Source organism: Rhodococcus sp. NPDC057135, from assembly GCF_042670865.1.
GTDB lineage: Bacteria > Actinomycetota > Actinomycetes > Mycobacteriales > Mycobacteriaceae > Rhodococcus_F.
In genome coordinates, this window is sequence record NZ_JBHUUU010000012.1 from 39,422 (window position 1) to 226,033 (window position 186,612).

Consider the following 186,612-nt stretch of genomic DNA (forward strand, 5'->3'; position numbering starts at 1 on the left):
ACGCCGCCATCCCTTTCCGTGTGTGTCCGGGTGGGCTGGTTTTTTTTTATACGCCCCCGCGACCCCCACGCCCCGGGGGGCGCAAAAAACCGTGGGGGGGGGGACCGGGGCGCCCCCCCCCCCACAGTGTTGCCTACCTGGAACTGTTGCCTTACTTGGACTTACGAGGTCCCGGCATAACCGCACCTGGGCGGGCGGTGGTCAACCGCGTGACCCAACCACTGACGGGCCACTTCTTCAGGCCGACGTTGTGCGGGGTGACTTCGGTTCCGACGTACTTGGCAGCAAGCTCGTCGTCGACGGTTCCGTTGAACCGCCACAGCTGGCTTCCGTCGGCGTTGCGCGTGGACACCTCCCACGACTGAGCGCGGAATGCACCACGAATGATGCTGTCTGCAAACACCAGAACCGGGATGCCGATCTCGGCGCGGACAGCCGCCCCGGCAGACCACTCGGCGCGCGCGAGTTCGTAGATCTCTTCCTGCGTTGCTCCCGGACGAGCCGATGCCGGTACATGAAGGACGATGCTCGGCGTCGGGAGTTCCGGCGCGGGGTCCGCCGAGTACCGCAAGGCGAGTTCCTCGACGCGGGTCGCACGGGTGTCCTTGTCCGACGTGTCGCCAGCGAGGTTGGTCAGACCGTCTCCCGCGTCTGTGATCCGCAAAGCTTCCGCGATTCCGCGGACGACCTCTCCGGTGGTGGCGGCCGAATCGGTGGCGGCGGAGACCGAGCGGAGGAGTACGAAGTGCTCCACCGCCGAACCTGCGTCGTAAATCTCGCGGATCCGAGCGATCTTGGCTGCGGTCACAGCAGCATTCGTCTCGGCCGGACCGGCCGCACCTTCCAGATTCGCGAGTTCACCGAGCGCTTCGAACACCGGCGCGAAGACCTGATTTCCCGTGCCGTGCCCGACATGGAATACCTGGTGGTTACGTGGGTCGCGCAGGGCAAAGACATACTGCCCCAGCCTCTTCCCGACCTTTTCGGTAAACGGCTGCGGAGCCGGCTTCCGGACGACGACCTCGGTGGACAGAGTGCGCATCACGGCCAGACGGAGTGCGTCGGGCACGCTACTGGAACCGGCAGCACCGGAAAAGATTGCCGCCGAAGCAGCGCTGATCGAGGTGAACGTGCGGCCGACTTGCTTCTCGAGAGAGGCAGAGACCGTACCGACCGCAGTCAGTTTTGCATCGAGGGTGCCGTCACCCTCGACAAGGAACTCCTTGATCAACGGAGCAACGAGCAGGGTGGAGCCGATAGCGCGAGGAACTGTCCAGACAATAGCCATGGCACGAGCCTAGGCGATCACTTCGAGACGCGAGGCGAACGCGACTCAGCCCGCCGCTGCCGGTCCGGCCAGTCCCTGCACAAGAAGGTTCCACGCCGAGTGTGCGACTTCTTTTCGCGAGCTCTCGGCGGTCCGTTCCATGATCGCGGCAAACATGGCGATCGCCAGGATCACGTCCTCAGCGGTGACGGACTCACGGATCTTCCCAGTTCGGCGGGCCTCGTCCAGGCGTTCTTCGAGGAGATCGGTCAAACGTGTGCCGGCCGAATTCAGTCGAGAGTCGCCGAAGGAGACGGGCTTGATGACCTCCACGAACACGATGGAGGTGGTGATCTGGTCGACCAACAAACGAAAAAGATCGTCGAGAGTCGAATCCGGATCGGCAGCGAGGTCTTGCAGTTCGACGATGTTCTCGTCGAACACCGCAAGTGCAAGGCTTTCGCGAGTGGGAAAGTGCCGATAGAGGCTGCCCTGGCCGACGCCGGCCGTGCGGGCGATCAGGCTGAGCGGCGCAGCAAAACCATGAGTGGCGAACACCTCGCGAGCTGCTGAGATGAGCGCCGCACGATTGCGCGCCGCATCTCTCGGTCCTCTGTTGAGGGATCCGCTATTGACGCGGCCAGACGATGTCACGCACACTACGATACCAACCGGACAGCATTGTCCGGTTGGTTGCGGCCCGACACCGGTTCACACCCCGACCCGACCGTCGTGAGCGCTCGAACACGCGCCTGCCCTCCGTGCTGCCTGTCCGTGAGGCACGTCTGTCCGTGAGAGATACGAAAGGCAATCCCGCACCGGGAGTTGGACTCGATGAAATCGTTCACGACCATCAGAACCAGATCTGCCATCGCGCTCGTCGCATTGATCACCATCCTTCCGGTGTGTGTTGCCGCTGCCGAACCCGCCGCTGCCCCCGGCTCCATCCTCGAGGCTTCAGGCGTCGGCTCGAATGCAGCAAGTCGCGCGGAATGCGGGCCCGGTTCGATGCCCGAGACAGGATTGCAGGGCGATGTGCCCGCCGAGGACCGAAACAGTGGACGCAGCCGAGATGGCTACAGCTGCAACATGTCTCAGATCGGCGGCTACTCGGGTCGCGGCGGCGGCATCACCTCCACCAACTTCGAACACTGCTCGTACGTCGGCAGCTTCTTCCCCGGAAACCTCCTGGGACCCGCGCAGGGCGTCCAAGTTCTCGACGTATCAAATCCTGCCAACCCCGCACTCACCGCCACTCTGACCGAACCCGCGATGCTCGCCGGAACGTGGGAGAGCCTCAAGGTCAATACCGCACGAAAGCTGCTGGTGGGCACGGGCGTTCCGCTCTTGACCGGCGTCGGCCTGATGTCGGTCTACGACATCTCCGACTGCGCGCACCCGAAACTGCTCAACCCCGGACCCGGAACCGATCTGGGAATGCTGCTGCCCATCACCAATCACGAAGGCGGATTCTCACCGGACGGGAACACATACTGGTCTTCCGGCACCGCACCCGGTGTTGTGAGCGCCGTCGATCTCACCGATCCCGCCAACCCTCGCGTCATCTGGCAGGACCTCATCGGGTTGTCGACCCACGGCTTCGGCATCAGCCCCGACGGGAATCGCATGTATCTGTCGAACAATCTCGGCGGAATACATGTTCTCGACATCAGTGAGGTTCAGCGCCGCCTCCCGAATCCGAAGGTGCGCCAACTGTCCCAGCTCTCGTGGACGGACGGCTGGGCCACCCAGCACAGCATTCCGGTCACCTACGACGGTTCGCCGTACCTGTTCACCGTCGACGAAGGTGGTTCCGGCGGAGTCAAATTGATCGACGTCTCGAATGACGACGAACCGTCCGTCGTCAATTCGGTGAAGCTCGAGATCAATCTGCCGGAGAATCAGGACGCTGCACTGGCGTCCGCTGCCGGTGGATCACTGTTCGCGTACGAATCGCACTACTGTTCGGCCGATCGCCCAGTCGACCCGACGGCGCTGGCATGTGGATGGATCTCGAGCGGGATTCGGGTCTTCGATGTTCGAGATCCCTTCGACGTCCACGAAATTGCGTACTTCAACCCACCCGCCCGAACCGGCGACAATCTCCAACTCGCCAACTCGCCGCACGCTCTTGCCTCGCTCATCGGGGTACCCATTCTCAGCACGCCGGCAATTGCGCAGTCGATCGCGCAAGGTCAGTTCGATCCCGGCCAAGCGCTGAGTTCGCGGTCAGGCATGGTCGCTCTCGGCGACATCTCCACCGATTGGTGCTTCTCCCCACCTGAATGGCGAGGGACGACGTTGTGGGCGACGTGCGCCGACAACGGCTTTGTTGCCATGCAGCTCGACAACGGTGTCTACGCACCGCCCTCGAACCAGAAAACGACTGTCGGGTCATGACGGCTACGCGATCGGTCAAAGCCGTCGCGCTGGTGGCTGCGGCACTGATGCTGCTCGTACTCGGCGCAGCATTGCGTCCCCTGTTCACGCCCGAGAACCACACGCAGACAGCTGTTCTGAGCGAAACCGAAATCGGATTCGTGCACGACATGGCGACACACCATCAGCAGGCCCTCTTCATCCTCGCGCGTCTGAGTCCTGATGTGAACCCGGCGGTGACGAGACTGGCCCAGCAGATCGACGATGTTCAGCGAACCGAGATCGGTGTCATGCTCGGTTGGCTCCGACTGGCGGATGTGCCACCGAACAGTAGAACGCCGATGGAGTGGATGGAAGCATCCGGCAGCGGTACCGGCGATGGCCATCATCACGCGGCACCCGCTGCGCCCGACACCGACACCGAGGTCATGCCAGGAATGGCTACGACCGAGGAACTCGAGAGATTGGGCGCCGCTCGAGGCAGCGATGCCGAGGTTCTGTTCCTTCAACTGATGGAACGCCACCACCGCGGCGGGATCGCCATGGCGCAGGCTGCCGATGCCCTGCTCGAGCGTGGACCGGTAAAACAGTCGGCTCGCGACATGATCAACACCCAGAGCCAGGAATCCGGGCTGATGACACTGATGCTAGGACAACGTGGAGCACAACCACTGCACTGACCCGCCCGCGCACTGACTACCATGGCTGTCGACCTCCGAACTACCGCGCCAACCGCGACGACGCCTCGTCCAGAAGGAATCGACACTTCATCATGACCCTGCTCGTCCGCGGAATCGAATGGTCGAACCCGACAGCACCGCGGATCCGATGCGTCGACGACACCACTGCCGCTACGACGTTCTTCACTCACGACTCGGTGCTGCGGTTCTCCGTCGACGAGAAGAAGGGCCGCCGTTGCCTCGGCTGGCGAGATCTCACCGCCGAAGGTCCAGGGCACTCGCCGTGCGACCGCGGGGCCACGGTCACCGCAGGACGCCAATGCGACCGATGCCGAAATCGCGAGGGGTTCACCACAGTTCATCAGGCACACGTCAGCGGCGCGCACATTCATCCGAACGTGCGTACCTACCTCACACAACCACAATGGCTCTACGTCGACGTATTCGCCGGTGGTCAGATGAAGGTGGGGACGGCGTCCGAGTTCCGCAAGCATCCGCGAGTCGCCGAACAAGGCGCAGTCTGCGCGTTGTTCGTCGCGCGGTCGACAGACGGTTACAGCATCCGTTCACTCGAAGCCCGGGTGTCGGAAGAGTTCCACTTGAGTCAGGCCATACGTACGTCTCGAAAGATCGAAGCACTGACAGGGTCTTTGGATCGCGAGAAACTCCGAAAGTCGTTGCATCACTTCGTATCGTCGATCAAAGACGAGCTGAAGGACATCGGGTCGGGTATCGACGGCATCGAGATCCTGGAGGCTCCCGAAGAATGGACGGCGCCGGCGTGCGCCGACGTGGTCTTCGATGCGGCACCGCTGATCGCGTATCCGCACACTTTCGAGTCCGGGGAGCATTCTCTGTATTTGGAGGGCCTTGCCGGTTCGATCGCATCGCTGCGGATCGACACCGACCCTGAATCACCACGCTTTGTCGCGGACGTGTCCGGACTGGTCGGTCGAACCATCACCGTCGGCGAGTTCGTATCCCCTGGCGTGGCGATTCAGGAATCGTTGTTCTGAAAGTAAGTCAGCAGCTTCCTGCGGTCGCTGCGGCGAATCCGCGAGTGACCTCGGCCTGCTCGTCGGCAGACAAGCTCGACCATTCAGGATAAGCCTGGATGGACGTCATCATGTCGTTTGCCAATGATTCACGCGTCATACCCATTTCCTCGCCCGACTGGTCGATTGCCGGCTGGTACGCGTCGAGGTACCGGAGTACGTCGGCGCAGGCTTGCGCGTAGGTCCGCGGCAGCGCCGAGCTCGCATTCGGGTCCGAAGGAATCTCCGCCGGAGCGCTCGACTCGACCGAAGGCGCCTCGGTAGTCATGTCCGACGAGGTCGCCGGAGCCTCGGATGACGCCGTCGGCGTCGCCGTGGTGGTCGCCGAAGCGGAGGAAGTGAGTGTTCCGACCTCGGTCGGCTTGTCTCCGTCAGAACCGCAGGCAACCAGCGCCACCAGCGAGCAGGCACCGATGAACCCGGTGATCGTTTTCTTCATCCCTCAAGGATGCCAGAGGGCCACTGACGTTCGAACCGACCGGCATCGCCGGTCAGTGACAATCGCCTGAGCAGCCTGCCGAATCCGAGCGCCTTGTCCTCCCGACTGCGGGATTGGACTTGTATGCCCCGTTCGCTAACCCATGCTACGGTGACTTAACTGCAAAGTAACTAAGGGTGGGATTGTCCGGTCTGCCGCGTTCGTCCGGAACGCTCCGATCGGGAATAGTTCGTCTTTAAGGGGCTGGAACGAGTGGGACTTTTTCGTCGACGCGGTTCCCGGGAGGATGACGACGATCGCGGGCCAAACCTCGATCGCAGCGATCCCGGGTACGCCGCCTGGTTCGCGAACGTCGCCGACGCGGGCGGTCAGCCGATTCCGTACAAGCGTCCGCTGACCGCGCCCGTATATCCGCAACTCCAGCCTCAGGTCCCGGACTACGAGACAGACACGAGATGGCCGCTCAACGCACCCCCCGGAGACGGCTGGCTGCCCGCAGACCGCATCGACGAATTCGAGTCGTCGAACGGCCGCTCATCTGCGCATAACGGAACAGGACCCCAAATCTCACAAGCTGAACAGTTGCCGCCCGGCCCACTCGCGACGCCGCAACCAACGATTCCACCTCGAAATGTACCGATGACTTCACCACCGAAGCATCACCTGGAGTCGCCCCGCGCGGCTCTGCCCAACCAAGGAGAAGCAATGAGCAACATCGACAAAATCCTCGGCGAACTGATGCGCATCGACGGTGCCAGCGGTGTAGCCGTCGTCGACGCCGACAGCGGAATGGTTCTCGGCATGAGCGGCAACCCGTCATTCAGCCTCGAGTACGCCGGCGCCGGCAACTCCGAGGTTGTGCGAGCAAAGCTCCGCACGATGAGTAACTTGGGAATTACCGACACCCTCGAAGACATCCTGATTACCCTGAGCAACCAGTACCATCTCATTCGTGTCCTCGAGACCCCCGGACTGTCAACGCTGTTCGTGTACCTCGTCCTCGACCGCGCACGTGCGAACCTGGCACTCGCTCGCCACAAGCTGGGCGAACAGACCCCCAAGATCGAGATCTGAAGCTTCCTCCTCCCCGACAAGGCCCGGGTGTCGCCGTTCGGCGACACCCGGGCCTTGTTCGTTTCACATCATCGATTTGTATCCGACGTGCGGGCGTCGATACTGAGACAGTGACTATCGCGGACGCTCCTTGCGTGTGGTTGACCACCCTCCGAAGTGACGGCTCGCCGCACACGACTCCGGTCTGGTTCCTGCTGCGTCAGAACACATTCTGGATCCCGAGCGCCGAAAAGAATCGGAAGGTCCGGAACCTGCTGGACGATCCTCGGGTCTCATTGGCGGTCGACGGCTCCGCACGCGACCCGTGGGTCGCACAGGGACTTGCAACAATTCATCGCACCGTGGACGAGTTCGGTGATCTCCTGCGACTTTTCGGCAAGAAGTACGACGGCTGGGATGCCGCAGATAACACTCGCGACGGCCCGCGGGTTCTTGTCTCGGTCCCGGTGAAGCGGTGGCTGCTTCGACCGGACTGACGGGAGGTGCCGGTTCGGCCCGAAATGTCGTGAATGACATACTTGTAGTTCATCTCTCGAAGAAATGGACTCTCGCACATGGCACGCACGGCACATCACAGGCGCGGCATCACCGGCGTCACCATCGGCATCGCTGCCGTGATCGTGCTGGGAGGCTGCGCCAATTCGACGGCCGCAGCACCCGAAACATCCTCTCTCGGTTCAGGAATCGGATCCGGTGTAACGACGACGGTAGTGGCCGGCGCCTCGACGCCGTCGGCAGTGGCCGGCTCATCGACGCCGTCGGCAGTGGCCGGCTCCTCGACGCCGTCGTCCGTCACAGCTGAACTGCTGGCGCAGATCCCGATCAAGGGACGCGCACCCAAGACCGGGTACGACCGCGCACTGTTCGGTACGGCCTGGACGGACGACGTCACCGTCGAGTTCGGCCACAACGGCTGCGATACGCGCAACGACATCCTGCGCCGCGACCTCACCGACCTGACTTTCAAGGACGGCTCCAAAAGCTGCTCGGTCCAAACCGGCACGCTCCGTGACCCGTACACGAACAAGACCATCGCGTTCACTCGCGGCCAGGACACGTCTTCTGCAGTCCAGATCGACCACGTGGTCGCACTTTCGGACGCATGGCAGAAGGGCGCACAGCAGCTCGATACGCAAACGCGAACCAATCTCGCCAACGACCCTCGAAACCTGCGCGCTGTCGACGGACCCACAAACCAGAAGAAGTCGGATTCCGACGCAGCGTCGTGGCTGCCACCCAACAAGGCCTACCGCTGCCAGTACGTGACTGCTCAAGTGGAAGTCAAAGCGGCATACGGTTTGTGGGTCACTCAAGCCGAACACGACACCATCGCCGACATTCTTGCGACCTGCTGAACTCTTGCGGTGATCAGAGGCCAGTGATCAGGGGCCACTGATCAGCGGCCAGTGATCAGCGGCCTTTGATCAGATACCGCACAATCGCCATTCCGAGTGCGAGGCCCAACACGGTGGCCAGCGCTGCAACGAGACCGTGACCGGTCAATGCGACGAACATACCGGTAACGATCGCGACAACGGCGATGATCCCCGCGTCCACTCTGCTTTGACCACGTTCATGCATGGCACTCTCTCGTGCTGTCAGGTCCGTCCACTCCCCTCGTAGCGGACGGACCCAGCGGCAATCTGTCGAAATGCGCGAACTTCTGGTGGCCTCACCGGGCTGACTTTGCGGGCGGTCCTGCGAGGCCGGCACGTCCCCCGGAGCCAACTCACATCGGTTCACGAAGTCCGTACCTTCGAAGAATATACCGAGTGGTAGGTAATTACTGAGGGCCAAAGTCCCTGGTCGTCGACTCATGCGACGAGTGGTGGGAAACTCGAGACGAACGAGCGCATCCGCGAGCCGAGTGTTTGATCGAGATGGCAAGAACAGCCATATCCGATATTCATGTCAAGCCAGGAGACGCCTATGACCCGAAAAGTGATCTGAGATCCAACGATCCGATTGACGACACTCTCTTCCAATCAGCGCAATATGCGGTGGTGAAGCGAGAATCCGTCAAGAGAATCGTGACTGTCGCCGGTTCGAGGGTGCTTTCGAACTCGAGGACATTCAATTCACCGTCGCCGTCAACTTTTGCTCGGCCGTATATGCATGGCATGTCAGCCGATTCGGGTCCAGAAGTTGTGTAGGTTCCCGGCAACACCTCCCACGGCACGTCGAACAGCCCGTGTCCGGGAATGTTTCCCGGCGCTGCCGAGGCCGCAGACGTCCCGATCATTGCCACACTGACAGCTACTACCGCAGCGGACGCGAGCAAACCAACCTTGCGCATTTTCCCTACCTTGTTCATACCTGAACCGCAGCGGCGAGTTCGAAGGCTTGTTGATGTAAGAACCCGCGGTTCGCGCAGTTCTTCGACCAACGGTAGTAAAGGGACACGAGTTTTGGTGAGCTACCTTTTGTGGTTCTGGCCCGGTTTCCGTGACGGAGACTCCCATTGAGAAAAATAGGGAACGCCGGCGTTGCGGCTCTCGGCATGATTCGAACCTGTCATTCCAGTATTCGACCACACGCCCGTATTCGAGCCGAAACGTCGACGCTCCCCTGCCGTTTGGGTGACTCAGCCTCCGAGTGAGCCCGTCGGCAGCTTCGAGAAGATGTCCCCGAGGCTTCCGGTTCCGCCCGGTGTCTCAGGATCCGTCGGATCCGCCGGCTCGACGACGATGACACCAGGCACGGTGACGGTCACGGTCTTGTCCGCAGATTCCGAAGAACTGAACTTCTTGGTACCCAGAAACTTTGCGGTGATGCGATGCTCGCCCTGGTCACGGAACGGCCAGACCAGTTCAGCATGGCCATTCGAATCGACTGCGGCGCTGCCGATCTTGGCATCACCGTCGAAGAACTCGACTGTTCCCTCACCTGGATTCGGGTCGATGCTCGCCGCGATCTTGACGTCTTCGCCCGTCAGTGCCTCGAGCGCGACAGCGACCGTCGTCTCGGTCTGGTTGGTCGAGAAGACCTCTGTAGTCGAGAGGGCGCCGCGTCCGTCGCCCGAAGCAACACAATACCCAGCGGCATTGACCCAACGGGACTCACCGAAGCTCATGCTCGTGTCTTTGATCTTGATGGTCGGGCTCGCGGCCCCTCCGCGCAGGTGCGTCGTCGCATTGCCCTCGTCGGAGCGAGCTTCGAGTTTCAATTCGACTGCCGGCAGACGGAAGTCCGTGTTGGCCTTGACCTGCAACCCTTCCTTGGGCTTGTTGTCACTGGCGCTCGGACCGTCGTTGACAGTTTTGTTGCTGGTACCGGTAATGCGCAAATATTCACCGGCAGCGTTCGCATTTCCGTCTGCACCCACACGGAGCAGCACCGCCGTTTCGCCGGTCAAGTTGGACGACGAATCACCGACGAGGGAGTACGAAACCAGTGTTGCCCCTTGAGGAAGCGCAATGTCGTACTTGATTCGACCGGTGTCCGAATCCGAACTACGCATGGTGCCGGGATGGAGTTTCACCGTGAACTGTTCGCCAGGACGCACGAACGTGGGCGCCGTGACCTCCATGTTGTCGGAGAACGACGAATCCCAGTCGGTGGCGCCGTCGACCCGGCACTTGTGTTCGAAGGAAACTGTTCGTGTCACGGCATCGGAGGCTACTGCCGTCGGCGCGGACACAGCGAGGAGTCCGGCCGTGAGAGCTGGTACGACTGCGCAGACAGCCAGAGTACGGGGGTTCATGTGTTGCCTTTCGAAAGAACTCGGGCATCGAGTGTTCGCTGAAGTAGGACCGTGATCAGTTGCCGCCGAGCGAACCTGTCGGCAGCTGGGGCAGAACGGACTCGAGGCTGCCGAGACCACCCGGAGTGCCCGGGTCGGTCGGGTTGGGATCCACCGGACCTGTTGTATCGCCGGTCACCGTGAGAATGTGTGCCGCCGACGTGTACTTCTCCTCGTCGCCGGTAGCGGTGAACACCGCTGTCACAGACTTGATTCCGGCCTTACCGAAGGTCAGATCCAGGCGGGCAATACCGCGAACCACCGGCCGTGGGTCACCGACGGGCTTGCCGTCGACCATGAACTGCACTGTTCCCGTGGCATTTTCCGGTTCGACGTGAGACGCGAAGGATACCTTGGCGCCGGTTGTGGCGGTAGCCGGTCCTTCGAGCGTGGTCACGATGTCGGTACCAGGCTCGGGATCGACGGGCCCCAGGTCCCCGTCGATTTTCGTCGACGCCAGGCCGCCGGCACCGGCATTGAGAGGGCCGGTCTCGCTGTCGCGGGGTGAGCACGACGTAGGTGCCCAGATCGTTCCCGCGAGCCAGTGGCTGACCTGAGGAAGGAAGGTCAAGAATGACTCCGGTCCGCCGAAAGTACCTGCAGCACCCGAGGTCCGGACATTGGTCTCGACAACGCCGGAAGGCCCGGCCTTCACGGTGATTCTGATCTTAGGAAAGACGATATTCGTCTCGGCACCGGACTGAGCATTGATCGCGAGCCCACCGTGCGCACCCGACGACGATGACGGACTGTTGCCGATCGCTTCGTTTGCGCCGGACAACCGGAGTATCGGGCCGTCAGGTGTGGGAGTGCCATCTTCGTTGACACGAATCACCGAAGCAGGTTTCCCGGCGACAACATTGCCCGGATCGGTGACCGTCGCCGAGACGAACTCCGCGTTGGTCGGAATCGGAAGGTCGATCTTCAGACGCGAGATCTTCTTGACGCTTGCGCCGCTCACATCGTTCGGGATCTGGACGCTTCCCGGATCCACGTCGATGTCGAAGACTTGACCTGGCGCGACGACCGCAGGAGCCGAAACCCGCACCGTGGCAGGCTTTCCGTCTGACGACGGCCCGGAGAACGCACTCGGAACTGCGCGGCACGTGACCTGAAAAGTTGTCGACGTGGTTTCTGCAACGGGTGCCGCGGTCGCCGGAATCACGGCCACCGCGGTTCCACCGGCAAGGAGGCCGGCTAGCAGCGCAGCATTCAGTAAGCGTTTTGACATGATGTCCTCTCGGAACAACCTGATTGACGTTTGCCGCCGAACTGTAACGGAGCGAACGTCCGAATTGGCCAGTTTTCGATCAACAAAAACCACACAGTAGGTAAATACTTGGTAAGGGTTACTGGCCGTCACATCTGCCAGCCAACGCAAGCCTTGCCCATCCTCGCCGAGCAAAACAATCGAGATTCATTGCAGCAAAAAAGAATTCGAAGGCCATTCGCATCGCTGTCGAATTTCCGTTCACACTCTACCCTTACGGGAGGGTAGAGTCTGAATACCTCGTCAGGACGGAATCTCATGGCAGTAACCACCGCTTCATCCACCAACGACAACTCGGTACGGGCCGCGCTTCGGTCACCTCGCCGACTCAAAACCGAAGTCTTGGCCGGACTGGTCGTGGCATTGGCATTGATCCCCGAAGCGATCTCGTTCTCGATCATCGCCGGGGTGGATCCGCGGGTGGGATTGTTCGCCTCGTTCACGATGGCTGTGACCATCGCCGTCGTCGGCGGACGACCTGCCATGATCTCCGCGGCCACCGGCGCCGTCGCACTGGTCGTCGCTCCCCTGACACGCGAGTACGGAATCGACTACCTGATCGCGACAGTCCTCCTGGCCGGTCTCCTCCAGATCGTGTTGAGTCTCCTCGGCGTTGCAAAGTTGATGCGTTTCATCCCGCGCAGCGTCATGGTCGGATTCGTCAACGCACTGGCCATCTTGATCTTCATCGCCCAACTCCCCCACCTGATCGACGTTCCGTGGCTCGTCTACCCACTCCTGGCGATCGCCCTCCTGATTCTCGTGTTCTTGCCGAAACTGACGAACGCGGTCCCGGCTCCACTGGTGGCGATCGTGGTACTGACCGCCGCCACAGTCGTTTTCGCTTTCGACGTTCCCGATGTCGGCGACGAGGGCGAACTTCCGTCGAGCCTGCCGACGCTACTGTTCCCCGACGTCCCTCTGGAAATGCACACACTGTCGATCATCGCTCCGTACGCGTTGGCCATGGCGCTCGTCGGACTCCTCGAATCGTTGATGACGGCCAAGCTCGTCGACGACGTCACGGACACCCACTCGAACAAGACCCGAGAAGGGTGGGGCCAAGGCGTCGCGAACATCGTCACCGGCTTCTTCGGAGGCATGGGAGGGTGCGCGATGATCGGCCAGACCATGATCAACGTGAAGGTCTCCGGCGCTCGCACTCGGATCTCGACCTTCCTCGCTGGCGTGTTCCTGCTGATACTCGTGGTCGGCCTGGGCGATGTCGTGGCGTTGATTCCGATGGCCGCATTGGTGGCCGTCATGATCATGGTCTCGGTGGGCACTTTCGATTGGCACAGCATCAATCCGAAGACACTGCGCCGCATGCCGATCGGCGAAACAACGGTCATGCTGGTCACCGTGGCTGTCACCGTCGCGACCCATAATCTCGCCTACGGCGTGATCGTCGGAGTGATTACCGCGATGGTGATCTTCGCCCGCCGCGTCGCGCACCTCACCGAAGTTGTCGACGTAGCGCATCCGGACGAGGACACCCGTGTCTATGCGGTTCGAGGCGAGTTGTTCTTCGCATCGAGCAACGATCTGATCTATCAGTTCGACTACACCGGCGACCCGAAGAACGTTGTCATCGATCTCTCCGAGTCTCATATCTGGGACGCGTCGACCGTGGCGACTCTGGACGCCATCACCACCAAGTACGCGGCCAGAGGCAAGAAGGTCGAGATCGTGGGCCTCGACGGCGCGTCGGCCGAGCGCCATCTGCGCCTGTCCGGTCGTCTGGGCGACGGTCACTGAGAGGATGGAGGCCGAGCGCGACGAAAGTGGGAGTGATGTCTGAGCCGGAACACGCGGGCCAGGGGCAGAACATGCAGATCGGTCAGGTTGCCGAGCGCACCGAACTGTCGATCAAGACGATCCGTCATTACGACGAGGTCGGTCTGGTGACCCCGTCCGAGCGGAGCGCCGGAGGTTTCCGCCTGTACACCGAAGCCGACGTCCAGCGGCTACTGGTGATCCGACGAATGAAGCCGCTCGGATTCAGTCTCGAAGAAATGAAAAAACTCCTCGATTCTCTGGCAGTGCTCGGTGACGAGGGTTCGGACGCGTCAATGCGAACCGGTGCAACCGAATTCGTCACCGCCTGCCATACCCGAGCGGAAGAAAGCTGCATACACTTACGTAAGCAACTCGCCTACGCCGAAGAACTGACGGGATTGCTCGCCGACCACAGTCTGAACGGCGAACGGGATTCACGATCTGCCGGCTGAACTAAGCTGAGTTGATGGCCCGATACTTCGACGTACATCCCGAAAACCCGCAGCCGCGCGCGATCAGCCAGATCGTCGAAATGCTGCGCAACGACGCGGTCATCGCCTACCCCACCGATTCCTGCTACGCCTTGGGCGCCCGAATGGACAATCACTCGGGCACCGATCGGATCCGCGAGATCCGTCACCTGCGGTCGGATCACCATTTCACGCTCGTCTGTGCCGACTTCGCGCAGCTCGGACATTTCGTCCACGTCACCAACTCGGCGTTCCGCGCGGTGAAAGCGGCCACCCCGGGCCAATACACGTTCATCCTTCCCGCCACGAAGGAAGTCCCGCGGCGGCTGGCACACGCCAAGAAGAAGACCGTCGGAGTGCGCATTCCCAGCCACCCGGTAGTGCGTGCGCTCCTGCAGGAACTGGGTGAGCCGATCCTCTCCAGCACCCTTCTGCTGCCCGGCGCCGAGGAGCCGATGACGGACGGCTGGCAGATCAAGGAAGAACTCGACCACCTGCTCGACGCGGTCATCGACTCGGGTGACTGCGGAACCGAACCCACCACGGTCGTCGACTATTCGTCCGGTGTCCCCGAGATCGTGCGCGTCGGCGCCGGAGACCCTTCTCGTTTCGAGTAACCGTCGAGGTCGGATTCACGTTCTTCGAGAGCGGAAGGCCGCCGGAGATGTCCCGAACCGTTCTTTGAACAGTCGCGAGAAGTGGCTCGCGTCGGAGAAACACCACCGAGTGGCGATCGAGGTGATCGAGCAGTTCGTTCGACGCAAGTCCTCGCGCGCCCTGGCCAACCGCCTCGCCCGTACCGTGCTGTTGAACGTCTCGCCAGAGCGGCCGAACACTCGCTGGACCGTGCGGGCAGAGACCGCATGTGCGTCGGCAACAGAGGTCAACGACAACGCCGGATCACTCAGGTGCCCGTCGATCCAGGCGTCGATCGACAGGCGCAGCGCGGCAGAACCGGATGCATCATCAGTTCTCCTACTCACCGCCCCGTCAAACAGATCGAGGGTGGCATTTCTGGCCGCCGATACCGCAGATTCAGGAAGTTCATCCAGCGAATCGGCCAGCATCGACAGGTAGGAAACCAACAAACGCACTGACGGGGAGTTCCGTTCCAACGCGCCGCCGAAGGCCGGCCACTGTCGACCCGAGACTTCTGCCAGGGCCGTGCGCGGAATCAGCAGATTGATCGAACGAACCGACTCCAGCACCTCGAACTCGGCCTGATTGCGCGTATCCCACAGAACTACGTCACCAGCGCCCACGAGAGTCGTCTCACCTGCTCTCGTCAACGCTTCGCGTCCTGACTGGATTGCGATCAGCACCACCCAGTCTTCGGTCGCGTCGGATACCTGAGTTGGTGTTCGCTTTCCTGCGCACGGATCACAACTGAGATCGACGAGACCGAAGTCGTCCAGCGAGCGCCTCCGCACCGATGCGGTGAATCTCTCGCGGAGATCCGAACGGGACACTTGTACGTCGAGGGGAACAAATTCCTCTCTCAGACGAGATTCCCACCATTGGCCCCTCATGCCGACAGGAATGCCCTCGGCAGCCTTCTGTTCCGACCCGATGACAACCACAACTTAGATTAGCGCAGATTCACTTCAGGGGTCGGCGGAAACGGCACGAAAACACCAGACCGTGGCGCGCAGATGCATGACCGAGGCCCCCGGCGAGAGACAGCATGTCTCCAGGAGCAGACGAGAAGACACTGCGCCGCGAAGCACGCTCGAAGGGAATGTCGATGAAGGCGAAGGCAGCAGTGCTGTGGGAGCACAACACACCGTGGAGTGTCGAGGAGATCGAGCTCGCAGATCCGAAAGAACGAGAAGTCCTGATCAAAGTGGTCGCCAGCGGAATGTGCCACTCCGACGATCATGCAGTGACCGGTGATCTGACAGTCCCGCTCCCCGTGATCGGTGGCCACGAAGGCGCGGGCATAGTGGAGAAGGTCGGCCCCGGCGTGAGAGACGTCGAGGTGGGCGATCACGTCGTCCTCTCGTTCATTCCCTCGTGTGGACGCTGCCGCTGGTGCGCAGTCGGACAGAGCAACCTCTGCGACCTCGGCGCCATTCTGATGGCCGGCGCGCAGGTCGACGGAACGTACCGCGCAGCAGCACGCGGGCAAGACGTCGGAACCTTCTCGCTTCTGGGCACTTTCGGCAACTACACGGTTGTGCCGGAAGCGTCGGTCGTGAAGATCAACAAATGGATTCCCCTCGAGAAGGCCTGCCTCGTCGGTTGCGGAGTCACCACCGGTTGGGGATCTGCCGTCAACACCGGAGAGGTCTCGCCAGGCGACTCCGTGGTCGTCGTCGGAATCGGTGGGATCGGTGGAAGCGCCCTCCAAGGAGCGAAAATCGCAGGCGCGAGGCACATCGTGGCAGTCGACATCTCGCCGGACAAGAAAGCCATGGCCGAGACTCTCGGAGCAACACACTTCGCTTCGTCGATCGACGAAGCCATGACGCTGGTCAACGAATTGACCTGGGGCGTCATGGCTGACGTCGCGATCCTGACAGTCGGAGTGGCGAGCGGCGACATGATCCAGCCGATGGTCGGACTGATCCGCAAGGGTGGCCGCGTGGTTTTGACGGCGGTCTCACCGATGGGCGCCACCGACACACAGTTGCACCTCGCCGAAATGACCCTGTTCCAAAAACAGCTCCGCGGAAGCCTGTTCGGCGAATGTAACCCTCGAGCCGACATCCCCCGTCTACTCAACCTCTACGAAGCCGGGCTGTTGAAGCTCGACGAAATGGTCACCGCCGAGTACCGCCTCGAAGACATCAACCAGGGCTACGACGACATGAAGTCGGGAAAGATCATGCGCGGAGTCATCATTCACGAACACTGATCACCGATCAGTCACACCTGTCACGGCGTGACTCCGCCCACCTGTCACGGCGTGACCCCGCACACCTGTCACGGCGTGACGATATCGAACCACAGATCAAAATCCTCCAGCAGCGAGATGAACGTCTCCAGTTCAGACTGATCTCCCACAGCCGTTGCCGTTCCGGTGGTGATGGATTCGGTGAGTGAGGTCGTCCCCAGATACACCTCGTTGAACACGGCACGGGTCAAGGTCAGAGTCAGGGCGGCCGACGCATCTGCCTTGTCCGTGTCGTAGTTCAGCACGCCGTTGCGCACTGTCACCAGGACGTTGTCGGCAGTGTCCGACAATACGAATCGCAACGACAGGTCGACGTCGGCGGCCTTAGGGCCGTCGAGGCGAACCGCCCAGAAGTCCAGCATCTGCTCGAGTGGCATCACTGCGACAACGGCCGGGCCGGTGGGGTTGTTGGACGGCATCGGTGCCAGCGGATGCCGCAATTCCATCGCTCCGACCAGATAGAAGTTGCGCCACGTACCGTTCTCGGCCTGGTAGCCGAGCTGTTCGTACGTGTCCGCCAACAACTCTCGCGCTTTCTGATTGCTCGGATCGGCGAAGACCAGATGGTTCACCAACTCCGCCGCCCAGCGGTAGTCGCCGGCGTCGAATGCCTGCTTTCCCTTTGTCAGGAGCGCGTCCGGTCCACCGACGGCTTCGACGTACCGCTTGCCGTTCTCCACCGGCGGATGGGGATTGAGGTGAGCGGGAACGCCGTCGAACCAACCGAGATAGAAGGTGTAGATCGCTTTGACGTTGTGGCTGAGCGAGCCGTAGTACCCGCGGTTGTACCACTGCTTTCCGATGGCGTCGGGCACCTCGATCTGGTCGGCGATCTCGACGGGTGTCAGTCCCTTGTTGGCAAGACGCAACGTCTGGTCGTGGAGATACTTGTACAGGTCTGCCTGATCCGACATGAGCTTGCGAATCTTCTCATTGCCCCACGTGGGCCAATGATGCTGCGCAAAAATGATTTCGACGTCAGGAAAGAGCTCCATCGCCAGACGAACGTAATGCGACCAGGCCTTCGCGTCGCGAGTCTTGGCGCCGCGCAACGTGTATAGATTGTGCATCGTGTGTGTAACGTCCTCAGCCGAACCGAGCGCCTTGAAATCAGGTAGATAGAACAGCATCTCGGACGGTGCTTCGGTTCCCGGCGCGAGCATGAACGTCACGCGCACACCGTCGATGACTTCTTCGTGCACCGGTTCGGTGATGACGTCGGTCGGCACGGCGAACGTCGACGTGCCGTGCGAAGTGGACAGTCCAAGACCACCCGATACCTGCCCCTGTGGACCAGGACGCAAAAACGATCCGTACATGTACATTCCGCGACGCGTCATCGCCGTACCGGCAAGCACGTTCTCGGAGATCGCTTCTTCCGTGAAACTGTCTGGTGCATAGACTTTTACGGCACCGGACTCGATCTCTTCGTCGGTGACAAATCCTTTCACACCGCCGAAGTGATCGCCGTGGGAGTGAGTGAAGATGATTGCCTTGACCGGGACCTTGGGGCGGTGCTGGTAGTACAACTCCAACGCGAGTGCGGCTGTTTCCGCGGACATCAGAGTGTCACCGATAATCAACCCGGTGTCGCCCTCGATGATCGTCGTGTTCGACAAATCCTGGCCGATCACCTGATACAGGCGATCAGCGAGCTTGAACAGTCCGCCGCCCTTTCCCATCAAAGTCGCTTGGCGCCACAGACTCGGGTTGACGGTGTCCGGCGCATCGCCGTCGGCGAACCCGTAGGCGTCGTAAGAGAAGATGAACTGCCCTTTGTCGCCCTTGACCAACCCGCCGTCGATGAGCGGCGCCACCAGACCTCGTGAAATCAAATCGAAGTCGAAGGTGTCGTCGAAAGGAAGGTCACGGAGAACCTGAGCATTCGCCTGGCGAGTCGCTTCGGTGGCGGGCTTGGGGTCGAGTTCGGACGGTGTAGTCATCTTCTCTTACGCTCCTCGGGAACTCGCGGTGGCCTGTGTCTGGATACCGGTTCATCCTCGATCCCGACAGCACCCTCGCGCATCACCCGGAAGGGATGATCAGGCGGTCCTTCCTGCGCTCACCAGCGCAGCGACGAACTCACGCACCAACGCCCGCTCGTCATTCTCGTCCGCCCCCGGCACCATGAGCAGCGAGAGGATCACTCGCACGATCCAGCGTGCTCGAGTGGCTACCTCGGCGCCGGTGTCACCGAGCATCGCGACCCCCAGTCCGTTGATGACATCGGACGAATTGGCAAGCTCACCGGCAAGACTCGCATCACCCGGGGTGAACCACGCAGCCAGCGTCGGAGTGCTGCGTACCGCGGACACTGCCGCGAGCATCGCCGTTTCGAGACGCTCGCTCGGATCGTCGATGGCCGCTACCGATTCCGCGATCGCTGTTCCGAGCCTGCGGGCTTCGCGGTGAACGAACGCGATGTGTAGAGCCTGTCGATTCTCGAAGTACCGGTACAGGGTGGCCCGAGAACATCCTGCAGCAGAGGCTATTTCCGCCATACCTACCGTTGCGACGCCCTTTTCGACGAACAATTGTGCCGCGCTGTCGAGGATCTTCTCGGCCGCCGCCAAAGCGCGGCCCTCACCGAGCCAGTCGTTGCTCACGGCCGGCTAACCGACATCGGGGCGGTGAGCGGACGGCGGACGTAATTGCCTGGTGCGTACTGCATCGCGTCGATGTCGACGTGAAAGTCTGGAATCCGGGAGAGCAACTCTTCCAACGCAACTCGTGCCTGCATCCGAGCGGCCGACGCACCCAGACAATGGTGGGCGCCATGACTGAAGGTGAGTATCTTCTGTGGCCGGCGCAAGACGTCCAACTCCGCCGCGTCGGGTCCGTACTTTTCGGGATCACGATTTGCCGCACCATACATCAGCAAAACCTTACGTCCTGCCGGAATCACTTTGCCACCCAAGGCCACATCTCGCGTCGTTGTGCGTGCCAGACCTTGGACCGGCGAGGTGAGCCGAAGCAGTTCGTCGACTGCGTCAGTGATCAATGCGGGATCGTCCAACAGGATCTGACGCTGGTCGAGGCGTTCGGTCAGCATCGCCACCGATCCGCCCAACATTCCTGTTGTAGTGTCGTTTCCACCGGCCACCATGGTGAAGGCAAAGCCCAGAATCGACAGTAAGCCGGAGATGTCGCCTTCTTCACCGAGCCCAGCGGCGAGTAGGTGCGAAATCGTGTCGTCACCCGGTTCGACCTTGCGGCGTTCGATCAGCGAAGCGAAGTACATCATCAACTCACCGGTGGCGGCCTGCGCCGTCGTCGCCGCTGCGGCCACACCACCTGCCGAATTGGCAGCAACAATGGCCTCGGTCCAGCCGTCGAACTGATCACGGTCCGATTCCGGCACACCCAGATAATGCGCGACGACCATCGACGGCAACGGCTTGAACAGCTCGACGACGATATCGCCGCTGCCACGCGCTTTCAACGCCTCGATACGTTCGACGACAAATTCGCGGACCATCGGCTCGACCGCCGAGACCTGACGCGGGGTGAACCCCTTCGACACCATGCGCCGGAACTCCGACTGCGCGGGTGGATCCTGCATCACGAACGGCGGATTGTCCTGCATCCCGATCTGCTCGAGTTCACCGTAGACAGTGGTCAATCCCTTTGCCGACGAATATGTCTCGTAATCGCGAGCAGCGTTGTAGACGTCTTCGTGACGGGTGAGCACCCAGTAGTCGTCCTGCGGCGCAGCTTCCGGCACAACGTTGTGAACAGGATCGTTCTCGCGCAACGCGTCGTACATTGCCCACGGCGAACGCCAGGACTCCCCGGTGGAAGGAACAAACCTTGGCGAATGTGACACAGAGGTTGTCATGACTCGACTATGAGACAAATGATGCAATGTGTCAATGATTCGACGATCAACGCTTCCACGATCAACATCAACCAACCCGCTTCCACACAGAGCACTATCGTGTGTCGGGTGATCACGGATCCGAAGAAGCACCCGAAGAGCTCTGACAACGGACGTCGCGCAGTGGTTGCGGTTCTGCTCCCCCGCGAACATCTCCCCTTCATCAGAGACTGGTGCCTGCACCACATCGAGCAAGGCTGGGAGGTTGTTCTCTACGACAACACCGGTTCCGTCGGGTCCACCCGCAAGACAAGCGCATTCAGTCTCAACCGCTGGCACGGACGCAGCGAGGACAAGCGCGGCAATTCTTACGGCGCCTTCACTCGATCGATGTCGGACAGTGAAGTTCAGGTCGCATTCCGCAAAGAGCTGCACGACCTTCCGGTGACGATCATCGATTGGCAACCGCGCGACGCGGACGGCCGGATCGTGCACGGACAGGTGGAGGCCTACGTCGATTACGTGACCCGATACCGCGACACCGTCGCCTGGGCAGCATTCATCGACGCGGACGAATACCTCCAACACGCACCAGGATTGGACTGGGAGGTACTACTCGGCGGCGTTACTCGAGAGGATTCGCACCGAGTTGTTCTCGATGCGCTGGTCTACGAATCCAGGTGGACGCGCGACGGGCAACTACGAGACGTCGACACGCTCAAATGCCTTGGGCTACAAAGCCACGGCTGCAAGAACATACTCAGACTGTCGGAGATTTTGCGAGCAGACGTCCACTGGGCCTGGAAGACAACCGAACCCGACACCTTGGCCCGGCCGGACAGATCGCTTTACTACTTCCGCCACTACCGCGGTTCGGAAGCGACACTCGACTTCACTCCGTTGCCGAACTTCGGACCCCAGGTCTACGAAGAAGGTGTGGACATACCACCGGCGATCGACGTATCACAAAAATGAATGTGCCTGCAAGGCACAGACATTCACATGAAGATAAACCTCCGGCCCGCATCTACGAAGGCAATACCTTCAAGACGCGGGCCGGAGGCCGTAAATCCGGTTCAGCGAAGCAATCAAGCCTTCGGCTGCGAGCTTCCTGCGCCACCGATTGCGCCGAGAAGACCAGCAACTGCGCCGATGCCGACGAGGACGCCGCCCAGGCCTGCAATGATCTTCTGGAAGTCGCCGAGCTGTGCCAGGTCCGTCTTGCTGCTGCCAGTGGTGAATGCCATGTCTAGCTCCTCATCATGGAATGTGTACGCGGTCCGCGCGCCCGGTATGTAACGGCGCTCACAATATACGTAAGACGACCGAAATTTGAAGCGGTGCCACCGAGTGGGACGTAACTCACATCTCATCCAGCGGGAACCCACGAGTAACAATGCGCGATTCGGACAACGCTTCGGGAACCGTTGAATGACGAGCAGGAGAACAGCAGTGGGCAAGTTGGATGGAAAAGTGGCCCTGATCACTGGCGCAGGGCAAGGCGTCGGCAAGGGAGTTGCGTTGGCACTCGCCAAGGAAGGCGCTTCCGTCGCGGTCGCGGGCCGCACTGAGTCGAAACTCCTCGTCACATGTAACGAGGTCACCGAACGTGGCGGCCGCGCCGAGCCGGTGCTCGTGGACATCGCCGACGCGGCTTCCATCACTGCCGCTGTGTCGCGAACAGTGGAACTGTTCGGCGGTGTCGACATTCTGATCAACAACGCCAGCCTCAACCCGCTCGGCAACATCCTCGACCTCACTCCGGAGCGCCTTGCCGACGGACTGACTTCCGGTCCCGTCGCGACGCTGCGAACAATGCAAGCCTGCTACCCGTTCATGAAGGAGCGCGGCGGCGGGGCGATCATCAACATGGTCAGTTCCGTGGCCGTCCGCTGGGACGCTGCCGGCTACGGCGGATACGCGGCCGTGAAGGAATCCGTCCGAGCCCTCAGCCGGGCAGCAGCGTGCGAATGGGGCGTCGACGGGATCCGTGTCAACGCGGTGGCCCCACACGCGTCGTCACCCGGGTTACAGCGTTGGGCCGATGCGCGTCCGGAAGAGGCTGCAGCTTTTGTTGCCGGGATTCCGCTGCGGAGGATCGGCGACTGCGAGACAGACATCGGGACAGCGGTGGCTTTCCTGGTCGGGCCGGATGCCGCTTATCTGACTGGAGCAACAATTCCGCTCGACGGTGGTCAGTCGCGCTGGGGCTGAGAGGTGGCGTCGTCGAAGGCAAGCACCGCCGACTTGTCTTCGGCGATCGGCCGCCGGAAAACGAAACCGACCAGAACGGATGCCAAAACCAACGCGGCCAGCACTATGAGCCCGACCATCCACCACATGGGTTTCAGTATGCCCGAACCGACCTCGGCCGGACGCGTACCGCGGCCGCAGAAAATCGATGACCCCCGCGAAAAGTGCTTGGCACCAGTTGAATTCCGTTTTGCCCGTTTCGTGAGCTTCCAGAGAATCCGTGATCGAGCACACAATTTCAGATCAAGAACCGGGACGAGTGCGTGACTACGACGAAACCTCGGTGCATCCTGGCAGGTATGGAATCCGCTGTTTCGGCCCAACTCGCCGACGGAAGCGCCCTCACGCACCCGTGGGGCGGGACAAGCAACATCACCGATCTTGGCGGTGATGTTCACTGGATCGACTTCGGCGGTCCCAGCGGAGCGCCGCCCATCGTCCTCGTTCACGGTTTGGGCGGCTCACATCTCAACTGGGTGCGGGTGGCACCAACGCTGGCCGCACGTACGCGCGTGTACGCACTGGACCTCGCGGGATTCGGACTCACCTCTGCCCGTGGGCGACACACAGGCGTCGATGCCAACGCAACACTCCTGAATCGCTTTCTCGACACAGTGGTAGGTGAGCCTGCCGTCCTGTTCGGCAATTCGATGGGCGGAATGGTCTCCGCAATGGCGACCCACGCCAGTCCCGACTCGGTCGCCGGCCTGGTCCTGGTAGATCCGGCGCTCCCACTGCCGGTCCAACTTCCCGACCTGACCGTCGCGGCACAATTCGCGCTCTACTCGATGCCGTACGTCGGCGAGCAGGTTCTCGGCTTCGGACGCCGGAAGATGTCCGACCGGCAGTTGGCCGCTCAGATGACGAGATTGTGTTTCGCCGATCCGAGGCGAGCAGACCCCGCGGTTCTCGACGCGGGCGCCGCCCTGACGGCTATTCGCCGCAACGAACCCACTCAGGATGCCGAGTTCCTGCAGGCAGCACGGTCACTGCTGATGACCCTCGCCCGCCCGGCCTCGTATCGAAAGACTCTGCGAGAGATCACGACTCCGACGCTCCTGATCCACGGCGACCGCGATCGACTGGTCCCGGTCGAGGCTGCACGGGCAGCCGCCGCCGCTCATCCACACTGGACCACCATCATTCTGGGCGACACCGGCCACACCCCTCAGTTGGAGATTCCGGACGAGTTCTCACGTCATACGCTCGCGTGGCTCGATCGCACGGGGTTGATCACGAGCTGACCCGTGACGGCAGTACGCCGGTGGATGTCCTTGCCGATCGAGCAAGTGCCCCATCAACTTCGGCATCTCGAGGACGATCCGGCGAAGATGACATCGGCAGTTCCGGCCCACCGGTAAGCGCGAACGATCAAATACTCCAAAGCTCTCGAGCCCTGGGAATGTGTCGGGGTACGCGCGTAGCGTGAGATTCGCGCATTCCTTGGCCAGCCCGTTCTGTATCCCTTGCTCGTGTATCCGTTTCGGTAGAGGAGAGTTTTCAGATGCCCGCACGCACAGCGCTCGACGGAACGCCCTGTTGGATCGACCTCACCAGCTCCGACACCGAGGTTGCCAAATCCTTCTACACCAAAGTGTTCGGTTGGCAGGCCGACACAAACGACGACCCGCAGTACGGCGGCTACGCGATCTTCAGCAAAGACGGGCAGCCCATCGCCGGGCTCGGTCCCCAGCAGGAGGGAAACCCGTACGGCGACGTCTGGACCACCTACATGTCCTCTGCTGATGCGGCAGCGTCGGCATCCAAGGCCGAAGCCGCGGGCGGCACGATCATGATGCCGTCGATGCAGGTCGGCCCCCAGGGCAGCATGGCCATCGTGGGCGATCCGGCCGGTGCCGTCGTCGGTATCTGGCAGGCAGATCAGCACAATGGCTTCGGGCTGGTGGGCGAGGCGGGCGCACCGGTGTGGCACGAGACATTGTCCAAGAACTACGCCGCAGTTCTACCGTTCTACACCGACGTGTTCGGCTGGACCTACGAGCCCATCGGCGACAGCGACGAATTCCGGTACTCACAGGCCAAGCAGGGCGACACCGTCGTCGCCGGTTTGATGGATGCCAGTTCGTTCCTCCCGGCGGAGGTGCCGTCGTTCTGGCAGGTGTACTTCGGGGCGGACGACACGGATGCGGCAGTCGCCAAGGTCGTCGAATTCGGCGGCAGCGTACTGCGCGATCCCGAGGACACGCCCTTCGGCCGTCTCGCATCGGTGGCCGATCCTCTCGGTGCCAAGTTCCAGATCTCGACGATCATGAAGTGAACTTCCGCGCGCAGATTTGAACACTCGCCCAGAAGGTATGCAGTTTTCTGCGTCCAACGCCTAATCTCATGGGATGCCCGCCCCCGCCCCTCTCCTCGATGTGTACTCGCAGCCGACACTGTCGACGCTTGCGCCGTCGGTACTCGCTTCCCTCGGAGTGAGCGGCGAAGCGAACCGTCTCGATCTGCAGCCCAGCAAGAAGACCGTCATTCTGCTGGTAGACGGGATGGGCGCGAATTTGCTCGCCCGCAACGCCGAACATGCACCCTTCCTGAATTCGCTCGCCGGCACGCCCATACGGGCAGGATTCCCCACGACGACGGCCACCAGCATCGTCTCGCTGGGGACCGGTCTGCCTTCGGGAGCGCACGGCATCACCGGCTACCAGTCCTACGTCGAAGAAGCCGATTCGGTGTTCAACTGGCTGGGCTGGCACAGCGCGGGCAAGAAGGATTCGCAGACCGACTCCATCGTCCCGGAGACCTTGCAGCCGCAGGCCACGACCTTCGATCGCGCAGCGGCCGCCGGCATCACCGTCACTACTGTCGTTCCGTCCAAATTCGACGGCAGCGGCCTCACCCGGGCGGGAATGCGCGGTGCCCAGTTCGCCGGGATCCAGGCGTACGGAGACCTCCTTGCTCGCACCGTGGCGGCATCGAAATCCGCCGACCGGACGTTCACGTACTGCTACATCAGTGAGATCGATGCGCTGGGCCACGTCTACGGCCCCGAGTCCGAACCGTGGACCTTCCAACTGATGCTTGTCGATCGTCTGGTCGAACAACTCGCGGCCGCTCTCGGTCCGGACGTGAGATTGCTGGTGACGGCTGACCACGGAATGGTCGACGTGTTGGACGAGAACAAGATCGACTTCGACAACACTCCGATTCTGTCCAAAGACGTACTCGCCCTTGCCGGTGAACCGCGTTGTCGTCACATCCACACCAGAGAAGGCGCTGCACAAGATGTTGCGGACCGCTGGCGCGCCGAGCTGGGTGATCGCATGTGGATCGGGACGAGATCTGAAGGCATAGTCGCAGGATTGTTCGGGCCCGCAGTGCATTCCGAGTATCACGGGCGGATCGGCGATGTCATCGCCATTGCCTCCGGGGACGTAGCCGTCGTACGTCGATCTGTCGAGTCAGGACTGTCCGGCCTCCGTGGACAGCACGGTGCCCTCACCCCGGACGAACTGCTGGTACCGCTCCTGTCCTCAGGACAACAGTAGGGCTCGGGCCCGGCGAATCTCGGGAACACCGACCACCTTGCACGCGCCCAACAGGACAATGACACCAACGGCTGCACCCGCCGACAAGGAAACAGCAGCAGCGAGTCTGGGCTCGGGGATGCGATTCTGAACCACCACAACCAGAGCGAGCGCACAACCGCCTGCCAGCACTGTCGCCGTCGAAATCCTGCCGACAGTGGCCCGCACGTGACGGAATCCCAACAGCCCATATCGCTTTCGAAGCAGGACATGGCCGAGTACCGCTCCACACACGTAGGAGAACGAGCCGGCGGCGCAGACAGCCAGGATCAGCGTTTCGTCACTCGCCGACAGTGATGCAAGAAGAACGAGTGCCGTCTTGGCAATCACCATCACAACGGCAATCACGGCAGGAGTTCGAGTATCGTTGTCGGCGTAGAACACTCGTAGCTGAAGCATGACCATCGCAAAGGGCACCAGGCCGAATGCACTGACTGCAACGGCCGTCCCGATCAAACGGGCACTGCTGCCGTCCACCCGGCCGAAGAAGATCACAGTGGTCAACGAGGGGCCGAACACCATGAGTGCCACGGTGACCGGAATCAGAGCCACCACCGAATACCGGGCTCCGCGGCCGAGATCGGATACGACGCCTACGTCATCCCCCGCGGCAACCGACCTGGCGATTCGCGGCATCAGTACCGTCAACAGAGACACTCCGAGAATTCCGTATGCCACTTGAAACAGCAGATCCGCATGTGTGTACATCGAGTAGACGTGACGTGAGAGCGTCACCTTCATCGTCACCCACACCCCGACCTGACCGGCAACGACGTACACCAGAACCCACCCGAGCAACGGCACCCCGACGCGCACCGGGCGCCAGGTGTGCGGTACGACCCGCACGCGAAGGCGCCACCGAAACCCGTTGCGGTGCAGCGCTCGAGCAACGACCGCGGTTTGCGCCACGATTCCGAGCAGAGTACCGACACCGATCACCAGAACCTGCGCCATTGTCATCGACTCGGGAGTCAGAGCCACCGGACCCGGGATGCACAAGAAGACTGCGACCGTCACCAGAAGGACGACGTTGTTGATCACCGGCGCCCAGGCCGGCGCACCGAACACCGATCGAACACTGAGCACAGCCGTCATCATCGCCGTGATGCCGTAGAAGAATATCTCCGGCAGAAGCAAATACGCGAAGAGCGTCGTGAGCTCGCGTTGAGCCGGATCATCGATCACGGCCGAGACCAGCGGCGGCGCGCACACCACGGCCAGTGCCGTCACGAGAGCAAGAGCAAGCGCTCCCACAGTGAGCACGCGCTGCGTCTGCTCACGTTCGAGCGTCCGCCCACGGCGTCGTTGCCGCGTCAGATACGGAAGCAGGACACTGGCGAGAATCCCGCCGAGGAGGAGCTGATAGACCATGTTGGGAAAGCTGTTGGCCGCGTTGTACGCATCGCTGACCAAGGCAATCCCCAGGACAGCGGCAAGGGCAAGGGTGCGGACGAAACCGGTGATCCGGCTGACCGTGCTGGCGAGCGCCACTTGCCCGCCCATCCTTGCCAAGCTGCCGCCCGTCTCAGCTGTACGTTCGGGCTTACGTTCGGACTCCCCCACGCTCTCGGCCATCTCGCCAGAGTGCCACATCGCAGGGGTTCGACGATCTGGACGGAAACTCCTGCGCTCCTGAAAACGACTGAGCGCCCCGAACCGAAGTTCGAGGCGCTCAGTACGTAGGAGTGAAGATCAGGCTGATTCCGCTCCAGCCAACGGCGGCATGACGACAACCTGACCGGCGAAGGACAGACCGGCACCGAAGGCGAGAAGCAGGGCCTTGTCGCCCGCCTTGCACTGGCCGTCGCGCAGCATCTGCTCCATGGCGAGCGGGATCGACGCCGCAGACGTGTTGCCCGTCTCGGCGATGTCGTTGGAGACCGGGAATCCCTCGGGCAGCTTCATGCTGCGAGCGATGACCTCGTTGATGCGCTGGTTTGCCTGGTGCGGCACAAAAGCGTCGATGTCCTCGATACCCAGCCCCGACTTCTCCAGGGTGCGAGTGGCGACCTTACCCATCTCGAAGGCGGCCCAGCGGAACACCGCGGTACCGGCCATCTTGATCCACGGCCGCGGTCCGGTCGGGTTTTTGGTGTAGTCGAGCCAGCTCGGCTCCTGAACGATGGCATCGGACTGGCTGCCGTCCGAACCCCACTCGACCGGGCCGATTCCGACGGTATCGCTCGGGCCGACGACAACTGCGCCGGCGCCGTCACCGAAGATGAAGCGAACGCTGCGATCGGTGGGCTCGGTGGCCTCGCTCATCAACTCGACGCCGACGACGAGTACGTGATCTACGGTGCCACCGCGAACGAGGTCGCTGGCCACTGCCAGGGCAGTACAGAAACCGGCGCAACCTGCTGCGACGTCGAACGCAGCCGGACCCTTGATACCGAGCTCATGGGCAACGATGGATGCGGCCTGAGGAGTCTGCAAGTCCCACGTCGACGTCGCGATGATCACGGCGCCGATCTGCTCGGGCGCAATGCCGCTGACGTCGAGTGCTTTACGGGCAGCGCTGATCGACATGGCGAGGATGCCTTCGCCTTCGCCGGAGAACCGGCGCGACTTGATGCCCGATCGCGTCTGGATCCACTCGTCGGTGGAATCGATCAGCTCGCAGATCTCGTCGTTGGTCACGACTCGCTCCGGGCGGTGAACGCCGAGCCCGAGAAGGACGGACTGCCGACCTCCGGCCACACTGGCAATCGGCTTACCCATTGATCGATCTCCTCGTTGGTTTCTGGTGATGACGCGCATTCGACATCACACGTTACGTACAGGACATAAGCCCCTGCCTCTCAGGTCACCGTTCGGTCACGGCAACAACATGAGGCTGGCTCACATTACGCTTCGGTCAGGTATGTAGTCCAGATCCTCGATCAGGCGCGCAAATGAGCTAGAACTGCCAAAACACGACGATGCCCGCTTTCCGAAGCCGACAGGCCGAGTTTCGCGAAGATATTTCCTATGTGCTTGCTCACAGCGGTGTCGCTGACGACCAATTTCCTGGCGATTTCCTGATTTCCCAGCCCCTCTGCCATCAGTCCGAGGACCTCCGACTCGCGTGGGGTCAGTGATCTGATCGGATCGTCGGCGGCTCATCAGTTGGGATACGACCTCGGGATCCATCACGGTTCCGCCGTCGACGACCCGGTTCAACGCGTCGACGAACTCGGCTACCTTGCCGACCCGTTCCTTGAGCAAATAGCCGACGCCACCGGCGCCGCCTGCCAACAATTCACCGGCGTAGCGATCCTCGACGTACGCAGAAAGGACCAGGACGGGAAAGCCCGGACGAAGCTTGCGCACTTCGATCGCAGCTCGAAGTCCCTCGTTGGTGAATGTGGGAGGCATCCGGACGTCGAGCACCGCGGCGTCGGGAGCGGTCTCCTCGAACACCGCGAGGAACTGTGTGGCGTCGGAGACGGCAGACACCTCGAAGCCCTCTCCGCGAAGCAGCAGTGCCAGCCCTTCACGCAGGAGAGCGTCGTCCTCGGCAATCAGAATCCGCACGGTAGTTCCACCCTCATCGTTGTCGGTCCACCCTCCGGGCTCTCCAGTACAGCGGTTCCCTCGAAAGCCTCGACCCGGCGCCGGATACCCGCCACGCCGCCGCCCGGCCGTTCGTTCGCGCCGCCGTGACCGTCGTCGATCACGTCGATGAGCATCGTCTCACCCAACGAGTCGGCAGACGTCTCCGTCCTTGCCGTGACGGTGACACTGCGCGCTCCGCTGTGTTTTGCGACGTTGGTCAAAGCCTCGGCGACGACAAAATACGCGGCAGCCTCGACGGCGGCCGGGGCACGGCGGAGATCGTCGATCTCGAGTACACAGGGCACGCTGGAGCGACCGGCGAGCGCGGAGATCGCGCCCTCGAGGCCGAGCTCGTCGAGGATAGGCGGATAGATGTCGTGCACCAACGTGCGGAGTTCACTCAACGCCTCGGTCGCGGCATCTTGCGCCCGATGCAGTTGCGGCAGAGCCTGGTCCGGGTTGATCTGCAACGACCGCTCCGCCATCCCCAACATCATCACCACCGCGACCAGACGGTTCTGCGCACCGTCGTGCAGATCGCGCTCGATGCGTTTGAGTTCGGCCGAATGTGCGTCGAGCGCTGCAGCGCGGCTGGCCGTCAGGGCGGTGACGCGCTTCGATAGGTCCGAACGCGTATCCGGCGCAAGCAAAGTCGTGGTCGACCAGCTGATCCACTTCGCCATCGCGGGGATCAACCACCACGCGATCAGGAAGTACAGGATGCCGATCAACGGCATTCCCGCAGCGCCCAACCACGACGTCACGGGGTACGGGTTGTTGACGGGTTCGCCCGCGGGCATCTGCTGCCAGTACAGCGGGACGGCAATCGCATTGAGCGCACCGAGTGGCAGAGCGATGGTCAGCATCGCCGCGACGAAAGCACCCAGACCATGAATCGACAACCAGGCCGCGTCGCGCCTCGTCGACTGATCGGTGAGGAACCGGCTCCAGTCCCCGAACGTCGGATTGCTCGGCATCGGCGGATATCGCTGCAGAACAGGGCGCCCGGTGTACGCAGCGGTGCGTTTGCGAGCCAGGCCGGCCCACCATCGGAGCACTCGCACGTACGACGGCAACAGCAACCAGCCGACGATCAGAATCGAGAGCGACAAGAGAATGAGACCGACCATCAGCAAGAACAGGGAAACCACAGCTGCCGCACCCTCGACGAGCACGTACACCGCAGCCCTGGTTCTCTTCTTCACTGCCCCAGCATGCCGCACCACACCGCACGATCCACTACAGCTGGCTACACCATTGATTCGGGACTCTGCTGGATGTCGACAAATGCCGAATCTCCATAGCGTTCTTCCCATGAAGAATCGACACTCGGTCCTCGCCCCGCCGGCTCCTGGTGCCACGGGAGCTCGAACATCTGCTGTACGCCTCGAGGGAGTCAGCAAGATCTACGGCAACGGCCGCGGCGCCGTGACCGCCCTCGACAACATCAGCCTCACTCTGCCGCGCAGCACCTTCACCGCCGTGATGGGCCCGTCCGGATCAGGTAAGAGCACTTTCCTGCACTGCGCCGCGGGCCTCGACCGACCGAGCAGCGGATCGGTGTGGTTGGGCGACACCGAGATTTCACAGCTGAAGCCGAAGGCCCGCAGCATCTTCCGACGCGATCACATCGGCTTCGTCTTCCAGGCCTACAACCTGCTCGGCGCTCTCGACGTCGAGCAGAACGTCACGCTCCCCCTACTCCTCGCCGGACGACGAGCCGACAAGCAGTACCTGACCTTCGTCCTCGAATCCGTCGGACTCGGATCGCACCGCAAGCGCAAACCCTCCGAACTGTCCGGTGGCCAGCAGCAACGCGTCGCCATCGCGCGCGCCCTCGTCACCCACCCCGACGCACTCTTCGCCGACGAACCGACGGGCGCCCTCGACTCCCGCAGCGCCAAGCAGGTTCTGGAATTGCTGCGCCGAACGGCCGCCGAGTTCGACCAGACCATCGTCATGGTCACGCACGATCCGGTGGCCGCGTCGTACGCCGATCGTGTGCTGTTCCTCGCCGACGGGAAACTGGTCGGGCACATCGACCGCCCGACACCGCAGCAGATCGCCGAGCGCATGACACACCTCGGGGACTGGTGATGATGAAAGCGCACACTTTTGCCCATCTGAAAGCGCACCGCTCCGGGTTCGTCGCCGTGTTCGTCTCCGTATTCTGCGCGGCCCTCCTCACCTGCGGTTTGGGTGTACTGCTGGAATCCGGAGTGCGAGGCGGAGTCTCACCGCATCTCTACGCCGGTGCCGACGCCGTGGTCAGCGCACCGCAGGCACTCGAGGTCAAGGAAGATGCCGATCAGCCTTTTGCCGAGAGAGTTCTGCTCGACGGTGACGCGGTCCGCAACCTCGAGACACTCGATGTCACGGTGGTTCCCGACATCTCCGTCCCCGTCAGCACCGCCGACGGCGTCGTACTCGACGCACATCCTTGGAACACAGCACAATTGGCGCCGTACTCACTCGCCGAGGGTCGCGCTCCGCAGAGCCGCGACGAGGTGGTCTCGACCACCGGCGCCGCACTCGGCGAGCGAATCACGCTGGCTCACGGCGGCATAGTGGACGAGTACACCGTTGTCGGCACAGCAGATTCGTCTTCGGTGCCGTCACCCGACCGTCCAGCACTGGTCTTCCTCGACGACAATGAGGCCGACCGGTTGTGGCCGCACCAGAACTCGGTCACCGCAGTCGGATTGATCGCCCCCGAAGGCGTGAATGCCGCCGCTCTCGCTCGCGAGGCACTCGCCGGGACCGGCGCCGAGATCTCGACCGGCACCGCACGCGGAGGCATCGAATTCCTCGACGCCGGTGCTGCGCGGACACAGTTGATCGTGCTCTGCGCCACGTTTGCGGGCCTTGCGTTGATGGTCAGCATGTTCGTCGTTTCGAGCACGCTGTCGCTCTCGATCAACGCCAGGCGCCGAGAGTTCGCTCTGCTGCGTGCAATCGGAGCCACCACTCGGCAAGTCCACGTCATGATCGGGCGTGAAGTGCTGCTCGTTGCTGCAGCTGCTGCGGCCCTCGGCGCGGTGCCCGGATACCTGCTCGCCCGAGTTCTGGGCGCACAGTTCGCCGACGCCGGGGTCATGCCCACAGATTTCGCGTTGGCCTACAGCCCCCTTCCGGCGATCGCGGCATTCCTGATCTGCGTACTCACTGCCCGCGCTGCCGCTGCGATCGCTGCCCGTCGGCCGGCAAAGCTCGACCCTGTCGAAGCACTCCGCGAATCCGAAAGCGGCCCGGCGAAACTGGGCCGAGGACGCATCATCACCGGGCTGATCTTCGGCGCCGCCGGCCTCAGCGCGTGCATCCTCCCGGCCTTCCTGCCCGGCAGCGTGGCAGCCGCCGGAGCCGGTTCGAGCGCACTGCTGTTGATCTTCTCGGTCGCGCTGCTCGGCCCGTTGTTGGTGCGCGGCATCATCAAGGTTCTCGGCGGCCCGCTGCGCCGTAGCCGATCGGCGTCGAAAGTTCTCGCTGCGGCCAACGCCGAATCCAACTCGAGGCGACTCTCGTCGGCCGTTGTCCCCTTGGCTCTAGCAATCGCACTGGGCTCGGTGCAGTTCTTCAGTCAGAGCACCGTCGCAGCCGAGGCGACCAACCAGTCGATCAAGGGCGTCACCGCAGACCTGATCGTCGGCGCTCCTTCCGGTATCGCTCCCTCTCTCCTCGACTCGATTGCAGCGGTGCCCGGTGTGAGTGCGGCAAACCCCGTGGTGCGCAGCCAGGTCTTACCGGTACCGAGTGGCGAGGAAGGCGGCTCAGCCGACAGCGCGATCGCGGCCCAGGGCATCGACGCCGCCAGTGCCGCCGCGACCCTCGATCTCGCGGTGACCGAAGGCGACCTGAGCGCTCTGACCGGCGATACCGTTGCCGTGAGCGAAGACGGCGCCTTCACACTCGGAGCCAAGGTCGGCCAGCGCGTCGACCTCTATCTGGGTGACGGAACGCTGGTGCATCCGATGGTCGTCGCAAAATACGGTCGCGGGCTCGGATTCGGGGACGTGACCATGCCGATCGAGACTTTGCGTCAGCACTCCACCGACGCCCTGATCGACACCGTTCTGGTTGCTGCCGAACCCGGACGGTCGGCTGAAGTACAGCAGTCATTGCAGTCTTTCCCCTCGATCGCCGCGATGAACCAGGACCAGTTCGGAGCGGCAGGCGAAGATCAGCGGCGTATGCAGTCGTGGGTCAGCATCCTCGCCGTCCTCGTCCTGCTCGGTTATCTGGCCGTCGCCGTCGTGAACACTCTGGTCGCCGCCACTGCCGAGCGTTCCCGCGAGTTCGCGCTCCTGCAGCTGGTGGGTTCGCGGACGAAGCAGGTCCGAGCGATGATGCGCATCGAATCGTTGATGGTGGTGGGAATCGCCGTCGTAGTCGGATCGCTGATCGCCCTGCCGCCGCTGATGGGCATCGCCGTGGCGGTGTCCGGGCAGCCGATCCCGGCGATCTCACCGGTGATCTACGGTTCCATCGTCGCCGTGACCGCTGTTCTGGGATTTGTCTCCATCGCGATCCCGACTCGCGCGGCCCTGCGCAAGAACCCGATGGACGGTGTCCGCAAGAACTGAGTGCCACTACCGTCGTCATCTATGGATGCGGCCGCCTGGGACAAGAAGTACGAAGAATCCGAGCTCGTCTGGGGCGCTCCTCCCAACGAACTACTGGTGGAATACGCAACGGCCCTCCCCCACGGCCAGGCACTGGACCTGGCGTGTGGCGAGGGCCGTAACGCGTTGTGGCTCGCAACCCGCGGTTGGCAGGTCACCGGCATCGACTACTCGGCCGTCGCGATCGAGAAAGCCCGCACGATCGCGGCCCGCTCACCCCGATCGGTCCTCGACCGTCTCGACTACCGGTGCGGCGACGTCACCGTCGCGGACTACGCCTCCAGAAACGGGCAGGCATACGACTTGGCACTGCTTCTTTACCTTCATCTACCCGCACCACAACGCACCCTGGTTGTGAACCGTGCCATAAATTCTCTGAAACCTGATGGAATCCTCATGATTTTGGGCCACGACCGAAGCAACATCGACTACGGCGTCGGCGGGCCGAAAGATCCCGAAATCCTTTACACCCCAGAAGAATTGATGCAGGAGTTCCAAGGAAGGCTCGAGTTCGAGATCGCCGGAAATCCCCACAGGCACACCGAAACGGGACTCGCGGTCGACGCGCTTGTCATCGGACGCAAATCCGGTGTTGGCAATGCAAAGAACGGCTAGTAACATGTATTAAGTTACCGACGAGTAATAAACTTCGGGCGGTACTAGGAGTGCTGGACCGCACCACCTCACTGGGAGAAGCAGAAGACATGGGCCATTACAAGAGCAACGTTCGGGACCTGGAGTTCAACCTCTTCGAGGTTCTCGGACTGGAGAAGCCACTGAGCGAAGGCGCTTGGGGCGACCTGGATGCCGACACTGTCCGCAACATGCTGGCAGAGGTCGCACGCCTGGCCGAGGGACCGCTGGGCGAATCTTTCGCCGACGCGGACCGCAACCCCCCTGTCTTCGATCCCGAGACGCACACCGTTGCACTGCCGGAATCCTTCAAGAAGTCTTTCAAGGCTCTCTGGGACGCCGAGTGGTACCGCATGGGACTGAGCGAAGAGGTCGGCGGCGTGCCGGTTCCCCGTTCCGTCGTGTGGGCCATCGGTGAGCTGATCCTGGGCGCACAGCCCGCAGCGCACATGTACCAGGCCGGACCCGCCTTCGCGGACGTGCTGTTCAACAACGGCACCGAAGAGCAGAAGAAGTGGGCCGCCACCATCGTCGAACGCGGATGGGGCGCCACGATGGTCCTCACCGAGCCCGACGCCGGCTCCGACGTCGGTGCCGGACGCACCAAGGCAATCAAGCAGGACGACGGCTCCTGGCACATCGAGGGCGTCAAGCGCTTCATCACCTCGGCCGACTCGGACGACCTGTTCGAGAACATCTTCCACCTCGTTCTCGCCCGCCCCGAAGGTGCCGGACCCGGCACCAAGGGCCTGAGCCTGTTCTTCGTCCCGAAGACGCACTTCAACTTCGAGACCGAAGAGTTCGGCGAGCGCAACGGCGCCTTCGTCACCAACGTCGAGCACAAGATGGGCCTGAAGGTCTCCGCCACGTGTGAGGTCACCTTCGGCGGCCACGGCATCCCCGCACAGGGCTGGCTGGTCGGCGAGGTCCACAACGGCATCGCCCAGATGTTCGACGTCATCGAGCACGCTCGAATGATGGTCGGCACCAAGGCAATCGCCACCCTCTCCACCGGTTACCTCAACGCTCTCGACTACGCCAAGCAGCGTGTGCAGGGCGCAGACCTGACCCAGATGACCAACAAGGCCGCGCCGCGCGTGACCATCACGCACCACCCCGACGTGCGTCGTAGCCTGGCAATGCAGAAGGCATACGCCGAAGGCCTGCGCGCGGTGTACCTCTACACCGCAGCACACCAGGACGAGGTTGTCGCCAAGCTCGTCTCGGGCGCAGACAAGGACACCGCGTTCCGCGTCAACGACCTGCTGCTCCCGATCGTCAAGGGCGTCGGCTCCGAGCGTGCGTACCAGTACCTGACGGACAGCCTGCAGACCCTCGGCGGCTCCGGCTTCCTGCAGGACTACCCGATCGAGCAGTACATCCGCGACTCCAAGATCGACTCGCTGTACGAAGGCACCACGGCCATCCAGGCTCAGGACTTCTTCTTCCGCAAGATCGCCCGTGACCGCGGCGTCGCGCTCGCTCATGTTGCCGGACAGATCAAGACCTTCATCGACAGCGAAGCCGGCAATGGCCGTCTGAAGGCGGAGCGCGCACTGCTCGCCACCGCACTCGAAGACGTCCAGGCCATGGCTGCCACGCTCACCGGCTTCCTCATGGGAGCTCAGGAGCAGCCCACCGAGCTGTACAAGGTCGGCCTCGGCTCAGTCCGTTTCCTGATGTCCGTGGGCGACCTGCTCATCGGCTGGCAGCTGCTCCGTCAGTCCGAGATCGCTCTCGCAGCACTCGACAACGGCGCTTCCGACAAGGACAAGAGCTTCTACGAGGGCAAGGTCGCCATCGCGTCCTTCTTCGCCAAGAACGTCCTGCCGGAGCTCACGGCTTCGCGCGAGATCGTCGCGAACACCGAGAACGACATCATGGAGATCGACGAAGCAGCATTCTGATTCGTTCCTGATTCATGAAAAGTGCCGGTCCCGAGAATGTTTCGGGGCCGGCATTTTTGTTGTCAGCGGTCATCTGCGCTCGACGGTCGGACAACTGATCTGTGCGGAGAGTACGGACGTCGTAGGTTGTTCGCCGGGTCGGGCCGCCGTTCCCGCCAGGGAAAGCGCCACGCGCCTGCGATCCGGAGAACTGACTATTTCGATGGACTTGTCGTCACCGCCGCCGAAGGAGACGAACTGTCCGCTCTGATCCGAGAACTTCATGATCGCCGCCCCGTGCTGGCCCGGTTCCGGTTTTTCGTTCACGTAGACCTGCAACTGGAAATCACGTCCCGGATACTCGCCGCCGCCGTCGTACTCGTAGAAAGAACTGGTGTGCACTTCGTAGGCCCACTGGCGGTGACCGGCGGGCAGCGAATCCGCCCAGTTGTGCTCGAAACACGTGACGGATCCGGGCAGCGAGACACTGGCGGCGCCGGTCCACCCACCGGTCAAGGTGATCGCGCCGTAGGGCGCTGCTTCGTGCTCGTGTCCTTCGGAAGGCAAGGGCGGAACTGTCAACGGTCCGACATTGCGACCGGTGAACTCGAAAAGCCTCTCGCTGGACACGAACGGGAGCGACTCGCGCTCACCGGCACAGGAGACAACCGACAGGGCGGCCATGACAAGCAACACGCACATACCGCGTCTACGAACCGGCACCTCGACTCCCCCTGTCCGTTTCCAACAGAATACATACCGTTCGGTCTCCAAGTTGTCAGACGTGTCCGACACATCCCTTTCGTGAGACCGCTCGCCCCCTGACGATGTGATTGGGTGAGCACGAACGTCCACAGAACCAGCCACTCGGTTCTTTCGAAGCCCGAGTAGATCAACAGACAGGTGATCATCGTGGTCGCACCAGAGCACGCACAACCCGATTACGCCCCCGACCTGGCATTGACTGCCACGGACTTGGCGCTCGACGGCCCATGGGGGCCGGTGTTCGGACCCGTCAATCTCGAGATTCGTGCGGGCGGTGTGACCATCCTCGAAGGCTCGGCCGGTTCAGGACGTACGTCCTTACTTCTGACACTCAGCGGGCGAATGAAAGCCAGTTCCGGGTCGCTCTCCGTCTTCGGCCGAACCCGTCCCCGTGAGATCTTCGAGATCGCCGGGGTCGCCGGGTTCGAGGACATCGACGAGCTTGCCGAGTCCGTCACCGTTCGCGATCTGATCACGGAGCAGATCCGGTGGGACGCACCCTGGTACAAGCTCATCGGACGTGCCGGGGATCGAGAACTCGAAACCGTGTGTGCCCCTGTCTTCGGTGACCATCCGCTGCCTGCACTCGGCCGATATGTCAGCGACCTCGGCGAACTCGAGGCGACCCTGCTACGCATCGCGGTCGCGAACACGAAGAAGCCGGCCGTGCTTGTCGTCGACGATCTCGAACAGGTGCGGCGTGACTCCGAGCGCGCATATCTCGTCGAGCGACTGGTCGAGATGGGGAGCTACCAGACCATCATCGCGTCGACCGTCAACCCGCTGCCCGACGGATCACCCATCGATGCCGTCACCTTGCTCCAAGAAGTCACCAATCCCGACCAAGAAGGGGCGAGGTAAACGCGATGCTCGCTGGAATGTCTCTCGGAACCGAACTCAAGCGGTTCTCCCGCGGCGCGATGCCCAGGATTGCACTCGTCACCATCATCTTGATGCCGCTCCTGTACGGCGCGATGTACTTGTGGGCCTTCTGGAATCCGTTCGGTGAGGTGAACAAGGTCCCCGTAGCTCTGGTCAACACCGACCGCGGCGCGATGGTGCAGGGGCAGGAACTCAACGCGGGCGACGAGGTCAGCCAAGCGCTGCTCGATTCCGGTGAGCTCGATCTCCACCTGGTCTCACAGCAGGAAGCCGCACAGGGAGTTTCGGACGGCACCTACTACTTCTCTCTGACTCTGCCCGAGAATTTCAGTGAGGCCGTTGCATCCCCGACCTCCAAGGACCCCCACAAAGCGCAGTTGCAGTTCACCTTCAACGACGTCAACAACTACCTCGGCACCATCATCGGTCAAAATGCCGCCCAGCAGGTCCTCAGCCAAGTCAGCGACAAGATCGGAGCGCAGTCGGTCGAGACGGTTCTCGTCGGATTGACCGACGCGGGTGCAGGTTTGAAACAGGCCGCCGACGGAGCGCTCCAGCTCTCGGCCGGAGTGAACACAGCCAACGCCGGAGCCGGCGAATTGGCGTCGGGCTCGAAAACGCTGGCCGACAACATGGTTACCGCACGCGACGGTGCAGCCACTCTTGCCGGCGGCACGGCGCAACTCTCGACCGGCATCAACACCGCCACGGACGGTGCCCTCGCACTGACCGACGGTTTGGGGCAACTCGATCTCGGAGCTGTCCAACTGGGCGACGGCGCAAGCCAACTCAGTGGTGGCGTCACCCAGGTCGTCGACCAACTGAGCGTCCTCGGGAACACACAAGCAGACGTCGCACAACTGGTCGGGCAGGCAGTGGCCAGCCTTAGGCTGAACCCGGATCCTGTCAGCCAACAGATCGCCAATGCACTCGCGCCTGCCCAGGACATGCTGCGCACTCAGGGTTTCGGTGAAGCGACCATGGGCCAGCTGGGCGAACTCAAGAGCGGTGCACAACAACTCGCTTACCAACTCGACGATCCGTCGAGCACCTTCCGAGCCGGGCTCAATGCCGCGGCCAACGGCGGCGGTGAACTCCGCAACGGCCTGGTACAGCTTCGTGACGGTGGTCAACAAGTCAACGACGGCGCTCAAACCCTCAGTAGTGGACTCGTTCAACTCACCGACGGCAGCGTCCAACTCTCCGACGGAGCGGCCAAACTCGCAGACGGCACCGAGCAACTTCGTGCCGGATCCTCCGAACTTGCAACCAAACTCACCGAGGGCGCCGGCCAGATTCCCAGTTGGACCGATCAACAGCGAACCGCAACCGCTCAAACCCTCTCCAGCCCGGTCGAACTGCAGGAAACCTACGAGAACCGGGCAAGCACCTTCGGCACCGGTTTTGCTCCGTTCTTCCTGCCCCTCGCGCTGTTCGTGGGCGGCATCATCACCTGGATGCTGCTCAAGCCGCTCCAGAACCGGCCCATCGCAAACGGACTCGGCGCGCTGCGGGTGGTCCTCGCCTCGTACTGGCCGGCACTGCTCATCGGCATCTGCCAGGTGATCGTGATGTACCTGGTCGTGCACTTCGCCGTCGGTCTGCACCCCACGCATGCCCTCGGCACCGTCGGATTCCTGATGCTCATCACCGCCACCTACATGGCGTTGATCCAGGCATTCAACGCCATCTTCGGAGTATCCGTCGGACGCGTCATCACCCTGGCGTTCCTGATGCTGCAACTGGTTTCGGCCGGCGGCATCTATCCCGTCGAAACCACCGCGAAACCGTTCCAGATCATCCACCCCTTCGACCCCATGACCTACGCGGTGAACGGGCTACGACAACTCACCGTCGGCGGTATCGACTCGAGGCTGTGGGTCTCGATCGCCGTCCTCGGTGGCCTTCTCGTCGCCTCACTCGGCGCCAGTTCACTTGCTGCACGTCGAAATCGGCAATGGACCATGGACAGGTTGCATCCGCCGATCGAGGTCTAGGTCTCGGGCCAAGGCTCCACGGTCAGCGCAGGCCATTCCCTGCGCCACCGTGCTGCCTTGGCCTCGTACACCTCTCGCGGCGCCAGCACCGGGTTGGGGCGGACGATCATGTCGAAGAGATCGTCGTATCCATGCGGGGCATACACGTCCACGGTGCCGCTTGCTCCCTTGGTGATCCCGAAACAGCAAGTTGTGGAAGCGAAGTGGTCGATGGCGTCGCGGCAACTGGTGAACGGAACGCCGGGAATGCCGAAATGCTGCTCGTACCACAGGTGCACGCGGGCTTCGTTGCGTACTTCGACGTCGGCATCCACATCGGCGAACAGTTCTGCGGCCGAACGAATCACGCGATCTTCCGCTTCGTAGCTCAGATCGTCGGCGTCGAAATAGAAGAGGTCGTAGTCCTTGATTCCAGCTCCGGGGTCACGGCCGTCGATGTGATTCCAGACGGTTTGGAAAAGCCCACCTGCGGTCAGGTACCACTCAGCCAACTCCAACTTCGGCGCCCGATCCACGATCGTTGCGACCACCGGATTTGCCAGGGCGATCTCGAGAAATCGTTCACGCATGCCGTCAGCTTTCCATATGACAAGCAAACTTGACATCATGTGACAAGTATTCTTTACTTTTCCCATGACGGGCAAGGCTGGCGACAACAACGTGCGAGAGCACCGACGCCTCGCCGGCCTCACCCAGGCGCAACTGGCCACAGCAGGCCAAGTGAGCAGACAGAGCATCGTCTCCGTCGAACGCGGCGACTACGCACCGAGCGTCTACCTGGCACTTCGCCTGGCACTGGCGCTGGGGACCACCGTCGAAGCGCTCTTTCCCCTACCCGAATCGGCACTCACCGCAGAAATTCCAGAGGAGACGGCATGAGCACCATGATGAAGGCAATGCGGTTCGTCGGAGATCTGGACGACGACTTCTACAAGGACGAGCGTCAGCGCGACGTCTGGAACGAAGCCTCGGCGGTGGGATTCCAATTCGCCTATTGGATCACGTTGATCGCAGCGGCAATTCTGCCGTGGGTTGCCGGACGAACCGGCGCATGGATTTCAGTGGGACTGATCATCGGATGGTTTATCTGCTCGATGGTGGTGCTGCGGTATGCGCAGGCTCACGACGTCGACGCCTACACAAGCATGAAGGGTCTGCCGCCCCGAGTACTCATGGCTGGGTCCGTCTATCTGATCGCATTGATCGGCGTCGTCGCCCAACTCGTAACTCGTCCGGGCGACGGAATCGCGACCTGGGCCGGCGCTGGGGTCGGGGCACTCGTCGGCCTCACAGCCGCCGTCCTGGGCGTAAAGCGTCACCAGCAGCGGGCCAAGCGACGCGAAGCGGCCGAAGAGCTTCTCTGAATTCCGGAAGTCTGCCCGGCACAACGGAATCCATAGAGTTGGTAAAATCGTGCCAGGTCAACCGATCGCGAGTAACGTCGAAACGGTGAGCACTCGCCTCGGATACCAGATGCCCAACTTCAGCTACGGCGGTCCGATCAAGGACCTCTTCCCCACCGTCATAGCGCAGGCCCGCGAAGCCGAAGCCGCAGGCTTCGATACTGCATTCGTGATGGATCACTTCTACCAACTCCCCGGAATCGGAGCGCCGGACGCCCCGATGCTCGAGGCCTACTCCGCGCTCTCCGCGCTGGCGACGGCCACCGAGACCATCCAGTTGTCTGCACTGGTCACGGGAAACACCTACCGCAATCCGCCCATGCTCGCCAAGACCGTCACTACCCTCGACGTGGTGAGCGGCGGTCGGGCCATCCTGGGCATCGGCGCCGGTTGGTTCGAACTCGAACACAATTCGTTCGGATACGAGTTCGGAACTTTCACCGAACGCTTCCAGAAACTCGACGAAGCACTGCAGATCATCGCGCCGATGCTCCGCGGTGAGCGTCCCACCTTCGACGGCAAGTGGTACCACGTCAAGGACGCCATCAACGAGCCCCGAGTCCGCGACGACCTACCGATCCTGCTCGGTGGCGGCGGCGAGAAGAAGACGTTCGGGCTCGCCGCTCGCTTCGCGGATCATCTCAACATCATCTGTGACCCGTCCGAACTGCCGCGCAAGATGGAAGCACTTGCGGCACGCTGCGACGAAGCCGGCCGCGACCCCGCGACCCTCGAGACCAGCTTCCTGACGTTCATGATGATCGACGAGGACGGCGACAAGGCTCGCGCGCATCAGCGGACATTCCTCGCGGAGCGTGGTCTCGACATCACCACGGCGCCGGAAGACGTCGTCGCCAAGGCCACCGAACGTCATTTCGTCGGGAGCCCGGACGACGTCGCCGAGCAGGTTCAGACGCGCATCCTCGACCACGGCATCGACGGCGTCGTGATCAACCTGATCACCAACGGCGAAGAACCAGGCATCGTCGACCTCGCGGGCCGCACCCTCGGCCCACTCGTCGGCAAGTAGTCCCCTACTCGCACTTCACGATCGGCACCGGGTCGTACTTGACGGTCCGGGTGTTCGAGGAAATCTCGGCGCCACTCGCGTGGTCGGTGATCACGCGGGTGTCGCTGACCGTGAATCCGGGCGCACCGCTCGAAGCCACACAACCAGGCCCCTCCGGCAACGTCACGGTGTTCGGTGACGTCGGCGACGTACGGGGGCCGGTCGTCGAAGCGACATCGACGGTTTTGGTTCCCCAGATCCGAACGGTGATGTTCGACGACGTCGCAATCGTCTCGATCATCACGCCGGTCTTCGCCGGATTCCGGAACTGCAAGTCGATCGCACCGTCGAAGATCGTCGCCTCACGAGCCTCCGGGTACCGCGAGATGTAGTAACTGTGCTCGGTGTGCGCGACGTCGTCCATGCCGGCGAAGTACGTCGCGTTGTAAAGCGTCGTCGCAAGCTGACTGATACCGCCGCCGACAGCCTTGTCCGGGCGACCGTTGTTGATGATCCCCGACTCGACGTATCCCTGAGCGGCACCACGCGGACCGGTGTATTCGTTGAGCGAGAACGTATCTCCGGGCTTGATGACCGCGCCGTCGATCTCCGACGCAGCCAGGCCGATGTTGACGCCAGACGCGTATTCGAAACCACCGGTGGTGAATTCGCCGATCACCTCGTTGATGCCGAGTGCGTTCGCGGCTTCGGTGGTCAGCGCCGGCGGAACCGGTCCGTACACGGCAGGGGTTGCCCGAGAAGCCGTGCTGCCCAGCAGAACCGGGAGTTCCTTGACCGTGTCCGGCCAGTTGATCAGATCACCGACGACACCAGGCACAACCGTCGGCTTATCACCGGCGAAGGTGAACGACGCGTCCTTGGGTTGCACTTCCGTCGACACCAACTGCGGAGTCAGAATTTTGATCGCGGCATCCGTGTTGTACTGCGGGGTCAGCCCACCGGAAGCATCCGGTGTGAAGGTCAAGACCTCGCCGATCTGGTCGACACCGAGCGTCGCGACCTTGCCGTCACGGCCGTTGACCACGACGTCACCCGAGACGGCCGGAATAGCGATCTCCTGCAGTGCGCGATCGACGCCGGCCTGAGTGACGGTGACCGGCACTTCGTCCACCGGAAGATCGACGACGCCACCGTCAGACCACTCCGCGGCGAACGTGGCGCCCGCCTGCTGCGCTTCGAGCGCCTGGCCGGCAGCGGGCGAAACACCCGTCGCCTTTCCGTCCTCGAACACGACTGCACCTTCGACGGGCGCACGATCGCTGTTCGCCGCGAGCTGCGACATCGAGGCGTCCAACGCCCCCTGGTCGACGGTCGACACGACCGGAACCTCGCGGGAGCCGAAGAACGACGTGATCCGGGTGATCGGGTTGATGGGCTGAGCGTTCACACCGGACAACGTGGCCGACCAGTCGACGTCTACACCCGCAGACGCGGGAACGATCTCGGAGTCGACGCCGCCGGCATGTACGGCTACGGGTTCGACAAGCCTTGGACCGAGTTCGGCGCGCAACGTGGTTTCCGCGTCGGCGGGCGTGAGATCACCGATGTCGACCCCGGCGACCTGCGTGCCTCGGGGAGTTTTCCCCGACGACGTGAAGATATCCACTCCGTAGGCAATCACTGCGACGGCAAAGATGGCGCCGACTGCTATCGCCGGTTTGACCCACTTGCGGGAAGACGCCGGAGCGGGCGCCACTGGTTGCTGCGGTGGCGGGGGTGCAATTACCTCTGGTTCTCGGACAACAGGCTCGTACTGCTGCTGGATGGGTTCGAATTGCTGCGTGTCGTACTGCTGCACGAACTCGGGACGCGGCGGCTTCGGGGGAACCACCACTGCCGGGGGCTCGAACTGCTGTGTCTGCTCGTCGATGGCTTCTGTCGCCGGAGCCGAGTCGACTACTTCCGTCGGCGGTGCGTCGTCGGCCGGGACGACAGGGATGACGGTGGTGACCTCGTTTGCCGATTCGTCGTCGGTCAGTTTGTAGTCGGCCAGCTCGTCGACGGTTGGCTCGTCCACGGTTGGCTCGTCCACGGTTGGTTCAGCGGAAGCAACTACTTCCTCGTTCAGCGCTGGTTCGTCGACGGTCGCTTCTGTGGAATCGATTGCGTCCTCGTCGACAGGCTTTGGCGCTTCAACTTGTGCAGGCTCTACTGATTCAGGCTCTACTGATTCAGGCTCTCCTGTTTCAGCCTCGGCGACTGGCTCGGTGTCCTCAGCGGTCTGGGGTTCCTCGACCGACTCGGTCTCTTCGACCGCCTGAGGTTCCTCGACCGACTCGAGTTCCTGCTCTGGGAGGGACGAGTCCTCGCTGTTCGTCTTCTCGACGGACGGACCCTCTTCGTCACTCACCTGTTGGCTCCTCGCTGCATCAACCGTCGCTGCGGCGCTCACCGACAACTCAACACAGGATATCCGGACATACGAGAGCCCCGCGCTGCTGCCAGGTCGGGGGTCAGGCAGCAACACGGGGCTGTCATGAATATCGGTAGCTATTCTGCAGCGTTACACGCCTTCGCGAAAAAGTTTGCAAAGAGTTCGGGGATCCGGCCACCCCTCGTGGCCGGATCCCCGATTACGCATCCCCTCGCGCCGATCACTGCAGGTGAGCGCAGTTTTCACACGCGTGGGGAGATTGTGGAGCGGTTACCGCTCGATAATCGCCGTGACGCCCTGGCCGCCGGCTGCACAGATCGAGATCAGGCCGCGGCCCGAACCCTTTTCGGCGAGCATCTTGGCGAGGGAAGCGACGATACGTCCACCGGTTGCCGCGAACGGGTGACCTGCAGCCAAGGACGATCCATTGACATTGAGCTTGCTCCGGTCGATCGAGCCCAGTGCGCCGTCGAGGCCGAGGCGTTCCTTGCAGTACTCGTCTGATTCGAAAGCCTGCAGGGTTGCGAGAACCACCGAAGCGAAGGCTTCGTGGATCTCGTAGTAATCGAAGTCCTGCAAGGTGAGGCCGTTGCGGGCCAGCAAACGCGGGATCGCGTACGTGGGAGCCATGAGCAGCCCGTCCTTGCCGTGAACGTAGTCGACGGCAGCGGTTTCGGAATCGACGAGGTGCGCCAGAACCGGAAGATTGCGCTCGGCTGCCCACTCGTCGGTGGAGAGGAGCACTGCCGAAGCACCGTCGGTGAGCGGCGTCGAGTTGCCGGCCGTCATCGTCGCGTCGCCGAGCTTGGTACCGAATACGGGCTTGAGCGTGGACAGCTTCTCGACGGTCGAACCGGGACGGAGGTTGTCGTCGCGGGTCAGACCGAGGAACGGGGTGACGAGGTCGTCGAAGAAGCCGCGGTCGTAGGCCGCTGCCATGTTCTTGTGGCTGGCCGCGGCAAGTTCGTCCTGGTCCTCGCGCTTCACGCCGAATTCCTTGGCCGTGATCGCAGCGTGGTCGCCCATCGACTTGCCGGTGCGAGGCTCGCCGTTGCGCGGAATTTCGAGGCCGAGCATGCCCGCACGAACATTGCCGAGCAGCTTGATGCGGTCGCCCGTGGACTTCGCGCGGTTGAGGGAGAGCAGGAACTCGCGTGCCTGATCGTTGACGCCGATCGGAGCATCGGACGTGGTGTCCGTGCCGCCACCGATGCCGGAATCGATGCGGCCGGCCGAAATGGCGTCGCCGACGGCGATGATCGACTGCAGTCCGGTGCCACACGCTTGCTGAAGGTCGTACGCCGACGTGTACGGGCTCAGCGCGCTGCCGAGAACGGACTCGCGAATGAGATTGAAATCACGGCTGTGCTTGAGTACGGCGCCGCCGACGACCATGCCGAGCTTCTCGCCCTGCAGATTGAATCGGCTCACGAGACCGTCGAGCGTCGCAGTGAACATGTCCTGGTTGGACGCCTGTGCGTACGCCTTGTCCGAGCGTGCGAACGGAATGCGATTTCCGCCGACGATCGCAACCGGACGGCGCTGACCTGCGGACTTCGCAGCGGCTGCGGCCGGGGCAGTGCGCGGTGCGGCGGGCTTTGCATTTGAACGGGCTTTGCTTGTCACTTGCGTCTCCAAGGATGGTGCGATTACCTGTTGAAGACTATTCTTACTCAGTAGTAAGTTACTTGTCTATCGCCGCATTCTTCAGATTGCCCGGTGAGAGACAACCCGAAACACAACAGAAGGTAGGACCGTGGCAGCCAGCAAGGGAGCTCCCGACCTCTATTCACAGTTCCTCTCGTCCGCCCCCGGCGCATTCATCGCGTCGAAGGCCGGCCTGCCCAGGCCCGAGAACCTGCGTCGCTACAAAGCAGGGGAACCCGCACTCGCCGGACCTGTCCTCATCGGCGGCAAGGGTCGGCTCGCAGAACCACTGCGCGTACTGCTTTCCGATTACCCGGCAGCCCAGGCGCACGACAGCAGCTTCGGCGCACTCGTGTTCGACGCAACCGGAATCACTCAGGTCAGCGAACTCGAGCAGCTGTTCGAGTTCTTCCAGCCCGTGATCCGCAACCTCGCACCGTCGGCTCGCGTTGTCGTTCTCGGCACGACGCCGGAAGAAACGTCCAGCGTCGACGAGCATGTCGCTCAGCGCGCCCTCGAAGGCTTCACCCGTAGCGTCGGCAAGGAGATCAAGCGCGGCTCCACCGCTCAGCTGGTCTACGTCTCCCCCAAGGCGTCCACCGGACTCTCCGGCGTGGAATCGACTCTGCGCTTTCTCCTTTCGGCAAAGTCCGCCTTCGTCGACGGCCAGGTCATCGTCGTCGGCGCTGAAGATTCCGTCGCACCCGCGAGCTGGGACAAGCCGCTCGAAGGCAAGGTTGCCGTCGTCACCGGCGCAGCCCGCGGTATCGGCGCCACCATCGCCGAGGTCCTGGCCCGCGACGGCGCGCACGTCGTCTGCGCTGACATCCCGGCCGCCGGCGAAGCGCTGTCCGAGACCGCTAACAAGGTCGGCGGCACGTCCCTCGCCCTCGACGTCACGGCAGCCGACGCAGCCGAGGTCCTCGCAGCTCACCTCCTCGAGCGTCACGGCGGAGCGGACATCATCGTCCACAACGCCGGCATCACCCGCGACAAGACCCTCGCCAACATGGACGAGGGCCGCTGGAACATGGTCATGAACGTCAATCTTCTTGCACCGCAGAAGATCACCGAGCACCTCGTCGAGAAGGGTGCCCTCAAGGAAGGCGGCCGCGTCGTCGACGTCTCCTCCATCGCCGGCATCGCGGGCAACCGCGGCCAGACCAACTACGGCACCTCCAAGGCCGGCGTCATCGGCCTCGTTCATGCCGAAGCTCCCGTCCTGGCCAAGAAGAACATCACCATCAACGCCGTCGCACCGGGCTTCATCGAGACTGCCATGACTGCCGCCATCCCCTTCGCCACCCGCGAAGCCGGCCGCCGCATGAGCTCGCTCCTGCAGGGCGGCGAGACCGTCGACGTCGCCGAGACCGTCGCATACTTCGCGAGCCCGGCCTCCAATGCCGTTACGGGACAGGTCGTTCGCGTCTGCGGCCAGAGCCTTCTGGGCGCATGATGGCAGCAAAGACCGTCGCGCTCACCGAACAGCCGAAGACCCTCGACATCTACTCCCGCGCGGTACTGGGATTGTTGCCGTGGAACAAGTCCAACTCGCGCTCGGTGCCACAGCAGACTTTCACCCTCACCGGATTGAAGGTCGACACCGACAATCTGGCGGCGTACTGCCGTGTGACCGGACTGCGGTTCGGCGACACTCTGCCGATCACCTATCCCTTCACCTTGGCTTTCCCGACCGTGATGAAGCTGATGGTGTCGAAGGACTTCCCCTTCGCCGCCGTCGGTTCCGTCCACGCCGAGAACGTCATCGAATCACTGCGACCCATCTCCGTCAGCGAACCGCTGGACCTCTCGGTGCACGCCGAGAACTTGCGTGAGCACCGCAAGGGCCTGCTGATCGACGTGGTCACCGAAATTCGGGTGGGAAGGGAACTGGTCTGGCGACAGACCTCGAGCTTCCTGAACCAGCAGAAGACCTCGCTGTCCGGCCAGCCCGGACCGGAGCCAAAGGCCGACGAGGTTCCGCCGATGCCGATGAGCACCATCCGCGTCGACCAGACCACGATCAGCAAGTACGCCGCAGTCTCCGGCGACCGCAATCCGATTCACGTCTCGTCCCTGGGCGCCAAGGCTTTCGGTTTCCCGAAGACCATTGCTCACGGAATGTGGAGTGCCGCAGCCCTTCTGCGGACCGTCGAGGGTTCCGTTGCGGACAAGATCACGTACAGCGTGCGTTTCGGCAAGCCGATTCTGCTACCGGCGACGCTGAATGCCTACGCTGATCGCACCGATGACGGCTGGGATCTTTCGCTGCGTCACCCGAAGAAGGGTTACCCCCACGTCACAGCGACGCTGCGCTGACCTGAGTTTTGTCGGGTTCCCACCCGCCCCAATTGAGCGAACGTACCTTTCGGCGCCTTGGATGCGCTGAAAGGTACGTTCGCTCAGATTGGTCTGAGAGCTATTCGGACTTCTTCTTGCCCGACAGACCGCGCCACGCGAGGGATTCGAGTAGGTCCGCTGCGGCATCCACTTCGATTTCCCCACCCGCGACTCGGTCGGCTACTGCCTCACCGGCGCCGACGAGCGCGATGGCGATGATCCCGTAATCGTGCGCGGAATCAGGATCCTTGGTGCTGGACTCGAGTAGATGCGCGGTCAACTCGATCAACCGATCGCGGCTGGACTGCACGGTTCCCGCAAAAGCCTGCTGCCCGACGGCCTGACGGTAGAGCACCATCCACGACTTGCGGTTTGCGCCCACGAACCCGAGGAACCCCTCGAGAGCGGCGCGCAATTGTTCACGCGGAGTCAGGTTGGGCGCGCCGGCCGGGGCGAGGGCCTCGAGGAAGCGGAGTCCTTCACGATGAATGCACGCCGCGAACAGCTCTTCCTTCGAGCCGTAGTAGAGGTACAGCATCGGCTTCGAGATCTCGGCTTTTGCCGCGATGGTGTCCATCGAAGTTTCATGAAACCCCCTGTCGGAGAACACGTCCACAGCTGCGTCGAGCATCTGCTGCTCACGCACTGCGCGTGGCAGTCGCTTGGTACCGCCGGCCATGCTTCCTCCAACCACAGGGTAAATGTCGATCTTACTCTACGGTAAGATTGTGCGTCGAATCGCAGCTTCGACTCAGCAGGTCACGGCACCTTTGGCCGCGGCAACCGTGACGACGGCCTGATCGACTCGCGCCTGCGGAAGCGCACCCGACGCGACGGCCTGCTCGAGATGGTCGAGAACCCGCGGTACGTCATCGGTGGTCAGCCACAATGCCTGATCGACTCCTGCCGCAAGTGCAGCCTGAACTGCGTCGGCAATATCGTATCGGTCGGTGATCGCCTGCATACCGCTGAGGTCGTCGGTGAACACCGGACCGGTGAACGGCGCTGCGCCGTAACCCACTCCGTCGCGAAGCAACGCAACGGCGGCGGGACTGATGCTGGCAGGCGTGCCGGGCTCGGTCAGTCCGGGAACCTCGAGGTGACCCATCATGACTCCGACTCCGGTTCCCGACAGTTCGCGGAAGGGAATCAGGTCCGACGCGATCAGATCCTGCAGCGGCGGCGTGGTCACCTCACCGCGGTGCGAGTCACCCGACGCGCTGCCGTGCCCGGGAAAGTGCTTGATCACCGGGAAGATTCCGGCGTCTCGCATGCCCTGCGCGTACGCACCGGCGTAGGCAACCACGGTCTGGGGGTCGTCGGAGTACGAGCGGTCACCGATCACGGAGTCGTCGGGTTGGCTGCTGACGTCGACGTCGGGTGCGTAGTTGACGGTGATCCCGAGATCCTTCAATCCGCGTCCACGCTCGAGCGCCATCTGGTACGTCTGTTCCACTGTCATTGTCTGCGCAGTTTCCCTGGCCGACGGATCGGGTCCGAGGATGTCCGCGACGCGGGAGACCCGTCCACCTTCCTCGTCGATCGTCACCATCAGGGGCAACTTCGACGCCGAAGCAACCTGCGGCACTTCGCGATTGGTGAGCATCGACTGATCGGTCCAACTTCCGACGAAGATGCCGCCGATCTCCTCGTTCTGCACTATCGACAACGCGTCGTCGGTCCCGGTGACGCCGACGTTGAGCAGCTGGGCAAGTTTCTGACGCAGGGACAGCGAGGCCAGAAGGTCGCTACCGCACGACGCGGCGACGGGTGCGGAGCTCGATGCCGCAGGCGTCGACGTGATCTCGGTGCTGGTGCTGGTCGGGGCGCTCGAAACAGGATCAGCGGTCCCGTTTTCGCCTGAGCATCCGGCAACCAACCCTCCGCATAGAGCAATGGTCGTCGCAGCCTTCAGAAACTTGATCCGCATACCTCGACCGTAACGGACCCGGTACCCATACACTCCCTCACGGGCACATCGGGACGGTAGCCTGGAAGAGAACCGATTCCCCCCGCTGACGAGGAGGTCGTGATGCCACAAGGTCTGATGCTCATCGCGTACGACGGTTCCGACAACGCCAAGCGCGCCGTCAACTATGCGGGGCGTTTCCTCTCCGCCAATCGTGCTGTTCTCGTCACCGCCTGGGAGCCGATGGTCCGCCAGGCCGCTCGCATGTCCGGCCTGTCCGGGGTGATGCAACCGGAGTGGGTTCCCGATGACGACGTCGAGGACATCGCGTACACCGACGCCAAAGTCACCCTCGCCGAGGGCGTCGCGCTGGCTGAAGCCGCGGGCCTGACCGTCGAAGGTAGAAGCGCCGAGTGCCGCTCCGCGATCTGGTCTGCAATCGTCGAAACCGCAGACGAATTGGACGTCGACATCATCGTGACCGGCACCCGCGGTACGACGGGTTTGCGGTCGCTATTGCAGAGCAGCGTCGCGGATCATGTTCTGCGTCACAGTCATCGGCCGGTGTTGATCGTCCCTCCAGGGAAGTGACCTTCGCGCATTCCTGATCCGCGGCCGACTAGTGTCGAATGCACCATGGACGGTTTTGTTCTCTCGCGCCCCGATCACAGCGTTGTCACCCGCGGCGTACGACGCAGCTTCGACAGCTCCGACGCGGCCGCCAACGCTCTGTCGGCAGGTTCGGCGAAGCTGATCGTCGGTGCTCTCCCTTTCGACCCGGCTGCCGCAACGGCGTTGTACGAGCCTGCTGAGGCAACGATCACGCCCCGGCCGTGGCAACCGGTTGATCCCCAGCCGCTGCCCACGACCCGGGTGGGCCGAGAGATCCCGTCGTCGTCGGAGCATCTCCGTCGGGTGGAAAAGTTGATCGGACGCCTCCGCAGTGGAGAGGTCGACAAAGTTGTCGCGGCTCGCACTGTGGAGCTTCGGACGCAGACCCCGATCTCCCCGGCTGCGCTCGCCGCACGCATGGCGGCGCTGAATCCCGTCGCCAACACCTTTGCCGTCGATCTCTCTGCGGCGGGAGCCGAATTCGAGGGCCACAGCCTGGTCGGCGCGACGCCCGAAGTATTGGTCAGTCGACGCGGGCGCGTCGTGACGTGTCGCCCGTTGGCCGGGACCGCAAAGCGGTCCGGTGACGCCGATCAAGACCGCGAGGCAGGCGAGAGCCTGCTGCATTCGACGAAGAACCTGGCCGAGCACGCCTTCGTGACCTCATGGATCCGCGAGATCCTGCAACCGATGTGCAGTGATTTGTCGGTACCGGCGATACCCGAGCTGACCAATACCCACGAGGTCTGGCACTTGGCCAGCCCGATCCGCGGCACGCTGCGAAACGACACAACTGCGCTCGATCTCGCCATCGCCCTGCATCCGACGCCGGCACTGTGCGGAACGCCCACCGACGCGGCACTGAAAGTCATCCGCGAGACCGAAGAGCCACGCCGTTTCTACGGGGGCGCCGTCGGCTGGTGCGACGATGCCGGCGACGGAGATTGGGTGGTTGCCATCCGCTGCGCGGAGATCGGTGCAGACGGCCTCAGTGCCTGGGCCAGCGCGGGTGGCGGAATTGTCGCCGAATCGGACCCGCAGGACGAACTCGATGAGACGTCCACGAAACTGCGCACTCTGTTGACCGCGCTCGGTGCGGAAACCCTCGACTGACCAGCACGTCACGAGGGTAATCGTCCGGATTCTCGAGTGCGGGTGATACCTTGACCCGAGCAGTTCGTACGGGCCGGTAAGTCCGTCCGACCGCGAACGACCGACTAACGACCAATTGGGAGATCCGCGATGACGAAGTTCCTTGTCCCCGGTGTGGCCAGCGCTGTCATCGGTGCCGTTCTGGGTGCCGGCGTCATCTTCGGTGTCACGGCCGCCGCGTCGGACAACACTCGTCCCGAGATCGACCGCAGCGGAAACGCAGATTCTTCCGTGCTGAACCAGGTTGAGTACGGCAGCCGCTGAGAGCGCAGGCCTCGCGAGTTCCCGTTCTTCCGCCGACGCAGCGGTGTCTTCGGTAGACATCGCCCCGTCGGCAGAGCCCCTGTCGAAGCGGTGGCTGTTCGGCGCCTCCGTCGTAGCGTTTCTTCTCACTTTTCTGCAATCGCCGGGTCTGATCACCGCTGACACCAAGTACGACCTGACGCAGAATCCGTTCGGTTTCCTCGAACGCGCGTCGCATCAATGGAGTAGTCAGGCCCCGCTCGGCCAGGTTCAGAACCAGGCCTACGGATATTTCTTTCCGCACGGGCCGTTCTTCGCGCTCGGCGAGTTGGCGAATGTTCCGCCGTGGATCACCCAGCGCATCTGGTGGGCTCTGCTCCTGATCGCGGGTTTCTGGGGCATCATCCGAGTTGCCGAGGCTCTCGGAATCGGCAGCCGTAGTTCGCGCGTCATCGCAGCGGTTGCCTTCGTTCTTTCTCCCCGCGTACTGACCACGCTCGGCTCGATTTCCTCGGAAACCCTGCCGATGATGTTGGCGCCGTGGGTGTTGTTGCCGGTGGTTTTGGCCTTCGGCCCTGTGCGTGGAAAAGGAGTCCCTGGACTCCCTGACCGCTCACGGGGGTTGAGGCGGTTGGCCGCACAATCTGCGCTCGCCGTCGCGCTCATGGGTTCGATCAATGCCGTCGCCACCGCCGCGGCCTGCCTTGTCGCGATCATCTGGTGGCTCTCGCACAAACCCAACCGAACGTGGCTGACGTTCACCGCCTGGTGGGCCCTGTTCGTCGCTCTCGGCACCCTGTGGTGGATCGTTCCGCTCCTGCTGCTCGGCAAGATCAGCCCACCGTTCCTCGACTACATCGAGTCCGCCGGTGTCACCACTCAGTGGGCATCGCTCGCCGAGATACTTCGCGGCACGGACAGCTGGACCCCGTTCGTCTCCCCCGAACGCATTGCCGGCGCCGTACTGGTCACCCAGCCCGCAGCAGTCGTCGCCACCGGTCTGGTTGCCGCCGCCGGCCTCGCCGGGCTCTGCATGCGGTCCATGCCCGCCCGTGGCCGGCTGACGCTCATCCTGTTCGTCGGTATCACCGGCCTGGCCGCGGGATACGTGGGTGAACTCAGCTCGCCCGTGTCGGAGTCGGTGCGCCTGTTCCTCGACTCGGCAGGCGCTCCGCTGCGCAACGTCCACAAGCTCGAGCCGTTGGTCCGTCTGCCGCTGGTGCTCGGACTCGCACATCTACTCGCCAAAGTGCCGCTGCCGGGGTCGGTTCCGCTCACCCGATGGCGACGCGCGTTCGCCCATCCCGAGCGCGAACCGATGGTCGCACTGACCAGCCTGATCCTTGTCGCCCTCACCCTCTCCACCGCCTTGGCCTGGACTGGAAAGCTCGCTCCCCGCGGTGCGTATCCTGACGTCCCCTCGTACTGGAACGAAGCAGCGCAGTGGCTCGAGGACAACACCTCACCCGGATCGGAAGCAGAACGTGCCCTGGTCGTCCCCGGAGTGCCATTCGGCAGCCAGGTCTGGGGTCTGACGCGTGACGAGCCGCTTCAGGCATTGGCGAGTACGCCGTGGGCAGTGCGTGATTCGGTCCCGCTGACCCCGCCCGGCGCCATTCGCGCGCTCGATTCGGTGCAACGTCTGATCGCCGACGGACGCCCGTCGGACGGACTCGCGCAGACCTTGCTCGGGCAGGGCATCCACTACCTGGTCATGCGCAACGACCTCGACGGCGAAACGTCGCGCTCAGCCAGGCCGATTCTCGTGCATCAAGCGGTCGAAGGCTCTCCTGGAATCGAACGAGTCGCACACTTCGGTGAGGACAACAGCCCCGAACCGATCGAAGGGCTGGTCGCAGACAGCGATTTGCGCCCCGGTTACCCCGCCATCGAGATCTTCGAGGTCACCCCGCCGGACGGCACCGCGGCGGTCAGTGGACCGTACTCCGTAGCCCTGAACCAGGTTCCGCGCGTACAAGGCGGGCCGGAATCGACTGTGCGCCTTCACGAAAGCGGACTGGTTCCGGGGACCGGGCCGATGATCCTGGCGGCCGACGCCGAAGCTGCGGGACTGCCGGTCGATTCGGTCACCGTCACCGACACCCCACGCGATCGAGAAACCGATTTCGGTCAGGTCGACAACCACAGTTCCGCGCTACGTACCCCCGACGACGCTCGTCGCACCTACAACTTGGTGCCCGACTATCCGGTTGCGAACACGCCTCTCGTGGAAGGCCGTTGGAGCGGAGCTTCGATCACCGTTTCCAGCGCCGCCTCTGATGCCACCCAACTGGGCGGTACTTCACCGTCGAGCAGCCCCGCATCGACGGTCGACGGCGATCCGGCCACCGGTTGGTTCAGCAACGGCATCGAGCGCGCACTGGGTCAGTGGTTGCAGATCGACTTCGACGCACCGATTTCCAGTGGCCTGCTCCACCTGACCACCAGTGCCGCTGCAATCGGCGCCCCCGTCAAATGGCTCGAGGTCTCGACGCCGAACGGCAGCACGGCGGTGAAGGTGGAGCGTCCGGGCGAGCCCATCACCGTCTCGATCCCGGGCGGCAATACGCCGTGGGTCCGCATCACGGCGACTCACACCGAAAATGGTTCACCCGGAACACAGTTCGGCATCAGCGAACTCTCCGTCGAGGATTTCTCCGACCGTAATGCGCCGAAGGCCGTACCGATCCGTTTCGACACGGTCCTGCCGAGTGCGCCGACAGGCGCATCCGTGAACGCCTGGAATCTGAGCCAAGAGTTCCCCGGCCGCAATGCGTGCGCGGACTCGACGGACCGCGTGCGATGCAGCAATGCGTTCATGGCGATACCCGAAGAACCCAGCCGTTTCCAGCGCACACTCACGGTTCCCGAAAACACCGTGGTTACACCGGAGCTGACTGTCCGAGCGCGTCAAGGAAACGCCCTGGAAGACCTCCTTTCCGTCCCCGGCCGAATCACGGCCTCGGGTTCGAGCGACATCGGCGACACCCGCGGATCTGCCTTCGCTGCCACCGACGGGGACGCACGCACCACGTGGTCGGCGCCTCAGCGCACCACCGAGCCCGGTGGCCCGAAACCGACTCTGACACTTACCCTCCCCGAGCCGACCCTGGTCACCGGACTGGACATCACGCGGGGGCTCGGCACCCTCCCGTCGCTGCCGACCAGCGTCGCGGTGAACCTCGGCAACGGCCCGCAGGTCCGAGAGCTCGAAACACCTCAGACCAGTCGAGTTCTCCTCTCCCCCTACGTCACCGACAAGATCGTCCTGAGTGTCACCGATTGGGAACCCGTCCTCGATCAGACGGCACTCGGCTTCGCCCAGGCGCAGCCCACCGGCCTCGCCGAGGTCGGTGTCGTCGGGGCCGACGGAACCCCGATCGCCGATTCCGGAGTACAGGACACGGACGCACTCGACAACCGCACCGTCACCGTCCCGTGTGGCGACGGCCCGACCATTTCGGTTGCCGGACAGCAGTTCCCCACTTCGATTACCGCGACGGCGGCGCAGCTACGCAACGGCGCACCGGTCAAGGCGCTCGCGTGCGGTCTGGACGCTTCGGCAACTTTGCCGGCGGGACAGCCCGAGGTGGTCGTCGAACCCGGCCCGGCGTTCTCGGTCGACAACCTCGATCTGACGGCTGTCGATCCATCACCCGCACAACGGAATACACCGCTCGAATCGACCGCGTGGACGGCGAATCACCGCGAACTCACCGTCACGAACTCGTCCACCGATCAGCTGATCGTCAATCCCGAGAGCACCAGTATCGGTTGGATCGCCACGGCGCCGGACGGTTCCGAACTGACGCCGGTGGTCGTGAACGGATGGCAGCAGGGCTGGATCGTGCCGGCAGGCACCGCGGGAACCGTCACCATCGACTTCCCCAGTGACCGTTGGTACCGCCTCGGCATCTTCGGCGGGCTCGTGTTGCTGATCCCGCTGCTGTTCGCAGCTTTTGTCCCCGCTCGCCGAGAGTCCAAGCCCCTCACACCGCCCCGACCGTGGCGCAGCGTCGCGGCGGGATGGGTAGGCGTGCTCGCGGCGGCCACCGTCATCGGCGGCGGAGTGGGAGCGGCGATCGCGGTTGTCTGCTCGATCCTCGGGCTCGCCGCGCTGCGATTCTTCGGCCCGGCTCGAACCGCACGAATCCTGGTCGGCACTGCCGGCGTGGCGGCGATGATCGGCATCACGCTGCTCTCGACGGGACCGTGGCGGGCACCGGGCGGCTACGTGGGCGACTCGTTCGCGATTCAGTTCTCGATGTTGGTCGCCTTGGTCGTGACCGGGTTGGCCGCGCTGCCCTTTGCCGGTTCACCGATATGGCGACGCTTCTCCCACCGCGTCACCGCAACGCGCGCCGGTTCCTCCACCAACGCGTAACTGGCCGAGGCCACAGCGACGCTCAGGACGACCGTGAGGGCCAGGACGTAGAAGAAGCTGCCCGAGAACGGAACTATGCCGAACACGGGGAACACAGCGTTCAGTACGGCCAGGTGCCAGATGAACAGTCCGTAGGACCAACGTCCAATTGCCAGCGCCAAGGGACTGGCCAGGAAGCGATGCTGCGATTGATCGCGCAGAACCAGTGGCGCGATCAACGAGAAGCTGATGATCGCGCCGAGAGCAATCTTGATCGCGTACTGCCACGGCTCCGGCCGCACCAGCCCTTCGGGCCCGGCCAGATCGGTGCACGCGAGAACGAAGGCGACCAAGGCAACAAAGGTCAGGAGTACCCGACGGTGCGCGAGGCGATGCACCCACGTCGACGGGCCAACTGCCAGCTCGGCCAGGATCATGCCGGCGCCGAACCACGGCAGGTAGCCGGGCAGCCAGTTGTCGTGGTGGATGGCGTCCGGCGTCGGAATCGGAATGAACGCCCACGTCAAGGCCAAGACCGACACCCCGAGCAGAAGCGGCAGCCGGAACCGGGCCGAGTTGCCACGTAGTCGCGCCATCAGGAAAGCGAACAACGGCAGCAGGAGGTAGAACGCCACCTCGACCGACAGGCTCCACATCTGTGTGAGCCCCTCGGTGAGTGTCAACGGCACGAATACCTGCGCCAACCCGAGATTCGCCAGCCACACTTGGTAGCCCCCGCCCGCGCCGGGCAGGAACAGCAGGATCAGGACCACTGCCACCCAGTACGCCGGCAGAATGCGCGTCGCGCGGGAGATCCAGTACCGGACGGTCGACTGTGGCTGCCCGATTCCGCGAGCCATTGCCGCGTGGGGGCGCCACAGCAGAAATCCGGACAAAGCAAAGAACACCGCTACGGCGAGGTCGAGTCGGCCGAACGCGCGCCCGATCGCACCGGACTGCGCTTCACCCGTCTGGAACGCGACATGGGTGACGAGGACGCCGAGCGCGGCCAATCCACGCATACCGTCCAAAGCTGGAACGAAGCCCCGAGCCTGTGGCGGGACCGTCTGAGAGGAATTCGTGGAACTGATCATCACGGATAAGTGTGCACCCCAGGCCGATTGAGGGAAACCACCAGGGACTCGCAACAAAATGCCTGGCCAATTCATGCCCTCATGCGACAAACCGGGCCGGTGGACTGTTAGTGTTCTGCCACACATGGTGTCCATCGGGGGCCCCATGCGATCTGCGCAGCTCATATTGTGCCGGTTGGGGAACCTCGAAAGACTTAACGGGTTAGGAGTCACAGCATGGCGGAACGCTCAGGGCCGAGCCGGATACTTCCTTGCATTCTGGTGGGCCTCGGTGCCTTCCTTTTGGCCATCGCCATCCTCATTCCTACCTACACGGTAGGCAAGCTGGAGAAGACGCCACTCGACCTCGAGGTGACCACCGTCGCCACGGGCACCGGTAGCGTCCTCAACTCGGCGGCCCTCCTCGGCGGTAAGGCACAGGTCGACACCAACGTGCCGATCGTCGCTCAGCGCTACGTCACCACGCAGGACCCGTCCGACGCCGACATCATCACCGTCGAAGCCGGCCAGACGGTCCGTCGTACCGACAAGCAGGGCGACACCGGGCTGCTGACCGCAACCCTGGACCGCGTCACGCTCGATCGCGTCAGCTCGATGCCGACCAACGATCCGGTCGGAACCGTCCAGACGTCCAGCGACCAGCCCGCCGAAGAAGTTTCCCGCGACGGTCTGCAGTACAAGTTCCCGTTCAACACGGAACAGAAGAGCTACCCCTACTTCGACTTGAACGCTCGCGCCACGAAGGACATCGACTTCGTCGAAGAGACCGAGATCAACGGCCTGAAGGTGTACCACTTCCAGCAGACGATCGATCCCGTCGACCTGTCGAAGGTCGTCAACTCCCCCACCAACAAGCTGAGCCTGCCCGCCGACACCTGGGGCGTTCCCGGTGGCGCTACTCCGATCACGATGACGCGTTGGTACACCAACGTCCGTGACCTGTGGGTCGAGCCCAAGACCGGCGTTGTCGTCAAGGGCCAGGAGCAGTTGCACCAGTACTACGGACGCAACAAGGACGCCGTCGACGTCGAGGTTCTCAAGGTCACCCTGCCCTTCGACGAAGCGACCATCGAGTACCAGGTCCAGCAGGCACGTGACGGCATGGACAAGCTCTCGCTGTTCGGCCGCACCGTCCCGATCGTGGCAGGTGTCCTCGGCGTCATCGCACTGATCGCCGGTATCTTCCTCGGCCTTCGCGGCGGCAAGGGCGGAACTCCGGCCCGCGCTGCACACGGCGGAACGAACCAGAATCCCAGCGGCCAGGGCTCGCCCGAGCCGGCTCCGGGTGAACACGACTGGACCTCGGACGACACTCAGGTGATCCCGCGTCCGGATCTGCGCAAGGACTGATTCAGACAGTAAGCAGCAGAGCGCCCCTTCCACACGGAAGGGGCGCTCTGCTGCGTTTCGGGATGTTGTTGCCGGATCGGCGTACGGATTGGCGCGACGGGTCGTTCCCTCCGCACAGTCACGGGCTTAGCGTTTTCTGGAAGTCCAGATCACCCCGAGCACGAGGAGCCACATGCCCGCATCAACAGTTCTGGGGTCACACATCTGTGTCAGCGATCTGACGCGGCGGAGATTCGTGGTCGGTGCGGCAGCATTCTCCGGGCTGTTCGCCGCCGGTTGCGCAAGATCCGCCGGGACCGAAAGCGATGCGTCCGGGATGCGCACGGTCACCACCTCTCTCGGAACCTACGACATTCCGCTCACCCCGAAGCGCGTCGTCGCCATCGACTCCCGACTCGACCTCGAACCGGCCGTCGCGATGGGCCTTCCTGTCATCGCGTACAGCTTCGACGCCGCCGAGCCGTGGGTTCCGGCTGATCCCACGGCGCAGGTATTCGAGGCACCGGTCAACGTCGAGGCCATTCTCGCGCTGGAACCGGACCTGATCATCTGCACCGACATCGGTGAGGCCTCAGACATGTGGCCACTGCAGCAGTTGAGCCAGACAGCGCCTGTGCTCCCGATGGACTTCACCCGTCCGTGGCGCGAGAACATCGATCAGTTGGCGAGCTGGCTGAATCGCACCGAGAACCCCGACGTCCGTCAGGTCGTCGGAGCGTACGAGGACAAAGCAGCCGGATTGAAGGAACGCCACGCCCAGAGCTTGGCGAGCAAGCAGATCGTGCTGCTGAACTACGTGAACCAGAAGGTCAACGGCGTCAATCGCAAGGGCATCTCCACGCAGGTTGCCGAAGACCTCGGCGTGCAACTCCAGTGGCCGGTCGAGGGACAGAAGGAGATCTCCACCGAAAATCTGGTGACTGCCCTCGACTCGGCCGACGGAATGATCGTCACCACCGCGCCCGGCGTGGATCCCGTCAGCGACGACCGCGCGATGTGGAACCGTATCCGCGCAGTTCAAGGCGACAACGTCGTCTACACGGGTGGCAACATCAACTACGGATCCGTATACACCGCGATGCGCACGCTCGACTACTTCGACGATCTGTTCACGCGTCTGGAGAACTGACGCCGCTGCGAGGTGCCGGCCCGGCGCGGTCGGCACTTCGCACCGCGGCGACGGACACCGCCAACGCCGTCGTCGACGCAACCACGACGGCGACACCGATCAACTCTCCCGGCGTCTTCGCCCACACCAGCATGACCGTCGCCTCCACAGCCAGCCCTGCCCATGCCAGAAGGGCCACTCGTGTGCGTTCTGACGCGATTGCGGACAGCAAAGCACCCTGGAGTACCGCCAGCGCTGCACCGTGCAGGGCGAAGGCCCACAGCATCGGAGCCACGGCGGCGTACGCGTCGCCCACGAGCATCGGCACCAGTGGGCCGGCAACCGCCGCCCCGAGAACCAGGACGGCGCCGATACCGACGAGCACCGCCAGAGCCGAGCGAACCGCCTGCGCCGAGTGCGCCGGGTTCGCCATCTTCGGGTACAGCACGACGCCCACTGCCTGCGGCAGCCAGAACGCGACCTTCGTCGCGACGGCGCCCAGTGCGTAGACACCGGCGTCGTATTCACTGAGGACGACGCGGACGATCAGCAGGTCCAGCGAGGACAACGCGATAAGCGCGAGCTGAACCTGCGACGCCGCGAGCACGGAGACGACGCCGATACGCACCGGCCGGTCCTCGCTCACCGAGACGGTTCGGTCGACCACGCGAACTATCGCCACCAGCACCGCGGTTCCGGCCGCGCCCGCGACCAATGCCGCACCTGCTCCGCCGCCGAATGCCAGAACGATCACTGCCGGAAGGACTTTCATCACCCCGGCGCCGGCGAGTACCGCACTGAGAGTGCCGAATCGACCGTGCCCCTGCAATAACCCCTGCTCCGTGGCCAACAGAACCAACATGGGCGCGGTCACCAATGCCGAGAACGCCGCCACGATTCCGGTGTCGAGCAGCCACGCCATCGCCGGAGCCAGCGCCACCGCGAGGACGGCGACGATCGCCGTGCATCGATACCCCAACGACCGCAACGCATCTGTGCTCTTGCCTCGCACCGCCTCGCGGGCCACCACCGTCTGCAACGCCAACGCCGGAACCGCAAGTACCAACTGGGCGGCAAGCAGACTCGCGAACTCGCCGTAGCCGACCGGCCCCAACCATCGGCTGGCCAACCATGCCAACAGGTACGACGCGACATTGGCCGTCATCGATCCCACCAAAACCATGCCGACCCCGGCCGCGGCGGCGCGATCGAGTGGTTGGCGAGGCATGGCAGTAATGATGCACCACGTATCGTGCGCGTCATGACAGTGCAAGCCGGATACCGCCGTTACCTGCCTGCGGCGTACAGCCTGGCGCTGGCACTGTTGATCCTCGGACCGCTGCTCGGCCCCGGCTACCTCCTGCTGCGCGACGCCGTCAGCACGCCGCGCTCGTACCTGACCGACTCCGCCCTCGGACTCACCGACGCCGCAGCGCGCGCTGTTCCCCAGGACGCGCTGATCGCAGCATTGAGCACCGTGATCGACGGCGGACTGGTGGTCAAGTTCATCCTGCTCGCGGCGCTCTGGCTCGCCGGTTGGGGTGCGGCGCGCATGGTCGCCGTTCTGCTGCCGACTGCCGGTCTCGGTCCACAACTCGTCGCGTCGACGGTGATGCTCTGGAACCCGTATGTGGCCGAGCGCCTGCTGCAAGGACATTGGAGTCTGCTGACCGGATATGCCGCACTGCCGTGGATCGTGTGTGCCGGAATCGGAGTTCGCCGAGCAACGCCCGGATCGTGGTGGGCGTTGGCCGCGTCACTGGCATTCGCGGGCCTGACACCTACCGGCGCTCTGCTCGCTCTGGCGGCTGCCTTGGTGGTAGTTGCCTCCCCAGGAGGGCGCACCTCCGCTCTGAGGCGTATCTGCGGCACTGTCGGGCTCTTCCTCGTCACAGCCTCGCCGTGGTTGGTCGCCACCTTCGTATCCGGAGCAGCGGGCGACGGTTCCGATCCGGCGGGAGTCGCCGCCTTTGCCGCCCGAGCGGAACCCGGTCTCGCGACGCTCGGCAGCCTCGCCGGTCTCGGCGGTATCTGGAACTCGGCAGCGATACCGTCCACGCGCACAACACTCTTCGCATTGATCGGAACACTTCTTCTGCTAGTCGTGGTGTTCGCCGGTGTGCCCGCTCTGTGGCGACGACGCCGAAATCCCGTTGTCAGCGGACTCGGCGCGCTGGCCCTGTTTGCGGTGCTGGCTCCGACCCTGGGCGCCACCCCGTGGGGACTCGACGTCGGCCGATGGTCGGTCGAGGTGTTCACCGGCGCCGGTCTGCTGCGTGACGCGCAGAAGTGGGTCGCGCTGGCCGTACCGTTCTACGCACTCGCTGCCGCCGCCGCGGTGATGTGGGCAGGCAATCGGTTCACCGTTCCCCGCCCGTCATTCTCGATCGCCGCCGTCGTGGTGACGATCGTGGCGCTGCCGGATCTGGTGTGGGGCGTCGGCGGCGCGTTGAAACCCGTGCACTATCCCGGGTCCTGGACCGTGGTGGCCGAGCAACTGCAAGACGAAACCGGTGACGTTGCAGTGCTTCCCGCCGGAATGTTCCGCGCCTTCCCCTACAGCGGCGATGCGCCGGTGCTCGACCCCGCACCACGCTTCCTGCCTCTCGACGTTCTGCAGACCGGCCAACTGGTGGTTGCCGGGGGTGCGGTCGGCGGCGAGGGAACCCGAGCCACCCAGGTCGAGGACCTACTGCTGGCCGGCGGAAGTCCTACGCAGTTGGCCGATCTCGGAGTCGGATGGGTACTGATCGAGCGCGGGACACCAGGCCAGCTCGGCAACTCGGCAACCACGCTCGACGGATTGGAGCAGGTCTTCGCCGACGACGATCTCGAACTCTACCGAGTACCGGGAGGCGTTGCCACACAGGAAGCCTCGACCGGCGCCCGAACTGCCGTCATAGTCGCGCATCTCACGTGGGTACTGATGGGTGTGATCGGGCTGATCTCAGTCGGACTGAACCAGAACCGAATTCGACTCGCGCGGCGCGGCCAGTCCTGAGACCCAACGACCGTCCTTGTGTGCAGTCAGCACCTCGAGGACTCCGGTGCCGGTCTGTTCCCAGGAGAACTCGCCGGACCACACGCGAGCTTTCTCACCGAGCACCGTGCGGAGTTCGTGGTCGCGGAGCAGGGTGCCGGCAGCCTGCGTCAGATCAGCGATGTCACCGTCGCCGGCATGCTCGCCACCGACCAGAAGCCCGGTCACTCCGTCGACGATCGAATCGGTCAGGCCTTTGGAACTGCGGTAGCCGATCGTCGGAACACCGTGCTGCGCAGCCTCGATGACTGCAAGGCCCCATCCTTCTTTTCGCGAAGGCATGAGATGAATCCACGACTGCGCCAGTAGTTCATGTTTACGAGCCTCGTCGACGTGACCGTAGAACGAGACGGCGTCGCCGATCCCCAACTCGGCGGCACGATCACGCAGGTTCTGCTCCCACCAACCACCACCGATGACGTCGAGATGGATGTCAGGAAGCGTCGGCCGCAGCGCCGCGACAGCTTCGAGTGCGTCCTCGATCTGCTTGTGCGGCACCAGCCGTGAGAGAACCGAAATGGTGGGACGCTCGGCCCTGGTGATCGATCCACCCGCGTCGACGCCGACGGGAAGCCGATCGGCGCCGTTGCGCACCACGGCAATTCGTTCGCGCTCGACACCGAGATCCACCAATTCTTCCGCCGAGGGAAGCGACACCGTCAGGTACTGACTACGCCGATGGGTGCGCGGGGACAATCGCGATTCGACCCACCAGCCGATCCGACCGACGAGCTTGCCTGCCACCGGCCACTGTTCACGATGGCAGTGATGGACGAGAAGCGTGACCGGTGCACCCGCTACGGTCTTCGAGAAGAAGGGGATGCCGTTCTGGGTGTCGATCACCGCGTCGGGGCGAATGCCCTTCAGTGATCCGAAACCCAGACGCCCAGCGGCAATGGCAGCCAGAGCGCGGGGATAGACGCTGAAACGCCCACCGGCCCGGCTGATGGTGATGCCGTCACGAACCTCCGACGCGGGCGCTCCGGGATACGACGCCGTCCGCAGCGTCACCTTGATGCCGCGCTCGGCCAACTGGGATCCGACCTGCTCGAGGTAACGCTCGCTTCCACCGCCCTGGGGATGCCCGGTATCGCGCCAGCAGAGCAACAGAACCTCGCGCACGTGCGTTACTCCCTGAGTTGGTCGGTGGCCACCACGATTCGGGCGATCCTGCGGGATGCCCCGCCTGACCGGCCGGTAACCCTGCCGAACACCCTAACTGTTCGAGCGTCCGTATTGCCGCGCTCGTGACGGTGTTCGTGGACCGGGCGCCCCAGTGGCTAAAGTTGCTACCCGTGACCAAGCCCGCAGTGACCCGCATTTTCGGCCGACGGGCAACCCTGAAACGCTCGTTCGGCCTGCTCAGCGACTTCCGCCACGAGCAGACCGCACCCGACATCTTCTACGGTGCACTCGCACGCGACTCCGTCGAATTGATCTCGGACCTGCACGAAGGTCACACCGGACGATCCCTCGACGGCCTCACCGTCCTCGACGTGGGCGGCGGGCCGGGCTATTTCGCGGAGGTCTTTCAGGCCGCCGGTGCCCGCTACATTCCCGTCGAACCCGATCCCTCGGAGATGCATGCGGCAGGTCTGACGGTAGGAGGGGCGGTGCGTGGATCCGGTTTGGCTCTGCCCTTCCTGGACTCGTCCGTGGACATCTGCTTCTCCTCCAATGTCGCCGAACATGTCAGTGAGCCGTGGCTGATGGCCGAGGAAATGCTGCGTGTGACCAAGCCCGGCGGCTTGATGGTTCTCTCGTACACCCTGTGGTGGGGTCCGTTCGGCGGCCACGAAACCGGGCCGTGGCACGCGCTGGGCGGCGAGTACGCGGCCAAGCGGTACCTCCGCAAGACCGGACGCGAACCGAAGAACAGATTCGGGGTGTCGTTGTTCAAAGTCGGCGCCACCGACGGCCTACGCTGGGCCCGTGGAACCAGCCAGGGAACATTGCTCGCCGCGATCCCGCGCTACCACCCGTCGTGGGCGTGGTGGATGGTCCGAGTCCCCGGCCTGCGGGAGTTCCTGGTGAGCAACCTCGTCGTGGTTCTCGAAAAGCGATAGCGGCATGCGCCTCGCACTCGACATCGGTGGCACCAAGATGGCTGCCGGCGTCGTGTCCGAGGATGGCCGTGTTCCCGTGTTCGACAGCGTTCCGACGCCGCAGACCGACCCGTGGGGAGCGTGCGCGGCGCTGCTCGAGCGAGTCGCCGACGGCCGAGACGTCGACGGTGTGGGCATCGCCTGCGCCGGGCCGGTGGACACCGTCGCCGGCGTCGTCGCTCCCATCAACATCACCGAGTGGGCACAGGGATTCGAGCTGGTAGAGGGCGTCCGTAACCTCTTTCCCGACGCCGGAACCGCCCTCGCCATGGACGGGGCGGCAGCGGCGCTGGCGGAGTTCCACCACGGCGCCGGACGCGGAACCCCGAACCTCCTGAGCCTGGTCGTCTCTACGGGGATCGGCGGCGGAATCGTTCTCGGCGGAGAGATTGCGCGAGGTCGAACCGGCAACGCGGGCCACATCGGTCACCTCGTCGTTCCAGGCTCTGCCGAACCGTGCAGTTGTGGGGGCGTCGGCTGCCTCGAGACGGTGGCCAGTGGACCGTCCGCGGTGCGGTGGGCTCGTAGTCAGGGCTGGTCGGGGAACACCGGCCGTGAACTAGCCGAGGGTGCACGCAGCGGCGACGCGATCGCCGTGGACGCGCTTCACCGCGCAGGCACGGCGCTCGGTGGTGCCATCGCCTCGGCGGCTGCCCTCCTGGACGTGGACCTCGCGGTGATCGGCGGCGGTTTCGCCCAGTCGGGTGCACCGCTGTGGGAACCGATGCTCGACGCGGCTGCCCGACATGCCCGTTTGTCGTTCATCGCCGGGCTCCGGATCGTTCCCGCCGAGCTGGGCGGCGCCGGAACTCTGACCGGTGCGGGCTTGCTCGCGCTCACCGCCGTTATCTGACACGCGTTCTTCCCCGACAAATCCGCAGGGAGTCCCACTAAACGGGTGCCACCTGTTCCCAATTTCTGTAACGTGTTTTAGTGTTCTGACTCACACCGTTACGGGCATTGCACGTGACGCCTACGGGAAGGAGGTGACCGTGAGCCCAGACGCTTCCTCATCTGACGTTGCCTCGACTGCTTCTTCGACCGATGAAACCGAGCATCACGCCCAGGTCGCCCGACCGAGCGATTCCCTCCGCGACACCGAAGACCTCCGTGAGCGCCTGGAACGGTGGATGGCAGGCAAGGTGCCGAGCGAATCCACTGTGACCGTCGCCGACGTCACCTTGCCCGCAGCCAACGGCATGTCCAGCGAAACCATCCTCTTCGACGCCACCTGGGACGGCGATCATCATCCCTTGGTCGCTCGGGTAGCACCGACGGAATCGACCATGCCGGTGTTTCCGACCTACGACCTCGAATCCCAGTTCCGCACCATGGCTCAGGTGCGCGAGCACTCGGCGGTACCTGTGCCTGCCGTGTACTGGTCCGAATCCGACCCGGACGCGTTGGGTGCGCCGTTCTTCGTGATGGAACGCATCTCCGGCGACGTGCCACCTGACGTCATGCCGTACAACTTCGGATCGTGGGTCACCGAAGCGTCCCCCGAGCAGCGAAAGACCCTCCAGCGCAGCTCGGTCGACGTCCTGGCTCAATTGCATGACATCGACAAGCCGTGTGAGCGTTTCGACTTCCTCCGGCTCCCCAATTCGGGAACGACTGCACGAGAAGCATTCACGGCACACATCGCCGAGCAGCGCGCGTACTACGAGTGGGTGGTCTCCGACGGCATCAGATCACCGCTCATCGAACGCGCCCTCGACTGGATCGAGGAAAACAATCCCGCGGACGATTCGCCGGCCGTGCTCTGTTGGGGCGACTCGCGCATCGGTAACGTCATGTACCAGGACTTCGCACCGGTAGCCGTACTCGACTGGGAAATGGCAACTCTCGGCCCGCGAGAGATGGATCTGGGCTGGATGGCATTCCTGCACAGGTTCTTCGAGGACATCGCCGGACTGGCGAACTTACCCGGCCTTCCCGACTTCCTTCGACTGCCGGATCTCGCGCAGACCTACGCCGAGATCACCGGCCACACCCCACACGATCTGGAGTTCTACGTTACCTATGCCGCACTGCGTCAGGCGGTCATCATGTGGCGAATCCAGGCCCGCGCCATAGCCTTCGGCCAGTCACAGCGACCCGAAGACCCCGACGACATGATCATGCACCGCGCTTCGCTCGCCGCGATGCTCGACGGTACCTACTGGGAGAGGTTGGCCTGACATGCTGTCACCGATGGACGACTACCCCGTTCACCAGATCGCCGAACCGATCCGTCACGTAGCCACCTCGGATCGAAACTTCTACGACCGCTACTACTTCAACTGCTACCCCACCGAATCCCCCGACGTGTTCCTCATCGTCGGACTCGGCCAGTACCCCAACCTCGGCGTCATGGACGCCTTCGCGGTACTGCGCCGCGGTGACGACCACATCGTTGCCCGTATGTCGAAGGCACTGGGCGCCGACCGTACCGACACCACCGTCGGACCTTTGCGCATCGAAGTGCTGGAAGGACTGCAGAAGCTCCGCGTCGTCCTCGAACCGGGCAGCGAATACGATCTCTCCTTCGACATCACCTTCGACGCCACCATCCCGGCGGCGCTCGAGCCCAAGCACTTTCGTCGCCAACTCGAACGGGTCACGTTCGACACCTCGCGCTTCCTGCAAACCGGGACCTGGACCGGATCGCTCACCGTCGACGGGGAGGAGTTCGCGATCGACCCGAAGACGTGGCGGGGAAACCGCGACCGCTCGTGGGGTGTGCGTCCGGTCGGTGAAGCCGAACCGCAAGGCAGACGCGCCGTCGACGGAATCCAGAACTTCTTCTGGATCTACGCGGTCATGCAGTTCGACGAGTTCACCATCTCGGTGATCATGCAGGAAGACGAGCAGGGCAGGCGCATAGTCGAAGAGGCCATGCGAGTGTGGCCGGACGAAACCAGGGACAACGAATGGCTCGGCCGGCCCGAACACGAACTGACGTTCTGCCCCGACACCCGCGACGTCACCGGAGCAACCATCACCTTCCACCGGCCAGGCGGTGAAGTCCTCACCGTCACCTGCGAACTGTTGCTGGCCAACTACATCGGAATCGGCACCGGCTACGGACTCGAACAGGACTGGCGTCACGGAATGTGGCAGGGCGAACTCGTCGTACAGGGACTGCGCCACAAGGTCCACGAGATCGAACCGTTCCAACGCATGTTCTCCCCCGTCGACAACCTCGCGTCCTTCACGCTCACCGAAGGCGCGAACACCCACACCGGCACCGGTCTTTTCGAGGTAGCCGCCATCGGACCGCACGAGAAATACGGATTCACCAGTTTCACCGACACCGCACAGGCAGACGACGCGTATGCCCTCGCGGCGACCGACAACACCGAGGAATGAATTGATGACTGACTACGACAAGCTCTACATCGGTGGAGCATGGGTGGCCCCGGCTACCGACCAGGTACTCGAAGTGTTCTCTCCCGCAACGGAGGAACGCGTCGGCAGCTGTCCCATCGCAGCACCGGCAGATATCGACGCGGCCGTGTCCGCAGCCCGCGCGGCGTTCGAGGGACCGTGGTCACGCACCACCCCCGCCGAGCGCGGCGCGATCCTCGCCAAGGCCGCCAAGCTGATCGAAGAGCGCAGCGCGGAAATCAACCAGCTCATCTCCAACGAGATGGGCCAGCCGCCCGCCATGGTCGGCATGATGCAGCAGACCCCGTCGATGGCGACGCTGGGCTACTACGCCGAACTGGCCGACAAGTTCGCGTGGGAAGAGAAGCGCACCGGCGCATTCGGGCAGACCAAGGTGACCCGTGAGCCCGTCGGCGTCGTCGCCGCCGTGCTGGCCTGGAACGTCCCGCTGTTCCTGGCGATCAACAAGCTGGCACCCGCCCTGCTCGCCGGCTGCACGGTTCTGCTCAAGCCCGCACCCGAATCGCCACTGTCCGTCCACGTGATTGCCGAGATCTTCACCGAGGCAGGCGTTCCCGAAGGCGTCATCTCCGTGCTCCCCGGCGGAGCCGAGACCGGCGAATACCTGGTCTCGCACGCGGGCATCGACAAGATCACCTTCACCGGATCCAGTGCCGTCGGCCGCAAGATCGGTGCCATCGCCGCGCAGAACCTCAAGCGCTGCTCCCTCGAACTGGGTGGCAAGTCCGCCGCGATCATCCTCGAGGACGCCGACATCGCCGCCGGAATGCCGATGCTCGTCATGTCCGGGCTGATGAACACCGGTCAGGCCTGCGTCGCTCAGACCCGAATCCTCGCTCCCCGTTCGCGTTACGACGAGGTCATCGAGGGCATGAAGACCGCCGCAGGCTTCATGACCGTCGGCGATCCGTCCGATCCCGCAGCACAACTCGGCCCCCTGATCTCCGAGAAGCAGCGCGAGCGCGTCGAGGGATACATCGCCAAGGGCAAGGAAGAAGGCGCACGCGTCGTACTCGGTGGTGGACGTCCCGCCGGTCTGGACAAGGGCTGGTACGTCGAGCCGACGATCTTCGCCGACGTCGACAACTCGATGACCATCGCACGCGAAGAGATCTTCGGACCCGTTCTCTCGGTGATTCCGTACGACTCCGAGGACGAGGCCATCAAGATCGCCAACGATTCGGATTACGGCCTCGCCGGATCAGTCTGGACCACCGACATCGATCACGGACTCGAAGTTGCCGCGCAGATCCGCACAGGTACCTACGCGATCAACTGGTACGCCTTCGATCCCGGATCACCATTCGGCGGGTACAAGAACTCCGGTATCGGCCGCGAGAACGGACCCGAGGGCCTCGAGGCCTTCTGCGAGACCAAGTCCGTACTCATGCCGCCCGGCTACGTGGGCTGACCCACCCGGGAGTTGGCACCCTTTGCTGACAGTTGGCACCCGTTCCGACCTGCCGGAACGGGTGCCGACCCCGTGAAAAGGGTGCCAACCCCCCAGCGAATCCACAGATCCACCCGGTACCGTCGAAAACGAATCAGTCATCTCACAAAGGACATTCATATGCTCACCAACGCCATCAACGCTTTCCTCGCACTCTGGGGCAGCGCCTCCGTCGGCAGCAGTGGATACCAGATCCCGCCGGGAACCCTGCCCTTCGGTTCCTGAGACAGGACACCAGAACCCGCTGAGCGCACTTCGCGCCCAGCGGGTTCTCTGCTTTCACCGACCCGGTATCTACCGGTCCAGAACGTGATCCACCAATTGATCCTCGAGACCGGACACCAACGCGTCGGCGTCTCCGGCGTCCACATGACCGAACCAGGTACCGCCGGGGTTCGCGATCACCAACGGCCCCAGGTTGCACGGGCTCAGGCAACCGGTCCCCGTCACCTTTGCCGAAGTACCTTTGGCCGCCGCGCTCATCGCCCGGTGCAACGGTCCTGCTCCGTACGCCATACAGCGAGGCCCCTTGCACACCAACAGATGCCTCTCGTGCGGCTCGATCACCGACCACGCCGGACTGCGGTACGACGCCGGACTCGCGGTGATCGGCTTTCCCGCCGAGCCGAGTTCGTCGATCACCTGCCCGGCCACCGCGCCTTCGAGCGATTCCGATTCGTGGAGCGTCACTTCCAGTTCGGCGTCGATTCGGGTTTCGCGCCAGTTCGCAACCGCCTTGCTTGTCCACGTGAGCAGGTACCGATCCCTCGGCACCGCAACTGGAATCAGCACGACCTTGCCCACGTCATCGGTACGGGCTCGATCGAGTTCCTCGTGAAGGCTCGGCGAAGCGACATCGAGGTACGCAACACGAACGTCGACGTCGGTGCCCGCTTGAACAGCGTCGAGCAGCCGGCGTGCAGCCGACTCGTCCAGTCCACTGACCGTCGGCCGAACTACAACGATCACCCGACGCGAACCACTGTCGACACTCATGCCGACGGCGCAGTTGTCCAGTCGATGCTGCTCGACGGAGCCAGCCCGAACTCTTCGATCTTCGCGCGCAACTGTTCCGCGCCGTAAATGTTGGGGAATCCGCTGGTGAACATGGCGAGCGGGAGCACGACGAAGCGGTTCTGTTTGACGGCGTCGAGGTCACGTAGACCTTCTCGGCTCTTGATCGCGTCGATCTTGCCCTGTACTTCGTCGGCACTCTTCTTGTAGTCCATGATCACGATGACGTCGGGTTCGGACTTCGCGACGGTCTCCCAGCTCGCCTTGAACCAGGTGTTGTCGACGTCGGCGAACACATTGGTTCCCCCGGCCGCATCGATGATTCCGTTGGGGGCTCCATTACCTCCGCTGGTGTACAGATCTTCTTCACCGCTGTCGTAGATCAGCACCTTCGGCTTGTCGCCCGCATCCGGTGCCGACTCCAGACGTGCCAAACGCGAATCCAGTTCGGTCTGCGCCTCGGCGGCAGTGTCCTCGGTTCCGAACAGCTTTCCGTAATTCGTCACGTCTGCACGGAGGGCATCCCACGGACCCATCGTTCCGAGCGCGGAATCCGCGGCGGCACTCTGCCGACAGCTGTCGGAGATCACATATGAGTCGATATTGTTGCCCTGCAGCGATTCCGGCGTCACACCGGACGCTCCCTTGAACAAGCCGCTGTACGAGCCGACCACCAGGTCCGCCTGCTTACCCAGAATCGTCTCCATCGTGATCGTTCCGTCCAGGTGTGGAACGTCGGCGATTCCAGGACCGAACATCGAATCCATGACCGCGTCGTTGTTGGTGTTCAACACGACCGCAGCGAGACGATCCAGTCCGCCGACTCGGAGAATGGTGCCGATATTGGCCGCATTGCTTGTGGCAACAACTTTTTCGATCGGAAGTTGGAAAGTGCTTTCCGTTCCGCAGTTCTCCAGCGTGACCGAAGTCTTGTCTGCGGCTGCGTCGACGGGTGCGGTCGCTGTGCAGCCGGAAACGGCCAACAACGCTGTCGCGGCTGCGACCGCACCGAACGACGCGCGGGTCTTGACGTGTATCAAAGTGCACTCTCCGAAAATGTGAGTTGTGGTTGAGAATTTCGTGATTCGAATACGAGGTGTGAACGGCCTGTCGCAGGGTTCACGAGCTCGAAAGTCTCGACGCCGAAAACAGTTGCGACCACCGAGGTGGTGAGTACGTCGGAGGGATGACCGAAGGCCTTGGCAACTCCGTCCGCGAGCACGAGTACCCGATCGCACACTGCTGCAGCCAAATCAAGGTCGTGCAGTGCCATGATCACCGTCCGGTCCAACGACCGGACCAGATCGAGTAATTCGAGTTGATGCCGGATGTCGAGATGATTGGTCGGCTCGTCGAGGATGAGTACGCCGGCGTCCTGTGCGAGTCCCCGGGCAAGAAATACCCGCCGACGCTCGCCGCCGGAAAGCGTGTCCATCGAAGAGAATCGGTGCTCGATCATTCCGACCTCGCCCAGAGCACGATCGACGACGGCATTCTCGTGCTTTCCGCCGACGCTCCAGGGCTTCGCGTGTGGGGTGCGTCCCAAAGTCACGTATTCGTGAACCAACAGGTCGGCGGGACTCTGCTCTTCCTGCGCCACAAAAGAAATTGCTTTGGCCCGCGACCGCGCGGACATCGTGTGCACGGAATCGTCGCCGACGCGAACGTCACCGCCGACGATCGGTCCGAGACCGGCGAGAGCGCGCAAGAAGGTCGACTTTCCCGAGCCGTTCGGACCGACCACACCCACCACTGCGCCGGCGTCAGCCACGATGTCGACGCCCTTGACGATGGTTCGACGGTCGATGCGAACAACTACTCCGGACGCAGTCAGTGACAGAGCACGGGCGCTCACGAACTACCACCGAAACGGTAGCGCCGACGGCCGAGAAGCAGGAGAAACAGCGGAGCACCGATCACCCCGGTCACCACGCTCAGCGGGATCTCTGTCGGCCGCAACGACGTCCGCGCCACGACGTCGACCCACACCAGGAACGACGCCCCGATCAGCGCTGCCGCCGGCAACACCACTCGATGTCTGGCTCCGACGATCATGCGTGTCACGTGCGGTATGACCAAGCCTACGAAGGCGATCGCACCGGAGACCGCAACCATCGTGCCGACCAACGCTGCCAGCACTCCGAACAACACGTTTCGCAGGGTTCGGATGGGAATACCGAGGGAAGCCGCGACGTCCGGCCCGGCCGCCAGCGCGTCCAACCAACCGTGCAGCGCGAACACCGCTGCAGTGAGCAGGACCACAACGATGACCGGCGCCCACAACTTGTCCCAGGAGGCACCTGCCAAACTTCCCAGGAGCCAGAACAATACGGACTGCGCAGCCTGGGAGTCGTTGGTGCGCAGGACCAAAAAGCTCGCGATCGCCGACAGCGCGGATGCGGTAACAGTTCCCGTGAGAACCAATCGCAGTGGAGTGATGCCGCCTTGCAGCGTCGCGATGGTGAAGACCAGAATCGCAGCTCCCAGAGCTCCGATCATCGCACCGAGGCTGAGCGCCCATACTCCGGCACCGGCGAACAGTCCGGTGGTGATGACGGCGGTAGCACCGACACTCGCGCCGGACGACACTCCGAGCAGGTGGGGATCGGCGAGAGCGTTACGGACGAGGGTTTGCACCACCGCACCGGCGACGGCAAGACCAGCGCCGACAGCCAGACCGAGGAGCACCCGAGGTGCCCTGATCCCCCACACGATCGCAAGATCCGAGCGTGTGACGGCCGGGCCTCCGAAGCGCGAGTGCACCACGTCCACCACTGTGGACACGGGGAGCATCTCGGATCCGAAGGCCAACGCGCACACAGCCGAGACCGCGGTGACGACCAGCAGAATGGGCAGCACGATACCCGGACTGAGTCGTCCTCGCGGTGCACCAGCCTTCGGCGAAGGCAGGTGGGTAGGTGGAGACAGAGCTCCGCCAACAGCATTCATGGTGTGACCGATCCATCCTCGTGGCATGACACAACGTCAACGAGGGTGGTATCTGGCTACGGTCGACGCGTGGACGACCTCACAGTGGCGGGACCGCGCCGGAATTGCACCGACTTCCCATTACCTCGATGATGACGTCAGAACCATAACGGACTGCGGTCACCATTCCCCACACCGGATCAGGATTCCGACGCGATCATCGATCTCGCATGCCGCACGACGGCTTCCGTGCGCACCCGAAGTTCTTCGGGTGAATCCGATTCCAGCACAACCCGATGCACCTGACTGTCCACGGCAGTCACGGTCAGCCGCGAAGTCAACAACGCGTCCTGCGCACTGAATCCACGGCTTTGTAACACGTCCGAAAATCCCAGTACCAGTTGCCGATTCATTCCTTCGACCTGTTCGATGAGCTCACGCGTACGCGGAACCTGATCGTAGAGCAGGTGAAAGAACTGTCGCGGTTTACTGTTCACCGCGACCGCGCACTCCACCAACATCCTCACGGCATCGTCGAGGGAGAGTTCGCGCTCGACGATGTCGGAAAGGCACACCGCAAAACATTCCCGCGCGGCACTCACGTGACGGTTCGCCAACTCGGAGAGGATCTCGTACTTGTTGCCGAAATACTGGTAGAGCGAGCCCACCGACACGCCTGCCTCGTCAGCGATCCGGTTGGTGGTCGCCGCCATGCCCTCCGAAGCGAAAACGCGAGTAGCCGCCTCCAGGATCGCGTCGTACGTAGCCCTGGAGCGCTGCTGGGAGGGCCTTTTCCGCCGAGTCGACACGGTCCTCCGATGCGAGTTGTCAGCCGCGATGCCGGTATCGAGAATTGTGTAGGTGACCAGCGCCGATTATTCGAAGTTTATGCCCGCCCGGTACGCCGACCACATGCCGGCGCCGACCCCGACTTGGTGGGAGTGGAACGGCAACACCGTCCACGTCGCACGGGCGGTGGTGCCGCACGCGCCGGTTCGTGTTCTCGGCATCCACGGCGCCGGCGGGTACTCGGGCGCGTTGTGGCCGTTTGCCGGGATCGGCGTGATACTCGGCGCCGAAGTCCTCTTCCCCGACCTTCCGCTGTACGGCGACACCGTTGCAGCCGATCCCGCCGGCATACGGTACGAGCAGTGGGTCGATCTCCTCTGCGATCTCGTCCGAGCCGAGAAGGCAGCCGACGATCGGCCGCTGGTGTTGTTGGGAGCCAGCATCGGCGGTCTGCTGGCCTACGAGGTAGCCGCGCGGACCGGTCTGGCCGACGCCGTCGTCGCTACCTGTCTGCTCGATCCGTCGAATCCGTCAGCACGAGCTGCCGCAGCGCGGTTCGCCCCGATGGGTATCTACGGCGCTCCCCTGATGCGCCGCACCGAACGGCTGGTGGGCCGCATCCGCGTACCCATCCGTTGGGTCGCCGACGTCGCGAACATGAGCAGCAATCGGGAACTCTCAACGCTGTGTGCAACGGACCCGCGCGGCGGCGGTGTTCGGGTGCCACTCGGATTTCTCAGCAGCTACTTCTCGTTCGAGCACACCGCGCCCGAATCATTTCGCACGACACCCGTCCTGCTCACCCACCCGGCCGACGACCGATGGACACCGCCCGAGCTGAGCCTGGAGTTCCTTCGCCGTATCAACGCACCCACCGAATCCGTGATGTTGGAAGGGTGCGGGCACTTTCCCGTCGAAGAGCCGGGCCTGACGCAGTTCCACGACGCCGTCGCCACACTGCTGCGCTCCGTCGCCGAGCGTCACCGCACGAAACCGTCGTCACCCGCCTAGCCTGAGAATCGTGAGCACCGAAACGGAAGCATCGGCCGACGAGAGCACCACGACGGTCGTACTGGCGTTTGCGGCGAATGCACTGATCGCCGGGGCCAAGACCGCGGCCGCCATCGTCACCGGATCTGCCTCGATGGTCGCCGAGGCCACCCACTCCTGGGCCGATACCGGCAACGAAGTGCTGCTGCTGATCGCGAACCGCCGCTCGAAACGGGTTCCCGACCGAGACCAGCCACTCGGCTACGGCCGGGAGGCCTACATCTGGTCGATGTTCGCCGCCCTCGGACTGTTTGCGCTCGGCGCGGGTGTCTCGATCACCCATGGCATCCAGGAACTGTTCCATTCCGAACCGGCGTCCGACTTCGGTGTCGCCTACGCCGTCCTCGGCGTCTCGTTCATCCTCGAAGGCATCTCGTTCCGGCAGGCGTACAAACAACTCCGAAACGAAGCGTCCGCTGTGAACCGCGACGTCATGACCCAGGCACTCAACACATCCGACCCGACGACTCGGGCCGTGTTCGCCGAAGATGCTGCGGCACTTATCGGTTTGGTCATCGCGTTCGTCGGTGTTCTGCTGCACCAGATCACCGGTTCACCGATCCCCGACGCCCTCGGCTCCATCTTCGTCGGCATACTTCTCGGAGTCATCGCGATCATCCTGATCGATCGCAACCGCCGATTCCTGGTGGGCGAAGAGGCCTCACCGACGCTGCGGGCAGCAGCCGTCGAAGCTCTCACCCAACTACCCGAGATCAACCGAATCACGTTCTTGCGCATGGAATACCTCGGGCCGCGGCAGGTGTACCTGGTGGCAAGCGTCGATCTGGTCGGTGACTACGTGGAATCCCGTGTAGCGCACACGTTGCGCGAACTCGAACGCTCACTCGAGCAGAGCCCACGCGTCGTGCGGGCGATCCTGACCCTCTCGACGCCCGAAGAACCGTCGATCACCGTCTGAGCTTTCGGCTGGGCGATAGGCTCGTTCGATGCGCGCACTGATCGTGATTCTGATGGTTCTGGGATTTGTCGTCGGTGGAATTCCCCTGGTGGGCATTGCGATCGACATGTTGACCAGTCGTGACGACACGATTGTCTACCAGGGTGCGTACGAACCGATCCGGGGTGTGCAGATGAGTCGCGACTACGAGTCGAGCCTGGACATTTCCTACATGGCGCTCCCAGACAAATCGCCGCAGTGGTTAATTCTCGCCTGCTATCCCCTGATCGGAGCAGCACTGGGCGCTTTGACGGCCGTCGTACTGGGACGTCTCGGGTGGCGCCTGACGCGCGCCTGAGCAGACGCCGATGGCCACCCGTCGTCGACACGAGGGGTGGCCATCGAAGAAGGACAGCTTCAGATGTACATAGCAGGATCGATGTAACTGTTCGGGTCCACCAGTTTTTCCTTGGTGGTCCGCGGCCGCGCCACCGCCGGGATACCCGTCGCGATGGATTCGGCCGGAACATCCCTGGTCACAACGGCGTTGGCGCCGATAGCGCTACCTTCGCCGATGACGACGGGCCCGAGGATCTTGGCACCCGCACCGACCGTGACCCGGTCACCCAGCGTCGGGTGGCGCTTGACTTGCTCGAGCGAGCGACCGCCCAGGGTGACGCCGTGATAGAGCATCACGTCGTTACCGACCTCGGCCGTCTCCCCGATCACGACGCCCATGCCGTGGTCGATGAAGAACCGTCGACCGATGGTGGCACCGGGATGGATCTCGATGCCGGTGACGAAGCGTGTCAGCTGCGAGAGCACTCGCGCCGGGCCGCGTAGTGCGGGGACGGCCCACATGCGATGCGCAACCCGATGTGCCCAAATGGCATGCAGCCCTGAATAAACGAGCGCGTTCTCCACATTGCTGCGCGCGGCAGGATCCTGACCGCGCGCAGCCTGCAGGTCCTCGCGAATTGTCCCGAGGATACTCACAAGTCTCAGTCCCGGATGTGTTCGAACAGCGGGGTGGAGATGTAACGCTCGCCGAAGTCACACACGACAGCCACGATCAGCTTGCCGGCGTTTTCCGGACGCTTCGCCAGCTCGAGTGCGGCCCATACGATGGCTCCGGACGAGATGCCGCCCAGAATGCCTTCCTGGGTGCCGAGTGCGCGAGCGACCTCGATGGAATCGGGGAACGAGACGTCGATGATCTCGTCGTAGATCTCACGATCGAGGACGTCGGGCACGAAGTTCGCGCCGATTCCCTGGATCTTGTGAGGGCCGGGCTGTCCACCGTTGAGGATCGGCGAGTCGATGGGCTCGACACCGACGATCTTGACCTCGGGCTTGTACTTGCGGAGGGTGCGTCCGACGCCGGTGATGGTGCCGCCGGTGCCGATGCCGGACACGAAGATGTCGACGGCGCCGTCGGTGTCGGCCCAGACCTCTTCGCCCGTCGTGGCCTCGTGGATGGCCGGGTTGGCCGGGTTCGCGAACTGGCTGGCCGAGACGGCGTTCTCGGTCTGCTCGACGATTTCCTTGGCCTTGGCGACCGCGCCGGCCATGCCCTCGGAGCCCGGGGTCAGCACGATCTCGGCGCCGTAAGCACGCAGCATCACGCGACGCTCGGTGGACATGGTCTCCGGCATGGTCAGGATGACCTTGTAGCCGCGAGCAGCACCGACCATGGCAAGGGCGATGCCGGTGTTACCACTGGTGCCCTCGACGATGGTGCCACCGGGCTTGAGTGCACCGGACTTCTCGGCGGCATCGATGATTGCCACGCCGATCCGGTCCTTGACGCTGTTGGCCGGGTTGTAGAACTCGAGCTTGACGGCAACCTGTGCGTCCAGGCCCTCGGTCAGACGGTTGAGCCGCACGATCGGGGTGCGCCCGACCAATTCGGTCACGTTGTTGTAGATCCCGCTCATATCTGGTCCTCCTGAGGATCGAGTGTGTCGACCCGCTCGATTCGCTGATCACTGCTTTACGGCTGAACTGCTTAACGGCTGAACTGCATAACGGCTACAGGCAAAGGGCATACAGACGACCGATGCCGCATCGGTTCATCAAATTGAACCAATGCGGCATCAGGCCACTACATACGGGGGCGGTTTATCAGGCCAACCGCTGCTTCAGAGCTTCGAACTCGTCACGAATGCCGGTCGGCAGCTTCTCGCCGACGAAGTCGAACCACTCTTCGATGAGCGGGATCTCGGCCTTCCACTCGTCGATGTTGACCGCGAGAGCCTCGGTGATGTCGGCGTCCGACACGTCCAGGCCTTCGATGTCGAGTGCCGATCCGGTGGGAACGACGCCGATCGGGGTGTCGATGCCCGCAGCCTTGTGCTCGATACGCTCGACGATCCACTTCAGGACGCGAGAGTTCTCGCCGAAGCCTGGCCACAGGAAGCGTCCGTCGTCGCCGCGGCGGAACCAGTTGACGTAGAAGACCTTGGGGAGCTTGGACGCGTCCGCGGACTTGCCGAGGTCGATCCAGTGCTGGAAGTAGTCACCGACGTTGTAGCCGAGGAACGGCAGCATCGCCATCGGATCGCGGCGAACCGTACCGACCTGGCCTTCGGCTGCTGCGGTCTGCTCGGAGCCGACCGTTGCACCCATGAAGACGCCGTGCTGCCAGTCGCGAGCCTCGGTGACCAGCGGAACCGTCGTCTTGCGACGTCCACCGAACAGGATTGCCGAGATCGGCACGCCCTTCGGGTCGTCCCACTCGGGAGCCATGATCGGGCACTGCGACATCGGGGTGCAGTAACGCGAGTTGGGATGAGCCGCATGGGTGCCCGACTCGGGCGTCCACTCGTTGCCCTTCCAGTCGATCAGGTGCTGCGGGTCGCCTTCGAGGCCCTCCCACCAGACGTCACCGTCGTCGGTCAGAGCGACGTTGGTGAAGACCGTGTTGCCCTGGTCGATGGTGCGCATGGCGTTGGGGTTCGAGGACCAGTTGGTGCCGGGAGCCACGCCGAAGAAACCGAACTCCGGGTTGACGGCGTACAGCTGTCCGTCCTCACCGAAACGCATCCAGGCGATGTCGTCACCGAGGGTCTCGGCGCGCCATCCGGGGATGGTCGGCTGGATCATCGCGAGGTTGGTCTTGCCACAAGCGGAGGGGAATGCCGCCGCGATGTAGTAGGCCTTGTCCTCGGGCGAGATCAGCTTGAGGATGAGCATGTGCTCGGCCAGCCAGCCCTCGTCGTGCGCCATTGCCGAAGCGATACGCAGCGAGTAGCACTTCTTGCCCAGGAGAGCGTTTCCGCCGTAGCCGGAACCGAAGCTCCAGATCTCACGATCTTCGGGGAAGTGAGTGATGTACTTGGTGTCGTTGCACGGCCACGCCACATCTTCCTGGCCCTCGGCCAGCGGAGCGCCGAGCGAGTGCAGAGCCTTGACGAAGAATCCGTCGGTGCCGAGCTTGTCGAGAACCTTGCCGCCCATGCGGGTCATGACCCGCATGGAGACGACGACGTACTCGGAATCGGTGAGCTCGACGCCCAGCTTCGGATCCTCGGCGTCGAGGGGGCCCATGCAGAACGGAACGACGTACATGGTGCGTCCACGCATGCAACCGCGGTAGAGGTCACCCATGAGGGTGCGCATCTCCGCCGGGTCCATCCAGTTGTTGGTGGGACCTGCGTCGATTTCTTCCTTCGAGCAGATGTACGTACGCGATTCGACTCGCGCCACATCGGAAGGATCGGAGTTGCCGAGGAAAGAGTTCGGCTTCTTCTCGTCGTTGAGGCGGGTGAAGGTTCCTGCCTCGACCAACTTCGTGGTCAGTCGGTCCCATTCTTCGTCCGAGCCGTCTGCGAAGACGACGCGGTCAGGCTGGGTGAGTTCGGCAACCTCTTGCACCCATGCAAGCAGTTCCTTGTGCTCCGTGGGGGGCGTGCCGTCAGTTCCATTGAGACCGGGAATGGTCGCTGAGGTCATCAAACTCTCCTGGGGTGAGCCGGAACCGGGTTCTCGTGACACCGGATGCGAACTGCAGCGCCCCGATACCAGTCGATCCCGGTGTCCCCCTCTCGACGGGGTCCAGCCGCGTCATCCACTCACGTGGATTTCACGGACGCCGGGTGTCCTATGTATTGAGGTTAACGCTGGCTGTTCACCTGCAGGTAATCGGGTGCGGTCAGAAATGTCACAGAAACGATTCAGTTGGTGTGTTCAGGTGCCTACCCGGCGCTCAGAGCACATAAACGGAAGCTTTTCAGAGCGCGCCGGCATCGATTTTCTGCCAGACGAGGGAGCCTGCGTCGTCTCGACGGCATTCCCAGGCCGAGTAGTCGCCGTCCGACTCGATCGTCGTGAGGCGATCAGCGCTACCGTCACGATCGAAATCGGACACGATCACGACGGCGTCGTCGGAGTGGACGACGCGGCTGTCAACCGTCCCGTCACCGTCCAAGTCGAAGGCGTCGAAGTTCATTTCGCCGGCATCGACCGGTCCCGACGCGGGCCCGAAAGTCTCGGGCTCGATACGCCCAGGATCGAGCGCTTCGGATTCCTGCCCGTCGATGTGTCCGGCCGTGATCAGAAATGCATCCATGAATCCCCCAAATGAAAGTGACTGCTGCTTCGGCAACCCCTACCGAAACCGTCCGCTCAGTATTACCAGACTCGGCCGATCACGCGTGGCCGAAATTGCCGCCCTGGGGACAACCGCCCGCCCGAGAATCGTCAGAAGGCAGCGTTCAACGCGGCGAGGTCGCGCTCGCACGACGCGAGCTGACCCGATCTGGCCGCGGCAAGCTCACGCAGTTCACCGTCGATCTCCACGATTCGCGCCTGCGCCGACGCCAACTGTTCGCGACTCTCCGCCATGATCGCCGCTCCCAGATCTGCCTCCGCCTCGAGCAGCACGCTCTGTACCCGCTGCTCCCACTGAGCGCGCACCGTCGACATCGACTCCACAATCCACGACCGCGATTGGGCACGATCCGCCATCAGCCCGCGAGTTCGCGCCAACCACCACGCCGCGACGCCACCCAGCACCAAGGTCACCGGGATGCTCGCGAACTCCAATGCCGGAATCATCTCCAGCGGAGTCACCGCGATCCGGCCGAGGCCGAGGCCCGCGGACGCGCCGACAAGAATTGTCACCCGGTCCTCATTTCTCCGTCGACGATCCGGCGGGTCCTCTGGAATCCGTGGGGAAGCCACGTAGCCGGTCGCACCCGCCACCTCGACAGCTGCCGCCATCGCGGCATCGATTACCCGGGTGTGATGGTCGACCTCGTGCTGCAACCGCATCGGTACGCTGCCCAATTCGGCTCGCGAGGCCGTGTCGACCCAGGCACGTGCCCCTGCGACCGTCGCCCGGGTCGCTTCGGCGATTTGTTGTGACAGATCCCCACGCGCTCGTTGCAGTCGGCTTCGCACCTGCACCAGTCGTTCGCCTCGCCGGCCGTCGCGGTCTGCGAGCAGCTGTGATCGCTCGGCCCGCAATTCGGCACCCGGAACGCTGTCACGAAGATTCCGGATCTCTACCTCGATCATCCGACGTGTCTGCGCTATGACGCCGGAATTCGAGTCGCCTGCCTGCCCCTCGCGTGCCACCTGGCTCACGACGGCAACGAGCGCCTGCTCCTGACCAGGCGCAATCGGAACGATCGATGCCTGGGCAAAAGCGGTGCAGTGAGAGGAAAGAACCTCGGCATCGCGTCTGTGCACAGCCTGCCAGTCTCGGTAGACGTCAACGCGGGTCAACGCCACCACCACCGGCGTTCCGCTTTCTGCTGCGTCGTCGAGCAGAAGAAGATCCTCGCGACCGATCACGCTGGCAGCATCGACGACCAGAAGTACGACGTCGGCGTCCGCTTCGCGCGCCGCTATCGAACACTCGCCCGAAGCACGGAACATCTGCACGATGTCTTCCCGGCCACATCTCTGTGGCCCGACAACGTAAATGCGAGTGCCACTGGATGATTCACCACTGACGAGGCGACCCGAATCGGAGGACGGGTTCCATCGTTGCACCACACGCAGAATCGAATCCGGAAGTACCGAAACGCTATTCATCGGTCACCGCCGGAGCCGAGCGATCGCCCCCGAGCTGCGCCCACCGACGCACATACCCGCGGCGAATCAGTGAGATCCTTTGTTGTGGAGCCTCTTCCGACTCGTCGACGAGCTCGCCCCACCACCGACTGCACGTGCCCGCCTCGTCAGCAGTCCGAGGAGCGGGAGGCTCGCCGTGACGCAGACCTCGAATTTCGGAGCTCATCATCGCCGCCGCGGCGCCGAACAACACCGCGGAGTCCGAACTCAGATACAACTCGATCTCGTCCCTGCCCGCAGTGCTCCGCGAGGCAGATCGCGTCAGCACTGGACCGATCTGCTCGACCCGGCCCCACCACTGCGCCTCCAGGACAGGTCCGAGGGCCGCGAACAACTCTTCGACTCCGCGTCCGCTCAGCGTCTCCACCGGAACCGTGTGTACGCCGACGGTCTCCGAGATTTCCGCGGCCCGTCCCAGTGCCTCGTCCCAGCGCGGTCCGAACAGGTCGGCCTTGTTTGCCGCGACCACCGCCCGATCCGAGACTCGGGCGATCGCTCGGCGATCGACTTCGCGGACCGCGTCGACCACCACGTAGACAACACAACGATGACCCAGATCAGGGTTCGACGCTCCAGGGACGTCGAACGCACGCGACTCGGTCACCACAACCGGTGCACCGACAACTCTGCGCGAGAACCGCTGATCGCGCCCCAGGACCCGGACCAACGACGACCGCCCCACCCCGGCTCGACCCGCGACTACCAACTCGAGCGGCGCGGTCAGCGATCCGAGCACGGAGTGAACCGCCTCTGCGGCCCCCGAATCGATCGACGCCAGCCGGTATGCCAGAGCGCGCAACCGGTCGATCGGCTCCCCGCAGGCGTCGTCGAGCGATTCTGCGGGCAACATTCGTGACCAATTGCTGCATGCAAATCCTGTGTTCATCCCCACCCCACGTCCCCATCGTGTCGGTGAGATTCTGTCAGGTTCTCGGCAAGGACGGCAGGTGACACCGCCCTTTCGCCGACTGTCCGAAGTCGGCGGATTCAGGACTTTCCGCGGAAAGTCTCAACTCAAACTTCAGACCCGTCTGCGCTAAACGGGGGTCATGCGTGACAATGGGTTCGTGAACGAAGCCGATCAGCATGCACCGCAGACCCCAGAGACGGGGCAGACGGACCACGCCAAGGGGTCCCGTCTCCATCCGAGAGTGACCAGCTTTCGCTCTCGCCGGGGTGCGCTGACCGACGCACAGCAGCAGGCTTGGGACCGTCAGTGGCCACTCATCGGCGCCGACGTCTCGGACACACCGCTCGACGCGAACGCCTGGTTCGGGCGCGAAGCACCCCTGATCATCGAGATCGGTTCGGGTACCGGTACCGCGACGTCCGCTATGGCCAAGGCAGAACCGCACGTGAACCTGGTCGCGATCGAGGTGTACCGCCCGGGGCTCGCACAGCTTCTGCAACAGGTCGAACGCGAAGAGATTCCCAACGTCCGCGTACTACGCGGTGACGCGATGGACGTACTCGAGAACATGGTCGCGCCCGAGTCCCTGACGGGCGTCCGGGTGTTCTTCCCGGATCCGTGGCCCAAAGCCCGCCACCACAAGCGTCGCCTCCTGCAGGGGCCGACGTTCGCGCTGATCGCCAACCGCCTCAAGCCTGGCGGAGTGCTGCACGTGGCCACCGATCACGCCGAATACGCAGAATGGATCGAAGAAGCCGGTAATGCCGAGCCGCTGCTGACCGCACTCGACTGGGAGTCTCCGATGACCCACGAGCGTCCGGTCACCAAGTTCGAGGACAAAGCCCATAAGGTCGGAAGTGCAATCACCGAGCTTATATGGGGGAAGATCAGAGCATGAGCGTCAGCGAACAGCTATCCGACGACGTGGCGTCGTCGGAATCTCCTCTCGACTTCGGTCGTGACTCCCGCCACCCCAAGCGGGTGCTTCTGGTCTGGGACGCCCCCAACCTCGACATGGGCCTCGGCGCCATCCTCGGTGGCCGGCCTACCGCCGCCTACCGGCCACGATTCGACGCACTGGGCCGCTGGCTGCTCTCTCGCACCGCCGAACTGTCCGCACAGAACAGTGGCACGCTCGAGCCCGAAGCGACGGTCTTCACCAACATCGCCTCCGGCAGCGCCGACGTCGTTCGTCCTTGGGTCGAAGCCTTGCGTAACGTGGGTTTCGCGGTGTTCGCCAAGCCGAAGGTCGATGAAGACAGCGATGTCGATTCGGACATGCTCGAGCACATCGCGCTCCGGTACGGCGAGGGCCTCGCCGGAATCATGGTCGCGTCTGCCGACGGCCAAGCCTTCCGCGAACCCCTCGAGGACATCGCAGCAACCGGCATCCCGGTCCAGGTTCTCGGGTTCCGCGAACACGCCAGCTGGGCTGTGTCGTCCGATATCTTGGATTTCGTCGATCTCGAGGACATCCCGGGTGTCTTCCGTGAGCCTCTGCCACGGGTAAGCCTGGACACCCTGCCCGACGAGGGCGCCTGGTTGCAGCCGTTCCGACCGCTTTCTGCCCTGCTCATCGGGCGAAAAAGTGTTGCCGAGTAGGAGTTGATCAGTGTTCGCCAGCTGGGGAAGCATCGTCTATCGAGCCCGCTTCACCGTCATCGCTGTCATGGTGGCGGGGCTCCTCGGGCTCGCTGCGTACGGCCTGAGCCTGCAGGATCATCTCAGCCAGAGCGGCTGGGACGATCCGGGGTCGGAATCGGTAGAGGCTGCAAAACTCGCTGACGGCACGTTCGGACGCAGCACGACGGGTGACGTTCTGGCGCTGTACACAGCGCCGGAGGGCAAGACCGTCGACGACCCCGAGTTCCAAGCGAAGGTCATCGACAATCTGCAGCGGCTCGTTGCCGACAACCCCGACCAGATCACGAAGATCAACGGCTCGTACTTCAAGGTCGACAACGGTCTCTCGGTGGCGGCGCTGGCGGACAAGACCAAGCAACATGCGGTCACCAGCATCGCGATCGCCGGTGACAACGACACCGCTGTGTCCAACAACTTCCGCGACGTCGAGTCGCAGTTCTACATCGACGGTGTCGACGTGCAACTCGCCGGCCTGCAACCTGTCGCGAATTCGCTCAACGACACGATGGCCAACGACATCAAGCGCATGGAAATGCTCGCGATTCCCGCTGTCGGTGTCCTGCTGTTCTTCGTCTTCGGTGGCGTGGTCGCTGCCGCCCTCCCGCTGATCGTCGGTGGTCTCACTGTCATCGGCGCCAACGGCATCATTCGACTGATCACCAACTTCACCGAGGTCAACGCCTTTGTCGCGCCCGTGGTCTCTCTGGTCGGTCTGGGCCTCGCGATCGACTACGGACTGTTCATCGTCAGCCGTTTCCGAGAAGAGATAGCCGAGGGGTACGACACCCCGACCGCAGTACGCCGAACGGTCATGACGGCAGGTAGAACGGTCATGTTCTCGGCGACCATGGTTGCCGTCAGTCTCGGCGGTCTGCTGCTGTTCCCGCAGGGCTTCCTCAAATCGGTGGCCTACGGCGCCATCGCTGCCGTCATGCTTGCCGCGATCTCGTCCATCACGATCCTTCCCGCGATTCTCGGCATTCTCGGCAAGCGAATCGACGCGCTGACCTTCAAGAAGCTGCGCCAGACCAAGACCAACGAGGAAATCGAGAACGGTTTCTGGGGCAAGCTGACCCGCTGGGTCATGCAGCATCCGCTCAAGGTTGCGGTCCCGATCGTCGCGGCTCTACTGCTGATGATCATTCCGTTGACGGGCATCAAATTCGGCGGTATCAACGAGACGTACCTGCCTCCTGACAGTCCCACTCGTGTCGCGCAGGCGCAGTTCGACGAACTCTTCCCGGGCAATCGCACCGAACCCGTTCGACTGGTCATCCAGGGCGCCGACAACACCACTCTCGGTCAAATCTCCAAGACCGCAAACGCTGCGCCGGGTCTGGTCGAGAAGTTCACCCCGGAAGTTGCGACCAAGGACGGTGTCAACGTCCTCAAAGCTGGTCTGACCGAGCGCAACGAGGCACGTCCCACCATCGACTATCTGCGGTCCGCGGACTGGCCCGAGGGCACAACTGTGCTGGTCGGCGGTACTCCGGCCATCGAGCAGGACAGCGTCGACGCGTTGCTCGATCGTCTGCCACTGATGGTCGTATCCGTCATCCTGCTGACGACCCTGCTGATGTTCTTGACGTTCGGTTCGCTTGTCCTGCCCATCAAGGCTGCGTTGATGAGTGCGCTCGGACTGGGTTCGACGCTCGGAATCCTGACCTGGATCTTCATCGACGGGCACGGTTCCGGTCTGCTGAACTTCACACCGGGACCGATCATGTCTCCCGTCCTGGTGCTGATCATCGCGATCGTCTACGGCCTGTCCACCGACTACGAAGTGTTCCTGCTCTCCCGCATGGTCGAAGCGCGAGCGCAGGGCGCGAGTACTACCGAATCCATTCGAATCGGCACGGCACATACCGGCCGAATCATCACCGCTGCCGCACTGATCCTGATCGTGGTCACCGGCGCCTTCGGCCTGTCCGATCTGGTGATGATGAAGTACATCTCCTACGGCATGATCTCGGCGCTGATCATCGACGCGACGCTGATCCGAATGTTCCTGGTCCCCGCGACCATGAAACTGCTCGGCGACGACTGCTGGTGGGCTCCGGCCTGGATGAAGCGGATCCAGCAGAAGATCGGGCTGGGTGAGCCGATCCTCGACAACGAGCTGGTACTCGCGAACGTCCCGCAGATCGCGCCTGTCGGTGCGATCGCCGGACCGGGTCAACCGCGCAAGATCGAAGCGGCCTCTCGGGTCATGCCGCCGCCTGCCCCGGCTGTACAGCCGGAAAGCGGACCTCGTGTTCCCGATCCACTCACCGAGCCCATTCCGCTCAGCGAAATGGCGATCAAGGCACCGAACACGGATACACCTGCCGCGGAGAAGCCGGCACCGCGACGTCGTCTCGATATCGGGAGTGCAGCCAGCGCGCCCCAGAACTTGATCGAGGCACCGGTCCCCAATCCTTCGTACCGACCGCAACCGAACACCACCGACAATCGCAGGAACCCCGCGCCCGCCGCGCCGGCCGAGCGTCCCATCGAAAGCTGGTTGTCGGACCTGCGGGCCCGGGAACAGACTCCCCCGGCCTCACGGCCGCTGCCGGTGGTCCGGACGCCTTCGCGTACAAACGGTTCGGCGACCAACGGTGCTGCTAGCAGCGCTTCAGGCACCAACGGCTCGAGCCGGAACGGCTCTGCAAACGGTGCTGCCACCGGCTCTGCAACGAACGGTTCCGTAACCAACGGCTCCGTAACCAACGGCTCCGTAACCAACGGCTCAGCCCCGACCTCGGTGGAGGCGACCCCCCAGTCGCCGCCTCCACCGACCGCTCCGGAGCGTCGCAACGGGGTTTTCACGGATGCGCCTTCGCCTACCACCGAGCCCCGAGTTTCGGACGCCACCCCTGACGGCGACGACAACGCCACCGGCAGGCACCGACCTGACGACGCAGGCGCCATCAGCGTGAGCGAGCTCATCGCTCGCCAGAAGCGAAGCTGACCTGCTCCTGCTCCTGCTTGGCGAAGGCTCGTGCATAACGTGTCCCGACCAGCAGGAGCAGCAAGCCGACCACCAGGAAGGCAACGCTGCGCACCAGCCCACTGAGTGTGGCCAGGTCGAAGAGGAACAGCTTTGCCACTGCCGCACTGGTGAGAGCAAGCCCGGCTCCGAGCAAGACGCGAGCGTGCTGGCGGTTGTTCAATCCGAGCACCAGCGCTGACGTGGCGGCAAGCATCCAGACGATGGTTGCGACGCTATGCCCGACGACGAATCCGGTTGCACTGTCGAAGATTTCGACGCCGGACGAGACGAGCGCGCACGTCACCGCGTAGAGGACACCGAACCCTGCGGCCGCCCATAGAACCGCCGCGTTGGAATCGGCAATCAACTTCAGTCGGTGAATCGCCCAGACCAGCATCACCAGCGCGCCTATCGCCGTCAGGCTCGAGAGCGCCGTGATCGCACCGAGTTGCATGGACGCGGCGCGAGCGGTCGTCAACGCTTCCGGCGGAACCGTCGTGAGGTATCCGATCGATCCGATTGCCGCAAAGGCGGTTCCGAGCGCGAAGACGAAGCGCGAACCCGCATACAGCGAGACTCCGAGGAAGATCATTCCGACCGTGAGGATCAGCGGCACGACCAGAGATTCCGTCGCCCCGGAGAAGCAGCAGAGCAACAATGCGAGGGCGCCGGTTGCGCCCAGTCCGAATCGCAGTTGCGTCGGCAAAGGCTTGGCCGCCGCTGCAGCCGAAAGAAGGAGTGTCCCAGTAATTCCGTACAGCACTGCGGATTCGGTGCGCCCGAGCACGGCTCCGACGCTCATCAGCGGAAGGGACGAGACAACAAAGGTAGCAGTGGACCACGCCCCCGCAACACCGTCACGTGAGGGCGAACCCGTCCACTGCATCGCCATCGCGCAGCCGACCCCCACTATTGCGACCACGCCGGCACTGATCACCAATTGCACTGCACTGTTACCGGATTCGTCGAAGATGGACTCCGACGCTATCGCTACGAGCAGTGCGAGAACCACCGGTACCGTGCGCGCCATGCCCAGGTACTTCCAGTCACGACCGAGCTGGGCGGAGAACGTCGCCGATTGGATCGCGAACAGGAAACCGATGAGGGTCAACGATATTCCCGACGTCAGTACGGGAGCGAGCACCGCTGCTCCCAGAACGATCATGAGCGCCAGTGATTCGGAATCCCACTTCACGGCGAGGGCAACGCCGGCGGCGGCAATTCCGAAGGCAATCACCACGGCGAGCGGTGTCGTCACCCAACCGTAGAGAACGGACGCTGCGACGACGTCGAGGTACATCCCTGCAAAACCGGTGGCAGCCAGGGCAATTGCCCCCACCTTGCCCCCTGGTCGTCCGTGCACCCGCACCCCGGCAAATACCAAGGCGCCGGAAAGGAGTGCACCACCGAGCACCCGCAGCGGCGGTCCGAAGAATCCGGCCTGCGCTGCAAGTACCAGCAGCATCACGACGCCGATCAGAGTGACGGCAACACCTGCCGCGGCCAGGAGTCGACTGATGACGCCGTCGCGTTGCCACCAGGGCTGGCGAGGTGCGGCAACCGGATACGTCGGCGGCTGCCACGCGGGCACGCTCTGCTGAGGGCGGACCTGCTGCATCGGCTGTACCGGGGCTACAGGAACTACGGGAGCTACGGGAGCTACGGGAACAGAAGCTACCGGAGCCGGAACTACCGGCGCGGGCGCCGGCACGGCGGTCGAGGCCAGCTGAGTCTGCAGAATCGACAGGTTCTGGCCCATGTGACGCAGTTGTCGGCCGATGCTGTCGCACTCGGCCGAGAGGGCAGTCACCAATCGCGGATCGACGGCGGGAGAGCTCGGTGTAGTCATGAATATGAGCTTGCTGCTCGGCCGAACCGATCAGATGAGTAGTACTACCCGATCAGCGTGGGGACTTCTCGTATTCGACTGACAGCACCTTCGACTGACAGGGCACTATCGCCGAGCTGCTGCGTTCCGCAATCGTTCGGACAGAAGCCGACCCGAAGTGTGAAGCGGAGTGGATCGCGCGAAGGAGTCACCGTTCGGCGGAACGATCACGCACGGTACCTACGCTCTCACTCGGCCCCAAGTTCTCGTACGCGATGTTCTCGCTCGAGGGTTTTGCGTTTGCCCTCAACTGCGGATTCGACAAGGTCAGGAGCCGAACATCTTTCGGATCGTGGTACCGAAGGGATGCTTCGCGGTGACGCTGCCGAATCGCACCTTGCCGTGAACCACCAGGTGCAGCGGCCCCATCTGCGGACCGGAGCGAACCTTGTTGGACGCACTTCCCCCGACTGCCTCGACACCGTTCATGTCCACCGTCGCCTCTTCGGGAACGATCAGTGAGATCGAACTGGCGTAGTCGTCGATCGAGATGTTCACGACCTGCGTCTGCATCACTGCACGCGTGAAGTCGATGGTCACACTGGACATTCTGGTGTCGACCACGACGGCTGGAGGAACGATCCATGCGCCGTTCCGCGTCACCGTCGCCATTCGTCCACGGATCACGGCAGCATTTGCCGCGCCGTAGGCACCGACAACCGGAGCCCCGACCGGAGCGCGGTACGGCGGGCTCGGGTGAACCGGCGGTGGCTGATGCGGCTGGGGTTGGTAGGTCGGCGCCGGGTAGGGCTGGCCTTGGTACATCGGCTGACCCGCATTGGGATACGCGGGCGGATCGTAGTCGGAGATCAGTGTGATGCCCGGAAGATCCGTGAGTACCGAGTTGAGTTCACCTCGCGTCTTCGCGGCCAAGGCCGTGTCCATGCGCTCGGTGAACTCACCGAGCGAGAGCATCCCTTGACCGACAGCTTTCTGCAGCAGCTCGCCGACGTGCTCTCGTTCGGCATCGGACACGCGTAGATTCCTGGCCTCCATGATTTCCAGGATAAACGTTATTCGAGACCTTGTTCTATTGCGTATCGCGTGAGTTCGACGCGATTGGCCAATTGAAGTTTCCGAAGCGTTGCCTGGACGTGGTTTTCGACGGTTCGGTGGCTGAGCGAGAGCCTCGTGGCGATCTGCTTTGCGCTCAGCCCCTTGGCGACAAGACGAAGCACTTCGGTCTCACGGTCGGTGAGCCGAGGCAGCTCTGGTGCGCGATCGTCGGCCGGTGCCGTCGACATGCGGCGGTACTCACCGAGCACCAATCCGGCGAGGCCGGGTGTGAAGACGGCTTGTCCGTCGAAGGTCGCTCGCACGGCCTCGAGCAGTTCCGCCACCGAAGCACTCTTGACCAGGTAGCCCGATGCTCCGGCTTTGACCGCGTCGAGGACGTCGTCACGCTCGGCGGAAGCCGAAAGCACGAGTACCTTGCTCTTCGGCGAAACCTCGAGCACCGCAGTGGTGGCGTCGGCGCCGTTTCCGTCCGGCAGGTTCATGTCCATCAGAACCACGGCGGGTTGCACGGCGGCGGCGCGGCGGCGTGCACTCTCGACACCCTCCGCCGTCGCACTCACCGTGAAACCGGCGGCCTCGAGGTCCCGAGAGACACCGTCGCGCCACATCGGGTGATCGTCGACGACCATCACCGTCACCGGATTATCGCCCTGTTCGTCAGCCACGCTCACTCTTCCCCTTCGGAACGTTGATCTCCCATTCGGTGCCCTCCCCCGGCCCCGTTTGCAGGACCGCAGTTCCGCCGAGCACCTGCACTCGGCCCAGAATGGACTTCGATACTCCCATGCGGCCTTCGGCCTCAGCCTGCGCCAAGCGACCCTCGGGAATTCCGACGCCGTCGTCGCGGACGCTGACGATCACTTCGTCCGGCAGATCTTCGAGCAACACGTATGCCTTCGCCGAAGGTCCGGCGTGGAGCCCGACATTGGACAGGGCGTTGTCGACGATGGCTGCCAGCTCGATAGCTCGATCGCGCTCGATCACGACGGGGTGCGCAGGCGTCGACACCGACACCGACGTGCTGGCCTGCGTGGTCAACAGCGGACACAGATCCACTGTCTGTCCGCCGACGTCTGCCGCGGCACCCGAAACCTGCTCGGAGATCAGCATTCTCAAGGCGACCTCCTGCTCACCTGCCAGAGCAGCCAGTTCAGCTGCCTCGCCGCCGAGTGCCGCTCCTCGCCTGCGCACCATCGCCAGCACCTGCAGAACGCCGTCGTGTACTTCGCGTGCCAAACGCTCGCGCTCTTCGGTGGCCGCCGCCAGACGGACGGCTTGCTCGAGTTGTCGATGCGAGCGCCGAGCGGTGGTGGTGGCCAAGCCCAACGCCAGGCCGACCGATACGAGCACGGGAGCGGTCGCATCGCGCCAGAGGTCCAGGTTGACCTGGTCGCGGATGATCGCGCTGGCCGCCGAGATGACAACTCCGGACGCCATACCGAGCCACGGACCACCGAGAATTGCCGCGGAGATGACCGCGTTGGTGGCCCACAGCGTGGTGGGGAGCGTCTGGTGATTCTGATACCACTCGTGGTCGGAGACCAGCCTCGTCGACGCCATCAGCAAGATGACGACCACCTGATCGGCGATCACCACCTGGTACCGCGGCAGCTTCTTCCCGAACAACGCACCGGAGGTCCCGAGCAGCAGTGCCGACACCCCGGTCCACACGGCCATCAGAGCGACGAAGAACCAGCTGAGCCGGGAGTTGGTGTAGTCGGAGGCCGAGGCGAACTGGTAGCTGATCGCGTACACCAGCGTGACGAGCCGAAATGCCTGCGCCGCCCGCCACAGCGGGGCGTCCGGGTCGGTGTCGATGCCCGACGCCTCGCGGACGGTGGGCTGATAGTGCAGCCGGCGACGCCGGGTGGGCTCAGTCATCGGGAGGAGTGGGGTTCACGATGCGAGGCTCGGCGCGCGGCTCGTCGGGTTCGGCGGGGAACAGCGGGGTCTCCGGGTCTTCGACGTGAAGTTCCGCATACGCGGTGTCCGGGTCGTCGGCGAGGAGAGAACGAATAGCGGTGTTGAGGACTGCGACGATCGGAACAGCCAAGAGCCCGCCAACGATTCCGGCGAGGACGAGACCCGTTGTAATGGCGAGAACGACTGCCAGCGGATGCAGGCGGACGGCGCGACCCAACAACAGCGGTTGCATCACGTGCGCTTCGAGCTGCATGACACCGATGATGATGCCGAGAACGATCAGAGCTGTCAGAAAACCCTTCGTGACCAACGCGACCAGCACAGCGAGAAAACCGGTCAGAAATGCACCGACGATCGGGATGAACGCGCCGATGAACACCAAGGACGCCAGCGGCAGAGCGAGCGGCACCCCGAGAATCGCCAGGCCGGCGCCGATACCGATCGCGTCGGCGGCGGCAACCGCGACCGTGGCCCGCACGTAGCCGATCAGCGACCCGAACCCCGCAGACCCGGCAATTCGCACGCGACGACGAGCATCGGTGGGCACGATCCGGGTGACGAACTGCCAGATCTGATCCCCGCCGTAAAGGAAGAAGATGAGAGTGAACAGCGTCAGCAGAGCCCCGGTGAAGATCTCACCGATGACCGTCGCCGTGGTCAAGGCGCCGCTGGTCAGAGACTCACGATTGGATTGCACCGACTTGACGACCGAATCACCCGCTTGGCGGATCTGATCCTCACTGAAGTGCAACGGTCCGCTGGTGAGCCAGTTCTGAATCTGCGTGACGCTGGCCGTGAACTGGTCGGTGAGCTGCGGCAACCCGTCGATGAACTGCTCGACGACAAACGTCATGATTCCCGCGACCAGCCCGATCGAGCCAAGCAACACGACGATGACAGCTGCCGAGCGAGGAACACCCCACACCTGCAGCCGATCAACCACCGGAATCAACAGAGCCGATGCCAACAAAGCCAGCCCCACTGGGATGAGCACGGTTTCGAGACGTAGAACGACATACCCGAGAACCAACAGTCCAGCGAAGATCACAATGAGGCGCCACGACCATTCCGCCGCTATGCGCACACCCGGATGCACTGCCCGAGCGTCGGCGGATATCGGTTTATTCATCCTCGAAGCTCGCTCCGCACGCCCCCTGTTTGCGTTCACATCGCGAGCCTAACCGGCCCGGCCGACACAGGTGAGCGGACGAATAATCGGACGCGCGTACCAACACTTCGACCTCTGCCAGCTAAATTGAACCCTGTGCGGGCCTCATACAGAGCAATAGCGGTGACCATCCGCAGCCGGTGGCCCCTCTATATGCTTTCCATGCTCGCGGCCAACCTGATCGGCGCGGTACTGGTCTTTGCCTTCGTGCGGTACGGCGTGCCGATCCAGGAGTCCGACGCGATTGTTGCCGATCGGGTCCGCAACTTCGCGATCTTCGGCGTGTACCTCGCGTTCGCCGGTGCCGTCAGTCTGACGGCAGCGGCCATGATGTTGAAGTCGGTCATCCGTTGGCGGCTGCGCGGGGGACCACCGACGAGGTCAGAGCAGATGGCGGCACTCCACGCGCCGCTTCGCCAGGCCATCGTCCACCTGGTGCTGTGGATCTTGGGCGGCATCATCTTCGTGTTCCTGACCATCACCGAGATGCCCGGACTCGCGATCGCCGTGATCGTGACGGTGTGCATGGCCGCGACCACGACCTTCGGGTTCACCTACATGCTCGGGGAGCGCATTTTGCGGCCGGTCGCCGCCCAGGCCTTGAGCGAGGGCGAATTCGATCGGACCATGGCGCCGGGCGTCGGCACCCGGCTGGCGATGACCTGGGGTCTCGGCACGCTGATGCCCGTCGCAGGCATCATCCTGCTGTGCTCGACGCAGCTCACGACCGATCTCGAGTTCTCCCCCGACTCACTCGCATGGGCGATCCTGCTCATCTCGATCATGGCGATCGTGCAGGCCTTTGCGCTGTCGATGCTGACGGCTACTCAGATCTCCGATCCCATCCGCCAACTGCGTCGGGCCATCGAGCGGGTGCAGCGCGGCGCCACCGACGTACGCGTCGAGGTGTTCGACGGCAGTGAGATCGGCCGGCTGCAGGTCGGCTTCAACCGCATGATGAAAGAGTCCGACGAGCGTCGCCTGCTGCGTGAGCTGTTCGGTCAGCACGTCGGCGAGGACGTGGCCCGGCGCGCGTTGAAGTTCGGTACCGAACTGGGCGGCGAAACTCGATTCGTGGCAGTTCTGTTCGTCGACATGGTCGGATCCACCGGTGCCGCGGCCGAGCGCCCTCCGGGCGAAGTGGTCGAGCTGCTCAACGAGTTCTTCCGTGTGGTCGTCGACGTCATCGATCGTCACCACGGTTTTGTCAACAAGTTCATGGGTGATGCGGCGCTCGCCATCTTCGGTGCACCACTCGATCGACCCGACGCTCCGACGGCGGCCCTCGCTGCGGCCCGCGAGCTGCGGTTCAAGCTCAACGACATCACCGGCCTCGACGTCGGGATCGGCGTGAGCGCGGGGCTCGCGGTCGCCGGCAATATCGGTGCCGCCGAACGTTTCGAGTACACCGTGATCGGTGATCCGGTCAACGAAGCGTCACGGCTCACCGAGCTCGCGAAGCTTCGGCCCAGCCGCGTGCTGGCGTCGACGAGCGCGCTGTATTTCGCCGACGAAGAGGAACAGGCCGAGTGGGAACTCGGCGAGCAAGTTCAACTACGTGGACGCCGACGACTGACGCATCTGGCGTGGCCGGAAAAGTATCCAGAGGTCGATCCGGATCAAATTGGTTAGGGTGAGTCGATGGCTCAGCCTGGAAACACCCCACGGCGACTGAGACGACCACGCCCGCCCGTGGCCGAGACCAGTCGGGCCAGAGGGCGCTTCTGGTGGCTGAAGTGGGTGCTCGGGATAGCGCTCATCGCCCTCCTGATAGCCGAAGGCGCATATCTCTGGCCCAGGCTAAGTGAGGCCTGGCGGGTCCTGACCGAAATCCATTGGGGTTGGGTGGCCGCGTGCGTCGCGGCCCAACTCATTTCACTCAGCGGTTACGCGTCCGTTCAACAACGTCTGCTCAATGCCGCCGGTGTGGTTGCCGGTCACCTCAAGAACCTTTCGGTCATCTATGCCAGTACGGCAATGGCGCTGACGTTGCCTGCCGGCCAAGTCTTCTCCACTGCGTTCACGTACAAGCAGACTCGAAAGTGGGGTGCGACGCCGGTAGTCGCGTCGTGGCAGTTGGCTGTTTGTGGGGTGATCGCTGCTGTCACCTTGGCACTGCTGGGTGCCGTGGGCGCATTTGCATTCGGTACCAAGGTCAGCCCGGTGACGCTGACGATTTCGATCATCGGCATGGCGCTCCTCTTTCTGGGGCTTCGGTACATCGCCCAGAATCCTGGCAGTATCGAGCGGATAGGACATCGAGTCCTGGCCCGATACAACCGAATTCGCAAGAATCCGCTCAGCTATGGGATGCGACGCTGGTCCGAGATCCTGAAGCAACTGGATTCGGTCGAGCTCAGCCGCACCGACTCGGTCATCGCATTCGGGTGGTCGGCCATCCATCGTGTCGCCGATGTCGCTTGTTTGGGTTTCGCATGCTGGGCGGTGGGCGCGGAACCCTCCTTCGCGGGGCTCCTGATTGCCTTTACCGCCGCCAAAGCAGTCGGCAGCATTCCGCTGCTTCCCGGCGGGCTGGGCTACGTGGACACCGCACTGATCACCGCGCTGACGATCGCCGGTGCCAGTGGACCGCAGGCAATTGCGGCATGGTTTGTATATCGGATGGTCAGCTTCATCATGGTCGCTGTCGCCGGTTGGATCGTCTTCTTGATCACGTTCCGTGCAACCCACCACGAAGATCTCGAGATGGACCTGGAATTCGAACGTCGAGAACAACCCGGCGTCTAGCGTCGCAACGCTGCCGCCATGTCGTCGAGATGTGCCCGGCTGATCCGTACCGCAGCTTCTGCGTCCCCGGCTTCGATGGCGTCCACCAACATTCGATGTTCGTCCGCATCCGGCTGACTGTGTGGATGCAGGTCCAGAACCGCGATCAACTCGATCAACGCGGCCCGCAGACGCGGCACAAAAGTCTCGAAGAGTTCCGACAGCACGGGATTGTGGGCCGCATCCACCACCGCCCGGTGGACCGCGATGTCAGCGTCGACGAAGGCTGCGTCCCCGGAATGGGCGGCAGCAGTTCTACCGTCCAGCGCTTGCCTCAGAGCCGCGACGTCGACGGCATCGCGCCGCTGCGCTGCGAGGCGAGCCGCTTCGATCTCGACCGCGTTTCGCACCTCGACGACGTGAAGAATCGCCTCGGCTTCGAGCACACGCGGCCACTGATCCGGGGGCGTCGTACTCCGTAGGAAGACGCCGGCTCCCTGTCGCGATTCGAGCATGCCGAGGCCAGCGAGGGTCCGCACCGCTTCCCTGATGGTGGACCGACCGATACCCAACTGCGCCGCAAGAGTGGTTTCACCTGGAAGTTTGGCGCCGACTTCCCATTCACCGCTCACGATCCGCGCTCGCAGCAACTCCGCGGCCTGGTCGGTGAGCAGCCGACGCTCGACGATCGGGGACACGTGAACTCCTCAGGTTGTCTGATAAGTGATTTCGTTCTAGTGTAGCCCGCATGGCTACAGGAGCACTCCTTCTCGACTGCCGCGGCGGGGCCTGACAGACCGGCACCCCTCCGCGGGGTTTCGCCATGCCGGTCTCTCGACTCGACCGCAGGAGAAACCGAAGATGAGTACAACCCGCGCCAACCACTGGAACAACCAGAAGCGCTCACCCATGCCGTCCGAGCGCTATCGCGCAGCCTGGGACCGCGTCGACATTCCGACTTTCGAGCGAACCTGGCCGTCCAATCGCACCACCGCGGCACCCCTGTGGGTGCCCGTCGATCTGCGAGACGGCAACCAAGCCCTCGCGGAACCGATGGACCCCGAGCGCAAGCGTCGAATGTTCGAACTGATGGTGGCGATCGGCTACAAGGAAATCGAGGTCGGCTACCCCTCCGCGAGCCAGACGGATTTCGATTTCGTTCGAGACCTGGTGCGCTTCGATCTCGTTCCCGACGATGTCACCATCGTCGTATTCACCGCCGCGCGTACGGATTTGATCGAGCGGACGTACCAATCGATAGAGGGACTGCCGAACGCGGTCGTCCACATGTACACGGCGACGGCGCCGACGTGGCGAAACGTGGTTCTCGGCAAGGAGCGAGAAGAGCTGCACGACATGATTTTCCGCGCCGCACAAGATGTGGCTCGCGGCGGCGAAGGCCACGACGGATGGCGATTCGAGTTCTCCCCCGAAGTCTTCAACCTCACCGAACCCGACTACATCCTGCAGGTATGCAACAGTCTCACCGAACTCTGGGACGCCAGTCCCGATCGCCCGGTCATTCACAACCTGCCTGCCACAGTCGAAATCGCCACCCCCAACATCTATGCCGATCAGATCGAATACATGCACCAGAACCTGGCCCGACGCGATTCGGTGATCCTCTCGGTCCACCCGCACAACGACCGCGGCACCGGGGTTGCATGCGCCGAACTGGCAGTGCTGGCCGGTGCGCAGCGCGTCGAGGGGTGCCTGTTCGGCAACGGCGAGCGCACAGGCAACGTCGACCTGGTAACCCTGGGGCTGAATCTGCATGCACAAGGCGTCGATCCGGAAATCGACTTCTCTGATATCGACAAAATCCGTCGAACAGTGGAGTACTGCAACAGAATTCCCGTCCACGAGCGTCACCCGTACGGCGGCGATCTCGTGTACACGGCATTTTCCGGCACCCACCAGGATGCGATCAAGAAGGGTTTCGCCCATCACTACGAGAGCGCGAAGGCCGCGGGCGTCGATCCGGGATCGGCGCCATGGGCAGTCCCCTACCTGCCGATCGACCCCGCCGACGTCGGCCGTGACTACCAGGCGGTGATTCGTGTGAACAGCCAGTCGGGCAAGGGCGGAATCGCTTATCTGGTGCAGACCGAGTACGGAGTCGAACTCCCCCGGCGTCTGCAGATCGACTTCGCCTCGCGGGTGCAACTCGAGACCGACGACACGGGCACCGAAATGACGGCCGATCAACTGTGGAACCTGCTGCTGCGCGAGTACGGGTACAACGGAGGAGTGCGTCGGTACTCGCTGGAACACACCGCCGACGGTGATCAGTTGTTCGTCGCCATCGATCGTGACGGGCGCGAGGTCACCGCCGCAGCCAGCGCGTCCGGGCCGGTCGAGGCATTGAGCAAAATCCTGACCGAACAGGGTTCGGCGGTCGAGGTCGTCTCGCTCACCCAGCATTCACTGCCCCGCAACCCGAAATCTTCCGGGAGTGCGAATTCGGCCGTCACCATTGCAGAGTGCGTGGTGAACGGTGAAGGACGCTGGGGCATTGCGGTGCACCAGTCGGTGACGGCGTCGGCGCTGCACGCGGTCTATGCCGCTAGCACACGCACTGTGATGCAGCTCACATGATCTTGCGGAAGGATTTCCAGGGGTCCATAGTTGAAGCTACAAGAACTTGAACATTCAACTACTTCTTCAGGAGCTTCCATGACCACCGCAACCTTGCCCACATTGACCGCCGGAACCTGGGTCATCGACACTGTCCACTCCACCGTCGGATTCTCGGTTCGCCACCTCATGGTTTCCAAGGTTCGTGGAACGTTCGACGAGTTCTCGGGAACGATCACCGTTGCCGAAGACGGAACCCCTGCCGTCGAGGCCGAGATTTCCGTGGACTCCATCAACACCAAGAACGAGCAGCGCGACGGCCACATCAAGTCCGCTGACTTCTTCGACGTCGAGAAGTTCCCGAAGGCAACCTTCAAGTCCACCGCAGTGCGCTCCAAGGGCAGCGACTTCGTCCTCGCCGGCGACTTCACGCTCCACGGCGTCACCCGCGAGGTCGAGCTGAACCTCGAGTTCAACGGCGTCAACCCGGGCATGGGCCAGGGCCCAGTCGCCGGATTCGAAGCCACCACCGTCATCAACCGCAAGGACTTCGACATCTCCATCGAGATGCCCCTCGAAGGCGGCGGAGCAGTTGTCGGCGACAAGATCACGATCACCCTCGAGATCGAAGCCGGCCTCCAGGCCTAACAACCCTGTGCGCCTTTATTAACCGCCCGCGGTTAATAAAGGCGCACAGTCGTATGGTGTGAGCGTGAAGAAGTACGCACCATTCCTGCTGATCGACGCCATTCTTGTCATAATCTTCTGCGCGATAGGGCGCCGTACCCACGAAGAAGCCAATGCGCTCGCCGGTCTCGCGAAGACGTCCTGGCCGTTCCTGACCGGCCTGGTGATCGGATGGGCTGCCACGTTCGCGCTGTACCGCGACAAGTTCAACCCCGTTCTCCTGCTCCCCACCGGCATTGCCGTTTGGCTCGGCGCCGTCGTCATCGGCATGGTCCTGCGAGTGCTGAGCGGTCAAGGCACGCAGTTCAGCTTCATCGTCGTCGCGACGCTGGTCCTCGGCGCGTTCCTGCTCGGCTGGCGTGCACTCGCGCCGCTGGTAGCGAGGATTCGCACCAAGTCGTAACCAAATTCCACGGCTCGGAACCACCCGAAATGCCCGAGGACGTAGGACACTTTTCGGATGAGCAACACTACGGAGCCCGTCGAACGTAGCGAAAAGGAAGACCGAGGGTTCTTCGGACAGCCGTTTGCGCTGGCGAACCTGTTCGGCGTCGAGATGTGGGAGAGATTCTCCTTCTACGGGATGCAAGGCATCCTCATCTACTACCTGTATTACAGCGTCAGTGACGGCGGCCTCGGCATCAGCCAGGCGGCAGCGACCAGCATCGTCGGCGCCTACGGCGGCACCGTCTACCTGTCGACGATTCTCGGCGCGTGGGTGGCCGACCGACTTCTCGGCTCCGAGCGCACCCTCTTCTACAGCGCTTCGCTGGTGATGGCCGGCCACATCGCACTGTCGGTTCTCCCCGGCATGTGGGGTGTGGGTGTCGGCCTGGTCATGGTTGCCTTCGGCAGTGGTGGTCTCAAGGCCAATGCGACCTCATTGGTCGGAGATCTCTATTCCGAAAAGGATGTCCGCCGCGACGCCGGATTCTCCATCTTCTACATGGGCATCAACATCGGCGGGCTTGTCGGTCCGCTGCTCACCGGTGCCGTCCAGGACGCCTGGGGATTCCATGCCGGTTTTGCTCTCGCGGCCGTCGGTATGGCGCTCGGTTTGATCCAGTACACGCTGGGCCGCAAGCATCTTCACGGAATCGGAGCCGAGCCCGGCAACCCGTTGCCCGCGGACAAGCGCGCTCTCTACATCGGTATCGGCATTGCTGCGATCGTCGTCGTCGCGGTCGCCTCGATCACCGGTTTGATCACGGCCGACAACATGTCCGACGTGGTCGTCGGACTCACGATCATCGCGTCGGTCGGCTACTTCCTCCTCATGCTTACCAGCAAGAAGGTGACCAAGGTCGAACGCAGTCGGGTCTTTGCGTTCATCCCGATGTTCATCGCGAGTGCGGCCTTCTGGTCGCTGTTTCAGCAGCAGTTCACCACTGTGCCGGTGATCTCCGACAAACTCCTGGACCGCAATCTCTTCGGTTGGGACTTCCCGCCGACGTGGGTGCAGTCGATCAACCCGGTCTTCATCATCATCTTTGCCGGTGTGTTTGCGGCCATGTGGACCAAACTCGGTGACCGTCAGCCGTCGTCGCCGATCAAATTCGCGCTCGGTACCGGCACGATGGGTCTGGCGTTCCTGGCATTCATCCCGATCACCGGCGGCGGACCGAACAGCGCACCGCTGCTCGGACTTGCCGGAGTGCTTCTACTCTTCACCTTCGCAGAACTCTTCCTCTCCCCCGTCGGCCTTTCCCTTGCAACCAAACTCGCGCCCGAGCATTTCCACACCCAGATGGTGGCGTTGTTCTTCCTGTCCGTTGCTTTGGGTTCTTCGATGGCAGGGACCTTGGCCGGCTACTTCGACATCGACGACAGTCGCCCGTTCTTCCTGATCATCGGTTTCTCGTCGATCGGAATCGGAGTGATTCTTGCTCTCGCCTCGCCGTGGATCAAGAAGCTGATGCAGGGCGTGAATTAGACAGTCTCACTTCACCCACAACCACACAGCCAGCACGAATCCCGCTATCGCTACTGCCACACGCAGTACCGATGGCGGGATTTTCTTGACGACGGGTGGCCCGCACCAGCCTCCGGCCAACGCGCCGAGCGCCATCGCCAACGCGGCCACCCAGTGCACCTGTCCGGAGAAGGCGAAGATGAGCGCGGCTACAAGATTGGCGATGCCGAGAAAGAAGCTCTTCAGGATCGTTGCACGCCAGACCGTTTCGGAGGTCAGGATGAGCGTCGCGGCCAGGAAGATGACACCGGCGCCGGCGCCGAAATAGCCACCGTAAACCGCGACGGCAAACAGTGCTGCCGAGTAGATTCCGGGACGGTCGCCGCCGCCGGCCAGCTCACGAATCTTCGGTTGCAGTAGCAGCGCGAGCGAGGCGAACACAACCATCGCGGGCACAACGGATTCGAAAGAGCCTTCCGGTGCCAGCCATAGAATCAGGGCACCGACAATGCCGCCGGCCGCCGAATAGAGAGCCCAGCGAACAAGTTTCGGACCGGTATCGGCAACTTCGCGTGACGAGTTCGCCAATGCTCCGACGCCGACGGCCACCAACGCAACGGTATTGGTCATGTTCGCGCTGACCGGTGAGAGCCCGACGCTCAGCAACGCCGGATACGAGACGATCGATGCAAGACCAGTGACAAAACCGACAAGACCGCTGAAGAATCCCGCTACGACGAGGAAAAGGAAATCGAGCAGGTTCACGAACCAGGAATCTACTCGCGGTGCCCGGTACTACTTGTCGGCAGGCTTGCCGAGTTCCTGGAAGAGCTTGTCCGTCATCTGCATTGCTCGATCGCCGCCGTCGGCGTCTGCGACGAACACCGCGAACGCGAAGTCTCCGCGTGATCCGTAGAACCAGCGATCGTCACCGCTCGCCGCACCGGCCGCCATCATGTCCGGGTACCCGGCCAGTCCGCCGGCCCCTCGCATGGCGTCGCGCAGACGATTGTTCACGTCGCCGGGCAATGCCGTCGGGGCGACGTCGGCGGTAGCTGGTTGTCCGAAGACCATCATCGGAAGCGGGGCGCTACCGCGGGCGATCGACGCCGCCAGCATCGCCATCCCGAATGGAGTCACCGTCGGCGCACCCGAGTTGTCGGACGTCTTGTTGGCCATGACGTTGTTCATCGCCTGGTCCACGCCGGGGCGGTTCGCGGCCAGCACTGCAGTCTGCTGTTCGAGTCCCTGAATGTGGAAGCCGTTGCCGAGTCCGAGTTGCTGCCCGGTGTCGGCCAACTGCTCGGCTGACACCGCTCCGGGGTCGACGCCGTTCTGCATCGACGATGCGAGACGGACCAGATCGAGGGCGCCGCCGGCCGGGCGCAACCCGGTGAAGGCGATGGGCCCCTGTTCGATGGCCTGATTGTTCTGTGCTGCAGCCAGAATGGCGCCGTCCGACGGGCGGATCGCGACGATGGCGGCAGGAGTACCCGCACTGACGACGGCTTCGATCGCGGCAAGTTGAGCGTGCGAGTCGAGAGTCGCGGCCACGTCGGGGCCGGGAGGTCCCTGGAAGCCGGCCTGCTTGATCGGGAACCCGTTGGACTCGACCAGGTTGACCGCCCAGCCGGCGGTGGCGTCGCGATTGGCCTGCCACACGGTTCGCAGCGGATCGAGCAACGGTGAGTTGATGCGACGGTCGGAGGCGATCAGCTTGGGTGTCTTGACCACGACGACGCCGGGGATCGCAAAATCGCTTTCCAGGTAGGCGTAGTCCGGATCGCGGAGCAGTACGGCGGTGACGGGCTTGCCGGGGTTGGCGGCGAGGTCGGCCAGCATCGACTCCGAGGTGACCAACGGCGCGACAGGTTCGAGGACCGTGGCGAGGCGACGGGTGGTGTCGACGGGGTCCGGCATGGCGGCCGGGTCGAGAGTGATCGCGTTGATGGTCTGCTCGTTCATGAGCAGGGTGCCGGTGCTGTCGACGACCTTCGGCGGCGCTGCGTCCGTACGGGTGTACGAGACGGTGCGACCGTTGCCGAGGTCGGGAACGAGGACCGACGGGTCCCAGGACACACGCCAGCCGACGGACAGATCGCGAACCTCACCCTGCGACTGGTAGCTCCAGTCCTTGCCTTCACCGAAGTTCCAGGAGGCGTCGAGGGTGAAGAGTCCGGAGTCGCTACCCAGATCCATGACTTGGGCAACGTCGAAGTCGGAGGACTTGGCGGCCAGTCCGTCGAACATCTGCTGGATCGACGGTCGCGCCGCGTTGGGGTACGACGTGAGCGCCGCGGCAGCTTCGGCGTCGTGGTTGTTGAGGGCGGTGACGAAGTCCTCCACCACCGAGGCGGCATCGGATTTCTTCTCTCCACCGATGACACACGACGCGAGCGCCACTGTCAGTACGACAGCAGTTATCGACGCAACGACATATTTTCCACGACGGTTGTGCTGTCCTCCGGGCCCCATGCATGTAACTCTTTACTTCTGTCACATGAGTAACAAGCACGGGATGCCTACGAACGTGTCACGGTTGAGCTACGACGGCGTGATCCAACTGCAACGGAAAACAGGTTTCAGCGCAGAAAAGTACCCGCTACCTGCACTGCAGGCGAAGAGCTGTCCGCGCCGGCGATGAACACCGCAAATGCGAGATCTCCTTTGATTCCGACAAACCACCCATGCGCTGGGCCACCCTCCGTTTCGGCCGTACCGGTCTTGCCGAGAAGCCCCGAGATGTCCTGCAACGACGTCGCCGTACCGCCCGTGACGGTCTCGCGCATCATCACCCGCAACTGTTCGGTCACTTCCGCGGGAGCAGGTGCGACGGTCTGATCCGCCACGCCGGCCTGTCCCTTGACCAACATCGGCGCGGGTGTCGTTCCGTTGGCGATCGAGGCCGCCACCAGTGCCATCCCGAAAGGCGTGGCGGTCACGGTGCCCTGGCCGATCGCGGACTCGACGCGCTCGGCGGGAGTGTTCGCGTCGGGGACGTTGCCCGTCACCGTCGTGAGCCCGGGGGTCACGTAGTCGACGCCGAGCCCGAACTGCAATCCCGCATTGTGCAGGGCATCCGCAGGCAGACCGACGGCCATCCTCGCCATGGTGGTGTTGCACGACTTCGCGAATGCCGTGTGCAGCGGGACCGATCCGAGGTCGAACTCGTCGTCGTTGGGGATCTGACGCCCTTCGATGTTCTCGGTACCCGGGCACGGCAGAACTGTGTCCGGTGTAGCGACGCCGGCTTGCAGGGCCGCGGACGTCGTCACTGTCTTGAACGTCGAGCCCGGTGGGTACAGGCCGGTCAACGCGATCGGGCCCTGTGCGTCTGCGGGGGCGTTCTGGGCCACCGCCAACACCGCTCCGGTCGACGGCTGCAGCGCAACGATCGCCGCCTGTTGCGTCACCCCGGCCAGTGCGTTCTCGGCCGCGAGTTGCAGCGGTCGGTCGATGGTCGTCGCGATATTCGGAGCAACGGGCCCGTCTTGGCCGGCGACGGTGGTCACGGTTCCGTTCTGCTTCACCTGCTGTACCGCCCAGCCTGCGGATTTGTCCTGTCCCTCCTGCCAGAGGTCGGAGAGCCCGCTGAACGTCGGCGACGCCAACGCTTTGTCCACCGAGAGCAATCGCGCTTGTGGCGCCAAGCTCACTCCGGGAATCGCCGCCAACCGCTCTTCGATGGGTGCAAGATCCTCGGCACGCAAAGTGATTGCGGTGACCGGCTTCCCGCTTGCCGACGCAAGGTCGCCGCTCAGAGATGCCGCCGTGATCGTCGGAGCGACGGGCGAGAGCAGGGCGGCGACCGCGGCCGTGTCCACCGGGGGAACGGCAGCGGAATCGAGATTGACCAGCGTCACTACCTGCTGCTCCATGATCGGCTGACCCGCAGCGTCCAGCACCGACGGCGGCGCGCCTGTCGTAGGTGTGTAGCGCAGCGTGGTCGAAGCGGTCAGGTCCGGAGCGAGCAGTGCCGGGTCCCACTGGATCAGCCAGTTGTCACCGCTTTTCGACGCGTTTCCCTGCGTCGAGTAGTTCCAGTCCTGACCTTCGCCGAACTTCCACGCCGCGTCGAGCGTGAATGTTCCCGCGGAATCTCCGGACTCGGCGGCGTCGGAGACGGTGAACGTTCCCTCGTCCTTGCCCAGTCCGTCGATCAGGGCCGAAATTGCAGTCGACGCCGCCGCCGGGTCGGTGGTGAGGGCTGCCGCCGCTTGCACGTCATCCGCGGTGAGCGCGGACGCGAACTCCTCTGCCACTGATTTCGGCTGGTCAGGGCCAGAACTGCAGGCAACGACGGATCCTGCTGCCAACACCCCCAGAGCTACGGCAGCCACGGGACGACGGAAAATTCGAAAGCTCTGACGAGCGTGTGAAAGGCGCACGACTTCGATCATGCCCGAATTTGTGGCGCCAGTTCGACTATCGGTGTAATCATGTAATCAGTGCAATCAACAAGTGCACATCAGGCTCCACCAGCTTTCCGAGGAGAACGCCATGAAGAACTCACAAGGCTCCGGCGACCGCAGGTTCGGCCGTCCCGGAGGTTGGCAACAAGCATCGGTTCCCGACGCGAGCGATGCGTCCGACTGGTTTGCCGGTCGACTTCCCGACGATTGGTTCACCGGCACCGCCGACGTCCAGGTCGACCGCGAAGAAATCGTCGTGATCGGTGAACTCCCGGCAGTCGACGGCGGCGAGGCAGCCACGGACGGAAGGATCTCGCGCTTTCGCGAAACCACGCGCGCCGACCGGATGCGCATCGCCGACGAGGCCGAGGCTCGCTACGGACGCAAGGTCGCCTGGGGCGTACGCCTGGACGAAAAGACCGTCCTGTTCACACATCTCGCGGTCCCGGTGATGACACGGCTACGTCAGCCCGAACGCAAGGTTCTCGACACTCTGGTGGACGCGGGTGTTGCTCGTTCGCGCGCGGATGCCCTCATGTGGACAGTTCGGTTGGCGGGCAAGCACAGCGAACAGTGGCTCACTGAACTCCGCGAAGCGATGTCGAAGGTCGACGATCTCCGATCCGAGGGTCCGAAAATCTGAGGACCGAGTGATCTTCAATAGACCGAGACTTCAGCTCCACGAGTAGATTTCGGAGCGCGATACCTTTCCAACAAGGTTTCGCAGCCTCGGACCAGCAGCGAGACGTCGGTCCCGATGGCCACGAATCGACAACCGAGACCTATCGCAAGGTCGGCCGCGGCGTCCGAACCCGCCAAAGTTCCGACCGGGACTCCGATTCGTGTGCACTCGTCCACCACGAATCGGAATGCCTCCTGCACCTGCGGATGCAGCGGTTGTCCGAGATGACCCGACGTCGCAGCGAGGTCCGACAGTCCCACGAAGACAGCGTCGATACCGGCCGTGCCTGCAATGTCGCCGATGTTCGCCACCGCGTCGGGGGTTTCGATCTGCGCGATGAGAGTGATTCCGTCCGCTGAGTTTTCGAGGTAACCGACATCTCTGTTCCATCGCGAGGCACGAGCGAGGGCGCTACCGACGCCGCGGTTCCCGAACGGCGGATATCGTGTTGCGGCAACGGCATCCCTCGCCGCTGAACCGGATTCGACCATCGGAAGCAGCAGTGTTCTCGCGCCGATGTCCAGGAGTCTCTTGACAGCGACCGCGTCGGTACTGGGCGGGCGCACGATCGGTTCCACCGGATCAGCTGCAACAGCTCGCAATTGATCCGCCACCGACCGGAGGTCGTTCGGACCGTGCTCCGAGTCGATCAGCACCCAGTCGAACCCGGCCCCGGCGCATATCTCGGCCGTGACCGCTTCCCCGAGCCCGAGCCACAAGCCAAGGGCCGGAGCAGCATCGGACCGAAGCGTTACCTTGAACGGCTTGGATGTCATTGTTCCTCTATCCGGTTTCAGCGAACCGACACGAGACAGTGCCGAGCGCGCCGTAGTCGATGTGAAAGGTGTCCCCTGCCTGCGCCTGGATCGGACGAGTGAACGAGCCGGCGAGAATCACGTGGCCGGCTTTCAGTCCGACACCGAGCAACCCGAGTTTGTTCGCAAGCCAGGCAACACCGATGGCCGGATGATTCAGGACCGCGGCGGCTACTCCGCTTTCCTCGACGACTGCATTTCGATAGCAGAGCGCAGACACCCATCGCAGATCTGTCTCGTCGGGCGCCACCGGACGCCCACCGAGAATGATTCCGGCGTTCGCCGCATTGTCCGAGATGGTGTCGAAGACGGTTCGTGTTCGACCTGACCCCGGGTCGACCTGCACGATCCGCGCATCGATGATCTCCACGGCCGGAACGACATACCGCGTCGCGTCGAGCACGTCGTAGAGAGTGACGCCGGGACCACTGAGGTCGCGGTCGAGGACAAACGCCAACTCCACCTCCACCCGCGGAACGATGAAGCGCCCGTGCGGTATTTCGGAACCGTCGGCGAAGAGCATGTCGTCGAGCAGCACACCGTGATCCGGTTCGGTGATGTTCGACGCCCGCTGCATCACCTTCGAAGTGAGTCCGATCTTGTGCCCGATGATCGACCTCCCTCGGGCAAGCTTCCTCGCGACCCACGCGGTCTGGATGGCATAGGCATCGTCGAGGCCCATGTTCGGATATCCGAGGGAAAGTTGACCGACCTGCACACCGGAAAACTCTGCTTGGTCGAGTTCTTCGGCGGCGGTCCGTATTTGAAGATCAGTCAGCATGACGCTCCTGCTGTCGAATTTCTGGGTGAGGTGAGGGCAGCAATCCGCGCGCGAGACACTTGCGCCGCATTGCCAACGGCGGCGGGCAGACTTGTAAGCTCGATTCGTGGAAGCGACGGGGAAAAATGCCGATCGACACGGCACAGCGGGAAAAAATGCCGGGCGCAGCAGACGGACCGCTGACGAAGCTATGGAACCCGTTCTGGCAATGTTCGACCAATTCGGAACTGCCGAAGACCCTGCCGCTGCTCGGCTCGGCCTGCTCGCGCTGTGGCTGGCCGACGACATCATCGGTTCGGTGAACCAGAGCCTCGAACCTTTCGAAATCTCCGAACGAAAGCTCGACGTCCTGCTCATCTTTGCTGCCCAGGCGATCAGTGACACAGACGAGCCGTACATGCGGCAGACGCCGAGCGGCATCTCGGATTACTTCGGGATCTCCCGGGCCAGCGCGACCGGCGTACTCGACTGGCTCGAGAAGCGCGAGTTCGTCGAGCGCACGAGGGCCGGGACTGACCGCCGGTCCACTCCCATCCAGATCACCGATACGGGGAAAGGCACTGTCGCGCAGACGGTTCCCGCGTTCGAAGAGGCTTGCCGTAACCTCCTCGCCCCTCTCTCCGACCGCGACAGAAAAGACCTCGGCCGAATCCTCGGCAAGTGGTGGACTCATTTCAAAGATCCGGACACGACGGAAGGCTGATCGGTCCTGGCAAGCCTGAACGGTTCGGAAGTGGTTGTGTACCAACCGCCACCGTGCATTCGCCCCACAAGATCGAGCGAAGCACCGTCGATATGCCCTCGATTCGGATCCAACACGTGTCGGTCGTCCACATGTGCGGTCACGATCTCGCCGACCACGATCGATCGCCCGTAGCCGATCGACAGAGTCTGTTGTTCCACGCATTCCAACGACACCGGCGCTCTTGCCAACCGGGGTGGCGCGACGCTGCGCGAAGCTACCACCTCGAGACCTGCGACAGCCGTTTCGTCTACCGCGGATGGATAGTCTGCGGCGGTGACATTCATACTCTCGACCGACTCCAGGTCCACGAGATTGATCACGAACTCACCTGTGTTACCGATGTTTCGAGCAGTATCCTTCGGAATTCCCTCGCGAGCGCCGATTCCGATGCACACGAGCGGCGGAGTCCCCGACATCAGATTGAAGAACGAGAACGGTGCAGCGTTCACCACGCCTCTGGCGTCCACCGTTGTGATCCAGGCTATCGGCCTCGGAACGACGAGGGAGGCAAGGAGGTTGTAGCGGGACTTCTGCGCCATCTCCCCCACGTCGAAGATCATTCGTTCGAACCGGCCGCGGGCTGCGCGCGGAGGCTCTTACGGCATCTGCACAATCCGACCTGATGGAGTTCGACGAGGTTGCCGGCCGGATCGCGCACGAACAACTGCTTGAGGTCCGGCGAGGCGACATTGTCCAGCGCAAAGTACTCCACACCGAGCTGCTCCAGTTCGCGTTCGGCGGCGCCGATGTCAGCGACCGCGAGCGCTATGTGGTTTTCCACCGGATCCTTGCCTGGCCCTTTGCTGTAGGGCGAAGGCCCGTCACTACCGAGAAGATGGATCTGCACGTCACTCGGAATATCGAGGAAGTAGCCATGAATCCCGGGAATCTGCCAGCGTCCCGCATCCTGGGTCAGGTTGAGAACGTCCCGGTAGTAGTCGCGGGTTCGGTCGGCGATGTCATTCCCCATCCCCAACCCGATGTGATGCAACTCGAGTACCTCTACGGCCATGATTTCCTCCCTGATGCTTGCGCGAATATTTAGTATGGCAGCCATATCATCTGGCAGCCGTAACAATGCCGATGCGGTTGACTATTGTCAAGATCACAAGGAATCGGGCCCGAATAACCCATTGCACCGCCAGGTCGGCCGCGTTAACCTGGAGGACGAATCATTCCCGACAGAACAGGAAACGGGCCGTTGCTCCTCTAGAGGTTCATTACGCGAAGGCACTCGCACCCATCAGCCGTTGCTGAGCCGGGCGCACAGTCCAAGCACCCTCTGGAGTACTCATGACCCATACCCATTCTTCTCTGTCGCTCTCGGATCTCACCTTCATCTGGCCGGACGGCGAATCAGTCTTTTCCCGCACCAATTTTGTATTCCCCAGTGGCCGTGTCGGTCTCGTGGGACTTAACGGGTCGGGAAAGTCAACTCTGCTGCGACTGATCGCGGGAGAGCTCTCACCGGAATCCGGATCCGTGACCGCTTCCGGCGAGGTCGGCTACCTCCGTCAGGACATCACACTCGATCCGAGTGTTCGAGTGGACGATATCCTCGGTATCCACGAACTACGAAACGCATTGCACCGCATCGAAACCGGAGACGGATCCGAGTCCGATTTTGCACTCGTGGACAACAATTGGGATATCGAGGAGAGCGCTCTCTCCACCTTGCATCGACTCGGCCTCGAGAAGGTGGTTCCGGATACCGCAGCATTGAGCCGAACTGTCGGTACCCTCTCCGGCGGAGAGACCGTCCTACTCGGCCTGACCGCAACGCTGCTGAAGAATCCACAGGTACTGCTCCTGGACGAGCCGACCAACAACCTGGACCGCGACGCTCGATCACGAGTTCATGCTGCAGTCCAACAGTTTCCGGGAACCGTGCTGATCGTCAGCCACGACCGGGAACTGCTCGACACCGCGGAGTACACGATCGAACTACGTCGGGGGGATCTACGCGTGTTCGGCGGCAACTACTCGCACTACCAGGAGGTCGTGACCGCTGAGCAGGAAAACGCACTCGCCACCGTTCGCGACGCCAAGGCCGATCTGGCGAAGCAGAGCCGCGAGCTGATCGACGCTCGAACAAAACTGGACCGACGTAAGCGCTATGGGCAGAAGATGTTCGAGAACAAGCGGGTGCCACTGATTATCGCGCAGGAACGAAAACGCCAAGCCCAAGTTTCGGCCGGAAAGCTGGCCCTCAACCATATCGGGAAGGTGGACGAGGCCAAGTCCGCCCTGTCGGAGGCAGAGGAACTCCTTCGAGACGATCGCGAGATCCGCCTGGACCTTCCTGCTACAGAGGTTCATCCGGGGCAGCAGGTTGCGCGGCTCGACGAGGTGACGTTGCGAAGCGGCCAAGGGGTATCGCTCCAGATCACCGGGCCGGAGCGGATTGCGCTACTGGGACGCAACGGAATCGGCAAGACAACGTTGCTCGATGCACTCACTGCGTCGGCTCCGTTCGTAGCCTCTCGTGCGCTCCCCCAACGTCTCGACGTGTTCGACGAGGATCTCTCGGTGGCAGACAACGTCGCTTTGGCCGCGCCACATGCAACAGCCGAGGAAATTCGTGGGCAGTTGGCACGGTTCCTTTTCCGGGGAACGGATTCCGACGTGTTGGCTTCTGCGCTCTCCGGCGGTGAACGATTGCGCGCGGCGTTAGCGACGATCCTTCTGGCCGAACCCGCGCCCCAGCTGCTTCTTCTCGACGAGCCGACCAACAACCTGGACCTACCGAGTCTCGCTCACCTCACGCAGGCACTTTCCGATTTCCGCGGTGCCATGGTGGTGGTAAGTCACGATCTGCCGTTCCTGCACGACATCGGCCTAACGCGGTGGATCAGCATGGACGAGACTGGTATTCGAGACATCGATCCCGAGTAGGCCGACGGTTGTCGCGGTGCACCCTTCCCGAGGGCGGGAATCAGCGCCGGCCGAGAAACGAATGTTTCCGACCGGCGCCAACGGTGCTTGATGGTCTGGCCTACCGTGGGGCGATGTACCTTCACCTCGACGCAACCGCTGCGCTGTCGCTCGCAGGTTGGGTTCGCGAAGAACCTACTCGATCGGCCTCTGCCCCAGTTCCGCAACCACTGGTCGGCGGTTGTGACCAACTCATCGTGTGGGCGAGTTCGTTCTCCGTACTTGCCAGTTCCGACGACCAGGTGTGGTTTCTCTCGGCGGAGAACTATGCCGGTGGAGTTGGCGTCAGCGATGAGGCGTTTCCTTGGAATGCGTTCCGGCACGAGAGCCTGGCGGTCGCTTCCGGGCCGGCTGAGCGCGCGGCGATCAACGCCTTCTGGTCCACTCACCTCCCCGTCCTGATGTCGGTACGCAATGGGTACGAGTACTTGGCGCTCGCACCGGGCGGTCAGGTTGTCCGTGGGGGAGAGCCGGAGTTCGAGGAGGTCACCATCGTCGCCGCTGATTTCGAGGCTCTGATTCGGGGCATAGCCGCAGGCGTCAGCACTTCAGACCCCTTCACCGATGCACTGCTTGGAACAGTGGGTACTGCCCCGCCGGGCAGTGACCGGTAGCTCTGAGGGAGCCGAGTTGATGGCCCGACTGTTCGTGAAAGTCCACGGCATCCGTCGAATGGGTCCGGACGACTACTCGAGTTCACGTGCGTAGTAACTGACACCCATACTGGACGGGTGTTGCACGACGTGAGAAACCCGGTGGACGGTGCGCGAATCGCCTATCAGATCGTGGGCGATGGCCCACCCCTGTTGATGGTGCACGGCACGGCGTTGTCGCGCTCCATCTGGCGTGGCTTCGGGTACGTCAAGGCACTCCAGGACCGGTACCGTCTGATCCTCGTCGACATGCGGGGTCACGGACGCAGCGACAAGCCGCACGACTCCGATTCGTATGCAATGGATCTGGTGGTCGCTGACCTTCTGGAAATCCTCGATACGGAGTCTCCGTTCGAACCGGCTCACGTCCTCGGATACTCCTTCGGCGGGCGTTCGGTGATGTCACTGGCCGTAGAGCACTCCGAACGGGTGCGGTCGTTGACGGTCGGGGGCGGTAGCAGCCGACCGATGACGGGTGCGTTCGACGCATTGTTCTTTCCCGGTTGCATCGACGCACTCGAAAGCGGCGGTATCGAAGGGTTCCTGTCCGGTTGGGGCGCTCGGCGCGGAAAACCGGTGGATCCCCAGACTGCGACCGCGTTTCGAATCAACGACGCACTAGCACTCGCGGCATACATGCGGCGAGCGGAGAAGGAGAAGGGCATCGACGACGCGGTGCTTCAACGGATCACCACGCCGACTTTGTTGTTCGTCGGATCGAGAGATCGCGAGCGCCTACCGGATACCGAACATCTCGCGTCGATGATTCCGGACAGTGCCTTGACCGTGATCGAGGGCGCTGATCATGCGAGCGCAGTCGCGGACTCCGAAGCTGTGCTGCGTGCGCTCATTCCGTTTCTGGGCCGTCAGTAGTCCGGCTAGCACCCGACCGCTACTGAGGTGTGAGCACTTTCGACTCGAGGGCGGTCACCGGGGGTTGCCGCAAGTCCAAGCGCCGCAGCAACTGCGCATTCGCGGCAACTACCACGGTGGACACCGACATCAGGATTGCTCCGACCTCCATCGGCAGCACGAACCCGACGGGCGCCAGCACTCCCGCAGCGAGGGGAACCGAGATCGCGTTGTATCCCGCTGCCCACCAGAGGTTCTGGACCATCTTCCGGTAGGTGGCGCGGGACAGCTCGATGACCGAGCTCACCGATCGTGGATCATCGCTGGCCAGAACAACTCCCGCCGACGCGATCGCCACGTCCGTTCCGGCACCGATCGCGATGCCCACATCCGCCTGGGCGAGCGCCGGCGCATCGTTGACCCCGTCACCGACCATCGCCACGCGGTGGCCCGCAGCCTGAAGCCGAGATACCTGCGCCCCCTTGTCCTGCGGAAGCACCTCGGCGAAGACCTCGTCGATCCCGAGCGTGCGGGCAACCGAATGTGCCACGGCCTCCGCGTCTCCGGTGACCATGGCCACGCGCACACCGCGAGCGTGGAGGGCGTCGACAGCCAATGCTGATTCCGGGCGAATCTCGTCGGCCAATGCCAATGCACCGATCACCTTCTCGTCACGCACCACGTGCAGAACCGTCGACCCGTCGCTGAGCCACTCTTCGGTCCCCGGGATCGGCGTGGCACCGACCGATCTCAACATCCCCGGTCCGCCGACGCCTACGCGCGCACCGTCGACGTCCGCCGCAACCCCGATCCCGTTGTGCGCCTGAAAGTCCGAACCCGCAGTGAATTCGAGTGACAACTCCCGCGCCGCTGCGACCACGGCTCGTCCGAGTGGATGTTCACTGTCGAATTCGACGGCAGCGGCAGCGCCGAGAACTTCGTCATCGGCATACCCGTCGACACCGCGCACACCGACCACTGCCGGCTCCCCCTTGGTGAGAGTGCCGGTCTTGTCGAAGAGAACGGTGTCTACGTTGCGCATCGCCTCGAGGGCCATGCGGTCCGTGATCAGAATCCCAGCCCGAGCCGCCCGTTCGGTCGCGATCGACACGACCAGTGGAATCGCCAGCCCGAGCGCGTGCGGGCAGGCGATCACCAGAACGGTGATCGTACGGGTCACTGCGCTTTCCGGTGTGCCCCAGATGCTCCAGGCAATCGCGGTCAACACTGCCGCGCCGAGTGCGTACCAGAACAGCAGGGCAGCGGCCTTGTCCGCCAACACCTGGGCACGACTCGACGAATTCTGTGCCTGCTCGACCAGGCGACGGATACCGGCGAGCGCGGTGTCTTCGCCCACCGCGGTGACTCGCAGCCGCAGCGCCGAGTCGGTGGCTACGGTGCCGGCCACCACCTGGTCACCGACAGTGCGCCGAACTGTCTTCGACTCGCCTGTGATCATGGATTCGTCCATGTCGGCACTGCCCTCGACCACCGTTCCGTCCGAGGGAACGCGGGCGCCGGGACGAACTATCACCAGGTCACCGGTGACCAGAGCTGCGGTGGGCACGGTTTCCACCGAATCACCCACCACCCGTTCCGCCTCGTCGGGCAGCAACGCGGCAAGCGAATCCAAGGCGCTCGAGGTCTGACTGAGCGAACGCATCTCGATCCAGTGGCCCAACAACATGATCACGATCAGAAGCGCGAGTTCCCACCAGAAATCGAGAGTGTGATCCACCCAGTGCAGACTCGCAGCCCACGAGGCGAAGAAGGCCACCGTGATCGCGAGCGCGATCAACAGCATCATTCCCGGTTGCCGAGAACGGATTTCGGACACGCCACCGGTGAGGAACGGCCTACCGCCCCAGAAGTACATCACCGTGCCGAGTACCGGTGAGATCCATTCCACCAGAGAGTTTTCCGGCAAGGTGTACCCGACAAGATCAGCGAACATCGCGTCTGCCGCAACAACCGGAACTGCGATGACCAGCATGACCGCGAACAATTTCCGGAACTGTGCGACGTGATCCCCGTGACCACCGTGTGCCCCATGCTCCATTTGGCCGCGGTCCATCTGGCCGTGGTCCATCTGACTGTGATCCATGTGGCGGTCATCCCCTCGCGTGTGATTGCAGCACAGCACCAGTCAAGCCATCAGCCTCGAACGTATGCCCAGGCAGTCACCCGAGCAAGGTCACGCGGCCAAGGTCTCCCGTTCAGCTGCCCTGCAACATCGCTTCCATCTGAGTGATTTCTGCCTGCTGACCAGCGATGATCGCTTCTGCCATCGCCTCCGCCGAGGGGTCGAGCCCGTTGTCGATTTCGGTCTGGGACATGGTGATGGCGCCCTTGTGGTGCTCGATCATCATCGTCAGCCACATCTTGTCGAACTCCGCGCCGCTGGCGTCGGTGAGAGCCGTCATGTCTTCGGCCGACATCATGCCCGGCATGTCGGCCATCCCGACGCCGTGACCCGCGTGCGCCGAATCATCCATTCCTTCCATCGAACTCGACGCAGGGTCGGGGCGTCCCCACTTCGTCAGCAGTTCGGTCATCTGAGCCATCTCCGGGCCTTGCGCTGCCTCTATCTGCGCTGCAAGAGAGAGAAGTTCGGCATTGTCGGTTCGGCCTTCCACCATCCGGGCCATGTCCAATGCCTGCGCGTGATGCGGGTACATCCCTTCGAGGAACTCGATGTCGGCTGCATTGACACCCTCCGGAATCGCCGACTGTGCTGCGACGCTGGTTGTTTCGGAAGAATGGGTGACACTCTCCCCGGAGTTGTCCGAACATCCGGCAATCAACAGTGCTGCCGCTGCCACCGCTGGAACGAACCGCGCGGCGCTCCGCTTGAACGTCGAAGACATGTTTTCCACTCCCAGAAATTGATTCGATATACATTGCCCCACAACTGTTTTGATCACTGTGGGCGCTACTGCACAATTGCCAGACTACCGGCGCGAGGCCGCCGAGAGGCCCGAGAACCGGCCCATACGATGTTCCTTCATCGAATCTTCACAGTCGAACGAAACCATCAGGCGGCGGCAACAAGGCGGCGCAGTCGACTAGCCTCGGACTGATGAGCGCCGAACTACGACCGAGCGAAGAGCCTGGGCGCGTACTCGTTGTCGACGACGAACCTGCGCTCGCGAAGGTTGTCTCCAACTACCTGAGCCGAGAGGGCTTCACTGTTCGGATCGCACACGACGGTCCGAGCGCGGTACGTGCGGTCCGCGAATTCGAGCCCGCACTGATCGTGCTCGACCTGATGCTCCCGGGCTTCGACGGTCTGGAAGTCTGCCGGCGGATCCGCACGTTTTCCGACGCGTACGTCCTGATGCTCTCCGCCCGCGGTGACGAGTCGGACAAGGTGACCGGGCTGGCGGCTGGCGCAGACGACTACGTGGTCAAACCCTTCGGCCCCCGCGAGTTGGTTGCGCGAGTGAAAGCACTGCTCAGACGGCCACGTGCGTCGAGCATGCTGCCGGAAGCGCTGCCGACGCCACCCGGTCTCGACATCGACGTCCTCGCCCGCACCGTGCATGTCGACAACCGCCCTGTCGATCTCACTCTCACCGAGTTCGCGTTGCTCTCCGCCCTCGCTACCCGACCCGACGCGGCCTGGAGTCGAGCAGACATCATCGCCTCGGTGTGGGGGTCGTCCTGGTTCGGGGACCAGCACATCGTCGACGTCCATGTCCGTGCATTACGCCGCAAACTCGGCGACGACGCGACCGATCCGCGGTTCATCAGAACCGTCAGGGGCGTCGGATACTCGTTGAGGTCGTCATGAACGGGGTCGTCATGAAGAAACTCGGGCTACGCGGAAAACTGCTGCTCGCGCAGCTTGTCGTCCTGTTCGTTTCCTGCCTCGCCATCGCCGCCGTTGCCATTGCCGTGGCTGCCCCGCTCTTTCACAACCACCTCATGATGGCCGGCATCGAAGACTCGAATGTCCGTACCCACACCGAAGAAGCGTTCGCTCAGACCATGACCATCGCACTGTTGTGCGGGATCGCGGTCGCATTGGTGGGTGCAGGCATCGCCGCGGTCTACATCGTCCGACGCATCACGGCCCCGATCACAACGCTGGCGGAGGCGGCGCAAAGCGTCGCCGACGGGAACTTCGACGTGACTATCGACAGGTCTGACGTGGATGCAGATTTCACGCGTCTCGAAACTGCATTCGCCGACATGGCTGCACGCCTTGATCATTCGGATCGGGTTCGCAAACGACTGCTTGCCGACCTCGCCCACGAACTGCGCACTCCGGTATCGACTTTGGCTGCGTACGTGGACGGCATCGAGGATGGCGTCCTACCCACGGACACCACTTCATGGTCGGTGATGCGTGACCAACTCGAAAGACTTCGTCGGCTCTCGTGTGATCTGGCGGACGTCTCCGCTGCCGACGAGCACGCACTCGAACTCGATCGACGGGCCGAGGATCTCGACGACATTGTCGCCAGCGCAACGGCAGCAGCGCGGCCACGATTTGTCGATCGTGGGGTCGAATTGACGACCGTCTTGCCTCCGCACACAATCACGGCCGAGGTCGATCGCCAACGAATCGAACAGATCCTCGCCAACCTTCTCGAGAACGCGTTGCGGCACACTCCCACCGGAGGTTCGGTGACGGTGACACTCGCGCGGGGAGAGGATCACCTCTCGGTGTCCGTCACCGACACCGGCGACGGAATTCCCTCAGACCAGCTCGAATCCGTCTTCGACCGTTTTCATCGTGGTGACCGATCCGACGGTTCGGGTTTGGGGCTCACGATTGCGCGCAGCCTCGCGCTCGCCCACGGCGGCGATCTGTCGGCACGCCGAAACGAGCAACCTCTCGGCAGCACGCTGATCCTGACCTTGCCGACAGGTTTCACGCTGCCGCTTTGAACGGATCGTGTTCGGCGATCAACTTCTCGAGTCGAGCCTCGTCCACCCGAACTCTGACCGTCGATGCCTCCTGCTGATCACGAATCACCTTGGCCAACGTGAACGTGCTGGTGACCAAGAACAGCAAGGACATTCCGAGAAATCCGCGTTGCCACGCATCGATCGGAAGATAGGCAATTCCGAGGAGGGTGCCGACAAAACTGACGGCAAAGGCGATTCCGGCCTGCAGGTAGAAGGCTGCAGTGGTCTTCGAAGGTGTTGTCGGTGCGCTCATGCTTCGAAGTCTGGCCTTTCGCCGCAACACTCGGATGCGTAGTCCTACTCGAGAGCCCACGGTACTTCCCCCGGCAAAAATCAGATGCCGTCGCCCATCGTGGTGGATAGTCTCGGTTCGGTAGACGGAGATGTTCGAGAACAGTCAGACGGCAGGAGTGATCGATGACCCGCAGACATATCGCCATGGTGAGCATTCCGGCACCGGGCCACGTCAATCCGAGCCTGGCGATCATCGCGCGTCTCGTCGCCGCCGGTCACCGCGTCACCTATGCCAACGACGAGTCGATGCGTGAGATCATCGAGGCGACCGGGGCCGAATTCGCACCGTACGTCTCCACGCTGCCCAGCCTCGCTCCTTCCCCTGACGGCGCCGAACCGGAGAAGAGCTGGGACGGGGATCTGATAGATCAGTTGACCCTGTTCCAGGACGATTACGAGTCGATGCTGCCGCAACTGCGCCGAATTTACGAAGACGATCGACCTGACCTCTTTCTTTACGACATCGCCGGCATTCCGGCACGAATACTGGCTCAGCAGTGGAACGTTCCCATCATCCAGTTGTCGCCGACGTACGTTGCCTGGGACGGTTACGAAGCCGACGCCGCACCGATGTACGACGAGATTCGTTCCGATCCGAGAGGCGTGGACCTGCTCGATCGGGAGGCCCGGTTCTTCCGCAGCGAAGGCGTCGAGGTCGATCCTCGTGAGTTCACCGGACGCCCACCGCGTGCGATCGTTCTGATCGCAGAATCCATGCAGCCCAACGCCGATCGAGTGAACCGCGACGTCTACACGTTTGTCGGCCCCGCACTCGAACCGAGCAGTCAACCCTGGGTGAACCCGGATCCGGAACGCAAGCTCTTGTTGATTTCGCTGGGTTCCGCCTTCACCGATCACCCGGATTTCTACCGCACCTGCGTCGAAGCTTTCGGCGAAATGGACGGCTGGCACGTCGTCCTCCAAATCGGAAAGCAGGTACAGATCTCAGATCTCGGATCTGTGCCCGAGACTGTCGAAATACACCGCTGGGTACCGCAGTTCGCGATTCTGCAGCAGGCCGACGCATTTGTGACCCACGCGGGTATGGGCGGATCCAGCGAGGGACTCGTCACCGGTACGCCCATGATCGCGGTGCCACAAGCCGTTGACCAGTTCGGCAACGCCGACTCACTTGTCGACGCCGGCGTCGCAGTACGCGTCGACGGCGCTACCGTCACGGCAGAAGAGCTTCGTGAGGCGCTGACGCGCGTGAGTTCGAGTGAGTTCCGCCGACGCAGCGCAGAGTTGGCAGAAGAACTCGCAGCGGCGGGCGGCGTATCCCGTGCAGTCGAGTTGATCGAAGCCGCCCTACCCGGCAGCGGGCCGAGATGATGAGTTCTACCAGTGCCAGGCGTCGCCGCCCACGTTCTTGATGGTTCGCTGCAGGACCGTGATGGTGGTGACGAATTCTTCTTCGCTGATTCCCTGCATCCGCTCCTCCTGCAACGTCTGCTGTACCCGCGCTGCACGATCGAACTGCTCCGAGCCGGCATCAGTTGGGCGAAGAACAGTCCCGTCTTCACGCGCCCACCCCAGTTCGAGGGCAGAGTCGACGGCGTCGTCGATGACGTCAGTTGATTCGTTCGGACCGATCGTCCGTAGGAGGACAGCTCGCTCGACCCCTTCCGGGTGCAGCGAAAGTTGGTGCAGGATCCACCATTGCGGCTGAGTCACACCGATTGCTTCGAGTGCCCCGCGCGTGCGTGCGCGAATCGCTTCGCCTGCACGCGCGGTCCAGAATCCGATCGGCTGATTCGCCGGTGGCTGCATTGGCTGTTTGGTCATGGACACGACGATAAAACCTCAATGGAAGTTCAGGTCAACCCCAAGGCGGTGAGTTCTACATATGTTGTGTGATTGCTCCACCGATGATGCGGGCGGCGTCGGGGAATTCGCCCGGGTTCGGACCGGCGTAGTTGAGCCGCAGGAACTTTCCGGTCGGTTCCGCCGGGAACCAATCGTCTCCGGCCCCGACGATCACGCCGGCCGACCGGCAGTCCTGCACGACGCGTTCGAGATTCGTGGTGTCCGGAAGCCGAAGCCAGAGGTTGAGTCCACCTTGCGGTACGGCGTCGAGGTGAGCGTCCGGCGCATGCTCGCGCAGACTCGACACGAGGAGGTCGCGTCTGGCCTCGAGTTGGTGACGAAGCCTGCGCAGGTGTGTTCGCCAGGCCGGTTGGGTAACGACGTCAAGGGCGACTGCCTGCAGCATTCCGCTGACGTACATCGAATCTGCTTGTGTATCAGCAAGAATCCGCTCGTACGCCGGGCCGCGAGCGATCAAGCCGGCAACTCGCACCGATGGGGACACACTCTTGGTCAGCGCACGGAGGTAGACAACGTGTCCGCTGTCGTCTCGAGCAGCAATAGGGCTGGGATCGGCGGTGATGCCGAAGTCGAGCGCCGAACTGTCCTCGATCAGGAAGGCGCCGTGCCGACGGACGGTCTCGAGCACCTTGTCAGCCAATGTCGGCGACCACAGCGCCCCCGTCGGACTCGCGAAACTCGGTTGTGCGTAGAACGCGCGGGCACCGGTCTGTTCGAATGCACGCGAAAGCTCCTCCGGATCAGGACCGTTGGCACCACTGGAGATCGGAATGACCGTGACACCGGCCTGGGCGGCAGCAAGGATCGCACCCCAGTACGTCGGCGATTCCATGAGCAACGGACGCCCCTCCCCCACGAGCGCACGGAAGGACGTCGCAAGTCCACCCTGACTGCCGGGAAGTACAACCACGTCGTTCGGCCCCGGCGGCGTGATCCCGGCAGGAGTGGCAGAACCCAATTCGGAGGCAAACCAGGATTGCAGTTCCGGAAGCCCGGCAGCGAGTGGCCGGTTGAAGACGGCGTCGGTTCGCGTCGCCCTGGTGAAGGCTGCACGAACCAGTCCTTCCGGCAACAGCTCTCGGGCCGGATAGCCGGAATGCAGCGCGATCACGTCGTTGGAGGTGGACTGCAGCGCAATAGGCAGTTGCAGCCGATAGTTCGGCGATCCGAGCGCCGCCGTCTGCCACCCGTAATCGTTGGGTCGCACGACGCGTGCGGCGCGTACGAAGGTCCCCACACCGGGACGAGCCTCCACAGCCCCCTGGGATACCAGTGTTCGCAGCGCCTTCTGCACAGTGACCGGACTCGCCCCGTGCGTGCTGACGAGCGACCGAGTGGACGGAAGTTTCGCACCTGGAGGAGCCGTCGCGATCCACTCGCGTAAAGCTGCGACTATCCGCGAACTGCTATCATTGGACATGTCGAATCATAGTAGCGCTACTCTCTCGCCAACGCTAGCGCTATCGCGAATTTATGTCCGTTTCCAGGCCGAACCGTAAGGCGCCCTTCTCGTCCGACACACCACTCGTCCACCGAACCGGAGAGGTACGTAACCGCGTGAACACACCCATCGATCAGGCCCGCAAGCTCGAGAATGTCAGGTACGACATCAGAGGGCGAATTCTCGACAAGACCGAAGAACTCGAGGATCAGGGACACACGATCCTGCGACTCAACGTCGGCAATCCGGCCCCCTTCGGGTTCGAAGCACCGGACGAGATCATGATGGCCATGATCCGTAATCTCCCTACCGCACAGGGATATTGCGATTCTCGCGGACTGTATTCGGCGCGCACTGCGGTGGTCCAGTACTACCAGACGCGGGGTATCACCGACGTCACCGTCGACGAGATCTACCTCGGAAACGGTGTCTCCGAACTGATCACCCTGACGATGCAGGCCCTCTGCAATCCAGAGGACGAGATCCTGATTCCCGCTCCCGACTATCCCTTGTGGACGGCTTCGGTGTCGCTTGCCGGCGGTACGCCGGTCCACTACCTCACCGACGAAAGCCAAGGCTGGGCACCGGACTTCGACGATCTGGAAGCTCGGATCTCTCCGCGCACCCGAGGGATTGTCGTCATCAATCCCAACAATCCGACGGGCGCCGTCTACTCGACGGAGGTGCTGCAACGCTTCGTGGACCTTGCGCGCAAACACGATCTGATGCTCTTCGCAGACGAAATCTACGAGAAGATCGTCTACGACGGCCGATCCATGACAAACCTTGCGACGATGACCGGGCGAGACGTCCTGTGTCTGACGTATTCGGGACTGTCCAAGGCCTACCGCGTCTGCGGATTCCGAGCCGGATGGCTGGCCATCACCGGACCACTCGAACGGGCGTCGAGCTTCATCGAAGGCATCAAACTGCTGGCCAACATGCGTATGTGTGCCAACGTGCCGGCGCAGCACGCCATCCAGACCGCACTCGGCGGACGCCAGTCCATCGAGGACCTGTTGCTTCCACAAGGCCGACTGACGGCCCAGCGCGATCTCGCGCACAGCACGCTCAACAGCATCGACGGGATCAGTTGCCAGCAGGCCGACGGGGCGCTGTACCTGTTCCCGAAGCTCGACGTCGACAAGTTCGGCATCGTCGACGACGAGAGATTCGTTCTCGATCTACTGGAATCGGAGAAGATTCTTGTCAGTCACGGCCGCGCGTTCAATTGGATCGAGCCTGATCACTTCCGACTGGTGACTCTGCCGAACACCGACGATCTGTCGATCGCCCTCGAGCGCCTCGGTAACTTCCTCAGTTCCTACAGCCAGTAATCCCCGGGCACCGGGACACCTCCACAAACGACTGAACGCCGACCGGATTTCCGGTCGGCGTTCAGTGGTGAAAATCAGCAGGCGATCAGGCAGTGACGATCGCGTCGAGTGCCGAGTAGAACAAGCCGAGTCCGTCGTCACTAGGGCCGGTGAGAGCCTCGGTGGCGTGCTCGGGGTGCGGCATCAGACCAACGACGCGGCCATTGGCCGAGGAGATACCGGCGATACGACGCTGCGAGCCGTTGGGGTTCTCCTCCGAGTAACGGAAGACGACGCGGCCTTCACCTTCGAGTTCGTCGAGAACCTTCTCGGACGCCTGGAAGCGGCCTTCACCCGACTTGAGCGGGATGAGGATCTGGGCACCGGCCTCGTAGCGTGAGGACCACGCCGTGTTGTTGGCTTCGACCGTCAACCACTCGTCGCGGCAGATGAAGTGCAGACCCTGGTTACGGGTCAGGGCACCGGGGAGCAGACCGGCTTCGCAGAGGATCTGGAAACCGTTGCAGATGCCGAGGACCGGCATGCCGCCCTTGGCTGCTTCGACGACCTTGCCCATCGCGGGAGCAAACCGGGCGATTGCGCCGCAGCGAAGGTAGTCGCCGTAGGAGAATCCTCCGGGGACGACGACTGCGTCGACACCCTTGAGGTCTGCATCGCCGTGCCAGAGTTCAACAGCTTCACCGCCGGCCAGGTTGACGGCCCGAGCAGCGTCGATGTCGTCGAGCGTGCCCGGGAACGTGATAACCCCGATACGTGCGCTCATGCCTCGACTCGCCTGACGGTCCAATCCTCGATCACCGTGTTGGCCAGCAGGCCTTCGGCGATCTTCTCGAGTTCGGCGTCTTCGACACTGCCGTCGATCTCCAACTCGAACCGCTTGCCCTGACGGACATCGGATACTCCTGCAAAGCCCAGGCGAGACAGTGCCCCGACAATTGCCTGTCCCTGGGGGTCGAGAATCTCGGCCTTGGGCATGACTTCGACGACGACACGGGCCACGTGCTGCTCCTCGGTACTAGTGCGCGAACCCGGAGTGAAACGCTCGGGTGATGGCCAGTTTACCGGGCGCACCCGAGATGGTTCGCATCGAGTGATCGGGGCGTGACGGCCAACACCTGTCGGACTCGCCTGCGGGCCCTTCCGCGTCGGCGCATACTCGAAATCATGCGACTGACACATTTTGGCCATTCCTGTGTGCTCGTGGAGTTGAACGGCTCGAAGATCCTCTTCGATCCCGGCAACTTCTCGCACGGATTCGAAGGCATCACCGGCCTCGACGCCATCCTCGTGACACATCAACACCCTGATCATGCCGACCCGGCTCGCCTGCCCGAACTGGCCGAAGCGAACCCCGACGCCGTGCTCTACAGCGATCCGCAGACGGCTGAAAAGCTCGGTGGGCGCTGGACCGGAGTCCGGCCCGGCGACCGGTTCAGCATCGGCGACGTCGAAGTGACCGGAACCGGCGGTGAGCACGCGATCATCCATCCGGACCTACCGATGATCGACAACACCGCGTTCCTCCTCGGCGACGCGACCAACCCGGCGCAGTTCATGCATCCCGGCGATTCCCTCTTCGTTCCCGAACAGACGGTCGACGTTCTTGCTCTTCCTGCCGCCGCGCCGTGGCTCAAGATTTCCGAGGCCATCGACTACCTCCGCGCGGTGGCGCCACGTGTCGCGGTTCCCATCCATCAAGCGATCATCCGCGACGAGGCCACCGGAATTTTCTACGGCCGCTACTCGGAAATGGCTGCCGAGGGCACGGAGTTCCGCGTCCTCGACGAGGAGTCGAGCGTCGAGGTCGCCTGATTCAAGCCTTCATGCACTCACATCGACGACGATCCAGCCGGTGCTCGTCCCACCGGCTGCGTCGGTGAGTGTGTAGCGGATCCGGTCGACGCCCGTCTTCGTCCCCGCTGTGTACACAACTTTGCCGCCGTCGAGTTTCACGGTGCCGCCGAGAAGTGAGGTCGCCTCGACACCGGCCACCTTGATCGAATCTCCGTTGCTGTCATGATCATTCGCGACAGCGTCGACAGTGGCTGTGCCACCTGAACTGACCCGCTCGGTGTCGAGTGCGGCGTACGGCGGGATCGGGGTTGCCGTGTACCGACCGATGTCGTCGAGTCGAGCCGAGGCAACGTCCGCGGCATCGACGATGGCTGCGAATTCGGTGCCGTCGAAGCGCGAGAGGTCGTTGCCGTTCATGATGGTTCGGCCCTCGGCACCACCGCCGTGATAGTCGTCGGCATAGAAGTTGTGACCTAGCTCGTGACGAAGGACGCGGCTGAAGTTGCCATCGGGCTCGGCACCGACATTCGCGTAGCTCTGATCTTGCTCGAACTTCGAGTAGTAGGCGTTTCCCCCACCGGATTTGCACACCACGGTCGCCTGATCGACGCTCGTCCCGACTTGATCGGACCACAGTTCTTCCAACTGCTCGAGGTTTTCACAACTGCTCGAGTAGGGGTCGCTGACGGCATCTGCTCGAAGGACGACGCGACCGAGGGTCGGCCGAATTCCGACGTCTCTGATCCAGATCGCAGCGGTTCTGGCCATGGATTCCTCAGCCCGATCCAACGCGACGGCGGGACTGCCTTCGCCGTGCGCGGAGTACCACTCACCGCTCAGGTCCAACCCCACCACGAACTGCTTCACGGTCGCGCCGACGCTTGCTGCCGAAGCCGGCGCGATCGAGGTGGTCGGCCACTGAGGCTTCGCATCGGTCGGCGCGGTGCTGCGACCGACTACCTCGGATCCGACGAACTCGATCGAAGCACCACGATCAAAAATCACCTGCCCGCGCAGTGTTCCGGCCGAGTCGACGATGGCCGAGACTATTGCGTCCGGATGCCCTTCCACACTGCCGATGTACGAACGGGGCGCCGGGACCGCCACATCCGAAAGCTCGCCGCCGCTTTCTTGTACGGCCATCGAGAAGTCTGATCCCCGCAGATTCATCTTGCGAAGCCGCAGTGTGAGCTGCTCACCTTCATCGTCGACGGTTGCGGTGCGGACGCCATCGCTCGATCCACCGTCGATACTGCCCGCCGGCTGCGTGTGAACCGCGCCGGCCGGGGCGGCAGACGCGAGTGCCGGGACGAACGCAGCACAGACAACGGCGCCTACAGCCACCGCAACAAGACCCTCGGCCGACTTGGAGAACACTCTTGCGCGCATGGTGAAATCTCAACCTCGTCTACTAGCGGCATATTAACTGCACGCACTCTAGCAGCGAGAAAGTCGGCCGGCTCCACTCTCGACGTCAGCGTCCGATATATCCGAATTGGACCCTCGATCAACCCGTACCAGCCAAGAACCGCAGAAATGGGAAGAGTGTGCCTGCTCGGACAACCTGGACAGACGACGACGCCTCGCAGCTATCAAATAGTTGCCAACGGCCGAATTCAGGCAGCGCCGAGTTCCTGAGACGGGGAGTTCCACCGATACACCTGCGAGGTGGCTTCGTGAAAAAGAGCAAGGTCGACGGCGTCGAGAACTGCCTGGCGCGGTCCCTCGTTTCCCAACTGCTTGGCGGTGATCGACAACCTGACCAGTCCCCCACGCTTGGCTGCGCGCCCGGCTCCGAGAACCAACGCACGACACCACCACGGTTCGGCCTTGAAGCCCTCGCCGATACCGAAAACCCGTCCCCGCTGCAAGGTTCCACGGGTCAGGTCGTGCACGGCACCGAGGCCTGCCATCGTCCGAAAGCCGGTCTCCGGCAACACCGACATGGCACCGGGCGACGCCACCCAGCGCGGCGGTGCGAACACCCGGGTCCTGAGACCTGCCTGTTCGAGGACCCGATCCGCAGCGAGTAGTCGCAGTTTTGCTTCGTGCTTGGACAGAGTCGCGAACTCCGCCCGACGACGCTTGGTCGCGGCCTGGTCGTAACCGTGCAGAACGATGGCATCGCCGTGCTCACGACGCTCACGCAGCCAGGCCGTCGTCACCGCGTCGTCGGCAAGTCGATATTTGTCCTTGAGTCGCGGCGCCACCAGGAGCGACAAACGGACACCTCGAGCGTCCATCTCGTCAGCGAATCCGGCAGCGAGATAACATGTCTCGTCTCTGATTCCGGATACCGACACGATCAGTTCTGCGGACATACTCCGATAGTGGCAGCTGTGGGTGAACAGCACACTGCCGCCGGATGATCATCCGGCGGCAGTTTCCAGCAACGAGCCTCTAGTTCTCAGGAAGCGCAGCTACTAATTCTTGGGAAGCGCAGCTTCGATCGCGGCGACGACCTCGGGTGCGTCAGGCTCGGTCCGCGGACGGAATCGGTTGACGACGGTGCCGTCCGGTCCGATCAGGAACTTCTCGAAGTTCCACTGAATGTCGCCCGCAGCGCCTTCGGCGTCGGCGGCCTTGGTGAGTTCGGCGTACAGCGGATGCTGGTTTTCGCCGTTCACCTCGATCTTCTCCAGAAGCGGGAACGTGACGCCGTAGGTGGTGGAGCAGAACGTCTCGATCTCTTCTGCGGTGCCCGGTTCCTGGCCCATGAACTGATTGCACGGGATACCGATCACGGTCAGGCCGCGGTCCGCGTATTCACTGGCCAGCTTCTCGAGAGCCGAGTACTGCGGGGTCAGTCCACACTTGGATGCGACGTTGACCACGAGCACGGCACGGCCGTCGTATTCACCCAACGAGGTGGGCACGCCACCGAGAGTGTTGATCGCGATGTTCTGTACTGGAGTTGTCATAGGTTCCAACTTAGCGACTCTCTCGCGCACTGCTCCTTCGCGCACTGCTAATTCGACGCTCCGAGAATGCGATCGAGGTCGTCCAGAACGGTGAGACCGCCGAGCGGTCCGACGCCGGTGATCCAGTACGACATGTCCACCAGATGTGGGTTCGGGAAGAATCCGGCGTTGTCCGCCACGGCCTTCGGCATCGTCCCGGTATCGGCCGGATTCACGGACGTGACCAGGATGAGATCGGCGCTGGATCCGGCGACGAATTCCGGGGAGAGGTCGACCGAGATCGAGTTCTCCCAGTCGCGGGCGGGAATGGTGAGCCCTGCGCATTCGAGTGTGCTTCCGGCAAACGACGTGGGTCCGTACAGCGTCAGAACGTCGTCGCGTGGGCGGATGAGCTGAGCGGTCTTGCCCTCGGTGCTGTGCTTGCTCGCCACTTCCTCGCAGCGCGCCGTGTAGTCACCGAGCAGCTCGCCCGCCTGATCGGTCTTGTTCAACGCTTCTGCGACGAACTGGACGTTGTCCTGCCACGGATCGGTCTGAGTTGCCATGTAGACGGTCGGCGCGATGGCAGCGAGCTGCTCGTACAGATCCCCGTGCCGTGTTTCCGTTCCGATGATCAGATCCGGGCTCAGCGCGACGATCTTCTCGAGGTTCGGTGCAGCGACGGTTCCGACCATCTCGATCTCCGCCGCCTTCTCACCGAGGTACGCCGGAACGCCCGTCGTCTCGTTGAGTACCGCGGTGCCCACGGGAATCACGCCCAGCGCTACCGACGTGTCGAGCTGAACCGGCTCGAGCACGACAACTCTCTGCGGATCCATCGGCACGTCAGTGGTTCCGCGGGCGTGGGCGACCGCGTGCACGGCGTCGGGCTGCATCCCAGGGTCATAGAGGTCGTCACCGCCACAAGCAGTGGTCGTTGCCACCATGGCGGCGAGGACAAAACCACCCAGCACGTACCTCGTACGCGAGTTACTGCGCTTCATTCACACGCTCCTGTCACCGACTGCTTCCGAACGTCACAGCCACGCGCATTCACCACGGCTGAGCAAAGGATTCACCATCCAATAGTCTGGTGAGCCTAACCTACGAACCTGGAGCCTTTTCGTGTCTTCCCTCCCCTGCCACAGCGACGGTGTCGTGGGGAAGGCACCTATGCAGTGCCTTTCGGAATTTTTCGCCAATCCTCAAACCAGTCGACGCCTTCACGCCTGTACACGGCAGTCGTCGACTGCCGGCGAACCTATGGTTGGTCGCGCCGGCATGACACATCTGTGGGTGTTGATCGAGCACCCCGGGCCCTGGCCGGCGTCCGCCCCGGACGACGTTCTGCCAGACGCGCTCACCGAAAAAATCTACGCAGCGCAGGGTCGTATCCGCGTTGTTCTGATCCGGCGTCCCCGCAACCGCCAGGTCCTCACCCCGACGTGCGTTCTCGCGTGGACGGACGGCACGCGCCACTGGATGAGGGAAGGGTCGGTGGACCGATATGAGGACCTGTCGGCACTACCGTTCAAATCGATGGCCACCGGAGTGGAGCCCGCCTTCGGCCGCTCCCGCACGGAACCGCTCTTCGGAGTCTGCACCCACGGGAAGAAGGACGTGTGCTGCGCCGAACTCGGCCGTCCGGTTGTAGCGGCACTGGACGCGGCCCAGATCGCGGACGTGTGGGAGTGCAGTCACATCGGCGGAGATCGTTTCGCCGCCAACATGATTGCGTGGCCCGCCGCAATCTACTTCAGCCGACTGGACGGCAACTCTGCGATGGATGCAGCCGAGAAGTACCTGAACGGAGAACTGTCCCTGACGCACCTGCGCGGCCGGGCAGCGCTGTCGCAGACCGCTCAGGCCGCCGAGCACGCTGTCCGGCGCGCCACCGACATTGTCGCTTCGGACGCACTCGAGAGTGTCACCGAGAGGGTCGACGGAGTACGCACGACTGTCGATCTCCGGTTGGGAGCGAGAGACTTTCGCGTGGTCGTACGCCCCGGCCCTCCAGGGCAACCGTTCCGACATGATTGTGGTTCCGGAGGCACTGTCGAATGGAACGGATGGATCGTCGAGCACCTTCACGAGCAATCGCACTGACCACGCAGTTTCCGGTACGACTGCCCGGCAGGCCATCGAACCGAGATTTGCGCTGACTGACAACACTTCGAATCAGGTCGCGATGAAGGATCGACGCCCCTGGTGATTACAGCTTGCATTCTTCCCATGACCACCGCACTGACGCCGAATGCCGTACCCCGGTCTGCAGATCCGATCAAGAGTGAGGTCGACTACGAAACACTGGCAGAGAAATTCCGTCCGATCTTCGCGGACATCGCACAATCCGTCGTCGAACGCGAACGCGACCATGTGCTTCCGTTCCAACAGATCGACGCACTCAAGAAGGCAGGCTTCGGCGCCGTTCGGGTGCCGACCACGCACGGGGGATCCGGCGCGAGCATCCCACAATTGATCCGTTTGTTGGTCGAGTTGTCGAGCGCCGATTCCAACATCACCCAGGCATTGCGCGGTCATTTCGCGTTTGTCGAAGACCGACTGGTCGCCGACCCCGGACCTGAACGTGATACCTGGCTCCGACGCTTTGCCGAGGGACAGTTGGTCGGCAACGCGTGGACCGAAATCGGCGATGTTGCATTGGGCGAAGCCAACACCAAGGTCTCGCCGGCACCGGATGCCGATCATTTCCTGGCGAACGGGGCCAAGTTCTACAGCACAGGTTCGATCTTCGCCGACTGGATCGACCTGTACTCGCAGCGCACCGACACTGGTGCATTCGTGATTGCCGCGGTCGAGGCGAGGCAACCCGGTGTCACGCACAGCGACGACTGGAACGGCTTCGGCCAGCAAACGACGGGATCCGGCTCGTCCATCTACGAGAATGCGATTGTCCAGCCGGAGAACATCTTCGACTTCTCGACGCGATTCAAATACCAGACCGCGTTCTACCAACTGTTCCATCTCGCCACTCTCGCCGGCATCGCCAAGGCTGCGACAACCGAGATTTCTCGCCGAGTTGCCGCTCGCACTCGCACCTTCAGCCACGGCAACGCTCCACGGTATGCGCAAGATTCACAGATCCAGCAAGTGGTCGGTGAAGTGTCCTCTGCCGCCTTTGCAGCCGAGGCCGTTGCACTGCACGCCGCGCAGTCGTCCCAATGGGCTTACGAAGCCGCGTTCTCCGGCTCGCCGGAGGAAGAGAAGGCCGCCAACATCGCGGCCGAAATCGATTCAGGGCGAGGCCAGGTCGCCTCGATCGGACTGGTCGTACCGGCCACGGCCAAGATCTTCGACGCACTCGGTGCTTCCGGAGTGAGCCGCGACCTCGATCTCGATCGGTTCTGGCGCAACGCCCGCACCGTGGCCAGTCACAACCCGGTCGTCTTCAAATCCAAAGTTGTCGGCGACTACGAAATCAACGGAACCGAACCGATTTACGTGTGGGCCATCGGGACTGCACCGACAGAAAAGGATGTACAGGCATGACCGTGACCAGTGAAACCGAAGTCTTCGTCGGCATTCCCGACACATCCGAGGGCTGGATCGACCGGGCTCGCGAGGTGAGCAACATCCTCGCCGTCGACGCACTCGCGCGTGATCGAGCCGGTGAACCGCCGTTCCGAGAAGTTCAGCTACTCAAGGACAGTGGTCTGGTGACGCTGCTGAGTCCGGTCGAGTTCGGCGGCGGCGGGCAGCGATGGGAGACCGCGTACCAGGTGGTTCGGGAGATCGCCCGTGCCGACGGCTCCATCGGACAACTGCTCGGGTACCACTACCTGTGGGCCTGGGCGGCCAGATTGGTCGGAACCGATCCGCAGATCTCCGCTGTCGAGGAGCTGTACACGAGCAACCGATTCTTCTTCGGCGGCGCGGTGAATCCTCGAGACACCGACCTCACCGTCGTGGACCGCGGAGACAGCCTGGTGTTCAACGGCGTCAAATCGTTCTCCACCGGCGGCCGCGTCACGGACCTCACCGTGTTGGAAGGAATCATCGACGGAACGGCGACGCATGTGTTCGCGATCGTGCCGACTGCTCAGGACGGCATAGTCTTCCGCGGAGACTGGGACAACCTCGGGCAGCGCCTCACCGATTCGGGCAGCGTCGAGATCAACGACGTCGAGGTCGACTGGGCTAGCGCGGCAGGCTTTGTCGACAAGGAATTCCAACCCCTCGTCTACAACACCCTGAACTTCCCGGCAATCGAGATCGTGTTCGCGAACTTCTACCTCGGGATCGCCCGTGGCGCACTGGACACTGCGGCCGAGTACACCCGAACCCGTACGCGTCCATGGCCGTACGGCGGTGACAACCGCGAAATCGCAACCGACGAGTGGTACCTCCGTGAGGGCTACGGCGACTTGCAATCGAAGCTGTGGGCAGCGGAGGCCTTCGTGGATCAGGTCAGCCGTGAGGCCGACGCGGTGCTCCACGCCGCTCGCGAAAACCTCACCGAGCAGGCTCGCGGCGACCTCGCCGTACGTATCGCGGCCGCCAAACTCCGCGCCGCCGACGTGTCCTTGGAGATCAGCAACAAGATCTTCGAACTGACCGGCGCCAGAGCCACTTCCAACGACGTCGGCCTGGACATCTACTGGCGCAACATCCGGACGCACACCCTTCACGATCCACTCGCGTACAAGCGACGTGAAGTCGGTAGCCAATATCTGACCGGCGAGATTCCCGAACCCACCTGGTACACATAGCAGCGCGTTGTGCCCGGCCGTTTCCGTCGACGGCCGGGCATTTCGCTGCTCACACCACACGCCACAGACGTACTACACCTGACGGCCAGTCGTAACTCACGCACGACCCGTTGAGCCCGCCGACCAGGAAGGTGTCGGTCCCCAACTCGTCTGGAGCTTCGATTTTCGTCCAGGAACCGAGATCCGCTGTGTCGGAAGCAAAGATCCGCAACTCCTCGTCGCCGACGCACGTAACCAGTCCGTCCTCGGTGCCGATCACCCACTGGAACGGCTCGAATTCGTCCACGCTGGAATCTATCTCGTCGGAGGAGATCGAGATCGGTTCCGAGGCCAGCGCCGAACGCACGCGCATGACGTTCATCTCGTGTGTCAGTGTCACGATCGAATTGTCGTGCCCGACATCGAGAACTACCTCTTCGTCGTACACGAGCGGATTCGGTTGTTCACCAAGACGGCTCGGGTCAACCCAGTAGACCGCACAACCGTCCTGCCCGGCCCCCATGGACAGGCCGAGATACCCGCTGCGAGAGCGGGAAACATGTGACCCTCCGGCAGTCAGTCCGGTAAGTTCGACGGTTTCGACCACGATTCCTTCGCGGACCAAACACCAACGATCGCTGTCCTCGCCCGGCTGGGTGAACGCGAAAGTCTCGGTGGCCGAATCCCAGTACGCCGAACCCGTGCCCCACTCCGGCCACCCGTCGTGGCGGAACTCCCACACGATCGATCCGTTCGGCGAACGCAACTGCGCTCGGTCTCGAAGGCTCACTGCGACGTAGTCGAGCGCATCCGAGACCGACGACGACCCGCACCCTTCGAACTCGGCGGTGAAGAGTGTTCGATCGAATGCAGCGTCGACCACCGCTACCTTGCCGGGAAACGATACGCACCACCCGGCCGCGTGGGAGGTGACCGTCGTCCGCTCGGGCATCACGAACGCCGAGCCCACCGGTTCCAGGAATGCATTCGACATGGTGCGCAGCCTACAAATTGCGCAGCCTACAAATACCGACAACAGAAAGAGACCGTCGCACGGTTGGTGCGGCGGTCTCTTTCATCGTTACGACCAGGATCACTGATCGTAGATCGGGTTCCGCGCCTGCAGCGCAGTCAAACGTTCAGCAGAGCGGACGGATCTAGTGATGGCTCACAAACGACTGCTTGGTGCCGGTCGGAGCCGTCTCGAGTTTGTGCTGCTCCTCTTCGTCCTCGTCGTCGAGCATCGTTGCCTCGTTGAACGGGATCTTCCCGTCAAGTACCTCGATGACGCGTTCCTTGTCGATCGTCTTGGTCCAGGCCCCGACCAGGAGAGTCGCGACCGCGTTGCCCGAGAAGTTGGTGATCGCTCGCGCTTCCGACATGAAGCGGTCGATTCCGACGATGAGTCCGACGCCGTCGAGAAGCTCGGGGCGATGGCTCTGCAGTCCGCCGGCCAGTGTGGCCAGACCGGCGCCACTGACTCCGGCAGCACCCTTGGAGGCGATGATCATGAACACCAGCAGCGAGAGCTGTTCACCGAAGGCGAGCGGCTGTCCCATGGCGTCGGCGATGAAGATCGACGCCATCGTCAGGTAGATCGCGGTGCCGTCGAGGTTGAACGAGTAGCCGGTGGGAACGACGATGCCGACCGTGGTGCGCTCGACGCCCACGTGCTCCATCTTGGCGATCAGACGCGGCAGTGCCGATTCGGAGGACGAGGTGGCGAAGATGAGCAGGTACTCACGGGCCAAGTACTTGACCAGCTTGAAGATGTTGAATCCGGTGACCGCGCGCAGCAGCGTTCCGAGAACACCGAAGACGAAGATCAGGCAGGTCAGGTAGAAGCCGATCATCAGGGTTCCGAGCTGGACGACGGCGTTCAGACCGGTCTGGCCGACGACGCTGGCGATGGCTCCGAAAGCGCCGATCGGGGCGAGCCAGAGGATCATCGTCAGGATCTTGAACACGAGCTTCTGAATGTATCCGACAGCCTTGAGGATCGGCTCGCCCGACTTGCCGAGCGACTGGATCGCGAAGCCGACCAGAAGGGCGACGAACAGAGTCTGCAGCACGCTGCCGGCTGTGAGGGAGGACAGCATCGACGTCGGGATGATGGACGCGACGAAGTCCCAGGTGCCGCCGGCACTGTGTGCCTGATCTGCAAGCTTGGCCACAGAGGCCGCGTTGGGCGTGATGTTCAGGCCACTGCCCGGGTTGAGCAGGTTGCCGACGCCCAGGCCGATCGCGAGTGCGATGGTGGACATCCCGATGAAGTAGGCGAGTGCGAGGCCGCCGACCTTGCCGACCTTGGCCGCTGCTCGAACCGAGCCGATGCCGAGCACGATGGTGCAGAAGATGACCGGGCTGATCATCATCTTGATCAGGCTGACGAACAACGTGCCGAGTACACCGACGGACTTACCGAACTCGGGTGCGAGCCAACCGACGAGGATGCCGCCGATAACCGCGACGATGACGCTCATGTAGAGCCAATGCGTCTTGTCGCGCTTTGCCTTGGTGCCCTCGGGCTGTGGGGAACCGTCTACTGTCCCTGTTGCCGTGCTGCTCATGGGGTGTCCTTTGGATCGGATATCTGTGAAGTGATCGGGATCACTTCGAGTCGTGGAGAATTCTTGTTGCAAACAGGTGGGCCCGGAAGTTTGTGTTCATTACGTTCAGGAGGCGCTCGATGGTCGAACGAAAGACCGGCCGACGTATGAGCGTCGCCAGGCAGATCCTGATCCTGCAATTGGCGTTGTTGGCGCTGGTCATCGGCGTGGGGGCCGCGCTCGCAGTTGTCGACGAACGCCGAGACAGCGACGACGCGATCCGCAGGCAGGTGAGCTCGATAGCGCAGACTCTCGCCCTGTCGGATTCGACGGCGGCAGCCCTGACGAGTGCAGACCCGACCGCGACCCTGCAACCACAGACCGAGAAAATCCGACAGGCAACTGGCGTCGATTTCATCGTGGTGATGGCGCCGGATCGCACTCGGTTCACCCACACGAGCCCGGAGCTGATCGGTCAACTGTTCACCGGGAACATCGACCGCGCACTCGCCGGCGCGACCTTCACGGAGACGTACGCCGGGTCGCTGGGGCCGTCGATCCGCGCCGTCACTCCCGTCTACGATTCCGGCGGAACCCTGGTGGGTCTGGTTTCTGCCGGTGTCACCCGCGAACAGATCAGCAAGCAATTCGCCCAAAGTGTTCCGGTCATCCTGTTCGTTGCTGCCGGCGGTCTTTTTGCCGCGCTCTTGAGTTCGCTTCTGGTGAGTCGGCGCATCAGGCGACAGACCCTGGGAATGGCTCCCGACGAACTCCGCACCATGTTCGAGCACCACGACGCCGTCCTGCACAGCATCGGTGAGGGGTTGGTGGTGATCGGCCGAGGCCGGGGCAAGGACGCGAAAGTGGACATCGTCAACGACGAAGCACGTCGACTCCTCGACCTGCCGGAAGGACCTGTCCCGCTTTCGTCCATCCCCGAGACCTTGCGAGTCGACGACGCATCGCCCGCCAAGGATCAAGTGCACCTCACCGACAAGCGTGTGCTGGTGGTCAACCAACACCCGGTTGAGTGGGAGGGCAACAGAATTGGCACCGTGCTGACAATTCGCGATCACACCGAACTTCAGAACGTACTCGGAGAATTGGATTCGGTGCGTAGTTTTGCCGAGTCGCTTCGCTCTCAAGCCCACGAGAGCGCAAATCGTCTGCACACCATCATCACGATGGTCGAGTTGGGGCGAAACGAAGACGCAGTGGCCTTCGCCACCAACGAATTGCGGGTGTCTCAGCAGCTGATCGATCGTCTGATGAATGCGGTTCACGAGCCGGCGCTGGCCGCACTGTTGCTCGGAAAAATGAGCGAAGCGGCCGAACGCGGGGTCGACCTGACCATCACGGAAGACACCGCGCTCGGTCCGGTGCCTTCACTCAATGCACGCGAGTTGGTCACGCTGGTCGGCAATCTCGTGGACAATGCTATTGACGCATCACGCGCGAGCGAGTCTCCGTGGGTGGAAGTGACGGTAATGGAAGAGGATTCGATGATGGTTGTTGCCGTCGCCGACAGCGGCCCGGGAATGACACCCGAAGCTCTCGAAAAGGCCAAGGGCCGTGGCTACTCCACAAAATCCGGCTCTCGCGGACTCGGACTCGCACTGGTCTCTCAAGTGGTGAAACGGCACGGCGGCACGCTGTCCAGTGAACCGGCGATGGGCTCGATGCTGGTGGTCCGCATCCCGCTGCGCGAAGCGGAAGCACCCCGATGATTCGCGTCCTGATAGTCGACGACGAACCGTTGATCGCGCAGGCGCATCGTTCCTACGTCGAGCGCGTGCCGGAGTTCGTGGTCCACGGTGTGGTTCATTCCGGGAACGCCGCCGTGCGTGCAGTTACGGCGGCCAACGCCACCGACCAGCCCATCGACCTGGTCCTGCTCGACATCGGGTTGCCCGACGCCAGCGGCCTCGACGTGGCTTCCGCCCTCGGTGGGTTGCGCCCGAGTCCGGACATCATCGCGGTTACCTCGGCGCGAGATCTGGAGGTGGTTCGAAGCGCCGTGGCTCGCGGGATCGTGCTCTATCTTCTCAAGCCGTTCACTTTCGCAGCGTTCCGCGACAAGCTCGAGCGCTACCTCGAATATCGTGCAGCACTTCCCGCCGGAGAGTCTGCGGTCAGCCAGCACGACATCGACCGCGCGATGTCCGCACTGCGAACGTCCGACGATCGAGCAGCGGCACCGAAAGGCTTTGCGTCTCAAACGCTCGGACTCGTCGCTGCGTCCGTCAGGGATTCGGAAGGTCCCGTGACCGCCGCCGAGGTGGCAGCATCGGTCGGCGTGTCCCGGGTGACAGCCTGGCGCTACCTCGAAAAACTGGCAGACGACGGCATGCTCACCCGGGAGACCGAGTACGGGCGCGCGGGGCGCCCTCAAGTTCGTTACCGCAGAACCTGATAGTCACCGAACCTGTGGGTCACCGAACCTGTGGGTCACCGAACCTGTGGGTCACCGAACCTGATTGATACAGAAGCTAGTTCGCGCCCACGGTGTCCAGCACCCAGGCGAACTCGAACGCGACCTCTTTCCACTTCTCGTAACGACCGCTGACACCGCCGTGTCCGGCGCTCATTTCCGTCTTGAGAAGCAGCGGAGCGTCACCGGTCTTCGTGGCCCGCAGTTTTGCGACCCACTTGGCCGGCTCCACGTACAGGACACGGGTGTCGTTGATGCTCGTGATTGCGAGAATCGCGGGATAGTCCTTGGCTTCCACGTTCTCGTACGGGCTGTACGAGCGCATGTAGTCGTAGACGTCCTTGTTGTGCAGCGGATCTCCCCATTCGTCCCACTCGATGACCGTCAACGGCAGCGACGGATCGAGAATCGACGTCAACGGGTCGACAAACGGAACGTTGGCGAGAATGCCGGCAAACAGTTCCGGAGCGAGGTTGGCGACAGCGCCCATCAGCAGTCCACCCGCACTACCACCGTCGGCAACCATACGATCAGCGGCTGTGACTCCGGTATCGATCAAATGCTTTGCGCAAGAGACAAAATCGGTGAAGGTGTTCTTCTTGGTGAGCGTCTTGCCGTTTTCGTACCAGTGACGGCCCATCTCGCCGCCGCCGCGCACGTGTGCGACGACGAAGACGACACCGCGATCGAGCAACGACAGCCGGGCAACCGAGAACGACGGGTCGATGCTCGCCTCGTAGGAACCGTAGCCGTACAACAACAACGGCGCGGGACCTTCGGGTGCACCTACGCGTCTGACGATCGAGAGTGGAATGCGGGTGCCGTCGTCGGCCACCGCCCAGTCGCGGCGCTGCTCGTAATTACTCGCATCGAAGTCACCGAGAACGGGCTGCGACTTACGCAGTGCCAGTTCACCACTGGCGACGTAGTAGTCGTACACCTGCCCGGGAGTGATGAAGGACGTGAAGCCGAGCCGAAGGGTGGGCTGCGCCCATTCCGGGTTGGACCCCATCCCGATGCTGAAGAGTTCTTCGTCGAAGTCGATCTCGTGACGTTCGCCGTAGCCGTCGGCCGTCAACGGCCACACGGCAACCCGAGTGAGAGCCTCGCGGCGGTAGCTCAGGACGAGGTGTCCGGCAAACGCTTCGGCTTCTTCCAGACGAACGTCGGCGCTGTGCTCGATCAGCGTCGTCATGTTCGTCGGATCCGATACCGGAGCTTCCACCAACACGAAGTTCTCGGCCTTGACGCCGTCGACGACGTCGTTGTGGAGGATGAGGAAGCGGTCCTCTCCCCCGATCACCGCGTGTTCGGCCCCGTATTCGACGCCTTCGCGACGCGGGATGATGACGCGGAAGTCGCCTTCCGGATTCGCCGATTCCAGCATCCAGCCTTCACTGGTCACCTTGGATCCGACCCAGATCATCAGATACTTCTCGCTGCGAGTCGAACCCACGGAAACCCAGTAGCGCTCGTCGGGCTCGTGGAAGACCGAAACATCTTGACTCTGCGGCGTTCCCAGCTTGTGACGCCACACGGTGTCCGGACGCCAGGAGTCGTCCACGGTCATGTAGAAGACGTGACTGTGATCGATTGCCCAGGTGGCGCCGGGTGCGGTGTCGGGAATTTCGTCAGCCAGCATTTCGCCGGTCTCGAGGTTCTTGAACCGCAAGGTGTACCGCTCGTCGCCGACGATGTCGACCGAGTACGCGAGCAACGTGCCGTCCTCGCTGATGGAGAACGCGCCGAGTGAAAAGAACTCGTGTCCTTCGGCTTCGACATTGCCGTCCATGAGGATCTGCTCGTCGGCCAACTCGACGCCAGGCGTCAGGTTGGGCGGAGTCCAGTCGTCCTCACCGGCAATGGGGCACCGGCACTGGACGGTGTACGACTTGCCTTCCACGCTGCGCGAGTAGTACCACCACTTGCCCATGCGTGTGGGTACCGACATGTCGGTTTCCTGCGTCCGCGACTTGATCTCCTGGAAGATCTTCTCGCGCAACGGCTCGAGAGCGGCTGTCTGCTGGTCGGTGTACGCGTTCTCGGCTTCGAGGTACGCGACTACCTCGGCATTGTCCTTGTCCCGCAGCCACTCGTAGTCATCGACGAACGTGTGTCCGTGATGGGTACGTTCGGTGGGGACCTTCTTTGCGACCGGCGGGACGAGGCTCATGCGCTGGGACCGACCCAATCGTCGAAGGACAACCCGGAAATGCGTTCGTACGCCTCGATGTAGCGAGCGCGAGTCGCATCGACGATTTCCTGCGGCAACGGCGGCGGTGTCGTGTCCGAGCTTCGATCCCAACCGGATTCGGGGCTCGTGAGCCAGTCGCGGACGAACTGCTTGTCGAAGCTGGGCTGCACCTTGCCTGCCTCGTAACCTTCGAGGGGCCAGTAGCGGGACGAGTCGGGGGTGAGCACCTCGTCGGCGAGCACGAGGTTTCCAGCGGAGTCGAGACCGAATTCGAGCTTGGTGTCCGCGAGAATGATTCCGCGATCGGCTGCGAAGTTGGAGGCGCGGGCGTAGACGTCGAGAGTGTCCTCGCGAAGCTGCACGGCCAGCTTCAAGCCGACCTTCTCCACTACCTGCTCGAAGCTGATGTTCTCGTCGTGATCGCCGAGAGCCGCCTTGGATGCCGGGGTGAAGATCGGGTCGGGCAGCCGCGACGCCTCGACAAGTCCCTCGGGCAATGCGACGCCGCACACTGCACCGGTGTTGTTGTAGTCGACCAGGCCGGAGCCGGTGAGGAAGCCACGGACGACGCATTCGACGGGAACCATGTCGAGGGAGCGCACGACGAGAGCGCGGCCGAGCACCTCTTCCGGGATGCGATCGTCGTCGGGCTCGCCGGCCAGATGGTTGGTGCCACCGAGGACGTTGAAGAAGAACACGCTCATCGCGGTGAGAACGCGGCCCTTGTCCGGGATCGGTGTGCTGAGCACGTGGTCGTAGGCCGAGATCCGATCACTCGCGACAAGCAGCAGATGCTCGTCGTCGATCGTGTAAAGGTCACGGACCTTGCCACCGGCCAGATGAGTGTAGGAATCAAGTGTAGGACGCACCCGGTCACCCTATCGGGCGTTCGCAGTTCGTACAGAACCCCGGTAGCCGGGACAGGTGAGCGTCCTCGCCGTTCGGAGAGCTGTCCGCCCTGTTCATCCGGATATGCAGGTGGCCCCTCGCCACTGGGCGAGAGGCCACCGTCACAGTCGATGAACTACTGGTTTGCGGGCAGCTTCGACAGGCCCTCGTCGATCGAATCCAGCGTCAGAAGAGCCGTCTGATAGGTCGCTGCCAACGAATGCTGAACCTGGACGACGTTGCCGGCCTTCACTGCGGGCAGTTCCTTCCACAGCTCGGAATTGACCAGTTCCTGAAGCTGCGGAGACATCGAGCCGTCGGCGTTGAGGCCGTAGACGATCACGTCGACATTTCCGAGATTCTCGCCGATCTTCTCGATGGATACCTGTTCGTTGTGGATGTCAGCCGGGTCGGCAGGGGTGCCGGGGAACTGCAGGCCGAGTCCGTCGAAGAGATTGGTTGTGTACGAAGACGCGTATTCGCGGGAGAACGTCCCGGCCTCGGGCTTGCAGACGTTGCACACGCCTCCGAAGGTGAGCGAGCCGAGCTTGTCCTTGTACTTCGCGGCCAATTCGGCGGTGCGAGCGTCGTACTCGCCCTTGAACTCACCGTATGTGTCGGAAACATTGGCGGCGTCGGCGAACTTCTCACCCAACACGCGCCAATCAGCGGGAACCGTCGGCCCCAGGAAGACGACCGGAGCAGCAGCCTTGAGCTGAGCCATGTCCAACTGGCTTTCGACGCGAGCCGGAACACCCATGATGATCAGATCGGGTTCGGCAGCGACGATTCCCTCGTAGTTGAGCTGGGAGACGTTGCCGTCGGGTGCGACCTTCGGCAGAGCTTCGTAAGCGGCCTTGGTCTTGTCGTCCATGTTGCCGAGTTCACGTGTCCACTCGCACACCGCAGCCAGATTTGCTCCTGCCTGGATCAACGGCAGAACCGCGTATCCGCAGGCCACGATCCGCTGCGGATCGCTCGGGATCTCGATGGATCCGTTCTGTGCCTCGAAGACACGGGTCTGCGAGCTCGCGGCCGTCGTCGAAGATTCGGTCGACGCCTCCTCGGAGTTGCTGCATCCGGCGACGCCTACCGCCAACGCGGCTGCTGCACCGATCACCACTGCGCGGCGAACCCGCGACAGACCTTGAACCCGCATCTTGAACTCCATCTGGACACACCGGAACTGCTCCGGAATTAATTTGGTGAGGCTAACCAATATCAGTGAAGGGAGTGTTTGCACAAACACAGGTCTCGAGGAATGAACTGTGCCTCCCGCGCCGCTCACACTCACAGCAGCACGCCTCCCACTGAGAGGGAGCAAAGCAAGATTCTTCTCGAATCGGACACTCGAACTCGCTACCTTGCCTTCGCGATACCTCATCGACTCGCCACTCTCACCGCTCGACGAAGGGCTCAGACATGTCCCGATCCACGCGCACCTGCTCACTACGGTCTGCCGCGGCCATTGCCTTGACCAGTAGCTTTCTCATCACCGGTTTCGGCGCCTCGATCGCACACGCCGAACCTGCCCCCTCGGCTCCACAGTTCGGCTCACTCGATCTAGGCTCCAGCAGCTTCGGCAGTGCCGAGCAAACTCCAGACGCCCCCCGGCTGACCGGGATCGACAACTTCCGCGATGTCGCAGGTACCGGCGCCGGATACTCGGGAACTTTCGGTCTGCCCGTGAACAAGGGAGTCTTCTACCGTGCGAACGCGATCACGCCCAAGGGCGATGACATGAGCATTCTCGAAAAGCTTGGACTGACAAAGGTTTACGATCTGCGCACGGCACCCGAGATCGCCAGCAAGCCGGACGTCCTGCCCGACGGTGTTGCGTACGAGAACATTCCGATCCTGTCCGGGAACATCGCCGAGATGGTCGCGAAGATCAAGTCCCCCGAGGACTCACGATCGATGATGCAGGACATGAACCGCGCCTTCGTCACCGGAGCGACGGAGCGAGCCGGGTTCGCGCAGTTGCTGACCGGCCTCGCGGAAACCGAAGGTGCACAGGTCTTCCACTGCACTGCAGGTAAGGACCGCACCGGCTGGACGTCCTTTCTGCTGCTGAGCATCGCCGGCGTCGACCGCTCGGTGATTTTGAACGACTACCTGCTGACCAACGAGTACACCGCCGAAGGCATGAAGGCCACGCGCGCGGGCATCGCGGCGAGCTTGGGCGAGCAGATGGCCGTCAACATGGAGCCTCTATTGGGTGTCGAGGCAAGCTATCTCGATGCCGGCCTCGCCCAGTTGGACCAGACCTACGGGTCGGTCGATCGCTACCTGACCGAGGGCCTGGGCCTGAGCCCGGCGACCGTCATGACACTCAAAGCCAAGCTGCTGGGCTGAGCGACACAGATGCTCCGGGTTCGACGAGGGGCCGAACCCGGGGCACGTGTGCTTCTCTACCCGTGCCGTGTCGGATGCGCCGCAGCGTCCCGTGCGTCAGCGCGATACGGCGATCACGTTGTTTCGGTACGCCCAGATGACGATCTGCACCCGGGTTCGCACCTGTAGCTTCTTGCAGATGTTGCTGATGTGCGACTTCACCGTGCTCTGTTCGAGGCTGAGGGAATCTGCGATGTCGTTGTTTCCCAAGCCTTGTGCCAACAGTTGCACCACATCCATTTCACGCGCACTGAGGCCGTGATCCGATCCGGAGCGCGCCGTGGACATCGGTGCCGGCTTGCGCCGCGCGAACTCCACGATCAGTCTCGACGTCAATCTCGGTGAAAGGACCGAGCCACCCTCGGCCACGGTCAACACCGCCGACGAGAGCTCCTCGGGATCGGCGTCTTTGAGCAAGAACCCTGCGGCGCCGCTGTCGAGCGCCTCGAAAACGTACTCGTCGAGATCGAACGTGGTGATCACGATGACGCGGGTCGCCGGAAACTCGGCAAGAACCTCCCTGGTCGCAGTCAACCCGTCGCCGTGCGGCATGCGGATATCCATCAGTACGACATCCGGACGCAGTGCACGCACCTGCTCGTACGCCTCGACTCCCGTCTTGGCATGCCCGACTACGCGAATCTCGGGGTGTCCGGAGAGAAACAGCTCGAACCCCTGCCGCACCACCTGCTGGTCGTCCGCAATAAGGACATCGATCATGCGTTGATCCTCCCGTTCACCGGCACCAGTGCCTGCACAGCCCACTCACCTTCCGAATTCGGTCCGGCGTCCAGTTGACCACCCATGAGCGTCGCGCGTTCGCGCATTCCCACAATTCCGAGGTTTTGCCCGTCGGAAGCCGGGCGAGAATTTCCGAGAGTATTGATCACCCGCACCCTCACCGCGCCGGCTTCTCGGCTCAGACACACCTTCGACTCGCTGCCCGGCGCATGGCGAAGGACGTTCGACAACGCTTCCTGCACGATGCGGTAGCAGGTCAACTGAACTCCGCTGTCCAGGTCGTCGAAGCGGCCGACCTTTTCCAGCGAGATCGACGAGATGGTGCGCCTGCAGTCATCGACCAACTCGTCGATGTCGGAGACCATGGGCGTCGGGAAGTCGGGGTCTTCCTCACCCAGGCGGAGTATCCCGACGATCTGACGCAAGCTGTTGAGGGCCCGCTGACCCTGCTCGATGACGCCGCCCAGCAGTGCTTGCGCTTGTTCGGGATTGCTCGAGAAGAACTTGTCGGCGGCACGAGCCTGGATGATCATGCCGGTCATGTGATGAGCCGCGACGTCGTGCAACTCACGTGCCATGTCCTGCCGTTCGGCGACAACGGCATTCGCGATCTTGCGTTCGCGGTCCCGGTGCAGATCCGCTACTGCCTGACTGTTCTCCACTGCTTGTTTTCGCAGGCGCGCGACGATCTTTCCCATGGCTGCGACGACCAGAAAACTCGTGACGGTGTTCGCCGCAGGCTCGAGGAACAGGTGAGGCAACTCCCCCACCTGAACCTCGGCGACCGTCAGCCCGTCCCGTTCGGTGAGATACATCGCCATGATCACGTCCATCGCCATTCCGACGACCAGTAATCCGACCAGGCGCATGCCTGTCACCCGGATGGACACTGCCATGATCGCGAACCAGAAAAGCGGCGTGGCCCCCAGCGATCGACTGCCGAGGAAAAGCATCAATCCGCCGGATCCTGCCAACGTCAGGAGGTAGTACGCGATCGGGTACCGACGGCGCGCACACGCCACAACGGTCAACGCTGTCAGGAAACCCATGATGCCGACAACGGTTGCCGGATCGCTCAGTACTCGATTGCTCGTCTCGGATTCCGACTTGAGACTGGCGAGGCCGAATACCCAGGGCACGCTCAACAGGCCCACGATCACGGCCGCGGTAGCCGGGTTGTTCAGGTTGAAACGTCCCCAGCCTCGCGATGCCAGGACTTGCCCCGGGGCATTCTGACCAGCCGAGTCGAACATCCACTCCCCATTCCACATCCGATGATTGACGTTCATGGTGGCATGCGCACACCACTTGGTCCCACATTCGGCGAACGTGAAGGGAATGTTCGATCTCGGTTACAACCAAAGGACTAGTTCGGGGTGAAAGTACTAGTACTTATGGATCAGCTGAACTGTTCGACCAACCGGTTCACCATATTGGTTGCGCTGTAGTAGTCGAGCCGGAAGGTGTCGAGCCCCACGGCATAGACATGGTGATCACGAATCGCCGGATGCTGAGCCAACAGGGGCAGTCCCTCGACCGCTTTCACCGCACCGTCGTCGGCGCTGACCAAGATCAGGGTGTTGCCCGCGATCCCGTCGTAGAGATTCTCGGCCGAGACCTGGATGATGTCCTTGCGCTTACCCATCGATTCACTGCTCTTCGCGGACTCGGGAATGTCGGCGACCGTGAAACCCATAGCCGTGAGCAACTTCGCCTGCCCGGACTCGTGCGTCCAGATGTTGGCACCGCTGCCGTCCTCGTAGTAAACCAGCGCAGTGGTCGGCTGCGGGGGAAGTGTGATCTTGGCCTTGGCGGCCTCTACTGCGCTGTCGAACTTCGCGACCGTGGCCGCGGCGTTGTCTTCGAGACCGGTCGCTGCACCCAGCACGGCGGCGAATTCCTGCCAACTGCTTCCGCCGTAGTCCACCACGATTGTCGGAGCGATGGCCGTGAACTGTTCGTACAGATCGACGACGGAGTCGCCTCCCGTCGCCGAGACGACGATCAGGTCCGGGTTCTGAGCCAGAACGGATTCCGCATTCGCGCCTCCCATCGGCAGCACGGCAAGTCCGCGCTCTTCGGCTATGTCACCCCACTGTGTGAACAACCCCTGCGCATCCGACACGTCGGTGTTCGGCCCTGTCGATGCGGTAGCCACCACCGGAGCGTCGATCGACAACAGCGTGCCTGTCAGCGTCACACTGGTCGAGACAATCCTCTCAGGCTTCGACGCTATCTCCACCGGCCCCTTCGGTGTCTCCACCGTGCGCGGCCAATTGCCCTGCGATGCAGCCGAATCAGTGCCGGAATCGGCATCCGCAGAACTACAGCCGGCGAGAGCGAACCCTGCCACCAAGACTGCGGAGAGCACCTTCACGGTGCGCGATTTTTTCATTGTGACGCCCACTGGCGGACCACTCCTCGAATTCAAAAGCCCATCAAATTAGGTTAGGCTGTGCTCATGCTAACTCAGGCGGTGACTGAATTGTCCGCTACCCTCGCGGCCTCGCCCGACATCGAGACGTCCTGGAATCGGATAGTGCAACAAGGCACGCCGATCATCGAAAGTGTTGATACACAGACTGTTCGAGTCACCTTCCTCTGGCGTCAGCCCGAGGAGACGGAGGTCGAGCGCGTCTACCTGGATGCAAATTCGCTGACCGACCATCACGCGGAACAACTGAGCGTCATGCAGCGGATCGACGACAGTCCGGTGTGGTTCTACACCGCCGAAGTCTCGAACACCTGGCGCAGCAGTTACAGCATCATCCCGGTACCGAAGTCCGTAGTCGACGAGTTCGACTATCCGGGAGCAGGCAAGGAGGACACGACCCGCCGTGCCCGCTGGTTAGGGCTGCTCGAACACCGCATTGCCGACCCACTCAATCCACTCTCCGCGGGCGTGGACACAAGGCGTTCCGTCGCCGAGATGCCCTCGGCGCCGGTCCAGTTCGGCTGGGATGCTCCGGCTTTCAGGAATTCCGTGCAGGTCGACTGGAACAGCTCGGCTTTGGGCGTCGAGCGGCCGGTGTGGATCTACGAGACCGTCGACGACGGATTGACACCTCTCGAAGAACGTCCACTCGTGATACTTCTCGACGGGCGCCACTGGGCCGAGGTCATGCCTGCCGGCGCCGCCTTCGATCGTGCGGTCCAAACCGGCAAGCTGAAATCCTGCGTTCTGCTGGCCATCGATTCCGTTGACAATCAACGCCGTTCGCAAGAATTGCCGTGCAACCGCGAATACTGGAGCGCAGTCGTCCACGAGCTACTCCCGCAAGTACGCGCCGTCACACCCTTCTCGTCTGATCGAACGCGAACCGTGGTCTCGGGGCAGAGCTTCGGCGGACTGGCCTCGATGTTCGCAGCACTCGAGTTTCCCGAACACTTCGCGCTGGTCGCCAGTGGGTCCGGTTCATTCTGGTGGCCGACCGGCTTGAAGCGCGGGGAGGACGGTCCGCCGGGTGGAGACATAGCCGCGCGCATCGAGCGCGACGGTGCACCGGACGGTTTACGCGTTGTCCTCGAAGTAGGTAAACACGAGTCCGACATGGTCGGGCACAGCGCAGCCGTCGCCCAGGCGTTGGAGGCTGCCGGAGCGCAAGCGTCGTACCGAATTTTCGACGGTGGCCACGACTGGTTGTGCTGGCGCAGTGTTCTTCTGGACTCCGTCGTCGAACTGATCGGTAGTCCGTGAAATAGACAGGTGCGATCTCAGGGCATGTGATCTGGGTGCGTGTGCTCTAGGCCGCCGTGATGTCACCCAGTTTCCACGTTCGATCGAAATAGGGTTCGAGAGGTCCGTAAAAGCGGAAATACGAGAACCAGTGCTGACCCGGAATGGTCTGAACCCAATTGGATTCCTTCCCTTCCGGAGCGGTCGGCCCATAGTAGAGATCTACCGAACCGTCCTCGTTGACAACAAGATCGGGATCCCGCGAGCCACGGTCGCCTCGCCCTTGTTCGTTGTCGATCAGGCACCGCGTGTCGATCGAGTAGACCGTCGCGGACCAGAACAGCTTTGCCGGGACATCGGCAGGTACGTGGAGTGTGTAGCTGTTTCCGCCGTCCAACCAGTGGCCGTCGGCGTCGGAGTAACTACCCAGATATGCCTGACCGAGTCCAGGCGTCGTACTCTTCATCGCCTTGGAGAAGCTGACTGCCTCGTAGAACCACGACGCGCGTTCGTAGAACTCGTCATAGTCGCCGCCTCGCTGAGCAGAGTTGTCCAGAACAATCGCCAAGTCCCACTGACGATCCGGCCAGTAGCGCGAACCGGGGAAACGTTTGACAAACGCATTCGCCTGAGCGAACACCTCCCCTACTTCGACTGCCCGCTGCAAGATCTTCCGCAAGCGATCGTCCGGGGCAAACGGTTTGCCCTTCTCCATCCCCAGCTGCCGAAGCCACGCCATCGGGAACCGGTCGCGCTCTTCGACAGGTTCGTCCTGCACGATGTCGTGCAAAAGTTCCCAGTACCGAAGGCCCCGCGGCTGAATTCCGCTCCAGGGCTTGCCGTCCGGTGAGACCAGTCGTGTGGGAGTCGGATTCTCGCGATGGGAGTAGGGGTACACCCGGACAGCGTCGACCAACTCACCTGAGCGCACCGGGTCGGGATCGAGCGTGCGGAGGCCGAACATGATGTGCATCATCGGGGAGTGGACAACGGTGTATTCACCTGTGTCCTCGGCACTCTGGCCTGGGCCGACTACCAGGGTCTTGCCGCCATTGCCTGCATCGGGGCCCATCTCACCGAGCACCGCGAATTCTCGTTGCCAGAAATCTGCGATGCCCCCGGCGGTCGGCCCCGGCGGCAACTCGATCACCAACGGACCCGTTGTACCGAGATCGAAAAAATTCAAGATGTACGGCGTCGTCGCGTTGGCGGTGATCAGGCCTAGTCGGTCACGATAGGAGCGGTAGACGACGATATCGGACGCAGTTGCTCCGAAGATGTTGGTATGCACGTCCATCCACTGCGCCCAGGACACGATGGGGATGGCCCACAAGTACGCCTGCACTGCTGTCTGGAAGTCGAGTTCGTCGAACACCGTTGCGATGTTTTCGCGAGCGGGAAGCTCCCCGTCTCTGGGGACAACTCCGGAGGAATACGTCAGTTCGATGTCGGCCATACCCAGATGGTGCGGGGAGAAACCTCAGCGCGAATCACCCGCACCGGGTGAACCGCTAGTTCAGTGCGTCGCGAATGACAGCAGCCGTGCTGTCGAGAATTGCCCGATTGGGTGTGCGAGGTAGTGCACGCAGGCCGAAGCCGTCGCCGCGATTTCGCGGAATGACGTGCAGGTGGACATGGAAGACTTCCTGCCCCGCAACAGCTCCGTCGGAGAGGTGCAGATTCACTCCGTCGATGGGGAGAGGCCCAGTACGCATCGCCGCGGCGATCTTCTGCGCGACCGCAAAGATCCTGGCACCGTCGTCGGCGTCGAGCGTGGACAATCCGCTGGCGTGACGCTTGGGCACGACCAGGAGATGACCGGACGTGAACGGCCGAATATCCATGAAGGCAAGGACATTCGCGTCGTCGTAGACGACACTCGCCTCGGCATCACCGGCGATGATGGAACAGAAGATGCAGTTCATGGTCTCCGCCCCTGTGCGCCTTTTTGGTAGTGGTGACTACCAAAAAGGCGCACGGGGGCGTAGCCCTTACAGGATCGGCGACGGCGCGTACGCCGCAGCTTCGGGGTTGGCGTCGACAAGTTTCCGGACCTCGGCGACAACGGCGTCGACCTGAGCAGACGCGGCGCCGACAAAGGCTGCCTTGTCGGCCAGAGCCTCGTCGAGTGCGGCGCGGTCGAGCGGCAGACGGTCGTCGGCGGCGAGGCGATCGAGCAGATCGGGCTCCTTGCCCTCTTCACGCATCGCGAGTGCAACTGCGACGGCGTTCTCCTTGATCGCCTCGTGTGCGGTCTCGCGTCCGACGCCGGCGCGCACGGCAGCCATCAGCACGCGCGTCGTGGCGAGGAACGGCAGGTACCGCGTCAGTTCCTTCTCGATGACGGCCGGGTAGGCACCCATCTCGATCAGCACGGTCAGGAAGGTCTCGAACATGCCGTCGATCGCGAAGAACGCGTCCGGCAGAGCGACGCGACGCACGACGGAGCAGAAGACGTCGCCCTCGTTCCACTGTGCACCCGCGAGCTCGGCTGCCATGGAGCCGTATCCGCGCAGGATCACCTGCAGTCCGTTGACGCGCTCGCACGAGCGGGTGTTCATCTTGTGCGGCATCGCCGAGCTGCCGACCTGGCCGGGCTGGAAGCCTTCGGTGACCAGCTCGTGGCCGGCCATCAGGCGGATCGTGTGTGCGAACGACGACGGGCCCGCGCCGACCTGGACGAGCGCGGAGATGACGTCGTGATCGAGGGAACGCGGGTACACCTGGCCGACGCTGGTCAGTACGTGCGCGAATCCGAGGTGCGCGGCGACCTTCGCTTCGAGCTGATCGAGCTTGGCCGCATCGCCGTCGAGCAGATCGAGCATGTCCTGAGCAGTACCCATCGGACCCTTGATCCCGCGCAGCGGGTAGCGGTCGATCAGCTGGCGCAGACGCGTCAGCGCGACGAGCAGCTCGTCGGCGGCGGAAGCGAAACGCTTACCCAAGGTGGTGGCCTGAGCTGCGACGTTGTGTGAGCGGCCGGCCATCACGATGGACGAGTACTCGGCAGCGCGCTCACCCAGGCGGGCGGCGACGGCGATGCCGTGGTTGTAGACGTGTTCGAGTGAACGCACGATCTGCAGCTGCTCGACGTTCTCGGTGAGGTCACGGCTGGTCATGCCCTTGTGGACCTGCTCGTGACCGGCGAGTGCATTGAATTCCTCGATGCGCGCCTTCACGTCGTGGCGGGTGACCCGCTCGCGGTCCGCGATGGACTCGAGGTCGACGTTGTCGATGACGCGCTCGTAGTCGTCGATGGCGTCGGCCGGAATGTCGATGCCCAACTCTGCCTGCGCACGCAACACCGCCACCCACAATTGACGCTCGAGCACGATCTTGTACTCGGGAGACCACAGAGCGACAAGCTCAGGGCTGGCGTATCGGTTGGCAAGGACATTCGGGATGCGGCTCACGAGGCCTCAGTCTAACGGGGGCCAAGCAGTGCTGTTACCCCCGATAGAGACCGAGCTAGACCGGCGGCGCCATCACGTCGATCGATTCCAAGAGCATTCCCCTGGCCAACCCCCGTGGGTCCGGGTCGTACTCCCCCAGAGCCGTGATCATCGCGCCGTCGACCATCGCAACGAGACGACGCAGTTGCCCCTCGGGAGCCGAGCGGCCCGAGCGTCGAAGCGCATCGGTCAACAGGTCGTCGAGCTGGGCGCGTAGGCGCAACTGCACGTCGCGAAGTGCGGGATGACGGGCACACGCGACAAATCGTTCGTAGCGCGAGATCAAACGCTCGCGGCTCTCCGGACGCTTCTCTTCGTCTCCGAGCAGCAGTTCGACCAGCAGTTCGACCGTTGATTCGGCGCCCCGCCGACGTTGGGTCACCGCAGCCACTCTGGCGCGCATTGCTTCCATGTCGGCGTTGCCGTTGAGCTCGACGGCGCACGCGATCAGATCGTCGAGTGAGTCGAAGTAGTACGTCGTCGAAGCCAGTGGAAGGTCGGCCCTGGTTGCCACCGCTCGGTGACGAACGGCGTCGAACCCGCCCTCCAGCAATAGTTCAGCAGCGGACGCCACCAGAGCTTGGCGACGTCGTTCGCCCTTGGGCGTAGCTGCAGAAGACACCACGACATCGTGCCAGCAGAGGGCACCTCCGCATGGCGAAACAGCTCGAAGACCCTGCTGTTTGTTACCCGAGCCACTTCTCGAGGCGAATCAGCGCCTCCTGGATGTCGGCTGTCGCGCCCGCGAACGAAAGTCTGACCATCCGGTTTCCGTGGACGGTGTCGAAATCGATTCCGGGTGCCAACGCGACCCCGGTATCTGTCAGCAACCGCGCACACCAAGCGGTGGCGCCCTCGTCACCGCACAGGTGGCCGATATCCGCGTAGACGTAGAACGCGCCGTCGGCAGGGGCCAACTCCGTGATGCCCAGTTTCGGCAGTCCGGTCAACAGCAGTTCACGATTGACTGCGTATCGCTGAACATGCCCGTCCAACTCGACCTTCGCCTCGTCCGAGAACGCCTCGATCGCGGCGTACTGCGAGATCGCGGGCGGACACACCGTCATGTTCGACGCGAGTCTCTGCAGCGGACGTCGCAGGTACGTCGGCACCAACATCCACCCGAGCCGCCAACCGGTCATCGAGAAGTACTTGGACACCGAGCCGATCACAACTGATTCGCGCGAGGTCTCCCAGGCGCTCGACGTGTGCTGATCGCCGTACCCGATGCCGTGGTAGATCTCGTCCGAGATCAGAAGGGTGCCGTGCTGCTCGCACCACGTCGCCAATGCAGCGAGCTCCTCGGGCGAGATCACCGTGCCCGTCGGATTTGCGGGGCTGGCGACGATCAGACCGGCAGGCGGCGACGGCAAAGCCTCGAGCATTTCCACCGTCGGCTGGTATCGAGTTGCCGGCCCGCAGTCGAGTTCGACGACGTTGCAGCCGAGCGCGGCAAGGGTGTTGCGGTACGCGGGATATCCGGGGCGAGCAACCACGACGGTGTCGCCCTCGTCGAACGCGGCGAGGAAGAGCAAGGTGAACGCCCCGGACGAACCGGTCGTCACCACCACGTCTTCGGCGTCGACGGCGATTCCCGAGCGTTCACTGTGGTAGCGCGCAATAGCTTCGCGCAGCGGCAGGATCCCGAAAGTCTCGGTGTATCCGAGTAGTTCGGTGCCGAGAATCTCTCGCGTCGCGCGCAACACCGGTGCAGGAGCGGGCGTCGACGGTTGACCGGCAGCCAACGTCAGGACGTCACCATGTGTCCGCTGACGTTCGGTCGCGGCCTTCCATACATCCATGACATGGAAGGTCTGGATATCTGATCGACGAGATTCTGAGCGCACACTCCGACGGTAGCCGAACCGTGGTGCGGCAAGAAACGACGACCACCCATTGTGACGATCCGACAGATTCAGGCACTCAGCATGAGTCGATTCAACGAGACCTGGGCCACGTCACTCGCGCAACATTGATCAACGACATCCTTCGATCAAAAGGTGCATCAGATGAAAGCTCGCTCAGTGCCCACCGCGGCTCTGGTCACGATCGGCGTTCTCACGGTTGCCTCGTGCGGAAGCACCTCTGATCCTGGCGGCAATTCTTCCGGCGATTACGCCAAGGACGGCAGCTTCACGACGATCGTGAACACCGACCCCGGCAACCTTCATCCCCTGATCACCAATCTGACTGCCACGCAGGCGATCAACAGCTATACCAACGACTCGTTGTTGGCCATCGACCCCAAAACCCGCGCAGCGGGCCAGTATCTGGCCGAAAAATGGAGCGAGAACGGAACTTCGCTGAACTTCACCCTCAAAAAGGGGATCACGTGTGAAGACGGCACGACCTTCACTGCCCAGACTGCAGCGAACAACATCAACTGGGTCGTCGACAAGACCAACGGCTCGCCGTGGTTGGGAGCATCCGTACCCGAAACTGCAGTAGCAACCGCTGATGGTGACGAGCTCACGATCAAGACAACGGAACCCGCGCCCTTCCTCCTCGAGCGCATCGGCGCTCTCAAGCTGGCGTGCCAGGCAGCGCTCGACGACCCTGCCAGTGTTCGAGGCAGCAGCAACGGAACCGGACTGTTCAAGATCACCGAAGTAGTGGCCAACGATCACGTCACGCTCGAACGCCGCGACGGATACAACTGGGGGCCGAACGGCGAAACCACGTCGGACACACTCGGAGTGCCCAAGACGGTCACGATCAAGGTCGTGACCGACGCCGCGACGACGGCGAATCTTGTCCTCACCGGAACGGTCAACGCGGCCCCGGTTGCCGGCGCGGATATCGAACGTGTGGAAGCTTCCGGCCTTGAATCGATGACGTCCAACACCCTGAGCGGACAGTTCATCTTCAACCACAATGCGGCTCTCCCCACCAAGGACGAGGCGGTACGCACCGCACTCGTACAGGCGATCGATCTCGACGATTACACGGACATCAACACCGGCGGCAAAGGCTCACGCGCTACGGCACTGGCAGTAGTCGATCCGCGGGCGTGCGACTTCGACAGCGTCACCGGTGTAGTTCCGAAGTTCGACATGGCCGCGGCGAAGAAGACTCTCGCGGACGCCGGTTGGAAGCCCGGATCCGACGGTGTCCTGACCAAGGACGGTCAAGCGCTGCAATTGACGGTCATCTTTGCCAACTACCGCGACACCACTTCTGCAGCAGCAGAATACGCAATGAAGCAGTGGCAGGAGCTCGGTGCGAAGGTAGAGCTTCGCGGCGGTGACAACAACTTCATCATCTCCAACACGTTCGCGGCGAAAGACCTGACGTCATGGTCGATCTCGATCGGACTGACCGTCCAGAGCGACACCCCCAGCATCTTCGTTCCGTACTTCGCCGGCCCCACCCCACCGTCGGGTGTCAACTTCGCGTCGATCGACAATCCGAAGTACACCGAACTGGCGGCGAAGGCCTCGGTTCTGCCCGGGCAGGAATCCTGCTCGGTTTGGAAGGAAGCGGAACAGGCACTGTTCACCTCGTCTGACGTCATTCCGGTGTCCACATCCCCGAACTTCATGTTCTTCAACGGCGCGACGTCCCTGTATGCACCGGTTGGCGGCACCCTGGCCGGCCCTGGCATCCGCGTTCTGAAATAAGCCGGAAGACAAAGCTTTACGTCTGCATCTATTTCTCCGATTCGAAGGATCTACATGACTGACCGTCCATTTGTTCTCGACGACCTCCACCGTGTGGTCACACCCACTGAAACCGCAATCTCTCCCGACGGCACCGTGGTCGTCTTCGTTCGCTCGGAAATAATTGCCGGAAAGGCAACTACATCATTGTGGGCGGTGTCCCGCGATTCCCAGGCTCGTCGCCTCACTGCCGGACCTGCCGATTCGGCCCCGCGGTTCTCTCCGGACGGAACGTCGATCGCCTTCCTCCGCAAGGTCGGCGACTCCGCACAGTTGCACCTGATCCCGCTCGCCGGCGGCGAGGCCGAAACCCTCACCACAGCAGCATCACTCCCCCTCGGTGCCGGCGCAGCGGCCTGGAGCCCGAACGGAAAAGCCATTGCATTCGCCGCCGTGGTCTCACGTTCGGACTCCACCGATCCGAATGCGCCCATCGTCACCGACCGACTCGGATACAAGGTGGACGGTGCCGGTTGGCTCGGCACCTTCCGGCGCCACCTGCACACCGTCGAACTGGAGACGAAGGCAGTTCGACGGCTCACCGACGGTGATTGGAATGCAGACGTTCCGTCCTGGTCACCGGACGGCAAGGCTCTCGCCTTCACCGCGAATCTGGAACCGGACAGCGATCTGAACCTCACGTTCAGCGCCTACCGCATCCTCGTCGACGATCTGTCGGTTCCGCCGCAGCAACTCGGTCACGCCACCGGGGTGCAGGGCTCGACGCTCTGGCACCCGAACGGAGATTCGGTTGTCGCCATCGGCACCCCCGAGGTCCGTGTCGGAACTGCAGACCTGATCCGTCTGTCCGTCCCCGGCCCTATCGAGACACCGGTCGACGTCACCCTCACCGCTCATCTCGATCGCAACGTGATGCCCGGCGCGCCCGGTTACCCCGGTGGCACACCGGCACTGTCGAACACCGGCGACGAGATCGTGTTCTGCCTGCGCGATCGCGGATGGACGCATCTGTACGCCGTCGACATCGAAACCGGCACCTCCCGCTCCCTCGTCGCCAATCCCAACGAGGTCGTCGCGGCGCTCTCCGTTGCCCGTGACGCGCGCGTCGCCTCCGTCATCGTCACCACACAGCAATCCTTCGGTGAGGTCGCACTCGTCGATCTGGACAGCGGCGCTGTCACCACGCTGACGAAATTCACCGCAGAAGCACTCCCCGAGGTGACCCTGTTTGCCGCCGAGGAACGCGAGTTCACCATCTCCGACGGCCGTACCGTGCACGGTTGGTTGCTGTCCGCTCCCGAAACCGATGGCGCCGCACCACTTCTGCTCGACATTCACGGTGGGCCGCACAACGCATGGACGGGCGTTGCCGACACCTATCACCCCGCCCACCAGGTTCTCGCAGCGCAGGGTTGGCGCATCCTGACCCTCAATCCACGTGGATCGGACGGGTACGGCGAGGACTTCATGTACGCCGTCAACGGCGCCTGGGGCACCTCGGACCAAGCTGACTTCCTCGAGCCGATCGACGCTCTTGTCGCCGAAGGACTTGTCGACGGGGACCGACTGGCGATCACCGGGTACAGCTACGGCGGATACAGCACCTGCCACCTCACCTCACAGACCGATCGCTTTGCCGCGGCTGTGGCCGGCGGGCTGATCTGCGATTTCAACGCCATGGCCGGAGTCTGCGATTTCGGTCCGCACCTCGCCTCACTGGCCACCGGAACGACTGTCCCCGAGAACTCCGCCAAACTCCTGGCTGCCTCGCCCCTCGCCTCCGTGAAGAACGTGGTGACTCCGACGCTGATCCTGCACGGAAAGTCGGACGAGCGGTGCCCGCTGGGTCAGGCCGAGGCCTGGTTCGCGGCGCTGCGCCAGCAGCACGTCCCCACCCGACTGGTGGCGTATCCCGGCGCGAGCCACGGTTTCCTCGTCAACGGCTCGATCGCGCACCGAATCGACTACAGCACACGGCTCATCGAGTGGGTGAAGCGCTACACCTCGGCGAAGCTGCCCAAGACCGGCCTGGCCAACGCGTCTGCCGGAGCCGATGCATGGAAGCGTTCACTCGACGTACTCTGTGAGCGTTACGGCGTCACCGGTGCTCAATTCGGTATTCTCACACTCGATTCCAGCGGTAAGGAAATCACCCGTACGACGGTGGCTTCCGGCGTGATCAATGCAGACACCGGGGTCGAGGTCTCCACCGACTCCCTGTTCCAGATCGGATCCATCACCAAGGTGTGGACCGCGATGCTGGTCATGCAGCTGGTCGACGAGGGCTTGCTGGACCTGGACGCAACCGTTCGGTCGATCCTTCCCGACTTCGCGCTGCAAGACGAGGAAACAGCCGCTCGCATCACGGTTCGCGCACTTCTGAACCATCGCAACGGAATCGACGGTGACCTCTTCATCGACAAGGGTCGCGGAGACGACGTCGTCGAACGCTACGTCGAGGGCCTGCGCGACTTCCGTCAGGTTCATCCCCTCGAGGACGGCTTCGCGTACTCGAACTCCGCGTACGTCCTTGCAGCTCGTATCGTCGAGGTCCTTCGCGGAGGCATCTGGGACGACATCCTCAAGGAGCGGATCATCGATCCGCTCGGCCTCGAGCACACACTCACGCTGACCGGAGATGCTCCGAGATACTCTGTGGCAGCAGGACATACGGGAAACTCTGTCGTGATGCCCGTCTGGCCGATCACGCGCTCGATGGGGCCGGCCGGCTGCATCACTGCCAGCATCGGAGATCTACTCACGTTCGCCGAACTCGGACTCCTCGAAGGACAGAGCGTCGGCGGCGTGCGGATCGTGTCGGAGGAATCAGCCGCCGCGATGCGTACACCCGAAATCGACATCAGCGATCTGTTCCCGGACAAGTCGGGTTGGGGCTTGGGCTGGTTCCACGAAACCTGGTCGGGCGAAGAAATTTTCGGGCACGACGGCAGCACCATCGGGCAGCATGCCTATCTGCGTATCTTCCCCCGCCACAATGTCGCGATCGCGCTGCTGACCAGCGGCGGCAAAGCAGACGGCCTCTACCGCGATCTCTTCACCGAAGCCGCGGCCGCGTTGGTCGGACTCGAACCTCCGCAAGCCCTCGCCCCGAACCCCGCGAGTGTGGAGTCGATTCCGGATTCGGTTCTGGGTAAGTACAGCTCGGGCGGAATAGCAATCGAGTTCCGTCGCGGAGAGTCCGCTGACGAAGCCGTGATCACCGTCATCGGCGACGTCATCCCGAATCCCGAGGAAGACGAAACAGCTCCGAAGAAGCCTGCAGCGGTAGCCACTCTCGTACCGTCGCAGATCCCCGGAACCTGGACCACCCGTCAACCGGGAGCCGCCGGTTGGACGACGGTACGGCCGCACCGCGACGGCGTGTACGTCGGATTCCGCTTCCTACCACGGGTTAACGCGTGACCATGACCGATACACCTACCATTGCGGAAACACAGAACGCCGAAACACAGAACGCCAGCGAACTCGAGGAATCAAAGATGCAAGAACAGCTTCAAGAACTCGTCGATCAGTGGAGGGTCGAGGCGAACATCCCCGGCGTCTCGGTCGGTATCGTGCACGGTGACAAGGACATCGTCGTCACCAGTGGCATCGAAAGCGTCGAAACCCAGCTCCCGGTCACCGACAAGACGATGTTCATGATCGGCTCCACCACAAAGGTGTTCGCCGCAACAGCCGCGATGGCACTCGTCGAGGACGGACTGCTCGACCTCGACACCCCAGTGGTCGAGTACGTACCCGAACTGACCTTCGCCGACGAAGAAGCCACCCGCACGGTCACGATGCGTCATCTCCTGACCCACACCGGCGGATTCACCGGCGACGCGGGCCTCTCGGCAGGCTGGGGCGAAGACGCCCTGGGACGCTCGGTTTCACGGCTGAACGAACTGCGACAAGAGTTCCCCGTCGGAGAAGTATTCTCCTACAGCAACTCCGGATTCGTTCTCGCCGGACATGTCGTGGCCAAGATCAGCGGACTGACCTTCGAAGAGCTGGTCAAGCAGCGTGTTCTGGACCCTCTGGAAATGAAGAATTCGGCGTTCCTGCCCTGGGACGTGATGACCCACCGATTCGCACTCGGCCACTACATCCGCGACGGTGTGCCGTTCGTATCCAACGAAACCGGACTGGACCGCGGCATGACGCCCTGCGGCGGAATGTGGTCCTCGGTGCGAGACCAGCTCGTCTGGGCACGCTACGCGCTGTCGGGCGAACACCCCGGCGAAGGGCAGCCACTCGACGAATCCACCCGGTTGCTGATGCAGAAGCCTCAGCGTCCCGCCGCGATGATGTTCGAGGAAGTCGGCCTGGGATGGCTGCTGACTCGATACGGAACCACGCAGGTCGTCCGGCACGGCGGAAACGTCAGCAATCTCCAGGTCTCCGAGTTCATGACGGTGCCCGAAAAGAAGTTCGCCGTCACCGTGCTGACCAACGCACTCGGCGGCGGAATCGGCAAGAAGATCGTCGACTGGTCCATGGCCAACCTCACTGAACTACCCGCGCCGGTATCCCTCGACGTGGTCGAGCCCGAACCCGCTGCCGTCGACGCAGTCCTGGGCAAGTATCAGGCAGGCTCGCTGACGATGACCGTCGCCCCCGGTGACGAGGGAATCGGCATCCGGATGGGTAGCGCGCAGGATCTCGGCGAATACGAGGACATCGTCTGGCCGCCGGCGATCCCGATCGCCTTCGTCAACGACCATGACTTCGCTGCGCGGGCCGACACCACCCGGGCGTTGGGACGCTTTGTCACCGATGACACCGGACGCGCCGTGATGCTCGAATTCGGCGGCCGTACCGCCAAGCGAGTGGCGTGATCCTGTAGACGGGTGACGCGGTCCGATTACGGGACCGCGTCACCCGTCTTCGTAAAAGCACAGCTGCGAAGGTACAGACTGGACGCCATGAACTTCATCGGCGAGTCGATTCTGCACCCGTCCCGGTGGAGCGTGCGTGCCCGTTCGACCGTGGCATCGACGCTCGTGATCGCCTTCTGCCTGGTGATCGCCGGGCTTGCACTGGTTTTCGTACTGGCGAACTCCCTGCATCTGTCCGCGCTGAACAGCTCCGAAGCTCGCGCCACGCAGTTGGTCCAGCAACTCAACGGAAAGAACCCGGCCGATCTCGACCCTTCGCTTCTGTCCACAGACAGTCAGATCGGAATCGTGCAGATCGTCGACGCCGATCACCGAATAGTCGCCCAATCTCCCGGAACCGAGAGTGGCCTTCTGTCCGAACAGCTTCTCGGCCCTGACGAGTCGGACACCTTCGGACGGGTGAAAGAGTCGGACAACGAGGACTACTGGCTGGTCGGACGCGGCGCTCGGACGCCGACCGGACCGGTCACCGTCTTCGTCGGTGCCGACCGCGAACCGGTTGAAACCGTGGTCATCACCGTTGCCGTTCTGCTGGCCATCGTCGGCCCTCTGGTTCTGGCGCTGGCCGCATTTGCCACCTACCGCCTGGTCGGTTCGGCCCTCGCTCCCGTCGAACGCATACGCGCTCGGGTGGCCTCGATTTCGAGTCGACAGGGTGAACGAGTACCCGTCCCTGCTGGGAACGACGAGATAGCCCGGCTGGCAACAACAATGAACGACATGCTTGCGCGCCTCGACGAAGGCGCACTGGCCCAGCAACGATTTGTCAGCGACGCCTCACACGAATTACGTAGTCCGCTGTCCACGATCACGACGGCTCTCGAACTGGCACACCGTCGCCCGGATCTCCTCGACGACGCGTTGATCGAAGACGCACTACTTCCCGAGGTGCGCCGGATGCGGCAGTTGATCGAGGATCTGTTGATTCTCGCGCGCTCGGACGAAAGCGAACTCGAAAAGATCAGTACCTCCGTCGATGTCGACCTCGACGACATCTTGTTCGCCGAGAAGAAGAGGATCGACGGTTTCTCCGAGGTCAAGGTCACCGCTGCCGTGGCTCCGGTTCGCGTCTCCGGAGACCCCCGAGCGTTGAGGCGAATGGTACGCAACCTGGTCGACAACGCGGTGCGGCACGCCGAGACTCTCGTGCATCTCGAGTGCACCGAAGTCGGCCACGACGCCCACATCGTGATCGAGGACGATGGGACCGGAATCCCTGCAGCAGAACGCGAACGAATCTTCGGACGCTTCGTCCGCCTGGACCAACCACGGTCGAGACAAGGAGGTGGGTCCGGACTTGGACTCGCCATCGCGTCGGAAATCGTTGCGGCGCATCTCGGAACCATCACCGTCAGCGAAAGAGTGGGCGGCGGAAGTCGATTCGAGGTGACAATTCCGGTACCGAACGACTGAGGATCAGGCAGTCCCGACAAAGCGGTACCCGACACCTCGAACGGTTTCGATGCTGTGAGTTCCGAACGGCAGGTCGACCTTCTTACGTAGGTAACCGATATAGACCTCGACGATGTTCTCGTCACCTTCGTAGTTGCGGTCCCAGACGGAGCGGACGATCTCGCTCTTGGTGACCACAACTCCGTTGTTGCGCATCAGGAACTCGAGAACGCTGTACTCACGTGGCGTCAAGGTCAATTCGCTTCCCGCTCGGCTCACCAGATGTTTGGCGGGGTCGAGGGACAGGTCTCCTATTGCGAGTATCGCCGGACGTTGCGGAGCGCCGCGCCGCACCAGAGCGCGCAGCCGCGCGAGGAGGACGACAAACGAGAAGGGCTTGACCAGATAGTCGTCGGCGCCGAGGTCGAAAGCATCAGCGAGGTCGTATTCGCCGTCCTTCGCGGACAGCATCAGGATCGGCGTCCAAATCTCCCGGGCGCGTAGGTCCCGCACGATGTCGTATCCATGTTTACCCGGCAACATGATGTCGAGAACTATCACGTCGAATTCGTCATTGCAGGCAGTCGCGAATCCGTCGTCCCCGTTGAGTTCGACGGCGGTCACAAACCCCTCGGCCACGAGTCCCCGCCGGATCGTCTCGGCCAGGCGCACTTCGTCTTCGACCACCAGTACTCGCACCACCGGCCCCGTTTCGTCGACACACAGTTGTTCGGATGCACCCAGTAGAGCAGACGGTTGGCCCATGACCGAGTTCCGTTCAGCGTTTCTTCAGCTTCGGATCGTCACACTGCATTCATGCCTGCAACTGTGTCGACCGTGCGAAACGTGGTCACCGAAGTCCTGACCGAAAGCACTACCGCGGAAATTGCGGTTGCCGCAATCGTGGTAGCCGCAGCACTGTTCGCGTTCGGTTCGATCTACCGAGCATCCAGCGTTCGGTCTACAGTCCTCCGCACGTGCGGACTCGTGCTTGCACTGGTGACGCTGTCGATCCAGGTATATCGAAACGGGTGGTTGACGAGATTCGACGGGCCGGTAACCGACTGGATGGTCGATCATCGGAGCGGCGCCCTCGACCAGATCGCGGTCGCAGTCACAGATCTCGGCAGTCCTGTCGCCACCGCATTGCTCGGGATCACTTGCGGCGTGCTCATCTCGTGGCGAGCGCGTTCGGTAGTTCCAGGCTTGATCGTGATCGGAACCGTTGGCGGTGCAGCGGTTGCCAGCACAGTCATCAAGGCGCTGGTAGGTCGCGAACGTCCGCCGACCAATATCCAGGTACTTCTCGAGACCGGCCACTCGTTCCCGTCCGGTCACGTGACCGGCACTGCAGCGCTGTTCGGCATCGCGGTTCTCGTTGTGAGCATCGACCGAACACCGGCCGTCAAACGCCTTCTGATGCTCCTCGCCGTGACGGTCACCTTCCTCGTCGCGCTCACTCGCCTCTACTTGGGAGCGCACTGGCTCACCGACGTCATCGGCGGAGCCATTCTCGCGACGCTTGCAGTCACTGTGGGCGGGGCAGTATTCCTATCCCTTGACGGACACACCCGCAGGCCTCGCCATGCCCAATCTGAGACTCGAGACAGGGCATTCGTATGACACTCGCCTGCACCAGCGGAGCTCTGAATCCGGTACTCTGCGGTAAACCTCATCAACAATAGTTGGCTAACTACTTGTCGATTGAAGTGTGTCGACCGCGGACTGCTCGAAACTCCGGATTTGATTTAGAAGCGCGTGGGCGGCACGCTCCTTGGCGAGTCCGCGTCGGTAACCCACGCCGACTGCTTCCTGTCCCAGACCGATTGCAGTGCAACGAAAAATCGGCGACTGGTCGTCAGTACTGACGTCCTCCGTGTGGAACGTCGCATTGGGCCGATTGGATTGCGAAGCGCGCCAGGCAAGGTTCTTGAACATCGACGGCGGACCGTCGAAACCGAGATCGCTGAGTATCGACGGAAATACCGGGTCCTCGGCGATATCGACGTAATCCGCACGACCGAGGAGTGCCTGGACGCCAGTCCATGCGGCAGCGTGGCGCACCCCTTTCCTCGTTTGTACGGCCGGGCGGTCCATTGACGGATCGGCGTCAAGCACGCTCCATTCCGTCGCAAATCCGTTCAACAAGACGCGACACGCACACGCTGCCGTGTTGATCGGTGCGTCCGGCCGTGTGAATTCGAACTCGATCGAGATGTCGGCCCGCAATGCGAGATTCTTCAGGAGTTCGTGGACGATATCCGGCCGATTCGCCCGCATCCAGGGAATCATCTCCTCCTGCAATGTTTCCCACTTGTCCCCAGCGCTGAGCAGGAGATCGAAATCATGCCATGAAAGCAGACCTGCTGCTCGCCGCTCGCGAAACTCTTCGAGTACCAATGTCGGTGCTGATCTGTGAGAGATTGGCGCGTCGACAGTTGCTCGCGAGCCCTGCGCGAGTTCGCGGCCAGAATGAATACCCGCACGGGAGAATGACCGAAGGTCATGCTTGGCGCTTCCGACGCTGTAAACGACGGGGGAAGAGCTACTGCGGAGAGATTTGCCGAGTCGGATCAGACTGTCTTCATCGTAAGGCGACGGCTGCCCTTCGATTTCTGCCAGCACCACACGCTGATTGACGAGACTGTCGTACCGTCGCAGGGGGTTGCTGATCTGACCGTGAGCGCCGATAGTGCTCGAAGCGAACATGTACCCTCCAGAAACTCCGCGCAGGAATTTCAAGCCCCGTTTCACCGCCCACCGCGTGGCAGCAAGATTCGCCGCAGTCGCAATCTCCGCCACGATTTGTTGTGCGGCTACTTGTTGCACACCTCCTCCGGTCATCTGTTGAACGACGCTATGCATCGGGACCAACGATTGGTATACGAGGTTCTTTTCCGCTCCCGTTGTGAGAAGGTGATCGGCATCGCGATGGGTTACCACCACTATCTGCCCCTGGGAAATGATCGTTCGTCTCAGTTCGGTCGATTCGACGCGCAGCCCATCTAGGCTCAGAATCATCGAGACCACTAGTGCTGATCCGGAAAACCCCGGTGCCAGTGACCATTCCGTTTCCAAACCGCTCGGGAGCATTCCGACGCGCCGCCCTGCGGGGGCCGTCACACGAACACGCGACCGCGCTTCGAAGTCAACACATCCGTCGACCAGGACCGCATCTGCGACAGCCGGCGAGCATAGTTCGACGAGCCAACGTCGATCGGGTAGCTGACGGACTCGGATCGCGTCGTCGCGAAATCTGGTTCCTTCGTCATCGATTGCCAGCCAGACCCCGTCACCGACCAGCGCAGGAGAATCATGGCGAAGACCCCGCGCAATGGCATTCCGCAACGCCGTTGCAGACAATCCCGACTGGCTCAGCAGCACCGCCCAAGACTCACCAGCATTGTGCGCTTCGGCCAACGCACTGTCGCGATCCGCCAACGCGGTAGCGAGCGCTGTCCGAGCACGACCGACAGCACCGACAAGGTCACGAAGCCGTGGCCGCGTCGGGGACTGACCCCCACCGTCATCGATTTCCATGGCCGCGACTGTATTAGTACCCACTGACAAATTGTGTCCGCCGACACGACGCAATCCAGTGGATTGTGCAAACCATCCCTGACACGGCCTACTGCTGCAGTGTGCTCTGCAGAACCTTCAGCACTTCACGAGCCGCAGTCGGCCCGGTATTGAGGTAGAAGACGCCATCGTCAACAGCGACGGCGTGATTGGCGACCACACCACGTAACTGCGCCCACAACGGCGCGTTCGTCAACGTCGCCGGGTCCCCGCCCTGCACTCCGTAGAAGATCCAATCAGCGTCCGCCACGTTCAACTCTTCCTCACTGATGTCTCGGGAGGTGTCGTCGAATTGCTGTGACTCCGGACGCGTCAGGCCCGCATCCTGGGCGATACTGCCGGTGAACGACGGAATGCCGAAGATGCGCAGCCGATTTCCGTTCTGGCGGGTGAACGACACCGTCGGCGGCGACGAGAGGGAAGCACCGAGGGCTGCGGCATCCGCATTGAAGGTGTCCAGTAGTACCGTCGCCTGCTGTGTCTTGCCGATTCCGTCCGCAACGAGCAGGAAGTCCTGCTTCCAGTTGACGCCGGTCCCCTGCGTTGCCACGGTGGGTGCGATCGCCGAAAGCTGGTCGTACAGCGAATCAGCATCCTTCCCTGCAACATTCATCAAGATCAGGTCAGGATCGAGCTTGACGATCGCTTCGAAGTTCGGTGTGAAGCGCCCACCTGCGTCGACGACATCACCTAGCTGAGTTCGGTATTCGGGGTATGCGGCCGACAGGTACGGCGGCACCAGGTCCGCACCGTCACCACGCGTCGAACCTGCCGGCACGACACCGAGGGACAGAAGCGCGTCGGCCTGTCCGGTCGAGATCACCACAACCTTCTGCGGCTGTGATTCGATCGTGGTGTCCCCTTTGAAGTGTGAGACGGTGCGGGGAAATTCGCCGTCCGACTTCCCGCTCCCCATGCCGGCCGGGACTTCTCGCGGAGCGACAAACGCAGAGTCGGTCGGCGCCGACGCTCGGATCTCAGTATCTGCTGTCGAGGCGTCCTCACTCGAGCAGCCACTGAGAGTCGCCACCAAGGCCAGTGCGCCGATCAGCAGTGCACTGCGTGACTTCTTTCGAAAATTCATGATCGTGTCCCGTACGTCGTGATGCATGACAGAGTCGTCCTCCGTCACGGTTAGGTGACCCTACCCTTTGGGGAACTGTAAACTATATCTGTGTCAGATACAGTTCCAGGGCGCGGATCAGACGGGATTGATCGCTACTCTGATCGCGTGCCCACCGCAGAAGAAGCATCGAGATCAGTCATCGCTGCGGCCTTCGAATTACGTCGGGCGCTGCGCGAATACATGGACGCATCGGGCACCGACGCGACGTTGCCCGAGGCACAATCCGAAGTACTTCACGATGTTGCGCACCATCCGGGCACTCGCATCGGGGCTGTCGCAGATCGCCTCTCCAGACGCCCGAACACCGTCAGCACACTGGTGCGCACACTCTCCGACAAAGACCTGATCGAGCGACGGCCAGATCCCACGGACGGCCGAGTGAGCACGCTTTACGTGAAGGACGAGCGAAGCGCGCGACGGGACCGTCGGTCCGAACTACGCATCGGTGTCCTCGCCGGAGAACTGGAGTCCCTCGACGAGGGCGACCTCGACACATTGTCCGCTGCCATCGACATCCTCGACCGGGTCAATCGAGCATTGCGAGATCACGCACCGCGGTGACGCTGCTCAGGTGACTTTCCCGCTCTTCTCGTAGACGTCGGCAAAACGCTTCATCTGCTCCGTGATGCCCGTCAGGCTGTACCCCGTACGAAGTTCGACCGACGCAACCTGACCCGAAACCACAGCGGGAAGCCTGGTGAAAGTCGGCGAATTGAGCTCCGGTGCATCCGACCAAGTCGGCGGAATCAGGAGGAGATCAGCCGGAAAGACGCCCGGCTCTTCCCAACTCGCCGATGCCCAGAAACCGTCCTCGCTGTCGAGCTTGGCGAATTCGACGCCCATCGTTTCGAGAATACTTCCGAGCGGAGTCCATCCCGGCACCGCGTAGTCAAGGCTCGACTCCAACGGAATCACGTATGCAACAGAGATATTCGACCGCGAAGTGGCCAAGTCACGCACCCGATCACCGAGTGCACTCAACTCTTCCCGTTTCGCCGCGTAGACCGGCGAGGTGTCGGTGCCGCCGATACCCTGGACCAACGAACTGAAGCTGTCCAGCGCCGCCTGCGCCCCGTCGGTGATCTTGACGCCGGCAATGGGAGCAACCTCTTCGACGCGAGCGATATCGTCGCCCCAGATGCTGCCGAAGTTCCCACCGTTGTACGAACTCCAGATGTCGATGACGAGATCCGGGTCCACTGCCAGGAGTTTCTCGGCACTGATATCTGTGTCGGTCTCGCTGACATGGGCGATTCCGCTGAAGTCGAATGCATTCAACGTGGATTCGTCGAGCCTGGAGAATCCGATGATGCCGACCGGAACGACGCCGTATTCGAGTAGCACCGGCGCGGTGTCCGCCGTCGCCACAATGCGTTCGGGGACCTTGTCGAGCGAAATCTGCTGCCCACGCGCATCTACATACGTCCACGCTTCACCGTCGGACTTCGTGTCGGTCGTCGAGGTGCCACACGCTGCCAGCACCGCCGAAAGTGCCACTGCCACAGCCATGAAGATGGCCCTGCTACCGCGTTGGGAACGCGGCGCAACAAAATCGATCACTTCTGCCCCATGCTGTCGAGCGGGTTTCGAGAGGACCCCGAACCCGGAAAGTAAAGTAAGCCTCGCCTACATGGCTAACGGCAGAGCGGATCAGGAGTTGACGCAATCGCGGAGTTTTGTCAAAGAATATCGAAATCCGATCAGCGGTCCGCGTTCTTTCGAAATGCCATCGGCGTGACACCTGTGGACTGCTTGAAGGCGGCGACGAAACTACTCGGCGTCGAGTATCCGATCTGCTCTGCCACATCGGCCACCGCACTACCTTGGCCGAGCAGGGACATCGCCACGTTCATCCGAAGCAGCACGCGCCACTGGCCGAAACTGACGCCGGTATCTACTTTGAATCGACGAGCCAAAGTGCTGGTACTGACACCGATCTCGTTCGCCCAGTCTTCGAAACTGCGTGGATCGTCCGGTTGGGACAACAGGTCGCGCGCAATCCGGCCGACCGGCCCCGAATCGGGAATCTTCATCGCTCCGCGCTCGTCGCCGGGAACAACGAGGTCGAAGAACACTCGCTCGGCGCGGCGCCTCGCTTCGTCCGGCATCTCGCGAGCACTCAGATGCAGAAACAACTCGTACAGAAGCGGCGTGCCGTGCACGGCAACCGGGCGATCACCGAGCGAAGGTCCCTGCCCTACAGCGCAATACACGGTCAAGAATTGCGCACCCGCGGCAACGCGTACCGAGTGCCGAACCAGCGCCGGTATCCACAGCCCTCTGCCCGGCAGCAACGTCCACATCTGAGCGCCCGAGCGTACAACCACAATGCCGGAACGAGGGAACAGAATCTCGTTCGATCGGTGTGCGTGGGTTTCCCACGTCACCGGCTGATCAGCACTCGACGCACCACCCCACAGAACCAAATCCTCGGGCTCGTCGTCTAATTCGTGTTCGGATACCACCAACTCGTCGTTCGACGGCACGCCCCACCGGAGCCAATCACCGTCGATCTCGGATTTTGTCCGCCTCACGTCTACATCCCTGGATCGAGCGTCGTCTGTCCAGGTGACTGTAACCGCTACCCACGCCGAACAGGTGCGGTGGAAGTCGATCCCACCGCACCTGACCGCGGGTTGCCGCTCTAGTTCATGTCGTTCGCGATGATGTTCTCGATATTCCGTTCGGCCAGAGCGGTGATAGTGACAAACGGGTTGACTCCGACATTGCCCGGAACGAGGGATCCGTCCATGACGTACAGACCCGGGTACTCCGGCAGACGACCGTAGCCGTCTGTCGCCTTGCCGAGCACACAACCGCCGAGGGGGTGGTACGTCAACTGGTCGCCCCACGTCTGCGTCGGGCCGAAGAGGTCGGTCCGGTAGATCGTGCCTTCCTTCTTGTTGATCTTGTCGAAGAGCTTCTTCGCCATGTCGATCGACGGCTGGTTCTGCGAACGCTGCCAGTTCAAACCGACTTTGCCTGTTGCCGAGTTGAATTGGAACTGAGCACGTTGCGGATTCTTGGCAATCGCCAAGTACAGGCTGACCCACAGTTCGGTACCGGCCGGGAAGGGTGCGATTTCCGCGAAGACAGGTGCGGATGCATCGGCCCAGTTGTCGATACCCATCACCGGGATCGCAGACTGCTTCGCACCGGTCGCGTCCCACATGTGATTGGCGCGCCCCACCATCACGTTGCCGTTGTGACCCCATTCCTGGCCCACAGCACCCGGCAAATTCGCCAGCTGCCCTTGCGCTTTCATCGCGACCAGGAGCTTACTGGTGCCGATACTGCCGGCTGCGAAGAAAACCTTGTCGGCCGTCACCGTCTTGGTGCCGACGGTGTTGCCCTGCTCGTTGATCTGATTCATCACCACTTGATAGCCACCGCCGGTCGCGGCCGGGGCAACCGAGGTCACGACGTGCAGAGCTGAGATGGTGAGCTTGCCGGTGGCGGATGCCGCAGCGAGGTACGTCTTGTCCAGAGACTTCTTTCCCGCGTTGTTGCCGTAGATGACCTCACTGACCAGGGCGGACTTGGTGACCTGGCCGGCAGCTTCCTGCTTCATGTAGTTGAAGTCATAGACATTCGGCACGAACGTTGTTGTGTAACCGGATCTCTCAGCGGTCTTTCGCCCGGTCCGCGCGAACTTGTAGTACTCGGTCGATTCGAACCATGCCGGGTCGATGTTGTTGACTCCGAGCGCGGCGTTGGCCCGCGGGAAATACGTCGAGTACATCTCGTTGGAATCGACCCCGGGCAGGATCTCTTCGAAGTAGTTGCGCTTGGGTGTGACAGCCATACCGCCGTTGACCAGCGACCCACCGCCGACCCCTCGGCCCTGGTAGACCTTGATCCCGCCGAAGTCCTCGGCGTCGAGGACACCGACGTACCGGCTGATGTTCTTGTCCACCGAGCCGCCGGAGAAGTGTGAAACCGGTTGAACTGTACGGTCTCTGAGCCAGAAGGATCGACCGTCGGGCGAGAGCATCGGGCAGAAGATCTTGCCGTCGGACCCTGGTGTGGTCCACGACTTCCCCATTTCGACCATGTGTGTGTCGATGCCGGCCTGCGTCAACCGAAGTGCCGCAACGGCCCCGCCGTATCCGCTCCCGATCACAAGCGCGGGGACACGGTCTCCGTCGTTCAATGCTCGCCTGGGCGCAGCGGCCGCCGTAGTCCACGAGGACGAGAGCGCAGCGGCGCCCACAGCTAATCCTGTTGCTGCCAAGAAGTTTCTACGCGAGAGCGTGGAATTGGTACGTGCGTGCCGTTCGTTGGATCCAGCGCGAATGCTCAAGTGTGCCCTTCTCTTTCCGTGACCCCCGCGCTGAGATATACCGGGAGAAACCGAACGAGAAGTCCATACTCGTGGGTAACTTCGAGGAACCGTTGATTTTCCACGAAAAGGGCCGATGAACAGAAAGTTCACCGGCCCTCCGAAAGAACGAGTCAGGGAATTGAGATACGACCTTCGACGGCGCCGAGTCCGATGTCCTTGCGGAAATGACCGCCGGGAAGCTTGACGTCGGCGATCTTTGCGTAGGCGTCGTCACGAGCTTCGGTCAGGTCCTTGCCCACCCCGACAACACTCAGCACACGTCCACCGGCCGAGACGACGGCACCGTCTTCACGCTTCTTGGTACCGGCGTGCAGGACTCCGTCGGCGTCGGCTCCGGTGATCACGTCGCCGGTGCGCGGGGTTGCCGGGTAGTTCTCGGCAGCAATCACGACCGTGACGGCGGAACCGTCGCGCCACTGCAACGGACCGACCGAATCGAGGGTTCCGGTCGAGGCTGCATTGAGTAGACCGCCGAGCGGCGTTTCGAGGAGAGCAAGCACGGCCTGAGTTTCGGGGTCACCGAACCGGCAGTTGAATTCGACCACGGCCGGGCCGTCGACGCCGATCGCGAGACCAGCGTAGAGAAGGCCGGAGAAGCTGCTACCGCGCGCCACCAACTCGGCAGCGACGGGCTTGACCACGTCGTCGACGATCTGCGTGACCATCTCGTCGGGCAGCCACGGCAACGGTGTGTACGCGCCCATGCCGCCGGTGTTGGGTCCGGAATCGCCGTCGCCGACGCGCTTGTGGTCCTGCGCCGGGAGCAACGGGATCACGGTTTCGCCGTCGACGAGGCAGAAGAGCGAAACTTCCGGACCGTCGAGGAAGGACTCGAGGAGAACCGGGTGTCCGGTCTCGAGCAGTTCAGCGGCGTGATCGCGCGCGGCGAGACGATCCGTCGTGACGACAACGCCCTTGCCTGCAGCCAGTCCGTCGTCCTTGACCACCCAGTTCGGTCCGAAGCGGTCGAGTGCGTCGTCGAGCTTTGCCGGATTGTCGACGATCTCGCTGTGTGCGGTCTTGACGCCGGCGACAGCCATCACGTCCTTGGCGAAAGCCTTCGAGCCCTCGATGCGGGCGGCGTCGGCCGACGGCCCGAAGCAGGCGATACCTGCTGCGCGCACCGCATCTGCGACACCGAGAACCAGGGGAACCTCGGGTCCGATGACGACGAGGTCGGCCTCGACTTTCTTGGCCAGCGCGGTAACCGCGTCACCCGAAGCGACGTCGACGGGGTGCTGCTCGGCGATTTTTGCGATCCCGGCATTGCCAGGCGCGCAGATCAGGGCCGTGACACCTGGATCGCGAGCAAGAGAGAGAAGGAGGGCATGTTCACGGGCTCCGGAGCCGATTACTAGTACGCGCACGGGGAACAGACTACGGCCTGCGGTAACAGCGCTCTCGGAGTGCTACGGGTGGGGCCAAGGTCGCAGGGTTCGGCCTTTGTGCGAAATATCCGTTTCGAGATGAGATCATATGAATACCTGAATAGGTGAACAGATGTTTTCGGACACCTGTCCACCAAGGAAAGGACACCCGTGAAACTCCACAAACCAGGCGTTCTGACGCTCACCGCAACCGCCGCAATCGGCGCACTTCTGATCACGTCGTGCAGTAGCCCGACTGGCACCAACTCTTCGGGCAACAACGACGGCCTCGTCTTGGCCGACGGCTACGAACTGGGCGGCTACAACCCGGTCGCAGGCTTCGGTGCTGCCGGTGAAGCCAAGATGTACGACGGTCTCGTCCGGCTCACCGGCGGCACCGGTATGCCTGGATTCGAGCCGTCCTTGGCCGCAGAGATGCCGACGGCCAACGCCGATGCGACAGTCTGGACGGTCAAGCTCCGCGACGGGGTCACCTTCTCCGACGGATCGACCTTCGATGCGGCAGACGTGGTTGCCACGTACAAGGCGATCCTCGATCCCGCTTCCGCCTCGGAGGCGCGGTCGTCGTACGACATGATCAGCGATGTCGTGGCCGTCGACGACAGCACAGTCGAGTTTCGCCTCGCCTACTCGTATGCGCCGTTGCTGACGAAGATGCTGATCGGCATGGTTCCGTCGGAGTCCCTCGCGACACCCGGGCTCGCCGCCGAGTCACCGTTGAACACTGCGCCCGTCGGTACGGGTCCGTACACACTCGTCGACCTCTCACCGGATCGGGCGGTCTTCGAGGCGAACGAGAACTACTGGGACGGCGCGCCGGAGATCAAGAAGCTGACTCTTCTCTACGTTCCCGATGACAACACCCGCGCCCAACGAATGGTGTCCGGTGAGATCGACGGAACCAATCTCCCTCCACTGCTTGCCAATACGTTCTCGGGCAAAGACAACATGTCCGTGACAGCCCATCAGTCGGCAGACTGGCGCGGCCTCTCACTCCCCACGAACAATCCCGTGGCGGGCGACAAAGCCGTGCGTATGGCGCTCAACCTCGCCGCCAATCGCCAGTCGATGATCGACAACGTCCTGGGCGGACACGGCAGAGTTGCCGCCACTCCGATCCCCGAGGTCTACGGCGACTCGTACAACCCGAACGCGACCTTCGCCTACGACCCGGCCGAGGCCGAGCGAATTCTGACCGAGGCCGGCTGGATCGAAGGTGCCGACGGAATCCGTTCGAAGGACGGACGGCGCGCGCAGTTCACGATCATGTACAACTCCGTCGACACCGTCCGACGTGATCTCGCTCAGGCATTTGCCTCCGACGCTCTTGCTGTCGGCATCGAGGTGGATCTCGAAGCTCTCTCCTGGGACCGCATAGACCCTCGCATCAACCAGGATTCGACACTTCTCGGCGGCGGCGACGAACCATTCGACCCTGACACACAGGCGTACGACGCACTGAACTCGAAGTACATCGCACCCGGGGTCGGCAGCATCTACGACAACGCCAGTGACTACTCCAATCCAGCAGTCGACGCAGGTTTGGAAGTAGGACGCCGCAGCCTCGATCCGGCAACGCGTGACGCCGCGTATCGCGACGTTCAGCAGGCGTACGTCGAAGATCCTGGATTTGTCATCCTCGTCTTCCTTGACCATACGTACGTATCGAAGGATTCCGACTGGCAGATGTCCGGACCGGTACTCGAGCCACACTCACACGGTGTGACCTGGGGTCCGTGGTGGTCACTGCAGACGTGGGCCCGAGGGCAATGACAGCGGTCGACGTTCGGGCAGACGCGCCGGCGTCGCGGGGCCACCGTGACAACTCCCGCCGAAAGGCCATCCTCACGATGGTCGGTCGGCGGGTGTTGTTCATCGTGCCCGTGATCGCCGTGGTGTCCGCGGGACTCTTTGCCGCCGCCGCGATTTCACCGTTCGATCCACTGGTGGGCTATCTCGGCACGCGATACATGACGACCAGCGACGCGGACAAAGCGTTGATCGCCGACCAGATGGGTTTCGACAACCCCTGGTACAGCACTTACTGGAATTGGCTTCAGGGGGTGTTCACCGGTGATCTCGGAATTTCCAGATCGTTCAATCAGCCTGTTTCCCAAGTTATCTCCGAACGTCTGCCGTGGACCCTGCTGCTGGTCGGCATCTCACTCCTCATCGCGATTCTCGCCTCGCTGACACTCGGTGTTCTCGCCGGAATCCGTAGTGGAGGATTCCTGGACAAGGTCGTGTCCGGGCTGAGCGTCGTCGTTCAGGGACTTCCGCCGTTTGTCTTGTCGCTGGGGGCCATCGCGCTCTTCGCTTTGACTCTTGGCTGGCTCCCGGTCGCCGGACTGACCGACGGGGGTGCCGATCCCACACCGGGACAGGTCGTCCGACACTTGGTCCTACCGGTGACGGTGCTCGCCATTTCGCAGATGCCGTGGCTCCTCCTCGCCGTCCGAGAATCCGTCGTGGGATCGAAAGGCGAAGGGTTTGTCGCGGGCGCAGTAGCGCGCGGAATCCCGACGCCGACCATTACGAAGCGCCACATACTGCCGACATCACTGGCACCCTTCGTGAACATCGTCGGCGTGCGATTGCCCGAGCTGATAGTCGGGGCAGTGCTGGTGGAAGAGGTCTTCAGTTGGCCGGGGATCGCCGGCGCCATCGTTTCCTCTGCCCGTGACCTCGACATGGCCCTACTCGCATTCCTCACCGTCGGTACAACATTGACGGTCATGCTCGGCTCACTACTTGCCGACGTCCTGGTTGCAGTACTCGACCCGAGAGTGAGTACCGATGGCTGAGCGACGCTTCAAGATCGCCCTCGGCGTGCTGATCCTCGTTGCGCTGTACGCGGCGCTGGTCCCATGGTTGGCCGACGTCGACGACCGAGTCACCGACTTCTCGGCGGCCCGCCTAGCTCCATCCTTCGATCACCCGTTCGGAACAGACTCTGCGGGACGAGATCTGTTCGTGCGCATAGCTGCAGGCATTCGAACCTCGCTACTCATCGCGCTCGCCTGTGCGCTGCTCGCCACGGTGATCGGCGTCGCCGTCGGTACCACGGCCGGGCTGGTCGGCGGCTGGGTGGACAGGTTCGTCATGCGCGGCACCGACGCCGTCAACGCACTCCCCCACCTGTTGCTCGGCATCGTCATCGTCGCGATGTTCCGCGGAAGCATTGCCGCCATCGTGCTTTCGATCGCACTGACCCACTGGACCCAAGTGGCCCGGATCATCCGCTCCGAGATCTTGAGTCTGCGCGAACGACCGTACATCGACGCCGCCATTCTGGCGGGGGCAAGTCGGCGTCACGTGATCATGCGCCACCTCGTGCCGGCGACGGCGCCGCAGGCCTTGATCGCGGTTGTTCTCCTCTTACCCCACGCCGTCTGGCACGAATCTACGTTGTCCTTCCTGGGTTTCGGCCTTCCCCCGCACAAGCCCAGTCTAGGAACGCTTCTCGAAGAGGCACGCAGTTCCCTGCTCCTCGGCGGTTGGTGGACGCTGGTATTCCCCGCCGCAGTCCTCGTGATCGCCACCGTCGCAGTTGCAGTCGCCGGTTCGGCCCTGCGGTCGATGCTCACTCCCCCACGACCTTCGGAGTTGCGACTGTGAACCACGGCCTACGCATCGAATCCCTCACCGTCCGGATCCCTCTACCCGGAGGATCCGTAGTCCACGCCGCGAGCGACATAGACCTCTCGGTCCCGGCCGGCACCGTGACCGCACTCGTCGGCGAATCCGGGTGTGGCAAATCGATCGTCGCCACCTCGGTCATGAACATGTTGCCGCCGACAGCTTCTCGAACTGGAACGGTCACCGTTGGCACCCCCGATCAGGAGATCGATGTCTTCTCCGGCACCGCGTTCCGGGGGCGACATACTGCGCTCGTTCCGCAATCTGCCGCAACACATCTCACCCCCGTTCGAACTGCGAGATCGCAACTGCAAGAAACCATCGACGCGCTCGGCAGCGATCACACCTGCGACGGCTTGGCGCTTCGCGTCGGACTCGAGCCCTCGGCTCTGGACTGCTACCCACACGAACTGTCGGGTGGCATGGCGCAACGCGTCGCCATTGCCGGTGCGTTGGCCGGGAATCCATCGGTGATCGTGGCTGACGAACCCACCGCCAACCTCGACCGCGAACTCACCGACCACGTCATGAGCCTGCTTCGCGAGTGCGCGGACGCCGGGGCGGCAGTCCTGCTCATCACCCACGACCTGGCATCCCTTACCCGCAGCGGCGTCGCGGATCGACTTGCCGTCATGTACGCATCACGCCTCATGGAAACCGGTCCGGCTACTCTGGTGTTCCAGGATCCACTCCACGACTACACCCGAGACCTACTCGGCGCCTTACCTTCCCGCGGTTTGAATCCGATCCCCGGCTCGCCACCGCAACTGACCGATCTCCCCGACGAGTGCGTCTATCACCTACGACGCCCGGAGTCGAAACAGTCCGGTGGACCGACCGAGTTGGTAACCCTCGGCGAACGCACGTACCGAACATTGCGGAAGGTGGGCTGACATGAGTCTGCAGGCATTGGGAATCACCAGTGGGTACCACCGAAACAGACCGGTGCTCGAGAACATCTCCCTCGAGATTCCGTCGGGAAAGCTGATCGGCCTGACCGGGCCGTCGGGAACCGGAAAGTCCACACTTGCAAGAATTCTCGCCTCACTGGACGCACCATGGTCAGGTGAGGTGCGGATCGACGGATCACCTGTCGTGGGTACCAAATTCTCGGTGCCTGCGACGTTGCGAGGCACGGTATCCATGCTGTTTCAGTCGCCTCGTGCATCAACCGACCCTCGGCAGACGCTCGCCTCGATCATCGGGCAACCCGGTGATATTGCCGGCAGGACAATCGATGTGGTCGCGCTGGCCGCAGAAGTGGGCCTCACTCCCGATCTCTTGTCCCGCAGACCACACCAGGTCAGCGACGGCCAACTGCAGCGCGCCTGCCTGGCGAGATCGCTGGCGCAACAGCCGAAATACCTCATCTGCGACGAGGCGACGGCGATGCTCGACGCTGCGACGACGGCCACGCTCATTCGGTTGATCGAGAGTCGCGCCGCTGAGACCGATGCCGGCGTACTACTCATCAGCCATGATCGCGAATTACTCGATGCCTGCTGCCACGCGGTCCACGACCTCGACGGCATTCGCACTTAGTGCGTGTTGCCAAACCTGATCCGGTAGTTCGCGGGCGAGTGTCAATGCGTGTCGCGTGATGCGATTTCGGATGAGGCGCGCAGGCGGGAGCCCCGTAGCGCGACGCGCTGGAGGGTTCGGGGACTGGATAACGATCTACAAGAATTTCGACTCGGCCTGAGATCTTCGTTGCCGACCGCACCAAAGAGGCGCTTACTGATCACACGGCACCGTGAACGACACTGGTTTGCCGGTGGCGCGCGCATACGCGACCTCTCGGCGCGTGGACTCGCCGATGTATCCGCCTGGGTTGACGACCAGAACCCGATCAGCCAGGTCGATCTTGCGCAAGTGGAGCGCGTCGAGCAGTGCCTTCTGCTCGACAGAGATCACCTCGCCTGCTTCACCCGGCGCGACAACGATGACGCCTGCGAACGTCAGGTCGCGGTTCACCTCCCGCATCTCTTCAGCGAATCGGGCAGAGCCGCAAATACAGACAATCTCAGGTCGATCAGGCACGGTTCAGTCTCTCACCGACTCGCAACACCAGTCTCATCTGACACCTCGAGCAACACACCCCAGCCCCAACAAAATTGACCCTTGACTCGAACTGATGTTCGAGTATTGTAGAGGGAGGGGATCGGGGGATTCAATGAGTGTCTTTCTGTCGGAAGTTGTTTCGGGTTCTGCGGTGGGGTTGCGCGGGCAGTTGTGGCGGTTGTCTGCTGCCGAGTTACGCGCTGCGGCTGTCGAGGCGAGTGCGGAGATTCTTCGCCTGGAAGCCGTTCGGGTGGCGGTGGTAGACGAACTCTCGATGCGTCCCGACGATCAGGTGATTGCCAGCCGCGGCGTCGGTGCGTGGTTGGCGGCAAACACGATGCTGCAGGTTCGGGACGGGAAGAAGATCGCCGCCCTGGGCGCCGCGTTGCGCCCGTTTCCCGCCGTGGGAGCGAGATTCGATTGTGGGGATTGCTCGTTCGATCAGGCCGTCTTGATCGTGGCGTTTTGTGAATCTCCGCCGAAGGGGATGCCGGAGGAAGCGCTACCGAAGTGCATCGACCTACTGCTCGCAGCAGCGTCGGGGGTGGAGGCGACGACGACGAAGGTTCGGCACGTTATCGCGACTTTGGAGCGGGTGTTCGAATCCGATGAGATTCCGCCTGCCGAAGATGTGGATCGCAACGAGCTCCGCATCGCCTCGACGTTGAACGGTCGGGTGGTGGTGCGCGGCGATTTCGACGCCCTCACCGGCGAAATGCTGCTCTCGGCCCTGTCGAATCTGACGATGCCGACCCCCGCGGCGGATGGAACTCCCGATGCCCGGTCGGCGGCGAAGCGGACGGCGGACGGGTTCACCGAACTGATCCGCCGGTACCTCGACTGCGCAAAAACCGGAACGGATGGTGGGCAGCGACCGCATGTGAATGTGCACATCAATGCTCGGGATCTTGCCGAGCATCGGGACTGCGCCGCGGCACCTTCTGATGTGGACGACGAAGGCTCGCCCGATCTGGACCTGTCAGATCTTGATGTCGGGCACATGCCGTGGCTCGGGCCACTCTCGGTCTCACAGACCAGACTCCTCGGGTGCGACTGCTTCCTGTCGACTGTCCTACTCGACGCTCACGGCGCACCGCTCGATGCGAGACCCGGAAAACGGTTGGTCACCGCCGAACAGAGAGTGGCCCTGATCGCCCGCGACAAGGGCTGCGCGTTCCCGGGGTGTTCATGCGTACCGGCGTGGACCGATGCGCACCATATCCGGCACTGGGCGAACGGCGGGCCGACGGTGATGAACAACCTTGTCCTGCTGTGCCGTTCGCATCACCGGTTGATGCATCGGAAAACGGGGTTCGTCGGCAAGTGGGACATCAGAATGGGTGTCGACAACAAACCGTGGTTCATCCCGCCGCCCTCGATCGACCCCGGGCAGCACCCCAGGCAGGCGAACACCACCTTCAAAACCTGAGAACAGCTTCTCAGGCACAACAGAACACGGCCAGGTCCGCATCGGAAGTGCTCCTCCGATGCGGACCTGGCGTGCGTTCTTGCTGGTCAGCCCCCAACCGTCAAGTCGTAGAGGGTAACTCCGTCCACCGTTGTGGCGGTGAAGTTTTCGGTCACCCACGTCGAGATAGCGGTAGCGGTGCCCTCGGCGTTCATTCCACCACCCATACCGCCGCCGGCGATGAAGAAGTGAATCTTGCCCTCTGCCACGTACTGCTGGAACTGCGCGAGCGTCGGGGACGGATCGCTGCCGTTGAACCCTCCGATAGCCATGACCGGTGATTGCGTCGCAAGCTGATAACCCGAGGCGCTGTTGGACCCGATTGCCGCAGCTACCCAGGTGAATTGGTCGGAGTTCTCTTCAAGTGTGGACACAACCGCGGCTCCCGGCGTGCTGCCCTGCAGTAGACCACCGGCGGCACCGCCACCCATGGCCCCTCGCGTTCCGTCGGCGGTCGATGTGGTGGTACCCGGAACTGTTGCACCACCGGGCATCTGGTCCATTCCTGCAGGTGGCGTTCCGTCCGCCCGACGGTTACCGCCATCAGCCGTGCCACCGAATCCGCCGAATCCTCCACGGCCGCCGCCGGGCCCGCCCATTCCACCTTCGACGCTCGGTCCGGCCGAAACTATGGAACCGGTATGCGGAGTGTTGATCGTGTCGATCGCGTAGGCAGTCGGACCCGCCAGACCGGTGAAGATCGCCGCGAGAATCACCGCCACGGCCAGTCGACCTCTCGACACCGCCGGAATCAGCACTGCCACGGCAGCGACAACGCCGACTACCAGAATGGCCCACCGGAGCCACGGCACGAATGAAGGCGAACGTCCGAGCAGTACCCACGCCATCGCGACGGTTGCGGCCAATGACACCGCCAGAATGATGCGCACCCAGAGGACGTCACGGTGACGCCACGCCACTACCGATCCTGAACCGATCAGTGCGGCGATCGCCGGCGCCAGCGCAACGGTGTAGTAGGCGTGGAAGATTCCCGCCATGAAACTGAAGGTCAGTCCGGTCACCAGGAGCCACAGCCCCCAGACGATGAACGAGGCACGCTGCGTGTCGACACGGGGAGCCCTGCCTCGCAGCACGATTCCAGCCACCAGAAGTATCAGTGCGGCAGGAATCAACCAGGCAATCTGCCCGCCCTGGGCAGATTCGAACAGTCGGGTAATGCCGGTACTGCCCCACATACCGCCACCAGCCCCACCACCTGGAGCCATACCCCCTGCTGCCATACCACCCGTTGCCTCGCCCATTCCCGGGAAGCCTCCCGCAGCAGCGCCGGCCGCAGCATCACCAGCACCGCGCATTCCGCCCCCGCCGACGCTTCCGGTCTCGTTGCCGCTCAAGCGTCCGAGCCCGTTGTAACCGAGCGTCAGTTCGAGAATCGAATTGTTCTGCGAACCACCGATCCAAGGACGTGAGTCGGCCGGCCACAGTTCGACGATTGCCAACCACCATCCGGCGGAGACGATCAACCCGCCCAGTGCAGCAAACAGTTGCAGTACCCGCTTACCCAGTTTCGGCGGTCCGGCGATCAGATAGGTGAGTGCCAGTGGCGGAACCACCAACATGACCTGCAATTGCTTTGTCAGGAAACCGAATCCGCAGAAGATACCGACCAACACGAGCCAGCGGGTGCGGCCGTCCTGCACGGCGCGCATCATCGCCCACACTGCTGCGATCATCAGGAGCACCAGCATGGCATCCGGGTTGTTGAACCGGAACATCAGCGCCGCTACGGGAGTGAGAGCCAGCACCAAACCGGCGAGGAGTCCGGCGGCAGCACCGAAGTACCGCCGAACCGTTCCCCACAACAGTGCTACCGATCCGACACCGAGCAGTGCCTGCGGCACCAACATCGCCCAGGAGTTGAGTCCGAAGATGCGAACCGACAGCGACATCAACCACAGGGACATCGGCGGCTTGTCGACGGTGATCGAGTTGGCAGCGTCCGAAGAGCCGAAGAAGAAGGCTTTCCACGACACCGAACCTGCCTGTACCGCAGCGGCATAGAACGAGTTGGCCCATCCGGATGCACCCAAGCCCCAGATGTAGGCGACTCCGGTGCCCACCAACAACACTCCGAGCGCCCACGGTTCCCAGTGCACCCGACGCTGCGGTTCCGGTGCCGGCACCGGCGCGGCGAGTCTCTCTGCAGTGGCGGTCATCGATTGGCTCCTACGGGTTGTGCGGTGCGAAACACCCAGCGCAGTGCGATGAATCGACTCACTGTGGCAACAAGATTGGCAATGACAAGTACTGCAAGCTCGACGTGTTTGGATGCATCGGGCGCCACCACGTCGAGCACGAACAACGATCCGCTGGTGAGCAGCAAGCCGAACCCGAATACGAGCAGGCCCTGCATTTGGTGACGGGCGGATCCTTCCGACCCCCGGATCCCGAAGGTGAAGGCTCGATTGGCGGCGGTGTTGAACACCGCGGTCACCAGCAATGCGACGGCATTGGCCCACTGCGCACCCATGATCGAGTGCAGTGCGAGATAGAGCAGCGCGTACGCAAGCGTCGAAATGACTCCCACCACGGCAAAGCGTGAGAGCTGCCCGACCATGCCTCGCGGAACACCCGGAACCAACGGTTCACGTCCGAAACTCGCCCTGAGCTCGGCCAGTGGGAGTGAGCCGGTCGAGAGTGCTCGCCCGACGCGCACCACACCTTTGAGGTCGGCGACTGCCGTGGCGACGATGTCTACCCGACTGTCCGGGTCGTCCACCCAGTCGACGGGGACCTCGTGAATTCGCATCCCGGCCCGCTCGGCCAGCACCAACAATTCGGTGTCGAAGAACCATCCGGTGTCCTCCACCAGCGGAAGTAGTTGCCGCGCAACGTCGACGCGCATGGCTTTGAAACCACACTGAGCGTCGGTGAAGCGAGCATGCAGCGCGCTTCGGAGAATGAGGTTGTAACTGCGTGAGATGAACTCACGCTTGGGGCCACGGACCACGCGGGACGAACGTGCCAACCGAGAACCGATGGCGATGTCCGAGTGCCCCGAGAGCAGCGGAGCAATCAACGGCATCAGGGCGTTGAGATCGGTCGAGAGATCGACGTCCATGTACGCGACCACGTCTGCATCGGAATCGCTCCACACCTGACGCAGTGCTCGACCACGGCCCTTCGCATCCAGGTGCACGACCCGGACGTCGTCGAATTCTTCGGCGAGGGAACGAGCGAGCGCCAACGTACCGTCGACACTGGCGTTGTCCGCGATGGTAATTCGGGCAGAAAATGGCACCTGCGTGCGTAAATGATGGCGCAAGCGGCGCACGCACGTCTCGAGGCCCGCCTCTTCGTTGTATACCGGGACGACCACGTCCAGCACTACAGTCGTCGCGGAGAGCTCCCCTGCGTCCGTGCTGCCCGCGGTCTGCATGGCTTCTGTCGTCATGCGTCCTAGATTTGTCGGGCCGGCTCCGACGAACCTGCATCCAGCCTGGGAGTTTCCTGGCAACCGGACGCGGGCTAATCTCGGGGTATGCCTTCAGTCTTCAGCGCCATCATCAACGGGGATCTACCAGGACGTTTCGTGTGGGAGGACGACGACGTTGTCGCGTTCCTGACCATCGCACCGGTAACGCAGGGTCACGTACTTGTCGTACCGCGCGCCGAGGTCGATCAGTGGCAGGACGTAGATCCTGAACTCTTTGCCAAGGTCACCGCGGTTGCCCGCACCCTGGGTCAGGCTGTGAGGAAGGCGTTCGACGCGCCTCGGGCCGGTCTCCTCATCGCAGGTCTGGAAGTTCCGCATCTTCACGTTCACGTCTTCCCCGCGTACGACATGGGGAACTTCGACATCAGTGGCGCCGACACTTCGCCGTCACCCGAATCTCTCGACGAGGCACAGACCAAACTCAAGTCGGCGCTACGCGACCTCGGCTTCGAGGCAACAGTTTCGACTCGTTGATCGCGTACCTTCGACCGAATTTCGCTGGCCGATAACTGGACTCCCCGCCGCAGCCTCCGACGGAGGTTGCGGCGGTCGCATTTGCCGCTCCTACCGACCGTGACCTGCGATTGCACACCGAACAGTCCGTTTCGCGCTGTCGCGCGAGCACGAGTTTCGCTGCTACCGTGGGGCGCTGGTCCGGGACCTAGGGCCCTAAAACTAGTTCACGTGTTAACAGTCGGAGGACAAGGGAGCAATGCAGGAACGTGCCAAGATCAGTCGGCGTCAGATTCTTCGTGGCGCTGCCGATCGGTTCGAAGTCACGGGGTACGGCAGCACGAGCATGAACGACATCGTGTCCGCGGCGCAGATGACCAAGGGCGCGGTCTATTTCCACTTCTCGTCCAAAGACGAATTGGCTCAAGCTGTCATCGAAGAACAGCACCAGATCTCGATCACCGCCTTCACCGCAGTTGCAGCCACGGGCGCACCGGCACTGGAACAGCTCGTCATGGTGTGCCACGAGATGGGCCGCCAGCTTGTCGCGGACCCGATTGTTCGTGCGGGAGTCCGGCTTACCCTTGAATTGGCCTCTGCCGACGGTTCGCAAGGTCCGTACCTCGCGTGGATCCGCGAGCTTCGAAAACTGGCCGAGGCCGCGAAGCGCGAAGGCGATATACGCGACGACGTGGAGCCGGAATCGGTTGGCCGCGTAGCGATCTCGGCATTCACCGGCGTTCAACTGGTTTCGAACGTGCTCACCAGGCGAAGCGATTTGGACGTCCGCATCGACGAGTTGTTCACTCTCCTGCTGGCCGGCGTCGTCTCCGACAAGCGCCGCGGCGATGTCGACAGCCTTGTCCGCTGCCGGCTCGAAACGTACGCCTCCTGATCTGGAACACCCCGACGCCCGGATGATTCGGCATATCCGCACCGAACCTTCTGGTCAGCTTCGTCGATTCGTACAAGACCCCCCGTCGTCGACTCACTATCGTCGAATCCACGAATAACCCAGATATACGGATACCGACGAAAGGGCTTCTCGAATGACCGAAACTGCCACGTACGTTGAGAGCGCACAGCAGGAGATCGCTGCTGTACTGGCCGAAGCGAAGACCGATGCGTTCGTCCACGCACGCGACATCGATTCCGGCGAAGAGTTCGGCTACGGCGCTGACGAAGGTGTCATCCTCGCCTCCGTGTTCAAGATTCCTGTCGTACTCCAGTACGCACGTGAAGTAGCGGCCGGCACCCTTGATCCGACCGAGCACGCCACGGTGACCGCCGAGTTCCGCTCCGGCGGCATCGGTATCGGCGGTTGCGCCGACGATGTCACCGCCAGCTGGCGAGACCTCGCTCTGCTCATGATGAGCTTCAGCGACAACGCGGCCACGGATTTCTTGTACGAGCGTCTCGGACTCGACAACATCGTCGCAACGCTACGCGGGCTCGGTTTGGAGAAGACCAACTTGGTCCGTGACTGCCGCGGCCTGTTCAAATCGGTCTACGACGACCTCGGAGTCGACAAGGGCACCTTGCTTGAAATGCCTCCGATCGAAATTCTCCGGACGATTTCCGTCATGGATCCGGCCCGCTCCAACTCCAGCACTCCTCGTGAGATCACAATGTTGCTGGCTGCAATCTGGCGGGACGAAGCCGGCCCCGCATCGGCCTGCGAAGAGGTCCGAACGATCATGAGCAAGCAGGTCTGGCCGCACCGCCTTTCGTCTGGTTTCCCCGACGAGGTCACTGTCGCTGCCAAGACCGGAACGCTGGGATTGGTACGAAACGAAGCCGGCGTCGTGGCGTACCCGGACGGCAAGCGCTACGCCGTCGGTGTCTTCACCAAGTCCCATGAGCTCACCCACCGCGCCCCGAAGATCGACGCTTCCATCGGAACCGTCGGCCGCATCGCTGTCGAAGCTCTCCGCAACAACAGCTGATCTGAACCCACCGACGAAAATGCGGGTCGCGCCGAGA

General features: G+C 62.8%; 163 protein-coding genes, 3 pseudogenes and 1 riboswitch. Of the genes and pseudogenes, 82 read left to right on the top strand and 84 right to left on the bottom strand.

Annotated features, from left to right (window positions below):
• Positions 1–151: 151 nt before the first annotated feature.
• Both ACFT1A_RS21955 and ACFT1A_RS21960 read right to left on the bottom strand, forming a co-directional pair.
• Entirely contained in the window at positions 152–1,288 is a 1,137-nt protein-coding gene (locus ACFT1A_RS21955) for a GIY-YIG nuclease family protein (protein WP_378448750.1), read from the bottom strand.
• Positions 1,289–1,333: 45 nt separating this feature from the next.
• Positions 1,334–1,921 carry a TetR family transcriptional regulator gene (locus tag ACFT1A_RS21960; RefSeq protein ID WP_378448751.1) on the bottom strand — a complete coding sequence of 196 codons (588 nt, stop codon included), beginning with the start codon at positions 1,919–1,921 and terminating at the stop codon, positions 1,334–1,336.
• Between the two features lie 180 nt (positions 1,922–2,101).
• On the opposite strand from ACFT1A_RS21960, the gene ACFT1A_RS21965 reads away from it, so the two are divergent.
• The 3 genes from ACFT1A_RS21965 (at position 2,102) to ACFT1A_RS21975 (ending at position 5,342) form a co-directional block, all read left to right on the top strand.
• Positions 2,102–3,667 (top strand): LVIVD repeat-containing protein, encoded by a 1,566-nt coding sequence (locus ACFT1A_RS21965; RefSeq protein WP_378448752.1) that lies wholly within the window; start codon positions 2,102–2,104, stop codon positions 3,665–3,667.
• On the top strand, positions 3,664–4,326 hold the full coding sequence (locus ACFT1A_RS21970) for a DUF305 domain-containing protein (RefSeq protein WP_378448753.1): 663 nt from the start codon (positions 3,664–3,666) through the stop codon (positions 4,324–4,326). The genes ACFT1A_RS21965 and ACFT1A_RS21970 overlap by 4 nt, the downstream gene beginning before the upstream one ends.
• Before the next feature lie 92 nt (positions 4,327–4,418).
• Complete coding sequence (locus tag ACFT1A_RS21975; protein WP_378448754.1) at positions 4,419–5,342, top strand: DUF2797 domain-containing protein; 924 nt, start codon at positions 4,419–4,421, stop codon at positions 5,340–5,342.
• A 7-nt stretch (positions 5,343–5,349) separates the two neighbouring features.
• On the opposite strand, the gene ACFT1A_RS21980 is transcribed toward ACFT1A_RS21975, so the two are convergent.
• Positions 5,350–5,820, bottom strand: a complete 471-nt coding sequence (locus ACFT1A_RS21980; RefSeq protein ID WP_378448755.1) for a hypothetical protein — start codon at positions 5,818–5,820, stop codon at positions 5,350–5,352.
• A gap of 705 nt (positions 5,821–6,525) precedes the next feature.
• On the opposite strand from ACFT1A_RS21980, the gene ACFT1A_RS21985 reads away from it, so the two are divergent.
• From ACFT1A_RS21985 to ACFT1A_RS21995, 3 genes and pseudogenes are all read left to right on the top strand, one after another.
• On the top strand, positions 6,526–6,894 hold the full coding sequence (locus ACFT1A_RS21985) for a hypothetical protein (RefSeq protein ID WP_378448756.1): 369 nt from the start codon (positions 6,526–6,528) through the stop codon (positions 6,892–6,894).
• A 110-nt stretch (positions 6,895–7,004) separates the two neighbouring features.
• Positions 7,005–7,370, top strand: coding sequence for a pyridoxamine 5'-phosphate oxidase family protein (locus tag ACFT1A_RS21990; protein WP_378448757.1), 366 nt, complete (start codon positions 7,005–7,007; stop codon positions 7,368–7,370).
• A 78-nt stretch (positions 7,371–7,448) separates the two neighbouring features.
• A pseudogene (locus ACFT1A_RS21995) lies at positions 7,449–8,246 on the top strand (HNH endonuclease family protein); the annotation flags it as partial.
• 58 nt (positions 8,247–8,304) lie between these two features.
• Here ACFT1A_RS21995 and ACFT1A_RS22000 read toward each other — a convergent pair.
• From ACFT1A_RS22000 to ACFT1A_RS22015, 4 genes are all read right to left on the bottom strand, one after another.
• Positions 8,305–8,475 (bottom strand): hypothetical protein, encoded by a 171-nt coding sequence (locus tag ACFT1A_RS22000; protein WP_378448758.1) that lies wholly within the window; start codon positions 8,473–8,475, stop codon positions 8,305–8,307.
• A gap of 346 nt (positions 8,476–8,821) precedes the next feature.
• On the bottom strand, positions 8,822–9,190 hold the full coding sequence (locus ACFT1A_RS22005) for a hypothetical protein (protein WP_378448759.1): 369 nt from the start codon (positions 9,188–9,190) through the stop codon (positions 8,822–8,824).
• Positions 9,191–9,478: 288 nt separating this feature from the next.
• Positions 9,479–10,597 (bottom strand): Ig-like domain-containing protein, encoded by a 1,119-nt coding sequence (locus ACFT1A_RS22010; protein WP_378448760.1) that lies wholly within the window; start codon positions 10,595–10,597, stop codon positions 9,479–9,481.
• A 55-nt stretch (positions 10,598–10,652) separates the two neighbouring features.
• A complete protein-coding gene (locus tag ACFT1A_RS22015) occupies positions 10,653–11,867 on the bottom strand; it encodes an Ig-like domain-containing protein (protein WP_378448761.1) in 1,215 nt (404 codons plus the stop codon).
• A gap of 297 nt (positions 11,868–12,164) precedes the next feature.
• Here ACFT1A_RS22015 and ACFT1A_RS22020 point away from each other — a divergent pair, with 297 nt between their 5' ends.
• The 3 genes from ACFT1A_RS22020 to ACFT1A_RS22030 are packed head-to-tail and all read left to right on the top strand — an operon-like array spanning position 12,165 to position 14,772.
• Positions 12,165–13,664 (top strand): SulP family inorganic anion transporter, encoded by a 1,500-nt coding sequence (locus ACFT1A_RS22020; RefSeq protein ID WP_378448762.1) that lies wholly within the window; start codon positions 12,165–12,167, stop codon positions 13,662–13,664.
• A gap of 35 nt (positions 13,665–13,699) precedes the next feature.
• The gene (locus ACFT1A_RS22025) at positions 13,700–14,137 is read left to right on the top strand and encodes a MerR family transcriptional regulator (protein WP_378448763.1); all 438 of its coding nucleotides are present in this window, start codon (positions 13,700–13,702) and stop codon (positions 14,135–14,137) included.
• Between the two features lie 14 nt (positions 14,138–14,151).
• Entirely contained in the window at positions 14,152–14,772 is a 621-nt protein-coding gene (locus tag ACFT1A_RS22030) for an L-threonylcarbamoyladenylate synthase (protein WP_378448764.1), read from the top strand.
• A 15-nt stretch (positions 14,773–14,787) separates the two neighbouring features.
• Here ACFT1A_RS22030 and ACFT1A_RS22035 read toward each other — a convergent pair whose 3' ends face one another.
• Positions 14,788–15,735: a helix-turn-helix domain-containing protein gene (locus ACFT1A_RS22035; protein WP_378448765.1), complete on the bottom strand. Its 948-nt coding sequence runs from the start codon at positions 15,733–15,735 to the stop codon at positions 14,788–14,790.
• Between the two features lie 164 nt (positions 15,736–15,899).
• Here ACFT1A_RS22035 and ACFT1A_RS22040 point away from each other — a divergent pair, with 164 nt between their 5' ends.
• Positions 15,900–17,012: an NDMA-dependent alcohol dehydrogenase gene (locus ACFT1A_RS22040; protein ID WP_378448872.1), complete on the top strand. Its 1,113-nt coding sequence runs from the start codon at positions 15,900–15,902 to the stop codon at positions 17,010–17,012.
• Between the two features lie 68 nt (positions 17,013–17,080).
• On the opposite strand, the gene ACFT1A_RS22045 is transcribed toward ACFT1A_RS22040, so the two are convergent.
• The 3 genes from ACFT1A_RS22045 to ACFT1A_RS22055 all read right to left on the bottom strand — a co-directional run bounded on the left by ACFT1A_RS22045 (position 17,081) and on the right by ACFT1A_RS22055 (position 20,889).
• A complete protein-coding gene (locus ACFT1A_RS22045; RefSeq protein WP_378448766.1) occupies positions 17,081–18,994 on the bottom strand; it encodes an alkyl/aryl-sulfatase in 1,914 nt (637 codons plus the stop codon).
• Between the two features lie 99 nt (positions 18,995–19,093).
• The gene (locus tag ACFT1A_RS22050; protein WP_378448767.1) at positions 19,094–19,657 is read right to left on the bottom strand and encodes a TetR/AcrR family transcriptional regulator; all 564 of its coding nucleotides are present in this window, start codon (positions 19,655–19,657) and stop codon (positions 19,094–19,096) included.
• Positions 19,654–20,889 (bottom strand): cytochrome P450, encoded by a 1,236-nt coding sequence (locus tag ACFT1A_RS22055; RefSeq protein WP_378448768.1) that lies wholly within the window; start codon positions 20,887–20,889, stop codon positions 19,654–19,656. The genes ACFT1A_RS22050 and ACFT1A_RS22055 overlap by 4 nt, the downstream gene beginning before the upstream one ends.
• Before the next feature lie 108 nt (positions 20,890–20,997).
• Between ACFT1A_RS22055 and ACFT1A_RS22060 the strand changes: the two genes are divergently transcribed.
• Entirely contained in the window at positions 20,998–21,843 is an 846-nt protein-coding gene (locus tag ACFT1A_RS22060; protein ID WP_378448769.1) for a glycosyltransferase family 92 protein, read from the top strand.
• A gap of 113 nt (positions 21,844–21,956) precedes the next feature.
• On the opposite strand, the gene ACFT1A_RS22065 is transcribed toward ACFT1A_RS22060, so the two are convergent.
• Positions 21,957–22,115: a hypothetical protein gene (locus tag ACFT1A_RS22065; protein ID WP_019747160.1), complete on the bottom strand. Its 159-nt coding sequence runs from the start codon at positions 22,113–22,115 to the stop codon at positions 21,957–21,959.
• A gap of 205 nt (positions 22,116–22,320) precedes the next feature.
• Between ACFT1A_RS22065 and ACFT1A_RS22070 the strand changes: the two genes are divergently transcribed.
• Positions 22,321–23,082: an SDR family NAD(P)-dependent oxidoreductase gene (locus ACFT1A_RS22070; RefSeq protein WP_378448770.1), complete on the top strand. Its 762-nt coding sequence runs from the start codon at positions 22,321–22,323 to the stop codon at positions 23,080–23,082.
• Here ACFT1A_RS22070 and ACFT1A_RS22075 read toward each other — a convergent pair.
• Entirely contained in the window at positions 23,064–23,210 is a 147-nt protein-coding gene (locus ACFT1A_RS22075; protein ID WP_378448771.1) for a hypothetical protein, read from the bottom strand. The two genes, ACFT1A_RS22070 and ACFT1A_RS22075, sit on opposite strands and share 19 nt — an antisense overlap.
• Before the next feature lie 210 nt (positions 23,211–23,420).
• Between ACFT1A_RS22075 and ACFT1A_RS22080 the strand changes: the two genes are divergently transcribed.
• The 3 genes from ACFT1A_RS22080 to ACFT1A_RS22090 all read left to right on the top strand — a co-directional run bounded on the left by ACFT1A_RS22080 (position 23,421) and on the right by ACFT1A_RS22090 (position 26,627).
• Positions 23,421–24,365: an alpha/beta fold hydrolase gene (locus tag ACFT1A_RS22080; RefSeq protein WP_378448873.1), complete on the top strand. Its 945-nt coding sequence runs from the start codon at positions 23,421–23,423 to the stop codon at positions 24,363–24,365.
• A gap of 260 nt (positions 24,366–24,625) precedes the next feature.
• The gene (locus ACFT1A_RS22085) at positions 24,626–25,399 is read left to right on the top strand and encodes a VOC family protein (protein ID WP_378448772.1); all 774 of its coding nucleotides are present in this window, start codon (positions 24,626–24,628) and stop codon (positions 25,397–25,399) included.
• 73 nt (positions 25,400–25,472) lie between these two features.
• Positions 25,473–26,627, top strand: a complete 1,155-nt coding sequence (locus ACFT1A_RS22090) for an alkaline phosphatase family protein (protein ID WP_317828466.1) — start codon at positions 25,473–25,475, stop codon at positions 26,625–26,627.
• Here the strand turns inward: ACFT1A_RS22090 and murJ are convergent.
• The 4 genes and pseudogenes from murJ to ACFT1A_RS22110 all read right to left on the bottom strand — a co-directional run bounded on the left by murJ (position 26,613) and on the right by ACFT1A_RS22110 (position 31,408).
• Complete coding sequence (gene murJ, locus ACFT1A_RS22095; protein ID WP_378448773.1) at positions 26,613–28,241, bottom strand: murein biosynthesis integral membrane protein MurJ; 1,629 nt, start codon at positions 28,239–28,241, stop codon at positions 26,613–26,615. The genes ACFT1A_RS22090 and murJ overlap by 15 nt on opposite strands.
• 117 nt (positions 28,242–28,358) lie before the next feature.
• Positions 28,359–29,387, bottom strand: coding sequence for a beta-ketoacyl-ACP synthase III (locus ACFT1A_RS22100; protein WP_347871651.1), 1,029 nt, complete (start codon positions 29,385–29,387; stop codon positions 28,359–28,361).
• 161 nt (positions 29,388–29,548) lie between these two features.
• Positions 29,549–30,182, bottom strand: a pseudogene (locus ACFT1A_RS22105) (response regulator).
• Positions 30,170–31,408, bottom strand: a complete 1,239-nt coding sequence (locus tag ACFT1A_RS22110) for a sensor histidine kinase (RefSeq protein ID WP_378448774.1) — start codon at positions 31,406–31,408, stop codon at positions 30,170–30,172. Before ACFT1A_RS22110 ends, ACFT1A_RS22105 begins: the two are co-directional and overlap by 13 nt.
• 109 nt (positions 31,409–31,517) lie before the next feature.
• Between ACFT1A_RS22110 and ACFT1A_RS22115 the strand changes: the two genes are divergently transcribed.
• From ACFT1A_RS22115 to ACFT1A_RS22130, 4 genes are all read left to right on the top strand, one after another.
• Positions 31,518–32,300 (top strand): ABC transporter ATP-binding protein, encoded by a 783-nt coding sequence (locus ACFT1A_RS22115; RefSeq protein WP_378448775.1) that lies wholly within the window; start codon positions 31,518–31,520, stop codon positions 32,298–32,300.
• Entirely contained in the window at positions 32,300–34,783 is a 2,484-nt protein-coding gene (locus ACFT1A_RS22120) for an FtsX-like permease family protein (protein ID WP_378448776.1), read from the top strand. Before ACFT1A_RS22115 ends, ACFT1A_RS22120 begins: the two co-directional genes overlap by 1 nt.
• A 21-nt stretch (positions 34,784–34,804) precedes the next feature.
• Complete coding sequence (locus ACFT1A_RS22125) at positions 34,805–35,437, top strand: class I SAM-dependent methyltransferase (protein WP_378448777.1); 633 nt, start codon at positions 34,805–34,807, stop codon at positions 35,435–35,437.
• An 89-nt stretch (positions 35,438–35,526) separates the two neighbouring features.
• Positions 35,527–37,362: an acyl-CoA dehydrogenase gene (locus ACFT1A_RS22130; protein ID WP_347871955.1), complete on the top strand. Its 1,836-nt coding sequence runs from the start codon at positions 35,527–35,529 to the stop codon at positions 37,360–37,362.
• A 69-nt stretch (positions 37,363–37,431) separates the two neighbouring features.
• Here ACFT1A_RS22130 and ACFT1A_RS22135 read toward each other — a convergent pair whose 3' ends face one another.
• Complete coding sequence (locus ACFT1A_RS22135; RefSeq protein ID WP_378448778.1) at positions 37,432–38,064, bottom strand: hypothetical protein; 633 nt, start codon at positions 38,062–38,064, stop codon at positions 37,432–37,434.
• Between the two features lie 180 nt (positions 38,065–38,244).
• Here ACFT1A_RS22135 and ACFT1A_RS22140 point away from each other — a divergent pair, with 180 nt between their 5' ends.
• Positions 38,245–38,967 (top strand): ATP-binding cassette domain-containing protein, encoded by a 723-nt coding sequence (locus ACFT1A_RS22140; RefSeq protein ID WP_378448779.1) that lies wholly within the window; start codon positions 38,245–38,247, stop codon positions 38,965–38,967.
• A gap of 5 nt (positions 38,968–38,972) precedes the next feature.
• Positions 38,973–40,985, top strand: coding sequence for a YhgE/Pip family protein (locus ACFT1A_RS22145; RefSeq protein WP_378448780.1), 2,013 nt, complete (start codon positions 38,973–38,975; stop codon positions 40,983–40,985).
• Here ACFT1A_RS22145 and ACFT1A_RS22150 read toward each other — a convergent pair.
• Positions 40,982–41,554 (bottom strand): nucleotidyltransferase family protein, encoded by a 573-nt coding sequence (locus ACFT1A_RS22150; protein ID WP_378448781.1) that lies wholly within the window; start codon positions 41,552–41,554, stop codon positions 40,982–40,984. The genes ACFT1A_RS22145 and ACFT1A_RS22150 overlap by 4 nt on opposite strands.
• A 64-nt stretch (positions 41,555–41,618) precedes the next feature.
• Here ACFT1A_RS22150 and ACFT1A_RS22155 point away from each other — a divergent pair, with 64 nt between their 5' ends.
• The 3 genes from ACFT1A_RS22155 to ACFT1A_RS22165 all read left to right on the top strand — a co-directional run bounded on the left by ACFT1A_RS22155 (position 41,619) and on the right by ACFT1A_RS22165 (position 43,418).
• Complete coding sequence (locus tag ACFT1A_RS22155; protein ID WP_019747144.1) at positions 41,619–41,864, top strand: helix-turn-helix transcriptional regulator; 246 nt, start codon at positions 41,619–41,621, stop codon at positions 41,862–41,864.
• Positions 41,861–42,349 (top strand): hypothetical protein, encoded by a 489-nt coding sequence (locus tag ACFT1A_RS22160; RefSeq protein WP_378448782.1) that lies wholly within the window; start codon positions 41,861–41,863, stop codon positions 42,347–42,349. The genes ACFT1A_RS22155 and ACFT1A_RS22160 overlap by 4 nt, the downstream gene beginning before the upstream one ends.
• A gap of 85 nt (positions 42,350–42,434) precedes the next feature.
• Positions 42,435–43,418 carry an LLM class F420-dependent oxidoreductase gene (locus tag ACFT1A_RS22165; protein WP_378448783.1) on the top strand — a complete coding sequence of 328 codons (984 nt, stop codon included), beginning with the start codon at positions 42,435–42,437 and terminating at the stop codon, positions 43,416–43,418.
• Between the two features lie 4 nt (positions 43,419–43,422).
• On the opposite strand, the gene ACFT1A_RS22170 is transcribed toward ACFT1A_RS22165, so the two are convergent.
• Both ACFT1A_RS22170 and ACFT1A_RS22175 read right to left on the bottom strand, forming a co-directional pair.
• Entirely contained in the window at positions 43,423–45,768 is a 2,346-nt protein-coding gene (locus ACFT1A_RS22170) for a VanW family protein (protein ID WP_378448784.1), read from the bottom strand.
• Between the two features lie 294 nt (positions 45,769–46,062).
• Positions 46,063–47,418, bottom strand: a complete 1,356-nt coding sequence (locus ACFT1A_RS22175) for an acetyl-CoA C-acetyltransferase (protein ID WP_021343064.1) — start codon at positions 47,416–47,418, stop codon at positions 46,063–46,065.
• 130 nt (positions 47,419–47,548) lie between these two features.
• Between ACFT1A_RS22175 and ACFT1A_RS22180 the strand changes: the two genes are divergently transcribed.
• Positions 47,549–48,895 carry a 3-oxoacyl-ACP reductase gene (locus ACFT1A_RS22180; protein WP_378448785.1) on the top strand — a complete coding sequence of 449 codons (1,347 nt, stop codon included), beginning with the start codon at positions 47,549–47,551 and terminating at the stop codon, positions 48,893–48,895.
• Positions 48,895–49,758, top strand: coding sequence for a MaoC/PaaZ C-terminal domain-containing protein (locus ACFT1A_RS22185; protein ID WP_378448874.1), 864 nt, complete (start codon positions 48,895–48,897; stop codon positions 49,756–49,758). Before ACFT1A_RS22180 ends, ACFT1A_RS22185 begins: the two co-directional genes overlap by 1 nt.
• Before the next feature lie 100 nt (positions 49,759–49,858).
• Here the strand turns inward: ACFT1A_RS22185 and ACFT1A_RS22190 are convergent, their stop codons facing one another.
• Positions 49,859–50,458 carry a TetR/AcrR family transcriptional regulator gene (locus ACFT1A_RS22190; protein ID WP_378448786.1) on the bottom strand — a complete coding sequence of 200 codons (600 nt, stop codon included), beginning with the start codon at positions 50,456–50,458 and terminating at the stop codon, positions 49,859–49,861.
• A gap of 72 nt (positions 50,459–50,530) precedes the next feature.
• Positions 50,531–51,709: a glycoside hydrolase family 3 N-terminal domain-containing protein gene (locus ACFT1A_RS22195; protein WP_378448787.1), complete on the bottom strand. Its 1,179-nt coding sequence runs from the start codon at positions 51,707–51,709 to the stop codon at positions 50,531–50,533.
• Positions 51,710–51,811: 102 nt separating this feature from the next.
• Between ACFT1A_RS22195 and ACFT1A_RS22200 the strand changes: the two genes are divergently transcribed.
• The 4 genes from ACFT1A_RS22200 to ACFT1A_RS22215 all read left to right on the top strand — a co-directional run bounded on the left by ACFT1A_RS22200 (position 51,812) and on the right by ACFT1A_RS22215 (position 58,079).
• Positions 51,812–52,279, top strand: coding sequence for a universal stress protein (locus ACFT1A_RS22200; RefSeq protein ID WP_230815001.1), 468 nt, complete (start codon positions 51,812–51,814; stop codon positions 52,277–52,279).
• A 45-nt stretch (positions 52,280–52,324) separates the two neighbouring features.
• Positions 52,325–53,413, top strand: a complete 1,089-nt coding sequence (locus ACFT1A_RS22205) for an isochorismate synthase MenF (protein WP_378448788.1) — start codon at positions 52,325–52,327, stop codon at positions 53,411–53,413.
• 129 nt (positions 53,414–53,542) lie between these two features.
• Positions 53,543–53,716, top strand: a complete 174-nt coding sequence (locus tag ACFT1A_RS22210) for a DUF2613 domain-containing protein (RefSeq protein WP_003945488.1) — start codon at positions 53,543–53,545, stop codon at positions 53,714–53,716.
• A gap of 43 nt (positions 53,717–53,759) precedes the next feature.
• On the top strand, positions 53,760–58,079 hold the full coding sequence (locus ACFT1A_RS22215; protein ID WP_378448875.1) for an alpha-(1->3)-arabinofuranosyltransferase family protein: 4,320 nt from the start codon (positions 53,760–53,762) through the stop codon (positions 58,077–58,079).
• Between the two features lie 23 nt (positions 58,080–58,102).
• Here ACFT1A_RS22215 and ACFT1A_RS22220 read toward each other — a convergent pair.
• Positions 58,103–59,317, bottom strand: a pseudogene (locus ACFT1A_RS22220) (acyltransferase family protein); the annotation flags it as partial.
• A gap of 51 nt (positions 59,318–59,368) precedes the next feature.
• Between ACFT1A_RS22220 and ACFT1A_RS22225 the strand changes: the two are divergent.
• Together ACFT1A_RS22225 and ACFT1A_RS22230 are read left to right on the top strand one after the other, a co-directional pair.
• Entirely contained in the window at positions 59,369–60,502 is a 1,134-nt protein-coding gene (locus tag ACFT1A_RS22225; RefSeq protein ID WP_019747133.1) for a DUF3068 domain-containing protein, read from the top strand.
• Positions 60,503–60,674: 172 nt separating this feature from the next.
• The gene (locus ACFT1A_RS22230) at positions 60,675–61,631 is read left to right on the top strand and encodes an ABC transporter substrate-binding protein (protein ID WP_378448789.1); all 957 of its coding nucleotides are present in this window, start codon (positions 60,675–60,677) and stop codon (positions 61,629–61,631) included.
• On the opposite strand, the gene ACFT1A_RS22235 is transcribed toward ACFT1A_RS22230, so the two are convergent.
• Entirely contained in the window at positions 61,612–62,838 is a 1,227-nt protein-coding gene (locus tag ACFT1A_RS22235; protein ID WP_378448790.1) for a lipopolysaccharide biosynthesis protein, read from the bottom strand. The genes ACFT1A_RS22230 and ACFT1A_RS22235 overlap by 20 nt on opposite strands.
• A 33-nt stretch (positions 62,839–62,871) precedes the next feature.
• Between ACFT1A_RS22235 and ACFT1A_RS22240 the strand changes: the two genes are divergently transcribed.
• Complete coding sequence (locus ACFT1A_RS22240) at positions 62,872–64,611, top strand: hypothetical protein (RefSeq protein ID WP_378448791.1); 1,740 nt, start codon at positions 62,872–62,874, stop codon at positions 64,609–64,611.
• Here the strand turns inward: ACFT1A_RS22240 and ACFT1A_RS22245 are convergent.
• The gene (locus tag ACFT1A_RS22245) at positions 64,558–65,772 is read right to left on the bottom strand and encodes a glycosyltransferase family 4 protein (protein ID WP_019747129.1); all 1,215 of its coding nucleotides are present in this window, start codon (positions 65,770–65,772) and stop codon (positions 64,558–64,560) included. The genes ACFT1A_RS22240 and ACFT1A_RS22245 overlap by 54 nt on opposite strands.
• A gap of 173 nt (positions 65,773–65,945) precedes the next feature.
• Here ACFT1A_RS22245 and ACFT1A_RS22250 point away from each other — a divergent pair, with 173 nt between their 5' ends.
• From ACFT1A_RS22250 to ACFT1A_RS22270, 5 genes are all read left to right on the top strand, one after another.
• Entirely contained in the window at positions 65,946–66,716 is a 771-nt protein-coding gene (locus ACFT1A_RS22250) for a class I SAM-dependent methyltransferase (protein WP_378448792.1), read from the top strand.
• Positions 66,717–66,720: 4 nt separating this feature from the next.
• Entirely contained in the window at positions 66,721–67,608 is an 888-nt protein-coding gene (locus tag ACFT1A_RS22255) for an ROK family protein (protein WP_378448793.1), read from the top strand.
• A gap of 139 nt (positions 67,609–67,747) precedes the next feature.
• On the top strand, positions 67,748–68,935 hold the full coding sequence (locus ACFT1A_RS22260; protein WP_378448794.1) for a phosphotransferase family protein: 1,188 nt from the start codon (positions 67,748–67,750) through the stop codon (positions 68,933–68,935).
• A gap of 1 nt (position 68,936) precedes the next feature.
• Entirely contained in the window at positions 68,937–70,106 is a 1,170-nt protein-coding gene (locus tag ACFT1A_RS22265; protein ID WP_378448795.1) for a hypothetical protein, read from the top strand.
• A gap of 4 nt (positions 70,107–70,110) precedes the next feature.
• Positions 70,111–71,556 (top strand): aldehyde dehydrogenase, encoded by a 1,446-nt coding sequence (locus ACFT1A_RS22270; protein WP_003945530.1) that lies wholly within the window; start codon positions 70,111–70,113, stop codon positions 71,554–71,556.
• A 333-nt stretch (positions 71,557–71,889) separates the two neighbouring features.
• Here the strand turns inward: ACFT1A_RS22270 and ACFT1A_RS22275 are convergent, their stop codons facing one another.
• From ACFT1A_RS22275 to ACFT1A_RS22295, 5 genes are all read right to left on the bottom strand, one after another.
• Positions 71,890–72,591, bottom strand: coding sequence for a CbiX/SirB N-terminal domain-containing protein (locus ACFT1A_RS22275; RefSeq protein WP_378448796.1), 702 nt, complete (start codon positions 72,589–72,591; stop codon positions 71,890–71,892).
• Positions 72,588–73,649 carry an ABC transporter substrate-binding protein gene (locus tag ACFT1A_RS22280; protein WP_378448797.1) on the bottom strand — a complete coding sequence of 354 codons (1,062 nt, stop codon included), beginning with the start codon at positions 73,647–73,649 and terminating at the stop codon, positions 72,588–72,590. The genes ACFT1A_RS22275 and ACFT1A_RS22280 overlap by 4 nt, the downstream gene beginning before the upstream one ends.
• Positions 73,646–74,464, bottom strand: a complete 819-nt coding sequence (locus ACFT1A_RS22285; RefSeq protein WP_378448798.1) for an ABC transporter ATP-binding protein — start codon at positions 74,462–74,464, stop codon at positions 73,646–73,648. Before ACFT1A_RS22285 ends, ACFT1A_RS22280 begins: the two co-directional genes overlap by 4 nt.
• Positions 74,461–75,468: a FecCD family ABC transporter permease gene (locus ACFT1A_RS22290; protein WP_378448876.1), complete on the bottom strand. Its 1,008-nt coding sequence runs from the start codon at positions 75,466–75,468 to the stop codon at positions 74,461–74,463. Before ACFT1A_RS22290 ends, ACFT1A_RS22285 begins: the two co-directional genes overlap by 4 nt.
• A gap of 115 nt (positions 75,469–75,583) precedes the next feature.
• Positions 75,584–75,721: riboswitch (cobalamin riboswitch) on the bottom strand.
• 16 nt (positions 75,722–75,737) lie between these two features.
• The gene (locus ACFT1A_RS22295) at positions 75,738–76,250 is read right to left on the bottom strand and encodes a TetR/AcrR family transcriptional regulator (protein ID WP_378448799.1); all 513 of its coding nucleotides are present in this window, start codon (positions 76,248–76,250) and stop codon (positions 75,738–75,740) included.
• Between the two features lie 148 nt (positions 76,251–76,398).
• On the opposite strand from ACFT1A_RS22295, the gene ACFT1A_RS22300 reads away from it, so the two are divergent.
• Genes ACFT1A_RS22300 through ACFT1A_RS22310 form a run of 3 tightly spaced genes read left to right on the top strand, consistent with a single transcriptional unit; the run spans position 76,399 to position 78,632 of the window.
• A complete protein-coding gene (locus ACFT1A_RS22300) occupies positions 76,399–77,337 on the top strand; it encodes an alpha/beta hydrolase (RefSeq protein ID WP_378448800.1) in 939 nt (312 codons plus the stop codon).
• 10 nt (positions 77,338–77,347) lie between these two features.
• Positions 77,348–78,295 carry a cation diffusion facilitator family transporter gene (locus ACFT1A_RS22305; RefSeq protein ID WP_378448801.1) on the top strand — a complete coding sequence of 316 codons (948 nt, stop codon included), beginning with the start codon at positions 77,348–77,350 and terminating at the stop codon, positions 78,293–78,295.
• Between the two features lie 28 nt (positions 78,296–78,323).
• On the top strand, positions 78,324–78,632 hold the full coding sequence (locus ACFT1A_RS22310) for a hypothetical protein (RefSeq protein WP_378448802.1): 309 nt from the start codon (positions 78,324–78,326) through the stop codon (positions 78,630–78,632).
• 59 nt (positions 78,633–78,691) lie between these two features.
• Here the strand turns inward: ACFT1A_RS22310 and epsC are convergent, their stop codons facing one another.
• The 6 genes from epsC to ACFT1A_RS22340 form a co-directional block, all read right to left on the bottom strand.
• Positions 78,692–79,270, bottom strand: a complete 579-nt coding sequence (gene epsC, locus ACFT1A_RS22315; RefSeq protein ID WP_003945907.1) for a serine O-acetyltransferase EpsC — start codon at positions 79,268–79,270, stop codon at positions 78,692–78,694.
• Between the two features lie 5 nt (positions 79,271–79,275).
• Positions 79,276–80,211 (bottom strand): cysteine synthase A, encoded by a 936-nt coding sequence (gene cysK / locus ACFT1A_RS22320; RefSeq protein ID WP_019747115.1) that lies wholly within the window; start codon positions 80,209–80,211, stop codon positions 79,276–79,278.
• Between the two features lie 187 nt (positions 80,212–80,398).
• The gene (locus ACFT1A_RS22325; RefSeq protein WP_317551408.1) at positions 80,399–82,228 is read right to left on the bottom strand and encodes a phosphoenolpyruvate carboxykinase (GTP); all 1,830 of its coding nucleotides are present in this window, start codon (positions 82,226–82,228) and stop codon (positions 80,399–80,401) included.
• Between the two features lie 277 nt (positions 82,229–82,505).
• The gene (locus tag ACFT1A_RS22330) at positions 82,506–82,844 is read right to left on the bottom strand and encodes a DUF6802 family protein (protein WP_378448803.1); all 339 of its coding nucleotides are present in this window, start codon (positions 82,842–82,844) and stop codon (positions 82,506–82,508) included.
• A gap of 131 nt (positions 82,845–82,975) precedes the next feature.
• Positions 82,976–84,316: a hypothetical protein gene (locus ACFT1A_RS22335; protein WP_378448804.1), complete on the bottom strand. Its 1,341-nt coding sequence runs from the start codon at positions 84,314–84,316 to the stop codon at positions 82,976–82,978.
• Complete coding sequence (locus tag ACFT1A_RS22340) at positions 84,309–85,241, bottom strand: GTPase domain-containing protein (RefSeq protein WP_378448805.1); 933 nt, start codon at positions 85,239–85,241, stop codon at positions 84,309–84,311. The genes ACFT1A_RS22335 and ACFT1A_RS22340 overlap by 8 nt, the downstream gene beginning before the upstream one ends.
• Before the next feature lie 163 nt (positions 85,242–85,404).
• Here ACFT1A_RS22340 and trmB point away from each other — a divergent pair, with 163 nt between their 5' ends.
• Genes trmB through ACFT1A_RS22355 form a run of 3 tightly spaced genes read left to right on the top strand, consistent with a single transcriptional unit; the run spans position 85,405 to position 89,862 of the window.
• On the top strand, positions 85,405–86,163 hold the full coding sequence (gene trmB, locus ACFT1A_RS22345) for a tRNA (guanosine(46)-N7)-methyltransferase TrmB (protein ID WP_378448806.1): 759 nt from the start codon (positions 85,405–85,407) through the stop codon (positions 86,161–86,163).
• Complete coding sequence (locus ACFT1A_RS22350; protein ID WP_283307642.1) at positions 86,160–86,867, top strand: NYN domain-containing protein; 708 nt, start codon at positions 86,160–86,162, stop codon at positions 86,865–86,867. The genes trmB and ACFT1A_RS22350 overlap by 4 nt, the downstream gene beginning before the upstream one ends.
• Before the next feature lie 10 nt (positions 86,868–86,877).
• Complete coding sequence (locus ACFT1A_RS22355) at positions 86,878–89,862, top strand: MMPL family transporter (RefSeq protein WP_378448807.1); 2,985 nt, start codon at positions 86,878–86,880, stop codon at positions 89,860–89,862.
• On the opposite strand, the gene ACFT1A_RS22360 is transcribed toward ACFT1A_RS22355, so the two are convergent.
• The 5 genes from ACFT1A_RS22360 to ACFT1A_RS22380 all read right to left on the bottom strand — a co-directional run bounded on the left by ACFT1A_RS22360 (position 89,837) and on the right by ACFT1A_RS22380 (position 95,840).
• Complete coding sequence (locus ACFT1A_RS22360; protein WP_378448808.1) at positions 89,837–91,732, bottom strand: DUF2339 domain-containing protein; 1,896 nt, start codon at positions 91,730–91,732, stop codon at positions 89,837–89,839. The two genes, ACFT1A_RS22355 and ACFT1A_RS22360, sit on opposite strands and share 26 nt — an antisense overlap.
• A 306-nt stretch (positions 91,733–92,038) precedes the next feature.
• Positions 92,039–92,767, bottom strand: a complete 729-nt coding sequence (locus tag ACFT1A_RS22365) for a DUF1707 domain-containing protein (protein WP_378448809.1) — start codon at positions 92,765–92,767, stop codon at positions 92,039–92,041.
• A gap of 17 nt (positions 92,768–92,784) precedes the next feature.
• The gene (locus ACFT1A_RS22370; RefSeq protein ID WP_047269712.1) at positions 92,785–93,417 is read right to left on the bottom strand and encodes a response regulator transcription factor; all 633 of its coding nucleotides are present in this window, start codon (positions 93,415–93,417) and stop codon (positions 92,785–92,787) included.
• A 28-nt stretch (positions 93,418–93,445) separates the two neighbouring features.
• On the bottom strand, positions 93,446–94,669 hold the full coding sequence (macS, locus tag ACFT1A_RS22375; RefSeq protein WP_378448810.1) for a MacS family sensor histidine kinase: 1,224 nt from the start codon (positions 94,667–94,669) through the stop codon (positions 93,446–93,448).
• The gene (locus ACFT1A_RS22380; RefSeq protein ID WP_378448811.1) at positions 94,662–95,840 is read right to left on the bottom strand and encodes an AI-2E family transporter; all 1,179 of its coding nucleotides are present in this window, start codon (positions 95,838–95,840) and stop codon (positions 94,662–94,664) included. Before ACFT1A_RS22380 ends, macS begins: the two co-directional genes overlap by 8 nt.
• Before the next feature lie 192 nt (positions 95,841–96,032).
• On the opposite strand from ACFT1A_RS22380, the gene ACFT1A_RS22385 reads away from it, so the two are divergent.
• Positions 96,033–97,511: an adenylate/guanylate cyclase domain-containing protein gene (locus tag ACFT1A_RS22385; protein WP_003945952.1), complete on the top strand. Its 1,479-nt coding sequence runs from the start codon at positions 96,033–96,035 to the stop codon at positions 97,509–97,511.
• Positions 97,512–97,520: 9 nt separating this feature from the next.
• Positions 97,521–98,627 carry a YbhN family protein gene (locus ACFT1A_RS22390; RefSeq protein ID WP_378448812.1) on the top strand — a complete coding sequence of 369 codons (1,107 nt, stop codon included), beginning with the start codon at positions 97,521–97,523 and terminating at the stop codon, positions 98,625–98,627.
• Here ACFT1A_RS22390 and ACFT1A_RS22395 read toward each other — a convergent pair.
• A complete protein-coding gene (locus tag ACFT1A_RS22395) occupies positions 98,624–99,304 on the bottom strand; it encodes a FadR/GntR family transcriptional regulator (RefSeq protein ID WP_007734477.1) in 681 nt (226 codons plus the stop codon). The genes ACFT1A_RS22390 and ACFT1A_RS22395 overlap by 4 nt on opposite strands.
• Positions 99,305–99,467: 163 nt before the next feature.
• On the opposite strand from ACFT1A_RS22395, the gene ACFT1A_RS22400 reads away from it, so the two are divergent.
• From ACFT1A_RS22400 to ACFT1A_RS22415, 4 genes are all read left to right on the top strand, one after another.
• Positions 99,468–101,204, top strand: a complete 1,737-nt coding sequence (locus ACFT1A_RS22400; protein ID WP_378448813.1) for a 2-isopropylmalate synthase — start codon at positions 99,468–99,470, stop codon at positions 101,202–101,204.
• A 78-nt stretch (positions 101,205–101,282) separates the two neighbouring features.
• On the top strand, positions 101,283–101,831 hold the full coding sequence (locus tag ACFT1A_RS22405; protein ID WP_019747097.1) for a YceI family protein: 549 nt from the start codon (positions 101,283–101,285) through the stop codon (positions 101,829–101,831).
• A 64-nt stretch (positions 101,832–101,895) separates the two neighbouring features.
• Entirely contained in the window at positions 101,896–102,273 is a 378-nt protein-coding gene (locus tag ACFT1A_RS22410) for a DUF3054 domain-containing protein (protein ID WP_378448814.1), read from the top strand.
• Between the two features lie 57 nt (positions 102,274–102,330).
• Positions 102,331–103,803, top strand: coding sequence for a peptide MFS transporter (locus ACFT1A_RS22415; protein WP_378448815.1), 1,473 nt, complete (start codon positions 102,331–102,333; stop codon positions 103,801–103,803).
• A gap of 6 nt (positions 103,804–103,809) precedes the next feature.
• Here the strand turns inward: ACFT1A_RS22415 and ACFT1A_RS22420 are convergent, their stop codons facing one another.
• The 3 genes from ACFT1A_RS22420 to ACFT1A_RS22430 all read right to left on the bottom strand — a co-directional run bounded on the left by ACFT1A_RS22420 (position 103,810) and on the right by ACFT1A_RS22430 (position 108,182).
• Positions 103,810–104,547, bottom strand: coding sequence for a sulfite exporter TauE/SafE family protein (locus ACFT1A_RS22420; protein WP_378448816.1), 738 nt, complete (start codon positions 104,545–104,547; stop codon positions 103,810–103,812).
• Between the two features lie 30 nt (positions 104,548–104,577).
• Positions 104,578–106,257, bottom strand: coding sequence for an NTF2-like N-terminal transpeptidase domain-containing protein (locus tag ACFT1A_RS22425; protein WP_378448817.1), 1,680 nt, complete (start codon positions 106,255–106,257; stop codon positions 104,578–104,580).
• Between the two features lie 107 nt (positions 106,258–106,364).
• On the bottom strand, positions 106,365–108,182 hold the full coding sequence (locus ACFT1A_RS22430; protein ID WP_378448818.1) for a penicillin-binding transpeptidase domain-containing protein: 1,818 nt from the start codon (positions 108,180–108,182) through the stop codon (positions 106,365–106,367).
• Between the two features lie 100 nt (positions 108,183–108,282).
• Between ACFT1A_RS22430 and ACFT1A_RS22435 the strand changes: the two genes are divergently transcribed.
• A complete protein-coding gene (locus tag ACFT1A_RS22435) occupies positions 108,283–108,837 on the top strand; it encodes a hypothetical protein (RefSeq protein WP_283306895.1) in 555 nt (184 codons plus the stop codon).
• Between the two features lie 14 nt (positions 108,838–108,851).
• On the opposite strand, the gene ACFT1A_RS22440 is transcribed toward ACFT1A_RS22435, so the two are convergent.
• Both ACFT1A_RS22440 and hpaH read right to left on the bottom strand, forming a co-directional pair.
• Positions 108,852–109,652, bottom strand: a complete 801-nt coding sequence (locus ACFT1A_RS22440; protein WP_378448819.1) for an HpcH/HpaI aldolase/citrate lyase family protein — start codon at positions 109,650–109,652, stop codon at positions 108,852–108,854.
• Positions 109,653–109,659: 7 nt separating this feature from the next.
• Positions 109,660–110,472 carry a 2-oxo-hept-4-ene-1,7-dioate hydratase gene (gene hpaH, locus ACFT1A_RS22445; protein WP_378448820.1) on the bottom strand — a complete coding sequence of 271 codons (813 nt, stop codon included), beginning with the start codon at positions 110,470–110,472 and terminating at the stop codon, positions 109,660–109,662.
• A gap of 190 nt (positions 110,473–110,662) precedes the next feature.
• Between hpaH and ACFT1A_RS22450 the strand changes: the two genes are divergently transcribed.
• Positions 110,663–111,175: a MarR family winged helix-turn-helix transcriptional regulator gene (locus ACFT1A_RS22450; RefSeq protein WP_378448821.1), complete on the top strand. Its 513-nt coding sequence runs from the start codon at positions 110,663–110,665 to the stop codon at positions 111,173–111,175.
• Here the strand turns inward: ACFT1A_RS22450 and ACFT1A_RS22455 are convergent.
• Both ACFT1A_RS22455 and ACFT1A_RS22460 read right to left on the bottom strand, forming a co-directional pair.
• Positions 111,142–111,777 (bottom strand): flavin reductase family protein, encoded by a 636-nt coding sequence (locus ACFT1A_RS22455; RefSeq protein ID WP_378448822.1) that lies wholly within the window; start codon positions 111,775–111,777, stop codon positions 111,142–111,144. The two genes, ACFT1A_RS22450 and ACFT1A_RS22455, sit on opposite strands and share 34 nt — an antisense overlap.
• Positions 111,774–112,229: a VOC family protein gene (locus tag ACFT1A_RS22460; protein WP_378448823.1), complete on the bottom strand. Its 456-nt coding sequence runs from the start codon at positions 112,227–112,229 to the stop codon at positions 111,774–111,776. Before ACFT1A_RS22460 ends, ACFT1A_RS22455 begins: the two co-directional genes overlap by 4 nt.
• Positions 112,230–112,510: 281 nt before the next feature.
• Between ACFT1A_RS22460 and ACFT1A_RS22465 the strand changes: the two genes are divergently transcribed.
• The 3 genes from ACFT1A_RS22465 to ACFT1A_RS22475 all read left to right on the top strand — a co-directional run bounded on the left by ACFT1A_RS22465 (position 112,511) and on the right by ACFT1A_RS22475 (position 115,677).
• Positions 112,511–114,112: an ABC-F family ATP-binding cassette domain-containing protein gene (locus ACFT1A_RS22465; protein WP_378448824.1), complete on the top strand. Its 1,602-nt coding sequence runs from the start codon at positions 112,511–112,513 to the stop codon at positions 114,110–114,112.
• Positions 114,113–114,225: 113 nt separating this feature from the next.
• Complete coding sequence (locus ACFT1A_RS22470; protein ID WP_378448825.1) at positions 114,226–114,765, top strand: hypothetical protein; 540 nt, start codon at positions 114,226–114,228, stop codon at positions 114,763–114,765.
• A 141-nt stretch (positions 114,766–114,906) separates the two neighbouring features.
• Positions 114,907–115,677: an alpha/beta fold hydrolase gene (locus ACFT1A_RS22475; RefSeq protein WP_378448877.1), complete on the top strand. Its 771-nt coding sequence runs from the start codon at positions 114,907–114,909 to the stop codon at positions 115,675–115,677.
• A gap of 19 nt (positions 115,678–115,696) precedes the next feature.
• Here ACFT1A_RS22475 and ACFT1A_RS22480 read toward each other — a convergent pair whose 3' ends face one another.
• Together ACFT1A_RS22480 and ACFT1A_RS22485 are read right to left on the bottom strand one after the other, a co-directional pair.
• The gene (locus tag ACFT1A_RS22480; protein ID WP_378448826.1) at positions 115,697–117,760 is read right to left on the bottom strand and encodes a heavy metal translocating P-type ATPase; all 2,064 of its coding nucleotides are present in this window, start codon (positions 117,758–117,760) and stop codon (positions 115,697–115,699) included.
• 112 nt (positions 117,761–117,872) lie between these two features.
• Positions 117,873–118,523: a DUF305 domain-containing protein gene (locus tag ACFT1A_RS22485; RefSeq protein ID WP_378448827.1), complete on the bottom strand. Its 651-nt coding sequence runs from the start codon at positions 118,521–118,523 to the stop codon at positions 117,873–117,875.
• Positions 118,524–118,735: 212 nt separating this feature from the next.
• Between ACFT1A_RS22485 and ACFT1A_RS22490 the strand changes: the two genes are divergently transcribed.
• Positions 118,736–119,449, top strand: a complete 714-nt coding sequence (locus ACFT1A_RS22490; RefSeq protein WP_378448828.1) for a response regulator transcription factor — start codon at positions 118,736–118,738, stop codon at positions 119,447–119,449.
• Positions 119,446–120,552, top strand: coding sequence for a sensor histidine kinase (locus tag ACFT1A_RS22495; RefSeq protein ID WP_378448829.1), 1,107 nt, complete (start codon positions 119,446–119,448; stop codon positions 120,550–120,552). Before ACFT1A_RS22490 ends, ACFT1A_RS22495 begins: the two co-directional genes overlap by 4 nt.
• Here ACFT1A_RS22495 and ACFT1A_RS22500 read toward each other — a convergent pair.
• A complete protein-coding gene (locus tag ACFT1A_RS22500; RefSeq protein WP_054800678.1) occupies positions 120,536–120,826 on the bottom strand; it encodes a YiaA/YiaB family inner membrane protein in 291 nt (96 codons plus the stop codon). The genes ACFT1A_RS22495 and ACFT1A_RS22500 overlap by 17 nt on opposite strands.
• Before the next feature lie 164 nt (positions 120,827–120,990).
• On the opposite strand from ACFT1A_RS22500, the gene ACFT1A_RS22505 reads away from it, so the two are divergent.
• Positions 120,991–122,199: a macrolide family glycosyltransferase gene (locus ACFT1A_RS22505; RefSeq protein ID WP_378448830.1), complete on the top strand. Its 1,209-nt coding sequence runs from the start codon at positions 120,991–120,993 to the stop codon at positions 122,197–122,199.
• Positions 122,200–122,205: 6 nt separating this feature from the next.
• Here the strand turns inward: ACFT1A_RS22505 and ACFT1A_RS22510 are convergent, their stop codons facing one another.
• Together ACFT1A_RS22510 and ACFT1A_RS22515 are read right to left on the bottom strand one after the other, a co-directional pair.
• Positions 122,206–122,652, bottom strand: coding sequence for a MarR family winged helix-turn-helix transcriptional regulator (locus ACFT1A_RS22510; protein WP_378448831.1), 447 nt, complete (start codon positions 122,650–122,652; stop codon positions 122,206–122,208).
• A 55-nt stretch (positions 122,653–122,707) separates the two neighbouring features.
• On the bottom strand, positions 122,708–124,114 hold the full coding sequence (locus ACFT1A_RS22515) for a PLP-dependent aminotransferase family protein (protein ID WP_378448832.1): 1,407 nt from the start codon (positions 124,112–124,114) through the stop codon (positions 122,708–122,710).
• A gap of 137 nt (positions 124,115–124,251) precedes the next feature.
• Here ACFT1A_RS22515 and ACFT1A_RS22520 point away from each other — a divergent pair, with 137 nt between their 5' ends.
• The gene (locus ACFT1A_RS22520) at positions 124,252–125,472 is read left to right on the top strand and encodes a pyridoxal phosphate-dependent aminotransferase (RefSeq protein WP_378448833.1); all 1,221 of its coding nucleotides are present in this window, start codon (positions 124,252–124,254) and stop codon (positions 125,470–125,472) included.
• Between the two features lie 85 nt (positions 125,473–125,557).
• Here ACFT1A_RS22520 and purQ read toward each other — a convergent pair whose 3' ends face one another.
• Both purQ and purS read right to left on the bottom strand, forming a co-directional pair.
• Entirely contained in the window at positions 125,558–126,235 is a 678-nt protein-coding gene (purQ, locus tag ACFT1A_RS22525; protein ID WP_050655460.1) for a phosphoribosylformylglycinamidine synthase subunit PurQ, read from the bottom strand.
• Positions 126,232–126,471 carry a phosphoribosylformylglycinamidine synthase subunit PurS gene (gene purS / locus ACFT1A_RS22530; RefSeq protein ID WP_003945817.1) on the bottom strand — a complete coding sequence of 80 codons (240 nt, stop codon included), beginning with the start codon at positions 126,469–126,471 and terminating at the stop codon, positions 126,232–126,234. The genes purQ and purS overlap by 4 nt, the downstream gene beginning before the upstream one ends.
• Positions 126,472–126,636: 165 nt before the next feature.
• On the opposite strand from purS, the gene ACFT1A_RS22535 reads away from it, so the two are divergent.
• A complete protein-coding gene (locus ACFT1A_RS22535; RefSeq protein ID WP_378448834.1) occupies positions 126,637–127,284 on the top strand; it encodes an MBL fold metallo-hydrolase in 648 nt (215 codons plus the stop codon).
• Between the two features lie 9 nt (positions 127,285–127,293).
• On the opposite strand, the gene ACFT1A_RS22540 is transcribed toward ACFT1A_RS22535, so the two are convergent.
• The 4 genes from ACFT1A_RS22540 to ACFT1A_RS22555 form a co-directional block, all read right to left on the bottom strand.
• A complete protein-coding gene (locus ACFT1A_RS22540) occupies positions 127,294–128,655 on the bottom strand; it encodes an Ig-like domain-containing protein (RefSeq protein WP_378448835.1) in 1,362 nt (453 codons plus the stop codon).
• A 227-nt stretch (positions 128,656–128,882) separates the two neighbouring features.
• Positions 128,883–129,587, bottom strand: a complete 705-nt coding sequence (locus ACFT1A_RS22545) for a DUF2334 domain-containing protein (protein WP_230814952.1) — start codon at positions 129,585–129,587, stop codon at positions 128,883–128,885.
• Positions 129,588–129,689: 102 nt separating this feature from the next.
• A complete protein-coding gene (locus ACFT1A_RS22550) occupies positions 129,690–130,187 on the bottom strand; it encodes a glutathione peroxidase (protein WP_003945816.1) in 498 nt (165 codons plus the stop codon).
• A gap of 47 nt (positions 130,188–130,234) precedes the next feature.
• On the bottom strand, positions 130,235–131,170 hold the full coding sequence (locus ACFT1A_RS22555; RefSeq protein ID WP_378448836.1) for an ABC transporter substrate-binding protein: 936 nt from the start codon (positions 131,168–131,170) through the stop codon (positions 130,235–130,237).
• 277 nt (positions 131,171–131,447) lie between these two features.
• On the opposite strand from ACFT1A_RS22555, the gene ACFT1A_RS22560 reads away from it, so the two are divergent.
• From ACFT1A_RS22560 to ACFT1A_RS22570, 3 genes are all read left to right on the top strand, one after another.
• Positions 131,448–132,272 carry a sucrase ferredoxin gene (locus tag ACFT1A_RS22560; protein WP_378448837.1) on the top strand — a complete coding sequence of 275 codons (825 nt, stop codon included), beginning with the start codon at positions 131,448–131,450 and terminating at the stop codon, positions 132,270–132,272.
• A gap of 126 nt (positions 132,273–132,398) precedes the next feature.
• On the top strand, positions 132,399–133,676 hold the full coding sequence (locus ACFT1A_RS22565) for an acyl-CoA dehydrogenase family protein (protein ID WP_378448838.1): 1,278 nt from the start codon (positions 132,399–132,401) through the stop codon (positions 133,674–133,676).
• Positions 133,673–134,896 carry an acyl-CoA dehydrogenase family protein gene (locus tag ACFT1A_RS22570; protein ID WP_378448839.1) on the top strand — a complete coding sequence of 408 codons (1,224 nt, stop codon included), beginning with the start codon at positions 133,673–133,675 and terminating at the stop codon, positions 134,894–134,896. Before ACFT1A_RS22565 ends, ACFT1A_RS22570 begins: the two co-directional genes overlap by 4 nt.
• Positions 134,897–134,945: 49 nt before the next feature.
• On the opposite strand, the gene ACFT1A_RS22575 is transcribed toward ACFT1A_RS22570, so the two are convergent.
• Both ACFT1A_RS22575 and ACFT1A_RS22580 read right to left on the bottom strand, forming a co-directional pair.
• Positions 134,946–135,869 carry a hypothetical protein gene (locus tag ACFT1A_RS22575; protein ID WP_378448840.1) on the bottom strand — a complete coding sequence of 308 codons (924 nt, stop codon included), beginning with the start codon at positions 135,867–135,869 and terminating at the stop codon, positions 134,946–134,948.
• 163 nt (positions 135,870–136,032) lie between these two features.
• The gene (locus ACFT1A_RS22580) at positions 136,033–137,445 is read right to left on the bottom strand and encodes a cation:dicarboxylate symporter family transporter (protein WP_378448841.1); all 1,413 of its coding nucleotides are present in this window, start codon (positions 137,443–137,445) and stop codon (positions 136,033–136,035) included.
• Between the two features lie 119 nt (positions 137,446–137,564).
• Here ACFT1A_RS22580 and ACFT1A_RS22585 point away from each other — a divergent pair, with 119 nt between their 5' ends.
• Both ACFT1A_RS22585 and ACFT1A_RS22590 read left to right on the top strand, forming a co-directional pair.
• Positions 137,565–139,151, top strand: a complete 1,587-nt coding sequence (locus tag ACFT1A_RS22585) for an ATP-binding protein (protein WP_378448842.1) — start codon at positions 137,565–137,567, stop codon at positions 139,149–139,151.
• Complete coding sequence (locus ACFT1A_RS22590) at positions 139,148–139,837, top strand: response regulator (protein WP_003945570.1); 690 nt, start codon at positions 139,148–139,150, stop codon at positions 139,835–139,837. Before ACFT1A_RS22585 ends, ACFT1A_RS22590 begins: the two co-directional genes overlap by 4 nt.
• 76 nt (positions 139,838–139,913) lie before the next feature.
• Here ACFT1A_RS22590 and ACFT1A_RS22595 read toward each other — a convergent pair whose 3' ends face one another.
• The 3 genes from ACFT1A_RS22595 to ACFT1A_RS22605 all read right to left on the bottom strand — a co-directional run bounded on the left by ACFT1A_RS22595 (position 139,914) and on the right by ACFT1A_RS22605 (position 144,108).
• A complete protein-coding gene (locus ACFT1A_RS22595) occupies positions 139,914–142,028 on the bottom strand; it encodes a S9 family peptidase (RefSeq protein WP_378448843.1) in 2,115 nt (704 codons plus the stop codon).
• A complete protein-coding gene (locus tag ACFT1A_RS22600) occupies positions 142,025–142,918 on the bottom strand; it encodes a phosphoribosylaminoimidazolesuccinocarboxamide synthase (RefSeq protein WP_050655449.1) in 894 nt (297 codons plus the stop codon). The genes ACFT1A_RS22595 and ACFT1A_RS22600 overlap by 4 nt, the downstream gene beginning before the upstream one ends.
• Positions 142,919–143,073: 155 nt before the next feature.
• Positions 143,074–144,108, bottom strand: a complete 1,035-nt coding sequence (locus ACFT1A_RS22605; RefSeq protein WP_378448844.1) for an ABC transporter substrate-binding protein — start codon at positions 144,106–144,108, stop codon at positions 143,074–143,076.
• 251 nt (positions 144,109–144,359) lie between these two features.
• Here ACFT1A_RS22605 and ACFT1A_RS22610 point away from each other — a divergent pair, with 251 nt between their 5' ends.
• A complete protein-coding gene (locus ACFT1A_RS22610; protein ID WP_378448845.1) occupies positions 144,360–145,292 on the top strand; it encodes a tyrosine-protein phosphatase in 933 nt (310 codons plus the stop codon).
• 96 nt (positions 145,293–145,388) lie between these two features.
• Here the strand turns inward: ACFT1A_RS22610 and ACFT1A_RS22615 are convergent, their stop codons facing one another.
• The 3 genes from ACFT1A_RS22615 to fepB all read right to left on the bottom strand — a co-directional run bounded on the left by ACFT1A_RS22615 (position 145,389) and on the right by fepB (position 148,467).
• Complete coding sequence (locus ACFT1A_RS22615; protein WP_317828398.1) at positions 145,389–146,051, bottom strand: response regulator transcription factor; 663 nt, start codon at positions 146,049–146,051, stop codon at positions 145,389–145,391.
• Positions 146,048–147,361, bottom strand: a complete 1,314-nt coding sequence (locus tag ACFT1A_RS22620) for a sensor histidine kinase (protein ID WP_378448846.1) — start codon at positions 147,359–147,361, stop codon at positions 146,048–146,050. Before ACFT1A_RS22620 ends, ACFT1A_RS22615 begins: the two co-directional genes overlap by 4 nt.
• A gap of 110 nt (positions 147,362–147,471) precedes the next feature.
• Entirely contained in the window at positions 147,472–148,467 is a 996-nt protein-coding gene (gene fepB / locus ACFT1A_RS22625) for a Fe2+-enterobactin ABC transporter substrate-binding protein (protein ID WP_378448847.1), read from the bottom strand.
• Positions 148,468–148,533: 66 nt separating this feature from the next.
• Here fepB and fes point away from each other — a divergent pair, with 66 nt between their 5' ends.
• Positions 148,534–149,769, top strand: a complete 1,236-nt coding sequence (fes, locus tag ACFT1A_RS22630) for an enterochelin esterase (RefSeq protein ID WP_378448848.1) — start codon at positions 148,534–148,536, stop codon at positions 149,767–149,769.
• Between the two features lie 46 nt (positions 149,770–149,815).
• Here fes and ACFT1A_RS22635 read toward each other — a convergent pair whose 3' ends face one another.
• The 5 genes from ACFT1A_RS22635 to ACFT1A_RS22655 all read right to left on the bottom strand — a co-directional run bounded on the left by ACFT1A_RS22635 (position 149,816) and on the right by ACFT1A_RS22655 (position 155,047).
• Positions 149,816–151,204, bottom strand: a complete 1,389-nt coding sequence (locus ACFT1A_RS22635) for a DUF1254 domain-containing protein (protein ID WP_378448849.1) — start codon at positions 151,202–151,204, stop codon at positions 149,816–149,818.
• Positions 151,205–151,259: 55 nt separating this feature from the next.
• The gene (locus tag ACFT1A_RS22640) at positions 151,260–151,673 is read right to left on the bottom strand and encodes an HIT family protein (protein WP_378448850.1); all 414 of its coding nucleotides are present in this window, start codon (positions 151,671–151,673) and stop codon (positions 151,260–151,262) included.
• A gap of 66 nt (positions 151,674–151,739) precedes the next feature.
• Complete coding sequence (purB, locus tag ACFT1A_RS22645) at positions 151,740–153,161, bottom strand: adenylosuccinate lyase (protein ID WP_378448851.1); 1,422 nt, start codon at positions 153,159–153,161, stop codon at positions 151,740–151,742.
• Positions 153,162–153,216: 55 nt separating this feature from the next.
• A complete protein-coding gene (locus ACFT1A_RS22650) occupies positions 153,217–153,822 on the bottom strand; it encodes a TetR/AcrR family transcriptional regulator (RefSeq protein ID WP_003945736.1) in 606 nt (201 codons plus the stop codon).
• Positions 153,823–153,886: 64 nt separating this feature from the next.
• Positions 153,887–155,047, bottom strand: a complete 1,161-nt coding sequence (locus ACFT1A_RS22655) for a pyridoxal phosphate-dependent aminotransferase (protein ID WP_378448852.1) — start codon at positions 155,045–155,047, stop codon at positions 153,887–153,889.
• Between the two features lie 162 nt (positions 155,048–155,209).
• Here ACFT1A_RS22655 and ACFT1A_RS22660 point away from each other — a divergent pair, with 162 nt between their 5' ends.
• The 4 genes from ACFT1A_RS22660 (at position 155,210) to ACFT1A_RS22675 (ending at position 163,134) form a co-directional block, all read left to right on the top strand.
• On the top strand, positions 155,210–156,820 hold the full coding sequence (locus ACFT1A_RS22660) for an ABC transporter substrate-binding protein (RefSeq protein ID WP_378448853.1): 1,611 nt from the start codon (positions 155,210–155,212) through the stop codon (positions 156,818–156,820).
• 54 nt (positions 156,821–156,874) lie between these two features.
• On the top strand, positions 156,875–160,243 hold the full coding sequence (locus ACFT1A_RS22665) for a serine hydrolase (protein WP_378448854.1): 3,369 nt from the start codon (positions 156,875–156,877) through the stop codon (positions 160,241–160,243).
• Positions 160,244–160,245: 2 nt separating this feature from the next.
• The gene (locus tag ACFT1A_RS22670) at positions 160,246–161,661 is read left to right on the top strand and encodes a serine hydrolase domain-containing protein (protein WP_378448855.1); all 1,416 of its coding nucleotides are present in this window, start codon (positions 160,246–160,248) and stop codon (positions 161,659–161,661) included.
• Positions 161,662–161,748: 87 nt separating this feature from the next.
• A complete protein-coding gene (locus ACFT1A_RS22675; protein WP_378448856.1) occupies positions 161,749–163,134 on the top strand; it encodes a sensor histidine kinase in 1,386 nt (461 codons plus the stop codon).
• 3 nt (positions 163,135–163,137) lie between these two features.
• On the opposite strand, the gene ACFT1A_RS22680 is transcribed toward ACFT1A_RS22675, so the two are convergent.
• Positions 163,138–163,812 (bottom strand): response regulator transcription factor, encoded by a 675-nt coding sequence (locus tag ACFT1A_RS22680; protein ID WP_378448878.1) that lies wholly within the window; start codon positions 163,810–163,812, stop codon positions 163,138–163,140.
• A 117-nt stretch (positions 163,813–163,929) separates the two neighbouring features.
• Here ACFT1A_RS22680 and ACFT1A_RS22685 point away from each other — a divergent pair, with 117 nt between their 5' ends.
• Entirely contained in the window at positions 163,930–164,736 is an 807-nt protein-coding gene (locus tag ACFT1A_RS22685) for a phosphatase PAP2 family protein (RefSeq protein ID WP_378448857.1), read from the top strand.
• Between the two features lie 66 nt (positions 164,737–164,802).
• On the opposite strand, the gene ACFT1A_RS22690 is transcribed toward ACFT1A_RS22685, so the two are convergent.
• Positions 164,803–166,653, bottom strand: a complete 1,851-nt coding sequence (locus ACFT1A_RS22690) for an RNB domain-containing ribonuclease (RefSeq protein WP_378448858.1) — start codon at positions 166,651–166,653, stop codon at positions 164,803–164,805.
• Positions 166,654–166,741: 88 nt separating this feature from the next.
• Positions 166,742–167,776: an ABC transporter substrate-binding protein gene (locus tag ACFT1A_RS22695; RefSeq protein ID WP_378448859.1), complete on the bottom strand. Its 1,035-nt coding sequence runs from the start codon at positions 167,774–167,776 to the stop codon at positions 166,742–166,744.
• Positions 167,777–167,923: 147 nt separating this feature from the next.
• Between ACFT1A_RS22695 and ACFT1A_RS22700 the strand changes: the two genes are divergently transcribed.
• Positions 167,924–168,379 (top strand): MarR family winged helix-turn-helix transcriptional regulator, encoded by a 456-nt coding sequence (locus ACFT1A_RS22700; RefSeq protein ID WP_378448860.1) that lies wholly within the window; start codon positions 167,924–167,926, stop codon positions 168,377–168,379.
• Positions 168,380–168,385: 6 nt separating this feature from the next.
• On the opposite strand, the gene ACFT1A_RS22705 is transcribed toward ACFT1A_RS22700, so the two are convergent.
• From ACFT1A_RS22705 to purD, 4 genes are all read right to left on the bottom strand, one after another.
• A complete protein-coding gene (locus ACFT1A_RS22705) occupies positions 168,386–169,327 on the bottom strand; it encodes an ABC transporter substrate-binding protein (RefSeq protein ID WP_378448861.1) in 942 nt (313 codons plus the stop codon).
• A gap of 191 nt (positions 169,328–169,518) precedes the next feature.
• A complete protein-coding gene (locus ACFT1A_RS22710) occupies positions 169,519–170,352 on the bottom strand; it encodes a helix-turn-helix domain-containing protein (protein ID WP_378448862.1) in 834 nt (277 codons plus the stop codon).
• A gap of 110 nt (positions 170,353–170,462) precedes the next feature.
• Positions 170,463–172,031, bottom strand: a complete 1,569-nt coding sequence (locus ACFT1A_RS22715; protein WP_378448879.1) for a GMC oxidoreductase — start codon at positions 172,029–172,031, stop codon at positions 170,463–170,465.
• Positions 172,032–172,273: 242 nt separating this feature from the next.
• Positions 172,274–173,530, bottom strand: coding sequence for a phosphoribosylamine--glycine ligase (gene purD, locus ACFT1A_RS22720; RefSeq protein WP_347871725.1), 1,257 nt, complete (start codon positions 173,528–173,530; stop codon positions 172,274–172,276).
• A gap of 171 nt (positions 173,531–173,701) precedes the next feature.
• On the opposite strand from purD, the gene ACFT1A_RS22725 reads away from it, so the two are divergent.
• Genes ACFT1A_RS22725 through ACFT1A_RS22745 form a run of 5 tightly spaced genes read left to right on the top strand, consistent with a single transcriptional unit; the run spans position 173,702 to position 178,732 of the window.
• Positions 173,702–175,324, top strand: a complete 1,623-nt coding sequence (locus ACFT1A_RS22725; RefSeq protein WP_378448863.1) for an ABC transporter substrate-binding protein — start codon at positions 173,702–173,704, stop codon at positions 175,322–175,324.
• Positions 175,321–176,355 carry an ABC transporter permease gene (locus ACFT1A_RS22730; protein WP_378448864.1) on the top strand — a complete coding sequence of 345 codons (1,035 nt, stop codon included), beginning with the start codon at positions 175,321–175,323 and terminating at the stop codon, positions 176,353–176,355. The genes ACFT1A_RS22725 and ACFT1A_RS22730 overlap by 4 nt, the downstream gene beginning before the upstream one ends.
• A complete protein-coding gene (locus ACFT1A_RS22735) occupies positions 176,348–177,169 on the top strand; it encodes an ABC transporter permease (protein WP_050655415.1) in 822 nt (273 codons plus the stop codon). The genes ACFT1A_RS22730 and ACFT1A_RS22735 overlap by 8 nt, the downstream gene beginning before the upstream one ends.
• Positions 177,166–178,083, top strand: a complete 918-nt coding sequence (locus ACFT1A_RS22740) for an oligopeptide/dipeptide ABC transporter ATP-binding protein (protein ID WP_378448865.1) — start codon at positions 177,166–177,168, stop codon at positions 178,081–178,083. The genes ACFT1A_RS22735 and ACFT1A_RS22740 overlap by 4 nt, the downstream gene beginning before the upstream one ends.
• Position 178,084: 1 nt before the next feature.
• Positions 178,085–178,732, top strand: coding sequence for an ABC transporter ATP-binding protein (locus ACFT1A_RS22745; RefSeq protein WP_378448866.1), 648 nt, complete (start codon positions 178,085–178,087; stop codon positions 178,730–178,732).
• A 192-nt stretch (positions 178,733–178,924) separates the two neighbouring features.
• On the opposite strand, the gene ACFT1A_RS22750 is transcribed toward ACFT1A_RS22745, so the two are convergent.
• Positions 178,925–179,173 (bottom strand): hypothetical protein, encoded by a 249-nt coding sequence (locus tag ACFT1A_RS22750; RefSeq protein WP_378448867.1) that lies wholly within the window; start codon positions 179,171–179,173, stop codon positions 178,925–178,927.
• 190 nt (positions 179,174–179,363) lie between these two features.
• On the opposite strand from ACFT1A_RS22750, the gene ACFT1A_RS22755 reads away from it, so the two are divergent.
• Complete coding sequence (locus ACFT1A_RS22755) at positions 179,364–180,680, top strand: DUF222 domain-containing protein (RefSeq protein WP_378448868.1); 1,317 nt, start codon at positions 179,364–179,366, stop codon at positions 180,678–180,680.
• A gap of 86 nt (positions 180,681–180,766) precedes the next feature.
• On the opposite strand, the gene ACFT1A_RS22760 is transcribed toward ACFT1A_RS22755, so the two are convergent.
• Positions 180,767–182,896 (bottom strand): ArnT family glycosyltransferase, encoded by a 2,130-nt coding sequence (locus ACFT1A_RS22760; RefSeq protein WP_378448869.1) that lies wholly within the window; start codon positions 182,894–182,896, stop codon positions 180,767–180,769.
• A complete protein-coding gene (locus ACFT1A_RS22765) occupies positions 182,893–184,134 on the bottom strand; it encodes a glycosyltransferase (protein WP_378448870.1) in 1,242 nt (413 codons plus the stop codon). The genes ACFT1A_RS22760 and ACFT1A_RS22765 overlap by 4 nt, the downstream gene beginning before the upstream one ends.
• A gap of 87 nt (positions 184,135–184,221) precedes the next feature.
• On the opposite strand from ACFT1A_RS22765, the gene ACFT1A_RS22770 reads away from it, so the two are divergent.
• The 3 genes from ACFT1A_RS22770 (at position 184,222) to ACFT1A_RS22780 (ending at position 186,575) form a co-directional block, all read left to right on the top strand.
• A complete protein-coding gene (locus ACFT1A_RS22770) occupies positions 184,222–184,650 on the top strand; it encodes an HIT family protein (protein WP_019747035.1) in 429 nt (142 codons plus the stop codon).
• 238 nt (positions 184,651–184,888) lie between these two features.
• The gene (locus ACFT1A_RS22775) at positions 184,889–185,524 is read left to right on the top strand and encodes a ScbR family autoregulator-binding transcription factor (RefSeq protein ID WP_378448871.1); all 636 of its coding nucleotides are present in this window, start codon (positions 184,889–184,891) and stop codon (positions 185,522–185,524) included.
• A 154-nt stretch (positions 185,525–185,678) separates the two neighbouring features.
• A complete protein-coding gene (locus ACFT1A_RS22780) occupies positions 185,679–186,575 on the top strand; it encodes a serine hydrolase (RefSeq protein ID WP_020906342.1) in 897 nt (298 codons plus the stop codon).
• Positions 186,576–186,612: the final 37 nt, after the last annotated feature.

What these genes read in the sequence shown, in the direction of transcription:
- ACFT1A_RS22695 (WP_378448859.1), bottom strand. Translation starts at nt 167,776, where the DNA reads ATGAATTTTCGAAAGAAGTCACGCAGTGCACTGCTGATCGGCGCACTG.
- ACFT1A_RS22545 (WP_230814952.1), bottom strand. Translation starts at nt 129,587, where the DNA reads ATGTCCGCAGAACTGATCGTGTCGGTATCCGGAATCAGAGACGAGACA.
- ACFT1A_RS22460 (WP_378448823.1), bottom strand. Translation starts at nt 112,229, where the DNA reads ATGGCCGTAGAGGTACTCGAGTTGCATCACATCGGGTTGGGGATGGGG.
- cysK (WP_019747115.1), bottom strand. Translation starts at nt 80,211, where the DNA reads ATGAGCGGGATCTACAACAACGTGACCGAATTGGTCGGGCGCACCCCG.
- ACFT1A_RS22730 (WP_378448864.1), top strand. Translation starts at nt 175,321, where the DNA reads ATGACAGCGGTCGACGTTCGGGCAGACGCGCCGGCGTCGCGGGGCCAC.
- ACFT1A_RS22120 (WP_378448776.1), top strand. Translation starts at nt 32,300, where the DNA reads ATGATGAAAGCGCACACTTTTGCCCATCTGAAAGCGCACCGCTCCGGG.
- ACFT1A_RS22350 (WP_283307642.1), top strand. Translation starts at nt 86,160, where the DNA reads ATGAGCGTCAGCGAACAGCTATCCGACGACGTGGCGTCGTCGGAATCT.
- ACFT1A_RS22240 (WP_378448791.1), top strand. Translation starts at nt 62,872, where the DNA reads ATGACAGTGCAAGCCGGATACCGCCGTTACCTGCCTGCGGCGTACAGC.
- macS (WP_378448810.1), bottom strand. Translation starts at nt 94,669, where the DNA reads ATGACTGAGCCCACCCGGCGTCGCCGGCTGCACTATCAGCCCACCGTC.
- ACFT1A_RS22690 (WP_378448858.1), bottom strand. Translation starts at nt 166,653, where the DNA reads ATGGAAATCGATGACGGTGGGGGTCAGTCCCCGACGCGGCCACGGCTT.
- ACFT1A_RS22390 (WP_378448812.1), top strand. Translation starts at nt 97,521, where the DNA reads ATGGCTCAGCCTGGAAACACCCCACGGCGACTGAGACGACCACGCCCG.
- ACFT1A_RS22125 (WP_378448777.1), top strand. Translation starts at nt 34,805, where the DNA reads ATGGATGCGGCCGCCTGGGACAAGAAGTACGAAGAATCCGAGCTCGTC.
- ACFT1A_RS22205 (WP_378448788.1), top strand. Translation starts at nt 52,325, where the DNA reads ATGGACGGTTTTGTTCTCTCGCGCCCCGATCACAGCGTTGTCACCCGC.
- ACFT1A_RS22080 (WP_378448873.1), top strand. Translation starts at nt 23,421, where the DNA reads ATGGAATCCGCTGTTTCGGCCCAACTCGCCGACGGAAGCGCCCTCACG.
- ACFT1A_RS22020 (WP_378448762.1), top strand. Translation starts at nt 12,165, where the DNA reads ATGGCAGTAACCACCGCTTCATCCACCAACGACAACTCGGTACGGGCC.
- ACFT1A_RS22735 (WP_050655415.1), top strand. Translation starts at nt 176,348, where the DNA reads ATGGCTGAGCGACGCTTCAAGATCGCCCTCGGCGTGCTGATCCTCGTT.
- ACFT1A_RS22310 (WP_378448802.1), top strand. Translation starts at nt 78,324, where the DNA reads ATGCGCGCACTGATCGTGATTCTGATGGTTCTGGGATTTGTCGTCGGT.
- ACFT1A_RS21965 (WP_378448752.1), top strand. Translation starts at nt 2,102, where the DNA reads ATGAAATCGTTCACGACCATCAGAACCAGATCTGCCATCGCGCTCGTC.
- ACFT1A_RS22510 (WP_378448831.1), bottom strand. Translation starts at nt 122,652, where the DNA reads ATGACCAAACAGCCAATGCAGCCACCGGCGAATCAGCCGATCGGATTC.
- ACFT1A_RS22115 (WP_378448775.1), top strand. Translation starts at nt 31,518, where the DNA reads ATGAAGAATCGACACTCGGTCCTCGCCCCGCCGGCTCCTGGTGCCACG.
- ACFT1A_RS22745 (WP_378448866.1), top strand. Translation starts at nt 178,085, where the DNA reads ATGAGTCTGCAGGCATTGGGAATCACCAGTGGGTACCACCGAAACAGA.
- ACFT1A_RS22470 (WP_378448825.1), top strand. Translation starts at nt 114,226, where the DNA reads ATGTACCTTCACCTCGACGCAACCGCTGCGCTGTCGCTCGCAGGTTGG.
- ACFT1A_RS22780 (WP_020906342.1), top strand. Translation starts at nt 185,679, where the DNA reads ATGACCGAAACTGCCACGTACGTTGAGAGCGCACAGCAGGAGATCGCT.
- ACFT1A_RS22235 (WP_378448790.1), bottom strand. Translation starts at nt 62,838, where the DNA reads ATGCCTCGCCAACCACTCGATCGCGCCGCCGCGGCCGGGGTCGGCATG.
- ACFT1A_RS22365 (WP_378448809.1), bottom strand. Translation starts at nt 92,767, where the DNA reads ATGGAGGCCAGGAATCTACGCGTGTCCGATGCCGAACGAGAGCACGTC.
- ACFT1A_RS22200 (WP_230815001.1), top strand. Translation starts at nt 51,812, where the DNA reads ATGCCACAAGGTCTGATGCTCATCGCGTACGACGGTTCCGACAACGCC.
- ACFT1A_RS21980 (WP_378448755.1), bottom strand. Translation starts at nt 5,820, where the DNA reads ATGAAGAAAACGATCACCGGGTTCATCGGTGCCTGCTCGCTGGTGGCG.
- ACFT1A_RS21975 (WP_378448754.1), top strand. Translation starts at nt 4,419, where the DNA reads ATGACCCTGCTCGTCCGCGGAATCGAATGGTCGAACCCGACAGCACCG.
- ACFT1A_RS22755 (WP_378448868.1), top strand. Translation starts at nt 179,364, where the DNA reads ATGAGTGTCTTTCTGTCGGAAGTTGTTTCGGGTTCTGCGGTGGGGTTG.
- ACFT1A_RS22160 (WP_378448782.1), top strand. Translation starts at nt 41,861, where the DNA reads ATGAGCACCATGATGAAGGCAATGCGGTTCGTCGGAGATCTGGACGAC.
- ACFT1A_RS22185 (WP_378448874.1), top strand. Translation starts at nt 48,895, where the DNA reads ATGGCAGCAAAGACCGTCGCGCTCACCGAACAGCCGAAGACCCTCGAC.
- ACFT1A_RS22065 (WP_019747160.1), bottom strand. Translation starts at nt 22,115, where the DNA reads ATGGCATTCACCACTGGCAGCAGCAAGACGGACCTGGCACAGCTCGGC.
- ACFT1A_RS22230 (WP_378448789.1), top strand. Translation starts at nt 60,675, where the DNA reads ATGCCCGCATCAACAGTTCTGGGGTCACACATCTGTGTCAGCGATCTG.
- ACFT1A_RS22015 (WP_378448761.1), bottom strand. Translation starts at nt 11,867, where the DNA reads ATGTCAAAACGCTTACTGAATGCTGCGCTGCTAGCCGGCCTCCTTGCC.
- ACFT1A_RS22515 (WP_378448832.1), bottom strand. Translation starts at nt 124,114, where the DNA reads ATGTCCAATGATAGCAGTTCGCGGATAGTCGCAGCTTTACGCGAGTGG.
- ACFT1A_RS22770 (WP_019747035.1), top strand. Translation starts at nt 184,222, where the DNA reads ATGCCTTCAGTCTTCAGCGCCATCATCAACGGGGATCTACCAGGACGT.
- ACFT1A_RS22010 (WP_378448760.1), bottom strand. Translation starts at nt 10,597, where the DNA reads ATGAACCCCCGTACTCTGGCTGTCTGCGCAGTCGTACCAGCTCTCACG.
- ACFT1A_RS22585 (WP_378448842.1), top strand. Translation starts at nt 137,565, where the DNA reads ATGGTCGAACGAAAGACCGGCCGACGTATGAGCGTCGCCAGGCAGATC.
- ACFT1A_RS22385 (WP_003945952.1), top strand. Translation starts at nt 96,033, where the DNA reads ATGCTTTCCATGCTCGCGGCCAACCTGATCGGCGCGGTACTGGTCTTT.
- ACFT1A_RS22550 (WP_003945816.1), bottom strand. Translation starts at nt 130,187, where the DNA reads ATGACAACTCCAGTACAGAACATCGCGATCAACACTCTCGGTGGCGTG.
- ACFT1A_RS22675 (WP_378448856.1), top strand. Translation starts at nt 161,749, where the DNA reads ATGAACTTCATCGGCGAGTCGATTCTGCACCCGTCCCGGTGGAGCGTG.
- ACFT1A_RS22775 (WP_378448871.1), top strand. Translation starts at nt 184,889, where the DNA reads ATGCAGGAACGTGCCAAGATCAGTCGGCGTCAGATTCTTCGTGGCGCT.
- ACFT1A_RS22325 (WP_317551408.1), bottom strand. Translation starts at nt 82,228, where the DNA reads ATGACCTCAGCGACCATTCCCGGTCTCAATGGAACTGACGGCACGCCC.
- ACFT1A_RS22295 (WP_378448799.1), bottom strand. Translation starts at nt 76,250, where the DNA reads ATGGCGGCGACCACCAACCGGATCGCTGACGAGGCAGGCGTGTCGGTG.
- ACFT1A_RS22620 (WP_378448846.1), bottom strand. Translation starts at nt 147,361, where the DNA reads ATGAACGTCAATCATCGGATGTGGAATGGGGAGTGGATGTTCGACTCG.
- ACFT1A_RS22255 (WP_378448793.1), top strand. Translation starts at nt 66,721, where the DNA reads ATGCGCCTCGCACTCGACATCGGTGGCACCAAGATGGCTGCCGGCGTC.
- ACFT1A_RS22145 (WP_378448780.1), top strand. Translation starts at nt 38,973, where the DNA reads ATGCTCGCTGGAATGTCTCTCGGAACCGAACTCAAGCGGTTCTCCCGC.
- ACFT1A_RS22040 (WP_378448872.1), top strand. Translation starts at nt 15,900, where the DNA reads ATGAAGGCGAAGGCAGCAGTGCTGTGGGAGCACAACACACCGTGGAGT.
- ACFT1A_RS22270 (WP_003945530.1), top strand. Translation starts at nt 70,111, where the DNA reads ATGACTGACTACGACAAGCTCTACATCGGTGGAGCATGGGTGGCCCCG.
- ACFT1A_RS22565 (WP_378448838.1), top strand. Translation starts at nt 132,399, where the DNA reads ATGACCACCGCACTGACGCCGAATGCCGTACCCCGGTCTGCAGATCCG.
- ACFT1A_RS22670 (WP_378448855.1), top strand. Translation starts at nt 160,246, where the DNA reads ATGACCGATACACCTACCATTGCGGAAACACAGAACGCCGAAACACAG.
- ACFT1A_RS22540 (WP_378448835.1), bottom strand. Translation starts at nt 128,655, where the DNA reads ATGCGCGCAAGAGTGTTCTCCAAGTCGGCCGAGGGTCTTGTTGCGGTG.
- ACFT1A_RS22005 (WP_378448759.1), bottom strand. Translation starts at nt 9,190, where the DNA reads ATGCGCAAGGTTGGTTTGCTCGCGTCCGCTGCGGTAGTAGCTGTCAGT.
- murJ (WP_378448773.1), bottom strand. Translation starts at nt 28,241, where the DNA reads ATGGCCGAGAGCGTGGGGGAGTCCGAACGTAAGCCCGAACGTACAGCT.
- ACFT1A_RS22435 (WP_283306895.1), top strand. Translation starts at nt 108,283, where the DNA reads ATGAAGAACTCACAAGGCTCCGGCGACCGCAGGTTCGGCCGTCCCGGA.
- ACFT1A_RS22130 (WP_347871955.1), top strand. Translation starts at nt 35,527, where the DNA reads ATGGGCCATTACAAGAGCAACGTTCGGGACCTGGAGTTCAACCTCTTC.
- ACFT1A_RS22275 (WP_378448796.1), bottom strand. Translation starts at nt 72,591, where the DNA reads ATGAGTGTCGACAGTGGTTCGCGTCGGGTGATCGTTGTAGTTCGGCCG.
- ACFT1A_RS22465 (WP_378448824.1), top strand. Translation starts at nt 112,511, where the DNA reads ATGACCCATACCCATTCTTCTCTGTCGCTCTCGGATCTCACCTTCATC.
- ACFT1A_RS21970 (WP_378448753.1), top strand. Translation starts at nt 3,664, where the DNA reads ATGACGGCTACGCGATCGGTCAAAGCCGTCGCGCTGGTGGCTGCGGCA.
- ACFT1A_RS22480 (WP_378448826.1), bottom strand. Translation starts at nt 117,760, where the DNA reads ATGGATCACAGTCAGATGGACCACGGCCAGATGGACCGCGGCCAAATG.
- ACFT1A_RS22440 (WP_378448819.1), bottom strand. Translation starts at nt 109,652, where the DNA reads ATGACATCCAAGCCGTTCAAGGTAACGCTTCGGTCCGATGCTGCTCCG.
- ACFT1A_RS22640 (WP_378448850.1), bottom strand. Translation starts at nt 151,673, where the DNA reads ATGAACTGCATCTTCTGTTCCATCATCGCCGGTGATGCCGAGGCGAGT.
- ACFT1A_RS22765 (WP_378448870.1), bottom strand. Translation starts at nt 184,134, where the DNA reads ATGACGACAGAAGCCATGCAGACCGCGGGCAGCACGGACGCAGGGGAG.
- ACFT1A_RS22380 (WP_378448811.1), bottom strand. Translation starts at nt 95,840, where the DNA reads ATGAATAAACCGATATCCGCCGACGCTCGGGCAGTGCATCCGGGTGTG.
- ACFT1A_RS22075 (WP_378448771.1), bottom strand. Translation starts at nt 23,210, where the DNA reads ATGTGGTGGATGGTCGGGCTCATAGTGCTGGCCGCGTTGGTTTTGGCA.
- ACFT1A_RS22535 (WP_378448834.1), top strand. Translation starts at nt 126,637, where the DNA reads ATGCGACTGACACATTTTGGCCATTCCTGTGTGCTCGTGGAGTTGAAC.
- ACFT1A_RS22055 (WP_378448768.1), bottom strand. Translation starts at nt 20,889, where the DNA reads ATGACAACCTCTGTGTCACATTCGCCAAGGTTTGTTCCTTCCACCGGG.
- ACFT1A_RS22415 (WP_378448815.1), top strand. Translation starts at nt 102,331, where the DNA reads ATGAGCAACACTACGGAGCCCGTCGAACGTAGCGAAAAGGAAGACCGA.
- ACFT1A_RS21985 (WP_378448756.1), top strand. Translation starts at nt 6,526, where the DNA reads ATGAGCAACATCGACAAAATCCTCGGCGAACTGATGCGCATCGACGGT.
- ACFT1A_RS22030 (WP_378448764.1), top strand. Translation starts at nt 14,152, where the DNA reads ATGGCCCGATACTTCGACGTACATCCCGAAAACCCGCAGCCGCGCGCG.
- ACFT1A_RS22595 (WP_378448843.1), bottom strand. Translation starts at nt 142,028, where the DNA reads ATGAGCCTCGTCCCGCCGGTCGCAAAGAAGGTCCCCACCGAACGTACC.
- ACFT1A_RS22610 (WP_378448845.1), top strand. Translation starts at nt 144,360, where the DNA reads ATGTCCCGATCCACGCGCACCTGCTCACTACGGTCTGCCGCGGCCATT.
- ACFT1A_RS22425 (WP_378448817.1), bottom strand. Translation starts at nt 106,257, where the DNA reads ATGGGGCCCGGAGGACAGCACAACCGTCGTGGAAAATATGTCGTTGCG.
- ACFT1A_RS22500 (WP_054800678.1), bottom strand. Translation starts at nt 120,826, where the DNA reads ATGAGCGCACCGACAACACCTTCGAAGACCACTGCAGCCTTCTACCTG.
- ACFT1A_RS22335 (WP_378448804.1), bottom strand. Translation starts at nt 84,316, where the DNA reads ATGAATAGCGTTTCGGTACTTCCGGATTCGATTCTGCGTGTGGTGCAA.
- ACFT1A_RS22265 (WP_378448795.1), top strand. Translation starts at nt 68,937, where the DNA reads ATGCTGTCACCGATGGACGACTACCCCGTTCACCAGATCGCCGAACCG.
- trmB (WP_378448806.1), top strand. Translation starts at nt 85,405, where the DNA reads ATGCGTGACAATGGGTTCGTGAACGAAGCCGATCAGCATGCACCGCAG.
- ACFT1A_RS22485 (WP_378448827.1), bottom strand. Translation starts at nt 118,523, where the DNA reads ATGTCTTCGACGTTCAAGCGGAGCGCCGCGCGGTTCGTTCCAGCGGTG.
- ACFT1A_RS22685 (WP_378448857.1), top strand. Translation starts at nt 163,930, where the DNA reads ATGCCTGCAACTGTGTCGACCGTGCGAAACGTGGTCACCGAAGTCCTG.
- ACFT1A_RS22555 (WP_378448836.1), bottom strand. Translation starts at nt 131,170, where the DNA reads ATGAAGCGCAGTAACTCGCGTACGAGGTACGTGCTGGGTGGTTTTGTC.
- ACFT1A_RS22190 (WP_378448786.1), bottom strand. Translation starts at nt 50,458, where the DNA reads ATGGCCGGCGGTACCAAGCGACTGCCACGCGCAGTGCGTGAGCAGCAG.
- ACFT1A_RS22150 (WP_378448781.1), bottom strand. Translation starts at nt 41,554, where the DNA reads ATGCGTGAACGATTTCTCGAGATCGCCCTGGCAAATCCGGTGGTCGCA.
- hpaH (WP_378448820.1), bottom strand. Translation starts at nt 110,472, where the DNA reads ATGCTGACTGATCTTCAAATACGGACCGCCGCCGAAGAACTCGACCAA.
- ACFT1A_RS22225 (WP_019747133.1), top strand. Translation starts at nt 59,369, where the DNA reads ATGGCGGAACGCTCAGGGCCGAGCCGGATACTTCCTTGCATTCTGGTG.
- ACFT1A_RS22570 (WP_378448839.1), top strand. Translation starts at nt 133,673, where the DNA reads ATGACCGTGACCAGTGAAACCGAAGTCTTCGTCGGCATTCCCGACACA.
- fepB (WP_378448847.1), bottom strand. Translation starts at nt 148,467, where the DNA reads ATGAAAAAATCGCGCACCGTGAAGGTGCTCTCCGCAGTCTTGGTGGCA.
- ACFT1A_RS22400 (WP_378448813.1), top strand. Translation starts at nt 99,468, where the DNA reads ATGAGTACAACCCGCGCCAACCACTGGAACAACCAGAAGCGCTCACCC.
- ACFT1A_RS22660 (WP_378448853.1), top strand. Translation starts at nt 155,210, where the DNA reads ATGAAAGCTCGCTCAGTGCCCACCGCGGCTCTGGTCACGATCGGCGTT.
- ACFT1A_RS22405 (WP_019747097.1), top strand. Translation starts at nt 101,283, where the DNA reads ATGACCACCGCAACCTTGCCCACATTGACCGCCGGAACCTGGGTCATC.
- ACFT1A_RS22495 (WP_378448829.1), top strand. Translation starts at nt 119,446, where the DNA reads ATGAACGGGGTCGTCATGAAGAAACTCGGGCTACGCGGAAAACTGCTG.
- ACFT1A_RS22705 (WP_378448861.1), bottom strand. Translation starts at nt 169,327, where the DNA reads ATGGCTGTGGCAGTGGCACTTTCGGCGGTGCTGGCAGCGTGTGGCACC.
- ACFT1A_RS22360 (WP_378448808.1), bottom strand. Translation starts at nt 91,732, where the DNA reads ATGACTACACCGAGCTCTCCCGCCGTCGATCCGCGATTGGTGACTGCC.
- ACFT1A_RS22330 (WP_378448803.1), bottom strand. Translation starts at nt 82,844, where the DNA reads ATGGATGCATTTCTGATCACGGCCGGACACATCGACGGGCAGGAATCC.
- ACFT1A_RS22505 (WP_378448830.1), top strand. Translation starts at nt 120,991, where the DNA reads ATGACCCGCAGACATATCGCCATGGTGAGCATTCCGGCACCGGGCCAC.
- ACFT1A_RS22195 (WP_378448787.1), bottom strand. Translation starts at nt 51,709, where the DNA reads ATGCGGATCAAGTTTCTGAAGGCTGCGACGACCATTGCTCTATGCGGA.
- ACFT1A_RS22615 (WP_317828398.1), bottom strand. Translation starts at nt 146,051, where the DNA reads ATGATCGATGTCCTTATTGCGGACGACCAGCAGGTGGTGCGGCAGGGG.
- ACFT1A_RS22450 (WP_378448821.1), top strand. Translation starts at nt 110,663, where the DNA reads ATGGAACCCGTTCTGGCAATGTTCGACCAATTCGGAACTGCCGAAGAC.
- ACFT1A_RS22100 (WP_347871651.1), bottom strand. Translation starts at nt 29,387, where the DNA reads ATGGGTAAGCCGATTGCCAGTGTGGCCGGAGGTCGGCAGTCCGTCCTT.
- purQ (WP_050655460.1), bottom strand. Translation starts at nt 126,235, where the DNA reads ATGAGCGCACGTATCGGGGTTATCACGTTCCCGGGCACGCTCGACGAC.
- ACFT1A_RS22430 (WP_378448818.1), bottom strand. Translation starts at nt 108,182, where the DNA reads ATGATCGAAGTCGTGCGCCTTTCACACGCTCGTCAGAGCTTTCGAATT.
- ACFT1A_RS22025 (WP_378448763.1), top strand. Translation starts at nt 13,700, where the DNA reads ATGTCTGAGCCGGAACACGCGGGCCAGGGGCAGAACATGCAGATCGGT.
- ACFT1A_RS22000 (WP_378448758.1), bottom strand. Translation starts at nt 8,475, where the DNA reads ATGCATGAACGTGGTCAAAGCAGAGTGGACGCGGGGATCATCGCCGTT.
- fes (WP_378448848.1), top strand. Translation starts at nt 148,534, where the DNA reads ATGCTAACTCAGGCGGTGACTGAATTGTCCGCTACCCTCGCGGCCTCG.
- ACFT1A_RS22490 (WP_378448828.1), top strand. Translation starts at nt 118,736, where the DNA reads ATGAGCGCCGAACTACGACCGAGCGAAGAGCCTGGGCGCGTACTCGTT.
- ACFT1A_RS22370 (WP_047269712.1), bottom strand. Translation starts at nt 93,417, where the DNA reads ATGGTCGTCGACGATCACCCGATGTGGCGCGACGGTGTCTCTCGGGAC.
- ACFT1A_RS22085 (WP_378448772.1), top strand. Translation starts at nt 24,626, where the DNA reads ATGCCCGCACGCACAGCGCTCGACGGAACGCCCTGTTGGATCGACCTC.
- ACFT1A_RS22580 (WP_378448841.1), bottom strand. Translation starts at nt 137,445, where the DNA reads ATGAGCAGCACGGCAACAGGGACAGTAGACGGTTCCCCACAGCCCGAG.
- ACFT1A_RS21955 (WP_378448750.1), bottom strand. Translation starts at nt 1,288, where the DNA reads ATGGCTATTGTCTGGACAGTTCCTCGCGCTATCGGCTCCACCCTGCTC.
- ACFT1A_RS22455 (WP_378448822.1), bottom strand. Translation starts at nt 111,777, where the DNA reads ATGATCTTCGACGTGGGGGAGATGGCGCAGAAGTCCCGCTACAACCTC.
- ACFT1A_RS22045 (WP_378448766.1), bottom strand. Translation starts at nt 18,994, where the DNA reads ATGACTACACCGTCCGAACTCGACCCCAAGCCCGCCACCGAAGCGACT.
- ACFT1A_RS22340 (WP_378448805.1), bottom strand. Translation starts at nt 85,241, where the DNA reads ATGAACACAGGATTTGCATGCAGCAATTGGTCACGAATGTTGCCCGCA.
- ACFT1A_RS22750 (WP_378448867.1), bottom strand. Translation starts at nt 179,173, where the DNA reads ATGCGGGAGGTGAACCGCGACCTGACGTTCGCAGGCGTCATCGTTGTC.
- ACFT1A_RS22155 (WP_019747144.1), top strand. Translation starts at nt 41,619, where the DNA reads ATGACGGGCAAGGCTGGCGACAACAACGTGCGAGAGCACCGACGCCTC.
- ACFT1A_RS22760 (WP_378448869.1), bottom strand. Translation starts at nt 182,896, where the DNA reads ATGACCGCCACTGCAGAGAGACTCGCCGCGCCGGTGCCGGCACCGGAA.
- ACFT1A_RS22210 (WP_003945488.1), top strand. Translation starts at nt 53,543, where the DNA reads ATGACGAAGTTCCTTGTCCCCGGTGTGGCCAGCGCTGTCATCGGTGCC.
- ACFT1A_RS22665 (WP_378448854.1), top strand. Translation starts at nt 156,875, where the DNA reads ATGACTGACCGTCCATTTGTTCTCGACGACCTCCACCGTGTGGTCACA.
- ACFT1A_RS22635 (WP_378448849.1), bottom strand. Translation starts at nt 151,204, where the DNA reads ATGGCCGACATCGAACTGACGTATTCCTCCGGAGTTGTCCCCAGAGAC.
- ACFT1A_RS22605 (WP_378448844.1), bottom strand. Translation starts at nt 144,108, where the DNA reads ATGGAGTTCAAGATGCGGGTTCAAGGTCTGTCGCGGGTTCGCCGCGCA.
- ACFT1A_RS22590 (WP_003945570.1), top strand. Translation starts at nt 139,148, where the DNA reads ATGATTCGCGTCCTGATAGTCGACGACGAACCGTTGATCGCGCAGGCG.
- ACFT1A_RS22575 (WP_378448840.1), bottom strand. Translation starts at nt 135,869, where the DNA reads ATGTCGAATGCATTCCTGGAACCGGTGGGCTCGGCGTTCGTGATGCCC.
- ACFT1A_RS22560 (WP_378448837.1), top strand. Translation starts at nt 131,448, where the DNA reads ATGACACATCTGTGGGTGTTGATCGAGCACCCCGGGCCCTGGCCGGCG.
- ACFT1A_RS22090 (WP_317828466.1), top strand. Translation starts at nt 25,473, where the DNA reads ATGCCCGCCCCCGCCCCTCTCCTCGATGTGTACTCGCAGCCGACACTG.